Annotated in this window: 202 protein-coding genes, 3 pseudogenes and 1 riboswitch; of the genes and pseudogenes, 152 read left to right on the forward strand and 53 right to left on the reverse strand. The window is 45.3% G+C overall.

The features are described from left to right. The 5 genes and pseudogenes from G9G54_RS19320 to G9G54_RS19340 form a co-directional block, all read left to right on the forward strand. Positions 1-267: pseudogene (locus G9G54_RS19320) on the forward strand (hypothetical protein); the annotation flags it as partial. 347 nt (positions 268-614) lie between these two features. Further along, positions 615-959: a PadR family transcriptional regulator gene (locus G9G54_RS19325; RefSeq protein ID WP_274597355.1), complete on the forward strand. Its 345-nt coding sequence runs from the start codon at positions 615-617 to the stop codon at positions 957-959. After that, complete coding sequence (locus G9G54_RS19330) at positions 919-1,266, forward strand: DUF1048 domain-containing protein (protein WP_165179252.1); 348 nt, start codon at positions 919-921, stop codon at positions 1,264-1,266. Before G9G54_RS19325 ends, G9G54_RS19330 begins: the two co-directional genes overlap by 41 nt. Before the next feature lie 12 nt (positions 1,267-1,278). Further along, positions 1,279-1,629: a DUF1048 domain-containing protein gene (locus G9G54_RS19335; protein WP_165179253.1), complete on the forward strand. Its 351-nt coding sequence runs from the start codon at positions 1,279-1,281 to the stop codon at positions 1,627-1,629. 15 nt (positions 1,630-1,644) lie between these two features. Further along, positions 1,645-1,818: pseudogene (locus G9G54_RS19340) on the forward strand (ATP-binding cassette domain-containing protein). A 91-nt stretch (positions 1,819-1,909) separates the two neighbouring features. On the opposite strand, the gene bglS reads toward G9G54_RS19340, so the two are convergent. Continuing rightward, positions 1,910-2,623, reverse strand: coding sequence for a beta-glucanase (bglS, locus tag G9G54_RS19345; protein ID WP_013312075.1), 714 nt, complete (start codon positions 2,621-2,623; stop codon positions 1,910-1,912). Positions 2,624-3,007: 384 nt separating this feature from the next. Between bglS and G9G54_RS19350 the strand changes: the two genes are divergently transcribed. The 6 genes from G9G54_RS19350 (at position 3,008) to G9G54_RS19375 (ending at position 10,400) form a co-directional block, all read left to right on the forward strand. Further along, on the forward strand, positions 3,008-4,354 hold the full coding sequence (locus G9G54_RS19350) for a cellulase family glycosylhydrolase (RefSeq protein ID WP_165179254.1): 1,347 nt from the start codon (positions 3,008-3,010) through the stop codon (positions 4,352-4,354). 308 nt (positions 4,355-4,662) lie between these two features. Beyond that, positions 4,663-5,640, forward strand: coding sequence for a LacI family DNA-binding transcriptional regulator (locus G9G54_RS19355; protein ID WP_165179255.1), 978 nt, complete (start codon positions 4,663-4,665; stop codon positions 5,638-5,640). A gap of 164 nt (positions 5,641-5,804) precedes the next feature. Beyond that, positions 5,805-7,130, forward strand: coding sequence for an ABC transporter substrate-binding protein (locus tag G9G54_RS19360; protein ID WP_165179256.1), 1,326 nt, complete (start codon positions 5,805-5,807; stop codon positions 7,128-7,130). 59 nt (positions 7,131-7,189) lie between these two features. Next, positions 7,190-8,074 (forward strand): carbohydrate ABC transporter permease, encoded by an 885-nt coding sequence (locus G9G54_RS19365; RefSeq protein WP_025723175.1) that lies wholly within the window; start codon positions 7,190-7,192, stop codon positions 8,072-8,074. Next, a complete protein-coding gene (locus tag G9G54_RS19370) occupies positions 8,074-8,901 on the forward strand; it encodes a carbohydrate ABC transporter permease (RefSeq protein ID WP_023990432.1) in 828 nt (275 codons plus the stop codon). The genes G9G54_RS19365 and G9G54_RS19370 overlap by 1 nt, the downstream gene beginning before the upstream one ends. Positions 8,902-8,984: 83 nt before the next feature. Beyond that, the gene (locus tag G9G54_RS19375; RefSeq protein ID WP_165179257.1) at positions 8,985-10,400 is read left to right on the forward strand and encodes a glycoside hydrolase family 32 protein; all 1,416 of its coding nucleotides are present in this window, start codon (positions 8,985-8,987) and stop codon (positions 10,398-10,400) included. Between the two features lie 75 nt (positions 10,401-10,475). On the opposite strand, the gene G9G54_RS19380 is transcribed toward G9G54_RS19375, so the two are convergent. Continuing rightward, complete coding sequence (locus G9G54_RS19380) at positions 10,476-11,675, reverse strand: macrolide family glycosyltransferase (RefSeq protein ID WP_165179258.1); 1,200 nt, start codon at positions 11,673-11,675, stop codon at positions 10,476-10,478. Between the two features lie 199 nt (positions 11,676-11,874). Between G9G54_RS19380 and G9G54_RS19385 the strand changes: the two genes are divergently transcribed. From G9G54_RS19385 to G9G54_RS19420, 8 genes are all read left to right on the forward strand, one after another. Further along, the gene (locus tag G9G54_RS19385) at positions 11,875-12,069 is read left to right on the forward strand and encodes an H-type small acid-soluble spore protein (protein WP_165179259.1); all 195 of its coding nucleotides are present in this window, start codon (positions 11,875-11,877) and stop codon (positions 12,067-12,069) included. 19 nt (positions 12,070-12,088) lie between these two features. Continuing rightward, the gene (locus G9G54_RS19390) at positions 12,089-12,259 is read left to right on the forward strand and encodes a hypothetical protein (RefSeq protein WP_165179260.1); all 171 of its coding nucleotides are present in this window, start codon (positions 12,089-12,091) and stop codon (positions 12,257-12,259) included. A gap of 252 nt (positions 12,260-12,511) precedes the next feature. Beyond that, positions 12,512-13,744, forward strand: coding sequence for a sensor histidine kinase (locus tag G9G54_RS19395; RefSeq protein ID WP_165179261.1), 1,233 nt, complete (start codon positions 12,512-12,514; stop codon positions 13,742-13,744). Next, positions 13,741-14,391 carry a response regulator gene (locus G9G54_RS19400; protein ID WP_165179262.1) on the forward strand — a complete coding sequence of 217 codons (651 nt, stop codon included), beginning with the start codon at positions 13,741-13,743 and terminating at the stop codon, positions 14,389-14,391. The genes G9G54_RS19395 and G9G54_RS19400 overlap by 4 nt, the downstream gene beginning before the upstream one ends. A gap of 201 nt (positions 14,392-14,592) precedes the next feature. Continuing rightward, the gene (locus tag G9G54_RS19405; RefSeq protein WP_165179383.1) at positions 14,593-15,984 is read left to right on the forward strand and encodes an efflux RND transporter periplasmic adaptor subunit; all 1,392 of its coding nucleotides are present in this window, start codon (positions 14,593-14,595) and stop codon (positions 15,982-15,984) included. Beyond that, positions 15,981-19,091 (forward strand): efflux RND transporter permease subunit, encoded by a 3,111-nt coding sequence (locus G9G54_RS19410; protein WP_165179263.1) that lies wholly within the window; start codon positions 15,981-15,983, stop codon positions 19,089-19,091. The genes G9G54_RS19405 and G9G54_RS19410 overlap by 4 nt, the downstream gene beginning before the upstream one ends. 175 nt (positions 19,092-19,266) lie before the next feature. Further along, the gene (locus tag G9G54_RS19415; protein WP_103048335.1) at positions 19,267-19,728 is read left to right on the forward strand and encodes a MarR family winged helix-turn-helix transcriptional regulator; all 462 of its coding nucleotides are present in this window, start codon (positions 19,267-19,269) and stop codon (positions 19,726-19,728) included. Further along, the gene (locus G9G54_RS19420; protein ID WP_165179264.1) at positions 19,715-20,752 is read left to right on the forward strand and encodes a threonine aldolase family protein; all 1,038 of its coding nucleotides are present in this window, start codon (positions 19,715-19,717) and stop codon (positions 20,750-20,752) included. Before G9G54_RS19415 ends, G9G54_RS19420 begins: the two co-directional genes overlap by 14 nt. 223 nt (positions 20,753-20,975) lie before the next feature. Here G9G54_RS19420 and G9G54_RS19425 read toward each other — a convergent pair whose 3' ends face one another. Further along, complete coding sequence (locus tag G9G54_RS19425) at positions 20,976-21,815, reverse strand: helix-turn-helix transcriptional regulator (RefSeq protein ID WP_165179265.1); 840 nt, start codon at positions 21,813-21,815, stop codon at positions 20,976-20,978. A gap of 188 nt (positions 21,816-22,003) precedes the next feature. On the opposite strand from G9G54_RS19425, the gene G9G54_RS19430 reads away from it, so the two are divergent. Continuing rightward, positions 22,004-25,312, forward strand: a complete 3,309-nt coding sequence (locus G9G54_RS19430; protein ID WP_165179266.1) for a pectinesterase family protein — start codon at positions 22,004-22,006, stop codon at positions 25,310-25,312. A gap of 189 nt (positions 25,313-25,501) precedes the next feature. Beyond that, on the forward strand, positions 25,502-26,719 hold the full coding sequence (locus G9G54_RS19435; protein ID WP_165179267.1) for a macrolide family glycosyltransferase: 1,218 nt from the start codon (positions 25,502-25,504) through the stop codon (positions 26,717-26,719). 7 nt (positions 26,720-26,726) lie between these two features. Here the strand turns inward: G9G54_RS19435 and G9G54_RS19440 are convergent, their stop codons facing one another. The 3 genes from G9G54_RS19440 to G9G54_RS19450 all read right to left on the reverse strand — a co-directional run bounded on the left by G9G54_RS19440 (position 26,727) and on the right by G9G54_RS19450 (position 30,030). Continuing rightward, a complete protein-coding gene (locus G9G54_RS19440) occupies positions 26,727-27,953 on the reverse strand; it encodes a sugar efflux transporter (protein WP_165179268.1) in 1,227 nt (408 codons plus the stop codon). A 309-nt stretch (positions 27,954-28,262) separates the two neighbouring features. Then, positions 28,263-28,436, reverse strand: a complete 174-nt coding sequence (locus tag G9G54_RS19445) for a helix-turn-helix domain-containing protein (protein ID WP_231109398.1) — start codon at positions 28,434-28,436, stop codon at positions 28,263-28,265. 88 nt (positions 28,437-28,524) lie between these two features. Continuing rightward, positions 28,525-30,030, reverse strand: coding sequence for an alpha/beta hydrolase family protein (locus tag G9G54_RS19450; protein WP_165179269.1), 1,506 nt, complete (start codon positions 30,028-30,030; stop codon positions 28,525-28,527). Between the two features lie 113 nt (positions 30,031-30,143). Between G9G54_RS19450 and G9G54_RS26065 the strand changes: the two genes are divergently transcribed. Then, positions 30,144-30,272: a hypothetical protein gene (locus G9G54_RS26065; RefSeq protein ID WP_274597351.1), complete on the forward strand. Its 129-nt coding sequence runs from the start codon at positions 30,144-30,146 to the stop codon at positions 30,270-30,272. Positions 30,273-30,326: 54 nt separating this feature from the next. Here G9G54_RS26065 and G9G54_RS19455 read toward each other — a convergent pair whose 3' ends face one another. After that, positions 30,327-31,100 (reverse strand): alpha/beta fold hydrolase, encoded by a 774-nt coding sequence (locus tag G9G54_RS19455; protein ID WP_069290455.1) that lies wholly within the window; start codon positions 31,098-31,100, stop codon positions 30,327-30,329. A gap of 185 nt (positions 31,101-31,285) precedes the next feature. On the opposite strand from G9G54_RS19455, the gene G9G54_RS19460 reads away from it, so the two are divergent. From G9G54_RS19460 to arsC, 4 genes are all read left to right on the forward strand, one after another. Beyond that, positions 31,286-32,878 (forward strand): alkaline phosphatase family protein, encoded by a 1,593-nt coding sequence (locus G9G54_RS19460; RefSeq protein ID WP_165179270.1) that lies wholly within the window; start codon positions 31,286-31,288, stop codon positions 32,876-32,878. Between the two features lie 79 nt (positions 32,879-32,957). Further along, the gene (locus tag G9G54_RS19465) at positions 32,958-33,311 is read left to right on the forward strand and encodes an ArsR/SmtB family transcription factor (RefSeq protein ID WP_165179271.1); all 354 of its coding nucleotides are present in this window, start codon (positions 32,958-32,960) and stop codon (positions 33,309-33,311) included. An 88-nt stretch (positions 33,312-33,399) separates the two neighbouring features. After that, positions 33,400-34,689 carry an arsenic transporter gene (locus G9G54_RS19470; RefSeq protein ID WP_274597352.1) on the forward strand — a complete coding sequence of 430 codons (1,290 nt, stop codon included), beginning with the start codon at positions 33,400-33,402 and terminating at the stop codon, positions 34,687-34,689. Between the two features lie 25 nt (positions 34,690-34,714). Next, positions 34,715-35,134 (forward strand): arsenate reductase (thioredoxin), encoded by a 420-nt coding sequence (arsC, locus tag G9G54_RS19475; RefSeq protein WP_165179272.1) that lies wholly within the window; start codon positions 34,715-34,717, stop codon positions 35,132-35,134. A gap of 42 nt (positions 35,135-35,176) precedes the next feature. Here arsC and G9G54_RS19480 read toward each other — a convergent pair whose 3' ends face one another. Further along, positions 35,177-35,572, reverse strand: coding sequence for a winged helix-turn-helix transcriptional regulator (locus tag G9G54_RS19480; RefSeq protein WP_013373192.1), 396 nt, complete (start codon positions 35,570-35,572; stop codon positions 35,177-35,179). Between the two features lie 161 nt (positions 35,573-35,733). Here G9G54_RS19480 and G9G54_RS19485 point away from each other — a divergent pair, with 161 nt between their 5' ends. After that, positions 35,734-36,294 (forward strand): NAD(P)H oxidoreductase, encoded by a 561-nt coding sequence (locus G9G54_RS19485; protein WP_165179273.1) that lies wholly within the window; start codon positions 35,734-35,736, stop codon positions 36,292-36,294. A gap of 93 nt (positions 36,295-36,387) precedes the next feature. On the opposite strand, the gene G9G54_RS19490 is transcribed toward G9G54_RS19485, so the two are convergent. The 3 genes from G9G54_RS19490 to G9G54_RS19500 all read right to left on the reverse strand — a co-directional run bounded on the left by G9G54_RS19490 (position 36,388) and on the right by G9G54_RS19500 (position 39,613). Further along, positions 36,388-37,638 carry an ABC transporter permease gene (locus G9G54_RS19490; RefSeq protein ID WP_165179274.1) on the reverse strand — a complete coding sequence of 417 codons (1,251 nt, stop codon included), beginning with the start codon at positions 37,636-37,638 and terminating at the stop codon, positions 36,388-36,390. Further along, positions 37,622-38,941: an HlyD family secretion protein gene (locus tag G9G54_RS19495; protein WP_165179275.1), complete on the reverse strand. Its 1,320-nt coding sequence runs from the start codon at positions 38,939-38,941 to the stop codon at positions 37,622-37,624. The genes G9G54_RS19490 and G9G54_RS19495 overlap by 17 nt, the downstream gene beginning before the upstream one ends. Positions 38,942-39,079: 138 nt before the next feature. Then, positions 39,080-39,613 (reverse strand): MarR family winged helix-turn-helix transcriptional regulator, encoded by a 534-nt coding sequence (locus tag G9G54_RS19500; RefSeq protein WP_165179276.1) that lies wholly within the window; start codon positions 39,611-39,613, stop codon positions 39,080-39,082. A 335-nt stretch (positions 39,614-39,948) separates the two neighbouring features. Here G9G54_RS19500 and G9G54_RS19505 point away from each other — a divergent pair, with 335 nt between their 5' ends. The 4 genes from G9G54_RS19505 (at position 39,949) to G9G54_RS19520 (ending at position 43,943) form a co-directional block, all read left to right on the forward strand. Next, on the forward strand, positions 39,949-40,515 hold the full coding sequence (locus G9G54_RS19505) for a helix-turn-helix domain-containing protein (protein WP_023990398.1): 567 nt from the start codon (positions 39,949-39,951) through the stop codon (positions 40,513-40,515). 251 nt (positions 40,516-40,766) lie between these two features. Beyond that, positions 40,767-42,002, forward strand: coding sequence for a CynX/NimT family MFS transporter (locus G9G54_RS19510; RefSeq protein ID WP_028541778.1), 1,236 nt, complete (start codon positions 40,767-40,769; stop codon positions 42,000-42,002). Between the two features lie 2 nt (positions 42,003-42,004). Continuing rightward, positions 42,005-42,436 carry a universal stress protein gene (locus G9G54_RS19515; RefSeq protein ID WP_023990396.1) on the forward strand — a complete coding sequence of 144 codons (432 nt, stop codon included), beginning with the start codon at positions 42,005-42,007 and terminating at the stop codon, positions 42,434-42,436. Positions 42,437-42,767: 331 nt separating this feature from the next. Further along, the gene (locus tag G9G54_RS19520; RefSeq protein WP_165179277.1) at positions 42,768-43,943 is read left to right on the forward strand and encodes an alanyl-tRNA editing protein; all 1,176 of its coding nucleotides are present in this window, start codon (positions 42,768-42,770) and stop codon (positions 43,941-43,943) included. Positions 43,944-43,955: 12 nt separating this feature from the next. Here G9G54_RS19520 and G9G54_RS19525 read toward each other — a convergent pair whose 3' ends face one another. Beyond that, on the reverse strand, positions 43,956-44,657 hold the full coding sequence (locus G9G54_RS19525) for a YoaK family protein (RefSeq protein ID WP_134904075.1): 702 nt from the start codon (positions 44,655-44,657) through the stop codon (positions 43,956-43,958). A 196-nt stretch (positions 44,658-44,853) separates the two neighbouring features. Next, the gene (locus tag G9G54_RS19530; RefSeq protein WP_165179278.1) at positions 44,854-45,372 is read right to left on the reverse strand and encodes a DJ-1/PfpI family protein; all 519 of its coding nucleotides are present in this window, start codon (positions 45,370-45,372) and stop codon (positions 44,854-44,856) included. 149 nt (positions 45,373-45,521) lie between these two features. On the opposite strand from G9G54_RS19530, the gene G9G54_RS19535 reads away from it, so the two are divergent. After that, positions 45,522-45,914 (forward strand): winged helix-turn-helix transcriptional regulator, encoded by a 393-nt coding sequence (locus G9G54_RS19535; RefSeq protein ID WP_039273904.1) that lies wholly within the window; start codon positions 45,522-45,524, stop codon positions 45,912-45,914. Positions 45,915-46,052: 138 nt separating this feature from the next. Here the strand turns inward: G9G54_RS19535 and G9G54_RS19540 are convergent, their stop codons facing one another. Next, entirely contained in the window at positions 46,053-46,388 is a 336-nt protein-coding gene (locus G9G54_RS19540) for a winged helix-turn-helix transcriptional regulator (RefSeq protein ID WP_165179279.1), read from the reverse strand. A 251-nt stretch (positions 46,389-46,639) separates the two neighbouring features. Here G9G54_RS19540 and G9G54_RS19545 point away from each other — a divergent pair, with 251 nt between their 5' ends. From G9G54_RS19545 to G9G54_RS19570, 5 genes are all read left to right on the forward strand, one after another. Continuing rightward, positions 46,640-47,737 (forward strand): FAD-dependent monooxygenase, encoded by a 1,098-nt coding sequence (locus G9G54_RS19545; protein ID WP_165179280.1) that lies wholly within the window; start codon positions 46,640-46,642, stop codon positions 47,735-47,737. Positions 47,738-47,820: 83 nt separating this feature from the next. Continuing rightward, positions 47,821-48,585, forward strand: a complete 765-nt coding sequence (locus G9G54_RS19550) for a GTP cyclohydrolase II (protein ID WP_165179281.1) — start codon at positions 47,821-47,823, stop codon at positions 48,583-48,585. Then, positions 48,582-49,682: a bifunctional diaminohydroxyphosphoribosylaminopyrimidine deaminase/5-amino-6-(5-phosphoribosylamino)uracil reductase RibD gene (gene ribD, locus G9G54_RS19555; RefSeq protein WP_165179282.1), complete on the forward strand. Its 1,101-nt coding sequence runs from the start codon at positions 48,582-48,584 to the stop codon at positions 49,680-49,682. Before G9G54_RS19550 ends, ribD begins: the two co-directional genes overlap by 4 nt. A 573-nt stretch (positions 49,683-50,255) precedes the next feature. Next, positions 50,256-53,174, forward strand: coding sequence for a glycosyl hydrolase (locus G9G54_RS19560; protein WP_165179283.1), 2,919 nt, complete (start codon positions 50,256-50,258; stop codon positions 53,172-53,174). Between the two features lie 849 nt (positions 53,175-54,023). Beyond that, the gene (locus G9G54_RS19570; RefSeq protein WP_165179285.1) at positions 54,024-55,142 is read left to right on the forward strand and encodes a slipin family protein; all 1,119 of its coding nucleotides are present in this window, start codon (positions 54,024-54,026) and stop codon (positions 55,140-55,142) included. Between the two features lie 60 nt (positions 55,143-55,202). On the opposite strand, the gene G9G54_RS19575 is transcribed toward G9G54_RS19570, so the two are convergent. Beyond that, positions 55,203-55,616: a chemotaxis protein CheW gene (locus G9G54_RS19575; protein WP_023990387.1), complete on the reverse strand. Its 414-nt coding sequence runs from the start codon at positions 55,614-55,616 to the stop codon at positions 55,203-55,205. A gap of 275 nt (positions 55,617-55,891) precedes the next feature. Here G9G54_RS19575 and G9G54_RS19580 point away from each other — a divergent pair. The 14 genes and pseudogenes from G9G54_RS19580 to G9G54_RS19645 all read left to right on the forward strand — a co-directional run bounded on the left by G9G54_RS19580 (position 55,892) and on the right by G9G54_RS19645 (position 69,326). Beyond that, positions 55,892-56,826 (forward strand): annotated as a pseudogene (locus G9G54_RS19580) (sugar-binding transcriptional regulator). A gap of 208 nt (positions 56,827-57,034) precedes the next feature. After that, the gene (deoC, locus tag G9G54_RS19585) at positions 57,035-57,697 is read left to right on the forward strand and encodes a deoxyribose-phosphate aldolase (RefSeq protein ID WP_165179286.1); all 663 of its coding nucleotides are present in this window, start codon (positions 57,035-57,037) and stop codon (positions 57,695-57,697) included. A 30-nt stretch (positions 57,698-57,727) separates the two neighbouring features. Next, complete coding sequence (locus tag G9G54_RS19590) at positions 57,728-58,123, forward strand: cytidine deaminase (RefSeq protein ID WP_029519322.1); 396 nt, start codon at positions 57,728-57,730, stop codon at positions 58,121-58,123. 75 nt (positions 58,124-58,198) lie between these two features. Then, positions 58,199-59,377, forward strand: a complete 1,179-nt coding sequence (locus G9G54_RS19595; RefSeq protein WP_013312038.1) for a NupC/NupG family nucleoside CNT transporter — start codon at positions 58,199-58,201, stop codon at positions 59,375-59,377. Positions 59,378-59,409: 32 nt separating this feature from the next. Next, entirely contained in the window at positions 59,410-60,591 is a 1,182-nt protein-coding gene (deoB, locus tag G9G54_RS19600; RefSeq protein WP_165179287.1) for a phosphopentomutase, read from the forward strand. A 90-nt stretch (positions 60,592-60,681) separates the two neighbouring features. Further along, positions 60,682-61,389 carry a purine-nucleoside phosphorylase gene (gene deoD, locus G9G54_RS19605; protein WP_165179288.1) on the forward strand — a complete coding sequence of 236 codons (708 nt, stop codon included), beginning with the start codon at positions 60,682-60,684 and terminating at the stop codon, positions 61,387-61,389. 32 nt (positions 61,390-61,421) lie between these two features. Then, positions 61,422-62,723, forward strand: a complete 1,302-nt coding sequence (locus G9G54_RS19610) for a pyrimidine-nucleoside phosphorylase (protein ID WP_039273927.1) — start codon at positions 61,422-61,424, stop codon at positions 62,721-62,723. 285 nt (positions 62,724-63,008) lie between these two features. Next, positions 63,009-63,413 carry a leucine-rich repeat domain-containing protein gene (locus G9G54_RS19615; RefSeq protein ID WP_238808268.1) on the forward strand — a complete coding sequence of 135 codons (405 nt, stop codon included), beginning with the start codon at positions 63,009-63,011 and terminating at the stop codon, positions 63,411-63,413. A 28-nt stretch (positions 63,414-63,441) separates the two neighbouring features. Next, entirely contained in the window at positions 63,442-63,936 is a 495-nt protein-coding gene (locus tag G9G54_RS19620) for a hypothetical protein (RefSeq protein WP_165179289.1), read from the forward strand. 116 nt (positions 63,937-64,052) lie between these two features. Beyond that, positions 64,053-64,736: a hypothetical protein gene (locus tag G9G54_RS19625; RefSeq protein ID WP_025722514.1), complete on the forward strand. Its 684-nt coding sequence runs from the start codon at positions 64,053-64,055 to the stop codon at positions 64,734-64,736. A gap of 354 nt (positions 64,737-65,090) precedes the next feature. After that, positions 65,091-66,155 carry a sulfate ABC transporter substrate-binding protein gene (locus tag G9G54_RS19630; protein WP_165179290.1) on the forward strand — a complete coding sequence of 355 codons (1,065 nt, stop codon included), beginning with the start codon at positions 65,091-65,093 and terminating at the stop codon, positions 66,153-66,155. A gap of 78 nt (positions 66,156-66,233) precedes the next feature. After that, a complete protein-coding gene (gene cysT, locus G9G54_RS19635) occupies positions 66,234-67,067 on the forward strand; it encodes a sulfate ABC transporter permease subunit CysT (RefSeq protein ID WP_165179291.1) in 834 nt (277 codons plus the stop codon). A 90-nt stretch (positions 67,068-67,157) separates the two neighbouring features. Beyond that, positions 67,158-68,033 carry a sulfate ABC transporter permease subunit CysW gene (cysW, locus tag G9G54_RS19640; RefSeq protein ID WP_165179292.1) on the forward strand — a complete coding sequence of 292 codons (876 nt, stop codon included), beginning with the start codon at positions 67,158-67,160 and terminating at the stop codon, positions 68,031-68,033. 162 nt (positions 68,034-68,195) lie between these two features. Continuing rightward, a complete protein-coding gene (locus G9G54_RS19645) occupies positions 68,196-69,326 on the forward strand; it encodes an aminotransferase class V-fold PLP-dependent enzyme (RefSeq protein ID WP_165179293.1) in 1,131 nt (376 codons plus the stop codon). An 87-nt stretch (positions 69,327-69,413) separates the two neighbouring features. On the opposite strand, the gene phnE (G9G54_RS19650) is transcribed toward G9G54_RS19645, so the two are convergent. From phnE (G9G54_RS19650) to G9G54_RS19665, 4 genes are all read right to left on the reverse strand, one after another. Next, positions 69,414-70,211, reverse strand: coding sequence for a phosphonate ABC transporter, permease protein PhnE (gene phnE / locus G9G54_RS19650; protein ID WP_013312028.1), 798 nt, complete (start codon positions 70,209-70,211; stop codon positions 69,414-69,416). Beyond that, positions 70,208-71,062, reverse strand: a complete 855-nt coding sequence (gene phnE, locus G9G54_RS19655) for a phosphonate ABC transporter, permease protein PhnE (RefSeq protein WP_165179294.1) — start codon at positions 71,060-71,062, stop codon at positions 70,208-70,210. The genes phnE (G9G54_RS19650) and phnE (G9G54_RS19655) overlap by 4 nt, the downstream gene beginning before the upstream one ends. Then, positions 71,059-71,829, reverse strand: coding sequence for a phosphonate ABC transporter ATP-binding protein (phnC, locus tag G9G54_RS19660; protein WP_039273947.1), 771 nt, complete (start codon positions 71,827-71,829; stop codon positions 71,059-71,061). Before phnC ends, phnE (G9G54_RS19655) begins: the two co-directional genes overlap by 4 nt. A 133-nt stretch (positions 71,830-71,962) precedes the next feature. Continuing rightward, positions 71,963-72,931 (reverse strand): phosphate/phosphite/phosphonate ABC transporter substrate-binding protein, encoded by a 969-nt coding sequence (locus tag G9G54_RS19665; RefSeq protein WP_025722520.1) that lies wholly within the window; start codon positions 72,929-72,931, stop codon positions 71,963-71,965. A gap of 252 nt (positions 72,932-73,183) precedes the next feature. On the opposite strand from G9G54_RS19665, the gene G9G54_RS19670 reads away from it, so the two are divergent. The 4 genes from G9G54_RS19670 (at position 73,184) to G9G54_RS19685 (ending at position 79,689) form a co-directional block, all read left to right on the forward strand. Next, a complete protein-coding gene (locus G9G54_RS19670) occupies positions 73,184-75,094 on the forward strand; it encodes a bifunctional 2',3'-cyclic-nucleotide 2'-phosphodiesterase/3'-nucleotidase (RefSeq protein ID WP_165179295.1) in 1,911 nt (636 codons plus the stop codon). A gap of 246 nt (positions 75,095-75,340) precedes the next feature. Beyond that, positions 75,341-76,747, forward strand: coding sequence for a DNA-binding protein (locus G9G54_RS19675; RefSeq protein ID WP_165179296.1), 1,407 nt, complete (start codon positions 75,341-75,343; stop codon positions 76,745-76,747). Positions 76,748-76,944: 197 nt separating this feature from the next. After that, positions 76,945-77,754 carry a bifunctional hydroxymethylpyrimidine kinase/phosphomethylpyrimidine kinase gene (gene thiD, locus G9G54_RS19680; protein WP_013312022.1) on the forward strand — a complete coding sequence of 270 codons (810 nt, stop codon included), beginning with the start codon at positions 76,945-76,947 and terminating at the stop codon, positions 77,752-77,754. Between the two features lie 237 nt (positions 77,755-77,991). Continuing rightward, positions 77,992-79,689, forward strand: coding sequence for a M3 family oligoendopeptidase (locus G9G54_RS19685; RefSeq protein WP_053326125.1), 1,698 nt, complete (start codon positions 77,992-77,994; stop codon positions 79,687-79,689). Between the two features lie 163 nt (positions 79,690-79,852). Here G9G54_RS19685 and G9G54_RS19690 read toward each other — a convergent pair whose 3' ends face one another. Next, entirely contained in the window at positions 79,853-80,824 is a 972-nt protein-coding gene (locus G9G54_RS19690) for a ring-cleaving dioxygenase (RefSeq protein ID WP_104495608.1), read from the reverse strand. Positions 80,825-81,083: 259 nt separating this feature from the next. On the opposite strand from G9G54_RS19690, the gene G9G54_RS19695 reads away from it, so the two are divergent. Beyond that, on the forward strand, positions 81,084-81,614 hold the full coding sequence (locus G9G54_RS19695) for a GNAT family N-acetyltransferase (protein WP_165179297.1): 531 nt from the start codon (positions 81,084-81,086) through the stop codon (positions 81,612-81,614). 109 nt (positions 81,615-81,723) lie between these two features. On the opposite strand, the gene G9G54_RS19700 is transcribed toward G9G54_RS19695, so the two are convergent. After that, positions 81,724-82,233, reverse strand: a complete 510-nt coding sequence (locus tag G9G54_RS19700; protein WP_165179298.1) for a thioredoxin domain-containing protein — start codon at positions 82,231-82,233, stop codon at positions 81,724-81,726. A 415-nt stretch (positions 82,234-82,648) separates the two neighbouring features. Here G9G54_RS19700 and G9G54_RS19705 point away from each other — a divergent pair, with 415 nt between their 5' ends. The 3 genes from G9G54_RS19705 (at position 82,649) to G9G54_RS19715 (ending at position 86,049) form a co-directional block, all read left to right on the forward strand. Next, positions 82,649-83,671 carry a S8 family serine peptidase gene (locus G9G54_RS19705; RefSeq protein WP_165179299.1) on the forward strand — a complete coding sequence of 341 codons (1,023 nt, stop codon included), beginning with the start codon at positions 82,649-82,651 and terminating at the stop codon, positions 83,669-83,671. A 323-nt stretch (positions 83,672-83,994) separates the two neighbouring features. Next, positions 83,995-84,729 carry a LytR/AlgR family response regulator transcription factor gene (locus G9G54_RS19710; protein WP_165179300.1) on the forward strand — a complete coding sequence of 245 codons (735 nt, stop codon included), beginning with the start codon at positions 83,995-83,997 and terminating at the stop codon, positions 84,727-84,729. Further along, on the forward strand, positions 84,730-86,049 hold the full coding sequence (locus G9G54_RS19715) for a sensor histidine kinase (RefSeq protein WP_165179301.1): 1,320 nt from the start codon (positions 84,730-84,732) through the stop codon (positions 86,047-86,049). Positions 86,050-86,089: 40 nt separating this feature from the next. Here G9G54_RS19715 and G9G54_RS19720 read toward each other — a convergent pair whose 3' ends face one another. After that, positions 86,090-86,710 (reverse strand): ATP-binding cassette domain-containing protein, encoded by a 621-nt coding sequence (locus G9G54_RS19720; RefSeq protein ID WP_165179302.1) that lies wholly within the window; start codon positions 86,708-86,710, stop codon positions 86,090-86,092. Position 86,711: 1 nt separating this feature from the next. After that, the gene (locus G9G54_RS19725) at positions 86,712-87,671 is read right to left on the reverse strand and encodes an ABC transporter transmembrane domain-containing protein (protein WP_165179303.1); all 960 of its coding nucleotides are present in this window, start codon (positions 87,669-87,671) and stop codon (positions 86,712-86,714) included. 325 nt (positions 87,672-87,996) lie between these two features. On the opposite strand from G9G54_RS19725, the gene G9G54_RS19730 reads away from it, so the two are divergent. Both G9G54_RS19730 and G9G54_RS19735 read left to right on the forward strand, forming a co-directional pair. Next, a complete protein-coding gene (locus G9G54_RS19730; protein ID WP_165179304.1) occupies positions 87,997-89,229 on the forward strand; it encodes a radical SAM/SPASM domain-containing protein in 1,233 nt (410 codons plus the stop codon). A 25-nt stretch (positions 89,230-89,254) separates the two neighbouring features. Next, entirely contained in the window at positions 89,255-90,310 is a 1,056-nt protein-coding gene (locus tag G9G54_RS19735; protein ID WP_165179305.1) for a radical SAM/SPASM domain-containing protein, read from the forward strand. A 307-nt stretch (positions 90,311-90,617) separates the two neighbouring features. Here the strand turns inward: G9G54_RS19735 and G9G54_RS19740 are convergent, their stop codons facing one another. Beyond that, the gene (locus G9G54_RS19740) at positions 90,618-93,167 is read right to left on the reverse strand and encodes an ABC transporter permease (RefSeq protein WP_165179306.1); all 2,550 of its coding nucleotides are present in this window, start codon (positions 93,165-93,167) and stop codon (positions 90,618-90,620) included. Beyond that, on the reverse strand, positions 93,164-93,841 hold the full coding sequence (locus tag G9G54_RS19745; protein ID WP_165179307.1) for an ABC transporter ATP-binding protein: 678 nt from the start codon (positions 93,839-93,841) through the stop codon (positions 93,164-93,166). Before G9G54_RS19745 ends, G9G54_RS19740 begins: the two co-directional genes overlap by 4 nt. Before the next feature lie 1,216 nt (positions 93,842-95,057). Here G9G54_RS19745 and G9G54_RS26070 point away from each other — a divergent pair. Continuing rightward, the gene (locus G9G54_RS26070) at positions 95,058-95,186 is read left to right on the forward strand and encodes a hypothetical protein (RefSeq protein ID WP_274597353.1); all 129 of its coding nucleotides are present in this window, start codon (positions 95,058-95,060) and stop codon (positions 95,184-95,186) included. Between the two features lie 254 nt (positions 95,187-95,440). Beyond that, the gene (locus G9G54_RS26075; RefSeq protein WP_274597354.1) at positions 95,441-95,569 is read left to right on the forward strand and encodes a hypothetical protein; all 129 of its coding nucleotides are present in this window, start codon (positions 95,441-95,443) and stop codon (positions 95,567-95,569) included. A 679-nt stretch (positions 95,570-96,248) separates the two neighbouring features. On the opposite strand, the gene G9G54_RS19750 is transcribed toward G9G54_RS26075, so the two are convergent. Beyond that, positions 96,249-97,166 (reverse strand): sensor histidine kinase, encoded by a 918-nt coding sequence (locus G9G54_RS19750; RefSeq protein ID WP_165179308.1) that lies wholly within the window; start codon positions 97,164-97,166, stop codon positions 96,249-96,251. Then, positions 97,163-97,840, reverse strand: a complete 678-nt coding sequence (locus G9G54_RS19755; protein ID WP_165179309.1) for a response regulator transcription factor — start codon at positions 97,838-97,840, stop codon at positions 97,163-97,165. Before G9G54_RS19755 ends, G9G54_RS19750 begins: the two co-directional genes overlap by 4 nt. 333 nt (positions 97,841-98,173) lie before the next feature. On the opposite strand from G9G54_RS19755, the gene G9G54_RS19760 reads away from it, so the two are divergent. The 7 genes from G9G54_RS19760 to G9G54_RS19790 all read left to right on the forward strand — a co-directional run bounded on the left by G9G54_RS19760 (position 98,174) and on the right by G9G54_RS19790 (position 104,134). Beyond that, positions 98,174-99,127, forward strand: a complete 954-nt coding sequence (locus G9G54_RS19760) for an ABC transporter permease (RefSeq protein WP_165179310.1) — start codon at positions 98,174-98,176, stop codon at positions 99,125-99,127. After that, positions 99,117-100,067: an iron chelate uptake ABC transporter family permease subunit gene (locus G9G54_RS19765; protein ID WP_165179311.1), complete on the forward strand. Its 951-nt coding sequence runs from the start codon at positions 99,117-99,119 to the stop codon at positions 100,065-100,067. Before G9G54_RS19760 ends, G9G54_RS19765 begins: the two co-directional genes overlap by 11 nt. Further along, positions 100,061-100,819: an iron ABC transporter ATP-binding protein gene (locus tag G9G54_RS19770; protein WP_039273792.1), complete on the forward strand. Its 759-nt coding sequence runs from the start codon at positions 100,061-100,063 to the stop codon at positions 100,817-100,819. The genes G9G54_RS19765 and G9G54_RS19770 overlap by 7 nt, the downstream gene beginning before the upstream one ends. 12 nt (positions 100,820-100,831) lie before the next feature. Continuing rightward, on the forward strand, positions 100,832-101,812 hold the full coding sequence (locus G9G54_RS19775) for a siderophore ABC transporter substrate-binding protein (protein WP_165179312.1): 981 nt from the start codon (positions 100,832-100,834) through the stop codon (positions 101,810-101,812). A gap of 33 nt (positions 101,813-101,845) precedes the next feature. Further along, a complete protein-coding gene (locus G9G54_RS19780; RefSeq protein WP_165179313.1) occupies positions 101,846-102,589 on the forward strand; it encodes an alpha/beta hydrolase in 744 nt (247 codons plus the stop codon). A gap of 157 nt (positions 102,590-102,746) precedes the next feature. Further along, positions 102,747-103,658 carry an aldo/keto reductase gene (locus tag G9G54_RS19785; protein WP_165179314.1) on the forward strand — a complete coding sequence of 304 codons (912 nt, stop codon included), beginning with the start codon at positions 102,747-102,749 and terminating at the stop codon, positions 103,656-103,658. 149 nt (positions 103,659-103,807) lie between these two features. Continuing rightward, positions 103,808-104,134 carry a thioredoxin family protein gene (locus G9G54_RS19790; protein WP_165179315.1) on the forward strand — a complete coding sequence of 109 codons (327 nt, stop codon included), beginning with the start codon at positions 103,808-103,810 and terminating at the stop codon, positions 104,132-104,134. Between the two features lie 127 nt (positions 104,135-104,261). On the opposite strand, the gene bacA is transcribed toward G9G54_RS19790, so the two are convergent. Both bacA and G9G54_RS19800 read right to left on the reverse strand, forming a co-directional pair. Next, complete coding sequence (gene bacA / locus G9G54_RS19795) at positions 104,262-105,059, reverse strand: undecaprenyl-diphosphate phosphatase (protein WP_103048284.1); 798 nt, start codon at positions 105,057-105,059, stop codon at positions 104,262-104,264. Positions 105,060-105,186: 127 nt separating this feature from the next. Beyond that, a complete protein-coding gene (locus tag G9G54_RS19800) occupies positions 105,187-106,557 on the reverse strand; it encodes a hemolysin family protein (protein ID WP_165179316.1) in 1,371 nt (456 codons plus the stop codon). A gap of 224 nt (positions 106,558-106,781) precedes the next feature. On the opposite strand from G9G54_RS19800, the gene G9G54_RS19805 reads away from it, so the two are divergent. From G9G54_RS19805 to G9G54_RS19940, 29 genes are all read left to right on the forward strand, one after another. Continuing rightward, complete coding sequence (locus G9G54_RS19805) at positions 106,782-107,582, forward strand: DUF1836 domain-containing protein (RefSeq protein WP_165179317.1); 801 nt, start codon at positions 106,782-106,784, stop codon at positions 107,580-107,582. 204 nt (positions 107,583-107,786) lie between these two features. Then, positions 107,787-108,728, forward strand: a complete 942-nt coding sequence (locus tag G9G54_RS19810; protein WP_023990348.1) for a glycosyltransferase family 2 protein — start codon at positions 107,787-107,789, stop codon at positions 108,726-108,728. A gap of 39 nt (positions 108,729-108,767) precedes the next feature. Beyond that, positions 108,768-109,721, forward strand: a complete 954-nt coding sequence (locus tag G9G54_RS19815; protein WP_061828925.1) for a glycosyltransferase family 2 protein — start codon at positions 108,768-108,770, stop codon at positions 109,719-109,721. Between the two features lie 73 nt (positions 109,722-109,794). Beyond that, the gene (locus G9G54_RS19820; protein ID WP_165179318.1) at positions 109,795-111,174 is read left to right on the forward strand and encodes a lipopolysaccharide biosynthesis protein; all 1,380 of its coding nucleotides are present in this window, start codon (positions 109,795-109,797) and stop codon (positions 111,172-111,174) included. Further along, positions 111,149-112,123: a polysaccharide pyruvyl transferase family protein gene (locus G9G54_RS19825; RefSeq protein WP_023990345.1), complete on the forward strand. Its 975-nt coding sequence runs from the start codon at positions 111,149-111,151 to the stop codon at positions 112,121-112,123. Before G9G54_RS19820 ends, G9G54_RS19825 begins: the two co-directional genes overlap by 26 nt. Positions 112,124-112,422: 299 nt before the next feature. Beyond that, entirely contained in the window at positions 112,423-113,004 is a 582-nt protein-coding gene (def, locus tag G9G54_RS19830) for a peptide deformylase (RefSeq protein ID WP_165179319.1), read from the forward strand. A gap of 162 nt (positions 113,005-113,166) precedes the next feature. After that, complete coding sequence (locus G9G54_RS19835; RefSeq protein ID WP_165179320.1) at positions 113,167-114,957, forward strand: cache domain-containing sensor histidine kinase; 1,791 nt, start codon at positions 113,167-113,169, stop codon at positions 114,955-114,957. Continuing rightward, positions 114,950-116,608, forward strand: coding sequence for a response regulator transcription factor (locus G9G54_RS19840; protein WP_165179321.1), 1,659 nt, complete (start codon positions 114,950-114,952; stop codon positions 116,606-116,608). The genes G9G54_RS19835 and G9G54_RS19840 overlap by 8 nt, the downstream gene beginning before the upstream one ends. Before the next feature lie 403 nt (positions 116,609-117,011). Continuing rightward, the gene (locus tag G9G54_RS19845; protein ID WP_165179322.1) at positions 117,012-118,418 is read left to right on the forward strand and encodes a cytochrome ubiquinol oxidase subunit I; all 1,407 of its coding nucleotides are present in this window, start codon (positions 117,012-117,014) and stop codon (positions 118,416-118,418) included. Beyond that, positions 118,405-119,418: a cytochrome d ubiquinol oxidase subunit II gene (gene cydB, locus G9G54_RS19850; protein WP_061828918.1), complete on the forward strand. Its 1,014-nt coding sequence runs from the start codon at positions 118,405-118,407 to the stop codon at positions 119,416-119,418. Before G9G54_RS19845 ends, cydB begins: the two co-directional genes overlap by 14 nt. Beyond that, on the forward strand, positions 119,418-121,178 hold the full coding sequence (cydD, locus tag G9G54_RS19855) for a thiol reductant ABC exporter subunit CydD (protein WP_165179323.1): 1,761 nt from the start codon (positions 119,418-119,420) through the stop codon (positions 121,176-121,178). The genes cydB and cydD overlap by 1 nt, the downstream gene beginning before the upstream one ends. After that, positions 121,159-122,925, forward strand: a complete 1,767-nt coding sequence (gene cydC, locus G9G54_RS19860) for a thiol reductant ABC exporter subunit CydC (protein ID WP_165179324.1) — start codon at positions 121,159-121,161, stop codon at positions 122,923-122,925. Before cydD ends, cydC begins: the two co-directional genes overlap by 20 nt. A gap of 229 nt (positions 122,926-123,154) precedes the next feature. Beyond that, entirely contained in the window at positions 123,155-123,571 is a 417-nt protein-coding gene (locus tag G9G54_RS19865; protein WP_165179325.1) for a cupredoxin domain-containing protein, read from the forward strand. Between the two features lie 448 nt (positions 123,572-124,019). After that, on the forward strand, positions 124,020-125,033 hold the full coding sequence (locus tag G9G54_RS19870) for an ABC transporter permease (protein ID WP_023990334.1): 1,014 nt from the start codon (positions 124,020-124,022) through the stop codon (positions 125,031-125,033). 15 nt (positions 125,034-125,048) lie between these two features. Next, positions 125,049-125,951, forward strand: coding sequence for a carbohydrate ABC transporter permease (locus G9G54_RS19875; protein WP_023990333.1), 903 nt, complete (start codon positions 125,049-125,051; stop codon positions 125,949-125,951). Between the two features lie 74 nt (positions 125,952-126,025). After that, entirely contained in the window at positions 126,026-127,720 is a 1,695-nt protein-coding gene (locus G9G54_RS19880; RefSeq protein WP_165179326.1) for an ABC transporter substrate-binding protein, read from the forward strand. Positions 127,721-127,826: 106 nt separating this feature from the next. Next, complete coding sequence (locus tag G9G54_RS19885; protein WP_165179327.1) at positions 127,827-130,304, forward strand: glycoside hydrolase family 95 protein; 2,478 nt, start codon at positions 127,827-127,829, stop codon at positions 130,302-130,304. Continuing rightward, positions 130,301-131,647: a GH1 family beta-glucosidase gene (locus G9G54_RS19890; RefSeq protein WP_165179328.1), complete on the forward strand. Its 1,347-nt coding sequence runs from the start codon at positions 130,301-130,303 to the stop codon at positions 131,645-131,647. The genes G9G54_RS19885 and G9G54_RS19890 overlap by 4 nt, the downstream gene beginning before the upstream one ends. Positions 131,648-131,862: 215 nt before the next feature. Further along, positions 131,863-132,111, forward strand: coding sequence for a hypothetical protein (locus G9G54_RS19895; protein ID WP_013311984.1), 249 nt, complete (start codon positions 131,863-131,865; stop codon positions 132,109-132,111). A gap of 345 nt (positions 132,112-132,456) precedes the next feature. Continuing rightward, the gene (gene cyoA, locus G9G54_RS19900; protein WP_165179329.1) at positions 132,457-133,440 is read left to right on the forward strand and encodes a ubiquinol oxidase subunit II; all 984 of its coding nucleotides are present in this window, start codon (positions 132,457-132,459) and stop codon (positions 133,438-133,440) included. 25 nt (positions 133,441-133,465) lie between these two features. Further along, positions 133,466-135,442 (forward strand): cbb3-type cytochrome c oxidase subunit I, encoded by a 1,977-nt coding sequence (locus G9G54_RS19905; RefSeq protein ID WP_013311982.1) that lies wholly within the window; start codon positions 133,466-133,468, stop codon positions 135,440-135,442. Then, positions 135,442-136,050: a cytochrome o ubiquinol oxidase subunit III gene (gene cyoC, locus G9G54_RS19910; RefSeq protein WP_023990327.1), complete on the forward strand. Its 609-nt coding sequence runs from the start codon at positions 135,442-135,444 to the stop codon at positions 136,048-136,050. The genes G9G54_RS19905 and cyoC overlap by 1 nt, the downstream gene beginning before the upstream one ends. Beyond that, positions 136,051-136,386 carry a cytochrome o ubiquinol oxidase subunit IV gene (cyoD, locus tag G9G54_RS19915; RefSeq protein WP_013311980.1) on the forward strand — a complete coding sequence of 112 codons (336 nt, stop codon included), beginning with the start codon at positions 136,051-136,053 and terminating at the stop codon, positions 136,384-136,386. It abuts the gene before it with no gap. 203 nt (positions 136,387-136,589) lie between these two features. Next, positions 136,590-137,711, forward strand: coding sequence for an NADH:flavin oxidoreductase (locus G9G54_RS19920; RefSeq protein ID WP_165179330.1), 1,122 nt, complete (start codon positions 136,590-136,592; stop codon positions 137,709-137,711). A gap of 158 nt (positions 137,712-137,869) precedes the next feature. Next, the gene (locus G9G54_RS19925) at positions 137,870-138,238 is read left to right on the forward strand and encodes an ArsR/SmtB family transcription factor (RefSeq protein ID WP_007432172.1); all 369 of its coding nucleotides are present in this window, start codon (positions 137,870-137,872) and stop codon (positions 138,236-138,238) included. Positions 138,239-138,424: 186 nt separating this feature from the next. After that, positions 138,425-140,866 (forward strand): heavy metal translocating P-type ATPase, encoded by a 2,442-nt coding sequence (locus tag G9G54_RS19930; RefSeq protein ID WP_165179331.1) that lies wholly within the window; start codon positions 138,425-138,427, stop codon positions 140,864-140,866. Positions 140,867-141,172: 306 nt separating this feature from the next. Further along, positions 141,173-142,624, forward strand: a complete 1,452-nt coding sequence (locus G9G54_RS19935; RefSeq protein WP_165179332.1) for a PEP-utilizing protein — start codon at positions 141,173-141,175, stop codon at positions 142,622-142,624. A gap of 106 nt (positions 142,625-142,730) precedes the next feature. Continuing rightward, complete coding sequence (locus tag G9G54_RS25820; RefSeq protein WP_238808270.1) at positions 142,731-142,979, forward strand: hypothetical protein; 249 nt, start codon at positions 142,731-142,733, stop codon at positions 142,977-142,979. 74 nt (positions 142,980-143,053) lie between these two features. Next, positions 143,054-145,036: a heavy metal translocating P-type ATPase gene (locus tag G9G54_RS19940; RefSeq protein ID WP_342355991.1), complete on the forward strand. Its 1,983-nt coding sequence runs from the start codon at positions 143,054-143,056 to the stop codon at positions 145,034-145,036. Positions 145,037-145,176: 140 nt separating this feature from the next. On the opposite strand, the gene G9G54_RS19945 is transcribed toward G9G54_RS19940, so the two are convergent. Together G9G54_RS19945 and G9G54_RS19950 are read right to left on the reverse strand one after the other, a co-directional pair. Beyond that, positions 145,177-146,700, reverse strand: coding sequence for a DHA2 family efflux MFS transporter permease subunit (locus G9G54_RS19945; RefSeq protein WP_165179334.1), 1,524 nt, complete (start codon positions 146,698-146,700; stop codon positions 145,177-145,179). A 9-nt stretch (positions 146,701-146,709) separates the two neighbouring features. Next, entirely contained in the window at positions 146,710-147,345 is a 636-nt protein-coding gene (locus G9G54_RS19950; protein ID WP_025724158.1) for an HlyD family secretion protein, read from the reverse strand. A gap of 132 nt (positions 147,346-147,477) precedes the next feature. On the opposite strand from G9G54_RS19950, the gene G9G54_RS19955 reads away from it, so the two are divergent. Further along, a complete protein-coding gene (locus tag G9G54_RS19955) occupies positions 147,478-148,032 on the forward strand; it encodes an NAD(P)H-dependent oxidoreductase (protein ID WP_061828901.1) in 555 nt (184 codons plus the stop codon). A 10-nt stretch (positions 148,033-148,042) separates the two neighbouring features. After that, positions 148,043-148,504, forward strand: coding sequence for a hypothetical protein (locus G9G54_RS19960; protein WP_165179335.1), 462 nt, complete (start codon positions 148,043-148,045; stop codon positions 148,502-148,504). 81 nt (positions 148,505-148,585) lie between these two features. Here the strand turns inward: G9G54_RS19960 and G9G54_RS19965 are convergent, their stop codons facing one another. Continuing rightward, positions 148,586-149,317 (reverse strand): ZIP family metal transporter, encoded by a 732-nt coding sequence (locus G9G54_RS19965; protein ID WP_061828899.1) that lies wholly within the window; start codon positions 149,315-149,317, stop codon positions 148,586-148,588. Positions 149,318-149,598: 281 nt separating this feature from the next. On the opposite strand from G9G54_RS19965, the gene trxB reads away from it, so the two are divergent. Both trxB and G9G54_RS19975 read left to right on the forward strand, forming a co-directional pair. Then, on the forward strand, positions 149,599-150,540 hold the full coding sequence (gene trxB / locus G9G54_RS19970; RefSeq protein WP_023990316.1) for a thioredoxin-disulfide reductase: 942 nt from the start codon (positions 149,599-149,601) through the stop codon (positions 150,538-150,540). A gap of 58 nt (positions 150,541-150,598) precedes the next feature. Then, positions 150,599-150,829 (forward strand): glutaredoxin family protein, encoded by a 231-nt coding sequence (locus tag G9G54_RS19975; RefSeq protein WP_007432162.1) that lies wholly within the window; start codon positions 150,599-150,601, stop codon positions 150,827-150,829. Between the two features lie 181 nt (positions 150,830-151,010). Here the strand turns inward: G9G54_RS19975 and G9G54_RS19980 are convergent, their stop codons facing one another. Further along, positions 151,011-152,183 (reverse strand): ROK family transcriptional regulator, encoded by a 1,173-nt coding sequence (locus tag G9G54_RS19980; RefSeq protein WP_165179336.1) that lies wholly within the window; start codon positions 152,181-152,183, stop codon positions 151,011-151,013. A 134-nt stretch (positions 152,184-152,317) separates the two neighbouring features. On the opposite strand from G9G54_RS19980, the gene xylA reads away from it, so the two are divergent. Further along, positions 152,318-153,634, forward strand: a complete 1,317-nt coding sequence (xylA, locus tag G9G54_RS19985; RefSeq protein WP_061828897.1) for a xylose isomerase — start codon at positions 152,318-152,320, stop codon at positions 153,632-153,634. Positions 153,635-153,691: 57 nt separating this feature from the next. Next, positions 153,692-155,215 (forward strand): xylulokinase, encoded by a 1,524-nt coding sequence (gene xylB / locus G9G54_RS19990; RefSeq protein WP_165179337.1) that lies wholly within the window; start codon positions 153,692-153,694, stop codon positions 155,213-155,215. 91 nt (positions 155,216-155,306) lie between these two features. Here xylB and G9G54_RS19995 read toward each other — a convergent pair whose 3' ends face one another. From G9G54_RS19995 to G9G54_RS20005, 3 genes are read right to left on the reverse strand one after another with little or no spacing between them, the layout of a single operon-like run. Next, on the reverse strand, positions 155,307-155,483 hold the full coding sequence (locus tag G9G54_RS19995) for a FeoB-associated Cys-rich membrane protein (protein WP_081112420.1): 177 nt from the start codon (positions 155,481-155,483) through the stop codon (positions 155,307-155,309). A 36-nt stretch (positions 155,484-155,519) separates the two neighbouring features. Then, positions 155,520-157,529, reverse strand: a complete 2,010-nt coding sequence (gene feoB / locus G9G54_RS20000) for a ferrous iron transport protein B (RefSeq protein WP_165179338.1) — start codon at positions 157,527-157,529, stop codon at positions 155,520-155,522. Next, the gene (locus tag G9G54_RS20005; RefSeq protein ID WP_016820309.1) at positions 157,520-157,765 is read right to left on the reverse strand and encodes a FeoA family protein; all 246 of its coding nucleotides are present in this window, start codon (positions 157,763-157,765) and stop codon (positions 157,520-157,522) included. The genes feoB and G9G54_RS20005 overlap by 10 nt, the downstream gene beginning before the upstream one ends. 279 nt (positions 157,766-158,044) lie before the next feature. Here G9G54_RS20005 and G9G54_RS20010 point away from each other — a divergent pair, with 279 nt between their 5' ends. Then, on the forward strand, positions 158,045-159,172 hold the full coding sequence (locus tag G9G54_RS20010; RefSeq protein WP_165179339.1) for a transglutaminase domain-containing protein: 1,128 nt from the start codon (positions 158,045-158,047) through the stop codon (positions 159,170-159,172). 47 nt (positions 159,173-159,219) lie between these two features. Then, positions 159,220-160,596: an MFS transporter gene (locus G9G54_RS20015; RefSeq protein WP_165179340.1), complete on the forward strand. Its 1,377-nt coding sequence runs from the start codon at positions 159,220-159,222 to the stop codon at positions 160,594-160,596. Between the two features lie 118 nt (positions 160,597-160,714). Here G9G54_RS20015 and G9G54_RS20020 read toward each other — a convergent pair whose 3' ends face one another. The 4 genes from G9G54_RS20020 to G9G54_RS20035 form a co-directional block, all read right to left on the reverse strand. Continuing rightward, entirely contained in the window at positions 160,715-162,181 is a 1,467-nt protein-coding gene (locus G9G54_RS20020) for an amino acid permease (RefSeq protein ID WP_165179341.1), read from the reverse strand. Between the two features lie 134 nt (positions 162,182-162,315). After that, positions 162,316-162,518, reverse strand: a riboswitch (Lysine riboswitch). Between the two features lie 121 nt (positions 162,519-162,639). Beyond that, on the reverse strand, positions 162,640-163,773 hold the full coding sequence (locus tag G9G54_RS20025; protein WP_165179342.1) for a virulence factor: 1,134 nt from the start codon (positions 163,771-163,773) through the stop codon (positions 162,640-162,642). Between the two features lie 391 nt (positions 163,774-164,164). Next, positions 164,165-165,397 carry an MFS transporter gene (locus G9G54_RS20030; protein WP_165179343.1) on the reverse strand — a complete coding sequence of 411 codons (1,233 nt, stop codon included), beginning with the start codon at positions 165,395-165,397 and terminating at the stop codon, positions 164,165-164,167. 90 nt (positions 165,398-165,487) lie between these two features. After that, positions 165,488-166,042, reverse strand: a complete 555-nt coding sequence (locus G9G54_RS20035; protein WP_165179344.1) for a MarR family winged helix-turn-helix transcriptional regulator — start codon at positions 166,040-166,042, stop codon at positions 165,488-165,490. Positions 166,043-166,393: 351 nt separating this feature from the next. Here G9G54_RS20035 and G9G54_RS20040 point away from each other — a divergent pair, with 351 nt between their 5' ends. From G9G54_RS20040 to G9G54_RS20050, 4 genes are all read left to right on the forward strand, one after another. Next, positions 166,394-167,740, forward strand: coding sequence for a cytochrome ubiquinol oxidase subunit I (locus G9G54_RS20040; RefSeq protein WP_061831486.1), 1,347 nt, complete (start codon positions 166,394-166,396; stop codon positions 167,738-167,740). Next, positions 167,737-168,768: a cytochrome d ubiquinol oxidase subunit II gene (locus tag G9G54_RS20045; protein WP_165179345.1), complete on the forward strand. Its 1,032-nt coding sequence runs from the start codon at positions 167,737-167,739 to the stop codon at positions 168,766-168,768. Before G9G54_RS20040 ends, G9G54_RS20045 begins: the two co-directional genes overlap by 4 nt. Positions 168,769-168,774: 6 nt before the next feature. Next, entirely contained in the window at positions 168,775-168,885 is a 111-nt protein-coding gene (gene cydS, locus G9G54_RS26260; RefSeq protein WP_007432143.1) for a cytochrome bd oxidase small subunit CydS, read from the forward strand. Between the two features lie 210 nt (positions 168,886-169,095). Beyond that, a complete protein-coding gene (locus tag G9G54_RS20050; RefSeq protein ID WP_165179346.1) occupies positions 169,096-170,106 on the forward strand; it encodes an MBL fold metallo-hydrolase in 1,011 nt (336 codons plus the stop codon). Between the two features lie 219 nt (positions 170,107-170,325). Here the strand turns inward: G9G54_RS20050 and isdG are convergent, their stop codons facing one another. The 4 genes from isdG to G9G54_RS20070 are packed head-to-tail and all read right to left on the reverse strand — an operon-like array spanning position 170,326 to position 173,454. Continuing rightward, the gene (gene isdG, locus G9G54_RS20055) at positions 170,326-170,676 is read right to left on the reverse strand and encodes a heme oxygenase (protein WP_013311953.1); all 351 of its coding nucleotides are present in this window, start codon (positions 170,674-170,676) and stop codon (positions 170,326-170,328) included. Between the two features lies 1 nt (position 170,677). Then, positions 170,678-171,469, reverse strand: coding sequence for an ABC transporter ATP-binding protein (locus tag G9G54_RS20060; RefSeq protein WP_165179347.1), 792 nt, complete (start codon positions 171,467-171,469; stop codon positions 170,678-170,680). Further along, complete coding sequence (locus tag G9G54_RS20065; RefSeq protein WP_185156319.1) at positions 171,466-172,464, reverse strand: FecCD family ABC transporter permease; 999 nt, start codon at positions 172,462-172,464, stop codon at positions 171,466-171,468. Before G9G54_RS20065 ends, G9G54_RS20060 begins: the two co-directional genes overlap by 4 nt. A 9-nt stretch (positions 172,465-172,473) precedes the next feature. Next, positions 172,474-173,454 carry an ABC transporter substrate-binding protein gene (locus G9G54_RS20070; RefSeq protein ID WP_165179349.1) on the reverse strand — a complete coding sequence of 327 codons (981 nt, stop codon included), beginning with the start codon at positions 173,452-173,454 and terminating at the stop codon, positions 172,474-172,476. A 398-nt stretch (positions 173,455-173,852) separates the two neighbouring features. Here G9G54_RS20070 and isdC point away from each other — a divergent pair, with 398 nt between their 5' ends. The 8 genes from isdC to G9G54_RS20110 all read left to right on the forward strand — a co-directional run bounded on the left by isdC (position 173,853) and on the right by G9G54_RS20110 (position 184,813). Further along, positions 173,853-174,368 carry a heme uptake protein IsdC gene (gene isdC / locus G9G54_RS20075; RefSeq protein WP_165179350.1) on the forward strand — a complete coding sequence of 172 codons (516 nt, stop codon included), beginning with the start codon at positions 173,853-173,855 and terminating at the stop codon, positions 174,366-174,368. Between the two features lie 72 nt (positions 174,369-174,440). After that, the gene (locus G9G54_RS20080) at positions 174,441-174,908 is read left to right on the forward strand and encodes an NEAT domain-containing protein (RefSeq protein WP_165179351.1); all 468 of its coding nucleotides are present in this window, start codon (positions 174,441-174,443) and stop codon (positions 174,906-174,908) included. 32 nt (positions 174,909-174,940) lie between these two features. Then, complete coding sequence (locus G9G54_RS20085) at positions 174,941-175,438, forward strand: NEAT domain-containing protein (RefSeq protein ID WP_165179352.1); 498 nt, start codon at positions 174,941-174,943, stop codon at positions 175,436-175,438. A gap of 97 nt (positions 175,439-175,535) precedes the next feature. Continuing rightward, a complete protein-coding gene (locus tag G9G54_RS20090; protein WP_165179353.1) occupies positions 175,536-179,894 on the forward strand; it encodes an NEAT domain-containing protein in 4,359 nt (1,452 codons plus the stop codon). A 281-nt stretch (positions 179,895-180,175) separates the two neighbouring features. Next, the gene (gene isdE, locus G9G54_RS20095) at positions 180,176-181,135 is read left to right on the forward strand and encodes a heme ABC transporter substrate-binding protein IsdE (protein WP_061831475.1); all 960 of its coding nucleotides are present in this window, start codon (positions 180,176-180,178) and stop codon (positions 181,133-181,135) included. A gap of 14 nt (positions 181,136-181,149) precedes the next feature. Next, the gene (locus tag G9G54_RS20100) at positions 181,150-182,133 is read left to right on the forward strand and encodes a FecCD family ABC transporter permease (RefSeq protein WP_165179354.1); all 984 of its coding nucleotides are present in this window, start codon (positions 181,150-181,152) and stop codon (positions 182,131-182,133) included. Beyond that, complete coding sequence (locus G9G54_RS20105) at positions 182,123-182,902, forward strand: ABC transporter ATP-binding protein (RefSeq protein WP_165179355.1); 780 nt, start codon at positions 182,123-182,125, stop codon at positions 182,900-182,902. Before G9G54_RS20100 ends, G9G54_RS20105 begins: the two co-directional genes overlap by 11 nt. Positions 182,903-183,184: 282 nt before the next feature. Then, positions 183,185-184,813 carry an ABC-F family ATP-binding cassette domain-containing protein gene (locus G9G54_RS20110; RefSeq protein ID WP_165179356.1) on the forward strand — a complete coding sequence of 543 codons (1,629 nt, stop codon included), beginning with the start codon at positions 183,185-183,187 and terminating at the stop codon, positions 184,811-184,813. 166 nt (positions 184,814-184,979) lie between these two features. Here the strand turns inward: G9G54_RS20110 and G9G54_RS20115 are convergent, their stop codons facing one another. Further along, on the reverse strand, positions 184,980-185,165 hold the full coding sequence (locus G9G54_RS20115) for a hypothetical protein (protein ID WP_013311941.1): 186 nt from the start codon (positions 185,163-185,165) through the stop codon (positions 184,980-184,982). A gap of 411 nt (positions 185,166-185,576) precedes the next feature. Between G9G54_RS20115 and G9G54_RS20120 the strand changes: the two genes are divergently transcribed. Then, on the forward strand, positions 185,577-186,446 hold the full coding sequence (locus tag G9G54_RS20120; RefSeq protein ID WP_165179357.1) for a cation diffusion facilitator family transporter: 870 nt from the start codon (positions 185,577-185,579) through the stop codon (positions 186,444-186,446). Between the two features lie 191 nt (positions 186,447-186,637). Then, positions 186,638-187,804: a C40 family peptidase gene (locus G9G54_RS20125; RefSeq protein ID WP_165179358.1), complete on the forward strand. Its 1,167-nt coding sequence runs from the start codon at positions 186,638-186,640 to the stop codon at positions 187,802-187,804. A gap of 125 nt (positions 187,805-187,929) precedes the next feature. On the opposite strand, the gene G9G54_RS20130 is transcribed toward G9G54_RS20125, so the two are convergent. Then, positions 187,930-188,097: a DUF1328 domain-containing protein gene (locus G9G54_RS20130; protein WP_165179359.1), complete on the reverse strand. Its 168-nt coding sequence runs from the start codon at positions 188,095-188,097 to the stop codon at positions 187,930-187,932. 260 nt (positions 188,098-188,357) lie between these two features. On the opposite strand from G9G54_RS20130, the gene G9G54_RS20135 reads away from it, so the two are divergent. The 11 genes from G9G54_RS20135 (at position 188,358) to G9G54_RS20185 (ending at position 200,405) form a co-directional block, all read left to right on the forward strand. Further along, complete coding sequence (locus tag G9G54_RS20135) at positions 188,358-188,879, forward strand: DUF948 domain-containing protein (RefSeq protein WP_165179360.1); 522 nt, start codon at positions 188,358-188,360, stop codon at positions 188,877-188,879. A gap of 52 nt (positions 188,880-188,931) precedes the next feature. Further along, positions 188,932-189,450 carry a hypothetical protein gene (locus G9G54_RS20140; protein WP_028541848.1) on the forward strand — a complete coding sequence of 173 codons (519 nt, stop codon included), beginning with the start codon at positions 188,932-188,934 and terminating at the stop codon, positions 189,448-189,450. A gap of 96 nt (positions 189,451-189,546) precedes the next feature. Next, positions 189,547-189,888 (forward strand): general stress protein, encoded by a 342-nt coding sequence (locus G9G54_RS20145; RefSeq protein ID WP_165179361.1) that lies wholly within the window; start codon positions 189,547-189,549, stop codon positions 189,886-189,888. 234 nt (positions 189,889-190,122) lie between these two features. Beyond that, positions 190,123-191,304, forward strand: coding sequence for a PP2C family protein-serine/threonine phosphatase (locus G9G54_RS20150; protein ID WP_165179362.1), 1,182 nt, complete (start codon positions 190,123-190,125; stop codon positions 191,302-191,304). After that, a complete protein-coding gene (locus G9G54_RS20155; protein ID WP_165179363.1) occupies positions 191,288-195,007 on the forward strand; it encodes a response regulator in 3,720 nt (1,239 codons plus the stop codon). Before G9G54_RS20150 ends, G9G54_RS20155 begins: the two co-directional genes overlap by 17 nt. Positions 195,008-195,086: 79 nt before the next feature. Then, positions 195,087-195,956: a CheR family methyltransferase gene (locus G9G54_RS20160; protein ID WP_165179364.1), complete on the forward strand. Its 870-nt coding sequence runs from the start codon at positions 195,087-195,089 to the stop codon at positions 195,954-195,956. Between the two features lie 19 nt (positions 195,957-195,975). Continuing rightward, positions 195,976-197,646 carry a response regulator gene (locus tag G9G54_RS20165; RefSeq protein ID WP_165179365.1) on the forward strand — a complete coding sequence of 557 codons (1,671 nt, stop codon included), beginning with the start codon at positions 195,976-195,978 and terminating at the stop codon, positions 197,644-197,646. Positions 197,647-197,745: 99 nt separating this feature from the next. Next, entirely contained in the window at positions 197,746-198,084 is a 339-nt protein-coding gene (locus G9G54_RS20170) for an STAS domain-containing protein (protein ID WP_061831464.1), read from the forward strand. An 18-nt stretch (positions 198,085-198,102) separates the two neighbouring features. Continuing rightward, a complete protein-coding gene (gene rsbW, locus G9G54_RS20175; protein ID WP_061831463.1) occupies positions 198,103-198,555 on the forward strand; it encodes an anti-sigma B factor RsbW in 453 nt (150 codons plus the stop codon). Beyond that, entirely contained in the window at positions 198,552-199,325 is a 774-nt protein-coding gene (locus G9G54_RS20180) for a sigma-70 family RNA polymerase sigma factor (protein WP_013311929.1), read from the forward strand. The genes rsbW and G9G54_RS20180 overlap by 4 nt, the downstream gene beginning before the upstream one ends. 120 nt (positions 199,326-199,445) lie before the next feature. Next, on the forward strand, positions 199,446-200,405 hold the full coding sequence (locus G9G54_RS20185; protein WP_165179366.1) for a magnesium transporter CorA family protein: 960 nt from the start codon (positions 199,446-199,448) through the stop codon (positions 200,403-200,405). 115 nt (positions 200,406-200,520) lie between these two features. On the opposite strand, the gene G9G54_RS20190 is transcribed toward G9G54_RS20185, so the two are convergent. The 4 genes from G9G54_RS20190 to G9G54_RS20205 form a co-directional block, all read right to left on the reverse strand. Next, the gene (locus tag G9G54_RS20190; protein ID WP_165179367.1) at positions 200,521-200,997 is read right to left on the reverse strand and encodes a DUF5665 domain-containing protein; all 477 of its coding nucleotides are present in this window, start codon (positions 200,995-200,997) and stop codon (positions 200,521-200,523) included. Between the two features lie 92 nt (positions 200,998-201,089). Continuing rightward, complete coding sequence (locus G9G54_RS20195) at positions 201,090-201,491, reverse strand: YtxH domain-containing protein (RefSeq protein WP_023990268.1); 402 nt, start codon at positions 201,489-201,491, stop codon at positions 201,090-201,092. Positions 201,492-201,542: 51 nt separating this feature from the next. Next, positions 201,543-201,800 (reverse strand): GlsB/YeaQ/YmgE family stress response membrane protein, encoded by a 258-nt coding sequence (locus G9G54_RS20200; RefSeq protein ID WP_069011991.1) that lies wholly within the window; start codon positions 201,798-201,800, stop codon positions 201,543-201,545. Positions 201,801-201,937: 137 nt separating this feature from the next. After that, a complete protein-coding gene (locus tag G9G54_RS20205) occupies positions 201,938-202,642 on the reverse strand; it encodes a phosphatase PAP2 family protein (RefSeq protein WP_165179368.1) in 705 nt (234 codons plus the stop codon). Between the two features lie 231 nt (positions 202,643-202,873). Here G9G54_RS20205 and G9G54_RS20210 point away from each other — a divergent pair, with 231 nt between their 5' ends. Then, positions 202,874-203,593 (forward strand): pirin family protein, encoded by a 720-nt coding sequence (locus G9G54_RS20210; protein WP_165179369.1) that lies wholly within the window; start codon positions 202,874-202,876, stop codon positions 203,591-203,593. Positions 203,594-203,756: 163 nt separating this feature from the next. On the opposite strand, the gene G9G54_RS20215 is transcribed toward G9G54_RS20210, so the two are convergent. Further along, entirely contained in the window at positions 203,757-203,984 is a 228-nt protein-coding gene (locus G9G54_RS20215) for a DUF1128 domain-containing protein (RefSeq protein WP_013373034.1), read from the reverse strand. A gap of 126 nt (positions 203,985-204,110) precedes the next feature. Here G9G54_RS20215 and yyaC point away from each other — a divergent pair, with 126 nt between their 5' ends. Then, the gene (gene yyaC / locus G9G54_RS20220; RefSeq protein ID WP_238808284.1) at positions 204,111-204,695 is read left to right on the forward strand and encodes a spore protease YyaC; all 585 of its coding nucleotides are present in this window, start codon (positions 204,111-204,113) and stop codon (positions 204,693-204,695) included. A gap of 88 nt (positions 204,696-204,783) precedes the next feature. After that, positions 204,784-205,578 (forward strand): alpha/beta fold hydrolase, encoded by a 795-nt coding sequence (locus G9G54_RS20225; protein ID WP_165179371.1) that lies wholly within the window; start codon positions 204,784-204,786, stop codon positions 205,576-205,578. A 95-nt stretch (positions 205,579-205,673) separates the two neighbouring features. Here G9G54_RS20225 and G9G54_RS20230 read toward each other — a convergent pair whose 3' ends face one another. Then, entirely contained in the window at positions 205,674-206,240 is a 567-nt protein-coding gene (locus tag G9G54_RS20230; RefSeq protein ID WP_053326079.1) for a pyridoxamine 5'-phosphate oxidase family protein, read from the reverse strand. A gap of 395 nt (positions 206,241-206,635) precedes the next feature. Here G9G54_RS20230 and G9G54_RS20235 point away from each other — a divergent pair, with 395 nt between their 5' ends. Together G9G54_RS20235 and G9G54_RS20240 are read left to right on the forward strand one after the other, a co-directional pair. Then, positions 206,636-207,292: a DUF6483 family protein gene (locus G9G54_RS20235; protein ID WP_165179372.1), complete on the forward strand. Its 657-nt coding sequence runs from the start codon at positions 206,636-206,638 to the stop codon at positions 207,290-207,292. After that, positions 207,279-208,493: a class I SAM-dependent methyltransferase gene (locus G9G54_RS20240; RefSeq protein ID WP_165179373.1), complete on the forward strand. Its 1,215-nt coding sequence runs from the start codon at positions 207,279-207,281 to the stop codon at positions 208,491-208,493. The genes G9G54_RS20235 and G9G54_RS20240 overlap by 14 nt, the downstream gene beginning before the upstream one ends. Positions 208,494-208,574: 81 nt before the next feature. On the opposite strand, the gene G9G54_RS20245 is transcribed toward G9G54_RS20240, so the two are convergent. Next, a complete protein-coding gene (locus G9G54_RS20245; RefSeq protein ID WP_013311916.1) occupies positions 208,575-208,898 on the reverse strand; it encodes a hypothetical protein in 324 nt (107 codons plus the stop codon). A 143-nt stretch (positions 208,899-209,041) separates the two neighbouring features. Between G9G54_RS20245 and G9G54_RS20250 the strand changes: the two genes are divergently transcribed. The 15 genes from G9G54_RS20250 (at position 209,042) to G9G54_RS20320 (ending at position 222,316) form a co-directional block, all read left to right on the forward strand. Next, positions 209,042-209,656 (forward strand): DedA family protein, encoded by a 615-nt coding sequence (locus G9G54_RS20250; RefSeq protein ID WP_165179374.1) that lies wholly within the window; start codon positions 209,042-209,044, stop codon positions 209,654-209,656. 1 nt (position 209,657) lies between these two features. Beyond that, entirely contained in the window at positions 209,658-210,227 is a 570-nt protein-coding gene (locus tag G9G54_RS20255; RefSeq protein ID WP_061831455.1) for a thioredoxin family protein, read from the forward strand. A gap of 3 nt (positions 210,228-210,230) precedes the next feature. Beyond that, a complete protein-coding gene (locus G9G54_RS20260) occupies positions 210,231-210,860 on the forward strand; it encodes an MBL fold metallo-hydrolase (protein WP_165179375.1) in 630 nt (209 codons plus the stop codon). A gap of 243 nt (positions 210,861-211,103) precedes the next feature. Next, the gene (locus G9G54_RS20265) at positions 211,104-211,313 is read left to right on the forward strand and encodes a hypothetical protein (protein WP_165179376.1); all 210 of its coding nucleotides are present in this window, start codon (positions 211,104-211,106) and stop codon (positions 211,311-211,313) included. An 80-nt stretch (positions 211,314-211,393) separates the two neighbouring features. Continuing rightward, positions 211,394-211,780: an ATPase gene (locus G9G54_RS20270; protein ID WP_165179377.1), complete on the forward strand. Its 387-nt coding sequence runs from the start codon at positions 211,394-211,396 to the stop codon at positions 211,778-211,780. 303 nt (positions 211,781-212,083) lie between these two features. Continuing rightward, complete coding sequence (gene gatC / locus G9G54_RS20275; RefSeq protein ID WP_013311910.1) at positions 212,084-212,371, forward strand: Asp-tRNA(Asn)/Glu-tRNA(Gln) amidotransferase subunit GatC; 288 nt, start codon at positions 212,084-212,086, stop codon at positions 212,369-212,371. Positions 212,372-212,398: 27 nt separating this feature from the next. Then, positions 212,399-213,856, forward strand: a complete 1,458-nt coding sequence (gene gatA, locus G9G54_RS20280) for an Asp-tRNA(Asn)/Glu-tRNA(Gln) amidotransferase subunit GatA (protein WP_023990257.1) — start codon at positions 212,399-212,401, stop codon at positions 213,854-213,856. 26 nt (positions 213,857-213,882) lie between these two features. Further along, positions 213,883-215,328, forward strand: coding sequence for an Asp-tRNA(Asn)/Glu-tRNA(Gln) amidotransferase subunit GatB (gatB, locus tag G9G54_RS20285; protein WP_165179378.1), 1,446 nt, complete (start codon positions 213,883-213,885; stop codon positions 215,326-215,328). 131 nt (positions 215,329-215,459) lie between these two features. Further along, entirely contained in the window at positions 215,460-215,921 is a 462-nt protein-coding gene (locus G9G54_RS20290) for a GNAT family N-acetyltransferase (protein ID WP_061831450.1), read from the forward strand. A gap of 98 nt (positions 215,922-216,019) precedes the next feature. Beyond that, entirely contained in the window at positions 216,020-216,733 is a 714-nt protein-coding gene (locus tag G9G54_RS20295) for an MgtC/SapB family protein (RefSeq protein ID WP_023990255.1), read from the forward strand. Positions 216,734-216,816: 83 nt separating this feature from the next. Then, positions 216,817-217,470, forward strand: a complete 654-nt coding sequence (locus G9G54_RS20300; RefSeq protein ID WP_165179379.1) for a hypothetical protein — start codon at positions 216,817-216,819, stop codon at positions 217,468-217,470. A 7-nt stretch (positions 217,471-217,477) separates the two neighbouring features. After that, positions 217,478-218,881: a DUF4097 family beta strand repeat-containing protein gene (locus G9G54_RS20305; protein WP_165179380.1), complete on the forward strand. Its 1,404-nt coding sequence runs from the start codon at positions 217,478-217,480 to the stop codon at positions 218,879-218,881. Between the two features lie 108 nt (positions 218,882-218,989). Continuing rightward, positions 218,990-219,421, forward strand: coding sequence for a Fur family transcriptional regulator (locus tag G9G54_RS20310; protein ID WP_013311903.1), 432 nt, complete (start codon positions 218,990-218,992; stop codon positions 219,419-219,421). A gap of 185 nt (positions 219,422-219,606) precedes the next feature. After that, entirely contained in the window at positions 219,607-221,325 is a 1,719-nt protein-coding gene (locus tag G9G54_RS20315) for a glycosyl hydrolase family 18 protein (protein ID WP_165179381.1), read from the forward strand. A gap of 136 nt (positions 221,326-221,461) precedes the next feature. Beyond that, positions 221,462-222,316 (forward strand): nucleotidyltransferase-like protein, encoded by an 855-nt coding sequence (locus tag G9G54_RS20320; RefSeq protein ID WP_238808272.1) that lies wholly within the window; start codon positions 221,462-221,464, stop codon positions 222,314-222,316. Positions 222,317-222,849 lie beyond the last annotated feature (533 nt).

Here is a 222,849-nt window from a genome sequence, read left to right on the forward strand (position 1 = left end):
GCAGAATGGTCCCGACGTAGGAACAAAACGCTGCCGGTCGGGCTGCTTATTGAAGGATTGGAACGATTGAACATCTTTAAGGAAACAGGAGGCTTGAGAATCGGTAGACAAGTCTTTGATCCACAAGGCCCGTGGGGTGGGCAACTATTTCCCTTGTTAGAAGCAGTTTCTGGCATTGGTGATGTTTCGCCTTATCTAACCAGACAGTTGGATCGAGTTATCGAACGATTGGACGGGAGTATACCTATGCATAAAGACTTCCTTTAGAAGGGAGCTCATGGGGAAGAGGAACGGACCAGGATGAGGAAGGCTTAGAGGGGAAAGTTGCAAGTTTCAATATGTAAAATGATTGTCTAAACACTGATTGAAGCCGTAAAATGGGAAGCAAAAGAAGAGGTCTTTGTTGAGGCAACTCAATAAACCATGAGGCTGCCGTGGATTGAATGGCAGCCTTGTTACGCTAACGGGCAGGATAGTTGAAAATGTAAAATCCGTGTCAGATAACGCTATTGACAATTCATCTACTACGTGATACTTTATAGCGGTAGTGAGTAACACTGCATACCGGTTATACAGAATAGCAAGGAGTGATTGTGCTGGAAAACCTAACGGAAATGCTCAAAGGCGTGCTTGAGGGCTGTATCCTTGAAATTATAAGCCGCAAAGAAACCTACGGCTACGAAATCACGCGGCGGCTGAACGCCCTCGGCTTCACAGATGTTGTGGAGGGAACGGTGTACACCATCCTGATCCGGCTTGAAAAAAACAAGTTGGTGGAGATCACCAAGAAGCCCTCCGAAATGGGACCACCGCGAAAGTTTTTTGCGATCAACGACGCGGGGCGCGAGGAACTGCGGAAGTTCTGGGAAAAGTGGGAGTTCGTATCATCAAAAATTAACGAGTTAAAGGAGGGAAAAAATGAATTTTTGGGAAAAAATCACAGGCGGCGACATGACTAAAGAATTCAAAACTTTTGAATCGCGAGTCAAAAAGCTGCCGGCTGATTATCAAGCGGCATGGGAAAAAATTAATTCCAATCTTTGGGGGTACTCAGATTTCACCGGTCGCAACCTCATGCCAATTCTTGACGGTGTGCTTGGCCTACTAGAAGAAACGGCGGCGGACGGTCAGAGTGTCCAAGAGGTTTTGAGTGACGACATCAAAGGCTTTTGTTCAGCGCTGGCCGGCGAAGAAGGGGCAAAGTCTTTTCGCGACAAGTGGCGCGAGCAACTAAACAATAATATCGCTAAAAAATTAGGTGAATAGGAGGAGGATAAAATGAGAATACGAAATATCATCGAAGGCAAAAAAGAGTGGCGAGCGCACGTGGCGCGTGTCAAAGCGCTGCCGCAAGATTATCAGATTGTTTATAAAGAGATTCGAAAATATCTCTTTAAGGTCGGCCCTGTTGAGCTAACCGACGGGGCGGGTTTACTCTCGGGAATTATCGATCTTTTTGAAGAGGGCGCGGCCTTGGGGAAAGGCGTGCTCGAAGTGACAGGCAGTGACGTAGCGGCATTCTGCGACGATCTAATCAAAGATTCAAAAACTTACGCTGACATCTATCAAGAATCTGTTGACCAAGAAGGTAACAAGGCCATGAAAAAGGTTACGGATAAAACAAAGTAAAAGGGGGATATCGGGATGCGAAAGTCTTTCAAGGACATAGAAGTCCTAAAAGGCGTGGATTTTTAAGTGAAGCGAGGGGAGATTTTCGCCCTGCTTGGCTCCAACGGCGCGGGCAAGACGACGATTGTCAGAATCCTCACCACTGATTATATTCAAGCTGCGCATCGGGTGATCGCCAGCTTTGAATAGACTTCTAGCAATCTTCTTCATGGCCGGAACATGGCTAAATCAATGCATCACAAAAAAAGCAGCCACTACAGGGCTGCTTTTGTGCTACGGGCTAATTGCTCGTGTATTTTACCCAATCGTATTCGGCGTATAGCGGATTCGCTCCATTATACGAACCCAGCCAGTCGTCAACGCCGGTGCCATTCCATAAATTCATCATAATCTTGCCTGGCGTGCTCGGTATATTCGTAGTTGCTGTATGCTTTAGAACCCCGTCAACATACCACTTAATGTACCCTGGCTGCCAATCGAAAGCATAGGTGTGGAAGCCTCTTGATGCATCAAAGCCCAGATCAACAATCTTCTCGTGACCACCGACCCCGTTTGTATAATAGTTGAATTGCACTTTTGTCGTGTCTTTGCCTAAAAATTCAATATCTATTTCGTCCCATTGCGTGCCATCAGTAGGTCCCGTATACGTAAAAAAGGAAGATACGATCCCAGTATTTTTAGCAGGCTTCATGCTGACCTCGTATAAGCCGTATCTGTAAGTGTTCGTCGATCGATACTCTCCACAGTCAAATTTATTGTACGCAGAACTTGTTAAGCCAAGCTTCATTTTGCCATCGTTCGTAAAATTGACATTATTGGCACGCCAAGTGCAATTAAACATGTTCCCATTGGAATATCCATCCGCCTTTTGCCATGCACCAGAATTGAAACCATTAAGTGGTTCCCAAAAAACATTCCCCGCATAAACGCTTACCGAAAAAAACAGAGAGACAATACCCGTGACCATTAAAGTGAACCAAGATTTCTTCTTCATTTTACACCTCCATAAAAGATTGACCAAACATGAAAGAAACGGCTGGCAATGATACATTATTTCAAGTATTGACCGGCTTATCGAAAAAATATAAAACGCTTCCATATTTGGCATCTTCATTGTAGCTTGAAATTGAGGCGTAGACTATAGCAAACTTAAAGATTGAAAAATAATTTCAAAAAAACTAAATTTTATCAAGTTGTGGTTTGGAAATGTAAGTTATACAATTAGATGCAAGAAATACAAATAAACGTTATAATTTTCCATTAAGGGAGATGATGATTTTGCAATAGGAAGACTCAGGAAGCGGAGCCACTACATGTTTATACCATTTTATTCTTTTGGCATAATAGTCAATTAAATTTTTGAGGAGGAGGCCTTTCTTTGAAAAAATTAGGTATGGTATGTAAAATAGTTCTGATACTTGTATTCATATTGCCTTTAAAACCGGTGTTTGACCAACATATAGATGCATGGTCAGGTATGCCCATGGGAGAGCTCCATGTCAGGGGCAATCAATTGGTGAACAGCAGCGGAAAACCTGTTGTTTTGAGTGGCTGGCATCAGCCGTCGGGAGCATACTGGACCTATCAAAACAGTAATTATTATCTCAAATTGAATGGTAACAATCGTCATGCAGCAATTTTGGCTTATTTGAAGGATATCACCGACACCTTTACAGACACCAGACCGAAGTATGGAAGCAACCACGGTTGGTATATGAATCAGGTCCGATTGTTTATTGACCGCCAGGATATGGGAGATGTGGCCGCAGGGTCATACAACTTCGCCGGTTTACAGGCAGTTACACAAAATGTGATTATTCCATACATCAATTATGCGAAAACAAAGGGCGTTTATGTTACCCTTGGTCTTGATTTCACTTTGGCTAACGACCAGGCTACAACACAATCCAATTTGGACAAATTTAATCAAATCTGGGGGTATCTTGCCTCGCAGCCGGCTATTAATAGCGCGGATAACGTCATGTTTGAATTGATCAACGAGCCAATTAAGTCGTATGCGAATGGGCATTGGGGAGGCTATCCCGGCGAGAATGATTTTCTTGACCATTGGAATGATCTGAGAAGATTCCAGAACTCTATTATTTCCACGATTCGAAGTAAAGGAGCGGATAATGTCATCTGGGCTGCAGGACTTGGATACAACCAATTTTACAGCCCGGTGGCAAAACACCCGCTGACAGACCCCTTGAACAACTACGGCTATGCTGTCCACTGGTATCCGGGCTACGGAGCTTATGATAACAAGGACAAGCTGCAATCGCAATGGGATTCCAACATTAAGGCGGCAGCTCAAGCCTATCCAATAAATATTACAGAATTTACCTGGTTCAAAACGCAGCCCGGCGATTCAGAGTACTGGAATTTGTTTAACGGCTCTAATGATGGATTTGGGAAAAACACGAAGTCCATTTTTACAGCAGCCGGTAATGTCAGCATGACCGCACATATGAATGGCTTTCTGCTGGAATCTGGAGCAAGGAGTTCATTTGCGGACCCAACAGCAGGGTTAAAGTGGGATGGCGATACCCGACGTCAGGCGATGGCCCGCTTCTTGTTTAACTGGTACTATGAGCGTGCACAGGCCTATCCGAGAGCACTACTCCAGAACAGTGAATCAGCAACGGATAATGTGCCTGCGGATGCACCGACTGATGTGCTTACAGATACATACATTAATGCACCGACTGACGCACAATCAGAATGATGTTAATACTTTCAGCTACCGACAGCCTATCCAATTGGATAGGCTGTCGTATTATTTTATAGAAATGAGAACTCAAAATCACTCGGCAGGCGGTGAACAAATGGAAGAAGAAAGCTCTTCGCGAATTATGTATGATGATCAGTTTATATGAAGTTAGTAGAACTTGCTGTAACCTCTAATTTGGGATTCACAAAGTTCCGTCACCTAACATTTACGTCCATTTTTAGGCTTCCGTTATGTAAGGTTGTTGAAATGATGAGGAGAGAGTATAGTTTGTATGTATTTATTTTGTGCGGGAAGAGGTTAATATGGCGACAATTCATGATGTAGCATTAAAAGCGGGCGTGTCGGTCACAACAGTATCCCGTGTAATGAACAACCGGGGATATATCAGCGAAACTACACGCAAAAAAGTGTTCGACGCAATGGAGGAACTTAATTATCAACCGAATGAAATAGCACGATCCCTATTGCGCAAGCAGTCTAATATTATTGGCCTGATTATTCCCGATGTCTCGCATCCTTTCTTCAGTGAGCTTGCCAATCAGGTTGAGTTCTATGCCTATCAGCAAAACTGCAAGGTCCTGCTGTGCAATTCCCATATGGATCCCGTGAAGGAAAAAGTGTATATCGATATGTTGAAGCGGAACCGGGTGGATGGCATCATTATGGGTAGCCATACATTAGAAGTAGAAGAGTACCGACATTTGAATTCACCGATTGTGACATTTGATAGACAGATTGACCCGTGTATTCCTTACATATCCTCGGATAATTATCGCGGAGGCGAGCTGGCTACGGAGCTGCTCATCAGCAAAGGCTGCCAGAAAATTGCGCATATATGCGGAAATCTGGAGCTGAACATGCTGTCCAATGAACGGACCAAAGCATTCCGAGATGTTGTGGACAAGCATAATGTCCAGCATGTGATCGTTCAAACAGACTTGAATGTGTTCGACCAGAAGGAGTACGAGCGAATCATTTCAAAACTCGTTCATGAACATCCCGATGTTGATGGAGTGTTCGCAACAAGTGATATTATTGCGGCTTTTGCGCTGAAAGAATATATTCGCGCTGGAAGGCATGTGCCAGAGAATGTGCGCATTGTAGGCTTCGATGATGTAAGCGTTGCTTCCTGGCTGACGCCGGAACTTACATCGGTAAGACAGCCGATTGCAGACATAGGCAGACTGGCGGTCGAGCTGATCCGCAGGCAGGCGGAAGGGGAGCAGGTACAACCTGTCAATCTGTTGCCTGTTGAACTAATTGAGCGTGCAACGACCTGAATGAAAATCTGTTCCTCTAACAAGGGGAACAGATTTTTTTTAGTACATGTTAAAAATTCAACATGTCAAACGATTGACACAAGTTAAACCCTTGACATATAATCCGTTTGTAAGCGTTTTATTTAAGTGTTCAGAGCCATTATATAAATAAGGGGATGACAACAATGAGGAAATTCAAAAGAGTTCAATGGATGGTAATGCTGCTTCTTTTGGTTATGGTGATGTCTGCATGCAGTGGCTCCGGAGGAGAAGGTAATTCGGCTTCTGGAGGGGGATCAGGGGATTCGAAAAATGTAAAAATTACGCTTTTGAACTCCAAAGGCGAAATCCTTCCACAGCTGGAGGAAGCCGCGAAGGCGTTCCAGAAAGACAATCCGGGCATTACTGTTGAAATCCAGCCGGTTCCGACTGGTGGATCTCCTTTTGAGCGTGCCTCTGCATTGTATGCATCAGGAAACCCGCCGACCATGACCATGCTAGATACAGGTGATGTTGAGAAATTCAAGGACCGTATCCTCGATCTAAGCGGGGAAAAGTGGAATGCGGACACTGTTGAAAACGCTACCAATGCTACGACATTTGATGGTAAAAATTACGCGTTTCCACTGGCTGTTGAAGGCTACGGATTCATTTACAACAAAGCCGTTGTAGATAAAGCGGTAGGCGGAAGCTTTGATCCCACCACAATTAAAACCCGAAATGACCTTGAAAAACTGTTTCAGCAAATCGAGACATCCGGAAAGAAAGCACTGGTGATTTCATCAATGGACTGGTCTCTGGGCGCTCATTATTTACCTCTTGCTTATGCAGGCCAGAACAAAGACATGGCTGAAGTGGACAAATTCATGGCGTCACTAAAAGCAGGCCAGGCTAGCTTGGCTAATAATCCTGTATTTAACGGACTTATAGATACATTCGACCTCATGATGAAATACAACATCGATCAGGCTTCTCCGCTAGCAGGAGCTTATGAACGCGGACCGGAGCTGCTCGGCAAAGGTGAAGTTGGCATTTGGTTCATGGGCAATTGGGCATGGCCGCAAATCAACAGTTTTGATACCGCTAATAAAGAATATGGTTTCTTGCCTGTACCCATCAGTAACAATGCCGATGACTACGGCAATCAGGAGATTTCGTCCGCTGTATCCAAGCGCATTGTTATTGACAAGGAGAAGACTACTCCGGAACAGCAAGAGGCGGCGAAGAAGTTCCTGAACTGGATCGTATATGATGAGAAAGGCCAGGATTTCCTCGTGAACCAAGCGAACATTATCCCGGCGTTCAAAAATATTACACTGCCTGCGGCCGACCCGCTTGGCAAGTCCATCCAGGATTATATTGCAAAAGGCAAGTCAGAGCAGTCGATGAGCATGCTGCCTGCCGACCACTGGTCCAAGACAGGATCTTCCATGCAAAAGTATCTGGCGAAACAGGGAGATCGTGCAACACTGGTTAAAGAAATCGAAAACTACTGGAAAACGGTTAAATAAGGTTGTTATCAAATTACCTGGAATAGAGAGAGAAACCCGGAACAAAGGGAGGGGTCATCATGATTACGGAAAAAGGAGTATGGAACCGGCTGCGGACGCGGCTACTGTTTACCGGCCCAACCTTGTTTGCCTTCATAACGGTAATGATTATTCCATTTTTGTACGGCATCTATCTGACGTTCACAAACTGGGATGGTATTTCCACCACACTATCGCTGGTTGGCGTCCAAAACTATCTGGCTGTTTTTAGAGATATTGAGTTTTGGAAATCGTTCAGCTTGACGCTCAAGTATGTGTTTTATACCGTTGTTCTTATCAATGTGATCGCTTTTATGCTGGCTTATGTGCTGACAAAAGGGTTAAAAGGACAGAGTATTTTCCGGGCGGGATTTTTCCTGCCCAACCTTGTCGGCGGCATTGTACTCGGTTTTATATGGCAGTTTATATTCAACAACGTGCTTGTCTATTTGGGTCAACATGCCAGCATACAGTCGCTCAGCACGACTTGGCTGGCTGATCCCGACAAAGCGTTCTGGGCACTCGTGATTGTAACCGTGTGGCAGAACGCGGGTTACATGATGGTCATTTACATCGCAGGGTTGACTGGTGTCCCGAATGATATTATGGAGGCCGCAAGCATTGATGGGGCAAACAGCTGGACCAGACTGCGGAAAATGGTGCTGCCCTTGATGGTTCCTTCTTTCATCGTATGTATATTTTTGTCCCTGCAGCGCGGATTTATGGTCTATGACGTGAACCTTGCGCTCACGAAAGGTGGACCGTTCAGCAGTACTCAAATGGTGTCGATGCATGTGTATGAAAAGGCATTCCTTTCACGTGATTATGGTGTGGGGCAGGCAGAAGCATTCGTGTTGTTCCTGATGGTTGCTCTCATCACTCTGCTTCAGGTTTATTTTAGCAAGAAGTTGGAGGTGGAGGCGTAATGACAAGAAAAAGAATTGCTTCCTCCGTGATCAAATTCATTGTGCTGACAGTCATACTCATATTGTTCATCGTACCTTTCGTCTTTTTGCTGATCAATTCGTTCAAGGAAAACATGGCCATCACCTCAAATCCGTTATCGCTTCCAGAGAGCTTCAGTATGGTCAATTATATGAACGCATTCGATAAAATGAATTACATCGCTGCCTTCACCAACTCATTGGTCATAACGGTGTTAAGTGTTCTGTTTATTTCACTGTTCGCGGCGATGACGGCTCATTATTTTGTCAGAAACAACACCAAGTTCAACCAATATACATTTATGCTAATGGTTGCATCCATGATCATTCCATTCCAGGCTATCATGATTCCATTGGTGAAAATCTACGGGTCACTTGATCTGCTGAACAGTAAGTGGTCGCTGATTTACATGTATATCGGTTTTGGCAGCTCGCTGGCCGTCTTCATTTATCATGGTTTTGTAAAGAGTATTCCAAAGGAACTGGAGGAAGCGGCGCTAATTGACGGCTGCACGCGGTTTCAGACATTCTTCCGGATTGTATTTCCGGTACTGATGCCCACGACTGCCACCATTTCCATTCTCAATGTACTGTGGATCTGGAATGATTTTCTGTTGCCTTCCCTTATTCTGGTCGATCCGGAGCAAAGGACACTTCCGTTGTCCACGTACAACTTTTATGGAACCTATACAGTGGATTATGGTCCATTGATGGCAAGTTTGGTACTGACGATATTTCCGATCATTATCATCTATCTGTTCGCCCAGAAGTATATTATTCAGGGTGTTATGCAAGGCTCGATTAAATAACTGCAGGTGGAGGATGCTTTATCAAACAGACTAGAACATATACAAGAGAGCGTGCAGATCAATTTATTTCCCAATCGAAGCATATGCTTCGGCCAGATTATCGGCTGCACTATCATTTAATGGCTGAATTGGGCTGGATGAATGATCCGAATGGCTTCATTCAATATAACGGGCAATATCACTTGTTCTATCAACATTACCCGTATAAATCAGTATGGGGACCGATGCACTGGGGACATGCAGTCAGCCGCGATCTTATGAAGTGGGATTATCTGCCGATCGCTTTGGCACCGGACGGTGAGTTCGACCAGGATGGCTGCTTCTCTGGCAGTGCGATTGAGCAGGACGGAAAGCTTGTCCTGATGTATACCGGACATGTTGTAACCGGGCCTGACAAAGATCAGGATTACAAGCAGTCGCAGGGAATTGCAGTATCAGAAGACGGAATAACGTTCGAAAAGTGGGAGGGCAACCCGGTCATCGGTTATGACGCTATACCGGACACGATCAGCCGTAAAGACTTCCGTGACCCTAAGGTGTTTAGGCACGAAGATCAATATTACGCCGTTCTCGGCTCTAATGATGCCAAAGGGAACGGACTTGTACTGCTTTACCGTTCTGAAGACCTGAAAAGCTGGACGTATGTCAATGTACTAGCCGTGAGTGACGGACGCTTCGGCGATAATTGGGAGTGTCCAGATCTGTTCCCGCTCGGTGATCGGCACGTATTTATGCTATCCCCGCAGCGCATGCCTGCACAGGGGGAGGCTTACCGTAATCTGCATTCCACCATGTACGGTATAGGTGATTTCAATTCCGCTGCCGGAACATTTACGGCAGAGCGGTATGCTCAGGTGGATCACGGATTCGACTTCTATGCCCCACAGTCAACCTTGGATGATAAAGGGCGGCGTATCGTTATCGGATGGATGGATATGTGGGAATCGGAGATGCCGACTCAGGAGGGGCACCATTGGGCTGGTGCGATGAGTCTTCCGCGGGAAGCGGTTATCGACGGCGCCAGGCTGCTGTTCCGTCCACTTGAAGAGGTAAAGAATTACCGATGCAATCTGTTCGAGCAGCGAGATATCTTACTGACAGGTGAGCAGATTATGGACACGCGCGGAGATAGCTACGAACTGAAGGTCGTATTTGAGTTTGAGTCCAGTAACACCGATGAATTCGGTTTGAAACTGCGGGTGGGTAGCGAAGAGGAGACTGTACTGTCGTACCGTCCCGATGACGGTCTGTTCCGTTTCAACCGAGAACGTGCCGGTATAGGCCCGGGCGGAGAGAGAAGAGTGCTCTTGGAATTACAAGAGGGGCGTCTGGAGCTTCGGATTTTCGTCGATAAAAGCTCTGTGGAGATATTCATCGGCGACGGCGAATACGTTCTCACAGGAAGAGTGTATCCCGGAATGGAATCAACAGGTATTCGTGCATTTGCGAACGGAAACTGTACGATTGCCTCGTTCCAGAAGTGGGATATCCTCGCATAGAATCGCATACAAACAGGAACCTGACCGTGGATGGTCAGATTCCTGTTTTTTTGTGGCCATTTTGCTCGTGTGATTTTAGGCGCGCTTATGTTGCAGATAAGCATCAAGATAAGCATCAATTTTTGCGAGAGCTTCTTCTGTACCGCCAGATTGCTGGAAGCTATCATTTATTTTTTGTACGCCCTCTTTATACGCTGCGTTTGACACTACCTCATGTACGGCATCTCTTAACGTTTGTGTATTGATTTGATCCTTAGTTATTCGATAGCCAGCCTGAAGTTCTGTTAACCGCTGTGCGACCATGGGCTGATCCTTGTCCTGAGGCAGTACGACCAAGGGTACATTAAAGTGAATTCCTTCATTCACACTGTTCATTCCACCATGAGTAATAAATACATCTGAATGACGTAATACCTCCAATTGAGGAACATAAGACGAGATGATAAAGTGCTCAGGAGCCGGGTTGATTTTGGTAAAGTCAGCTTTCTCGCCAGCTGCAATCACGACAATGCCTTCAAAATCGGAAAAAGCCTCAATGCAGGTGTTAAAAAAGTCTTCAGTGTGGTCCAGCACAGTTCCCATCGAAATATATAAAACCTTTTTACCCTGTAGTCTGTCCAGCGGGAATGAATTTTCTCCTTTGCGCTCCGGGAAGCTGGGGCCAATAAAAAGATGCTCGTCCCCAAATTGTTCACCATTCGGTTGAAAATATCTGCTCGTATATACAACATTCAAAGCTCCTGAATTGTTCATAAATTGAACCAGATCTTTGGGAGCAACACCGAACCTTTCTTTCATGAGATGCAGTGAAGACGTGACTTGTTCATCAGGCTGAAACGGTACTTTAGCGTCGGAGCGGAAGAGATTGGCAGCCATCAGATGATTTGAAATGAGAAAAGATGGGGATGAAGAAATGCCCGGAATATTCAAATAATCTCTTACTAATTCACCAGCTCCGAATCGATCATAGAACACCAAGTCAAATTGAATACGCTCGGACAGCTCCTGAGTGATGGCTAAGATGTCCATCGAAGTCTGGATATGAATATTCATAAATGCGTTCAGTCCTGCCGGAGTGTTGGTATCAATGGAAGCAGTCCTGACCAGATCAGGATGCAGGTGAACCTTCGCTCCAACTGCTTCGAGTCTATTCTTGTATTTCTCAGTTGTAATGTAATGAACCTGGTCCCCTCGTGCTGCAAAGGCTTGCGTGATCCCAAGCGTGGGGTTTACATGTCCTTCTGCCGGAAAGTTAACCATTAATACGTTTAACATCCATCATTACTCCTTTTCTCTACAATTAAGATCGCAGTTTTCACTGAATCTCTTAATCCATAATAACAATAATATTTATTTTTTCAAATGATATCCTTTCATGATCGTGAAACACATGTTGGCATGAAATGTGTATAACAAATATTTAACTCGTGCATAGTAAAGGCGAACTCTACTTAGCAAGGGAGGTTTTTTCTAAGTGAATGTTCAAAGAGCGCAAGAAATAGCGTCCTCTTCCATCATGGCGAATGTGTTGTGCGATGGGCTACCCATTTATATTCAGCATGTGAATGAACAGCGTGAGACGGCACGCATTTATGCGCTGAGCAATCCAGAAGAGGAACGGGAAGTACCTTTATACACGTTAACAGAACGAGATCAGGCACTGGAATAAGAAAGGAGCGCTATGAAAAATGAAACCCAATCAACAGAAGGAAATCGAGGCAGACCGTTTGAATTTTCGTGACCAGACGGATGATGTGGTTAGAGAAGTACCGGCCACGACGGATGCCAGCGAAGCAGTTGCAGCAATAACTTCACATATCAATAAATACGATGTACCAGATGAGTTGGAGGAGAAATAGAGAATGACCAAGCGCGCACGGGATAACCTGTTGCGTGCTTTTTATATGACACATATTTGGCTGGAGTCGAACAAATAGTATTTAATGCCCAAACGTACAAATGATATTGCCCATGTGTACGTTTTTTTCTGTTTGTTTTTTTGTAAAATAAAATAATAAATGATTTCTGTCCAAACTAAATTGACCAGGTCGTCATAGCGGCGTTGTCTCTAATAAGTTGAAAAGCCGAATTCAGAATTGTAGGAGGGAATTATGATTGATGTATTCAATGAACAGATTCAAAATCTAGATCCGGAAATAAGTGAAGGTGAATTTGAGAAGAAAGATATTTCAAAAGTATTAACTATAATATGGATTTTTATAATTTATAGTGAGTCTGTCATTCTTCAACATTTGTCTAGTGGTCTAAATCTGCTGCAAAGTGTCTTATTCACTGTAATCATCATATTGCACATCCTCTTGTACTTGCATGCTCATAGAGTTGCAAAATATTTTTCTTGGGCTTATTTTGTTGTGCAAGGGGGATTGATCTTTTCAAGTGCATTTCTTCTACCTGACAGTTTTTCGATTGTACTGGTTGGGTTAATGCCAATTTTGGTGGGTCAGAGTATAGGTATTTATTACAAGCCGCTTAAGGTCATTCTTGTATTTTTGATCTCCTATGTACTTTTTTGTGTAGCTGTGGTCTGGCATAATGATGGCAAGCAATTTGTGTTGTTCATCCCTCTATTTTTTCTAATTGCAGTTGTTATAGTAGCTTATGCCGTTCTTTTTCTCAAACAAGTCAAAGCACGAATCCGAACGCAAAACGTTCTTAAAGAACTTGAAATCGCACATCAAAAGGTCGAAGAACTTACAATTGCTAACGAACGACAACGTATGGCCCGTGATCTTCATGATACGCTGGCTCAAGGGCTTGCTGGGCTAATCATGCAACTTGAAGCCATTGATGCCCATCTGACAAAAGGGAGTACGCAAAGAGCTCAGGAGATCGTCCAACAATCGATGTCACAAGTGCGAAGAACATTGTCTGATTCAAGGCGAGCTATAGACAATCTGCGTTCGAAAACCATCTCGGAAGTTGATTTTGCAGAAGCAGTGGAGGAAGAAATACAGCGATTTACAATGGCTACGAGCATTCGCGTAATACGCAACATCAAAATTAAAGCTTCAGTCCCCAGACTGTTGTTCGAACATGGATTGTTTATTATAAGCGAGTGTTTAACCAACGTAGCGAAACATTCACATGCTAATACCGTATGGATTCATATTTTAGATAAAGAGGGCATGATTGAAATTGAGATTCGCGATGATGGAAAAGGATTTGATACGGATATTATTGCCAAGCAAACAGGGCATTACGGAATAATAGGCATACATGAACGTGTACGGATGCTGGGTGGAAAAATCAATATCAGCAGTATATTTCAAGAAGGTACAGCTATAAAAATAGAGGCGCCTCTTACTAAAGGAGACCTATCATGAAATACAAGATTTTAATCGTTGACGATCATTGGGTAGTTAGAGAAGGATTAAAGCTGGTGCTGGAGACCAATGACAGTTATGAAGTGATTGGTGAAGCTGGAGAAGGTGTAACGGCTCTTAAATTGATCGAAGAACTTCAGCCGCATGTCATATTATTGGATTTATATATGCCACAAATGAGTGGTTTGGAAACCATGAAAGCCCTCAGAGAAAAACAAAATGAAACACCAGTCATTATCCTGACGACCTATAACGAAGATGATTTAATGATTAAGGGACTCTCTTTGGGGGCAAAAGGATATTTACTAAAAGATACCAGTCGAGAAAACTTATTTCGCACTATTGAGTCTGCGCTAAGGGGTGAAACGCTGCTTCAGCCAGAAATAACAGCAAGGGTATTTGCTGCTACGAATAAGAGAGAAGCTGAGATAGAATCACACGAAAGAAACTTAGTTCTGACTGATAAGGAAAGACACATACTAAAGTCTGTTGCACATGGTTTTAAAAGTAAGGAAATTGCGTTTGATATGGGAATTTCCGAGCGTACCGTAAAAGCACATTTAACGAATATTTATAACAAGCTTGGTGTTGATTCCAGATCCGAAGCCGTTGCCGTTTCGTTGGAACGTGGTATTTTACAGCTTTAGAAATAATAACTGAAAATATGTTATTTATTTGCCCAGTCGTACATAAGGTGCTTGCCCCTTTGTACGATTTTTTTGTTTGTGCATTGTTATAACATGAAAAAAGAATGAAAAAGTTTACTTCACCCACGGGTTGCTGATAGCACCTTTAGAAGAGAGAATCAGAGAGGATGACATTAGTTGAAGAGAAAAGAAATCAGGATAATGATTGCAGGGGTTGCATTAGCCTTAGTAGCTTCCGGTTGCTCCAGTGCATCGGAGAACTCTGTAACAGAAGCCAGTCACCCGGTAAAAATTGAGAAACTTGCAATGAAACCTTTGGCCAATGATTTTAATTTGGCGGGAACCTTGCAGGCAAGTAATGAGGCCAATGTTTCCTTTGAAGCGGATGGACGTATATTGAACACCATGGTCGAGGTTGGGGATTCAGTAGAAAAAGGAAGTGTCCTTGCGAAGCTAGATACATCTGCTTACCAGTTACAGCTGGATCGGGCAAAGGCAACCATGGAAAAGGCAAAGGCTGGTGTTAGCCAAGCGGAGGCTACTGTCCAATCGGCCCAGGCCGGCATTCATAGTTCACAATCCCAGGTCAACGCGGCCCAATCCAAATTGCAGGAATTGAACAATGGCGCCAAAAAGCAGGAGATTGCACAGTCTCAAAATGCGGTTACTGTAGCAACTAATAATTATAACAAGAAGAAAGCGGATGCCGCACGGTCCCAAAGTCTATTCCAGGCAGGTGCAGTATCATTAACGGAAAATGAGAATGCGCAGCTGGAATTAGCAAACGCACAAAAAAGCTTAAGTGATGCGCAAGAGAAATTGTCTCTTTTGCTTGCAGGGGCATCCCAGGAACAGCGTGCCCAAGCTTCGGCTGGGGTAGATCAGGCCAGGGCAGGGCTGGAATCGGCTAGGGCTACTATACAACAAGGGCTAGCCAGTAAAGCTCAGGCGCAGGCTACCTATGAGGATGCATTGGCTGCTTATGAACAGTCATCCTTGTCATTGAAAAAGGCAACTTTAACTTCCCCGATCACGGGTGTTGTGATTGAAAAAAAGATATCTGATGGCCAACTGAGCTCCAGCGGGAGTGAGGCATTTGTTGTCGGAAATATCAAGACTTTAAAAGTACTCCTCCCCGTACCGGACAGTGAAATCTTATCGTGGAAGAAAAACCAAAAAGTAAATATCTCTCTCTATGATGAAATTAGAACAGGGACCGTTACTCAGATCTATCCATCGACTAATTCCAAAACGGGAAGCATCAATGTGGAAGTTAGCATTCCCAATCCTGAACTGAATTGGAAACCTGGTCAAGTCATAAGCGCATCTAAAAGCATGAATCAAAGCGAAGCGCTTTTAGTGCCCGTGGAGGCCGTAATTAGTACGGGAAATGATCCTTATGTCTTTAAAGCTGTAAACGGAAAAGCCGTCAAAACACCGATTAAACTGGGAAAAGTGACTAATAATCAGCTCGAAGTGGTCTCTGGGCTACAGGCAGGCGAGCAAATCGTTACGCAAGGAGCAGGAACCTTATTTAATGGTGATGTACTTGGGAGTGATGTACTTGGGAAATCGGAGGAGTCGTCCGAATGATTAAATATATCGTTAAAAAGCAGAAAATTACACTCATTTTCTTTGGCATGTGCATTGTGCTAGGGCTCTACAATTTTACATCGTTACCTAAACAAGAGCAGCCCGATGTTATTCCTTTGTCAGCCAGTGTTACAACCATCTATCCGGGCGCCTCACCCGAAAGAATCGAGCAAACCATTACTAAGGTCATGGAACAGAAAATTAAAGCCGTACAAGGTGTCAAAACGATTTCTTCCACTTCATCTAAAGGCCAATCCAGTATAACTGTAGAAGCTTTAGAAGATGCAGACCCGACAAAGGTATGGGCTGATCTTCGTACAAAGGTACAGGATGCCCAGTCCGAGCTTCCAGATGATGCGATGCAGCCGGTTATCAATGATAGCATGACAAGCTCTTTCATTGGTTCATATGCGATTACTTCTGATAAAATTGAGAATTTATACTCGTTGAATGAATTGATGAACAAATGGAAAGATCAATTAAAAACGGTCTCGGGTGTTTCGCAAGTTAATATTCAAGGAATACCAGATCAAGAAGTACGAATCAGTTTAGACACACAAAAGATGCAACAATATAACATCTCCTGGGAGCAGGTTGTTCAAGCAATCAAGAATGAGAATGAAAGAGTTCCTACAGGAAGCATGGATTTCAATGAGCGTACTTATCAACTGACGGTAAATGCCTCTACCGATCCATCCATTCTAAATAACGTCCAGATTTCAAGCAATGACGATGGATTCCCGATATCTCTGAAAGATGTAGGGACAGCCTCACTTGTTTTTAAAAAAGCAGCTAGTTATACGTATGTGAATAACAAGCCTGCTATTTCGATCAGTGTGAGTGGAGATACAGGCACAGACGTGCCAACGGTATCTAAGGCGACTACAACCAAAATCAATGAACTTGTGAGCAGTTTGCCGAAGAATGTACATTTTGAACTACTTTTTGCGCAAAATGATCGAGTAGATGAAATGTTTGGAAACCTGACCAAAGAGATGATCATCGCTATTATATCGGTCATTGTTATATGTACATTAGGTTTAAATTTGCTGACTTCTGCATTTGTGGCCTTGGCCATTCCTGTTTCCATCGCCATCGGCTTTATTTTCTTACCCACAACAGGAATCACGCTGAATCAAATTTCAGTCATCGGATTAATCATCGTGCTAGGGATATTGGTTGATGATGCCGTCGTGGTCAATGACAATATTGAACGCCGACGCACTGAATTTGGGGAAGATGCTACGGAGGCAGCCATTAAAGGAACGAAAGAGGTATCCTTATCAATCATTACAGCTACGCTAGCTACGGTTGCAGCATTTGCCCCGCTTTTATTCCTGCCGGGCACCATTGGAGACTTTATTAAACCGATACCTACCGTTATTTCGTTAACGATGCTGGCGTCCATGATTATGTCGCTAACGATCATTCCTATTTTCCGTCAATGGTATGATCAACGTCGTAAAGGAAAAGAGAGTAGTAAGACAGTTAAGCCACCTGGACTTCTGGGGAATCAAATACAGTCTTTATCCAATGTGTACTCTAAAAACTGGATGCCAAGAATACTGCGACGCCCACTTTTAACAGCGCTTATTGGTCTTATGATGGGTACAGCAGCTTATGGACTACTTGCTGTTGTTCCTATTGAATTATTTCCGGATTCCGATCAAGCGGATGCCACGATCAGTGTAACGATGCCAGAAGGAACATCGTTGCAGGCAACCAATCAGGTTATTAACGAGATTGGCATGTGGGTCAAAAAACAGCCAGAAACAGAGCGGCTGGCGGCAACAGCAGGTGGAGGAGCGCCTCAGCTGTACAGCGATGTTGCAGGTGGTCACGGCTCTGGGGGAGCGGTAAACGGCCAAATTGCTGTCGTTGGAAAAGAGGGGCTATTTGATCTCAAAAAAACAGTGGATAACTGGACCCATACGCTACAAGCTAAATATCCATCTGCATTAATCAGCATTCGTGTTCCCCAATTAGGTATTCCGGTCGGCAGTGCGGTGTCTATCCGTATTAAAGGAGAAGACATTGATAAGCTGCAAAACATGACAACTAAAGTCAAAGAAATTGTTGCGGGAACCCCCGGAGCTGTAGATGTGACCGATAATATGGGTATGCAAAGCTATAATCTGAATTTCCAAATCAATCAGCAAGCCTTGGATAAATATCAGGTTAGCTATTCCGATTTAACACGTACCTTGCTATTAATGGGTGACGGTGTGAATGTAACGGATTTTGATACGGGTAAGGAATTGCTTGATATAAATGTATATATGAACAAACCAAACCATGATCCTGAGGTATTGTTCCAACAATTAAGTGTGAACAATGCGGCAAGGGAACAAATCCCCTTATCCCAATTAGCCACGATGAAACCGGACTTTTCCATTCAACAAATCCACCGCTATGATCTGGAACGGACGGTAACGATCTCAGCCAATGGAAATGGGCGTACGGCTACAGAACTCACTAATGACATCCGTAGCAAACTTACAAATACCCAGTTTGAACCAGGCTACACCTGGGAGATGGGGGGGGAAACATCCACGCAGTCTGATATGTTTAAGGATTTGGGCAAATTAGCTGTGATTGTTATTTTTCTTATTCTCCTCTTAATCACCATGCAGTTTTACTCGGTTTCCACACCGCTCATTATTATGACCACTGTTTATCTGGCAGCGGCAGGGGGAATCCTTGGAAGTTTTATTTCAGGGATGCCAATTGGATTCATGAGTATTATGGGTATCATTTCACTTGCTGGTATCGTAGTGCGTAACGGTATCGTGCTGATAGAGTTTATTGAAGATGCGCGGCGTGAAGGCGCTGATTTAACAGACGCCATTCTAATGGCATGCTCTGCCCGTTTCCGTCCGATCTTGCTTACTTCGCTAACTGCGATTGTGGGTATGATCCCTATTGCCACAATAGGTGAGATCTTGTTCAAACCGTTGGCAACGACCATTATATTCGGACTGATTTTTTCAACTATTTTAACTTTGTTTGTAGTTCCGACGCTGTATATGGTCGTAGCTCATCTGAAGCTGAAACGGAAGCATAAGAAGGAAAAGGCTATAAATAACGATAGCTCAGTGACCTTGTAGGTAAATATAGAAAAGAATATACTTCATTATTTTCTTATTACTATGAAATCGTGCATTAGACGAGTGTCTTAATGTACGATTTTTTCTTTTGTCGATATTGATTATTATTTCATTGACAGAGTCCACAAAAATCATTACTATAATTGTTGCAAAAGTCCACTAAATTGGGGGAGTTATGATCAATATAGATGCTAATATGATAGCGGATATGAGGCGTTTTAATCGATTCTATACGAATATACTGGGTGTTTTAGATAGACATGTGCTGGATAGCGGATATTCCTTTACTGAGGCCCGTGTCATTATAGAGATCGGGTTGATCGAGCCATGTATTGCGAATACTCTAGTCGAATCTCTTAAAATTGATCGCAGCTATATGAGTAGAATCATTGCTAAATTTTGCAAAGAGGGCTTTCTTGTTAAGGAAAATTCAACGTTGGATAATAGAACAAATCTGATTCGTTTGACTCCTAAAGGAAAAGCATTCTACAACCAACTGAATGAAAGGTCTGATGAACAAATTCTAAAATTAGTTCAAGGACTTTCAGAAGAAGAGATTAAGGAATTACATGCTTCTATGTTGTTAATTCAGAAGAAATTGGACAATTTGGAGAGGATACAGAATGATACGATTTGAATGCGACTATACCGAAGGTGCTCATGAGCGCATATTAAAGCGACTACTGGAGACTAATGATGAACAAACTCCAGGTTATGGTGTCGACGATCATTGTGAAAAAGCCAGAGCATATATTAAAAAAGCATGTGACTCCCCAAATGCGGATGTACACTTTTTGGTTGGAGGTACACAGACCAATACCACCGTCATTTCTTCTATTCTGCGTCCGCATCAAGGCGTCGTTGCGGCAGTTTCTGGACATATTGCCGTACATGAGACCGGAGCGATTGAAGCTACTGGGCATAAAGTACTTACTTTGCCAAGTGATGATGGGAAAATCCGGGCCGAGCAGGTAAAGGAGCTGTATGACGCTCACTGGAATGATGCCGCTCCTGAGCATAGTGTACAGCCCGGGATGGTTTATATTTCCCAACCTACTGAGAATGGAACGATTTATAGCAAATCAGAGCTGGAGGCATTAAGTAGAGTCTGTCAAGAGTGTGGTTTACCACTGTTTATAGATGGAGCCCGATTAGGCTATGGCTTGGTCGCCGAAGATAGCGATGTATCTTTAGCAGATATAGCGAAGCTATGCGATGTATTTTATATTGGTGGGACCAAAATTGGAGCCTTGATGGGAGAAGCAGTAGTCATTCTAAATGATACATTGAAAAAAGATTTTCGATATATGATCAAGCAAAAAGGAGGACTGCTGGCTAAGGGAAGAATGTTGGGCATTCAATTCGAAACTTTGTTTGAAGACGGTTTATACGTTGAAATTTCCAAACACGCTATAGATATGGCAATGCTGCTTCAAAACGGATTATCTGAGCAAGGTTTTTCTTTTCAATACCGTTCTACAACCAATCAGCAGTTTCCGATTTTACCAGATCGTATACTAAAGGCATTGAGTGAAAAATATACTTATTCCTTTTGGGAAAAGGTTGATGATGCACATAGTGCTGTTCGATTCTGTACCAGTTGGGCTACAAAGAAAGAGAATGTTGCAATGCTGATTCAGGATATTAAAGCATTGCGATAAGGCCATAGAAAGAGTAATTTATATAATTTTAAAGATGTAAAATGACTATGGAATAGCCATACTTTGTTGCATGCATTGCAGCGAAGTATGGTTTTTTTGTGCATTTTACTTATTCCAAAGCGGCTTGTCTTTAGTTCCATGAAAGAGCAAGTGGATATAAAAATGGAAAAACAAGACAAGAGCGGATGTATAAAGTCGGCGTCTAATTCTTTACACTGAATATCTACCGAACCTGCTTGCGGTACTGAAGAGGAGAGAGCCCGGTTATTTTTTTAAAGATTTTATTAAAGTGGGAAGCATGACCGAACCCGACATCCTCTGCAATATGCTGGATTTTGTCTTTGGTGGTTCGAAGTCTGGTTTGGGCCGCCCTGACCCTCACTACGCGGATGTATTCGCTGAAATGAAAACCAGTCAACTTTAGAAAGATACGGCTTAGGTAAGCTGGACTGATGAAAAAGCACGCGGCCACTTGTTCGAGAGTTAACGGTTCATTGTAATGATCCTGAATAAAAGAAGAAATTTCCGTGATTTTCTGATGCATGGGATGAGAGGAAACAGGTTCACTTCGCTCGATCGCTTCCGATCGGTGTACCAGGATAAGCATTTCCAGCAGTAAATGCTGTACACAACGGTCATGCAGAGGCTGCTTATTCCTGCATTCGGTATTCATCTGTAGGAATAAACGTTCAACCTCCACTTGCTCTCTCGCAGGTAAGCGAAGTAGCGAGGATTGCTGATACGGCGGCAGGTCAAGAATGTCATGATCCTGCTGTGGGAGAAACGTCGGAGAAAAATGAATCAAAATGCGCTCTGTTTCCTGCAATTGCGTACTGGCAGTAGAGTGCAAGTCATGAGGAAGGATGAATATCAGATCCCCCTTGCGAGCGGTGTATACCTTGCCATTCATAAAATAGATGCGTTCTCCTCGCAGTAAGAGATACAGCTCATAGTTCTCGTGGACATGAGGCCGGGGCATAACCGTGAAACCGGTACGATAGATGTGATGAATGGAGAATTGTTGTTCGCCAATGACATATTTATCTTCTTTCATTTCATTCATGTGCTTCTTCCTTTACAAATTAAGATAAGTAAGCGCATTCATATACCACCAGTATATATGACAACCTGCCAATGATAAAAGCAGAAAAGATTGATGAAAGGAGGTGAAGGCGCTTCTGAACGTCTCGGATCGTGTTTTTATAAAAATATGCGCTGATGTGGAAGAAAATCTTAGGGAGGAAACAGAATATGAGCAAGCAGCGTACATGGAAAAAGGTGCTATGTAATGTGGTTGTGGGTTCATTGTTGTTGACCTTGTGCCCACCACTAATCCAAGCGGAGACTGCGGTAGGAACAGAGAACGCAAAGGTGTCAAAAGTGGCGACGGATATTCCGGCTTTTCCAGGGGCTGAGGGTGGCGGTAAATATGTTACCGGTGGACGCGGAGGTGAAGTGTATGAGGTTACCACGCTGGCAGACTACGGCAAAGGGGAACAGATAATACCCGGATCTCTTCGTGCAGCGGTCAGCTCCGATAATCGGACGGTCGTATTCCGGGTGGGTGGAACGATTCATCTCAAGGAGCCACTTAAAATCTTGGGAAACAACCTGACGGTTGCGGGTCAGACAGCTCCTGGCGATGGTATAACTGTAAGCGATTACACAGCAGGGATTGATGCAGATAACGTCATTCTCCGTTACCTGCGTTTCCGATTGACCGACCGATACCCCAGTGAGGATGACGCGTTAGGAGCCAGATACCATAAAAACATAATGATTGATCACTGTTCCTTTAGCTGGTCGGTGGATGAGGTACTGAGCCTGTATGACAACGTCAATACAACGGTACAATGGTCCATTGCGTCCGAAAGTATGCTAATGACCACGCATCAGAAAGGTCGCCACGGCTATGGCGGCATATGGGGCGGGCGAAACTCCACCTATCATCATAATTTGTTGGCTCACAATGCAAGTCGTAATCCGCGTTTTCCAACCGATAAAAAACAAATCGACGCTGTGGAAATGACCAATAATGTCATTTATAACTGGGGATTTTTCTCTTCATACGGTGGCGGTGAAGGATCGTATAATGTGCTGAATAACTATTATAAGTATGGCCCCAACACATATGAGGACGTTCGCGGTCAAATTTTTGTAGACGTAGGTAGTAAAAAATATAAAACACGCATCTTTATTGGTGGTAACTACATGTACGGCAATGACTCGGTTACGAAAGACAACTGGCAGCTTGGCACATCCATTGGGTCAATTATTGATCCTTCCACCCGTTTGGCGGAGCCGATTGAAGTCAGAGGGGAATACGACAACGGAATTTCACCGGATGCGTATGGTCCATATCAAGCGACAGATGCACAAACCGCATATACGGAGGTGCTTGCCAGCTCAGGAGCCACGCTGCCAAGAAGAGATGCGGTGGACGCCCGAATTATGAATGATGTGAAGAATGGAACGGGTGCATTTATTAACTCTCCGCGTGAAGCAGGGTGGATTTACGACGATTCTAACGTAACGACGACGGAGCTTTCTGACAGTGACCATGATGGAATGCCGGATGAATGGGAACGTGCCCATGGGCTGGACCCCAAAAATGCAGATGACCGTAACGGTCAGGGGCTTGCCGGCACAGGGACGTATACTCATTTTGTCAAGGGATATACCAATTTGGAGGTCTATTTAAATGATCTTATTGAGAAGCTGTCGAATGGAAATGAGGTGGATAATCCAGAGGCCGTCGTTCAGGTGTCGGATGCAAACGGACGTTCACTAAAGCATAACGATATTTTAGAAGCAGGCAGTGATGCGACCATAACAGCAACAGCCAAGGACAAAGATGGTATTGCTCATGTTGAATTTATCATTGACGGCAAACTTGTTGGTAAAGTAGAGACCGCGCCTTATCATCTCGATTGGAATCATGTAACAGACGGTACCCATAATATTATTGTACGGGTGACCGACCGCAAGGGGACTGCTGCATTTTCCAATCCTGTTACCATTCACGTCAATACGACTGCGCCATCGGGAAGTTGGCTCAGCGAAGAAATTGGCTCTGAGGGCAACGATGGTTATATAAAAGGGCATACTCAGGTCTTAAAAGAAGATGCAAGCGGCAGCAGTATAAGACTGAAGTCAGCGGGAGACGTTGACGGTAAGGCAGATATTTTCCATTATGCTTATCAAAAATGGGAAGGTGACACTGAAATTACAGCCCGTGTGGAACAAATTACCCCGGTGGATGATAATGCCGAAGCGGGTGTAATGATTCGTGAATCGCTGAAGCCTGGATCAAAAATGGCTTTTATGTCTTTAGCATTTGTTAAATATGGCAAACAGGGTATTCTTATCAGTCGTGATCAAACGGATGGTAAGACGAAACGTGCTTCAATGGAGACTTTTATTGCAACGCCATATTCGGTTCGTCTGGTACGACAAGGACAAAAGGTTACCGGCTGGGTATCCGCAGATGGTGTGACGAACTGGGAGAAGGTTGGTGAAACTGTTATAGATGTGCCGAATAATCAGCCGCTATTGATCGGGTTGGCTACCGATGCATCCAAACAACAAAACGATGTATGGAATTACAATACGTCGGAATTCAGCAATGTCACCATCCGCAACCTGACAGACTCAGGAGGGACTCATCCCACTAGTGTGGTGGTAGCGACCTATGGCCCTGCTGACTTTAGATCTCTTCAGGCAGCGATTGACGCAGTCCCTGACGACAGCAACACAAGGACAGTTATCCATCTCAAAAATGGTACGTATCGTGAAAAAATAAAGGTGAATTCCTCCAAAAAAAATCTGAGCATTATCGGAGAAGATCGCGACAAAACGATCATTTCTTTTGATGATACGGCCAAAACCGTGGTGGACGGAAAAGAATTAGGAACAAGCAACAGCTATACAATGCGTGTGCAAAGTCCCGATTTTGTGTTGGAGAATGTCACGGTTGCCAATACAGAAGGAACCGGGCAGGTGCAGGCTGTAGCGTTATATGCCGAAGGCGATCGTGGTAAGTATCACAATGTCAAAATTACTGGCCTACAGGATACGTTGCTTGTGAACCGTGGCAGACAGTATTTCAAGGACAGCTACATCAGTGGCAGTGTAGATTTTATATTTGGCAATGCACCTGCCGTGTTTGATAATTCGATCATACACAGCCTGCGTGCTGGATATGTGACAGCAGCTTCAACAGAAGAGAACAAGCCGGGCTTTGTATTTATTCAATGTCGTCTGACAACAGAAAGTGGTTTGACAGGCAAGGTGGATCTCGGACGGCCATGGCGCCCTTACGCTCATGTTACTTTTTTGAAGACCTATATGGATGAACATATCAAGCCGGGCGGCTGGAATAATTGGGGCAAGGAATCCAATGAGCAGACCGCAAGATTTGGAGAGTTTGACAACTTTGGGCCAGGTGCAGAAAGTAGCGGGCGTGTACCTTGGGCCAAACAGCTTACCGCCGATGAAGCAAGCCAGTACACCGTTGAAGCTGTTCTGAGCGGGACAGATCATTGGGATTGGCGTCTTTAAATTTGATGTTCAATGGTTAAGCGGGGCAAGCGCTTCTAGCGTTCAGCCTCGCTTATTTCTATAGTTTGAGTAGAGGATACATACTTAATTTTCGGCATTGAAGAAACTTGTTTATATGGTAAATGTTTGCTATGTTAAAAGTGCATTTATTTCAAATTGTAATTTATTATTGATTTGGAGGTGTAAGGTATGGCACGTGTGTTAGTAGTGATCACGCCTGCTGAAGGCCATGTTAATCCGACATTAGGATTAGTGAAAAGGTTGGTAGACAGTGGGGAGTATGTTGACTATGTGTGTACGGAAGAATATCGTACGAGAATTCAACAGACAGGAGCACAGATGATAACCTACCCTTTTGTTGATGATGCTTTTTCTAAAGACTCTGATTTAAAGCCAGCAGAATACAAACATCATTATCAATTTGTGTACATGATGGTAAAAGGTATGATTCTTCCGATTATTCCAGAGGTTTTGAGAGTTATTGAAAACAGAACCTATGATTATTTAATCTATGATTCTTTGATGGGCTGGGGAGGCACGATTATTGCTGAGAAGCTAGGAATCCCTGCTGTGTGCTCTATCGCTTCTTTTGCTTTCGTAGAGCCATTGGGATCGGGGCAAGGCATGAATGACAATGATCCGGAGGTAAAGAAGTTGTACACGGCTACGATGCAAATAACGCATCAACTAGCTAATGAACTTCAGGTTGAGGCTCCAGCTATAGAAAAGATTGCTCCTCATGGCGGGCGCTTAAGAATCGTTTATACAAGCCGCTATTTTCAACCGCAAGCTGAAAAACTGGATCACAGTTTTATTTTTACAGGTCCTTCTATTGTACCGCGTAAAGATGCTCCATCTTTCCCGTTCGAACAACTTCGTGTTCTGCATCCACAGGCGGTTTACATTTCGATGGGTACTATTTTGAATAAAGACTTGGAATTTTATAAGCTTTGTTTTGCAGCATTTCGCGATTTGCCTGTGCAGTTTGTGCTGTCTTCAGGCAATTATACAGACATGGAGCCATTGGCCCCGTGTATCCCTGACAATTTTATAATCAAGCCTTATATTCCGCAATTGGAAATGCTTCAGCATGTGGATGCTTTTGTTACACATGCGGGGATGAACAGTACAAGTGAAGCCTTATATTACAATGTACCGCAGGTCATGATTCCTTTAACATCGGATCAGCCAATCGTAGCCAGTCGGGTGCAGGAACTGGGAGCGGGTGTTGTTGTGGATAAAAATAAGCTTACACCCGCTAGTTTGAGAGTAGCCTTATTAGAGGTATTGAGTCATCCAACCTATAAAGAACAGGCTTATGTGATCGGCGAATCATTACGTCAGGCTGGTGGGTATAGACATGCGGCAGATACAATTATGAGTCATTTCTCCACCATAGAAAAATAAGCGCAGTCTATATACTGTGATTCCTTTCTTTTAAAGCAGCAGATTTTTCAAACTCTAATTTCTTCGAAATTGCCAGGAGACCCAGGGAGCAGATGATTAGGGCCAAACATACCCAATAGGTGTTTCGGTAACCCATCCATTGAGCGGTTAATCCGCCCATTAAGCTCCCCACCAGTCTTCCGATAGTTGTCGCATTGGAATATAGCGTCGATGCGTACCCTGGAAGAGAGGGCAACAAATCCTGCATGTAACTAATGCCAATGGCAGAAATCACTGCAACAAAGAAGGCTAGAAGAAGTTGCCCCACGAATAGCTGCCACATCTCCGTAGACATAAGGACAAGGATATAATAGACAACTCCTGTTAATGCCCCTAAAAATACAAGCAAACGGTTGGAGTATTTAGCTGCTAGTACGCCTAGCATAAGCATCAAAGGTATTTCTAAAATGGCGCAAATACTGGATACTAGAGCAACGTCACTCGTGTCACCTTTTAAATTGTGAATGATGAACAAGGAAATATTTAAACTATTCATCCAGTGAGACGTATAGAGCAGAGTAAGAACTGAGAAAGGGATCAGAATCTCAATATTTTTATGTAATGTAATGTTATGAAGTGAAAGTTGATTTTTATGTTTAAGCTGAGCGGGAGGCTGCTGGATAAAAAAGAATAAAAGAACAGCAATGAGAACAAAAATAGAGGTCGTTCCCATAAAGATACCTTTAAAGCCCGTATGTGCAATCAAAAAGGAACCCAAAAGCGGCCCGGTAATAAAGCCGAGAGAAAACATAGACCGAAGCGTTGAATTAGCAAAGGCGTGATCCGCAGATTTACTGCGATCTACTGCTTCACGTGCACTGGCAAATAACTGCGGCATCCCAGGAGCACCAATGGCCGTAAAGATCGTCATATAAACAAAAAGTACATAAAAATTTTGGATTACAAGATATCCTGCAAAGGCTATGGCATTAAATAACGTACAAATCACCAAAATTTGTTTACGATCTAATCCGGTATCAGAACGTTTGGCAATCAGAGAGCTTATCCATATGCCACAAATCAAAGTTACCGCTGTAAACACACCAAAGGTTCCCACAGATACGCCAAGTGTACTTGTAAAATATACAGCTAAAAAAGGTGCGCTGATGGATATAGCCATGCCTTGCAATAACATGCAGATCATGAACAATGGGTAGTTAGGGATAACAAAAAGATTCTGAATACGCTTTAGCATTTCATTTTTACACTCCTTCCGAATACATACCTATCCCAACCAAACTATATATGACTTTAGCATAATTTGTATATTTACATGGTATAAAATATTATATATTATTTTTCACTTTGATGAGCAGGTCAATATACAGGCAAAGATACAGTAACAGGCTAAGCGTCAAACTCTCCACACCTTCAACTACTAACCTAGCTGTGAGATCATGAGATTAACCTGACTGTTCCGCTGTCTTCCGGTAGTCATGATCGTGGGCAAGACAGTGAAGAACAACGTCTATTCGTTCCTGATGATTGGTAGACCGCCCCTTGCTCATAGCTTTCGCTTCCCCATTCCGTACAACTCATAGCGATGTCGCCATTTCACTAAGGTGGTAACGCTGATGTTATGTTTTTTTGCTACTTCCACACGGCTGCTCTGTCCTGCTTTTAACTCCTGTATGATGGCTAGTTTCTCAATCGCATTGTATTCGTTCTTCTTAGACAAAGGAAAACTCCCCTTCAAGTAGCGGTTTATTTATTAAACCTGCCTACTTGAAGGGGAGCATATCAAAATCGGTAGCCTGTTCCGTAATTTATAATAGCGAGGTTACGAACTTCACCTCCGGAAAGCGGCTATCCGGTCCTTTCATTAAGATTCCGCCTTGATTTTTCAGATACCTATCGAAGAAATCCAGCATATAGGCATTGATAACGGAGTTCGCTCTTTCGGGCGCAATCTTTCCTGTAATGCCCAGCATTTTGAAAATCGGAGAAATGAACTGTACGTCGGCAAAATTCAAGTGCTCCGTATTTTCGATATAGAGGACTTGTCCCCCTTCGTTGACCGCTTCGCGCATCCGTTCAAGCTCCAACTTTTTATCTTCCGTTACTTGATCCTCCCACTCTCTTGTTGAGCCCATACGGTTAAGCTCTGCATCCGTGTAGACCCGGTTATCCATCACCATTTTTAATTTTTCGAAATAGCTTTCCGAGTTGATGAACAAAAACGGCTTTCGCAGACCCTCTCTGTCACGCAGTCGATAAAGCCCTCCATCAAGGTCTATTCCAACCGCGATTCGGGGATCGTAAGAAGCGTCATAGGCCGTCGCTCCGCCGATGGAATGACCGAACACCCCGACATGACCGAGATCAATCCTCCCTTTTAGATGACTTGTAATCTGCCCCGATTGGATGAGCTCGAATTGGTCCAGCGCAAACGCCACATCGCCGGTTAAAACTTTTCCCAACTTGTCGCGATTTCCTCTACTCGTCTGGTAATCATGGGCGGGCGAGAATAAGTCGTTGGTTGTGCTGGTCGTGATTCGCCCGTCCGGAAACTCGGTTGCAAATGTATTGTAGGTGTGGTCGATCACTGCCACGATATATCCATGACTCGCAAGATTTTCGGCTTGCGACGTATGGAGGAACCTGGAAGAGCCATTGCCGGGATTCGCAAGGATCAGCGGGTATGAAGTCTGTGCCGAAGAGACTTCGGCCCCCGAATAAGCATGACTGGATACGTACTTCAGGTGTTGAAAAGTAAACCCGGGAAGGCCATAGTCCGCGGCCATATAACGTAAAATCTGGGTATCGGGAATAAAGGGAGCGTACTTGTCGGTGCCAGCTTGAGCCGGATACCATACCTGAACCATCAATTCCCTTTTGCCTGTCGCAGTTTTGCCAAATGTCTCCTCCCGGCTTGGATCGATGAAATGAAAGACTTGCGTGCCTACCTTCAACTCGCCGGTTGGCGCCGGAAAGTCGAATACGGGAAACACATAGAGGAAGCACGCCGTTGCGATTAGCCCAATCACGATAAAAAGGCGGCCCAGCACCCTACGGATTCGCGAGGCAGTCCGAACGACTTTCTGCGTTATGAAAACGTCTATAAGCGAAAGCATAAGCATCAGGATCGTAAATACGTATAAAAATAAAAGCTGAACCCTGTATCCTTCGACAAGCAAATGTATCACTAAAAAAATGGAGCCTGCTCCGCTTGTCAGGAGCAAAGCTGGTCTTCGGATACGTTGATTGATAATGAACAGGAGTGCCAACAAACAAGCACTTGAAAAGAATAGCAGCATTTCAAAAAACCTCACGCCAACTCCCCCTTAAAAATAATCCTATCAATGGATTAGTATAGAGGAGCAGCTAGGTTGATACCATTGATCTAGATGACAATTGCCTAACACTCTTGTAAGGTTGCGCAACGATGGCGCAGAAAACGGCATGTAATGTACTGATTCCTGCCTTTCGGCCGGGGTCCGGAAAGGAATACCCCATCCGCCGCATGTCATGGCCAACGGATGTTGAACAGGTGGGGGGGCTATTTGACGCTTAACGTAACAGGAGTGGGATGTAGCTATGTATGTGGAATTATCCTGTAGGATTTGCTTTAAAGGCTGAACCGATCTACGAACTGCTTGATCAGTTCATTCAATAATCCGGCGGCCTTCGTAGGAAGGCGATGATCAGCTTTCTTAAGGAAAACCAGCTCACTATTTGGTAATTGTTGATGCAATATTTTGGCATAGGGATGAAAGTGCTTATCTTTTTCACCATAAACGAGCAGGACAGGAAGATGGATTTCCCCGAGCCGTGAGGTGCAGTTGTACTTCAAGCTGTATCGATAATATTGTTCGACATTCCTGGGATTTCCCTGCTTCGCATCGTTGAATAACTTACGGAATAAAGATAGCTGTTTCGTTTGTGACCAAGCATTAGAAAGGGCAATCGTACCGATTGTGCCGATTTTGGAAAGAGCAATGCCCAAAGAAATTTTATTTCTTAGTCGCCATTCGTTTACTTCCGACATTCCACTGATAACAATGCCTCCCCATGCCCGATCTGGATAAGTCAAGAGGAATTCAAGTACTATCGAGCCCCCGGTAGAATATCCACACAGAAATACTTTATCAAGGCTCATCCGGTCCATCAAATGTTTAATATCCAGGGCGATGAGAGGGTAAGTAACCGTTTGCTCGGAAGGCTGACTTTTACCGTGTCCTCTGATATCAAAAGCTATAGTTCGAAAATGGGGCGAGAGTCCTTGAATTTGGTATGTGAAATTTAAGCTTGTGAGTACTGGAGGGTGAATGAATAGGATGGCCATTCCTTCACCGGAATCCATATAATGCATGGAGTATTCGTTTATGTTTGTCGTAGTCATGGTTATGCTCCCTCCCTGAATGGTTTGATCTTAAATTTGGCCTATTAGATCCAAAAAATTCATGGAGGTCTAACTTTAATTGCTTGTATGAGATACCTTTGTCCCGATGATCCAATGCAGGAATAATATTTTAAGTACAAGAAAAAAATAAGAAGATCAAGTTTTTCTAAGAAAGGGACACATACATGGGCATGAAAAATAAAGTTACCATTGCAGTAGTGCTAAGTTTATTGTTGTTGATCTTGGGCTGTAGAGCGGACTCCAGTCAACAACTAAAACAACAGAGTGTGAAACCACCTATTACAGTAAATCAAATGAGCAAAAAACCTGTCATTGTGATCTTGATTGATTCGTTAATGGATAAGCCTTTGCAAGACGCGATTCAAGCAGGCCGCGCACCGGCAATGCAATATCTCCTGAAACATGGGCAATATTTCCCGCAGGTAGTGAGTTCATTTCCCACGATGTCTGTGACAATCGACAGTACATTATTAACGGGAACGTATGCAGACCAACATCATGTGCCTGGACTTGTTTGGTACAGCGACCAAAAGAAACGCATGATTCTCTACGGCAATGGTGCCAAAGAAGCCTTGAAGATAGACCAACTGCAAGTATTCTTAGACGCAATTTACCAATTAAACCAAGTTCATTTGAACAAAAAAACGAAAACCATACATGAGGAATTGGATGACAAAGGTAAAGAATCCGCTTCCATCAATGCTGTTGTCTTCAGAGGGAAAACGAAACATGCCTTAAAGGTGCCTGACTTCATAGCGAATAGCAACAGGGTGCCAGAAAAAATGATAGTAACAGGACCTAAATGGTTATCTTATGCAGCTCTGGCACAATTGAATCCGAAAAATAGCTGGAATACTCCTTTGTGGAAAAAATTTGGGATGAACGACGAATTTTCCGCAAAAGATACCGCTTTTCTAATAAGTCAGAAGAAACTCCCAGACGTAACCATCACATACTTTCCAGAGAATGATAATTTGGCGCATAGAAAGGGCCCGACTCAACTGGAGGGAATCGAAAAAGCGGATCAAGCACTGCAAACTGTGTTGAATGCATATGGTTCGTGGGAACAGGCTGTAAACAATGCGACATGGATTGTCATGGGTGACAGTGCGCAAAGCGCTATTTATAATGATCGACAGGTAGCAACGGTTGATTTAAAGTCGCTTTTGAATCATTACCGCATTGCAAAATTAAATCAACCAGTAAGAAACGATGACCAAATCGTGATTTCTGCTAATGAACGGATGGCTTATATCTATGCCATAAACGATGATGTGGAGTTATCCAATGTGGTGAAGTTTTTACAAAATGAGGACAAGCTCGACATTATCGCTATGAAAGATGGTAAAAACAATATTCATGTTACAAAGGGGAAAAAGGGTAAGCTATTTTCTTATCATCCTGGTGGAAAATACACCGATGAATATGGACAATCGTGGACATTGTCGGGCGAAGAAGACCTTGTGGATATTACGATAAATAACAACCGGATCAAATATGGAAAATATCCAGACGTTTTGGCGAGGCTGCACGGGGCAATGTATTCACATGAAGGAAGATATATTGTCGTCACGGTACAACCCGGATATGAACTCGTCGGTGAAAGTTCTCCCACCCACATCGGAGGGGGAGCTCATGGTTCGTTGCATGAAAAAGATTCCCTTGTCCCATTAATTATTTCCAGAACGAATACACGCCCCAAAACACTGCGAATCGTTGATATAAAAGACTGGATTATGCAATTGGTGAACGAATAAGTATTATTGTTCTTGATATTAAAAACGTACTCCATTAGTATATAAGCATACAGTTATATAAATGAAAGGAGGTTACACATTGGAGCAACTTGGTTATGTAGCCGATCATTTAAAGCTACTGGGGGATAAAACCCGCTTGGCTATGCTTTCCCTGCTAAGAGAAAGAGAATGGTGTGTTTGCGAATTTGTAGATATCTTTGATATGTCGCAGCCAGCAATTAGCCAACATTTGAGAAAATTAAAGTCGCAAGGAATTGTAAAAGAAGAACGACGAAGTCAGTGGGTATACTATTCCTTAAATGTAGACGACAAGCCGCATATTCAAGCCGTTCTTAAGCGTATGCCAGACTCCAAGCAGATTTTAAAATGGCTGAATAAAGAGGAGCCGATAGCATCTTGTGCACCGGATTCATCGGCTTGCTGCTCATCCTAAAGGCTGTTCCGTTTATCTCCTTGGGGGATAGACGGTGTTTTTAACATAAGTATATGTTTATAAGGTGATGTAATGGAGGTTTAAAACATTGATTTTGTTGGCATGCATTATATTTTTAGCCACTTTAGTGTTGGTGATCTGGCAGCCTAAAAATTTGTCCATCGGATGGTCTGCCTGCGGCGGTGCCATACTCGCCTTGCTGGTGGGTGTCGTCGATTTGCATGATGTTTGGGAAGTTACTCATATTGTCTGGAATGCGACACTGGCTTTTGTAGCCATTATTCTGATTTCGTTGGTGCTTGATAAAATCGGCTTCTTCGAATGGGCGGCGCTTCACATGGCACGAGCTGCGCGAGGAAGCGGAACCCGGATGTTTGTTTATGTGACCCTTCTTGGCGCCGTTGTTGCTGCTTTTTTTGCGAATGACGGTGCGGCCTTAATACTGACACCGATTGTACTGGCGATGGTTCGGGCACTTAAATTGGATGAGAAAATGGTTTTTCCTTTTATCATAGCGAGCGGTTTTATTTCAGACACGACGTCGCTTCCGCTTGTGGTCAGCAACTTGGTTAATATTGTGTCAGCCGATTTCTTTGGGATCACCTTTATGGAATATGCGAGTCGCATGATTATACCTAATTTATTTTCTTTAGCAGCCAGTATAGGAGTACTGTATCTCTTTTTTCGTAAAAGGATTCCGAAAACGTTTGATGCGACACAATTAATCAGGCCTGCGGAAGCGATTAAAGATCCAAAGATGTTCCGTATGTCCTGGATCGTTCTCGCGGTTTTGTTCATTGGCTACTTTGCATGCGAATTTTTTAATATTCCCGTTTCGGTGGTGGCCGGTATTATTGCTATCTTTTTCTTATTGATGGCGCGTAGAAGCCCTGCAGTGCCGATGAAAGAAGTCATCAAGGGCGCTCCATGGGCTATCGTATTTTTCTCCATCGGAATGTATGTTGTGGTGTATGGTCTACGTAATGCCGGTTTGACGGATCTGCTGGCCCATGTGATTCAAGCGGCTGCCGATCAAGGTATGTTTGTGGCCACCATGGGCATGGGTTTTATTGCGGCGATTATCTCGTCGGTCATGAATAACATGCCTACGGTCATGATTAATGCGCTTGCCATTGATGCCACCCATACAACCGGTATGGTCAAAGAGGCGTTGATTTATGCTAACGTCATTGGTTCTGATCTGGGGCCGAAAATAACTCCGATCGGTTCATTAGCCACGTTGTTGTGGCTGCATGTGCTTCGTTCGAAAAACGTGAAAATTTCTTGGGGGACTTATTTTAAGACAGGCATTGTCTTAACCATTCCTACACTTTTTATGACCCTACTGGGCTTATATCTATGGTTAATCATTTCATAATTGAACATTGAAGGAGACATTAATGATGGAAAAGAAGACAATTTACTTTTTATGCACTGGTAATTCTTGTCGCAGTCAAATGGCAGAAGGCTGGGCCGAAAAATATTTGGGAGACCGTTGGAATGTATACAGTGCGGGCATTGAGGCACACGGCCTTAACCCTAAAGCGGTGCAAGCGATGAATGAAATAGGGATCGATATCTCCGGGCAAACTTCAGATATTATAGATCCTGCTTTGCTGAACAGCGCGGATTTGGTTGTGACCTTATGCGGAGATGCTGCAGATAAATGTCCTATCACACCTCCGCGCGTTCGTCGTGAACATTGGGGATTTGATGATCCGGCTAAAGCACAAGGAACAGAAGAAGAGAAATGGAGCGTGTTCCAGCGTGTACGGGATGAAGTCGGGGCTCGTATTCGGAAATTTGCGGAGACTGGTGAATAAACAAGGGTGCACAGCTATAGTATTTCAAACAAGCACGCCTCCTTAAAGAGGTGGTGCTTGTTTGGCGTTTTTTTCCTTCACAGAATACTCTTCCAGCACTTTTGTTTTATCTCCATAGATCCTATCCAAATGATCTTCTCCCCATAAGCAAAAACGATCAAGCAGATCTTTAAAATCCCATCCATATTCACTAAGCTCGTACTCCACTTTGGGTGGAACCTGGTTATAAATGATGCGGTGGATGATTCCATCCTTTTCAAGCTCTCTAAGCTGTTGGGTAAGCACTTTTTGGGTGATTTTCGGAATGAGTTGACGAAGTTCGTATGTACGTTTTCTGCCGCTGGTTAAATGATGCAGGATGATGCCCTTCCACTTTCCACTGATGACCTCCAAAGTTGCCTCGATCCCGAGCATATAGGTTTTGGCTTTGTCTTCCATAGACTTTCCCCCTCTCCGATCTGTAGTACAAAAGGCACTAAGGAACCTTAAAGTACCTACAGTACATTGAAGTGCGTACTTCACACTCTAATGTATAACATCCATAATAGCATCTGTAGACAGGGTTCAACAATTATGAGGAGAAAGAAGGTTACGGATACATGAAAGTTCTATTGGTCGTCACGCATCCTAGAGAAGATTCACTTACCCTTGCGGTCATGAATCGTTTTGTAGAGGGATTGAAAGAGAATAAGCACGAGGTAGATATTTTGGACTTGGATCGGGATGGATACAATCCGGTGTACAGCGCTGCAGATGAGCTGGATTGGAATACGACCCATAAACAATATGCTCCTGAAACGCGGAAAGAGATGGATAGAATTGCAGCTGCGGATGCTCTGGTCTTTGTGTTTCCACTATGGTGGTACAGTGTTCCCTCCATGCTAAAAGGGTACCTGGATAAAGTCTGGAACAAAGGTTTACTTCAGGAATTTACGACGAAGCAGGTTTTGTGGATGTGCTTGGCGGGAGGGACGAAAGAACATCTGATCAAGTATGAATATCATGATTTGGTTACTAATTATTTGAATAAAGCCATTGCTGGTTACGCAAGAGTAAGAGAGTCCAAGGTGGAGTTCTTCTATGATACTTTGTCCGAGTCGAAAGAATACATTGCAGGTTTACTGGAGCACGCTTATCAATTAGGTCGGGCATATAAGTGAATTTTATTCTGATAACAATGGGAAGTTAATATTATTGAAAAAGGGTTAAGGCTCGTTAGACGGCACTTAACCCTTTTTTTTGCAGACAAGACTCTATCCTTTTATAGGCTCGTGCATAGGTGCTGATGGTGCCCCTTGCATAGATAACCCGCCGCTAGTTGTGCTTGCTGGAACAACGGGATGTGGTGAGCCCTTTTCAGAAGCAGAACCCGCAGTCTGCTTGGCCAGCTTCTGTTTCTCCCATAGGGCTCTGGCGATCACCAGCATGGAGAGCACACCCACATATAGTAACAGAGAACCGAGTTCGGGAAGCATCTCTTGCAAAGGTGCACCACGCAGACCCATGGTGCGCAGGAATTTGTACATCCATACAAAGGGGAAGAAATCACCGATTTGAATCGCTAAAGGTGGAAACAGTGATCTGGAAAGAACAGCCCCCGATAGAACAAAAGCAGGCATGAGTATCATCACCATTCTGCCAATGGCTATTCCCGGATGTGCAGCGCCCCATGCAACCAGGACATTGATACAAACGGTACCGAATACATACAGGACAACTGGAATTATAAAGAGAATTGGATTGGCCTCGAAACGGCCTCCTCCAAACACTTTAAGCATCCCGAGAGAGAAGATCAAGCCAGCCGTCGAGAACAGCGTATAAGGAAGCATACGCAGCAGGATGTTGAATGGATTTTGCAGCTCAGCAGCCAGCCTCTTGGAAACCCGGAGTCTGGCGACCAGAGGTAAGCTATTTATATTCAGTATCATAAAAGAGAACATACAAGTGAATGCAAGTATCGTCGTATTCTGATAGTCATTAGTTGGATTAAACAGGGAACGCACTTCCAAGGCGATACCATTGAGGGCCCCTTGAGCCTGTTCTGCGTTCATCCCGGTTTTCAACATAGCTGGAACAGACAATTCCATATTCTCGGAAACGCTAATTTCCTGCATAGCTGTACGAATCGAAGTAATAGATTGAACATTGGTATTATCGAGAATGAGACCCACGCGGCTGGAAAGGGAGCGATTGTGATTATCCTCTAAACCATGCGGCAATGAAATAACAGCCAAATATTGTTCATGATAAAAATACTGTTCAGGGTTGTCCGTATACGAAACAATCTCAGCTACGTTCATATACGGGGAAGCATCTATTTTCTGAATGAACTCACGGCTGTAAGCTGTGTTATCTTGATCCACTACTACCACGTTAGCGTCGTTAATTTGGCTGCTTGGGAGCAACAGTGAATACCCCAGTACGGCAATCAATGGGAAGATAATAGCTATGATCGGATACCTGGAGTGAACCAGATACGACCATTCATCACGAAGAGATTTCATTTGTATTCACCTCAACTGTCATGCCTGGTAGCAAAGCGGTTTCTCTTGTTACATATACACGTACCTGGAATGTAGCAGTATCTGCTTCTCCTTTTTCACGGGACATCTTCACATTAGCGAATTGTGGTGCAGCAGTTACGTAGCGTACCGTACCTTTCAGGTCCTTATTGAGACCAGAGATATGAGTTTTAATTTCTTGGTTGGCCTTGAATTTCCCCGCTTGTTCTTCATTCACATAGAGATCGTAATATAAATCATTGGTTTCTAGGGTAATCACAGGAGCCCCTTGCGCCACATTTTCGCCGACTTTGGTACTAATCGAAGTAACCTTGCCATCCTGTGGTGCTTTTAACACCAGGCGTTCTTTTTTGAGCAGCAACGTTTTAAGCTGAACTTCCTGTGTGTCTTTTTGTTGCTTTATGAGGTCAATAGCCAGCTTCTGATCTGCCAACTGTTGACGACTCTGCTGAATGGTTTCCAGCTGGGTCTTGGAACGATCGACGGACAATTGGGCACCGCGAATTTCTTCCTCGGCTTGTTTTACCGAAACGGCTGCTTGTGTCGTCTGTTCACTGGCCTGCATACGTTCTTCGGAAGTGGCACCATGAAGTAGTTTTTGAAGAGACTCTTTTTGCTGGCTCAACTGATTTGTCGCTAAAGTCAAAGAGGATTCGGCATCATCCAACGCTGCTTTGGATGCACTTCCTGCATCATAGAGTGCTTTATTACGCTTATAGTTGGTCTGCGCCGTCTGAACGTTTTTGGTGGCTGAGGCTACGGCAATTCGTTGCTGCTGAACATCTTCATCCCGAGCCCCGTTATTGACCTGTTGTTCCGCAGCAGTGGCTTGACGCTCAGCCGCTTGTGCCCGCTGCAATGCCGCCTGACTTTTACGCTCAGTCACTTGAGCTTGCGCGATATCTAGCTGTGCCTGTTTTTCCTGAGTTGCTGCTCGTGTATACCCTAAATCGATGGATTGTTGTTGTTGGCTGATTTGCGTATTGAACTGGGCGATTTGTGTCCGCAGCTGCTCAATTTGCAGATCCACATCTGTGGAATCCAAAGTCATAAGGACAGTTCCTTTTTTGACCTTCGTTTCTTCTGTTACCGGGATGTTCAGGATTTTGCCTCCTACTTGTTCAAACGATACATGAATGCTATCCGCATTTAGTGTTGTGCCTTTAACGGATCGAGAAGCATTGACTTGATCTTGTCCGTTGGTCTGGAGTAGGAACCCCCCGCCGATAAGACAGGCGATAGAAATGAGAGGGATGATGAGGCTGGTGACTTGTGTGCGATTCATGAGTAATACGCTCCTTAAATTCATAAAATGAGTTAAACAGAGACTCGAATAAATAAATATCCTGGTATGTACATTTTATTTATTCTTTTATTTAATAATTTAAAAGTTAGTCGGCTAACTAAGACGTAAAATTAAAACTTATTCTGGTTTTGCTGCTTTATATATCTCTTTTGCTTGAGGGATGCCGCTTTCTATTTTTTGCAGTAACGTCAGGAGCAGCTCTTTTTCATCGGTGGACAGGTGGCTCATCAGTGTGGAAGTGCTTGTAAAATGTATAGGCAGCAGTCTTTCCATCATTTCTGTTCCTTGATCGGTCAGTTTAACAATGCTCATGCGGCGGTCGGAAGGATGAACAGATCGAATAATAAGCCCATCGCGTTCCAGGCGGTCAACGAGACCGGTAACGGTTGGCTTGCTAACCCCTACTTTTTCCGCAAGCTCTGTAGCCAGCAACCCTGTATGGATGTTGCGATACAGAAGAATTAATATTGAAAATTTACCATGAGATATACCGAATTTCTCAAAGCCCTCAAAGCTGACTTTAAAAACACTGGAAGATACTCGCATAAAAAATAACATAGCTTCCGTCGCTCTTACATCAATCTCGGGGATACGCTTAGAAAATTCTTGTAGCGCCTCACGAGTGGGCAAGTCCCGTAAATCAAAATCCATAAGGCTCTCCTTTCTTCTTACAGTATGTTCCAATCGACAAATTAGTTAGCCGACTAATCTTAATCTATTCAAAAATGAATTTCAAGCTAAATTTTGTTAATCGTCATGTGGATTTTTCACTATATGGAGGTTGTTGTCAAAAGAAAATAAAGTATTAGACTGAAAAATAAAGTGTTAGACTGACGATGCTTCATTAAGCTAACTGGCAGATTAGTTACATAGACGTCAGAATTTTGCATAGGAGTGTAGTCCACCATCCCATACTAATTGTATGGAAAAGAGTCTAGATAAACAGTATACTAGCTATAATTGTTTTTTGTTGAGGTGCATATCAAATGGATGAAATCGATGAATCAAAACAAATTGTATTACAAATTGGCGGTGTCTTGAAAAAGTACAGAAAAGAAAAAAACATGAGCTTAGACGACTTAGCGGAATTAACGGGTGTAAGCAAACTTACTCTGGGGAATATCGAACGTGGCGATACAAATCCAACTTTGGCGATTATATGGAAAATTTCAAAAGGCATATCTTTACCGCTATTAGCTTTGTTGAAATCAGAAGACCCTGTTAGTTTGTATCGAGCAGGCGAAGGACTGCGGTTTTCTAATGATCAAAAAAATTGGATCATTGAACCGGTCTTTAAAAACGCAAGCAACGATATTGAAATGTGTCGGGCTTACTTACAGCCGAATAGCTCGTATCACCCTGAAGGTCATCATGTGAATACAACTGAAATTGCGACAGTAATGACTGGTTCCATTGAAATTCAAGTCAATGGAGAGATTTACACATTGAATCAATATGATACGATCAGTTTTCGTGCAGATTGTCCTCACTCTTATACCAATCGTACGAATAGCGAAACAGTGCTCCATATATCCTTAAAGTATGGTTTCTAAAAGTCGAAAATTCCACTTATTAAATACAACTCCGAATTCCATGACGGGAATTCAGAGTTGTATTTTTGTTTTTAGATGAGTTAATGTGTGTTATAAAATACTTATTGTTAAAAATGATATATCATAAAATACTTATTGTTAAAAATAATATATTATACTATACTATTATTGTTCGCGCGGATGTTATTTCATAGTTTTTCAATCAGCAGGAAACAAATTTTACGTATGAATTTAGTAAGGAGAAATGTAGAATGTCGAACAAACAAAATATAAAAGCCGTACCATCCTCTATAGGACTGATAATTCTCGGCATTATTATTATTGCAGCTAATTTACGTGCTCCCTTAACCTCAGTCGGTCCTTTAGTGAGTCTCATAAGGGATGACGTTCGTATTTCAAATACAGTAGCAGGCCTGATAACAACGCTACCTTTGCTTGCCTTTGCTTTATTATCACCTCTAGTACCCAAATTTGGACGAAGGTATGGGATTGAACGTATCATTTTGATTGCCCTAATCGTTCTGACTGTTGGCATTGTAATACGTTCTTTATCTGGCGCAGCTAATCTATATATTGGGACAGCAATTCTTGGATTCGCAATTGCCGTATGTAATGTATTATTGCCAAGTTTAATCAAAAGGGATATCCCAAATAAAATTGGCTCCATGACAGGTGTTTACTCAATTTCAATGAGTTTATTTGGAGCAATCGCATCGGGAATCAGTGTACCGCTAGCCGTGAACGCAGGTCTAAAATGGCAGGGAGCATTGGGAATATGGGGGATTCTAAGCTTTGTATCGATTCTCTGTTGGTTACCCCAATTAAGAAATCAAACGAAGCAAACAACCACGACGAGTCAACAGATGGCCAGCAACGATGTGAATGTTTGGCGATCCCCTCTTGCCTGGCAAGTAACCTTGTTTATGGGTATACAGTCCATGGTTTTCTATGTGTTGATCGCATGGTTGCCTGAAATTTTAAAGCAGCAAGGAATTGGCTCAAACCAATCAGGATGGTACCTCTCGATAATGCAGTTAGCTCTGCTTCCATTTACCTTTATTGTCCCCGTTATTGCTGGGCGCATGTCTAGCCAACGTTTGTTAGTGGTCATCACAATCATTTTGCTTTTAACGGGAACGCTCGGACTTCTATACGGAAGCTCCAATATCATTCTGTTGTGGATTATAATACTCGGAATTGGTGGAGGTTGCGCCTTTAGTTTGTCCATGATGTTTTTCGGTTTACGTACTGAAAATGCGCATCAAGCAGCGGAACTGTCTGGCATGGCGCAATCGATCGGATATCTTCTTGCCGCAATCGGTCCTGCCCTTATAGGATTTCTGCATGATGCGACAAATAGTTGGAATCTGCCACTTTTCATTCTGCTTGGCGCTTCGGTCTTACTCTTTTTAGTCGGTATAGGAGCAGCAAGAAACCGTTTTGTAGGTAGCCGAAATAGTTACGAGCTGCCACGGAAAGGACGATAAATATGTTTGACAAAATTATTGTGGCAATTGATAAAGCTGAAATAACGAACAAACTCCTCGATGCAACCGTTGAAATAGCTCGAAACAAACAAACTCAAGTTACCTTGGTTAATGTCAGCCAGGAATATGTATCGAATGGCATGACATATTTACCAGGGCATTTCTTGGAAGAAATATTGAACGAAATGGAGAAAGCGAGTTTGGAACAGTTGCAACAAGCCAAATCCAAATTAGAATCTGCGGGGATTAACCCGGAAACACTTCATCTTAAGGGAGATCCTGCACATGAAATATTAAATTATGCAAGAGATTCCAAGCAGCAACTCATTATTATTGGAAGCCGTGGGCTAAGTGGCATAAAAGAAATGATGCTTGGAAGTGTCAGCCACAAGGTTTCACAGCTATCAAGTTGCCCAGTCCTCATTGTGCATTAACTCCTTCGGGAACCGTAAAGATGATGCATTGTTATACTAACGGAGAACTTTAGTTCAATAAAACAGCGACAGTCTAGGACTTTATTTTCTCGTCCACGGCTGCCGCTGTTTTTATAGCTGGGGCCAGTCTAATACTTTTTTTACGAGATCTGACGGTTTTATAATTCGAAATGTCGCGTGGGACCAACATATCCAGTCTAGTACTTTATTTTCTTTCTACAGTTGTTCGTGCTATGGTTCAAGCTTTTCCCTACATTGATATTTACAATGAAGTGCTTGATAATAAGTGGATATCGTACGAGACAAAGAACCCAAAAGTGAGGAATCTGGAATGACGACAAAATTATACTACACTGCTCCAAATCTTACGGAGTGGGACACTCATATTACACAGAGCATGGAAAGAGACGGAAAATATTTGGTTATGCTGGAGGAAACGGCCTTTTATCCACAAGGTGGGGGTCAGCCTTGTGATACAGGAACAATTCAGGGCGTCCGTGTATTAGATGTTGTTCTCGAAGATGGGCACATTTGGCATCAGGTAGAACGTTTGCCGGAAGAGGGGAAAGTGGCCTGCCGATTGGATTGGGAGCGCAGATTTGATCATATGCAGCAGCATAGCGGGCAGCATTTGCTGTCAGCGGTTTGTCTGGAGTTGTTGGGTGCGCGTACTGAAAGCTTTCATCTGGGACAAGAATATGCCACGATTGATGTGAACTGTTCGGATGTAACGCCTGCGCAGCTATCGGCAATCGAGCAGGAAGTAAATCAGCAAATCTATAGTAATCGCAGCATAAAAAGTTTTTTTGTAACCCGTGAGCAATTGAAGGATATTCCGCTGGTGAAAACGCCCAAAGTGACGGAAAATATTCGGATTGTCGAGATCGAGGGCATTGAATATAATGCTTGCGGCGGCACACATGTAGCTCAGACCGGGGAAATTGGGATCATTAAATGCTTAAAATGGGAGAAGCAGAAGGGGATGGCAAGAATCCATTTCAAATGTGGCGTTCGCGCACTCCAGGATTTTAACGATGGTGTTCAGATATTGGACGTGTTATCTACGAAGTTCAATACCGGGCGAAAAGATATTTTGACCCGATTCGAAAAGTGGGAGCAGGAGCATAGGCAGCTTAAGGCGCAAGTGGAGCTCCTACAAGAGGAAAATGCTTCGTACCAGGCGAAAGAGTTGCTATCTGCTGTGCAGGGGCATGTTCTTGCTCATGTATTCGAACAAAAATCCCTTCAGGACATGCAGCAATTGGCTACCAAGCTGACAGCTGAGCATGATCTGCTTGTTTTATTTGCCACAACAGCAGAAAACAAAATCATTCTGGCACATAACGGCACCCAGTCTGTTGCCTGCGGAGCATTTTTGAAAGAAAATCTGGGCGCGTTTCACGGTAAGGGGGGCGGTAGCAACCAATCTGCTCAGGCAGCATTCTCGTCCCGCAATGACCTCTTGAATTTCTTTGAAACGGCCCAGAGGCAGTTCATTCAGGGCTGATGTAATGGAGGATTAGTGGCGTAGGGGAAGCTTCCACTTTTCCTTTTCTGTAAATAAAATAAAAGAAAAAATAAGTGCAACAACAGCACCCCAAACGGCTTTATCTCCAATCGTCAAAGTCAGAAATCCCCCCAGCAAAGCCCCTACCAAGAAGGCTGCCAAGATGACACCATAACGCATCGCTCGAATGGCAGCGTTCGTGTCCTTGGTCGTTATAGCGATATACACAGCCTCGATAGCTGATCGGAGGTTGCCGGTGCTGACAGTAGAGGTGTACGGCACATCAATGAGCTTGCGGAAGGAAGTCATTTGTACGGAAGCGACGAACGAGACGATCACCACCACTACCGTATTGGGAACTCCTTGCGGAATCAGTCCCACGATGAAAAAAATTGCAATTTCCAATAAAATAATTGCGCGGGTCCAGTCCGGAGTTAGACGGTGGGTTGATTTTCGTTTAATCCCTTCAGCAACAAAAACGCCCAGTGAAAAGGCGATCAGGGGTGGGATATAGAATAACGCCTGAATCCAGTGCCCCTGAATGACTTTGACAGCCAGCAGCACGATATTGCCTGTCTGTGCGTTGGCGAAAACACCGCCTCTTCCAACAAAGGTATATGTGTCCAAAAAGCCCCCTACTAATGATAGTAAGGCGCCCAGTCGTAACGATTCGGACGTTACCTGATGTAAATGGATTTTGCCTTTCATAATCACGGCATATAAGCCTCCTATGCTAAACGTCGATTCTTTAAAGCTAACACGAAAATCCAGGACCATACAATTAAATTAGTCACTTTAGCATGAAAATGACACAAAGAAGCCACATCAGGTCCCATACAATAGAAAGGACGTGATGCGGCTTCTTTGGGGATGCTCGTTTTTAGTCCCCACACGGGACTTTAAAGGGTGCTTATCGCAGGGCTTGAACGAGCGCCTCGCCAAATGCCTGTGCGCCATCTGGACCGTCGGCCGTAATAATGTCGCTATGCGCAACAACATGCTGCGCCACATATTCGGCTTGATGCGATTGGAGCTGATCTTTTTGTACATCCACTGGATAGCATGTAGCCGTTCTACCAGAGAGTAGTCCGGTTTGAGCCACGGCTACAGAGCCTGCGCAGATGCCAGCCAGTAAAGTCTTTTGCTCATGAGTTTGTTTTAGCAGAGCTTGGAGATCCGCGTTATTCCACAGATGGTCATTCGTACCTGATCCGCCGATCACAGATACTACATCATAATCAGCCAGCACAGCGTCTGTAAAAACAAGATCAGCTGTCGCTTTACCGTTGTAGTCACCCGTGATTTCGCCTGTTTTTGTACTAGCTAGCGTCACAGTAACACCTGCTTGCTCCAGTGCTTCCTTTGGTTTAAACAATTCATCCTCATTAAAGCGCTCTGGGGGTATAATAAAAAGAGCTTTTTTACTCATACTTTATTCCTCCTTGAATGTGTAACGTTATCTACTATTGTAGGGTGGCTTCGTCAGGCTGTGAAGAATGCACTTTCAAGTACGGAGGTTACCTGCAGGTTACTATTAGAGTGCAAGACCATGATGATTTAAAAGGAGTTAGTTGATATATGACTGATACGCTGAGAGAAGAAATAAGGGAAAAGATCGTTAACGGAGACTATAACTGCGAAAAGGAACTAACCTTGTCAGTGTTAAGCGGAAAATGGAAGGTCGTCATTTTATGGCATCTGGGTGTGGAAGGAGCGCACCGTTTCAGTGACCTGCAAAGGCTGTTTCCGAAGCTGTCGCATAAAGTGCTGACCAATCAGTTGCGGGAGTTGATGGAGGACGGTATTGTGCACCGGGAAGTGTATCCCGAGGTACCTCCAAAGGTGGAGTATTCGATGACCGAGCTGGGAATGACGATTTTACCCATTGTGGAGATGATGTATGACTGGGGGAAAAAACGGGTGCAATCCATTCGTGAGGAAATGCAACGCAGCGGTGAGGGGAACGTTTAAAGTTCCTTCATATGAAAAATAGAACGCCTTGCACTATAAGTACAAATTGCACTTAGAGCAAAGGCGTTCTTTGGCATGTTAGCAGTCTGTGTGTGTTTATCATGTTAGTTTAGGAAAAATAGCTGTAGTCCATATAGATCATTGCTTTTCTAGTGCTGGTAGAACCTCAATCCAGCGTGTAGCCCAAGTACCGATATGGTCAAACAAAGGAGCTAAATCGCGTCCCTTATCTGTAAGTGAGTATTCAATCCGCACGGGCTTCTCAGGGTAAACCGTACGTTGTATGATTCCTTCTTCCTCCAGCTCTTTCAAACGGTCCGAAAGGACCTTTCCACTTAAATTAGGAATTGAATTCTCAATAGCGACGAAACGTTGCGGTCCATTCGTTAGTTGAAATACGATCAACACCGTCCAACGTTTGCTTAGTAGCTCCATAGCTTTTTCAAACCGTGGGCACATCTGCGGAATGTTCATGTGATCACCTCATGCTCTTATTATTAACGATTCACTGTTAAAAGTAAATGATTTTACTTTACATAAATTTATTACTTGACGAAATTGAATGATATAAATATACTTTGTTACATAAAGTAACTTGTTGGATTTGATACGGAGCCTTATATGTGAATACTTAAAAATTGAACTTGTTTTGATATGATTAATGATAAAATGAACAGGTACGAACGAATCGTTGTGGTTATGGTTTGGGCGCAGGGGGAAGTCGGATGAAGCTGGAATGTGAAGTGTGTGTAGTTGGGGGAGGACCCGCAGGGACTTTGTTATCCTGTCTACTGGCGGAGCAGGGTGTTTCCACGATATTGGTTGAGCGGCAGAGCTTGCCCGGAAAGGCTTTCCGCGGTGAAATTTTAAATGATGAGGGTCAGGAAGTGATCCAAAAGCATAAGCTGCTCGAACAAATTCATGAGGATTATATTCTCGCCTCCACAAGAATCGAGTATTGGCAGCATCAGCAGCAGGTCAAAACGGTCGAGCCAGCTTCAAACCATGGTAATGTGGGAGTGCACATTCCACAACCTCGATTTTTGGAGGCTTTGCTCAAGCAGGCGTCTATCTACGAGTCTTTCCGTTACCTGGCAGGTACAACGGTGACTGCGTTGGAGGGGAACAGCACGCAGGGGTATACCGGCTTGATCGCCCGCAATAAGAACGGTCATGAGATCACGATTGACAGTTCGTTGATTGTAGGGGCAGACGGTCGCTATTCGACTGTGCGCAAGCTGGCTCAGATGCCTGTGATGAACATTCGACACGGCTATGATCTGCTATGGGCCAAAATCGCAGCACCTGCCGGGTGGGAGCCCGTCACTCGTCTGGCACGGGTCAACGGAGGGCAGCTGGCTTTATTTTCACAGGCTGAGGGCTATATTCAAATCGGCTGGAATGTGAAGGAAGGCAGCTTTCCAACCCTGTTTAAGCAATCCTTTGCACCTTTTATACAGCTGTTTACGGACGCTTTTCCGGATTTGAAGCATAGTGTGCATGATCACATTCGTTCATGGAAGGACTTCGTACCGTTGGATATTTTCAGCAGCCGCAGTGACACCTGGACGCAGAACGGCCTGGTCCTTATTGGAGATGCGGCGCATACCATGACACCTACCGGAGCTTTTGGCTTGAATGCAGCTTTGAAGGATGCCGATGTGCTAGCTAGTGAGCTTCTTCGTTTACGACAGAAGAGCTATACCGCAGGAGACCTAAAGGCGTTCGAAGACGGACGACGACAGGCTGTCACCGAGCTTCAGGAACGGCAGCTGACGATGGAATCCACGTTTCATGAACATTTCTTACACATAGTTCAATGATTTATACCCTGACAATAACGATTAGCCTTTGAAGAATTAGGCATTTTTCTATATAGAGCTCATATAAAGGATGGTGCAGAGAGATGAACCAAAAAGATGTAGCTACGCTACTTAACGATAAAATTCAAACCGTTCGTGGAGAGCAATCTTCGACGATTTTGGTAGGACCGATCAAGCTGCCAGTTAATATGGAAGGAGAAACGGTTGTTTTTCAGTGGTACTGCTGGTTGCCCGTACGGGATGAGGAAGATCGTCAGGACTTACTTAATGCCACTGCTGAGACGATTGTGAAGCGATTGTCCACACTGGATTTGGCAGAGGGACAACAGTCAAGCGTTTTGGTGTATGGCGATCTTGAACAGTCGGAAAATGCATTAGTTCGCATGCATAGTATTTGCCATACTGGAGATATTTTTGGTAGCAAGCGTTGTGATTGCGGATTTCAACTCCACCAGTCCATGAAAATGATCGTGGAACATGGAACGGGTGCGTTGTTCTATCTGGCTAACCATGAAGGCCGCGGAATCGGTTTGTTTAGTAAAGCAATGGCTTATATTCTGCAGGAAGAAGGCATGGATACTGTCGAAGCCAATCATCAATTGGGTTTTGAAGATGATACACGCAACTATGCGGATGCCATTAGTGTGCTCCGTCACCTGAGACAAAAACCGGTAACTTTGATTACAAATAATCCTAAAAAAATGGATGCTTTGAAGAAGTCGGGTATGAATGTGGCCGGTCGCATGCCGCTCTGGGGCGATGTGTCGCAATATAATGAACGGTATTTGAATACAAAAGTGGAACGATCCGGCCATTTGCGGGATTCCGATCTCAGGGAGGTTCTATGACCACTCACGAAAAATATATGCGCCTGGCACTGGAAAATGCCAGAAGTGCTAAAGGGCAAACAGAACCGAATCCGCTCGTCGGATCAGTCATTGTCAACAACGGTCGTATCGTTGGGATCGGCGCTCATCTGAAGCCCGGCGAGCCACATGCCGAGATTCATGCGTTGCGTATGGCGGGTGAACACGCTCAGGGAGCGACGATTTACGTAACGCTGGAGCCGTGTTCCCATCACGGCCGGACAGGCCCGTGCGCGGAAGCGATTGTGAAGGCTGGCATTCGTCGAGTGGTGATTGCAGCGCTGGACCCGAACCCGCTGGTTTCCGGCAGAGGGGTACAGATTTTGAAAGATGCGGGCATTGAGGTCATTGTCGGAGTATGTGAGCAGGAATCCATCCGCATGAATGAAGTGTTCAATCAATATATCGTGAGCAAGCGTCCTTTTATTACGATCAAATCGGCAGTAACGCTGGACGGTAAAATTGCGACCCGGACCTCGGAAAGCAAGTGGATTACATCTGAGGCTGCACGGGAGGATGTGCATCGTCTTCGTAACGAGCATGTGGGAATCCTGGTCGGTGTACAGACGGTGATTCACGATAATCCTCAGCTTACGACTCGTCTACCGGAAGGACGGAATCCGATTCGTATCATTTTGGATAGCAAGCTTCGAATTCCATTGGATGCCCGTGTCATTACAGATGGGGAGGCACCTACCTGGATATTCACAGGGCGCGTTTATGATGAAGGCAAGCGTAGCCAGTTGGAACAACTGGGTGTAAAGGTATATCCGACTCATGATGAAAACAGTGATCGGGTTAACCTGCCGCAAATGCTGGATATTTTGGGTGCGGCGGAGGTGTCATCGGTGTTCGTGGAAGGCGGAGCCGAGGTGAACGCTTCGTTCGTGCAGCAAGGGCTGGCAGATAAGCTGGTGCTGTATATTGCACCGAAGTTGGTAGGAGGACGCGCGGCCCCGGGATTTCTCGGGGGAGAAGGCGTGTCTGCGATGAGCAATGCGGTGGCATTGCATGATTTGAGCGTGACACAGGTTGGTGTAGACTGGAAAATAGAAGGGTATTTTGGGCGGGGAAAATGAGTGAGTTGTTTTCGGGTGGAGGAGGCGCTCCGCGAAGGGGTTGATCTTCCGATCGCTGTTGCAGTGGGATTCTTCGGATTGTATAAGACATTTAAAGGTAAGAATCCCACTGCAAAGGCGAACGCTACCGCTTCTCCAGATTCAACCCCTTCGCTCCGCTACTGCCCACCGCAAAGTCACTCATTTTTCGAAATGGTGGGGAGCATGGGAAGGGGAAAAGCTCAAAAGCTCATATACTTAAAAGAACAGAGAATCTGAAGGGCTAAAAGGCCTGGAGGATTCTTTTTTTATATGCTAAACGTTTATTAGGGTGAATGGTTAATGGGATGAATAACTCATAGGGTGAATGTCTTATGGGGTGAATTTGAGATAACATAATTACGCATGCTTGGGTTTTTCGTCCTGGTTTCTTATGTATTTTTAGAGACTTTCGCCTCGTTTAGTTAGAATATAGAAATAAAAGGATTGACCTGGAAATTGAGATCAAGCACAATGAAGTTGGATTCAACTTGGAAGAGAAGGGAAAAGCCTTGCAGTGAAAGGGATTAGAGAAATCAAAGGAGGATGTAGGTTGTGAAAAAAACGATATTATGCTTGTTAAGTGCCAGTCTGATATTTTTAGCTGCACCGGTTTCTACTAAAGCCTTTTCGGGTGAGGTCACACAAGGCGCTGGCTCATATTCAACCACACTACCTGCCGGAGCAGCAACACCGCAAAACGAGATTTACAAAACAGCGAATGTAATCAGCCCAATGCCTACCAATGACTGGTGGAGCAGCCTGGCCTGGGTACCGTACTCCGAGGCTCAATATCCGCATCCCCTTGCCTTGAAAAATCAGCAAAACGGTTTACGCATCTTTAACCCGAGTGGGAAAATTACGGTAAATCCGGGATACATCGCGGGCTGGATGGATGATGTGAACGATTTTACCATCGGTCATTCTGTAAGCGCTTCATTTCCGGATGCTAAGGTGGACGGTTTCAGCGACTGGTTTGTCAAATCATTATTTCAAAGCGGCAACAATAAAATGAGTGCTACCTATGGACACGGCTCCCCTTATGTTTTTTTTGAGTTTGGCGGTGGCAATCCCAAGCTTTCATTTAATGGGGTGCCAGAGGTTTGGTCTGGGTCAGCTAGTTCCCCTGTGCTTGGCATTACAGTCAATGGCTCACACTATGGTCTGTTTGGTCCTTCCGGCAGCACCTGGTCTGGCCTCGGGTCGAGTACGCTGATCAATCAATTAAACGGGAAAAACTATTTTACAGTGGCGGCTTTGCCTGACAAAACAACCGCGACATTGGACAAGTTTCAGCAATACGCTTATTCTTTCGTTACAAGCTCCAAAGCACAGTACAGCTATAACGAAGCCTCTTCCGAGGTAACGACCACCTTTAACGTTGCAACCACACCGAAGGAAGGCACACAAAGCGGCACTATTTTTGCCTTATACCCGCATCAGTGGAAAAATTCATCACAACCCCTGCTAGGCTATACGTACAATTCTGTACGCGGTCTGATGAAAACAGCAGAGGGTGCGTCTTTTCAAACGAAAATGAAATTTACAGGAGTACTGCCTTCCCTGCCCGACTTGGGGTCCTACGATAAAAATACGCTCAACAGTTATATAGACGAAGCGAAAGCGGAAGTCTACTCTGGCGATAGAGACACGTACTGGACTGGAAAACGTCTGGGCAAGCTAGCAGCGCTGGCGCCGATTGCCGACCAGGCTGGCAATACCGCAGCAGCGACCCAGTTCCGCAATGAGATCAAAAGCCGGCTGCAGGACTGGTTTAAGGCTAGTGACAACTCGGGGAATCTGAAAAGCTCCAGTCTATTTGTGTATAACAACCATTGGGGGACATTGATCGGTTATCCCGACAGCTTTGGCAGTGCGGTAGAATTAAATGACCATCACTTCCATTATGGATACTTTATCAAGGCCGCAGCCGAAATTGCACGTGTGGACAAGAGCTGGGCATCCGATTCCCAATGGGGACAAATGGTGCAGTTGCTCATTCGCGATATCGCCAATACCGACAGGTCTGATTCAAAATTTCCGTATTTGCGTAATTTTGATCCCTATGCCGGGCACACCTGGGCTTCCGGCCATGCCAAATTTGGCGATGGCAACAACAATGAATCCTCCTCGGAGGCGATGAATGCTTGGGCCGGTCTTATTTTATGGGGCGAGGCGACGGGAAATACTCAAACTCGTGATCTCGGCATCTATCTATACACAACTGAAATGAATGCCATTAACGAATACTGGTTTGATGTGCATGGCACAAACACTCCTGCAGGGATGCAAAGCGCGACGGCAAGCATGATCTGGGGCGGTAAAACGGTAGGGAATGCAACATGGTGGACCGATAATGCCGCAGAGGTGCATGGTATCAACTGGCTACCGATCACCTCGGCCTCCTTGTATCTGACGCAATATTCGGAGTATGCGGCTAAGAACTATAACGATCTGCTGCGAAAAAGCGGTGGGAACTTCAGTCCGTGGGAAGATATTGTGTATATGTACAGAGCAATCTCGAACCCGTCCGATGCCAAGGCGAAATTCAGTGCACGCGTAGCAGCCATGACACCGGAAGCAGGGAATTCCAAGGCGAATGCCTACCACTGGATCTACAATTTGGATGCTTTAGGCAACATCGACCGCAGCATCACCGCTAATTCACCTATTTATGCCGTATTTCATAAAAACGGTGTAAAAACTTATGTGGCCTACAATTTTACAAACCAAGTCAAAACAGTAACCTTCTCAGATGGGCACAGTATTACCGTGCAGCCGAATAGCTTTAATATCGGAAATGGAAGCGGCGGTGGCAATCCGCAACCTGATACGGAGGCTCCGTCCATCCCGGCAAATGTTCGAGCTACGACCAAAACGGCTTCGGTAGTCACTCTGGAGTGGGATGCAGCTACAGACAATGTTGGCGTTACGGGTTATATCGTTTATAAGAACGGGGCCCAGGCAGCAGAGATAAGCGGTACTTCCGCTTCAATTACAGGGCTGAATGCAGCTTCCACTTACAGCTTTACCGTTAAGGCTCGAGATGCAGCTGGTAACCTATCTGCAGCAAGCAATGCGGTAGGGGTAACGACAGAGCCAGCATCTGGTGGTAATGAGGGTGGCGGGGAAACGGAGGATTATAAAGTAGGAGCTCGCTTTGTCAGCGATCATGAAGCATTGCTTCAATTTACACCCAAAACAGCCTCGGCCTATGTTGATGTGCATTATACTTTAACTGGTGGACAACAGCTCAATTACCGAATGACAAACAACGGCGGTGTCTGGGAGCAGCGGGTTACAGACCTCGATATCGGGAAGGCTGTCAGCTATTGGTTTACCTATGAAAAGGCGGGATTGCAATACGAGACCCCTTCATTCAGCTATACACACCAGCAGACTTCTTCTACAACAACAGACGTTCCACAACTTCCACTACCGAGCGTCGATCCCGTTTTCGAAAAAACATCCTAGTGGATCAGATCTAAGATACGAACGCGACAGTTAATTATAGAAAGAAAGACACAAGGGAAGCACATACGCTTCTCCTGTGTCTTTTTTTATAGGGTCGTAATACTTTCGCCATGTTCGTGAGTTCCAGGTTGCGCGATAATGATAAAGGCTGATACAGGAAGATATTACCGAGGCGTGGATTTCCAAAGGTCCCGCAGTGCCTACCCTGATGGGTCAGGTATCCTGTAAATCTGATGTATCCACCAACATTAGGGTTCAATTCCCAATCGCCTTCCACGCGACTTCTGGTAGAGTATTCGAATGATCGAATAAAAACAATGAAAAGACCCGGATAAGAGCATCCCATGTCTGGTCTCGATGACAGATACCGGGGCGATGGCTATGCGGCCAGTGGATACCGGAGAGAGCAAGCGCCGACAGGTTTTGAGGTCTCGGGGATACAGATTCACAGTCGATGTTGGGCTGATGAATCCCATCCCTAGAACACGGAAACAGACGGTATCTTTCTTTTTCCTTAAGCTTGACCCCGCCGTCCACACTGGAGGGATGCTCTGCAAGGGTCAATAACCCTACTACAACAAATAAAAAATAAAAAATAAAAAATAAAAAATAAAAAATCCTCATTTTAAAAGTGTGTTGATTTTAAGGCGGATAGCAGCGGAGCGGCCCATTTGAATCTGAAGAAGCGAAGCGTTCGCCTTTGCCACTGAATTTTAACCCTTTAACGGGTTCATCCATTCTAAAAATTCAGTGGCAACAGCGATCGGAAGATCAAATGGACCGCGGAGCCGCCACATATAGAAAGAAGCATACTTTTAAGTGGAGGATTTTAATACTAGGAGTGATACGATGTTTAAGAAGATAACGATTAAATCTGATGAGCGCGGGCTGTTGTTCAAAAAAGGAAGCTACCACAAGTTGTTGCACCCAGGAACTTACCTATTGAAGACATTTCAGCAGGAAGCAGTTGAAATTTTGAATGTAGCCGAACCATTTTTTGTACCGGATCATGATATTCGTTTGTTTTTGACAGATCCCCTATTGCTTGAACAATTGAATGTCATCGATGTAGAGGACCATGAATATGTGTTGCATTATGAGGATAATCGATTTGTGGAGCTGCTAACGGCTGGAAAATATGCTTTTTGGAACATGCTCAAGGAACATCGTTTTGTTCGTGCAGATACTCGGCAGCCTGCAATTGATAAGGCATTGGGGCAAGCATTCTTGTCCAAGACACCGGGCTTCTGGAAGACACTTCAGGTGGGCAGCTATGAATTGGGATTTTTGTATTACGATAATGTGTTGCAGGGTGAGCTGAAACCGGGCAAATATTATTTCTGGATGTCCACAGTGAATACAGAGATCAAAACGATAGATATGCGACAACAGCAGATGGACCTGATGGGACAGGAAATCATGACAGAGGACAAAATCACGCTACGCCTCAACTTTGTCTGTCAGTACCGTATCATCGACCCGTTGCGGGCGTTGGAATTCAGGGCATACGAGGAACAAATGTACATTATGCTTCAACTGCTGCTGCGCGAATATGTTGGCACGATGAAGCTGGATGATTTGCTGAAAATGAAGCAGGAGATTGCGGAATATGTTTTGACTCGACTGAATGAGCAGAGTGGCGAATATGGAGTGACTTTTACGTCAGCAGGGGTGAAGGATATTATTTTGCCGGGGGATATCAAGGATATTCTGAATACCGTGCTGTTGGCAGAGAAGAAGGCACAGGCCAACCTCATCACACGACGTGAAGAGACGGCATCCACTCGTAGTCTGCTCAATACGGCCAAGCTGATGGACGAGAATGCCACCCTCTTTCGTCTTAAAGAACTGGAATTCATGGAAAAAATCTGCGAGAAGATTGGCACGATTTCGCTGACTGGCGGGAATACGTTGCTTGAGCAGCTGAACACGCTGGTTCATATGAAAGAGGGGCAGGGACTCCAATAACTGAAAATACTCCCGAACGATGAGTGTAAGCGGGCTCAAGGTTCGGGAGTATTTTGCTTTTTAGTTCGTCTTGGTGGATGCAAGAAAAGCGTCCATATCGATCACCGGAATGAGGGTACCCTGATGCTCCATCACTGTAGGGAACAACTCGCGTTGCCACTCTTCCTCATTGCTTTGTAGCTGACTGTCCTCGGCAGAAGCTGTGTCTTCCACCTGATCGACAAGCAGAGCAATCTTCGCACGGCTGAGCAAAATCATTTTGTCCTCGGCGGAATCGCTTGATGCAGGAAGAAACAGCTTTTTGCGTAAATTAAGGATCGTAAATACATTGCCGCGAATAGTCACCATTCCTTCATGCCACGCCTCGGAAAAGGGAAGCGGCGTTCCTTTTTTGGCATTCATGACTTCTTCTACTTCCACAAAGTTTAAAGCGAACTTTTTGTCCGCCAGACTGCACACAATAAATTCAGACATAGCAATTCTCCTTACATATTCAGATAAGCCATCACAGATTGTGAATGAGCGGTAAAATGGTTTAACTATTGCGTTTTGACAGATGGAACGATAAAGTTGAGGATGCGGTAAAGTAGTTGTAGTTAATCACAGAATATCACAAACGAGCAGTTAAATCTTCCAAATTAACAACTATACGGCCAAGGCGTGGCTTCAAGTTTCCCTTCATATATAATGTTTGGGACTAAAGCTGTGTCCGCTGGCACTACATTTTAAGATAAGCGGGTTGAGGTAGAATGGATCATGAAAAGCAGCGATTAAGTATCGAGGCAGCCAGATTATACTATCTAAACGACTACAGTCAGCAAGATATCGCGGTCAGACTCGGGGTATCGCGTCCTACGGTATCGCGGTTACTGCAGGCTGCCAAGGAACAGGGATACGTGCGGATCAGTATTGTGGACCCGATGGAGGATATGGACGCGCTCGGAGAGCAGGTGAAGAAGAAGTACGGACTGGATACCGTGTTAGTCTGTTATTCGCCGTTAAATGAATATCAGGAGATCAAGAAGCATATTAGCAAAAAGCAGCCGATTATTTGCATGAAACGGTACAGGATGCTGATATTATTGGAGTGACATGGGGAACAACGATGCATGCCGTAGCGCTTCATCTCCAGCAAAAGCAGGTCAAGGGTGTTGAGGTGGTTCAGCTCAAAGGAGGCGTGAGCCATTCGCATGTCAACACATATGCCGTGGAAACCGTGAATTTGTTCGCAGAAGCCTTTCATACCATAGCACGGTATTTGCCGCTGCCTGTGATTTTCGACAGTCACGCCGTTAAGAAAATGGTCGAGGAGGATCGGCATATCCAGCGTATCATTGAACTTGGCAAGCAGGCGAACATCGCTGTGTTTACGGTGGGTACGGTCAAGGAGGATGCGTTGCTGTTCCGATTGGGCTATTTTAACGGGGAAGAGCAGAAGCTACTGCAAAGAATTGGCAAGGGCGATATTTGCTCGCGCTTTTTTGACGCTGAGGGCAATATATGCAGTCAGGAAATCAATAGCCGTACCGTCGGGATTGATTTGCCTGATTTGCGAAAGAAGGAGAAGTCCATTCTCGTCGCTGGAGGCCAGCGTAAAGTGGAGGCCATTCGGGCATCGCTGCGTGGCAAGTATGCGAATATTTTGGTGACGGATCAGTTTACGGCTCAAGCACTTTTACAATAGAGCAAGTCGTCTCAACCCAGCAAAATATACGGTTATGGCACGTCCCTACAGGGAAATATGAATTGTAGGTGACGCCTTGTGCATAAGCTTGAACATAATTTCAAAATGTGTTTTACATATGTTCAAAGCCGTGCTATGATGGTCTCATCACAGAGAAATAAATGACTTTTGTCTTCACACTATTTATCTAATGAAGGAGCTTTTAGATATGAACATTGCAGCATTAATCGACCATACATTGTTGCGTGCAGATGCGACGAAGGATGAAATTACGAAATTGACTGCCGAGGCCAAAAAATATCAGTTTGCTTCTGTATGTGTGAACCCGGCGTGGGTAGCTTATTCGGCAGAGCAACTGGCAGGTACGGGCGTGGCCATCTGTACGGTTATCGGTTTCCCGCTGGGAGCGAGCACGTCCGCAACAAAAGCATTTGAAACGAAAGATGCTATTGCTAACGGTGCGACTGAAATTGATATGGTTATTAACATAGGCGCTTTGAGGGCACGTGATGTACAGCTCGTCGAGCAGGACATCCGTGCGGTCGTGGAGGCAGCTGCCGGTACACTGGTAAAAGTGATTATCGAAACTTGCTTGCTGACAGACGAAGAGAAGGTACTGGCATGTGAGCTGTCCGTCAAAGCGGGAGCGAATTTTGTGAAAACCTCGACAGGCTTCTCAACAGGTGGAGCTACTGCGGAAGATGTGGCTTTGATGCGCAAAACGGTAGGACCTGAGATTGGTGTTAAGGCTTCAGGCGGTGTACGCAGTCTGGAAGACGTGCAAAAATTAGTAGAAGCTGGCGCAAGTCGGATCGGTGCAAGTTCCGGTGTGAAGATCATCGAGGGCGAGCAGTCTACATCTTCCTACTAAGTTTATTTTAAAGTCATGGAGGGATTCGCAATGAAGGATCAATTGATTCAAAAAGCGCTTGAGGCGCGTAAACAGGCATACGTTCCGTATTCGAATTTTCAGGTGGGTGCTGCGGTTCTCGGAAGCGATGGCACGATTTACCACGGATGTAATGTGGAAAATGCCTCCTACGGCTTATGCAATTGTGCAGAGCGGACAGCGATTTTCAAAATGGTATCCGAAGGCTGCCGGAAAATTGATTCGATTGCGGTTGTAGCTGATACGGAAGGGCCTGTGTCTCCATGTGGGGCCTGTCGTCAGGTCATTTCCGAATTTGCTCATCAAGATACCAAAATTTATCTGACAAACCTTCATGGCAACACAGAAGAGTGGACGGTGGATCAATTACTGCCGGGTGCCTTTCGACCTGCGGATCTGGGGAAATAAAAAAAAGAATGCCTCTTTGGGGCGCGTTCTTTTTATGGGTAATGTAAGCGCTTAATGTAATGAGGGGGAAATTAAATGAAATATGTAATCGCTCTGGTGGGACTGCTCGTTGTATTTGCACTTACTTACGTTGCCAGCAGTGACAAGCGCAAAATCAGGTATCGTCCGCTGGTGGTTATGGTTGTTCTGCAAGCAGCGCTTGCTTTCGTATTACTGCATACAGGAATTGGCGAATTTTTGGTCAAAGGCTTTGCAGAAGGTTTTAATAGTCTTTTGGCATATGCAACTGAAGGGATTAACTTTGTTTTTGGCGGAATTGCGAATGAAGGAGCAGCACCGTTCTTTATCGGTGTACTGCTGCCAATCGTGTTCATATCCGCGTTGATTGGTATTTTGCAATATGTAAAAGTGTTACCTTTTATTATTAAATATATCGGGCTTGTCTTGAGCAAAGTAAACGGAATGGGTAAACTGGAATCCTACAACGCTGTAGCTTCGGCTATCTTGGGTCAATCCGAGGTGTTTATTTCCGTTAAGAAGCAAATTGGTCTGCTGCCAAAACATCGGTTGTATACGCTGTGTGCGTCTGCGATGTCTACAGTGTCCATGTCGATTGTGGGAGCTTACATGCAAATGTTAAATCCCAAATATGTGGTCACAGCTTTGGTATTGAACCTGTTCGGCGGCTTTATTATCGCTTCCATTATTAATCCGTACAAGATTGAGAAGGAAGACGATTTACTGGAGGTTCAGGAGGAAGAGAAGCAGTCCTTCTTCGAAATGCTCGGGGAATATATTATGGACGGTTTCAAGGTTGCTATTACGGTAGCTGCGATGCTGATCGGTTTTGTGGCGCTGATTGCCATGGTTAACGGGATTTTCTCCTGGTTGTTTGGAATCAGCTTTCAGGCGCTGCTTGGATATGTGTTTGCGCCTTTCGCTTTTGTCATGGGTATTCCGTGGAACGAAGCCGTTCAGGCGGGCAGCATTATGGCTACCAAACTCGTATCCAACGAATTCGTGGCCATGCTGGATCTGACCAAGCAAACAGGCTTGTCGGAGCGCACGGTCGGGATCGTATCGGTATTCCTCGTATCCTTTGCTAACTTCTCATCCATCGGTATCATTTCCGGGGCGGTGAAGGGGTTGCATGAAAAACAGGGAAATGTGGTGGCCCGCTTTGGTCTGAAGCTGTTGTACGGGGCAACGCTGGTTAGCGTGCTGTCGGCAACGATTGCAGGGTTGTTTTTGTAAAAAAAACAGCGAGTCAGGAAAGGATTTTTATAATGTCTAAATTCAAACGGATTCACTTGGTGGTTATGGACTCGGTTGGTATCGGTGAAGCGCCGGATGCTGCCCAGTTTGATGATTACGATGTAGATACGCTCGGTCATATTGCCCGCGAACGCGGTGGCCTGAAGATGCCGAATATGGGTAAGCTCGGTCTGTCCAATATTCGTTCCATAGAAGGAGTGGCAGCGGCCGACAAGCCGCTCGCGTATTACACTAAGATGCAGGAAGCGTCCAATGGCAAGGATACGATGACGGGCCATTGGGAAATCATGGGCTTGAACATTGCGGTTCCTTTCCGTGTATTTCCTGATGGGTTCCCGGATGAGCTGATTCAACGCATTGAGGAGCACACAGGTCGCAAAGTTATTGGCAATAAGCCTGCTAGCGGAACGGAAATCATTGATGAGCTGGGCGAAGAACACGTGAAAACTGGAGCGCTCATCATCTATACCTCGGCGGACTCTGTGCTGCAAATTGCGGCGCACGAGGAAGTTGTACCTTTGAAGGAGCTCTATGAGATTTGCGAGTTCTGCCGTAAAATCACGCTGGAAGATCCGTACATGCTGGGTCGCATTATTGCACGTCCGTTCGTAGGCGAGGCAGGGAACTTCTCCCGTACCTCCAATCGACATGATTATGCGCTCAAGCCGTTTGGCCGCACCACCATGAACGAGCTGAAGGATGCAGGTCTAGATGTGATCGCCTTGGGTAAAATCTCCGACATTTATGACGGTGAGGGTGTGACGAAGGCGGTACGTACGGTGTCCAATATGGACGGCATGGATAAGCTGGTGGCTACGCTCGATGAGAATTTCACCGGATTAAGCTTTCTGAATTTGGTGGACTTTGACGCTGTATACGGTCACCGTCGTGATCCGCAGGGATATGGTCAAGCTTTGGACGATTACGATGCGCGTTTGCCAGAGGTTTTTGCCAAAATGACCGATGACGATCTGCTAATCATCACTGCAGACCATGGGAATGACCCGACGTATCGGGGAACGGATCACACCCGCGAATACGTACCTTTGCTGGCATATTCCCCGCGTTTTACAGTTGGGGGCAAGGAGCTTGCGGTTCGTAAAACCTTTGCTGATATTGGAGCGACCGTAGCAGATAACTTTGGTGTGAAACTGCCTGAACACGGAACGAGCTTTTTGGCAGAGCTTCAGTAATCAAGGACCAGCAAGAGTACAAGCAAGATTACTAGTAACGATATAAATAACGATACAAGCATGGACAAATGGGACGGAGGAATAAAAAACATGAGTGTACACATTGGAGCCAAACCCGGAGAAATTGCAGAAACGATTTTGCTGCCAGGAGACCCGCTACGGGCAAAATTTATTGCTGAAACGTATCTGGAGGACGTGACCTGCTACAATGAGGTTCGCGGAATGCTCGGATTCACGGGTACGTACCAAGGCAAACGCCTGTCTGTACAGGGAACTGGGATGGGGCTGCCTTCTATCAGTATTTATGTCAACGAACTGATTAGCGAATATGGTGTGAAAAACCTGTTCCGCGTGGGTACATGCGGCGGAATGAAGGAGCATGTGCACGTTCGTGACGTCATTTTGGCACAGGCATCCTGTACGGATTCCGGCATGAACCGCCATATCTTTGGCGGCTACGATTACTCGCCGATTGCCAGCTTCGATCTATTGAAGGGCGCTTATGATCGCGGTGTTGCCAAAGGCTTGAACATGCATGTCGGCAATGTATTCAGCTCAGATAGCTTCTACCGTGATGACAAAACAGTGGTACAAAAGCTGATGGAATACGGCGTGCTGGGTGTAGAGATGGAAACTTCGGCTTTGTACACGCTGGCAGCCAAGTTTGGTGTAAACGCACTGACGATTCTGACGGTAAGCGATCATTTGCTGACGGGGGAAGAAACGACCGCAGAAGAACGGCAAACAACCTTTAAAGAAATGATGGAAGTTGCACTGGATACAGCAGTATCTCTGTAAACGATCATACGCACAGTGAGGAGAAATGACATATGAGAATGGTAGACTTGATTGAGAAAAAACGTGACGGAAAAGAACTGAGTACGGAGGAAATTAATTTTATTATCCAAGGCTACACTCAGGGTGAAATTCCTGATTATCAAGTCAGTGCATTGGCGATGTCCATTTTCTTCAAAGATATGACTGAACGCGAACGCGCTGATCTGACGATGGCGATGGTTCATTCGGGTGATACCATTGATCTGTCCGCGATTGAAGGTGTAAAGGTCGATAAGCATTCCACTGGCGGTGTGGGTGATACAACAACGCTGGTACTGGCTCCGCTCGTAGCGGCCTTGGACATTCCGGTAGCCAAAATGTCAGGCCGCGGCCTCGGACATACCGGAGGAACAATCGACAAGTTGGAGGCTATTGCAGGCTTCCACGTCGAAATCAGCAAGGACGAATTTGTGGATTTGGTGAATCGCAGCAAAATTGCGGTCATCGGACAAAGCGGTAACCTTACACCTGCGGACAAAAAGCTGTATGCCTTGCGTGACGTTACGGCGACGGTCAACTCGATTCCGCTGATTGCCAGCTCGATTATGAGTAAGAAAATCGCTGCCGGCTCCGATGCCATCGTGCTTGATGTAAAAACAGGTGCAGGCGCATTTATGAAAACCGTAGATGATGCCAAAGCACTGGCACATGCTATGGTGAGCATCGGTAACAATGTGGGCCGAAAAACGATGGCAGTCATTTCCGATATGAGTCAACCGCTGGGTCTGGCCATCGGTAACTCGCTGGAAGTGAAAGAAGCGATTGATACGCTGCGTGGCGAAGGACCGAAAGATCTGGAAGAGCTGTGTATGGCTTTGGGCAGTCAGATGGTATTTTTGGCAGGGAAAGCAGAATCCCTTGAAAACGCCGAAGAGAAGCTCAGAGAAGTCATTCGCAATGGCAAAGCACTGGAGAAATTCAAAGAGTTTATTGCGAATCAGGGCGGTGACGCTTCTGTGGTGGATCATCCTGAACGCTTGCCACAAGCACAGTATCTTATTGAGGTGCCTGCGAAGCAGGATGGTGTGGTAGCTGAAATCGTGGCTGACGAAATCGGTACCGCAGCGATGTTGCTTGGAGCAGGACGTGCGACCAAAGAATCCGAGATTGATCTGGCTGTCGGCTTGATGCTGAACAAAAAGGTCGGGGATGCTGTTCAAAAAGGCGATTCACTGGTTACCATCCATGCGAACCGTGAAGATGTAGCTCAAGTACTGGAGAAAATCTACGCGAACATCCGTATTGCGGATCATGCGGAAGCACCAGTGCTGATCTATGGAACAGTGACAGAGTAAGCGGTAAGCCCTATTCAAAAAGTCGTATTGGGTGCCTTTGATCAAGTTTGAAAAATATGACAGCCGGACTCATAATAGATATGAGTTCGGCTTTTTTTATTGTAAGGCCGAGGGCACAGAGGGGGAGAGACATGTTCAGATTATACAGCGATGTTCGGGAGCAGCCTATGAAAGACTGATTGATTATGCTATGGAACGGGCAGACACGTTTATGCTAGGCATACACTGCATTCTCTGGAGCATCTGACCATTTTCGAGCAGGATATACGAACACTACCGCACGTTTTGTTCGAATTGGAATCGTTGGAGTCACTGACGATACAAGTAGCGGATTTGGAAGAGCTACCGGCTGATATTGCCAAGCTGACCCGGCTCAAAAGCCTGAGGATCAGCTGTGGATGCTATGATCGCCCGGCACCAGATGTCAAAGTAATTCCCAAAGAGGAGCTGGCATTCCGGCATTTGCCTCCTGAAATTGGAGAGCTGCAACAACTGGAGTATCTGGATATCCAGTATAGCGGAATCCGTACGTTGCCTCCTGAAATACAAAACTTGAACAATCTACGCTCTTTGGACATTGTAAAAGGATTCATCGAATCGGCACCCGACTTTATATATAAAATGACTTGGCTTGATCGCTTCCTTATAGAAGATAAGCCGTTCCATCTGTGCAATCATGGTGACGACTGAAGGATAGATAAGAAAAGGAGGAAATCAAATGGTGGAGAAATGGGTTTGGATGGGGGTTGCAGGGGCAATTGTGGGTTATGCCACTTTTGCTAGTTTTCCGACACACACATATACTACATCAACGTCGAGTGTGACGCATCCAGCAATACCGCTAAGCGTGCAGAATAAGCAGGGAGGCACAGCGAAGCGTATCGTACATGATCAAAGAATGCATTTTGAAGGACAAGGCGAAACGAACTTTAAATTTGAAGAGGGGCGCAAGCTGTACATTAGTATCAAGAATGTTGGAAAGCAGCCCATACAATACAAGCTCAACAGTTCGAATGGATCGGACTTGCAAGGTACAACGAGCGGATTTTCCAGTCGAACGTTGCAGCCAGGAGAACGCCATGATCTGCTGTTTGTAAAGCCAGAAGGGCAGGATGAAGCAGCAAATGACTCCTTGAAAGAGCTGATTTTGAAAGTAAGTACGGACGATGGATCGCAAGGAAACGTTAAAACCTTCGCATATATTACACTGTAAGCCCCTTCCAGAAAGGGTGCGACATGCGGTCATTAGTCTACTTGTGTTACAATAGAACGGTTGAAGACTTAATGAACAGAATAGGTCAGAGCAGAAAGCAGAAAGGATGACCCGTTGTGCCCAAAAACCATGAATTCGGTAATCAAAAGATGTCACGGAGGCTGTCACTGACAGCCATTTTACTTACACTTACTTTTGTAGCACTTACTGGCTGTGGTCAGGATAAGAATGCTGAAACCATTGATACTGGAAGCAGTACAAGCGTGATCGAGAACGGAGCCGGTGGTAATCGTAGCGGTTCAGCTCAAAGTGACAAAGCAGCGAAAGAGAGCGAGAGTGCAGAAAACAGCGGTACTGATGCACAAAAATCAACTCCTTCGGCTCCATCTGCTTCATCGGATACATCTTCTTCTCCGGCAACCTCCAATCCATCGCAAAATCCATTTGAGGTAGCGGGTATTCAAGATCCTAAAGCGTTTTTGAACACGTTCAAAGCGCTGCAGAAGGCAGTTGCCGACAATGACAAGGAAAAAGTGGCCAATTATATTTTGTACCCTCTGCGTGTTAATGATAGTGAAAAGTCGCTAACGATTCCGAATAAGAAAGATTTTATGGCCAAGTATGATCAGATTTTTACGGATGCAATTCGCGAGGCGCTGGTGAATCAAAAGACAGATGATTTGTTTGTTAATTATCAGGGAGTCATGGTGGGATCGGGTGAACTGTGGTTGAGAAGAGCTACGGACAATCCGAAGCTTTTTGGAGTCTTTTCGATTAATCTTGAAACGGTTGCCAACTAAGTCGTACTTCGTGTGTAAATGACCTCTAAACGGTCGGAAACATATATCATGTTTCTGACTGCCCCCTCTTAAAGAAAGAAAAGTCCAGATGATACATACCAAAAAAAGGTTTGACATCACTCCTAAACTCTCGTATTATATCCATATAACTCATTAAACAGGTAGGAATTAAAGAATTAATGTATGATCTCGCCATTTTGGCGGAGAACCTCTAGGAACAGCAGGCAGACACTGTCCACGTGACAGGTTTGACCTATCAGGGCTGCATCAGGGAATTCTCCGCTCTTTTTTTGATTATGTCTGTCAATAACAGGCGTAAATGAATACAAATTACATAGAATTCGGGGTGTCTTGATGAAAAGGCAATGGAAAAGTGGACTTATTCTCGGACTATCTTTGGTTTTAACGATTATGCTGAGCGCTTGCGGGGCAAGCAAGGGAGGGACGCAGGCGGATGGTAGTTCTGCTGCCGGTTCCAAGGAAGTGGAGTTGCTCAATGTTTCTTATGATCCGACCCGTGAGCTGTATGAGGCATATAATAAAGCGTTTGCTGCCCATTGGGAGAAGGAGAAAGGGCAGAAGGTTACGATCAAGCAATCTCACGGAGGATCTGGCAAGCAAAGTCGTTCTGTGCAGGATGGACTGGGCGCGGACGTGGTAACTCTGGCCTTGGGCTATGATATTGATGCGCTACAGGAAAAAGGACTTGTTAAAGAGGGGTGGCAAAGTAAATATGAGCATAACAGCGCCCCGTACACTTCAACCATCGTGTTACTGGTACGCAAAGGGAACCCGAAAGGGATTAAGGACTGGGACGATTTAATCCGTGGTGATGTGCAAGTTATTACACCGAATCCTAAAACTTCGGGTGGAGCACGTTGGAACTATCTTGCAGCCTGGGCCTATGCGCTCAAGAAGAACAATAACGATGAAGCCAAGGCCCAGCAGTTTGTACAGGAGCTGTATAAGCATGTGCCGGTATTGGATAGCGGAGCACGTGGAGCGACAACGACTTTCGTAGAGCGTGGAATTGGTGATGTGCTGATTGCATGGGAAAATGAAGCATTGCTCTCCGTGAAGGAGCTGGGTGCGGACAAATTCGATATCGTGTATCCGTCGATCAGTATATTGGCTGAACCCCCGGTAGCAGTAGTCGATAAGGTGGTAGATAAAAAAGGTACACGTGAGGTGGCGGACGCGTACCTGAAATATTTGTACAGTGAAGAAGGGCAGACCATTGCTGCCGAAAATTATTATCGCCCAACACTGGAGAGTGTGACGGCAAAGTTCAAGGATCAATTTCCTAACTTGGAGCTCGTAACCTTGAAGGATGTATTCGGGACATGGAGGGAGACGCAGCAGAAGCATTTCAGCGACAAAGGCATTTTTGACCAGATTTATGTACCCGGCAGTTCATAAAATAGGTGGACTGTGTAGGCGATTGATCGGTAGCCGCGAGTGTCATAGTGAATGGATTCAGAGAGGGATGAACAGAACATGAGTCAAGTGCAAGCCACCCGAAAACGCGTACTTCCCGGGTTCGGGTTAACAATGGGTTATAGTGTGCTGTATCTCAGTCTGGTGGTGCTGGTGCCTTTATCGGCACTGCTTCTGAATTCAACTGGACTGACGTGGGAGAAATTTTGGGACGTGGCGACTGATGTTAGGGTGCTGGCTTCCTACAAGGTAAGCTTTTTGTGTGCTGCGGCTGCGGCGCTGATCGACCTATTTCTCGGTTTATTGATAGCCTGGGTGCTGGTGCGTTATGAGTTTCCAGGGAAACGAATTTTTGATGCGGTGATTGATCTGCCCTTTGCTTTGCCTACTGCCGTAGCGGGGGTTGCTTTGACTGCTCTGTATGCGCAGAACGGCTGGATCGGTTCATTGTTTGAACCGCTTGGATGGAGGCTGGCATACTCACAGACGGGAATTACGCTAGCATTGATGTTTATTGGCATTCCGTTCGTCGTACGGACAGTGCAGCCGGTGCTGGAGGAGCTGGACAAGGACGAGGAGGAGGTTGCTGCTACGCTGGGAGCTGGCAGATGGCGTATCTTCCGCAGCGTTATTGTGCCGGAGCTGGTGCCACCGCTGCTGACGGGTTTTGCGCTCGCCTTTGCTCGTGGCATTGGCGAGTACGGCTCTGTCGTCTTCATCTCTGGCAATATGCCGATGAAGACGGAAATTGCTCCACTGCTCATAATGTCCAAGCTGGAGCAAAATGACTATGCAGGAGCTACGGCGGTAGCGTTGATGCTGTTGGTAATTTCATTCGTGCTGTTACTCGTGATTAACAGCATTCAGCGCTGGTCACGGCGCCGTGCAGTTTAACGTAACTGCCTAAACTCAACTGTCTAATGTAACTACCTAGTTAATATGCGGGGCTGCGCATGATACCCACGTTCTAAGGAGGGATACAGCATGTCACAAGCAATAACTGGGCAGGAGCTTGCTTCTGCACCAGTGCCTTCATCCGCACCGTCCAACAGGGTCACGACCGAGGCCACTTGGGTGAAGTGGACGCTAATTGGTGCTGCTTTTTTAGCTTTGCTCTGGGTACTGGTATTGCCGCTAATCGTCGTGCTTACCGAAGCGCTCAAGCAAGGATGGGGCGTCTACGTCGAAGCGTTACGGGACCCAGATGCCATGTCTGCATTGCGGTTGACGCTGCTGGTGGCAGCGATAACGGTACCGCTGAATACGGTATTTGGTGTAGCCGCCGCTTGGCTGATCACGAAATTTCAATTTCGCGGCAAAGGCTTGCTGGTCACCTTGATTGATTTACCCTTTGCCATCTCTCCTGTCGTCGGAGGGCTGATGTATGTATTAGTGTTCGGCGCACAGGGCTGGCTTGGACCGTGGTTGGACGAGCATGATATTAAAATTATATTTGCTCTGCCTGGTATTATTTTAGCGACGCTGTTCATCACCTTTCCATTTGTGGCGCGAGAACTCATTCCAATGATGGAAGATCAGGGACAGCAGGAGGAAGAAGCGGCGGTCACGCTGGGCGCGCGCGGCTGGCGCATTTTCTGGAAAGTGACGCTGCCGAATATCAAGTGGGGTCTGCTGTATGGCATCATTTTGTGTAATGCGCGAGCCATGGGTGAGTTCGGTGCAGTGTCCGTCGTCTCTGGACATATCCGGGGAGAGACGAATACACTGCCGCTGCATGTAGAAATTTTGTATAACGAATATCAGTTCTCGGCATCTTTTGCGGTGGCCTCGTTGTTATTGTTACTAGCTCTGGCTACTTTGGTGCTTAAAAGCTGGTTTGGACGCAAACGCGTGCATTAATTTATGATTTTGTATATGATTCCTCAGGGCCTCTCTTTGCGTCTATCGTCTGTTAACGGCGAGAAGATGGGAAGAGAGGCCCTTGTTCTAAGGTGGCTTATATGGATAATAAAATGATCATATCAAGGCACGTTGGTGTGCCCAGGAGGAGCGAAGGGAAAAATGAAACATCCGTTTCAGTCCTACCGTCAGCTGTTTCCAGTGCTGTCCTCACATATCCATGTAGGGAGTTGTTCCCAGGGGGCCGTATCGAGGCCGGTTTCCGCTGCCATTGAGGAATATCATCGAAGTTTGCTGCAACACGGTCATAACGGCGATCTGTCTATGGCACGTTTGGAGGAGGCTAGAGGGCATTTTGCTAAGCTTATCGGGGCGGAGCCTGACGAAATTGCGGTCCTGTCCTCAGCCTCTGAGGCGATTGCCGGGGTGGCCACAGCCCTTCCTTATGTACGGGGAAAAGAAGGCATTGTGTATGCGGACACCGACTTTCCGACGGTTGGACACATCTGGCAGGCACAGGAGATGTTCCATGATCACATCTGCTGTATCCCCTCCATCGAGGGAGAAGTGACGATAGAGCAGTATGAGGAGCATGTTACGGAGAAAACTGCGCTCGTTATGGTGTCACAAGTGAACTATACCAACGGATTTCAGCAGGATTTAAAATCCATTGCAGATATAGCTCACCAAAATCAGGCGTTGCTGTTTGTGGATGCTTACCAGTCTGCAGGGATCGTTCCAGTGGATGTTAAGGCGATGGGCGTAGATATTTTGGTCGCGGGAGCACGCAAATATATGCTGGGAATTCCGGGCGTGGCTTTTCTTTATGTAAACAAGGACCGAATAGACCGCTTCAAGCCACGTCTTACAGGCTGGCTTGGGCAGGAGCCTGCTTCCCGGTTTGATATTGCTCACCCGGTTCCGGCGGCGGGAGCCCGACGCTTTGAGACGGGATTGCCTTCTTTTATTAGCATTTTTGCCGCCAATGCGGCCTTAAAGCTGCTGCTGGAGATTGGAGTCACGAATATTCAGGCCTATATGAGTGAGTTGTTGGATTTTTCCGTTGAATATGGACGGCGCAAAGGGTTACACATACGTGTACCTTACAGGGGAGGCATATTACCAAGCCTGCTCGCTGTTGAAGTAGCCGACGTGTCGGCTGTGGAAAGGAATTTGAGAAGCCAAAATATGATCGTTTCAGCACGAAAGGATGTTATCCGTGTGGCTCCGCATTTTTACAATACGGCTGAGGAAGTCCGACGGGTCATAGATGAATTGGCAGGGAGATGTTGAACGAACGGCAAAAGCCTCTTCCGAGTGAATGGGAGTATAACATCCCTTTTTACACAGGAGAGGCTTTTTGGACGTTTAGAATTCTAATTATACGATCCGTTTGCGCAGCCAGCCGGAAATCAGATCCGTCAAAATGATCAGGACCACAATGCCGAGCAAGATAACGCCTACACGGTTCCAGTTGCGCATTTGGAGTGCAAACAGTAGCGGAGTACCGATACCACCTGCACCGACCAGACCGAGCGTGGTAGCGGAACGGATATTAATTTCAAAACGGTAAAGCGAATACGAAAGAAACTGTGGAATCACCTGCGGTAGCACGGCGAAGAAAATCACCTGCCAACGGTTGGCACCGCACGCGATCAAAGCCTCTTGAGGCCCGTGATCGACACTTTCGATCGTTTCCGAGAAAAGCTTCGCTAGCATGCCGATGGAATGAATGCCGAGGGCAAGCACACCCGCAAACGAACCGGGGCCAACGGCTTTGATAAATAGGATGGCGACGATCATTTCTGGAAAAACTCGGATGACACTAAGCACAAATTTCCCGCTACCCGATAAGGGACGTAGACGGGTCATATTGCTGGACGCCCAAAAGGCGAACGGAAGGCAGACAAATGCGGACACGAAGGTTCCGAGCACTGAAATGACCAGCGTATCCAGCAACCCGCGCAGTAAATCCTCTCCCTCAGGGATGTAGACGAACGACCAGTCGGGATGAAGGAAGCCGTCCAATATAGCGACAGAGACACTTTTGGCCGTTCCCTGTAATCCTTCAAACTGCATCCCGCGAAAAGCCCAAATATAAATGATGATTAGCAGAATAGCTATCGCCCATAGGCGTAGGCGGGAGCCAATAGGTCTGCGAAGCGTAGGATCATTCATAATAATTTCCTCCGTAGCAGGTTACTGCCGTAATCAATCGCAAGGACGATGACGAGGGTCAGTAGAATAATGATGCTTGCCCGATCATATCGGAACAGCCCCAGAGAACGGTCAAGCAACAGACCGATACCACCAGCCCCGACCAGGCCCAGAACGGAAGCCGCGCGCACATTAACCTCAAAGGTATACAGTAAGTACGACACAAAATAAGGAAGAGCCTGCGGAACCACACCAAAGGCGATGACTTGAATGCGGCTCGCGCCAACAGCGGTCATGGCTTCCAGCGGCCCGGGATCAATGGCTTCAATCGCCTCAAAGGTCAGCTTGGCTATGATGCCAAAGGAGAAGAAGAGCAGGGCGAGCATCCCTGCAAACGGCCCGATGCCGAACACCGCCACAAAGATTGAGGCAAACAGCAAATCAGGAATTGTCCGTACTAGGTTCAGGATCGTGCGCATTGGCAGCGAAATCAGTTTGCGCGGCATCACATTATAGGCACACAGCAACGCGACAGGGATCGCCAATATGGCTCCCAGTGTCGTGCCAACAATGGCGATCTGGATCGTTTCCAGCATCGGTTTCCAGATGGTAGGCAGATAGCTCCAGTCGGGTGGAAACATTTCGCCCAACAATTTGCCCATCTCCGGCAAGCCGATGATCAACTGGTAAGGTGTGGCATCCGTATGAATGGAGCAGGCTACCAGCACTACGATAAAAATCATCCAGGTGGCATAACGCTTGTAACGTCCTGGCAAAGGTGGCCCTGCTGGCGGCTTGCTTGGCTGCGGCGGTCCAGCATGCGGTGACGGTTGCGTCGAAGAGAGCGGCTGGGCAGTGGAGCCGGGCTTCATGATCCCACTCCCAGCAGCTCATCATGCTTGATGGCCCGGCCGTAGATCTCCGCAAAGGCCTCATCCGTAGCCTCCTCCGGTGTGCCGTCAAAGACCACTTCTCCGGCGCGCAATCCGATGATCCGCGTTGCATATTCGCGCGCGAGATCAATGAAATGCAGATTGACGATGGTCGTAATCTGCATTTCACGGTTGATGCGCTGGAGGTCATCCATGACCTGGCGGGTGGTCAGCGGGTCCAGCGATGCGACAGGCTCGTCCGCCAGAATGATTTTAGCCTCCTGCGCCAGGGCGCGGGCGATGGATACGCGCTGCTGTTGGCCACCGGACAGTTCATCTGCCCGGCTGTAAGCTTTTTCGCGGATGTTCACGCGCTCCAGCGCTGTTAGTGCCAGTTCGATATCCTCCTTCGGGAAGAGACCGAGAATGGTCCGCAGCGTCGAATGATAGCCGACGCGGCCGGAAAGTACATTGCGGAGCACTGTCGAACGCTTAACGAGATTGAAGCTTTGAAAGATCATGCCGATATCACGGCGAATGCGCCGCAACTCGCTGCTTCCAGCAGACGTGACGGACCTGCCACCCACGACAATGTCGCCGGACGTAATGTCATGCAGTCGGTTAATGGAACGCAGCAGGGTAGACTTACCTGCACCGGATAAGCCGACGATGACGACCATTTCTCCCTCCTGAATCGTCAAATTAATATGGTTCAACCCTTTGGTGCCGTTCGGGTATGTTTTCGATACGTTACGGAATTCGATCATATGCTCCCAACTTTCTCCCCCGATGGGGTGGAATGAAAACAACACCGCCATGAATACATGGACGGTGCTGCCCTGTCATTCGTAAAGCCTGTTTCGTAGCTGTTACTTCATTAAAGTACCTTGTTTGCTCCGATTACTTAACCGCTTGACCAACGGCTTCGGCGTATTCACGCACGGAGTCGAAGTTTTTATCGTCACCCTTTTCATAACCTACATGGGTGTAAATTTCTTTAATGATCTCGCCGCCTGCAGGGTCTTTGGCAATGTCAATAAAGGCTTGGCTGATCTTGTCTCTCCACGCTTGATCCATATCAGAACGTACGCTGACGGTGTCATTTGGAATTTTAGCTGTGTAATGAATGACGCGAGTTTTTTCAAATACATCCGGGATTTCCTTCTTCACCGTGTTACGTGCATCCTGGAAAACAGCTACCGCATCAACTTGACCGTTCAGCAACGCCAGAATAGCAGCATCGTGGCCTTTGATTGTCACACCCTGCACATCCGTGTCCGGGTCCACTCCAGCTTTTTTCAGCTCTGCTGCAGGGTACACGTAGCCTGCGGAGGAGGTTACATTTTGCCAGCCAACCTTCTTGCCTTTCAGATCAGCTAGACTTTGAATCGGAGAATCCTTTTTCACCACGATCATTGCTTTATAAAAGTTTACTTTTTCAGTCGTGTCCTTACCTGTAGCATCTTCAATGCCGTAGCGTTGAGCTTGCAACAGCAAGTCGGCTGCTTTACGGTTATCGTGGGCCAGTACATAAGCATTCGGCGGAAGGAATCCTACATCTACCTGTTTGGAAGACATGGCTTCCACAATTGTATTGTAGTCAGGAGATACCGTTACTTTCACCGGGATTCCAAGCTTGTCACCCAGTAGATTTTCGAGCGGTTTGGCTTTGGCTTCGAGCGTATCTGCATTTTGAGAAGGAACGAACTGTACCTTTAACTCCTTAGGAACATAGGCTGTGCTTTCGTTTTTAGAGCCATCTGTACCCGGAGTGGACGCGCTGTTGTTATTGCTTGCATTGGAGCCACAAGCGGCTAGACCCGCTGCCAGTGTGAAGGTCATGCACAAGGTCAGTGCTTTTTTGAACAAAATAATTTCCCCCTAAACATAGTGATAACGATAATAAAAAACCTGTAAATGCTGTGACAAACCAAATCTTAACAGCTAGTCCCGTAGCTAGGGTAAAAACCACTCCTGACTTTGGTAAAAATGATGTAAAATTTATCGTATGGTAAAAACCGTTTTCTGGATTTATGCAAAATGCTTATTTTAACATTCTCTTAACAGTGCTCTGTTAGACTTGTTCAAGCTCTATGACCGAAGCTGAGGGAGAGAACAAGATTGGATATTTTGGATATTAACGAAAAGGCAGACCAAGATAATGTAAGCCTTGTGAGAGTGAAATTTCGCATTATGGTTACAACCGATTTGCATGTCAGTTTGTGGAATTACGATTATTATACGGATCAGGAAACGCTGCATTACGGTCTGGCGCAAACGGCCAGTCTCATTCAAACAGCCCGGGCGGAGGTACCCAACCATATGCTGCTGGATAACGGAGATGTGATTCAGGGGAATCCAATGGGAGATTATGCTGTACAGCGAATCCAACAGGACCCAAGCGCGGTGCATCCCGCCTATAAAGCCATGAATCTGCTTGGATATGAGGCTGGCAATATCGGGAATCATGAATTTAACTATGGACTGGAATACTTGCAGACTTGCCTTCAAGGAGCGCAATTTCCTTATGTGAATGCCAACATTTATATAGCAGGAGAACAAGAACGAAATTACTTTACACCTTATCTATTGCTGGATAAGACGGTAGAGGATGAAGCAGGCGGTAAGCATCTGTTGAAGGTAGGGATCATCGGCTTTGTTCCTCCGCAAATTATGCAATGGGACAAGGCGTGGCTGGAGGGGAAAATCATTGTCAAAGATATGCTGGAAACGGCAAGATGGTTTATTCCACAAATGAAGGCGGCGGGAGCCGATCTGATCATTGCCATGCCCCATGCAGGCTTTGAGGATATTCCCGAAACGCTTGATATGGAAAATGCGGTGCTGCATCTGAGCAGGGTGGAAGGGATCGATGCCATTGTGTTTGGTCATGCACATAAAGTATTTCCCGGACCTTCGTTTATGGGGAAAACAGGTGTTGATATAGAGCGAGGTACCATCCACGATATTCCAGCAGTGGAGCCGGGCTTTTGGGGGGATCATCTGGGGATCATTGATCTGGAGCTGACCTTTAGTGGAGGGAAGTGGCAAGTGGCTGCATCTGCTGCCGAGGTACGCCCGGTGTATGATCCGATACGCAAGGAGGCGCTGGTACAACCGGATACTGCCATTCAGCTGGCGGTAGCAGAAGAGCACGCCGGAACATTAGAGTATATTCGTGCACCTGTAGGTCAGACGGCGATGGCGGTGAACAGCTTTTTTGCTCAGGTGATGGATGATGCTTCGGTTCAGCTCGTGAATGATGCGCAAATGTGGTATGTGAAGCAGCAGATGCAAGGGAGCGAGTACGAAGGACTGCCCGTTCTGTCGGCAGCAGCTCCTTTTAAAACAGGCGGCAGATATGGCCCGTCGTACTATACCCATATTCCGGCTGGGACGTTGGCGATCAAGCATATCGCCGATCTGTACAATTTTCCGAATACGCTGCATGTCGTTCGACTGACCGGAACGGAAATTCGGGAATGGCTAGAGTGGTCTGCTGGACAATTCCGGCAAATTGATCCTTCAGCAGAACAAGAGCAAGAGCTAATTAATTCTGATTTTCCAAGCTTTAATTTTGATATCATCGACGGCATCAGGTATCAGATTGATGTAACACAGCCAGCCAGATATGATGCTGACGGGGGCCTAAAGGACCCAGATGCACACAGAATCATTCAGATGTCTTTTGATGGCGAACCGATGAATATGCAGCGAAATTATCTGGTTGTTACGAATAACTATCGCGCGTTTTCCTCTGCGCTGGTCAATCCGGGTGGAGAGCGAATTATACTTGCTTCACCGGATGAGAACCGTCATGTGCTGACCGAATACGTGCGGCATATGAAGACGTTGACGCCAAAAGCTGACGGCCATTGGTCCCTCGCCCCATGGTCGGGGCGTCCGCATGTGACGTTCCTGACCTCGCCGCAAGCAACGGATGCCGCTAATGCCTATTCGGAGTTGCTTTATGAAGGGTTAACGGTAGAGGGATACGCTAAGTTTGCCATCGATTTCGGACGTTCACGGTAGAACTGCTAACTAGTTTTTGTCCTATAAGTCCACAGCATCAAAATAATAGAAATAGACTGTCCCGCAGAGGACGGTCTTTTTTCATAAAACAGTTTTAAAATCGTACAAAATTCGTGATTTTATATGTCCTGAGTCGTGTTTAAAGTTATTGACCTCTCGTATAAATAGACATATACTTTGATTAAACAAATTTTGGTTTAAAAGGTAATGAAAAAGTCACCATCATTCGTTTGAGGGGGTGTCCCTTTGGAAAAAAACACCACGATCCGCGCAGAAATAGAAAAGTATATTCAAAGTGAAGGCATTTCAATGCAATGTTTTGCAGATGCTTCCAAGGTAAATCCGGGTACACTTAGCGGTATACTTAATCGGAACCCACCACGGCCTATCTCAGTCAATCAGCTTGATCTGATTACCGAGGCCATGGGATTGGAAGAAGGATCTTTGTTCGAGATGTATGTGGATGAATGTTTTATTCATTCCTTACCACACTGGAGGAGGTTGCGTCCGTTTCTCCTACGTTGCTCAGAGTTGAACAAGCTGGAGTGTATACGCAGTGTACTTGGCTATTTGATGGACGATTTATCGAACGTTCCTGCTATTTTTGAGACCGCAGAAGCGATGTTTGAGGATGGCAGACATGAAGCCGCCATGCTTCTGTATGATTGTGTCATCGAGAGTGAGAAGTATACCCACTCTGAACGGTTGGCGATCAGCTATTTCCGTATATTCCAGATTCAGATTAAGGATAACCAACGGAACTTGAAGGCTGCTGTACAATTCCATTTGTACCGTAGTCGTCTACCGGAAATTTACGCACTGGAAGGCTTACATATGCTATCTCAAGTGTTTGCTTTAAAAATGCAATGGTCCGAGATGGAAATGTATGCGGACGAGCTAAGAGAGCTGGCGCAGGCATTGTATCGCAATCGGAACCGTTTTGGAGATGAGCACCTGGAGCTGCTTAAGCCGCTCGTTTATTACTATGCTCAGGGGCATCTGCTCAAGGCCAGCTGCTATGAGTTTCAGGGCAGATATGAGGAATCCAAGCAATGGATTGAGGGTTATGCAGATTTGAGCTGGTTTGAGGGTTTAGACGAAGAAGGCTGGAAAGTGGTCAACCTGCATCGTGTATATGCACAGGGCAACCGACTTTGTATTGAAATTAAAATGGGCAACACTTCTGCAATCTATGAATATATTACTTACCTGCGTGAGCATCCGGATGAGACACTGGAAGGCTTGAACACCTTGCTCGAATCGGCGAACCGGTTCGGTTATTTCGTGGATGCCGAACTGGGACTGTTTAGTCAGCAACTCAAGAGCTTCTGGGAGCTTGCACCGGAACGATGGGACACTCATTATCGCAAGCACTTTAATGCATTTCGCTTTGCATCCTTTTGTAAGGTGTATGCGGAATATTATTTCCGAAAAGGCGATTACCCCGAGGGAGTGGGACAAATACTGCATTGCTTGCAACTGTCTGTTGATAATAGCTATACCGAACATATCATTGGTTGTATGGCTTTATTTGAGCAGCATCGGAATTTTGCTACACCGGAACAGCAGCAGCTGTATCAGAGTCTGTGTCTGGGCGTACGTGCAAATGAAAAGAATCATGCCTATGATCACAGTACCGGTGGATATTTATAATTCCAAATTTCTTTCGAATTCTTCATATAACACGTTATTGCGAGGATGTTCCTGTTTCAAAAGGGGATGTTCTCGTTTTTTAGCTGCTGCTGTCGCTTGTGACTTTTAACATAGAGAGGACCGTTTTGCGCGTTGACAAGTTTCGCAAGCGGGATTAGGATAAATGCAGCACAGAAAGTGAAGGAGAGCATGTACAAATGACGATTCCCAAAACATTAACGATAGCCGGCTCCGACACAAGCGGTGGAGCGGGTATTCAGGCAGACCTGAAAACCTTTCAGGAGCTTGGCGTATATGGTATGACCGTATTGACAACCGTAGTAGCGATGGGTCCTAAAACCTGGGATCATCTTGTATATCCTGTTGCGTTGGATGTGGTAGAAGCGCAGCTGCGTACTGTATTGGAAGGTATCGGTTTTGATGCGATGAAAACCGGTATGCTTGGTTCCGTTGAAATTATCGAGCTGGTAGCCAGCCATTTGAAAAAGCATGATCTGAAGCGGATCGTAATTGACCCGGTTATGGTCTGCAAAGGCACGGACGAAGTGCTTCAGCCGGAAAATACAGAGGCGATGCTGGAATTGTTGATTCCTGGCGCTGACCTGGTAACACCGAACTTGTTCGAGGCTTCGCAACTGGCGAAGAATGGACCAATCACGACACTGGAGCAGATGCAGGAAGCGGCTGCGATTATCCATGAGCGTGGAGCTAAGCATGTACTGATCAAGGACCGTGGCAAAATTCGCGCAGGTAAAGCGATGGATCTGCTATATGACGGAATCACTTTTGACTGGTTTGAAGCCGATGTTGTAAAAACAAACTTTACCCACGGTGCAGGCTGCACCACTTCGGCAGCGGTAACGGCTGGTTTGGCTCAAGGACTGACTGTACGTGAAGCAGTGGATCAGGCCAAGAGATTTATTACACAGGCCATTGAAGGTAGCTTCAAGCTGAATGAATTCGTCGGTCCGACCCTGCATGCGGCACATCGTTTGCAAAATCAATAAAGCATGAAGGTCTGCGATCTTAGAAAGACTTATAAATCTCCATCAGTCTGAATATATATTAGATTGTTTTAGATCATGACTTTTTTGATATATAGAGTTAGATGAGGCTTAAAAGCCGCAATACATAGTATTGCGGCTTTTAAGGTTGTATTTTTTTGGAATTGCAGCTTCCAGTTTGGTCTAATCGTACTGTATAATAAGCATCAGATTTATTACATTTAAGGAGGAACCGAAGCAATGACATTATTCAGCCAAATGGCTTACAGTCGACCAGAGCAACCTGAAATTGAACAGCGGTTTAAAACGCTGTTGCAGCAGTTTCGTGAAGCAGACAGCGTAGAACGTCAAAATGAAGTGATTCATGCGATTAACAAGCTGCGCAGTAATGTGGAAACACAATTGCAATTGGTGGAAGTTCGGCACTCCATTAATACGGAGGACGCCTTTTACAAAGCGGAGCAAGAGTATGCTGATGATTTCATGCCGGTTATTCAGGAGTATGTAACCGATTACTACCGGGCATTGGTGGATTCTCCATTCCGAACCGAGTTGGAGAGTCAATGGGGCAGCCAGCTTTTCAGTATTGCCGAGGTAGCACTCAAATCGTTCCATCCGGATATTATTGAGGATTTACAGCAGGAAAATAAGCTGACCTCGGAATATGCTCAATTGATTGCTTCAGCAAAGATCCCGTTTGAGGGAGAAGAACGCACATTGTCGCAGCTCCTGCCTTTTGAAATGGCTACCAACCGGGAGACGCGCAAACAGGCCTCCGAGGCTAAATATCAATTTATGAGTGAGCATGAGGACGAGCTGGACCGGATTTATGATGAACTGGTGAAAGTACGCACGCGCATGGCACACAAGCTGGGCTATGACAACTTCGTAGAATTGGGTTATGCCCGCTTGGGACGTACAGATTACAATGCCGAAATGGTAGCCAATTTCCGCGAGCAGGTGCTGAAGCATATCGTTCCTCTGGCAACCAAGTTGAAGGAGCGCCAGCGCGAACGGATCGGAGTAGATCAGCTTCGCTATTATGACGAGGGCTTCAACTTCCTGTCAGGCAATCCTACGCCTAAAGGTGACCCGGAGTGGATCATTCGTAATGGAGCACGTATGTATGAGGAACTTTCAGCGGAAACACATGAATTTTTCAGCTTTATGATCGAACGTGGACTGATGGATTTGATCAGCAAAAAGGGCAAGCAAAGCGGAGGCTATTGTACATTTTTGAGTGAATATGGCACGCCGTTTATTTTCTCCAATTTCAATGGTACATCCGGTGATATCGACGTATTGACGCATGAAGCAGGTCATGCCTTCCAGGTCTATGAAAGCCGACATTTTGAAATTCCTGAGTACCATTGGCCAACTATGGAGGCGGCTGAGATCCACTCTATGAGCATGGAGTTTTTCGCATGGCCTTGGATGAATCTGTTCTTCGAAGAAGATACGGACAAATATCATTTTGAACATCTATCCTCGTCGTTGCTGTTCGTGCCTTACGGCGTAGCCGTGGACGAATTCCAGCATGCCGTATACGAACATCCAGACTGGACCCCAGCCGAACGTAAAAGCGCATGGCGCTCCATTGAACGTAAGTATAAACCGCATCTGGATTATGAAGGCAACGAGTATCTGGAGCAGGGCGGGTTTTGGCACAAACAGGGTCATATTTTTCAATCCCCGTTCTACTATATTGACTATACACTCGCGCAACTGTGCGCGTTCCAATTCTGGAAACGCATGAGTATCGATCGGACAGCTGCATGGGAAGATTATTTGAAGCTATGCCGTGCCGGAGGAAGTCGATCTTTTACCGGATTGGTTGAGTTGGCTGGACTAATCTCGCCGTTCCAAGATGGCTGTATCGCCTCTGTAATCGGAGAAATCGAAGCATGGCTGAACAGTGTGGATGATAAAAAGCTGTAAGCATAACTAAAAAGGGCATTTCCGCTTACCTGTCAAAGCTAAAAAGCTTGCAGATGACATGTTTTTATAGGTGAAAGCAGGGCGGTTGCACGAAAAAAGCCGGGAATCTCTACATGATGTAGGAGTCCCGGCTTTGTGTGATTTTAGAGCAAATATAACCCTATTAATGTTTGGTGTTAAGCGGTTTAAGATTGGCTTCAATAGATGCGCGGCGCGATTCTAAAAATGGCGGTAAAGCCAGCGATTCACCCAGGAACTCCAGTTCTTCATCCGTATCAAAGCCGGGTCCATCGGTAGCCAATTCAAACAGAATGCCGTTCGGCTCACGGAAATACAATGAACGGAAGTAAAAGCGATCTACAAAGCCTGAGTTGGAAATTTGCAGCTGCCCAATACGCTCTACCCACTGTTTGAGCTCTTCCTCGGTTTCAACACGGAAAGCTACGTGATGTACACTGCCGCGTCCTGGTCGCTCTTGTGGCAGATCGTTGCGCTCCTCCAGATGAACTTCAGTTCCTGTACCGCCTTCACCTGTTTCATAGATGACCACATCCGGTTGTCCGGCAACGGGGGAAGGGTAAGAGCCTTTTTTGCGGAAGCCCATAACCTGTTCAAGAATGAGAATGGTATTCTCCGCTTTAGGAATGGTCAGATGAACCGGTCCAAGTCCTACAATGCCGTATTCGGCAGGGACAGGGCTTTTCTCCCAAGGCGTGCCGCCGCGCATTCCGTGATCATGCTCATCTGAAACGAGGAAGAAGCGTTGTCCTTCAAAATCCTCGAACGAAAGCGCCAAGCGTCCCGCTTGATCCGTAATTTCGCCGTGTTTTACATCCAGCTGCTCGAAGCGGTTTTTCCAGTAATCCAGTGCCTTGTCATTCGGTACCCGCAGGGAGAGCGCCGAAATGCTGTTATTGCCTGTACGAGTTTGTCCCGCATGTGGAATTTCAAAGAAAGTGACTTCCGTACCCGCAGTTCCACGCTCATCTCCGTAGAAAAGGTGGTATACACTAACATCATCTTGGTTCACCGTTTTCTTGATCAACCGAAGTCCCATTACCTGAGTATAAAAATCAACATTTTTAGCCGCTGCCGCTGTAATCGCCGAAACGTGATGCAATCCTAACAGTTTCATATTATTGCCCTCCTTGGTTTATATATGATTAGTTTTTTTAAAACAAAATAACCAGTCGTAAACTTTTCTTTATATTTATTATCTTGATATTAAGATATATTATTTTTGGTTGTTTGTCAACTTGAATTACGATCTTGCTACAATACAGTTTCATGACGGACAAAAATAGAAATTCGAAATAATGCAAAAGCAGATACAATAAAGCCCGATATAGCCCAATATAGATAGAATGAATTTTATTATTAAAGGAGTGTACTCAATGTATACGGATAAGGATTTAACGATTAGGCCTGTTACAGAAGGAGACCTGCCTGCTCTTTGGACGTTAACTTTTAAGGAAGAAGCACCGGAATGGAAACAGTGGGATGCACCCTACTATGAACATAAGCCAATTTCTTTGAATGATTATTTAAAAGAGAAGGAAAAGCGAATCGGACAAGATGACTTTTGGATCATTGAAGTGGAAGGCAAGGTCATTGGATCAGTGAGCTATTATTGGGAGCATCAACCTTCACAATGGCTTGAAATGGGGATAGGTATCTTTGATTCGCAGTATTGGAGCGGTGGGTATGGTACGAGGGCACTTCGACTGTGGATCACGCATTTGTTTAATACATTGCCTCTAGTAAGAGTGGGCTTTACAACCTGGTCAGGAAACCATCGGATGATGAAGGTGGGGGAGAAGCTGGGCATGACCCTCGAAGCCAGGCTTCGAAAGTGCAGATATTATAATGGAGAGTATTATGATTCGATCCGAATGGGGCTTTTACGGGAAGAGTGGGAATTGTGATTAAATTATAAAGTATAGAAGACTCGCAAGAGGGACGCCTTTTTCAAAGAATTCCATCTTGCGAGTCAAAGTTTCAATGATTTGGATCAATCATTTTAAATGCGAAAGGTTACTGAGGGCAATCGGCAAAAATAGTTTGTAATTCATCTACATTTGGTCCTGTGCCCACTTGTTGAACAACAACTTTTCCATCTTTAATATAGGCTAAAGTCGGAGTCCCTTGTAAATCGATATGATCTCTAAGAAATTGCCAAGTGACAGGTCCCCAGTCTCCACCATCCATATTGTAGTAATAGATTGGTTGTGATATCCGCGTAGAAAATTCTTTTAAAATGGGAGAGAATTCACGACAATAGGAGCAGCTAGGTCTACCAATATAAAAGTAAAAACCTTCTCCCGAGTTGAATTTGTCCATGGTTTCATTCGCATTAAGTCTAGGTAAATCTTTTACATCATTCTCGTATTCTTCAACAGTCGGAATATTTTTATTTTGTTCTATAGTCGTAAAATTCTTATGTTCTGCAGCATAGTTAGTATCATTAGCAATGAAAAAGCTTGTCAAACACATACAGAATATAAAAGCTAGTTTGAACGGTAGAAATTTTCGGTTTTTTATCATAAGAAACCTCCACATTAATTTTTTGCCTGATACTAATTTTACGGACATATAATATTATTTTGATTATCACCTTCTTAAAATATTTATACGGAGCCTTAACAGACTATTGAGATTAATTGCTTCCAGATAGCCTGTATTCTTAAGCTGTAGTTAATCTATGAATAAGGTTACTACAGTTGATCTATGTAGAAATATTACTGTAATAATCAGCGCATATTGTGTCATTTTGCGTCTTGCTGAATACTCTAGTAACTCGTAATTATAATGGTCAGCATTGAATTTTTAATACATTTTTATCGAAAATTTGCTTTTTATAGCATGAAATTGGTTATTTTATCACTTACACATTCTATATCAAACTAAAGTGCTAATTTATATATAGCATTCTACAAATTTGATAGGATAGGTGAAGACTATGTTTAACAACAAACAAGTAGTCATAATTGATACTGGAATGGACATGACGAATCGTAGTTTAAGTAAACATGTTATAGATGGAGTGAGATTTCAATTTTCAGGAAACGAAATTATCGAGGATAATGATTTTCAGGATGACCATGGGCATGGAACATCTGTGGCAGATACGATTATGCAAGTTTTTAGTGAGGCTCAATTTTACATCATAAAAATAGCAAATGAAGAAGGGAAAACGAGTACTAGACTCTTGCAGATGGCGTTGAAGAAATGCCTTAATCTGAATATTAAATATATATGCATAAGCATTTCGGTTACTTCAGAAGGATACTATCAGCAACTTAGCCAAATTACACAGCAGTTAGTAGATCAAAATAAACTTATTTTTGTATCTGTAAAAAATGGTAGTCAGAGTAGTTATCCAGCTAGTCTGCCTACTGTCATTGGTGTAAATGGGCAAATGTTTTGTTCAATTGAGTCATTTTTGTTTTCAAAAAATAAAGAGATCCAAGCCGTATTTGATGAAGCTCCAATTTTTGTCTATACACTTGCCGAACGATTTGCCTTTTTTAAAGGTACCTCTAAAGCGAATGCTCTTTGTGTGGGGAGAAGTATGCAACTGATCTCTTCTGAGGTGACGAACTCTGTCATTTATAATAAAAATATCACGTTTTCAGAAGTTAATGATATTCTTGAACGCAGTGCTTTGGAATATGAGGTGACAGTACCTGAATTTAAACCTATCCTTGATGCTGACATTTATAGTAACTTAGTAAAAAAATTTGGCAGGTCTATAAAAAAAGCGATTTATGAAACCACTAATCTTGAAATTGACATCCATTCTTTAAATAAAGTTCCTTTTATTTCTGAGTTGACGGGAATAACTTTTAATAATTTTGATGATTTTTGGAGTAGCTTAGAAAAAGAGTTGGATCATACCTTAAACGATTATCACAATATACATATATTAAATGTATGTTCTCTTGCAGCATTGTTGAAGTACTTGGAGGAGCTAGGTATTTAATCAAATTAAGCTGTTTGAAATCTATATTTTTAGTATTTAAATAAAAATATAAAAATGTATTTATTTAGAAAAAAGATTTGATTATAGAAAACTTGAAATGGTATACTATATATGTAATTAGTAAGCGATCTATAATAAATAAGGTAAACTTTGAAACTACATAATAAACCCAGCAAAGAGGGGATTGGAATTGTGCTGGGCATGACCGGAAATCATATGTTCCTTGCAACTGAGAATTAATTCATTGATGTGAAGTTCATGGGTTAACTTATACACGATACTTTACAATTAAGAATAATTAATGTATGTAGGGATGTGATTGGATGTTAAACATTGCTCTGTGTGATGATACAAATGTAGAACTGGCCCGGGTGGAGAGGTTTACGTTAGAATATCCCTTTACTAAAGTAGAAGTAGATACTTTTGGAAGTGGGCAAAAGTTGCTGCAATATGTAGCTAAGAATAAAACTGAATACAATATTTATCTGCTTGATATTGAGATGGCGGATATGGATGGCATTAGTTTAGCCAAAAAAGTAAGAGAGTTTGACAATAAAGCTGTAATTATCTTTATAACCAATTATGACGAATACATGCCAGATGTATTTAAAGTACAAACCTTTGATTACATACTGAAACCTGTGAATAAAGAAACCCTTTTTGAGGTTCTTCAAAGAGCTGATCACTATTTGCATAGTTCACATAGTTATTTTGAGTTTAGCTATGAACGAAATAAGCTCATTATAAACGAAGATGAAATTATGTACTTTGAGAAAAGTGGAAGGGCTGCTCATATTTATACAGAAACAAAAGAATATAAGTGTAATCAGACAACTTCACAAATTCTTGCTCAACTCGATCCGATGGCTTTCACTCAGATTCATGCTTCGTATATCATTAACCTGAAATACGTTGTAGGAATAAAATGCGAAAATATTATGATGAAACGGATTGTAAATGGCGAAATTCAGGACACTTATTTGGAACTACCGATCAGTAGAAAGTATAAAAAAGATTTTAAACAAAAAATGATGAATTATATGAGGAAGAGATTCTAATTGGAAAGAGCCATGTTTGATTTTATACTAAATTCTTTTGATATTTTCATTATAAGTAGATTTCTGAATAAAGTTTTATTTACTAAAAAGGGACTTTCGACGGAGAAAATCTTGCTGTTTACGATTGCATTAATAGGTCTGACAGTAGTCGGTATGTACTTTTTAAAAACAACATTTGATGTTATGCTAAATGTTGTTCCAGTGTTCACTGTACTTTGTTTTTACCCGAAAAATCATATAACAACAAAACTGTGTTGGGGTACAGTTGTAATTGCAATTGAAATCTTATCTGAAGGAGTATGTTACGCCATCATGAATGTTTGTTTTCCAAATGTACTCCTTACATCAGATAATGTATCTTATTATTACGAAGCGGGTGCTCTCCTCTCAGAAATCAGTAAATTTTTCTTTTTTTTATGGGTTCCTTTACTTTTTAAAATAGATGTTTATCAAAGAGAAACTACTCTGCATTATTTATACATGTGTTTGTATGCAGTTCCTATCATAACTCTTTGCTTGTCGTGCAGTCATTTTGATTTGATCTTAAGATCAGGCAAGAACCCAAATGAGTGGTTAAGTGTAATTTCTATGATTGGTGTTTTATCAATCAATATCATCATGTTAATTATTTATGAACAATTAAGCCGAATGTACGGCGAAATGATAGAGCAGGAATTATTAAATTTCAATCTTAAAGCAGAAAATATTCACTATGATAATCTGGAAAAATCGCAAAAAGAAATTCGGAGAATCAGGCATGATATGAGAAATGAATTGTTGACCTTAAAAGGATTGCTGAAGGAAAATAACGTAGAGGCAGCAGAGGGGTTTATAGAAGAAATTCTCTCAGATATTAAATGTACTGAAACTCAGAAATATTCACCGAACAATGTGCTTAATTACGTACTCACCGAGAAAATAAATTTAGCTACTAAAAAAAATATTGTAGTGAACGTTGATAGTTTTCTTCCAGAAAAATTTTCTCTAAATAATAATATTATAGCCGTTGTATTTGGTAATTTGCTGGATAATGCAATAGAGGGCTGTGACAAGGTAACTGAAGGTAAGAAAATAATGGATATAAAAATAAAATATCATGAAAAGCAGCTTTATATAGAGATTTCCAACACGTTTAATCCGGTGTTTGTAAATAGTAATTTTATAAGTAATAAAAAGAATAAAGAAAACCATGGTTTTGGATTGAAAAGTGTCAAGCAGATTGTAAAAGAAAACTCAGGAATCCTGGATATAAGGACCGTGGGAGACCGGTTTTGCGTCAATATTATTTTATGGGACTTAGAACAGGAAGCGAATTCGTGAAAGGGCGTAGACGCTTATGCAGCTACGTCCTGCTCCTGCATTACAACAATATTTGTTCATATTTACTCCCTAGTTCACTATCATGTGTAATTAATATGATGGTATGGTTGTACTTTAGATCATCTAGTAGATCAATAAAGTTCTTTTTTACAACACCATCTAAATTTGAAGTGGGTTCATCAAAAATTAATACTTCTTTATTAGTATAGATATTCCGTAGTATCGAAATTAATTGCTGCTGTCCTCCTGATAAAGAAAAGTTTTTACCGATTACTTGATCTTTTTTACTTTCTTCGATAAATTTCTTGGTATCCAATAATTCAATATATGAATTCAGTTGTTCCATGGGGATACCCGGTTGCCCCAAAGTTATATTGTTAAAGATCGTATCTACATACATGACGGGTTCCTGGAAGCAAATGCCTATTTTGCTGATAATATCTTTACGTTTCCATTCTCTCATTTCCTTTTCGTTCACTAAGATATCACCTGTATAATTACAATTAATCTTGGTGAGTAATTTTAATAGTGTGCTTTTTCCTGCCCCGTTGCGTCCTGAAAGGCAAAAAATATGATTTCCATGAACAGAGAACGAGACATCGGATAGCGCTTTTTCCAAACCGTTATAGCTATAACTTACATTTTTAAATTCTATGTCCATTTTATTTCACCTCTTCAGCTCTTATAATAGACTCGATTCTTTCGATTGATACTTTTGTCTGCTTCCAAGCGGCCACATAGTTTGTAACACTTTTGATGGGACTTATGATCTGATTTGAATAATAAACAAATACCGTCAGTACTCCCATACTTGTTTGGCCTTTCATTACTAAAATTGTACCCATCCCCAAAAGCAATACACTTCCAATAGAGGTAATGACAGAAGGGACAGTGGAAGCTACGATAATTGTATTGCTTCTCTGTCTATAAGCTTCAAGTGACTTTTCCTCTAAAGGCATGTACTTTCCCAAAATATAGTCTTTTATATCCATTCCAATAGAATACAGAAGTGTTCCAAGCGTATGCCTAATATAAGAAATAGAGTCATCATAAGCATTCATGACTGCTTTTGTCTTTTGAGTAATTCTTTTATTAAAGAATATTTGACTAATCATTGTTAAAAGCATGATTAAAAATACAAGTGTAAATAATTTGTAGTTGAAAAAAAGCAATACAATACAAATAACAATTAGAAAAAGTAAGTTTGATATTAGCATAGGGATACCGTGGGATACTAATCTTTCGATGATTCCGATGTCGTTAATAAACAGGGAAAATAGCTTATCGTTGTTTGAAGTAATGGTCTCACCTGGCAAAACAAAAAACTTTTCTAACAACTTTTTTTTCATAGCATAAGAGATTCTTTTGCCTAATTCGGCAAAAATGAATTCACAAAGTAAACTGCTTAGGTGAGATAGAATAAATAAGCCTGTTGCTATTCCTATAAACTTCACAATTAAGGAGAGATCTTTGGATATTAACCCAGAGTCAACAATTTTACTTATGTATTGGGGAATTATCATGCTAAGTATTGTATCTAAAGCTTGAAAAACCAAAATTAGTACAATAAAAAAATGGAATTTATGGACTCCTTTAAAAATCCAATTATATTTTTGAAGCATAAATTTTCATTCCGCCCTTCTGATACAAATATATAAAAGAAGCTACTTCTCATTCTACTATTGAATATCTAATAATTATATTTATGGTATAAATGACCTCTTTAATGTCGTGAAATACATCTATGTATACGTTTTTTACGGATTTAGCGTAACTATCTATTACCCCTCCGATACTCTAAAAAATCCATTGTTATTTAACTCTAATTATTATCAATTTATGGCATCAAAACATTAGATTATGACATAACAGTAAATATCAGAACAATTCATGATCTATTTAATAGAATGGAAAATGAATTTGGGATGTATGAGAGGAGAAAAAATCATGGTATATGTTTTAAATCCTTACTCACGTGAACTGTTTCATAATCATCAAGTCATTATCGCGAATACAAAATCAGGAGCTTTTTTGAAAACCTCTAAATCTTATTATCTTGTGCTGAAGGATATGGTTAATAAAGGGGAAATTGAATCATTATTAAATCCTACCAAAATTTCCCGACATGCTGACGTTATTCATAATTTAACAAGTCTCTTTTATGAATTAGTAAATATCAAATGTATTCTAACCGAAGAACAATTAACAAATATTCATGAGGAGGTCTTAGATGTTGTTTATCTAGGATTAACAAATAGATGTAATTTACACTGTAAACATTGCAGCGCTTCAGCGGATGCTCATTTTACCGATGCACTAACAACTGAAAAAGTGAAAGAAATCATTGATCAGATCGTCGTACTTAAACCCCAAGCCATCAATGTTACGGGTGGAGAGCCTATGATGCGATTAGATATCATGGAGCTTTTGGCGTACATAAAACAAACATTCAACGGAGCCATTTTGCTCTCTACCAATGGCCTTTTTATAACCCAAAAAAATGTGGAACAATTGATTAGGTATGTAGATAATGTTTCCCTTAGTCTGGACGGTTATGATGAAGAAACTTGCGATCAAGTTAGAGGCAAAGGTGTTTTTAGTAGAGTTATAAAAAGTATAAAACTAATGCAAAGTAAAGGGCTAAAAAAAATCGCATTATCAATGGTTATTACAAAATATACTTTTGATGGAGGTGAAGATAAATTCCTTGATTTGTGTGAAAAATTAGGTGTTAAACCTATTGTAAGAATCTTAACATCCGCTGGAAGGGCAGGAGAGAATAGTGAAGAGATTTTTCCCGAAAAGCCATTTGTAGATGATCTGACCTCTCAAGATGTTACCTGTCGACTTTGTTCACCAGGAAAAAGGGAATTATTTATTGGAGGAAATGGGAACATTTATCCTTGTGGAGGGTTGATGGATTCTGATGATTTTGTTTTAGGAAATGTATTTGATGATAATTTAATTGAATTAATAGCTAAAGGCAATCAAAAAGCAGATCACAATAAAATCGGATGTGTAAGACCATGGGAATTTGAACCCTGTAAGAACTGCAACGTTAATTTATTTTGCCATCACTGCATTAGCAACATCTACTATTTGCATCAAAACCAAGAGTTGTTCGATACCATTTGTCAAACACAAAAGAAACAACTTCAAGAACTAGTTTGGAATAGCTAAATCTTTATTTAAGGAGAGTAATGCCATGAACTTCACATATTGGGTAACTGAGGATTGTAACTTGAAATGTAAATATTGTTATGTTAGTAAAGCCCCGAAAACGATGAGTAGGGAAACGGCTACAAAGGCTATTGATTTTACGGAAAAAAAGCTTGCTGCAAATCCTTTGGATCATAAAGATAAAATACGCATAGCATTACATGGGGGTGAACCATTACTTAATTATCCGATCATTCATTATCTTGTAGAAGAATTAAAGCAAAAAATTCATGGCGATATTTCTTTTACAATGACGACAAATGGAACCATTTATAACCAAGAAATGATTGATTATGTTTCTGAAAATATCCAATTAACAGTTAGTTTGGATGGGAAGCAGGAAAGTAACGATATCAATAGAGTATACAGAAATGGAAAAGGAAGTTTCAATAGAGTGATTGAAACCCTTGATTACATTAATCATCAATCACATTTTTTCCGAGTAAGAATGACCGTTACACCTAATAATGTTTCATATTTTGCTGATAATTATATTTTTCTTTTTGAAAAAGGGTATCCGATTGTCAGCTTTGCACTAGATGAAAGTGATCCAAATTGGAATAAAGAACTTATGAAAGTTTATCAAAAGAATCTTAACGAAATATTTTCATATATGGTGAATAACAATCTTACCAAAGCACAGTACTTCTTATATAATTTCAAAAACGAACATTTCCGACCAAGAGGGGTCTGTGACGGCTGTCATAACAGCTTCCATATCTCCAGTGAAGGAAAAATCTATCCATGTATTCTTGCAGTAGGACACGGAGAATTTTCCATGGGAGATGTGTTTTACGATATAGTTGAACAACGTTTATCCAATTTAGACGTAATCAATCAAAAGAACAAAGGAGCTTGTACAAAGTGTGCTATGTATAATAATTGTCGCAGCAAAATGTGTAAAATTATTAATAAAATCCAAACTGGAAATTATTATGAATCATCACCTGTATTTTGTGCAACTCAAAGGATACACTATTCAATAGTGAAGGAGTATGAATATATATTAAAGAACTTCGAGCTTCTTCTTTCTACCCACTGATTCCTCAGATGGGGACGGTGATATTATCCCCTTTGGGTAGAGAGTGTTAAAAGAGCACATGTATGATGTGAGCTGGCACTATTTTTCTAAAGGGGATTTTTGTCATGGCCATCAAAGGACAGAAGTTTAGAATATACACACCAGAGTTCAATTTGAAGGTGGTACGTATGCATTTTCTCTGTTTTCTCATTATTATAATTAATTTCAGGGAGGTTAGGGAACGAGTACAAACTATAGAGGTGAGTAACTAAGAAATGACCTAGCCAGAAGTTTTGCTAGGTCATTTCTTTTCTTGACTAGGAGGTATTTATTCTGCTGTTCGCAGTCGTTCTACGATAGTTTTCCTGTCGCTCAGAGAATAAATAGCAAGGGGAAGACAGATCCCAAGCACGAGCAGAACAGGCAACACGAGGATCAGCGGCCAGATAATAAATTTATAACTCATAAACCATATTTGGGCACTCAAGGGTTTCGCAATCAAGACGGAAAGTAGGCTTCCTAATAAGATGGAGCATATGCTGGTGCCGAGGACATAGTACAGACCCTCATAAACAAGCATTGTTTTTAATTGTTTGTTGGTCATGCCAATGCTTTGTAGTATAGCAAATTCCTGATGCCGGGTCAGAATACTAGTTAGAAGTGCGTTTGCAAAATTAAGAATGCCAATCACACCAATAATAATACTGAGCGTACCACCGATCATCAGAATTGTTTTTTGCATACCTGAAAGCTCGGCAATTACGGTGGATTTGGACCGATAGTCCATAACGGGCTCCTTTGCTTCGGTATAATTCGTTAAAAAGCTCTCCATCGTTTTTTCTTTACTGTCGGATACATTGAAGGCGTAACTCATCACTACAGGCTTCTTGACAAGCGTTTTGTAGATATCCGCCGGGAGATAGAAGTCAGTATAACTAGCAACGTCTACACCAGAATTGGATGATTTTATTCCGACATGACCTAGAACTGTGAATTTATGGCTAGTATACTCTTGGGCATTTGCTGTGTCTATATAGTTATGAAGAGTAACCTTTTCACCTACTTTGTATACGGATCGTTTCATTTCAGGATTTTCGTAATCGTCTAACCAGACTCCTTCCAGAATGTACTTTCCCGAAGCTAGCTTGCCATAATCAAGTTCACCATCAATTAATTGTAGTCGGTGAAGGGGGAGATCTTCAAGCCCATACATTATTGCAGATAAGTTGCCGCGAGCGTCAGGAGTGACGATTTCCCCCTTCCCCTCTTTGTTATCTTTATGCTCGATAGCGAATAGATTGCTGCCACTGTACAATCGTCCACCTTCTTCAAAACCGGGTTGTGCCTGTACTGCCTTAATATAGCTTTCCGTTGTTGCATTGTCATGGCCTGTGAAATGTTCTTGAAAATAATCAGCATGTGCAATTAGAAAGTCAGTGTCATGGCTTTTAGACACATACTTATTCATATCCAGACTTTGGGATAATGTAAAAGTAGTATTCAGTAGCACTAGACCTAGAGAAAGGCTAAGCAGCACCAAAGTAGTCCGCCTCTTATTGCGCCCTAAGTTGACTCGAGCCATCAGCGGCATTTTAGCACCGTTAGTTGATTTTTTTAGTTTTTTCTTATCCTTTTTGGTAGCTCCGTCTACGTATCTTACTGCCTCAATCGGAGACACAGTTGCCGCAATTCTGCTAGGCTTATATGCACTGATCATAACTGTTATGACTGCAAACAGAGCGGAGCCGATAAAAATCCATGGGCTGGGGGATATGGTTACCTCAGCATTTGCGTGCATAGAAGTGTTCATAAGCAGCAGAGGGGTAAGTGATTTGCCGACCCAGAAACCTGCGAGCAAGCCGACGGGAACTCCGATCAAGGAAAGAAATAATGCCTGTCTTCGGATGATTCTGCTGATTTGCCTGCTGGTTGTGCCGATGGTTTTTAAAAGACCGTAGAAACGAATATCACGCATCACCGAGATTTGGAAAATATTATAGATGATCAAGTAGCCAGTAAGCATGATCAGTAACAGACCAGTTGCTAGGGGAAAGACGGCTTCAGGGTTCGAACTAAAAGTGTTGGAAAGATACGCCCAGTTAATATTACCGTTAATATAGTTCGGTGCATTTTTGTCCAGGGAATAACCGCTTTCTGTAATCACTTTATTAAGATTTTCTTGCATGTTCGAGCTGTTATCAAACATGATATCTGCATTGATGGCTCCGGTCATATCATGGTCCTGCTTATATGTGTAGCGTAATTCTTCGGCATGGGCATCTACATAAGCTTTAGAAGCATAAATTTGACCTCTGGCTATCGTGGCGGCGGGGTCACTCTTCCACCAGCCGGAGAGGATAAATTCACGCTGTACCATTTTGCCGTGAACCTCAAGCTTCAAGGTCAATGGGGCGCCCTCTTTCAGGGGAGTACCCAGTAACTGTAGGGTCTTAGAGTCCGCGATAACCTCATTTTCTGCCACTGGTTTGTGGCCTTTTTCTAGCTCAATCAATCCTAGCTTCAGCCCTACATCGTCATGATACCAGAACTCCGCACGACGCTTTAAAAATTGCTCGTTTGTCACTTTTTCACTTAACACGCGGCTATATGCTATCTCTTTAATAAGAGGGTGGTCTTTGATCTGATTAAATTCCTCATCGTTGATATATTTGATAAAAGCATGCGCTTTCCCACCAACCTGTCGTATCGTTGCCTGCTGGAAACTTTCCATCGCGCCAATTCCCATAGTAAACAGAGATGTAAATAACAAAGTGGTTAAGGCAATAGCGATAATCGCAATAATATTGCGGATTTTATTCGCTTTTAAACTTTTATCTGATAAATTACGAACCGCCTTACTGTTTTTTACTTTGATCATCGGGTCGCACCACCTACTATTTTACCGTCCTCAATGCGGATGATGCGGTCTGCCATCTGCGCGATTTCTTCATTATGAGTAATCATCACCATCGTTTGGGCGAACTGTTGGCTGGATACCTTGATCAACCCTATGACATCCAGGCTGGTTTTACTGTCCAGGTTGCCAGTAGGCTCGTCGGCCAAAATAATGGCTGGTTTCGTCGCCAGTGCTCTCGCAATGGCTACCCGCTGCTGCTGCCCTCCTGAAAGATTACCCGGTAGATTATTTAATTTGTTCTCAAGCCCCAGCGTATTCGTAATTTGGGTCAGATAGGCTTTGTCTGGTTGTTTCCCATCCAGTTCAATGGGGAGCACGATATTTTCGTAGACATTTAAGACTGGAACTAGATTATAATTTTGAAACACGAAGCCAATCTTTCTTCGGCGGAAAATGGTCAATTCTTCATTTTTCAGAGAATAGATATCCTTGCCGTCAACGGTGACGTTTCCGCTTGTAGGCCGATCCAGCCCACCAAGCATATGCAGAAGGGTGGACTTCCCGCTGCCGGATGTACCAACGATAGCCACAAATTCCCCAGCGCCTACCTCCATGTTGACTCCATCCAACGCATGAACCTCAGTATCTCCTATACCGTAAGTTTTTCTTAGTCCTTTGGTTTCTAATATCTTCATTTTTTGCTTTCCTCCCAATAAAAATATCTGCATCATAATTGCTTAGAACACAAATTTTATTATAATACCTCTTTCTTTCTACAATCTTTCTGAAATCTAACAGAGTTGAAAGATTATTGAGTGAGAGTAGAAAGATCAGATTGTAATGGGTGTTGGGAAATGTAGAAGGGACAGACTCTGTCTGAGATATTTGTTATATCAAAAGATATTTACACTTGCAGGATATGAAGGGATGATAATGGTATTGATATTATAAAAGCAAAAAGAGATGAGAGGATCACAGAGAAAATTGAAACTTTGACAGTCCGTCTCTCCACATTTCTTATTCCAGCAAAATTTAATGAGTATACGGTTAAAATTAAGATAGAGTTCATCGATTTACAGGTCGACATCAATTAAAAGGATGGCTGCACAAACACCAGCAACACGGTGAATTCAGGCTAATGGTTCAGCGGATATTAATCAGGAGAGGGTATGTGCAGAAGCTGTAACGGGCAAGCGACATGCTAACAAGTGTTTGGAAATCTGGATACAGGAGAAATAATACGTAACCAAATTAATGAAATAAGAATTACATTGGATAAGATCTGAATCAGCTATTAAATGGTAATCACTCTAATTCCTTTACCTTAAAGATATCTCAAAACATTATTGACTGATGCTCTTACTTGGAACGACACTGAGGTGTCATCAACCGATAAGTGATATCTCGGATCTAATAGATGAATCCGGTTTTGGAGGCGGAGTAGAGCGTCATCACGAAGCCAAATGACGATTGTTTTCTGTTCCTGAAGTCGTTCAGGCGATTAGTATCACCAATATATAGTCAGGTTTGAGTCAGAGTCAGTATTTCACTTACAGTCGTCATGTTGGTAGCCCTATATTTGGATAACTTAAAGGGAATCTCAGTCTGTAAAGCATTGTAAAGTTAGTGACTGCATGTTCTCGTGAAGGGAGAGAAGTAAACGTTGTTTTTCCATGCTATGCTTGTCAAATCAATGAGTTCAATTATTTTGAAAAAGTGAGACATCGACGGTCTTGTTGGAAAAACTCAAATAATGAATAAACGTGAATTTATGGCCTTATTTTAAATATCAGGATAGGTGTAAACAGTGCATAAGCCACTAATTATGTCAAATAACATACTGATTTTTACAATAGGAAATTTGGAGGTATCTTTAATGATATTTTAATAGTGAAAGGAGGTGGAATTAACATGGAGAAAATTGAAGTTTTAAAAAACATGGATTTTGATATGGAAGTACAGTGTGATCCTAATAATTGCAAACATGATTGTCTTGATGACAATGGACATTGTAGCGTTCATTTCCTCGAATCTTTTTGAAAGAATGATTTATCTAATCAGGTATTAATTGACCCCTGAAAGGAAGAAGTAAAAACACTTCTTAGTTTGTCTAGTGCCCTCGTCTTTTGAGACGGGGTTTTTTCTTTTGCATCATATCTGGGAAAGTAGAGTATTGCCCCTCGATGTAAACATTGTATAATAAACTAATTATGCCCAATAACATACTGATTTTTACAATAGAATATTTAGAGATATTTTTAATGACATTATAATAGTGAAAGGAGGTGGGATTCATGGAAAAAGTTAAGGTTTTAGAAATTATGGATTTTGAAATGGAAGTACAATGTGATGGTAATAGTTGCAAATGGGATTGTACCGAACCCAATGGATATTGTAACTCTCATACCACGCCATTTTTTTGAAAGAATGATTTTGTCTAACTCGGTATTAGTTGACCAATGAAAAGGAAGAAGTAAGGAACACTTCTTAGTTTGTCTGGTGCCCTCGTCTTTTGAGACGTGGGCTCTTTCTTTTGCATCATATCTGGGAAAGTAGAGTATTGCCCATATACCTCTAGGCAATTCAGGTGGAACACCCTTCTTCATGTTCTGCGCGGCTGCCGTCATGGGGGTTTGTTCCCCTAACGTTTGGAAATCTCCGCAAATGTCAATAGCGAAACTCATGGAGCTAATTGGCATCCGTGAAGCTTCGCTAAATTGTAGATGATCAAGTAGTCGATAAGCATGATTATCAGCAAAGCAAAAGTTAGCGCTATGATCGTTCTCGTATCCATACTAGATTGGTGGAAATAGATTGGGAAGTTGATATTATGATTCATATAATTCGGCGGGTCTTCCTCAAGGGGATAAGCGTTTTCCAGAGTCACATTTTTGTTTTTCTCCCCAGATCCAAGTTATTACCAAATATGAGGTATGCATTGACAATTCCTATTTGGCCATAGTACTTTTTCAACTCTTGAGTTTTCAATAGAGCCCTATACGTTCTCCTCTATAAAAAGTCTGTATTGTGACGCCCTGCAATACAGACTTTACCATATCAATCCTCTAACAGCCTTTCTGAAATCTAACGGTGTTGAAAGAACTATTTGTCCATGGGAAGGAAAATGGAGAAGGTGGAGCCACTGCGACAGCGTGACTGTACCTTGATGTAGCCACCTTCAGCAACGATGATTTTTCTAGCCAAAAATAGTCCAATCCCGATACCCTCTTGTGAGTTTACGGTAGGGGAGCGATAGAAACGCAGAAAGATTTTACTCTTTTCCTCTTCTGCAATCCCTATACCATTGTCGGTAATATCGATCCGGCAAAACAAATCATACGCAATCACATTTATGATAATGCTTCCGCCGGTTTCTGTATACTTCACAGCATTGTCCATAATATTGTGGACTGCTTCGGACGTCCATTTCAGATCAAAGCAAGCATAAATCGTCGTATTCTCCATAACAACCGAGATGCCTTTGCCATCCGCTTTTGGCATAATTTGCTCCTTTGCACTGTGCAGGAGCTTTTGAACAGATTCTCGTCTTGGCGCTACCGTGATAATCCCCGTTTCAAGCCGCGATGTTTTCAACAATGCCTGGATCAGAAAGTTAAGCTTTTCGGCCTGTGCAGATAGAGCTTTCACACAAGTGGAGGTATCCTGTGATAGTTCGTATTCGCTAAGTAGTTGGGAATAAAGCAGGATGTTGGCCAATGGTGTTTTCGTTTGGTGTGAAATATCGGAAATCAGCTCATTTATTTTATTCTTTTCGGCAAGCAGATTTTTGGAGGACACGGAACAAATGGAAAGAAATCTCACAAATTTAGCTTCTATTGAAGAAAGAACGGATTCATCAAAGACATCCTCCGAGAAGCTACCGTTTATCGCGGCATCCAGCATGTTCTCAATGGTTTTCATTGTTTTATGGATGCTCCTGCGATAAAGCATAATAGCACTTACAGCGGTGCATACAGCAACAACGGTAATTCCAATACATATATATAGGAGTGTTGTCATTTCAACGCCCATGTGTAGCCCAGCCCATAAACCGTTTTAATATATTGTGGGGAAGAAGGATGATCCTCGAGCTTGTCACGTAGCCTTTTTATCGTAACTGACAAGGCATTTTCACCTACATATTCAGCTCCGTCAGTCCAGATGCTGTCTATCAAATGATCACGCGAAACGGTATTTCCTCGATTGTTGATTAGGATGCGCAACAATTTTTGCTCCGTTTTACTTAGTTCAATAGGTGTACCATTTTTAATAAATTCCATCCTCTCGAATGAAAAAGAAAAATTGTCTAGCTGAATGGAGTCTGCAAACGAGTATCTGGATTTCTTTAGCTGAACACCAACTCTTGCTCTCAGCACCATCAGACTGAAAGGCTTGGTGATATAGTCGTCAGCACCCAGCTCAAAACCAGTGACGACATCTGTTTCCATATCATTCGCAGTCAGAACAATGACGGGTATAGTTGTTTTTTTTCGTATATCTGTTAAAAGATCAAGCCCGTTTCCATCTGGTAAATTAATATCAAGAATCATTAGGTCAAAGGGAGTGACGTTCAATTGTTCTTTTGCAGTAGCAATGTCATATGTTTGCACAAATACGTTGTTAGGTTCTTTAAGAGCAAGAATAATACCGTTACTCAAGGCGATATCATCCTCGACGATTAGTATGTGATTCATCATTTTCCTCCTGTTTTTTTGATTCATCAAGTTAATGAATCCTGAATTCCATGAACTGCTTACAGTAAAAATGGAAAAGAGGGGCCTAAAATCTTCCACCTCTATTTTACAGGATATTGCCCTTATTTGCTCATTCGCTCTTTAGACTATTAAGGTTTTGCGAACACCCTTTTTTGACATGGTTAATTCAATTGCAAACAATTTGACAGATACAATATCACTGATATAATTTATGCTAGTTGATTTTTTTGATAATGATTATCATTATTGGAGGGGAGGACAGGGCCGAAGCTTGGTACAGGTTGTTGGAGAACAGGCTCCCTTGGTTAGAACATGAAATTGCGTTATTTAATACTGGCTTTTCTGGTACTGGCCTTCGCCTCGGTTTTTATTGGTGTTCATGATGTAACTCCACTTGATGTGTTCCACTTAACCAACGATCAGGCGCAGGTGCTCCTGATTAGCAGATTCCCACGATTGATCAGTATCATTATCGCAGGGGCGAGTATGAGTATCTGTGGATTGATCATGCAGCAGCTTACCCGAAACCGATTTGTATCGCCCACCACCGCAGGGACGATGGATGCGGCACGATTGGGTGTGCTGATGGCTATTATGGTGTTTGGAGCGGCAGGATTTTGGACGAAGATGCTGACGGCTTTTGGATTTGCTCTAGGAGGAACACTGATTTTCATGAAAATACTGGATAAAATCCGTTTCAAGGACCCGGTATTTATCCCGCTTGTCGGTTTGATGTTTGGAGGCATTTTAAATTCGGTAACGACCTTTTTTGCTTACAAATACAATCTGATCCAGGGCATTTCTTCGTGGATGCAGGGGGATTTTTCTCTAATCACGAGTGGTCGCTACGAGATGCTATATCTTAGTGTTCCTTTGGTTGCGTTGGCGTACATATATGCGAATCGTTTTACAATTGCAGGCATGGGTGAGGATTTTGCGGCCAACTTGGGTGTACATTACAAGCGCACCGTCAATGTTGGTTTGGTGATCGTGGCTTTGGTTTCCTCTGTTGTCATCTTAACGGTCGGGACGATTCCCTTTTTGGGGCTGGTTGTACCCAATCTGGTCAGTATGTACATGGGGGATAATCTGAAAAAAAGCCTGGCCCATACAGCGATCTTGGGCGCCGTCTTTGTGCTGTTTTGCGACATTTTGGGACGGGTGATCATTTATCCGTATGAAATTTCTGTAGGGCTTACGGTTGGTGTGATCGGGAGCGCGTTGTTCTTGTATTTGCTGCTGAGGAGAAGGGCTTATGAATCCTAAATTAAAAATCGGAATATTAGCCGCTGCCGCGCTTGTGTTGATTGCTGCTTTCGTGTTTATAGATCTTCCGCATACCTGGCATTACGCGCTGCCACGACGATTGAAAAAGATCGCAGCCTTCATTCTGACAGGTGGCTCCATTGCTTTTGCAACCGTTATTTTCCAGACGGTTACGAATAATAAGATTTTGACTCCCGGTATTATCGGACTGGATTCACTGTATATGCTGATTCAGACGACGATTATTTTTGCATTTGGTTCCGTCCCTTTCATTTCGACCAGCAAAGAATTGAACTTTTTGATATCGGTGGGGCTGATGGTGCTGTTCGCAGGACTGCTATACAAATTAATTTTCCGCAAAGATGGACGCGGGATTTATGTACTTTTGCTGATTGGTCTGGTGTTCGGCACGCTGTTTAACAGTTTATCTACCTTTATGGAGGTACTGATTGATCCAAACGAATTTGCGAAAATCCAGGACAAGAGCTTTGCTAGCTTCAGCAACGTAAATACCGAGCTGCTGTGGCTTTCTGTATTCATTCTTGTTCTCGTATTCGCTTATGCGTGGAGATTCATCAAGTATCTGGACGTGCTGTCGCTCGGGCGGGAGCATGCGATTAACCTGGGTCTTCCTTATGGTTTTATCATTAAAAGACTGCTGGTAATTGTAGCGATTCTCATTTCCATTTCTACAGCGCTTGTTGGGCCGATTACGTTTCTCGGATTAATTGTGGCCAATGTGGCTTATCAGGTGATGAAAACCTATCAGCATCGTTATACTATTCCGGCCTCTATTTGTGTCAGTGTCATTGCGTTGGCAGGATGCCAACTGCTGGCAGAAAGAGTATTCGACTTGTCGACAACGGTCAGCGTCATTATTAACTTTATCGGGGGGGTGTACTTCCTGTACCTTTTGCTGCGGGAGAATAAATCATGGTAGAAGTCAAAAACGTATCCAAACGCTACGGGAATAAAAATGTGGTGGATCAGGTATCCGTCACTGTACCTAAAGGCACGATTACCTCCTTTATTGGACCTAATGGCGCTGGAAAAAGCACCTTGTTGTCGATGATCAGTCGCCTGACTGACAGTGATGAGGGAGAAATCCTCATAGACGGACAGGCCGTGAGCCTGACGAAAAGTGAGGAGCTAGCCCGGAAGATATCTATTTTAAAACAGACCAATGATGTCAATATTCGCTTAACCGTGAAGGAGCTGGTCAGCTTCGGCCGTTTTCCGTATTCCAAAGGCAGATTGAACAGCGAGGATCGCAAAATGGTGGAGCAGTCTATGGCCTACATGGGACTGGAGGATATGAAAGATAAGCATATTGATTTGCTTAGTGGGGGACAGCGACAGCGGGCTTTTATTGCCATGATTTTGGCTCAGGACACAGAATACATCCTGCTGGATGAGCCGCTGAACAATCTGGATATGAAGCATTCGGTTCAGATTATGAAGACGTTGCGCGGTTTGGTGGATGATCTCGGCAAAACGATTCTGGTCGTGTTGCACGACATTAATTTTGCCTCCTGCTATTCAGACTATATTGTAGGGATGAAGGATGGCAGGTTGCTAAAACAAGGAACGGCTGACGAGATGATCGATAGTCAGGTATTAAAGGATTTGTACGATATGGATATTCCGATTCAACAGATCGGTGATCATAAAATTTGTGTGTATTTCACTTAGGGGGAATGTTAAATGAAGAAAAATATGATGTTTTTAACGCTGATGCTTGCACTGGTACTGATCGTGTCGGCTTGTGGCAAAGCGGCTCCGGCAACACCGGAAGCGACAGGTGATGGCTCCTCGACTGCAACCACAGAATCCAAAACCATTTCGGTCAAACACGCACTCGATGAAAACCCGGTCCAAGTCAAAGTTAATCCAAAAAATGTTGTTGTATTTGATTTTGGCTCACTGGATACGTTGGATAAGCTGGGCGTAGACGTTGCGGCGGTAGCGCAGCAGGATCTTCCTACATATTTGAGCAAATATAAAGATTCCAAATATGCAAGTGCGGGCACGCTGTTTGAACCGGATTACGAGAAAATCAGTGATCTGTCTCCTGAACTCATCATCATCGGCGGCAGACAAGCTGATGCATATAAAGAGTTGAGTAAAATTGCACCGACCATTTCGATGGCTGTAGACACCAAGGATTATATCAATTCCTTTAAGAAAAACGTTGAAACACTGGGTCAAATCTTCGACAAAGAAGATGCTGCCAAGCAGGAACTGGCTGCGATTGATAGCTCCATCAAGGCCGTACATGACAAGGCTGTAGCGAGCAAAGCTAAAGGACTGATCGTGCTGACGAATGAAGGAAGCCTGAGCGCATACGGCTCACAATCTCGCTTCGGTATCATTCATGATGCTTTTGGCGTAACCCCTGTAGATCCTGGCATTAAAGTATCCACTCATGGTCAAAAGGTTTCTTTTGAATATGTACAGCAAAAAAATCCGGATTATATTTTTGTCGTTGACCGTGGGGCTGTGGTGGTCGAAGAAGGCAAGGAACAGGTTACAGGCAAACAAGCCATGGAGAATGAACTGGTGAAGAAAACCAATGCATTTAAAAACGGTCATATTGTATACCTTGATCCTAACTACTGGTACCTGTCAGGTAATGGTCTGGAATCCGTATCTGAAATGATCAAGGAAATGGATGCTGCACTGTAATGAATACATTCACATCATGGAGGATTGTGTAGGATGAAAGGTCATATAGATGAAATTCCATTAGATGGGTACCTTGTACACATCTATACACCTCCCGTCTCCGTGAATCATAATGAGCTGTATCCTGTGCTGTATGCGCAGGATGGCAGCTCTTTATTTCTAAGCGGGTTGGATGAGCTGGAAAGAGGTTTTTCTACGGGAGAGCTGCCCCGTGTGGTGCTGGTAGGTATTGATCCCGTAAATCGACTGGATGATTACACGCCTTGGAAGGCAGCGGCTTTAGTAGAAGGAAGACCTGCTTTTGGCGGTTTCGGAAATGCCTATCTGGCGTTTGTGGTTACAAAAGTAATGCCGTACGTCGAGGCAAGATATCCAGTGCGCACTGGATCGGAGCATACGGGCATCATCGGCGCCTCATTGGGCGGATTAATTTCCATGTATGCCGCCTTCAAGTATAAGGACGTATTCGGACGCGTCGGTTCCATCTCAGGCTCGTATTGGTATCCGGGTATGATTGATTATATGCGATCTGCATCTTGTGCAACTGTGAGGGATGGGATACATCGCTTTTATATATCTGTTGGGACCCGTGAAGGTGAAGGGAAAACGAATGTACAAAAAGATATGGTTCCGCTGACCCTCCAGGCACACGAGATGCTGCGGACACAGGGACTGGATGCAAAAGATGTGCTTCTTGAGTTGGATCAGGATGCAGTGCATCGTGTGGATTGTTTTCAGCGTCAATTTCCTAAGGCCGTCCAATGGCTGTTCGGATAGCATGAATGGAATACGAATCTCATACAACAACCTCAAAGGATTGGAGAGCGTGGAGTCTCTATGTCTTTGGAGTTGTTTTTTTTGTATATTTTTTTCGTATAATAGAGGAATATTAAAAATTTAATGTTATACGTTGTTGGAAGTGAGGGGAGTATAAGTGAAAAAAAACCGCCTGGGATCATCGGATTTGCTGGTAGGTGAGATTGGTTTGGGATGCATGTCGGTCGGTACGGAGGAGCAGCAAGGTGTTTACTTGATTCATGAAGCGCTAGACAGGGGCGTAAACCTGTTGGATACGGCAGATTTGTACCAGCACGGACGCAATGAAGAAATTGTAGGTGCAGCGATCCGTGGACGGCGGCAGGAGGTCATCCTGGCGACCAAGGTCGGCAACCGGCGTATATCGGGGCAGGAGGGCTGGGGATGGGACCCATCCAAGAAATATATTCTGTCTGCTGTTAAAGAGAGCCTGCGGCGCCTTGGAACGGACTACATCGACCTGTATCAGCTGCACGGAGGGACGATTGACGATCCGATGGACGAAACCATAGAGGCTTTTGAGCAACTACAGCGGGAGGGCGTTATTCGTTACTATGGTATTTCCTCCATTCGCCCTCATGTCATCCGTGAATATGTCGAACGTTCGAATATCGTTAGTGTTATGAATCAGTATAGTTTACTGGATCGGCGTGCAGAGGAGGAGGTACTGTCTTTGCTTCAGGAGCGGGGAATTAGCGTGATTGCACGTGGGCCTGTGGCCAGTGGTGTATTGGCTGACGAAGGGGAAGGGAAGATAGCCAAGGGATATCTGGACTACAATGAAGCAGAGCTGTTGGATGTGCGTAAGCAATTAAAGGCATTTGCAGGGTCCGACCGTAGTATGGGGCAGACAGCGATTCGTTATAGTCTTTCACATCCGACTGTCGCTGCTGTGATCCCGGGTGCAAGCTCTTTGGGACAATTGGAGCATAATATTTCTGCTGCGGATATTGCACCGCTAACCAGGCAAGAGCGGCAGACGCTACAGCAAATCAGCCGAGCCAATCGTTATGATGCGCAATACCGCTGATCCGAGCAATAATAGGACAAGTGTTCGAACATGTACCTATCCCAGTTGCAATTTATAAAAGAATCATTACAATATAAGAATAAGCTTCGGTTTATTATTCATATGTGAATATGGAGACGTTATAAATACACTCTAGGAGGGACCAACGAATGGAACGCATCGAATCTCAGCAGCAATATCAGGATTTAATTAACGGTGACGGTCTGACCGTCGTGAAATTTGATACAACCTGGTGTCCGGATTGCAAGACACTGGATAAATTTATGGACGGTATTATTGAGGAAAACGCAGATAAGCGTTTCTATGCGCTTGATGCAGAGAAATTCCAGCCGATTGCCGAAGAAAATCAAGTGCGTGGCATTCCGAGTCTGCTCGTTTTCCGTAATGGCGAAAAAATTGCTCATTTGCACAGCAAATACGCTAAAACGCCAGCTCAAATCTCGGAATATTTGACTACGCTGGAATCCAAACAATAATCAGAACGCATGATAGGGATAGTTCAGTACGATCTATCCTTTCTGCAAAATAGTAAAAGGGATATCCAAGGCTGATCATTCAGACCCTATGGATATCCCTTTTTAGTTATTGGTACCAAACGATGGCTTATAAAATAATGAAAAAGAACACAGCCGCCAGCACGAAGCGGTAAATGGCGAACGTAGTCAGGCTCAAGCGTTTGAGCAGACCGAGGAATGTTTTGATCGCCAGCATTCCGACGATAAAGGCAGTAATAAAGCCGGCTGCGAACACTGGAAAATCACTCATAGACAGATGATCCATACTTTTGATCATATCAATACCCGATGCACCCAGCATGATCGGAACAGATACGAGGAATGTAAATTCTGCGGCTGCCGTATGGCTTACACGTGCGAATAGGCCCCCAGACATGGTTGAGCCTGAACGGGAGAAGCCTGGCCATAGAGCTAGGACTTGGAACATACCGATGGTAAATGCTTGTTTGTACGTGATCTCATCCAGCGTATGTGATCTAATAGGCGGATGAAATTTCTCAGCCGCGATCATGAGCAGGCCCCCGATCACCAAACTGTACAAAACCGTTTCAGGACCAAACAGGTATTGCTTAATTACATCACGGAACAGTACGCCAATCAGGCCCGCAGGGATCATGGCTAAAATAATATGTAACAGGTTTAGACGTGGCTGGCTCGAGATTTTGCGTCTGAAATCAAACAGGCTCAGGAATCTGCGCCAGTATAATACGACGACTGCCAGCACAGCACCTAATTGCACGATAACCTCAAACGTTTTGACCGTATCATTCTCTGTGTTTAATCCTAGAAGATTAGCCGTGAGGATCATGTGACCCGTGGAAGAGACCGGCAAAAACTCTGTCAGTCCTTCAATAATTCCCATAATAATAGAAGATAAAATATCCACTTTACTAGCTCCTCCTTACACGCGTGCAGGGCAAACGACCTAAGTCGTTTGCCCTGAAAATATGTCATTTCAGTAGGAGTGAACGCAAGTGTCACAAGAGCAAAGATAAACGCTCAGGTCACACGGTTCACTCCCGGGAAGAAGTGTCCGATTCTGCTTCCAATTCAGATGCGGGGGATGTATGGTGTAAAATAATCTCCACCCGACGAATACGATTTTTACCCATTTCACGAATGATAAATTTCACATCATCTTCTATGAATTCCTTGCCCTGTCTAGGTTCCGGAACCCGGCTATACACCCACCCTCCGACAGTATCCACGTCTTCATCGTCCAATGCCAAGCCCGTCAGATCACTCAGATCGGAAAGCATCACTTTACCATCCATCAAATAACTGTTCTCCGTCAGTTTCTCGATTTCCTTCCGTTCATCCTTATCAAATTCGTCCCGAATTTCGCCAACAATCTCCTCCAAAATGTCCTCAATGGTAATGAGGCCGGATGTTCCACCGTATTCATCGACCAGGAGAGCGATATGAACCTGCTCCTTCTGCATACGTTTCAGCAGTGTGTTGACGGGGATAACTTCCGGAACGGTCAAGATTGGTTGAATCAGACTATCGAAAACAAGCTCTGGATTGCGATCATACTCAAGGAATAGCTGTTTGGTATTAATCATACCAATGATCTGATCCTTGCTGTCTGTCGCCACCGGAAAACGGGTATACTGCTCTTCGTGAATAGTCAGCATGTTTTCTTGTAGCGAGCGATTTGTAAACAAGCATACCATATCTGTACGTGGCACCATAATTTCTTTGGCAACGGTCTCGTCAAATGCAAAGATACGATTTACGTAGCCATATTCGGTGTTATTGATCTTACCACTTTCCACGCTTTCGGACAAAATGATCTGAATTTCTTCCTGAGAGTGCGCTTCTTCATGCTCACTAGCCGGTTGAAGACCAAACAGACGAACCAGACGATTGGCCGAGCCGTTAAGGAGCCAAATAAACGGATACATAATCCGGTTAAACCACACGATGACTGGAGAGGTTAACAGACTGACAGCTTCCGCTTTGCGGATCGCCAATGTTTTGGGAGCCAGTTCGCCGATCACCACGTGCAGGTAAGTTACAATGACGAATGAAATAATAAAGGCCAGGATATGTGAAAAATCCCCATTGATGTTGAGCTGTTGAAAGAGAGGCTCCAGCAATTTGACTACGGTCGGTTCACCGAGCCAGCCGAGTCCCAACGCTGTAATCGTAATACCAAGCTGACAGGCGGACAGGTAGCCGTCCAGATTATTGACGACTTTTTGTAGCGCCAGTGCGTTTTTACGGTTCTCCACGACCAGCTGATCAACCCGGCTGGAACGGATTTTAATAATCGCAAACTCGGTAGCCACGAAGAAAGCACTAAATAAAATCAACACCGCAAACAAAAATAGACTGACACCTATACCCATATAATTTTCACTCATCCCTTTTTCGTTCAATTTTTTAAGGAACTCCATTTTAAGTTCACTTGAACTTATTTTAAGAACTTAAAAGCAAATATACAAGGTTCATATGGAATCGTAGCAGGTCACCTACCTCCAATTTACACGGAAAATAAGGCATAATAGAACCCGCACGGCTCATTGCTTCGCTTTACAAGCCTAGTTTGAGGGCGTATGATGAGTTCAAATGAACTTGAAATGTAAGAAAGGGAGGAAAGCAGATGGAGTCTTTTACCCTTACTCGTCGTGATATGGCCCATTTGCTGCTGGCCATGGAAGGTCGCCGCGAATTGCAGCCTCTGGCCGTTCTGCAGGACGCCTGGAGGCGCACTCATAGCCATCTCGCCCGTTCCGGGAGCACGATGCCGACATTTTTATACACCGACGTGACACCTGTGCTAGATAAAATCATCAAGGGTAAGCACAGAGCAGCCTTTTCGCTGCAGGAGATCGTTTCCCTGGGTCAACTGGTCGAATACAGCCATGTCTCACTGGCATCTATGCAAAATTGGGTCAAACGCGACTTCAAGGAATTTCTCGGCGCTCCGAAGATCGGCAAAAAATACTCGGTCAACCAGGCAGCTATATTGCTCATTGTGGAAGATTTAAAATCATGTCTTGATTTTGAATCCATTCGTCAGCTATTTCATATCCTGTTCCAACAACCCGAAGATGATACGGACGATCTGATTCAGCCGGTCGATTTGTACGCCGCCTATTCAACTTTGTTTGAGGAGCTGGATGCGAACGGAGACCAACTGCTCGATGTTGCTGGAGCAGGCTATGCAAAGGACAACGGAAATTCCGTTACAGGACAGCAGCGTCAGGAAGGTGCGACAGAGGAACTGTTGGTTCAGGCGGCTGATCAATATACCAGTCGTTTACAGCATCTGACCCCTAACCAGTGTGAAGCGGTGCGTAATACTTTGTTGGTGGCAGCAGTAGCGGTGCAAAATAGTTATTTTTTGTCCATGGCACGTCGGTATGTGAATGCGACGTTGTTTCTGGACTTCCAAGGGTAAATCAGGATTGGCACTAGAAGCCAATCCTATTTTTTTGCTCTTTTTAGAGGATTGTCTACCCTTTTGGAGACTGAAAAAGTATACAAAAGAGGTATATACACTAAAACGCTGTCAAAGATACAATAAACATATATAATCCAGCAATTGGAAAAACTTAGAATATCTCTTCCAAAGCATCTGGATACACACACAGGAGGTAATGGCATGTCCGATGTCTCCATCATCATTTGTACCCGCAACCGGATCGAAGACCTGACACGCTGTATACAATCTATTGCAGTACAGCAGCAATTGGAGCATACGGCTGTAGAACTGCTAATTGTTGATGACGGCGATATTTCCGACCAACAGATCGAGCAGTACCGTCACATGGTATCCGGATTGCCTCAAAGCGTTTTGAAATATTATAAAAAAAGTCGTCCCGGCGTTTGGTTATCCCGCTATGAGGCCTTGTCCCTTGTGCGGTATGATATTGTGCTGTATTTTGACGATGATGCAGAACTGGACGATAAACTCTATATCCGGCGCTTGCTCGATACCTATGATCAGGATGAAACGATTGTGGGTGTTGGAGGGATTGCAAAGGGATTACATTCGAGCCGGGCAGGAAAGCTGCTGGGCGTTTTGACATTTCAGATGTCTTCATCCCTCGGCAAGCTCTCGCCTAGTAGTCTGGCAGGTTCTTTGCTGCGTTGGGGCGAAGCGACTGAGGTTTTCGATACAGAATTTTTCCATGGCTGCAATATGTCATTTCGGAGAGATGCGCTTCGGGACATGAAGCCGTATCCGTGGATGACCAGTTATGCTGTGGCTGATGATTTGTACATGTGCCAGTTGGCGAGCCGTTACGGCAAATTGGTTATCAATCCCGACCTAACCATCATTCATCATGAATCTCCAAGCTCGCGCGATAAGGCGGGCAAAGTAGCCAAGGCTACAGCGATTAACCACTATTATTTTCTTGCCTTGAAAAAGGCTGGAGTGATTCAGTATGGAGCCCTTTTATGGACCTTATCCTACTTGATGCTCAAAGAAACGCTGCGTCGCAATTTTAATGCCGCAGATGGATACAAGCAGGGGGTATTGTTCATTCTGAACCCGCGCAAGCAAAAATATAACGAATATTTAGGCCCGGCGGTTCAGTAATCCGTTTTATACACATTGACAGGATAAAGGGGGAGTATGATGTTAAGCTTGTCCATTGCTCTGTGCACCCGAAATCGGGTTGACGATCTGACCCGATGCATTAATTCAATTGCCATTGGGGGAGCACCGGAGGCATGTGAAACCGAGCTATGGATTATTGACGACGGAGAACTGCCGAAACATGTGCTGGAACGTTATGAGCGTCAGTTGGGCAGAGCGGGAATTACCTACCGATATCATCGTAAGGAGCAGCCGGGATTATGGTTATCTCGTGTAAAGACAGCTGAACTTGCGCAGGGTGACATCATTTTGTTCCTAGACGATGACGTTGAGCTGCCGAGCAACTACTTGAATGAGTTGATGCGTACCTATGAGGCTTACCCGCAGGCCGCTGGTGTCGGCGGTATTGCACAGGGAATGAGTAACAGCTTCATGGGAACGATTCGATGCTTGCTGTCATTCCAGCAGTCTTTGTCCAAAGGAAGGCTGTCCCTCAGCGGTCAGTCCGGCTCGATGTACAACTGGCATAAGGCCAAGAAGACGTTTAGGACCCAGTTTTTCCATGGTTGTAATATGTCATTTCGTCGTGAGGCGATTCGCGGTCTGGAGCCGGTACCTTGGTTGCAAAGCTATAGCGTAGGCGAGGATTTGTTACTTTCGCGCATCGCGATGAAAAGCGGTCCGTTATACATTAACCCGGCGCTTACGCTGCTTCATCACGAATCGCCGTCGTCGCGTGACAATATGGAGCAGGTTACTTATATGCGGGTGATGAATCATATTCATTTGCTGCGTGACGAGGGATCTGGACCGATTGGTTATGCAGCACTATATTGGACAACGTTGTATCAGATTTTGAGAGAAAAGCCCAAGAAAAATCATACTGCCATTCAAGGTTATAGAAGAGCGCTGAAAGCGATCTTTTCAAGTCCGAAGGAGCCTGTTGGCGGGGGACAGTTGCCTGAACGCAATTCCAAAAAAACGGTAGGCTGATGGAGGTGCGTCAAAAGACGCGATGCGAGCATAGAGACGAGAGGCTTAATAAGGAACAGGAGTTGGACGTAACATGAGCACATGGACAGCAGCAAGGAAAGTATTCACGGGTGACAGTCTCGCCAAAACGATCATGCGCACGAGCTTTAACAATTTTTTTGTGCTAATCGTCACGACCCTGACTTCCATCCTGACCGCACGTATGCTCGGAGTAGAGGGGAAAGGAGAACTGGCGGCAGTTCTGTTCTGGCCTACGCTGATCGGCAGTGTGTTGAGCTTCGGATTACCAACGTCGTTAATATACAACATCAAGAAGAAAACAGGCACGACGGAAGAACTGCTGGCGTTGTCGCTCTGGATTCAGTTGCCTGCCAGCTTGTTGGCGGGAGCGGTGGCCTGGATATGCATGCCGCTATGGCTGAATGGTTATGGTGCGGACATCATACAGCTGTCCCAGCTTTATTGTGCGGCAGCTGTACCGCTGGCAGTGCTTACAGCGCTGACGACAGCATTGTCGCAAGGACTGGATCGGTTTAGCGTATATAATGGTCTGTTGTTTTACTACCCGTTACTGAATTTCATCGGTCTGGTGATACTGTGGCTGATGGGCTTGCTCAATGTGCAGCTGGCAGGAGCAGTGAATTTTGCCGCGAGTTTCCTTGCACTAGTGTGGGCGTTCCTCCGTTTGCGAAAGTATATGAATGTGCGTGCTTTCCGCCCATTTACCAGCCGCCAAGTGCTTCGTCCTTATTATAGCTATGGAGCGAGAGTTTACGGGATGGAGCTGATGGGGACGCTGTCCACACAAACGGACAAAATCGTTATTGTGGCGCTGCTATCACCCAAAGCGTTCGGCCTGTACTCTGTCGTCTACGCCTTGTCTCGTGTGTTCAATGTGGTGCAAAATGCCGTCACTAACGTTACTTTTCCTAAGGTGACGGGGATGGAGCACAGCAAGATTGTCGAAACGGTAGGACGTGCTTTTCGCATCTCTATGGCTGCGATGCTAATCGTCATTGTTCCTGCTCTCTTCATTGGACGATACATGCTGGGTTTGCTGTACGGCCCCGCTTTCCTGGAAGCATCGCTAACGTTCTATCTGCTGTCACTGGAATGTATCATGGGTGGCGGCTCATGGATTCTGGCTTCGGCCTTTAACGCGCTGGGACGTCCGGGACTGGTATTGTTCCGGCAAATTGTAGCCTATGCGATCACCGTCGGTCTATTTTTTATTTGTACACCGATCTTCGGTCTGGATGGCATTGCGATTGCTTTGCTTGTAGGCGCTTGTGTACGATTGGCGTTCTCACTGTTCTCATTCCCGATGTTTTTCAATGTTCCGCTATCACGGATCATTTTTGATAAAAGTGATATTACATTTGTCATTCAGACTATACAAAAGAAGCGCAGGAAGGGAGAACTGAAAGATGCCGAATTTGCATCCCATGGCTAAACTAAAAAATAAGCTGAGCGTCATTCTCGACGTAGTCCCCCAAGGTTCGAATATCATTTATGTCGATTATCCCGTCTATAATAACGGTGGGGATGTACTCATCATGAAAGGCACCGAGGCGTTCTTCAAGGATAATGGCATCCGTGTCCGTGCCCGTTATAGCGCTATGGATATTCCCGATCGGCTCCAAATTCCGGGTGACTGGATTATCGTGTGCCACGGCGGCGGCAACTTCGGCGATCTCTATTCAAATCACCAAAATTTGCGAGAACGCATCGTTCGCGATTTCCCTAACCACCGAATTGTGATTATGCCGCAGACGATCCACTTTCAATCTGAACAGAAGGCTAATGAAGTCGCTGCCTTGTTCAATGCTCATCCGGATCTACATATGTTTGTGCGGGATACACGCTCTTATCAGTGGGCTAAGGACAAGCTGAACCAGTGCAGTATCACACTATGTCCTGATATGGCACACCAGCTCTGGCCATTGAAGCCGACTACGGAAACTGTGAAGGATGTATTGTATTTCCTGCGCACAGATATTGAAACGGTGGGTGGACAAAAGAAGTTCGATGACGAGGCAGATGCCGCTCACCGGCTGGACTGGGATACTTTGTTCACTCCGCTGGAAGTGAAGGGAATTGTCTATTTCCAGAAGTTTTATCGACTGGATAAGAAAATTGGTGGCCCGTTGCCTACGCGTACATTCTGGTACAAGTATACAGACCATCTCATGAACAAAGCGGTTACGCTGTTCAGCTCTTACCGAGAGGTTCGCACTTCACGGCTGCATGGTCACATTCTGGCCTGTCTGCTTGATATGCCGCACGTTGTCATTGACAACTCCTACGGCAAGAACTCGCAATATTATAATACCTGGACACAGCCGAATCCAAAGGCGCAGCTGTTTAGTGAAGCTCCCAGTGCGTTGGAGCAGCCATCTTAATAGTAAGAAAAGATACGTAGATTAATTTCAAAGGTATGATAACGGCAAAAAATCTCCTGACCACTTCATTGGTTAAGGGGGTTTTTCGTTTAAGGATATATAGAGCATCAGTATAATTGTTAATTAGATAAACCATTAAGGCAATGAATATTTAATGGCTTAAATACCGCTTCATTTTGACAATTCATTTCATGAATAGATATAATTTATGGGATAAAACTTGTAGGAATATTGGGAACTCCCTAACTTTTGCAGAATAACATGAAAGTATATTTATTTAAATGAATCGAGGCTGACGAATGAGTAATCAATCGATGGACATGCTTCTCACGAAGGATATCGTGCGTGAAGGGGAACCGATTTTGCGCACAAAGGTTGAGCCGGTATGCCTGCCGCTGTCTGAAGAGGACCTGCAACAGATGCAATGGATGCTAGATTATCTGAAAAATAGCCAAAATGAAGAGCTGGCCACTCGCTATGATCTACGCCCGGGTGTGGGGCTATCCGCGAATCAGGTAGGTCTGAACAAAAGAATGTGCGCTATTTATTATGAAGATGGAGACAAAACGGTAGAGTACGCATTGTTTAATCCGAAGCTGGTCAGTCACTCCACGTCCATGATTTATTTGGAACAGGGAGAGGGGTGCTTGTCTGTAGATCGGTACGTAGCCGGATATGTACCGCGTTACGAAAAAATTCGTATTAAGGCCACTTTACCAGACGGAACACAGGAGCTATTGACTTTCAAAGGTTATGCAGCGGTTGTCGTGCAGCATGAAATGGACCATTTGGACGGCATTATGTTCTATGACCGTATCAACCCGGAAGATCCGCATAAGCTGCCGCAGGGAGTGCATATCGAACCTTTTGTACGTAAATAGTTTAGGAATCGTAAAGTGTGGTGACTCCGTTCGCCACATTTTTAAATTTTACAAAAATATAGATATAGAGGTTACGAAGCATTAAACTGGATACATATAGGGCGAGATAGAGAATGTGAAAATACATAAAAATGTAAGCGCTTATTTTATGGGAGGAATGGCATGAATCGTGGAGTACGGCTTTTGATGAATAATATGCGTATGCGGAATAAGCTGCTGTTCTCCTACGTACTGATTGTCATGATCCCGGTGCTGGTGGTGGGCGGTTGCGTTACTTTTTATTTGCGAGAGCAGGCATTGAATAGTGCAATTGCCCAGACGGTAAACAATGTGGAAAAGATCAAGAGCCAGACGGCAAATTTACTGCGTGTGCCAACGGATATTTCAAATGGGCTCATGTTCGATAAAAGGCTGAGGGAGATGGCGAACCGACGGTATCCGGGTATGGTAGAGCTGATGAATGCGTATCATCAATACAAGGATTTTAATGAGTATACTCAGCAATATAGAGAAGTTGCTACCATCCGGTTCTATTCGTACAATCCGACGCTTGTCAATAATCTGGAGTTTATTCCAGTGGACTCTAACATTGAGCGGCAGCCGTGGTTTCAGATGGCTTTGAAGGGGACGGCGATTAACTGGTTTTACATTCAGGATAAGGAAGATAATCCGGTTAATCGCCTGAGCCTGGTACGGCAAATTCCATTTCCCGAATACAACACCAAGGGAGTTCTGATGATATCGCTGAGCCAGACCGAGTTGAATCATATGCTGAGCAAGGAGCCTTTTGAAACATTGATTACGGATCGTAACGGGATTGTGGTCGCAGCTACTCGTCCACAGTCGGTGGGCCAAACGTTGAGCGATTTACATTTGGGCTTTGACGTCCAGCGTGCGGGTAAGGGAATATATGAAGCGAAAATCAACGGAGTGCCCTCCAACATCATCGTGGATGAGCTGCTGCCCGCCTCCAGTGTGAGCGGATTTACGATTATTTCAGTGTTTTCGACGGAGCATATTGTACAGGGAGCCAACCGAATCAGCCTGATTGGTGCTTTATGTGTTCTTGCAGTGCTGGTTATGGCACTGATTCTAATCACCATCATTTCCTGGCTGATTACCAAACGACTACAGCGGTTGAGCTATGAGCTGGGTAAGGTAGCTGCGGGCGATTTTCATGTGGTATCGAGTGTGGAGGGAAAGGACGAGATCGGGGATTTATCCCGCCGTTTCAACTATATGGTGAGTAGTATTCGCCAACTCATGGCGCAGGTCTATGAGACGAGTGAGCACAACAACAGGCTGGAATTGGCACAAAAGGATATCAAGCTAAAAATGATGGCCAGCCAAATTAATCCGCACTTTCTGTTTAATGCGTTAGAGTCCATTCGAATGAAAGCACATCTGAATGGGGAAGCGGAAATTGCAACGACGGTGCGTTTGCTTGGCAGGCTGATGCGCCGGAATCTGGAGATTGGCAGTGGTAAAACGACGGTACTACAGGAGCTGGATATGGTGCGATCCTATTTGCAAATTCAGCAGTTCAGATTTGGAAATCGTTTGATCTATGAAGTAAATTTGGAAGAAAGCGCGACGGACATGTCGATTCCTCCCTTAATCATACAACCGCTGGTGGAAAATGCAGTCATTCATGGCCTGGAAAATAAGGAAGAGCCAGTTACCGTGAAGGTAGATATTACAATAGAACAAAGAGAGTTGAAAATTAAAGTAGAAGATGACGGGATCGGCATGGAAGCTGGGCAACTGACCCGTCTGCTAGATCGGATCAGAGGGGCGGATGAGCCGGAAGGGAGCAGTATTGGCCTGCGTAATGTACACCAACGTCTGACATTGATGTACGGCGAACGTTATGGACTGCATATTGAAAGCGCATTACAAGTAGGAACAACCGTATACTTTTCCATACCAAGGGAGGAAGAGTCAAATGTATAAAGCAATGATTGTAGATGATGAGCCTGCGATTCGTGAAGGATTGTCCTCTATTATTGACTGGGGGAATTGTGGCTTCCGTATTGTCGATACGGCAGGGAACGGACGCGAGGCTCTGGATAAGTTCGGAGAGCATCGGCCGGAGTTGGTCATTGTAGATATTCGTATGCCCGGGATGAGTGGACTGGAGGTCATACGAAGCATACGTGAAAAGAACGGAGAGCCGTTTCATTTTCTCATATTAAGCGGATATGCAGACTTTGATTATGCACGGCAAGCCTTGGGCTTCGGGGTAGATGGCTATCTGCTGAAGCCAGTTGATGAGGAAGAAATGACGACAGAGTTGAAACGGGTATGGCAAAACATTGAGGACGAGAAAGAAGAAGGCAAATGGGGAAGTACGCCTTCCCATGAGCGTAATTGGATCGAAGCATTATTGTTTCCGGTTCATCGAGAGCATGCTCGTAATGCCGTAGAAAGCAGTGATTCTCTGCACAAAGCATCCGAGCAAGCTGAACATCAAAGCGGTAACGGAAAACATGGTCAACAGCCCGCGTTACCAGCATTGGACTGGAGTAGCTATCAGGTTATTCTGCTGGATTTACGTATTCCTGACTGGGATCGACAAGCTCGGCAGTCGGCAGCAAAGCAGAGGCTAACGGAATTGTGTCATGAGCAGGGCAGAGGTATCGTGTTTGAGGCTGGAATATATATGGGTCTTTTGCTTCCCGCCACGTTAAAAACGGAGAAAGATGCTGTTCAGTTACTGGCTACTTGGCGACAGGAGCTAAAGCCGTGGGCAACGGAAATTTATGTGGCTGCCGGTGATGCTGTATCCATTCTTAACGACATTCCCAGATCTTTTGAGCAGGCACTACGATTGTTAGAACGTACGTTTTTGTTCCGGGCAGAAAGAGTCATGCTTTCCGGAGACCTATACGAATTGGAGACAGTTGAGTCTGAAATGAGTGGAGCGTCTGATCGTGCTACAAATGATCCCCTACGTTATGCAGAAAAGCTGTACTATGCGCTAGATATGGCTAATAGTGAAGCTGCAGCCCGTGTCATTAAGGAAATGGAAGACCAATTTCCACGGATTTATCGCACAGAATCTGCAATCAAGGCGGCGTTCGCCCAAACATTCACACTGGCGTTGAACAAGTATGCAGCCGGACAGGATCACAGCAGAACCGTGCTGGAGGAGCACTCCAGCTTTATAACCGATGTATATGCTTATTCCACATTGGGCGAGCTGGTGGATCACTCGCTGGAGCATGTGTTGCAATGGATTGGCCAGACTGAATCTGGTGGCAAGGGCATCATCATGAAACAAATGATTGACTTTATACATAGTCATTATGATGAAAATTTGCGACTGGAGTTACTGGCAGATATGTTCAATTACAATAGTGGCTATTTGGGCAAACTGTTCAAAAGTCATACTGGCGAGGCCTTTAATGCCTATCTGGATAAGGTGAGGATTGAGCGAGCAAGGGAATTGCTTGCACAAGGAATTAAGGTACACCAGGTGGCGGAACGCGTGGGATATGCGAATGCAGATTATTTTCATAGTAAATTTAAAAAGTATGCTGGAATGTCACCTTCCTCCTACCGTAATCGGGTTCAAAAGAACGGAGGAACAGATGGCTGTTGATAGATTCCTAGATTTAACGCTATGAAGTCTCTCTTGCAGATGTCGGAGGTATAACCTCCGAACGAAGAGAGGCTCTTTTTTTATGGTGAAAAAAAGGATAGATCAATCGAAAATGTCACATTTATTATGGAATTTAGGGCGTTTTCGTCAAATCGACACCATTATGACACAGGTTTGACACGATGTTCACATTTTCGATTCTATTTCATTTAAATTTATTCTATATAATGGGGATAATCTGAAGCCGGATCATGACAGCCATAGTGAAGGTACGGAGTGAGTCATTTTCTAAAAAGTGACCGCTGCATATGTAAGAATGTGAATACTATCACAAATGTAGAAGACTTCAGATTACAGACACTATAAATCATTGTTAAGAGAAGTTCAGGGGGGGAGCAACATCATGGACGTATTGGATTTGGCACGGTTGCAGTTTGCAACTACAACGATTCTTCACTTTGTTTATGTGCCGATCTCTATTGGATTGTCGTTATTGGTGGCAATTATGGAGACTATGTATGTTATCAAGAAAAATGACTTGTACAAAAAAATGGCTCAATTCTGGGGAACGTTTCTGCTGATTAACTTTGCACTGGGCGTCGTCACCGGGATTTTGCAAGAATTCCAGTTCGGGATGAACTGGTCGGACTTTTCCCGTTTTGTCGGTGATGTATTCGGTACGCCGCTGGCGATTGAAGCATTGCTTGCATTTTTTCTAGAATCGACATTTATCGGATTATGGGTTTTCGGTTGGGAAAAATTGTCCAAAACGGTCCATTTAATCTGTATGTGGTTGGTATCGATCGGTACGATGTTATCGGCATTGTGGATTCTAGCTGCTAATTCATTCATGCAACGTCCCGTAGGATATGAGATTCAAAATGGACGTGCAGAAATGAAAGATTTTGCCGCTCTGCTAACGAACGAACAACTGCTATGGGAATTTCCGCATACGCTGTTTGCTGCTTTTGCGACAGGAGCATTTCTGATCGCAGGTATCAGTGCATGGAAGCTGATGCAAAAAAAGAATATGGACTTTTTTAAACCTTCTTTCAAATTGAGCATTATTGTTGCCTTAATCAGCGCCATAGCTATTCCTTTGTTTGGTCATGGTCAGGCTCAATATTTAGTGAAAACACAACCGATGAAGATGGCTGCCAGTGAGGGCTTATGGGAGAACAGCGGTGACCCCGCTCCTTGGACAGTTATCGCATGGATTGATCCTGGAAAAAAGGAAAATACCTTTGAGATTAAAGTTCCTTTTGCTTTGAGTTTTCTATCCTATAGTAAATTTACCGGCTCTGTGCCTGGTATGAATGAGCTTCAGGCAGAATATGAGAAAACCTATGGTCCGGGAGATTATATCCCGCCAGTAAGAACCACGTTCTGGAGCTTCCGCATTATGATTGCGGCGGGATGTGGCATGATTGCACTCGCTTTATACGGAGCTTATCTGACGTTCCGTAAAAAGTTGGAAGGTTCACATCGCTGGTTCTTCCGTCTTATGATATGGGGGATATCCCTTCCATTCATTGGGAATACTTCAGGTTGGATCATGACTGAAATAGGTCGCCAACCGTGGACTGTATTTGGTTTACTTCAAACGAAAGATTCTGTTTCGCCTACTGTTGTGGCTGGAGAAGTGTTGTTCTCGTTCATCTCATTTACCACATTGTATTTAATTTTAACAGGTGTGCTGGCGTTTCTGTTTTACCGTACGGCTCGCAAAGGTCCAGATATTGAGCCGCATCAACAAACGGTAATTCATGATCCTTTTGCTCAAGGGGGTGACACCATTGTCGCTAAATGATTTATGGTTCCTATTGATTGCAGTGCTGTTTACTGGCTTCTTTTTTCTGGAAGGCTTTGATTTTGGCGTAGGAATGGCCACAGGATTGGTGCCGCGTAATGACCAACAAAAACGTTTGATGATCAATACGATTGGTCCATTCTGGGATGCCAACGAAGTGTGGCTGATTACAGCAGCAGGTGCGATGTTTGCCGCATTCCCGCATTTTTATGCAACCATGTTCAGCGGATATTATCTGGTATTTGTCTTTATTTTGCTAGGTTTGATCTTGCGTGGAGTTTCTTTTGAGTTCCGCGGCAAGGCTGAAGGGAAATGGTGGACAGGAACGTGGGATGCCTGCATTCTGATTGGCAGCTTTCTACCGCCGATGCTGTTCGGTATGGCTTTTGCGGCTTTGGTGAAAGGTGTACCTATTCAGCAAAACATGGATTTGAAAGCTGGATTTTCCGATGTATTCAATGGATACACCGTATGGATTGGACTGACAGTGGTCGGAATGTGTCTAATGCACGGACTGACGTTTATTTCCCTGCGGACGATTGGAGAAGTACGGGATCGCGCTCGTGTGATCGCGTCCAAGTTTCTTCCGGTATTGGGCATTTTACTCGCGGGCATGGTGGTATGGACTTATTTTGCAACGGATTTATTTGCACGTCGCGGTCCCTTTATGTATGCTGCGGTTGCGGTGGGAATTGTCGCCTATGTGCTGACATGGTACTTCCTGAAGCAGCGCCGTGAAGGATGGGCCTTCGGGATGACAGGTGCAGTGATTTTACTGACCTTCGTTTCATTATTCGTCGGTTTGTTCCCAAGATTTATGGTGAGCTCGATTAACAGTGCTTTTGATTTAACGATTTATAATGCAAGCTCCAGTCATTACACACTGAAAGCCATGACGATTGTTGCAGCAACGCTTTTACCCTTTGTGTTGGCTTATCAGGCATGGAGTTATTTTGTTTTCCATAAGCGTCTCAGTGAGAAGGATCATTTGGAATACTAATGGATAAGGCATGGTTTGAATTAAAGGGCATTCGGCCAGTGATGCTGCTACTGGCTGCCCTTTCCCTGCTCCAGGGGGCCGCAGTGATTGCACAAGCAGTCTTCTTGGCAAAGGCTATTACGATTTTATTTGATAAAAATCCGCTGGTGATGGCTTGGCCGTCGCTGGCGTTGTTTTTCGCAGCTTTTGCAACGAGGCATACGGCGATCTGGCTGCAACGCCGGACAGCAGGCCGTTTTGCTGAAGCTTCAGGCGCTTCCTTACGGGAGCGTCTGCTTGCACGTTTGTTCGAACGGGGGCCGGGTTTTGCAGCGCAGGAAGGTAGCGGCAAGTTGGTGACGCTAGCGCTGGACGGCATGGATCGTTTTCGCACGTATTTGGAACTGTCCATTCCTCGAATGATTGACATGATGGCTGTAACTATACTTGTGCTTGTGTATGTTTTCACATTGGATGTCATTTCAGGTGTGATTTTGACGACTACGATGCCGATCCTAGTAGGCTTTTTTATTTTGCTCGGCTTGGCGGCGCGGAAGCAGGCAGACAAGCAGTGGCGTTCCTATCGTCTGTTATCTCACCATTTCACGGATTCGCTGCGTGGACTTCAGACACTAAGGTTTTTGGGTCGTAGCCAAGAGCATGGGGAAACGGTTGGGAAGGTCAGCGACCAATACCGCACGACAACGATGCGCACGCTGCGGGTAGCGTTTCTTTCCTCATTTGCCCTTGATTTTTTTAGTATGCTATCGGTCGCTTTTGTCGCGGTAGGCTTGGGGTTGCGCCTGATTAGTGGCTCGGTGGGTTTGGAGGCAGCGCTGGCGGTGCTTATTTTGGCGCCAGAATATTTTATGCCTATACGCCAGTTGGGATCAGACTATCATGCTTCACTGGATGGTAAGGAGGCTTGGGGAGCAATACGCTCCATTCTCAGTACAGAAGATGATGCGACCAAGCCGGATAAACAGGCAGCTAACGATAAAGGATTGGATATCACGGGACAGGACATTCTTGAGCTGTCTGATGTGTGCCTCCTTAATGAAGACGGTTCGGCTCGGCTTGAACATGTGTCTGCACATGTTGAACCGCACATGAACATGATCGGCATCGTTGGAGCTAGCGGTGCAGGTAAAACGACGCTGCTTAGTCTGCTTGGCGGCTTTGCTGATCCGACTTCAGGCGAGCTACTCCTGAATGGATGCGGATTGGCTGGGGAAGCCAAAACTGAATGGCAACGGCATATTGCCTATATTCCACAGCATCCTTACCTGTTTAGCTCTTCTTTGGCAGATAATATCCGCTTTTATGAACCTGAGGCATCCAACCAGCAGGTAGAGTGGGCGATTGACGCGGTTGGACTGCGTGAACTGGTAGACGGTCTTCCGGGTGGAATGAATGAGCCCATTGGTGAAGCAGGTAGGACACTGAGCGGAGGGCAGGCGCAGCGGATTGCATTGGCGCGGGCATTGCTCAGTAACCGTCCGGTCATTTTATTGGATGAGCCTACGGCGCATCTGGATATTGAGACAGAGTGGGAGCTAAAACAGACGATTTTATCGGTTTTGAAACACAAAAGAGTGTTTCTTGCCACCCACCGGCTACATTGGATGCCAGATATGGACTGTGTCTGGATGATGAATCAAGGTCGTCTGGAAGAAGTAGGTTCCCATCAACAATTGATTGCCTGTAAGGGGGCATATTACCGATTGCTGACGGGGATGTCGGAAGGAGGGAACGGACGATATGAGAGTAACGGACAATAGCAGACAAGGCTGGTTTGTGACGTATCTGAGACAATATTTTTGGGCCTTTCTGGTAGCTGCTCTTTTGGGTGCATTGGCCATTGGATGTGCGGGCGCGTTGCTCTTTACGTCCGGTCATCTGATTACCCGTTCGGCCTTAAAACCGGAAAATATATTAATGGTGTACGTTCCAATTGTGCTTGTGCGAACATTTGGCTTTAGTAAAGCGGTTATTCAGTACCTGGAGCGCTTGGTAGGACATGATGCCGCACTGCGCCTTGTGTCCCGTATGCGGGTACGTTTATATCGGGCAGTGGAACCGCAGGCGCTGATGATTCGCAGCAAATTCCGTACAGGGGACCTCTTGGGACTGCTGGCAGAGGATATTGAGCAGCTTCAAAACATCTATTTGAAGCTAGTTTTGCCTGCGCTATCGGCTTTGCTAATTTATGCAGCAGGCATCTCGGCGCTCGGACGGATGGACGGTACCTTTGCCTTGCTCATGGCACTATATGGTGGATTTTTGCTTTTTATTGCCCCAGCTATCTCACTATGGACCTCACTCGCCAAACGGCGAGTGTTCAAGCAGGAACGGAGTAAAGCCTATCAGGAGCTAACGGATGCTCTGTTCGGCATGAGTGATCTGGTGCTGAGCGGACGGACTGGGCATTTCCTGAGCACCTTTACACAACGACACAATAGCGCTACCGTAATGGAAAATTCACTTCGCCGGAGCGAGTGGCGTTCTCATTGGATCGCACAATGCGTTGTAGGTGGCGGGGTTGTGATTATGACTGTGTGGGCTGGAGGACTGGTAGCACAGAATCGTATAGAAGCCACATGGCTGGCATCCTTTGCCCTTGTGGCTTTTCCATTGCTGGATGCCTTCGTCCGCGCTGGAGAAGCAGTGGTTCATGCGCCGGAGTATCAGGATTCACTTCGACGGTTAAAGGATTCGGAGAAAGACACACCTACACCTGGAGCATGCGGAACAGCAGATATTCTAGAGGAACAGGCTACCGCTATGCGATTGGGCCACGGAGGAGACCTGCTGCTGAACAACGTAAGCTACCGCTATGTAGCAACGCAGGAATGGAGCGTGCGTAATATCTCCCTGCACGTACCGCAGGGGGGCAAGGTTGCATTGCTTGGCCGCAGTGGTGCGGGCAAGTCCACGCTACTGAACCTGATTCAGGGAGCATTGCAGCCTGATGAAGGTAGCGTCACTGTCGCAGGGATTCCCGTATATACAGGTGGAGCATACTCCAGTCTATTTGCAGTGCTAAACCAACAGCCGTATTTATTCGATACAACGGTAGCGAACAATATTCGGCTGGGACGACCCGATGCTACGCTGGATGAGGTTCGTGCAGTAACAGAGCAGGTAGGGCTTGGAGCCCTGATTGATTCTTTGCCAGAGGGCTACGATACCCGAATGCAGGAGACAGGTCTTCGTTTTTCCGGTGGAGAAAAACAGCGAATTGCACTGGCGCGGATTTTGCTGCAAAATCACCCGATTGTTTTACTGGATGAGCCGACAGTGGGGCTTGACCCGCTGACAGAGCATGAGCTCATGCAGACGATGTTTCGAGTGCTGAAGGGCAAAACATTGATCTGGATCACGCATCATCTCACAGGAATGGAGCATATGGACGAGGTGATCTTTATGGAACAGGGCACCATTTCCATGCGGGGCAGTCATGAACAGCTGTGGCAGGAGCAGCCCCGATACCGCAACCTGTATGAGCTGGATCATCCGAGCCTGTGAAATGAGAGGAGAGATTGAGCCTCAATACAATAATTCTACCATCAGGAGCCGGCGCTGATTAAGCTTTTGTTCCCGTGTGTAAAAATAGTGATGATTCTCACCGTGTCGGATGATAAGATTCATCTGCTAGAAGCTTTGAAACGAGGTATTTAAAATTTTGATTAACTTTTATATACTGGTTAGAGTTGATGCGTCACATGTAGACATTCAACTGGAGGGGCTGATATGAATGAAAACACTTATCTCTAAGCATTGGCATTTGATGCTGATTGGTTTTGTAGCCCTGAGCATGGGCGGGTTTGTCTTGTTTTATTTTCAGGGGAGCGTGTCGTCGTTTCCGGCCATTCAACCTAAACAAGCTCAGGAAGAGCCGGACAAGACCCAATATGAGATTGTTACAGTGGGTGTAAAAGGTGACGGTTTCTATCCTAAAAATATTGAAGTGAAAGCCGGCGTCCCAACCAAAATCAATTTCAAGAAAATTACATCCTTTACTTGCATTGATGAAGTGCAGTCGTCGAAGATCGGAATGGACGTTTACCTGGATCACGAAAATAATTATTTTACCGTCAAGGACTTGAAGCCGGGGGTATATGAGTATAATTGTGGCATGTACATGTACTACGGGACGATCACGGTAAAATAAATCAAAATAGCTTTCTAGCACATTGATGCTAGAAAGCTATTTTTTTCCTTTAATCAAGGAAGCTATGATTAATATATGTGTATATACCACGATTTATCTGTGGTGCAATATGAATTATCCTTTACCTCTGATCGGCTTACATTGCTGGTCTTTTGTTTTTATAAGATTTTCCTTCCTCAGGGGATTTACACTAGAACGGAACAGGCGGAATGGTACTGGACAAGCGAAGCGGTCGCCTTTGTCCCCGGATTTCTACCTTTGGTTGCTTATTCAAGAAATCCGGGGGCAACAGCGAGGGGAAGCACCATCCGCATGTGTAGTGGCACGAATGTAATTTTTTCATTCCATATATCTAATTTTGAACTGATTTTTCTCCTAATTCGTCGGGTACCCGCTTCCAAGCCAGCAAAGTATGATAATAGTATCTAGAGATGAGGAGGAGCTTGTTATGGAATCTTCAACTGAAACCGCTTCCAACAATGGTGCTGTGATTCCTGAATCCAACCGGGGAAGACCGCGCAAGGCTCGCGGACCGAAGCCTGAACGTGGTAGAAAAGGCTTGTGGGACAGTGTGAAGCAGCAAAAGTATCTTTATTTTATGTCCATTCCTTTCGTCATATGGGTGTTTGTTTTCAGCTATCTTCCGCTTTGGGGCTGGACGATGGCGTTTCAAAATTATAAGCCAGCCAAATCCTTTACGGACCAGAAATGGGTAGGGCTGAATAACTTTATTGAGTTATTTCAGGACGAACGATTTTATCTAGTATTACGTAATACACTGGCGATGAGCCTGATGGGGATTATATTTGGTTTTGTCGTACCGATCTTCTTTGCAATTCTGTTAAATGAGCTGCGTGGTATGCTGTTCAAACGGTTTGTGCAGACGATATCCTACCTCCCGCATTTTGTATCCTGGGTAGTTGTGGCTGGATTGGTCACGAAAATGCTGTCCATTGACGGAGGCATTGTCAACGATATATTGGTAGCGCTTCATATTGTGGATGAGCCGATTCAGTTCATGGCAAAGGGGAGCTGGTTCTGGTACATTGTAACCGCTTCCGACATATGGAAAGAGACAGGTTGGAATACGATTATTTATTTAGCTGCAATCACCGGAATTGATCAAGAACAGTATGAAGCATCGCGCGTGGATGGAGCGAGCCGCTGGAGACAGATGTGGCATATTACACTGCCGGGTATCCGCTCGACGATTGCCGTTCTGTTCATTATGGCGATTGGGCATCTGGTGAGCAACGGTTTTGAAAAGCAGTTCTTGCTTGGCAATAGTCTCGTAACGGATTATTCCGAGGTGTTGGATCTGTACGCGCTCAATTACGGGATTAATTTGGGTCGCTTCTCTTATGGGACGGCAATTGGTATTTTCAACTCACTGGTTAGCATTTTGCTGTTGTTTACGGCGAACGGTATATTCAAAAAACTGACCAAAGAAAGCATCATGTAGGGAGGGAGAAGCGAAATGACGAATAAGGCATTTAATGCTACCCGGTCTGAGAAGCTGTTTGACCTGTTCAATTATATCCTCATGGCTCTGATCGTGGTGTTGACGCTGTACCCGTTTCTGAACGTACTTGCGATTTCCCTGAACAATTCAACGGACACGGTTCGCGGTGGAATTTATATATGGCCCCGCCAATTTACGCTCGAAAATTACAAAACGATTTTCCAGTACGATGGCCTTCTTCAGGGACTGCAAATATCTATTCTTCGTACTTTGGTCGGAACAGTACTCGGATTGATTTGCGCGTCTATGCTTGCTTTTACATTGAGTCGGGTCGAGTTTCGCGCTCGTAAGTTTATTTCTACGTTTTTGGCGTTGACGATGTATTTTTCTGGCGGGATGGTGCCCGTGTTTATTTTGATGCGTGATCTGCATCTGCTGGGTTCGTTTTGGGTGTACATTTTTCCAGGCTTAATTAGCGCATTTAACGTGTTTGTTATTCGTTCCTTTATGGACGGTTTGCCATATGCGCTGCAGGAGTCTGCCAAACTCGATGGGGCGAATGATTTTACGATTTACTGGAGAATTATTTTGCCGCTGTGCAAACCAGTATTGGCAACGATTGCTCTTTTTCTGGCAGTAGGTCAGTGGAATGCTTGGTTTGATACGTATTTGTATAATGGTGGGGCGCCGCAATGGACGACGCTACAGTATGAGCTGATGAAGATACTGCAAAGTACGCAGCAAGGCGGCTCCAGTATGACGAATAGTAACGATATGGCTAAGCAAATGGCTCAAATTTCACCAGAGTCGATTAAAATGGCAATCACGATTACGGTTACGCTCCCCATCTTGATGGTATATCCGTTCCTGCAAAAGTATTTTGTAGGTGGTATGACACTGGGAGCAGTGAAATCATAACAGACAGGATTCCGGTAGTAAAATAGCAGTTATTTGCAGGAGAAGTCATCATAGGAATATAGGAGGATTTATACATGAAAAAACACTGGTCCAGATTTGCACTGATTCCCTTGCTCGCGGTGTCCCTTACCGCACTCGCAGGTTGTGGAGGAAGCGATAAAGCAGCGAAGGAAGGCACATCCAGCGGCACAGACCCGATTACGTTTAGCTTCTTCGGAGCAGATACAAGCCCACAATGGAACGGAATGAAGGATGAAATAGGCAAGGAAATCACCAAAAAAACAGGTGTAACCTTGAATGCGGAATTTGATGTCAGCGGTGGAGGTGGAGATGACCGAATTGCTTTGATGGCAGCAAGTGGAGAATACCCGGACTTGGTTTCTCCTAAAGCGAATATTAACAAGCTTGTGGATGCGGGGGCCATGATTGATCTGACAGATCTGATCAACGATCATGCACCCAATCTCAAAAAGCTATATGGACCCTATATGGATCGTTTGAAATACAGTAATAAAGATCAATCCATCTATGTCCTTCCTACGTATGCAGGTGTGGGACAGGAGAGTTTTGACGCGACGGGAGGATTTGAAATTCAGCATAAGGTTCTCAAGGAGTTAGGATATCCAAAGGTAAGAACGCTACAGGATTATGAAAACGTACTCAAAACCTATGCAGCCAAGCATCCGACGATCAATGGCAAAAAAACGATCCCACTCACGTTGGATGCAGACGACTGGAGAATTATGATTACCGTAACAAATCCCGCCTTCCAGACGACTGGAGCGCCGGATGATGGTGAATATTTTATTGATCCCAAAACATTTGAAGCGAAGCTTCATTACAAACGTCCGGAAGAAAAGGAATATTTCCGTTGGTTGAACCACATGTACAATGAAGGACTGCTCGATAAAGATTCATTTGTGCAAAAAAGTGATCAATACAAATCCAAAATTGCCAGCGGCCGTGTCCTCGGTCTGATCGACCAGGAATGGGGTTATCAGGATGCCGAAAATGCGTTAAAAGCATCAGGTAAATCCGAAGCCAGCTACGCGCATTTTCCAGTTACACTGTCGGAGGAATACAAGGATCGTTCCTTTCAGGATACGGGCTTCACGTCCGGTTATGGAGTAGGTATTACAGAAAATTGCAAGGACCCGGTGCGGGCTATTAAATTCCTTGATTATTTAGCTTCCGATGAAGGACAGGTGCTAGTGAACTGGGGGATCGAAGGCAAGCATTATGAAATCAAAGATGGCAAACGCGTCATTCCTGCTGATGTACTGGAGCAAAAAACGAACAATACAACCAACTTCAATAAATCTACGGGTATAGATTTGTACACGCTCATCAGCGGACACTATGGTGACGGCGTGAAGGACCCTACAGGTAACTACTATACTGCCAAATTCCCGGAACAAATTATCGCGGCTTATTCGAAGCCGGAGAAAGAATCACTTAAAGCGTATGGCGTAAAAACGTGGAAAGATCTGTTCCCGGACAAGAAAGAATTTGATGTAAAGCCTTGGGGCGCAGCCTATAACCTGACAACAGACAATGAATCCAGCTATAACGTTACATTCAAAAAAACGACAGACATTATCCGCAAACGTATACCGGAAGCTATTTTAGCACCGGCTTCCAATTTTGATACGGTATACGACAACATGATTAAAGAACTGGATGCCGCCAGAGCTGTCCAAATGGAACAGCAATACACGCAACTGGTGAAGGACAGAGTGGAGTTATGGAGTGGCAAGGCTTCTAAATAGCTGACTGCTTTTAACGAAATTTTGAATGCCGGAATGACAGAGCGCTTGTCCTTGTGGTCCATACGGGATTAGCGCTCTGTTTGATCTTGATAGGGGAGGGTTTGATGTGACGAAAAGCGAAAGACCACAGTCCCTGCGTTTATGGTATCGCCAGCCTGCTGAGGTATGGGAGGAAGCATTGCCAGTCGGTAACGGAAGGCTGGGAGCTATGGTATTTGGCGGAATCAGAGAGGAGCATTTGCAATTAAACGAGGATACGCTCTGGTCCGGATTTCCCAGAGACGGCGTTCAGTATGATGCATTGCGATATTTGCAGCCTGTCAGAAAGCTGATTGCAGATGGAAAATACAAGGAAGCGGAACAACTGATTAATGCGAATATGCTAGGTCGCGATACGGAAGCCTATCAGCCTTTGGGAGATCTGTGGATTACGCAGGAGGGCCTAGGGGAAATTGTGCATTATGAACGGGAACTAGATTTGCTGACCGGAACGGCAGCGGTCACTTTTCAAAGTGCTGGAGTCTGCTATACCCGTGAAGTTATCGCCAGTGCGCCAGATGGAATCATGATGGTGTCACTGACTGCGAATAAGCTTGGGAAGATCCATGCATCCGTGCGCATCACTTCCCTCCATCCTTGTGAAGACGAGGTTGGAGAGGATGCACATTTTGGTGATTCATCCAAATGGGATAGCGATAATAACGATCCATCCGATGAGCCGATCAGGGACTTTATTACGTTGACTGGACGAGCGCCCAGTCATGTGGAATCTAATTATCACGGCGATCATCCACAGTCTGTTGTTTATGAAAATGATTTGGGGATGGCTTTTGCAGTTCAGGCGAGGGTTATTCCCGAGGGAGGAACTTTGACGAAGGGTGCTGATGGAGCACTGATCATCTCAGGCGCGGATAAAATCACGGTGTATTTGGCAGCAGCTACCGGATTTCGGGGATTTCACACTATGCCGAATAGTGATGCAACGGAGTCAGCAGAAGCATGTCAAGTCATTTTAGACGGAGCAATTTCGCTGGGAAGTGAGCAGGTGCGGCAACGCCATGAACAGGATCACCGAAAGCTGTTTGACCGCGTTGTATTAGAACTGAGAGGTGATACTTTAACCGACGACTCCGTTCTACCGACCGATCTGCGATTAGAACGTTATCAGAAAGGTCAGGACGACCCGGGGCTGGAGGTGCTGTTATTTCAGTATGGCCGCTATTTGCTCATGGGCAGCTCGCGTCCGGGGAGTCAGCCTGCCAATCTTCAGGGCATCTGGAATGACCGGGTGCAGCCGCCGTGGAACAGTAATTATACAACCAATATCAATGCTCAGATGAACTATTGGCCCGCCGAGGTATGCAATCTTGCCGAGTGCCATGAACCATTGCTGCACATGATTGGAGAAGTTGCCCGCACGGGACGGAGGGTAGCCTCCATCCATTATGGTGCTCAAGGGTGGGCAGCTCATCACAATGTAGATGTGTGGAGATACGCTGTACCTTCAGGGGGCCATGCCAGTTGGGCGTTTTGGCCGCTTGGGGGTGTATGGCTGACCGCCCATCTATGGGAGCGCTATCTGTTTACCCTGGATACAGCCTATTTGGCAGAACAAGCTTATCCACTCATGAAGGGGGCGGCAGCCTTTTGCATGGACTGGCTCGTGGAAGGCCCGGAGGGTTGGCTTGTGACATCCCCATCCACATCACCTGAAAATAAATTCAAAACGCCGGACGGCGAGGAATGCAGTATATCTATGGGCTCCACCATGGATATAACGCTGATTCGGGAGCTGTTGGGTAACTGCATTCAAGCTGCGGACCTGCTGGAATTAGACGATGAGTTCCGCAACCGCTGCGAGGAGACACGGGACAGGTTAATGCCCTATCAAATTGGCCGTCACGGTCAGTTACAGGAATGGTTTGTCGATTTTGAGGAAGCGGAGCCTGGGCATCGGCATGTCTCGCATCTATATGGGTTGTACCCCGGTCGACAAATTCACATCCGTGATACCCCGGAGCTGGCTGAGGCGGCCCGCATATCGCTGCGTCGACGGCTTGATCACGGTGGTGGGCACACCGGATGGAGCTGTGCCTGGTTGATTAACCTGTACGCTCGGCTGGAAGATGGCGATGCCGCACACAGGTATGTTCGCACGTTGCTGTCGCGATCGACCTATCCTAATTTATTCGACGCACACCCGCCTTTTCAGATCGACGGTAATTTTGGTGCGACGGCGGGGATCGCAGAAATGCTGCTACAAAGCCGTCCGGGAGAACTGACGTTACTGCCTGCCCTACCAACGGCCTGGTCGAAGGGACGGGTCAGTGGATTGAAGGGACATGGCGGGATGACGGTTGGCATGGAATGGTCCTGTTCCCGGCTTGTCCGTGCTGAACTGGCCACATCCATCTCAGCAGGAAGCTGCACGATTCGCAGTGCACATCCGTTTAGCGCAGATGCTCGTCAGGCTCTGCCTGATCCTGAGTACGGAGGATTCATTTTGTCATGGATTTTTACCAAAGAGCAGGAAATAACGAACGGACATACGATTATAATTAAAGGAGAGGAAGAGACATTATGACCATTTTTCAATTTCCGCAGGACTTTATGTGGGGGACCGCGACGGCAGCCTATCAAATCGAGGGAGCTTATGAGGAGGATGGGAGAGGTTTGTCGATCTGGGATACCTTTGCCCATACGCCTGGCAAAGTATTCAACGGTGATAACGGCAATGTAGCTTGTGACAGCTATCATCGCTACGAGGAAGATATCCGCCTAATGAAGGAGCTGGGCATTCGTACATACCGTTTTTCAGTGTCCTGGCCGCGTATATTTCCCAAAGGTGACGGTGAAGTCAATCAAGAAGGATTGGACTATTATCATCGCGTAGTCGATTTGTTGAACGAAAATGGGATTGAACCGTTTTGTACACTGTACCATTGGGATCTGCCTCAAGCGCTTCAGGATGCTGGAGGCTGGGAGAATCGACGCACGATTCAAGCATTTGCCCAGTTTGCAGAAACGATGTTCCGCGAATTTCACGGTAAAATACACCATTGGCTAACATTCAATGAACCGTGGTGCATCGCCTTTTTATCCAATATGCTGGGTGTTCATGCCCCGGGTCTGACCAATCTTCAGGCAGCCATTGATGTAGGACATCATTTGCTAGTTGCGCATGGTCTTTCTGTGCGCCGCTTCCGCGAGCTGGGCACCAGTGGCCAGATCGGTATCGCTCCCAATGTCTCCTGGGCTGTTCCTTACAGCACATCTGAGGAAGATAAAGCCGCTTGTGCGCGCACCATTTCCCTGCACAGTGACTGGTTTCTTCAACCTATTTATCAAGGCTCGTATCCTCAGTTTTTGGTAGACTGGTTTGCGGAGCAGGGAGCCACCGTGCCTATTCAGGATGGGGATATGGATATTATCGGCGAGCCTATTGATATGATCGGTATCAATTACTATGCTATGTCAGTTAATCGTTTTAATCCTGAAGCCGGGTTCCTTCAATCTGAAGAAATCAATATGGGGCTACCTGTAACGGATATCGGTTGGCCAGTGGAGTCGCGTGGGCTGTACGAGGTACTGCATTATTTGCAAAAATACGGTAACCTCGATATTTATATCACAGAGAATGGGGCTTGCATCAACGATGATGTCGTGAATGGCAAGGTTCAGGATGACCGTCGGATTTCGTATATGCAGCAGCATTTGGTGCAGGTACACCGGGCTATTCATGACGGCCTTCATGTCAAAGGATATATGGCATGGTCACTTATGGACAATTTTGAGTGGGCAGAGGGATATAATATGAGATTTGGCATGATTCATGTCGATTTCCGCACACAGGTCCGCACCCCGAAGGAAAGTTACTATTGGTATCGAAATGTAGTAAGTAATAACTGGTTGGAGACCAGACGTTAAACGAAGAGATGTTTTGAAAATAAAGCAGATTTACGCCTGTCTCTGCTCCCTTTTGTTTGAATAGGAGGCCCTCTGGGGTAATAATAACCAAGATGAATGCAGGTTGTTTCAAGTATGTAGAGACAGCAGGAATAAAAAAATAAGAAGTGTGCATACTGAAAAAAATACCTGACGAGGGCGTTTTAAACCATTTTAAACCAGAGGGAGTGGAGGGTATGGCTTCGAATGTTAGGAAATCAGGATCAAATGATAACCAAATGAGCCGCACGGTATCTGTTATCGCTTGGATCGCCTGTATTGCAGGAATTATCCTTATTTTGCTTGATATAGGTAATTTAACTGATCGAAATATATATTTAATGACAGGTATTGGCTGCGTTGTTGCCGGGATTTTTATTTTTCTAGTTGGGAAATCATTTGTCATTGCACGCAAGAAGGAAGACCAGGAAAACGGCCGCAGTTAATACAATTTAAAAATGATTTAAAGCAATATATACCGAAAACAACAATGTGGGGCTTCGAGCAGTGTAGGATGATAACTGTAAGGAGTCCCGCTTTTTTCTTTAATATAACTTCTTTAAGATACACAAATAACGTTTTTATTATGTCATCTTTGTATTAATAAGAAATTTTGAATTTGCAAGAGAAATTTTATTTTTAGAGATGTTTTTCACAAAAAACGGACAAATAATCGACAATTCTGTTAACAATAAAAAAAGTGGCCACTTTTCTGCTATCTTATATAGGGGCAACATTACAGGAGTTCGTAAAGTTTTGAGTAATTTATTATTTAAGGAGAGGGGAACAACATGAACAAAAAACCAAAAGCGATTATTGCGTTGGTTTTGACCGTGCTCACGGTAGCATTGCTCATTTGGACGTGTTTTTATGCTGGCGGAAAATACGTTGTTTTCGATCCGAAAGGACCCGTTGGGCAAGCACAAAAAGAGCTGATCATTCTTACAACGGCATTGTCTGCGCTAATAATTGTACCGGTCATGATTTTGACTTTCTTCATCATTTGGCGGTATCGTGATACACCGACAAACAAGGTGAAGTATCAACCCCACTGGGATGACAGCAAAAAGCTGGAGACCACATGGTGGGCTATTCCAATTATCGTTATCTGTATTATTGCGGTTATTACTGCAAGATATACCTACTTGCTGGAGCCTTCCAAGCCGTTGGCAAGTACGCAAAAGCCAGTAACCATTCAAGTGACCTCACTGGATTGGAAATGGCTCTTTATGTACCCAGAGGAAGGTATAGCTACAGTTAACCAAGTTCACATTCCTAAAGGTGTTCCAGTCCGTTTTGAACTGACTGCTGACGCCCCGATGAACTCATTCTGGATTCCGCAATTGGGCGGACAAATCTACACCATGTCAGGCATGGCTATGAAACTGCATTTGCAGGCCGATCACGAAGGAACTTACTTTGGTTCGGGTGCAAACTTTAGCGGTGAGCATTTTGGACAAATGCGTTTTGATGTAGAAGTCCAGTCGGATGAAGAGTATAAAAACTGGGTCGCTGACATCAAAAAGCAGTCTAAGCCGCTGACGAAAGACGGCTATTTGGCGCTTGCAAAACCAGGTTTGTCCCAGCCTGATGAGTATTCTTCGATTCCAGATGGCTTGTTCAAAGACATTGTTAACAAGTATGTAGTGGAGGGTGCTTCTAACCCACATGCTGGACATGGTGAAGCTACATCCACAGAAGGTTCTTCTCAGTCCGGCGCAGAAGATCATGCGGCAATGGACATGAGTCATATGAATATGAGCGGACACAATTAAATGATTATAGGGAAGGAGGCCCCCAATGCTTGACAAAATAAAAGAGTTTGCATCCACTTTCTTCGTTACTGGAGATCCGATGATCTATGGAGCGGACGTCTCCATCGCATTGGCAACAATCGGGATCGTGTTTGTGCTCACTTATTTCAAAAAATGGGGCTGGCTTTGGAAAAACTGGTTGACTACCGTTGACCATAAAAAAGTCGGTATTATGTATATTCTTGCGGCCATCTTGATGTTATTCCGCGGAGGCGTGGATGCATTATTGATGCGTGTTCAACTGGCTACACCGGATGTTACACTACTGCATCCTGAGCATTACAACCAGATTTTCACAACACATGGCACGATCATGATCCTGTTTATGGCGATGCCGTTGATGTTTGGTTTGTTTAACATTGCCGTACCCCTTCAAATTGGTGCGCGCGACGTTGCGTTCCCTTTCCTGAACGCATTGAGCTTCTGGCTTTTCTTTATGGGAGCGATGTTGTTCAACCTGTCCTTCGTTATCGGTGGTTCGCCAGACGCAGGTTGGTTGAGTTATCCACCGCTTTCAGAACTGCAATTTAGTCCTGGCGTCGGTCAGAACTTCTATATCTGGGGTATTCAGATTTCGGGTATAGGTTCATTGGCTACGGGTATCAACTTTATTGTTACTATTATTAAAATGCGTGCACCTGGTATGACTTGGATGAAAATGCCTGTCTTTACGTGGTCCGTATTTTCGTCATGTGTTATTATCATTTTCGCATTCCCGATTCTGACGGTTACTTTGGCATTGCTGTTCCTTGACCGCTTCGGAGGAGGACACTTCTTTACGCTTGATTTCGGCGGTAACCCGATGATGTATATCAACTTGATCTGGATGTGGGGTCACCCTGAGGTATACATTGTAGTTTTGCCTGCCTTCGGTATTTATTCCGAGGTTATCAGCGTATTCTCCAAAAAGAAATTGTTTGGATACAAGTCCATGGTTTACGCCATGTTCATTATTGCGATCTTGTCCTTCTTCACCTGGGCGCATCACTTCTTCACGATGGGATCAGGAGCAGATGTTAATGCATTCTTTGCGATTTCGACGATGGTTATCGCAATACCGACAGGGGTTAAAGTATTTAACTGGCTGTTCACGATGTATCGGGGTAAGATTACATTCAAGACTCCTATGATGTGGTCAATTGCTTTTATTCCGAACTTCTTGATTGCTGGTTTGACGGGCGTCATGTTGTCTGTAGCGCCTGCTGACTTCCAGTTCCATAACAGTTACTTCCTGATCGCTCACTTTCACTCCGCTCTGATTGGTGGTGTAGTGTTCGGTTACTTGGCAGGTCTGTACTATTGGTGGCCTAAAATGTTCGGTTTCACATTGCCTGAAACGCCTGGTAAATGGGCTTTCTGGTTCTGGAACATCGGTTTCTATGTATGTTTTATTCCGCAATATTCTCTCGGTCTGATGGGTATGACGCGTCGTCTGAGCACTTACGGCTGGGATACCGGCTGGCAGCCGCTTAACCTCGTTTCGACCGTTGGGGCATTTTTGATGGGGATTGGTTTCTTGTTCCAGGTTCTTCAAATTCTTTTGGGCATCAAGAATTACCGTAAGCTGAAGGATACAACAGGCGATCCTTGGGGTGGCCATACGTTGGAATGGTCGATTCCTTCACCTGCACCGGAGTACAATTTTGCTACCATTCCACAAGTAGAAGAACGTGATGACTGGTGGGCAGAAAAAGATAAACGTGCAAAAGGTATTTTCAGAAAGCAACCGCCAATTGAAGCGATTCATATGCCGAAGAACTCGGCGATTCCATTCATTATGTCGGTATTCTTTTTCATTGCAGGTTTCGGGTTCGTATTCGGATGGTCGTTCTTCTATATTCCAGGACTGATCGGTGTGGCAATTTGTATGATTTGCCGTTCGTTCTTCTCCTATGATGGCGACTACTATATCCCTGCGGATGAAGTAAAACGCACGGAAGCGGCAATAAGGGGGTCTGTATAATGGCACAAGCTGCAGCACACCAAAGCCATGATCATGACCACGGGCATCACGATCCGCAAGAATTGAAGATGCTTGGTTTTTGGATTTTCCTCGTAACGGACGTAATCCTGTTCAGTACCTTGTTCGCAACCTTCGTCGTCCTTCGGAACAACACAGCCGGAGGACCGGGTGGCGCAGAGCTGTTTAACATGACGGGCGTTATTATTGAAACGTTCCTCTTGCTCACGAGCAGCTTCACAAGTGGTCTGGCTGTGTTGGCCATGAACAAAGGAAGCATGAAGGGATTAATTAACTGGTTAATCGTGACGGCGATCCTGGGTCTTGGTTTTATCGGTTTTGAGGTTTACGAGTTTGTTGAGTTGGTACACGAAGGAGCCAATTTTGGAACCAGTGCGTTCTTGTCGGCATTCTTCACTTTAGTCGGAACGCACGGACTTCACGTTTCGTTAGGTCTGGTTTGGATGATTGGACTCATGTTCCAGTTGAAAAAACGCGGGCTTACACCAGAGACGAAGGGGAAAGTTTCCGCATTGAGCTTGTACTGGCACTTTTTGGACGCTGTCTGGATCTTCTTGCTGACAGTCGTCTATTTGATGGGGGTGATGTAGATGGCACAGCATCAAACAGGAGCGGGTTCGCATGGTCATGATGATTCTCACGGTTCAGTGAAATCCTATGTTATCGGGTTTATTCTGTCCATCGTACTGACCATCATTCCTCTCGGTGTGGTTATGAATCATATGTTGAGCCGCACTTCGACCATGGTTGTTATTTTAGCCGCGGCAGTGCTGCAATTTCTGGTTCAGCTTTTCTTCTTCATGCACATTCGTGAGAGCAATGGACCGCGCTGGAATGTCATGACTTTGATTTTCGGGGTAGTTATCCTGTTGACTGTTGTTGGTGGTTCTGTATGGATTATGGAATACAACATGGTAGCACACTAATAAGTCGAAATTTTTGCAAAATCACTCAAGTACAAACGAATTAGGAAAGAGGAAGCGGACTTAGAGCCGCTTCTTCTTTTTTTGTGTAGCTTATTAAAATAAAAACTGTGGCTTCTTGAACTCAAGTTTACATATGTGTAAAATGGAATTGTATAACAGTAGAGTGAAAACGATAATACTAGTGGAGAGCGGAGGAAAAAGTAATGAACACAGAATTACTGTTTAAACCTTTTAAGTTAGGTAATTTATCTCTTCCCAATCGGATTGTTATGGCGCCAATGACACGGAATTTTTCTCCTCAAGGTATTCCAGGGCCTGACGTGGCTGCGTATTATCGTCGCCGTGCCGAAAATGCAGTTGGATTGATTATTACAGAGGGGACTGCTATTAATCATCCCGCAGCTGTGGAGCACACAAGCATTCCTAATTTTTATGGTGAGGGATTAAAGGGGTGGGCCAAGGTAGTTGAGGAGGTTCATGCGGTAGGTGGCAAGATTATACCGCAGCTCTGGCATGTGGGTGCGGCCCGTAAAATAGGTGCAGATAATCAACCGAATCCCGAGGCATTGCCTGTCGGTCCATCCGGTATCTCTCCCGCCGGCGAAAAGGTGGTTGAGCCATTGACGGAGGCTGAGATTGCGGATATTATTTCAGCTTATGCACAGGCCGCTGCCGATGCCCAGCGAGTGGGTTTTGACGGTATTGAGCTTCATGGAGCACATGGCTATTTAATCGATCAATTTTTCTGGGACAAAACCAATAAGCGCACCGACCAATACGGAGGCAACTTGGTCCAGCGTACTCGGTTTGCGGTGGAGGTCATTGAGGCTTGTCGTCGTGCAGTAGGACCGAATTTCCCAATTGTATTGCGATTCTCCCAGTGGAAGATGTACCATTATGAAGAAAAGCTGGCCCAAACACCACAGGAACTTGAACAGTTTCTCACTCCATTAGTGAAGGCCGGGGTGGATGTATTCCATTGCTCAAGCCGCCGTTTTTGGGAACCGGAATTTGAAGGGTCTGATCTAAACCTGGCAGCTTGGACCAAAAAGATAACAGGCAAGCCAGTGATTACTGTGGGCTCGATTGGTTTGGAGAAGGCGTTTTTGAGTGATTTGGAAAATAATAATCGTCAAACCGATCAATCCAGTAGTGTAGAGGCAAGATTAGAACAACTCGTGGGGCAAGTAGAACGAGAGGAAGCTGATCTGGTTGCGGTTGGACGTGCTTTGCTGGTTGATCCAGCGTTTGCGGTGAAGTTACGTGATCAACAAATAGATGAAATTATTCCTTACAGTGATGAAGTATTAAAAACGTTGAATTAAGCTTTATTAAGCTCTAAGTAGTGTAAAGCTGTAGTGTTAGGCAAGCATTGAGACTTGGAAGTTTTCTGTTACAGGGCAAGCTGTAATATAAGCTATTCGTAAACTCTACGAATTTGCTATAATAGGAGCATCAAGTCGAAATACACGGGGTGAAAAGGATGAATTCTGAAACGGAAGCTTTGGATTGCGAGCCGGCTTGTCACGGTTCAGATCAGGAAATTGAGCGCATAAAATCTTCCCTTGTTGAGGATTCCATCGCATACAAAATGTCGGAGCTGTTCAAAGCACTGGGTGACCCGACACGAATCAAGCTGATTTATGCCCTGGCACAAAAAGAACTGTGTGTTCATGATCTGACCCAGGTGTTGAACATGGGACAATCTGCGGTATCCCACCAGCTTCGTTATTTGCGCAACCTGCGTATTGTCAAACGACGCAAAGAAGGCAAGACGGTGTTTTATTCACTGGATGATAATCATGTGGAGCAGATCTTTTTGCAAACCCATCAGCACATATCACATCAATAATTTTTGGGATAAAACAACAGAGGGCGCCAAGCGATTGGCGCTCTTTTGGCGTTTGTCCGTTGAATTCGATTTTTTTGTTAAAAAGGGCTATAGTCATTGACTTTTGACCCTGATCCTGAATATAATGGCCTTAACAAATAATATATGAACAGTTGCTCATATATAGTTAATTGGAGGCCAATGATTATGGATGCTCTAAAAAGAACGGAACGGCATGAATGGATTTTGGAAGGTTTGGATTGCGCCAACTGTGCTCTAAAGATTGAAAATGGAGTCAGTAAAATAGAAGGGGTCCTGGATTGCTCGGTCAATTTTGTTACGAAAACGTTGACGATGACCACAAGTTCGGATCAAAAAGAAGAGGTTTTTCGCCAGACTGAACGGAAGGTTCAAAGACTCGAGCCGCATGTTCGAATGGTTGTGAAAAATGCTCGTGGCCGCCTGCATGAAGACAGTCGAAGCAATGCTGGTGCAGTACAGTCAGACTGCACAGATGATTGTGCATGCGGTCATAAACATCATAGTGAAGGTGAAGGGCATACACACGAGGTCGAGCAGCATGCGGCTCACAGCCACGCTGATCATCATCATGGAGCACATGGCAAGCAAGCCCATACGCACGATGGACACAACCACGGCGATCATGGACACGAGCATCACAACCACCATGCAGAGCACGAACATGGTGAAGCCAACCACGCTCATTCACATTCGCATGGAGATGATGGCCACGCTGGGCATACGCATGATCACGGTACGGACGGTATGCGCCGCATGATTGCGCGTTTGGCTATTGGTGCGGTCGTTGCGGCTATTGCCTGGTGGTTACCTGTCGAAGGTGTAGGCAAGCTGGCCCTATTTTTACTGGCATATATCATCGTTGGCGGTGATGTTGTCTTGCAGGCTGCACGCAGTTTAGTGCGTGGAATGGCCTTTGACGAATACTTCCTGATGACGCTGGCTACAGTTGGTGCATTTGCGATTGGGGAATACCCGGAAGGCGTAGCTGTCATGTTCTTTTATCAAATCGGAGAGCTGTTTCAAGGCATTGCAGTTAACCGTTCTCGTAAATCCATCAGTGATCTGATGGATATTAGACCGGACTATGCCAACCTGAAGACGGCTGAGTCCTTATGGAGAGTGTCCCCAGAAGACGTTCGCATTGGGGATTTGATTGTAATTAAGCCGGGCGAGAAGATCCCGCTGGATGGTAAGGTTATAGATGGTAAATCGCATGTGGATACCTCTGCGTTGACTGGTGAATCCGTGCCTCGTACCGTAGAGCCGGGAAGCAACGTGTTGAGTGGATTTATCAATACGAACGGACTTCTAACGGTAGAGGTTAGCAAAGAATTTAGTGAATCGGCGGTCTCGAAAATTTTGGAATTAGTGCAAAATGCGAGTGCCAAAAAAGCGCCGACTGAAAAGTTTATCACGAAATTTTCCAGATACTATACTCCAGTAGTGGTTATTGTAGCGCTGTTGTTGGCGGTTGTTCCACCGCTTGTTGTGCCGGGTGCACATTTTGCAGATTGGGTATACCGTGCGCTTGTTTTCCTCGTTATTTCTTGTCCTTGTGCGCTGGTAGTATCCATTCCACTGGGCTTCTTTGGGGGAATTGGGGCAGCCTCCCGTTCAGGTGTCCTGATCAAGGGCGGGAACTATCTTGAAGCTCTGAATCATGTGAAATACGCTGTTTTTGATAAAACAGGCACACTCACAAAAGGTGTTTTCCGTGTAACAGGGATTTATCCTGCCGGAGATTTTACAAACGAAACCTTGCTCGAAACCGCCGCTTTGGCCGAGCTGCATTCCACACATCCTATTGCTGCTTCTCTGCGTGAATCCTACGGTAATGAACTCAGAGCAGAACGGGTTCAGCAATATAGTGAAATATCCGGTCACGGGATTCAGGCACAAATTGACGGTCGTCTGGTATCAGCCGGGAACGTCAAGCTGATGGAGCGGGAGCATGTGGCTTTTAACGTGGCGCAGCAAGCAGGGACGCTGGATGAAGGAACGGTCGTACATGTGGCTGTAGACGGAACGTATGCCGGGTGCATTCTGATTTCGGATGAGGTTAAGGAAGACGCAGCCCAAACGGTTGCTTCACTGAAAAAGTTGGGTGTGGTGAAAACCATCATGCTGACGGGTGACAATCGGACTGTTGCCGAGGCCGTAGGACGACAGTTGGGTTTGGATGAAGTACGGGCAGAACTGTTACCTCAGCACAAAGCCGAAGCCATCGAGCAGTTGTCTGCAAGTAAAAAAACGAGCGACAAAATTTTGTTCGTAGGCGATGGAATTAATGATACACCCGTACTGGCGCTGGCAGATGTCGGTGTAGCGATGGGCGGTTTGGGATCGGATGCTGCGATTGAGGCGGCAGATATCGTAATCATGAACGACGAGCCTTCAAGGCTGGTTACGGCGATCCATATCGCCAAGCGCACACGTCGTATCGTATGGCAAAACATTATATTTGCGCTAGGTGTCAAAGCGGTTTTTCTTACGCTGGGAGCATTCGGTATTGCTACGATGTGGGAGGCTGTATTTTCCGATGTAGGTGTAACATTGCTAGCCGTATTGAATGTGATGCGTGTATTGAAGGTTCGTTCTTACGAGTAAAAAAATAAACACCCCCGGGTTAACATCGGATGTAGGCATCCTGTGAAGACCGGGGGTGTTTATTTTATTGGTTCCTTTTTCGAGTGGTCTTGTACCAGCAGGATAGAGATTTATTTTGGGATGTAGGGTAGTTGTGCCGAAATGTATAAATGTGTGGCGTGCCTAATACGTTAAGGTAGGGGCTTTACAAGTAAGGCCCATGTAAGATTCGGTTGCTCCATAATGAGTAAGCGTTTTCTTTATTTGGAGGGGTACTCGAATTTGTGTGTGCCAACTTGCTGACGGAAGAAAGGATGGATTAATAGCATGGAGGCTAAACTGATGCATGTATTCGCAGAGCTGTTGGGTGGCAAAAATAGCCGGGATCTCAAAGTTCCAGAGCCGGGTATGGAGGCTGCTGCACAGAGGTTGGCTATGGAGACGCTAAAGGCAGGCAGCCATGAAGCATCTGCTACGCAGGAGGAAGATCCGTTGGGCTGGCTGGTTGGTTTAGCTGAGCAGGGCGTAATCAGTCGAGCAGAGGCTTTGATGGCTGCGAATCCGGAATTACTTGAGGAAACGATGCTAAATAACGGCAACGATATTGGGCAAGCAATGGGCACACTCCTAAAATGGAGCGATGAATACAGGCGCACCTCCATACGGATTTATGCCGATGCTCCTGCAAGTTTGAGTCGTATAAGCACAGAGACAGCATCAGAAATAGGCAGTTATGACGGTTATAGTCTTCTGCATGGTCCCTTGTCACTGGCATCTGGCCGTGTAGGGAAACTATGCTATGCCTATCTGGACGTAGCAGCGTCTGGACAGACGATTCATGCCCCTGACGGGGAGCCCGATCCCATCCTTATTCCCGGTTCACGTGCATCTGACACGTACAAAACCTTTAACCAGGCATCTGGCCTGCCTGGATTGTGTGAGCATTTGTCCCGTCGAATTATCAGTTTGCTGGAAACACAATATGAAAGCTTATTCGAGTCTTTGAACGGATCACCACTCACTATAGCCCTAATTGAGCAGAACAATGCAGTGGGTATTGGAAGCTTGCAAGATATGCAGCTGGAGGCATTACTGCGTGCGGCGTTGCGGAGCGTGCGGCAGGGGGGAGAACCCAAGCTGGAGATTATAGTGCGCAATCCGGCTGACGTGGACGAATTCCGGGCAACGCGAGACTGGATTGACGGCGTTGCAGAGCAGACTTTATGCGGGCGTCTTCGGTGCATTCCATATCGGGTAGGTGTGCTTTTGACAGTTGACCCGTCTTTGGTGCCTAACGTAAGCCAAACAGGGAACAGGCAAGCCGCACGGTCGGGGGAGTCAGCCAATTCCAATAACATGTCCGAAGTGAGCGTACGACAGATCAAGCAGGTAGCTCAAGCTGCAGATCTGGCACGTTTTGCCGATACGGTCATCTTAGAAGTCATACCAACTTCATCCGATGGCATTAGGGCTGAGGATCAGTTGATTCCATCCGGTGTCGATGGTCATGAGAATAATAGTGATACGATAAAATGCATAATGGAAGCTGTTCGACGTGTAAAGCCTGAGCTTCCTTTATGGGTAGCAATAGATGAAATTAACCATTCTCTGGATAGAATTTCGATCTTGGAGAATGAGTTGACGGGGGTCATTTGCCCGGACACAGCGGTTCCCACTGCACGCCTTGCGGCTGCGCGTTTGGGATTGCAACAGCCCGCAGATCGTCAGCACACTTCAGGAACTGCACACAATCATGCGTGGAAGTTTCCTTTAGCCTGAAGATAAGCGGAATTCTTGTAATAGAGGATTTTGCAAAAATCCAATAAGCGACTTTCAATGAACAATATATAGATCGAAATGGTCTAGTTCGTCTATATATTGCACTTTGGAGCGATTGGAATCGAATTTTGCAAATCCTGAATCGGATGCTTTAAATATGGAGGATACCTGCGGTGTTTGTGCGGGTATCTTTTTTTATTTAGGCCATTGCTGGTTTACAAGTGGAAAAGAAAAGGTATATAATAAAACAAAAGTTTCGCTAATCCAAAATAATTGTATAGATGCAAAAATGATTATCATTCTCATTGTCAAACATGCTGCTTCGGACTTCCCGAAGCAGCATGTGCTATTTTAGGGCACTTAACAATGGATATCATTCTCAATGAAATGCTAGTACAAGGAACAAAATATGGAAAGGAACGTGACATGATGCAAGCTGCTCAACGATTACAAGATACATTGTCTCCCTCTAACCGAACCCTTTCAAAAAACAGTGGCAGCGGACGACCCGGTCCGAATCGCAAGCCGCAATTTCAGCTTAAAAGCATGCTGAAAAATAAGGAGATGCAAGCTGCTCTAGGTAGTGGATTGCTGATGCTGATGGCATGGGGAGTCTCACATTGGTGGCAATGGCTATCGGTCATTCTGTATGTAGTGTCCTATGCCCTTGGGGGCTGGTCCAAAGCCAGAGAAGGGGTCGAAACACTGATCCGAGAACATGATCTGGATGTTAATCTGCTCATGATCGCTGCCTCCCTAGGAGCTGCGGCCATTGGCTATTGGAATGAAGGAGCCATGCTGATCTTTATTTTTGCACTCAGCGGTGCGCTGGAGAGCTATACCACCGAGCGTAGTAGTAAGGATATTTCTGAGCTCATGGCGTTGAAGCCGGAAACGGCTTTGCGCTTGTCTCGCGAGGGGACGGAAACAGTCGGCATTGAGCAACTGTTGCCAGGCGACCTGCTGCTGGTGAAGCCGGGCGAACTGATTCCGGCGGACGGCCGAATCTCCAAGGGCATTTCGGCAGTGAATCAGGCATCTATTACCGGTGAGTCTGTTCCGGTAAATAAGGTGGAAGGTGACGAAGTATATGCCGGCACCATCAATGGAGAAGGCGTGCTATATGTAGAGGTTAGTCAGTCCTCAGAGGACACTTTATTTTCAAAAATCATTCGTATGGTGGAAGAGGCCCAGACCGAAGTTCCCGATTCCCAGCGGTTTATTAAAACGTTCGAATCGGTGTACGCCCGAATTGTTGTTGCTGTCACGCTGATCGTCATTGCCGGTGCACCCATAGCATTAGGCTGGACGTGGGCAGCAGCGTTCTACAAGGCTATGGTGTTCCTCGTCGTGGCCTCACCCTGTGCGCTCGTGTCATCCATTATGCCAGTGATGCTATCGGCCATTTCCAACCGTGCCCGACGAGGCATCCTGTTCAAAGGTGGTGCACATGTGGAGAATATGGCATTGACTTCTGTTGTTGCTTTTGACAAAACAGGCACGTTAACGATGGGGTCACCTGTCGTCACGGACTGGATTACCGCCGCAGAATACGATGCCGATGAGCTATTGCACATTGTTGCTACAATTGAAAGTTATTCTTTGCATCCGCTGGCGCGAGCGATTGTAACCAAAGCGGAAGCTGAATTGGGACAGAGAGATCTTCTCCCAACCGAGCAAGTGCAGGCACTCACCGGATGGGGAATGGAAGGCATCATAGGCGGGGTGAAGTGGAAAATCGGTCGTACAAATGTACTGGATGGACCTGGTTCTCTGGCAGAGCCAGATTGGATGGAGAGTCGGGCCCGGCTGGAAGCTGAGGGCAAAACCGTATCCATTATCCTCGCGGATGATCAGATTGCCGGGATGCTGGCACTACGCGACGAGCTGCGTCCGCAGGCCCAAGAGTCCGTGAAACGTCTGCAAGCGCAGGGGATCCGGGTCGTCATGCTGACCGGAGACCGCCCAGAAACGGCTGCTGTGATCGCGGAGCAGGCCGGAGTCGACGCCGTATATGCTGGCTTAATGCCGGAGGACAAAGTCAGCCATATTCGCATGCTGCGGGAGCAGTACGGGCATGTCGTCATGGTCGGCGACGGTGTGAATGACGCTCCAGCGTTGACTGCGGCAACCGTAGGACTAGGCATGGGGATGCATGGCAGCGGAGCAGCGCTAGAGGTCGCTGACGTGGTATTGATGAACGATGGAATCGAGGAGATCGCTCCGACGATAGCACTGGCGCGCAAGGCGCAGCGGGTGGTCAAACAAAATATGATCTTCGCGGTAAGTGTCATTTTGCTGCTTGTGATCAGCAACTTTGTGCAAGATATAGCCCTGCCATTTGGGGTGATTGGGCATGAAGGCAGCACATTATTTGTCATTTTGAATGGCCTGCGCTTATTGCGGTCATAGGACTAATAATCACAGATGACAAACAGGAAGGAGCATTCATACCTCTTAAAATCCAAGGGGTGAATGCTCCTTCTTTTACAGTACCAGCCTGTCTGAAAGGCAAGTTCATCTTATACCTCTTGTTCGCCAACGCTGTACGTCTATCTTCGGCGCGGCGTAGACCGTCGCAAGAACAAGGAAAACAATAGCCCCGCTAGTGCAATCCCTGTAGCAATAATGAAGGCATCATTAATGCCATGGATCGTTGATTCTGTAACGGCACTTCGGTACACCTGTTGTAGCGCCAACGATGAACCACTTTCTGTTGAAATGCTCGCTGTTTGCGCGAGGGTTTGTCCCAACTGTGCTACCCCTTCGGTTAAAGGAACATTGGCGGTGGTAGCGACATTCGCATAATCCGCTACATGAATCGTGGTCCGGCTACTCATTACAGTTATGAGCCAAGCGGTACCGATAGACCCGGCAATTTGCCGTACTGTATTGGACATGGCTGTACCATGGCTGCCGAGATGGGGAGGCAGCTGGTTTAACCCTTCTGTCTGGACGGACATCATCAGCAATGACATTCCGAAGCTGCGAATCGTATAGATGATCATAATATGTCCGTAGGTGGTGGCATCGGTCAGCAGACTGAATTCCCATGTCGTGACTGCCGTAATAATCAGTCCAATGATCGCCAACGGCCTTGCGCCTATACGGTCAAATACTGCCCCTGATATCGGTGACATCACACCCATCAGCAGTGCACCCGGCAACAGCAGCAGACCGGATTGGAGCGGTGTAAAGCCGCGTATATTTTGCAAATAGATCGGTAGCAGCAGCATCCCGCCAAACATCGTCATGTTGACGGTAGCCCCAACTAAGGTCGATACAGTAAAAATATCATATTTAAACACACGGAACTCCAGCATCGGCTGTACCATATTCAGCTCGCGCACGATAAACAATACAATAAACACAACCCCGGCAGCGAGTGTAAGTATTACCGTATTGCTATCCCAGCCCTTGTCTCCAGCTGAACTAAAGCCATACAGCAGGAAGCCAAAGCCCAGTGTGGAAAAAATGGTTCCCAACAGATCAAAGTTCGGTTTCGTTAGCTTGGATACATTTTTGAGCCAGCGTATGGCAAACAGAATATCAATGATTGCCAGCGGAATCACCAGCAAAAATAGCAGTCGCCAGCTGTAATGCTCCACAATCCAGCCGGATAAAGTTGGTCCAATCGCCGGGGCAAACATCATGGCGATCCCCATGGTACCCATGGCGGCGCCCCGTTTTTCCGGAGGAAACACAGTCAGGAACACGTTCATGACTACAGGCATGATAATGCCTGCTCCGCTGGCCTGAATAACTCGTCCAACCAGCATAGGCGCAAAGCCGGTACTGGCAGCACAGACGACAGATCCAGCAGTAAATAACCCCATCGCGGAGATGAATAGCGCACGTGTTCCGAATGACTCAATCAGAAAAGCAGTGATAGGAATCAAAATCCCGTTGGTTAGCATATATCCGGTGGATAGCCATTGAACGGTTGTTGCAGATACATTAAAATCATTCATTAAATGTGGAATGGCCACGTTGAGCAGCGTTTGATTCAAAATCGAAATGAAGGCGCCTAGCAGCAGCACGGACAGAATACGTCCGACGGACATTTTTTGATCCATGACAGCCTCCTACTTGTGAACTCTGATGGTCGCACTCATTCCCGGGATAATACCCAGCCCCTTGTAACCTTGAATGGAAATATTGACAGGCACGACCTGTGTCACCTTGGTATAGTTGGCAGTGGTGTTAGAAGTGGGCAGTAGTGAAAAAGTTGATGCGGTCGCCAGGCCGATCTTTTCGAGTTTACCGCTCAGGGACGTATCCGGGTAAGCATCAATATATACATCTACCGTCTGTCCTACTTGAAGATCTTGTACAGCCGTTTCGTCAATATTGGCGGTAATCCATAAATTGTTTAGATCAAAAGCCTTCGCTAAGGGTGTGCCTGCCCCAACAATCGAGTTGTTGACTGCAGATTGCTGTACGATGGTACCATCGGTTGGAATCGTAACGCTAATTCGGCTTCCTCCCCCTTCTACATTACCAAGCGTGCTTCCAGCGGTGTAGGTCTTACCAACTTCAGCATTCCAGCCTGTGAGTTTGCCAGCGCCTGGAGAGGCAACGGTAACTGCTTGTCCGCTCACTTGGGCATTATCGGTTTTTATGTAGTTGGCGGATTGATTGTAGTAATAGGCGGCGGCTCCGCCACCTGCCAGAATAATGATAATAACTAGCAGGTTGACTAATATGGCGCGTGAATTCATGTTTACATGCCTCCCTAGTTCTTGGATTTTCAAAGTATGCGTCAAATAATTCATAATATTCAGATGGGTTTTGGGCAAGGTTAAGAGCGCATGCGAAAAAGATGATTTTGCTGACAAAGGATGATGCGCATAATGACGACCAGAATCATGATTGTATATGACAGTGAAAATGGGCATACCGAACGTCTCGCTCGCTCGATCGCAGAAGGAGCGCACCTTGAGCATACGGAAGTGTTGTTAAAGCATGTAAATGAGGCCGATGTGAATGAACTAGTGAGTGTGGATGCCATTATATGGGGTTGCCCGGGCCATTTTGGTACCATCAGCAGTGGTCTGAAAAGCTGGATTGATAAGCTGGGGTATCTGTGGGCGCAGGGCAAGCTGGTGGATAAAATCGGCGCTGTGTTTTGCACAACCGCTACCGTTCATGGTGGATTGGAATCTACGCTTCTGAATTTGATTACTCCGATGCTTCATCAAGGTATGATTATTGTAGGACTGCCCGCTAATATTACGGAAAATGCATTATACGGCTCCTATTACGGCGTAGGGGTAACATGTCCAGTGGAGACAGACCCCAATGGTCCGCCTAATCTTCCAACGGGTGATGATCTTGCACTAGGTCGTTCTTTGGGTAAACGGGTCGCTGAGATAGCGGGACGGTACCGTAGCGCTGAAAGAGAATAGGAGGCTACCGATGACCATTGCTTTTATCGTAGTAGCTGCGGTTGCCTTTATTTTTTTGCTGGTATTTAATACAAAGATGACGCGCAAATCCTCTCCCAAAACTCGCCCCACGGAAGAGGAGTCACGGCAAAGAAGCAAACGTCCTTATCCTGTACAGGTGGAACCCGAGGCACGTGAAAGGATAGATTCTACGCGAGAGAGGCCGCATAAGGATATCGACGTCGAAGAACATCATGCGGAGGAACAACACAAGGTGCCTGATATCCAGACGGATAAGAAGGTAGAAAAGGATCGCGAGAATATCAAAGATGCTTACGGGGATCAGGATTATCGTGCGGCTTTACGTGGCTTTGCCGGAAAGAACGAAGAAAAGGATGGGCGTTCGCAAATACCCAATGAAGAGAATGAGACTCACAAAAGTGAGGACGAGCAGTACCGCGAAGCACTGCGCTCCATGAACCGGAAAAAATGAGGTATCTACGTTTGAACATGCCAAAAAGGCTGCTTTTCTGTCTGGATTACAGGCAAAAGGCAGCCTTTTTGTGTTGCTCGGCTATAGCCATTCGGTTAGCCCAATCATCGTAATTAAGCCGAGAATAAAAGAGAATGTGGCGATCCGCTGGTTGCCATCCCCGTGACTCTCGGGAATCAATTCCTTGTAGACGATAAACATCATGGCTCCGGCGGCAAAAGCAAGGCCGTAAGGTACCAGTCCGTTCACCCAGCTGCTCAAATAAAACCCGATCAGACTCGTTATGATTTCCACGGCTCCGGTGAGAGTAGCAATGCCCAAGGCCTTGAAACGGCCAATGTTTTGATTCACAAGGAATAACGCTACGATAAAGCCTTCCGGGGCATTTTGCAGGCCGATAGAGAAGGCGATCAGATTGCCGAGATTTTGAGTCTCACTCGCATAGCTGACTCCAACAGAGAGTCCTTCTGGCAAATTGTGCAATGTAATAGCTGCGATAATGAGAAAAGATTTGGACTCCAGTTGAAAGGTCTTGGAGTCTGGGTCCTCCAAATCCGCATGGGGAATGTACATTTCCATCACCAGTAATACGAGACAGCCGAGCAGGATTCCCGCAGTCAGCACGAACCAATTGGAATGCTGGATTGCTTCGGGAATGAGGTTATACACGGATGCAGAGGTCATAATTCCTGCGGCATAAGCCAACAGAACATCGCGAAGCCGATGCGTGATATTGCGCATAAACAGTATGGGCACGGCGCCGAGTCCAGTGGACAGGGCAGAAATAAAGCTACCTAAAAAAACGTCATTCATAATGGGGATAATCCCTCCATACCTGATTTATCTTTATACTTCGCTTCATGAAAACTTCATTTGACTGTTTACAGCTATTTCCGCATAATGAAATTAGGATTTAGAATCAGTCTAAGTCATAAGAAGCTACAAAACAAGTGATTCGTTTTTGCAATATCCGGGTGTCCACATTTTGGGATAAGCTTCTGGTGGAATTACTTTTAGAGTATATGCAGCTGCCCAGCGCCCGGTGCCGAAAACTCGTTATATAATACTTATGATATTTTAGGAGGAACCAAGATATGTACAAGTCCATTATTATAGGTACCGGCCCTGCTGGTTTGACCGCTGCAATTTATCTGGCACGCGCTAACATGAGCCCACTGGTGATCGAAGGACCACAGCCGGGCGGACAATTAACTACGACTACGGAAGTCGAAAATTTCCCAGGTTTTCCTGAAGGAATCATGGGACCCGATTTGATGGATAATATGCGTAAGCAAGCGGAGCGTTTTGGCGCTGAATTCCGCACAGGCTGGGTAAACAAAGTAGACACAACGGCTCGTCCATTTACATTGGATGTAGAAGGTTTGGGTGAACTGGTTACTGATACGCTGATTATTTCCACGGGGGCGACTGCCAAATATCTAGGTATTCCCGGTGAACAGGATAATATCGGACGTGGCGTAAGCACTTGCGCAACATGCGACGGCTTCTTTTTCCGTGGCAAAGAAATTGTTGTTATCGGCGGTGGAGACTCTGCATTGGAAGAAGCCAATTTCCTGACTCGATTTGCCTCTAAAGTGACATTGGTGCATCGTCGTGAAGAAATGCGCGCCTCCAAAATTATGCAGGATCGTGCTCGTGCGAACAACAAAATTGAATGGGCGCTTAATCGTACTCCTGTAGAAGTGATTGCGGACGAGAATGGAGTCACTGGCTTGAAAGTACTGAATAATGCAACAGGTGAAGAGGAAATCATTACAGTTAGCGGCGTATTCGTGGCGATTGGTCATCATCCGAATACAGGCTTCCTTGAGGGACAAATTACAACGGATGCGAACGGTTATATCGTCGTAAATCCGGGTACTTCTGAAACAAACGTGCCTGGCGTATTCGCTTGTGGTGACGTACAGGATACTCGCTACAGACAAGCGATTACCGCAGCAGGTAGTGGCTGCATGGCTGCTATGGACAGCGAGAAGTACATTGAAAGCCTGGAGCACAGCGCACTGGCCCTGTAATGATCCTTGGAAATATGAATAAATATGTTGTAACAAAATAAATGATGAGGTGATATTCATGGAAAAAGCAATAGTATACACATCTACAAACTGCCCGCATTGCCGTCAAGTAAAAAGCTATTTGAGTGAAAAAGGCGTAGAGTACGAAGAACGCAACATTGAAACCAATGAAGCTTTTGCACAAGAGGTTTGGGATATGGGCATTCGTGCCGTTCCATTGACTTTGATCGGAGAAGAACGTATTTCCGGTATGAACAAAACCAAGTTTGAAAAAGTATTGAACGCTTAATCCAACCTAAGAGCAGACGACGGTCCTGTGGATCGTTATAGGGTATAGATAAGGCCTCCATCGCAGTTACATACTGCGGAGGGGGCCTTTTTATAAGTCCCTAATCTTTTTTATAGGATTTTGCAAAATTCCGAGAAAAGTGGGCGTACAGGAACCTAAGTGTTCCCGTATGCTTTTTTTCTTATAAAGACACGCGTACTCGCCCCAGAAAAGGAGCTGTCGCTGCATAGGCGGCACCTAGCATCGTCGAACGGCTGCCAAGCGTGGAGAAACGAATCTGTAGTTGCCGACGGTGATAGGGCAGGGCACGTTCGTCAATCACATCACGCATGCTTTGTTCCAACCAAGGTCTGGCTTCCGCCAGTGGACCGCCGATGATAAGCATCCCGGGGTTGAGGCTGTTCACAATGTTGGTAATACCCACACCCAAATATCGCCCAATATCATCAAGTACGCTTAATGTACTAGCTTCACCTTGCTGAGCAAATGGCAGTAATTCCGCTGTATTATGTGCAGGCAGTTTCAATGTGGATGCTGAATACGCCTTCTCCGACGCATATAACTCCCAGCAGCCACGACTACCACAGGAGCAGAGCCGTCCGTTCCAATCAATGGTCATATGACCCGTCTCTCCGGCGTACCCCCAAGCTCCTTGATACGGTTTGCCATCAATGATAATCCCGGCTCCGATCCCGGACCCTGCACTGATGTAAACCAGATCCCGCACCTGCTGTCGGTGATCGCCGTCCATCCCATAGTACAACTCGCCCTGTGCGCCGACGTTAGCTTCGTTATCCACTACGACGGGCAGACATAGCTCGGCCTCAAGTTGCTGCCGCAGCGGAACCTCTTCCCAGCCCAGATTGGGTGCGAACAAAACGGTTCCGGTTTCATCCACCATACCCGGCACCCCCAGCCCAATGCCGACAATACCGTGAGGGGAGGGAGGAGTGGCCTGCATGAGCTCCTGAACGAGCTTTCGAATCTGTTCCATAACAAAGGCGGGATCATGCTGATTTAGGGAAAGGGTAAGCTCAGTTTCAATGGTACCTGACAGATCAGTTAGAGCGCCCTTGATGTACTGTACGCTCACCTCAATACCGAGAACAAAGCCTGCACGGCTGTTGAATAGCAGCATTAAAGGCTTACGCCCGCCGCTGGATTCCCCTAATCCCGTCTCATACACAAGTCCATCAGTGATGAGCTCTGCCACTAGATTGGAAACGGTGGCCTTGTTTAATCCAGTTTGACTGGATAACTGTGCCCGGGATAGCGGAGCATGAAGGCGAATACGCTCCAGCACAATGGATTTATTTAGCTTTTTGACAAGCGCCTGATCGCCAGTGACATTCATGGTTAATTCACTTCCTGTTGGTGTAATTCCTAATATTATATCATAAAAACAAACTTAGTTTAAGCAATAGACAAAGTCTTTTGGCTGTGCTAGAATCGTTTTTGTAAACGTTTACTACAAAGGAGGAACTTATAATGGCTTATTTCGAACAGGTATCTAAAATTAACTTTGAGGGCAAGCAATCCGACAATCCTTTTGCGTTCAAATTTTATAATCCACAGGAAATTGTAGCGGGAAAAACGATGGAGGAGCATTTGCGTTTTAGCATGGCCTATTGGCATACACTGGTTGCAGGCGGCTCCGATCCTTTTGGTGTAGAAACAGCGGAACGTCCATGGTCCAAGTTTACCGGGCTGGATTTGGCAAAGGCACGTGTGGAGGCTGCCTTTGAGCTGCTGGATAAGCTGAATTTACCTTATTTTGCTTTTCATGATGTGGATATTGCACCAGAAGGCGCGTCATTGAAGGAATTTTACAGCAATCTGGATACCATCGTGGATCTGATTGAGGAACATATGAAAGCTACAGGGAAAAAACTGCTGTGGAACACAGCAAACATGTTTAGCCATCCACGTTATTTGCATGGGGCTGCGTCGACTTGCAATGCAGATGTATACGCACACGCAGCTGCTCAGATTAAAAAAGGACTGGAAGTGGGCAAACGTCTGGGCGCAGATAACTATGTTTTCTGGGGAGGCCGTGAAGGCTACGAAACACTGCTGAACACGGATTTGAAGCTGGAGCAGGACAATTTGGGACGTATGTTCCATATGGCCGTAGACTATGCGCGTGAAATTGGCTTTGACGCTCAGTTCCTGATTGAGCCAAAACCGAAGGAGCCAACGAAGCATCAGTATGATTTTGATGCGGCGACGACGATTGCCTTCCTGCAAAAATATGATCTGGATCAGCATTTCAAGCTTAATCTGGAAGCTAATCATGCAACTTTGGCGGGTCATACTTTTGATCATGAAGTACGTGTAGCACGGATTAACGGCATGCTGGGATCACTGGATGCAAATCAGGGAGATTTGCTGCTGGGCTGGGATACGGACGAATTCCCGGTTGATCTGTATGATGCCACACTAACCATGTATGAAGTGCTGCAAAATGAAGGCTTGGGCCGTGGCGGTATCAACTTTGATGCCAAGGTGCGCAGAGCATCATTTGAGCCGGAAGACTTGTTCCTTGCGCACATCGCAGGTATGGATACGTATGCGAAGGGGTTGAAGGTAGCTGCCAAACTGATCGAGGATCGTGTGTTTGAAGACTTTATTGAGAAGCGCTACAGTAGCTTTAAAGAAGGTATTGGAGCAGACATCGTATCTGGAAAAGCAACGCTTGCTTCTCTGGCTGAATATGCTCTGGCGAACGAAGCACCACGTAAAAACGTATCCGGTCGTCAGGAATATCTGAAAGCAACATTAAATCAATACATTTTGGCTGACTAATACCAGGACTTATATATGAAATAACGGCTGCACGATGACAAGGAAGGAGGAACTCCAATGCAGGAGAAGCTAAATCAGGAGCAGGAACGCTATGTCATTGGCGTAGATTTGGGTACCAGTGCGGTCAAAACGGTGCTGGTTAACCGCAAAGGGCAGGTGGCCTATGAAACCTCCCAGTCTTATCCGCTCCATCAGCCGAAGGCAGGGCATAGCGAACAGCACCCTGAGGACTGGGTCAGTGGCACGTTAGCATCACTGAAACAGCTTGTGGAGAAGGCTGGAATCGGCGGCACAGATGCTGTGGACGGTATTAGCTTTTCGGGACAGATGCATGGGCTTGTGCTGACTGACAAGGAAGGCCAAGTGCTTCGTCCAGCTATTCTGTGGAATGACACGCGTACAACAGCACAATGCCGTCGTATTGAAGAAAAGCTCGGATCGGAGCTGCTGAACATCGCACGTAATCGCGCGCTGGAAGGCTTCACGCTACCCAAGCTGCTGTGGGTGCAGGAGCATGAGCCAGATGTGCTGGCCCGTGCGGCACATTTTATGCTGCCCAAGGATTATGTGCGCTACTGTCTGACAGGAGAGCTGGCGACGGAGTATTCGGATGCGGCGGGCACGCTGCTGCTGGATATTGCGAACAAGCAGTGGAGCGAAGAGATCGCTGCCGCGTTTGACCTACCGTTGTCGCTGTTCCCGCCGCTGGTGGAATCCTTTGATCAGACGGGTACGTTACTGCCGGAGATTGCGGAGCAGAGCGGGCTTTCGCCTGAAACGAAGGTCTTTGCAGGTGGTGCGGACAACGCATGTGGCGCGATTGGCGCTGGCATTTTAAGCGAAGGCCGCACCCTGTGCAGCATCGGCACCTCAGGGGTTGTACTTTCCTATGAGGAACGCAAGGATATTGATGTGCAGGGACGGGCACATTTTTTTAATCATAGTGAGCAGGATGCTTATTATATTATGGGGGTTACGCTCGCGGCCGGATACAGCTTGACTTGGTTTAAGGATACCTTTGCACCAGAGCATTCTTTTGATGCACTGTTGGCAGATGTGAACTCTATTGAACCAGGCAGCCGAGGGCTGCTGTTCACGCCTTATATCGTCGGCGAGCGTACACCTCATCCAGATGCAACCATTCGAGGCAGCTTTATCGGGATGGATGCGGGGCATAAGCTTGCGCATTTTACACGAGCGGTGCTGGAGGGAATTACGTTTTCGCTCAAGGAATCCATTGATATTCTGAGAGGAACGGGCAAAACGGTGAATGAAGTGATTTCCATCGGCGGCGGTGCGCGTAATGAGGCATGGCTGCAAATGCAGGCAGATATTTTTAACGCGGATATCATCAAGCTGGAAAGCGAACAGGGACCTGCCTTGGGGGCGGCCATGCTGGCTGCTTATGGTAGCGGCTGGTTTGAATCTCTGCAAGCGTGCGCTGAAGCTTTTCTGCGTGAAGCAGCGAGATATTCCCCGAACCCGGAACGTGTGGCACAGTATGAAGGCCTATACGAGCTGTACCGTGAAGTTTACTTGCACACGCGAGAGCTAAGTGAGCATTTGGCAGTATATCGGTGAATACGGTGAGCTTTAAGCGTAAATAAGAAGCGGCTTCGGGTGTAAGAAACCCCCGAAAGCCGCTTTTTTCATGTAATGATGAGTTTTTGAATTAAATACTTTTCTTGATTTTCGCATGATCTTCATTCATAGAACTCACGGCACAGCCAGGACATGACTTGCTCGACGAACACCCCGCACAGGCGCCTTGACGGCTTTTTCGCAAAAATCGTACCAGCACCCATGCACTATAACCGAGGATCGCCAATAAAATGATGATATTGATCATGGAATTCACTTCCTTTTATTTACTATAGGGCCTGACTTAACCCCAACCTAATAATCTGCCACATTGATAGATCAAAACGGCGATGATGTATGCGACGGTCAAAGGATAGATCACAGAAAATGCGGTCCAACGCCACGAAAGGGTTTCTTTACGAATGACCGCTACCGTAGCCAGACACGGAACATACAGCAGAATGAACACCATAAAGCTAAAAGAGGCAAGCGGTGTAAAGGCCTGTCTGACTTGTAGTTCAAGTCCCTGCATATCGGGAACGTGGTAAATAATATTCATCGTTGATACGACAACTTCCTTGGCCATAAAGCCTGTGAGCAGGGAAGCTCCTGCTTGCCAGGTGCCAAAACCGAGAGGGGCCAGTAATGGAGCGAACCAACCCCCAACAGTGGCAAGTAGGCTGTCATTCATTTCTGCCCCGAAGCCCTGCGGACCGAAATTGGACAAGAGCCAGATGCCAACGGAACCTGCAAGAATAATGGTTCCGGCTTTACGGACGAAGCCTTTGACCTTCTCCCATGTGCTGCGGAATAGTGTAAGAGCCTGCGGCACTCGATAGGGAGGAAGTTCCACGATGAATAGGGAGGGCTCACCCGACAAAATGGATACTTTGGAAAAAATTTTGGCAAGTATAAGTGAAACGATGATTCCTAACACATACATCAGCATGATAATGCTTGCCGCATGTGTTGGGAAAAACACACCCGCAAACAACGCATATACCGGCAGGCGGGCTGAACACGACATAAAGGGCACCAGCAACGTGGTAATGAGACGTTCTCTGGGCTGTTCAATGGTGCGTGCCGCCATAATCGCAGGGACATTGCAGCCAAATCCGATGATGAAGGGAATGAAGCTTTTCCCGTTCAAGCCAACGGCTTGCATCAGGCGATCCATGAGTATCGTGACCCGTGCCATATAACCAGAGTCTTCGATCACTGAAATTATCAGAAATAAAATAGCAATTTGAGGCAGAAAAACAAGCACACCCCCGACTCCAGCCACGATGCCGTCCACGACTAGACTTTGCGTAAAAGCAGACGCGTTCAAGTGAACGAGTAACTCAGAAATCCAAGTGCTGAGTGTCCCTGAAAAAAATCCATCCAGCATATCTGAAAGGATCGTACCCGCCCAATCGAAGGTGAACTTGAAGGTAGCGTACATCAACAGCAAAAAGATCGGAATCCCCAGATATCGGTGAGTTAATAGTGAATCCAGCCTATCCGTCAAGCTGTGCGGTCTGAGTTTGGAGGTGTCGAGTGCCTTGGTGCACAGATCAGCAATCCATGCTGTTCGTACAGAACGAATATGCTGAGCAGGGGTGATGGCATGGCCTTCACCGAGAAGTTCTTCCTCGCAACGGTGGATGCGTGCAGTTACTTGTTCACGCTGTACCTCATTCGTCATCCATTCCATGACGACAGGATTGCCTTCCAGACATTGCAGTGCGGCCCACCGCAGTTGCGGCACAGGTGCATTTGGCAGCAAGTCGCAAATATCGGTAATAGCAGCTTCAACGGTAGGGCCGTAGTCCAATTGAAAAGCATTGGATGTACGTCTTACCTCCCGAAGAGAAGCGAGCATTTGCTTACTTCCACTGCCTGTACGCGCCACCATAGGAATGATGGGAACGTTCAATTGATCGGCTAACAATTCCTTGTTTACACGAAGACCCGTGGCATCGGCTACGTCAGTCATGTTTAAGCCAAGTACAAGCGGACGGGCATACTCCAGTAGTTGTACGGTCAGATAGAGATTACGTTGGAGCTGGGAGGCATCCACAATGTTGATCAGGGCCGTAGGAGGTTCTTCCAGCAAATATCGAGTTGCGACACCTTCATCCAGCGAAAGAGGGAGTAAAGAGTAGGCGCCCGGCAAATCCACCAATACGGCAGACTTGTCACGCAGGATTCCTGTTTTCTTTTCCACTGTGACGCCGGACCAGTTTCCTACTTCTGCATACGTACGAGTCAGCTTGTTAAATAATGAGGTTTTTCCTGTGTTGGGATTACCGAATAGAGCGATCATGTCCATGTTGGAACAACCTCCAGTTGTTTCACCTGATTTTGGCGAAGGCCGACCAGCTGGCCGTTGCATTCAATGACAATAGGACCGCCCAATAAACTGATTTTTTTTAACCGTATGATGGAACCTTCGTTAATGCCCATGTCTGTTAAGCGGCGGCGCAATGAGGGATGAAGAGGGGCGAGAGATTGCAAACGCACAGTCTGACCCAGTGGCGTACGAAGGAGTGAGATACATTCTGGCATGGTGCTCAGCCTTTCTGATCTAGAATGAGAATCAATATCATTTACTTCCGATGCCAGTACCATATCATGAGGAAATCTAGATTGCTGTGATAAAACTCTCTACGAACGACATGTTTGCTCATTATCCGATCTTTATATAGCCGAGTATGATGTCACAACCTGTCTTGAACTGCACCCTTACTCGTCTGCAACCGACAAAACTAGAGCGTTTGGGGCAACTGTTTTTATGGTAAGATATAGCTGTTTACAACTATGCTAAGAAGGGCAGGAACGCTCTGTATGAACAGAAAAATCGGGGTTAGGCTTGTAAAATGTCTGGTTGCGGGTGCAGCGCTGGCTGTGTTGCTGCCGCAGGCTGTGGAGTGGGGCAGCAATGTGTATGCGACGTCGGTTAAGCCGGCTCCATCCGTATCATCGCAGCAGCTTCAGAACAAGCTTTTACAGGCAATGGCTACGCGGAGTGAAACGCTGACCTTTACATATCAGGGGCGAGTGAACGGTCTCAAGCAGCAATTACAGACGGCCATCCAACAGGCCATGGAGAGCGATCCGTATGTGAATTATACGATCAAAAGCTACGCATTCAGCTATACAGGCACAACGACCTCCGCTCAGGTTACGATTCGTTTAAGCTACCGGGAGACAAAGGAACAGACAGCATATGTGGATAGCACAGTTAAAGCGGTGCTGGGGGATATTATTACGAAGGGAATGACGGATCATGAGAAGGTAAAGGCCATTCATGATTGGATCGTCGTTCGTCTGAAGTATGATGAAGCACAGCAAAAGTACACAGCCTATGATGGCCTGAAAACGGGAAGCACGGTCTGTCAGGGTTATTCACTGCTGGCCTATAAAATGCTGGAACGTGCAGGCATTACGAACCGGATTGTGGAAGGAAGAGCAGGGGGCCAGCTGCATGCATGGAATCTGGTTTTATTAGATGGTCGATGGTATCACATGGATACGACATGGGATGATCCAACCCCGGATCGCGCGAACGAGGTAAGCACTTCATATTATCTGCTGACGGATACCGAAATGCGGCGGGATCACTCATGGGTTAAGCCGTATCCTCAAGCGAATACATCGTATCGGGAAACCTTATCAGCACTCGTAACTGCCGGAGGATCAAAGGCTGCTGTGTATCAAAAACTGTACAATACCCTCGAATATCCGCTGCAAGACGGCAAGGGTCTGGTTAAATCATCCGCCGACATTAAGGAACAGGTACGTAAGATTGTAAATAAGGGAGGGACGACACTTACCTTTGCCTATCAGGGAACGGAGCGAAGTCTCAAGGAGGATTTACAATCCTTATATCAACTCGGTTTGAAATCCATTTCCTATCAGATTACGGATCTAGGAAGTACCGGCAATCTTCGTGTAACCCTGAAATGGACCTAATCATCTTGCTGTAAAAAGCTACATTAACAAAGGAGTATTTTATTTATATGCACAAGCGTTCCTTTACCTATTTGCTTGGCACGCAGACCATGTCTAATGCGGCCGACATTCTTTACATTATGGCACTTGTGTCTCTGGTTTTTCATGAAACGGACTCCATCTTCTCTTCGGTGCTCGTTCCATTGCTGCGAATGGGAGCACAGATGATCAGCGGCTTTTTAGCACCGCTCATTTTGGCCCGATTCCAGCTTCCTTTTATTTTATTCGTTTCTCAGTTCGGACAACTGGTTTTCTTCGCTATTCTGCTGGGCCACTTGTGGTCAGCGGGTACGGAGCCGATATGGGTGATTGTGTTTACGTTGGTGGCAGCCATGTCCTTTCTGGACGGCTGGACCACGCCTGCACGTAATGCGCTGATTCCCCGCCTTGCGTCCGGGGAAGGACTCATGCGGGCAAACAGTCTGGTGTCGGTCAGCGATCAGACGGTGCAATTAGCGGGGTGGGGGCTTAGTGGGGTGCTCGTAGCCATGCTAGGCTCGGAAAAAACACTGCTAGTGGCTGGCGGACTCTATATGGTAGCAATGATCTTCACCAGCTTGATTCGAGATCCATTAGAGGGCAAAGCCCATTATTTACTGCAACCTGGAACAAGGGTGCGAGGTGGAGATATTTCGGTTTCCGAAGCTGGTACTGAGCCCGGGCAAGGGCATCATGACTTGCCTCCTGCACAGTTGGAAGATACACTGTATGGCCCGGAATCAGAGAGCCCTGCACTACCTCCCAAACGTAAAAAGGAAATACTTCGTGAAGGCTGGAGCCTTATCGGAGCCAGTCGCAGACTGAAAGCTCTTATTTTTATGGATATGATTGACCTTCTAGGGGGTTCGGTTTGGGTAGGCGCGTTCACGCTCGCTTTCGCTCAGCAGATTTTGCACAAGAGCGAGGCATGGTGGGGATACATCAATGCAGCGTATTTTGCAGGAGCAATTGGCGGCGGCATCGTTGTCCTCGCATGCGTCAAGCATTTGCAGCGCAGGCTGCTGCCCGCCATGTTGGCGGGGATGGCAGGCTACGGGCTGCTGACAGCATGGTATGCACTGAACACATTACCGCCGCTGACGCTGCTTATCGTGTTGTTGATGGGACTACCTGCGGAAATGTCCGTCGTATCCCGCCGCACGATGATGCAAATGAGTGTGTCCGTACATGATCTGCCCAAGGTGCTGTCTGCCCAGGCCACACTGACAAGTTTGACCTTTTGTATTTCGCTCCTGTTAATGGGCTGGATTGCAGATCATCTGGGCATCGTTAATTTGTACTTGTTTTCAGCAGTGCTGACGCTGATTGCTGTTATATACGGTATTTTTAGTCGTCGTGCCTTATCCATGTCTTTGTCAGCTTCATTGGAACCTTCCTCCAAATAAACAGAAAAAGCCCGTCTCCGGGCATATACAGGTGAAAATGCGGATAAACGGTCTTGGACCAGGTTTACCAGCGTGTTTTTCCTGATATGTGGAGACGGGCTTTTTTTACTGTTTTCTATTATTTATCCGAAGAAGCATCTGGACTCAAATCACACTCTTTTAACGGAACGATTTTAGTACGTTTGATCCATTTGTAGCCGAGCCACAGCAGAAGGAACAGCGGCACACTCATGTACGTAGCGATCATCGTTTTCCAGTCAATCTCCTGTCCGGTGAAGGCATCCGCCCCTTGCCCGATAATGACAATGATACACAGAGCGAAGGCGAACAACGGCCCAAACGGGAACCAGCGGGCTTTGTATGGAAGCTCACTCAGACTGTGGCCCTGTGCAGTAAAGGCACGGCGGAAACGATAATGGCTGACTGCAATCCCGACCCACGTAATAAATCCACACATTCCGGAAGCATTCAGCAGCCAGTTATAGACTACACCGTCTCCATACAGGGAGGCGAGAAAGGCTAGCATACCGACAGCGGTCGTGATCAGCAGCGCGTTCATAGGAATGCCGCGTCTATTGATATGTCCAAGGAAACGTGGGGCTTTACCTTCGCGTGCCAAAGCGTACAGTACCCGAGTGGCCGCGTACATACCCGAGTTACCTGCCGACAATACGGAAGTCAAAATAACGGCGTTCATAACAGAAGCAGCAATCGCAAGCCCTGCTTTTTCAAATACGAGCGTGAATGGGCTGACCCCGATATCACTGATATCTCCCCGCAGCAGATTTGGATTGGTGTATGGAATGATCAATCCAATCACGAGAATCGCGAGAATATAAAAGAACAGGATGCGCCAAAAGATTTGACGGATGGCGCGCGGCACATTTTCACGCGGATTTTCGCTCTCTCCAGCGGCTACCCCAATCAGCTCCGTTCCCTGAAAGGAAAAGCCCGCTGCCATGAATACGCCCAATACAGCAAAGAATCCGCCATGGAACGGGGCGTCTCCTACCGTGAAGTTGGCAAAGCCGACCGCAGGACCACCCATAATGCCGAAGATCATCAGCACACCTACGGTCAAAAAGATGACCACGGTCACAATTTTAATCATGGCGAACCAGTATTCAGACTCACCGTAGCCTTTGACCGTCAACGCATTCAGCAAGAAGATTATGGCCAGAAATAACAGACTCCACCAGGCAGAGTGGCTTTCCGGGAACCAGTATTTGATTAGCACGGTCGCTGCTGCCAATTCGGCAGCAATCGTCACTGCCCAGTTGTACCAGAAGTTCCAGCCCATGGCGAAACCGAAAGCCGGATCAACGAAGCGACCTGCATAGGTATTAAAAGAGCCGGATTCAGGCATAAACGTAGCCAACTCACCGAGGCTGGTCATTAAGAAGTAGACCATGAGGCCAACTGCTGCATAAGCCAGCAGGGCACCGCCGGGTCCAGCTTCGGCGACCGCGCCTCCACTGGCGAGGAACAGCCCTGTTCCGATAGAGCCGCCAAGGGCGATCATCGTCATATGGCGGGCTTTGAGACTTTTACGCAAGGTTGCGTCAGGTGTTGCTTTGTGTTGCACGTTCAAACACTCCTTCATGAAATTGTATTTCATGTCAGGGCAAGAGCCAGAAGGAGGGGGAGTATATAAATCAAAAAACCGCAGGGAATACGCCTGCGGTTTTGTCTATGCATTCCGCACCATACCTTCTTCTATAACAAGATAGCTCAACACACGTGTCTGTGTTAGGACAGCGTGTGACAGTTCTGCTCCTTTCGGTTAGCAGCCCCAGCATTCGGAGTATTTACAAAGAGTTAGCTCCGCATACTTCGGCGGGTGTACCTTTCCACTGGAATCTCAGACGGCTCTTATCGTCTCCTCCGGTGTACTGATTACATCCGCGACCTCTACCTCATCATAAAACAGGGTTGATGAGGTGTATGACATGATATTTTATTGTATAGCGAACTACAGTATATCGTACCTGTACATCTTCTGACAATCGACAATTTTTTGAAAATCACTCGTAGAATCTTAAATTAAGAGTTACGCTTGGCCATCTGCTGCCAAACTGTGCCCGCGGCTTGTTCTCCTGATTCGATGCGTTCCAGCGCCATTTTAGCCTGCAGACTGACCTCGAATTCGGGATCATCGACAGCCTTCTCCAGCGCATCACGTGCATCCTCGGTTCCAACCTCGTATAAAAAACGTGCCGCCCGCCAGCGCACCAACTTGCTGCTATCCGACAGGGCTCCGATCATTGCGCTGGTAGCGACCGGGTCGCCGATGTCCGACAACGTGTCGCCTGCGGTGCGGCGTACTGCCGCTGAAGGATCGCGCAGCGCCTCGGCTAGCAGATCCATCGCCTCTGGTGAGCGAATATCGCCCAGATAGACGACGCCCAGCCGCCGCAGCTGCATTTTGTCGTCATGCAGCGCTTGCCGGATAAGCGGCAAATGCTCAGGCGTCGGCTCCAGCCGATCCAGCGCAGCGTAGCGTGTGCGCCAATCCTCGTGCTGCAGGGCCTGCTCCAGCTCGGCATCGCTCCACTCGCGGCGTTCCTCCACGAATTCGCTGTTGTTTGCGCCGTGGGCAATCGCCTGTTGGATAATCTGCTCCAGCCGATCCTGTGGAAAGGCTGCCTCCAGTTCCTGCTCAACCTCGCGCGCAATGTCCGGCAGTTCACCGTAGCGTACGCCGTAATCGCTCAGCTTGCGTTCCTTGATCAGCGTTGCACTCGCTACACGGGTAACGGCCTGCACGAAGCGGTCGGACAAGGAAATTCGTTCCTCCTGCTGCCCCGCCTTGACTCGAATTTGCATAGGAATGCCGCGAAAAAATTGCACAAAGACCTGTGCTTCACCAAATGCTTCTCCAGAGGTTTCCTCTGGCAAATCCCAATTGGCGTCAGCGCCTTCCTCGCCTAGCCGATCCCGGACTTGACCCAGAATGGTGGACCAATCTGCATTCCCTTTGCGGTCAAGGGCTACGAAGTCGGTCGTGTGAAACACGCTTTTGACCCCTTCAATGCCCAGCATGCGCCGGATAAATGGGGGAGCGGAACGCTCATTGTCCCGTGTATATGTTCTGCGGATACCCGCTTCCAGTCGCTCATCCAGATGCAGCATCATGGTGTTCGGACTGGGAGTTGGCTCGATAGATGTTATTTTCATAGCTCAGTACAGCCTCCTGTTCAAAAGTTCTCCATAAATAGCTTATCTATATTGTAACTCATTCTGCGAATGTCTCCAAAGATAAGTTCGAGTTTCTGAGGAAAACACAATGACATATCTCACACTAATTCAGGTAAACATGTCTGATGAATATGTAGGTTTTTTTAATAAAAACAGGATGCTATATAAGCCGAACTCGGAAAATTAACATGAAAACGGAGTAGGCGGAATGGTGCTGTACAAGCGTAGCGGTCGCTTTTGTCCCCGGATTTTCACCCTAATCATAGGCTTTATTCTAGAAATCCGGGGGTGGTAGCGATGGGAAGTACCATCCGACTGCACAGTGGCCCTATAGGTAGCTTTTAAGTTCGGTTTATAGTTTGATGCTGTACTATGCATCCCGCTTCAGCGGATTGTTCTGCTGTCGGCGAATGAGCAGGGAGGCGATAAAGCCCACAGACAGAACAGTTGCCAGCATCATAAATGTAGTTGTCTGATTACTGCCATTTCCCATCAAACGAATGGAAAGCGTAGGGGCTAGACTTGTACCGGCAAACAGGACGAAGGTATACAGTGAGACGGCTATAGCCCTTGCTGCACCCCCGAGCTGGCCGACGATTGCTATAAGTGAAGGGACACTTAGGGCAATGCCGCTGACAAAACATACACTCAATACTACGATAGCTATCAGAGAATGCGTCATTCCCATTAGTGCCAAACTGAGGATAGCAAGAATAAGGGCTGTACGTAATATAATATGCACACCGAATTTCTGGCCCAGCTTTCCGGCGAATGGTGAAAGGAGCATGCCGATGATACCAGCGGATCTGACATAAAGCATCTGTCGGCTATTCAGGCCAAATTCAGGGCCGCTAAGATAGCTACCCAAAACCGTATACATGCTCACAAAGGACATCAGGAGAACAAAAGCGACCGTGTAGGTTAACCATAAAGGATACGAGCGCAGGACGGTCCCTAATTGACTGAAAGCTGACCAAATGCGAACACCTCGTTGAGGGGAAGGGGTTTTAGGTAGGAAAAAAAGGACGATTAGGAAGGTAATTGCATACAAAACGCCTAGTATCTGAAATACCGTATTCCATCCCATTTGTTCGCTGATGACAATACTAAATACCTGTCCAGCAATGCCCGCTACTAGAAAACCGGTGCTGATAAAGCCGATAGCTGTTACCCGTTTTTCGGCCGGAAACATATCGACGGCGTATGCGAGAGCAACGGGAGAAAAGGTGGCTGCAGCCAAACCTTGAAGCAAGCGCAGTATAACCAATACAGAATACTGACTGGTTAAACTGATGGACAAAGAAATAATCGTTAGCGCGAGCAGTCCGGTGACGATAACCTGCTTTCGTCCAAAGCGGTCAGACAATCCACCATAAACAAGACATCCTGCCGCAAAGCCTAAGGAAAAGATACTGCCCGGCAGGGCTGCTTCAGCAAGCGTTTTTCCAAATACTTTAGCAAAGAAAGGGAGCAAAGGGATCGTCACATACAGGCTGGACATGACGACAACCGCCGACCAACATAGGATTACAGTCATCCATGCATAAGGGAGAGCAACATTTCCTTTCTGTATAACGGTATGATGGGTTCGTAATTTACTCATTAATTAAACACTCCTTAATCATAAAATAAGCAGCTTGTTAATACAAACAATTGAATATATTAGATAACCTAATTATATGTTTAAAAAAATTTATCTGCCCACCCCCAGTCTGCCTTCCATATAATGATGGATTTTTTCTATAATCCGTGAAAAAACGACCTGCTCCTCAGGCTCCAAAATACTCGCTAGTGAAGCACAGGAAGACCAAAAAACAGGGAGCACCTGCTGTACAAGATGAGAACCCGCTTCTGTAATGCGTACATGAATTTTACGTCGATCTGTAGAATTATGTTCTCTGATAATCCATCCTCGTTGCTCTGTCCAGTCCAGGAGGGATGTAACAGATGCACGCCGGATTCCTAGACGGTCGGCAATCATAGAGGGGCTCATCTGAGCCTGAGATTGGTGCAGTGTCAACAGCAACAACAGATCGAGCTTACTCTCTGTGAGGCCGTAAGCAGATAGATCTAGATCGATCGCGTCGAGCACGTTATCGCTCGTCCATAGCAAGAAGAGACCCATGCGGGCAAGTTTTCGATCCGTTCCTGCAAGGGCAGTTTGATCCATTAACTCCAGATAAGGTTCTGGACCCAGACGGGGAAGAGGTTGCTGGACGGTGTCCCGCTTACTTTGTTTTGGTGGCATACATTCACTCTTTTCATATAATTAGGTTATCTAACTATATATCAATATAGCGTATTGAAATGCATAAAACAATATCTAAAAAGAAATACTGCTACATTCAATGCAGAAGCAGGGTTAAAACTCGATAGAATGAACCAAACTGTGAATAGGTTACCAAAATGCGCCAATAGATAAGTGAAGGAGGCGTTCCTATGTTCCGCAAGCAGGAAAGAACGCTCATTATTGTATGTATAGTAATTGCGGCCATCATGCTATATGCCGTAATTAAAAGCATAGCTCGCTTGACTCCTTAGTTGGTAATCCAGAGTGATCTGCGATGTTTAAAATGTGAAATGAAGGAGTGAAACCCATTTGTCTTCACTGGACCCTGTATTGCTAAGCCGGATGCTGACCGGAATTACCCTGTTTGTTCATATCGTATTTGCATCCATCGGCGTTGGCGTACCCTTAATGATTGCACTAGCAGAATGGCGCGGGCTGCGAACCGGCGATCCGCATTATACACTGCTGGCCCGACGGTGGGCGCGAGGGTTTGTCATTACCGTTGCCGTGGGTGTCGTTACAGGCACCTCCATTGGTCTACAGCTCAGCTTGCTTTGGCCCACCTTTATGCGTGTGGCTGGACAAGCGATTGCGCTGCCCTTATTTTTGGAGACGTTTGCTTTTTTCATCGAAGCTATATTCCTGGGCATCTACTTGTATACCTGGGATCGGTTTAAAAGCAAATATTTTCACCTAATGCTGCTCATCCCGGTAGCGATTGCCTCGTCTGCCTCAGCGGTTTTTATTACGACTGTGAACTCGTTCATGAACCAACCTCAAGGCTTTACACTCAAAAATGGAGTCATGACAAATATTCATCCCATCGAGGCTATGCTAAATCCGGCTACGCCAACCAAAGTGTCCCATGTATTGGCTTCTTCGTATACATTGAGCGCTGGTGTGCTGATGGGGCTGGCTGCTTACAGCATGCTGCGAGGGCGTAATCACCCTTATTTTAAAAAGGCGCTAAAGCTGACGGCCACCTGTACCATTGTGTTTGCCATCAGCACCGTGATGATTGGAGACGCATCCGGTAAATTTCTGGCCAAATATCAGCCGGAGAAGCTGGCTGCCGCCGAATGGCATTTTGATACGATGACGCACGCCCCCTTCGTATATGGCGGATACATGGATAAGAACGGTGAAATCAAATATGCCTTGAAAGTGCCTTATGCACTTAGTGTGTTGGCTGGTAATTTGCCCAGTACGGAGGTTAAGGGATTAAATGACTATCCGGTGGAGGAGCGTCCGCCGCTGTCTATTCATTATATGTTTGACCTCAAGATCACCACAGGAGTGCTGATTCTCGTCATCCCACTGCTGTATCTGATCCGTAAGCGTTTGCCAGGCCGCAAACCGTACCCCAGATGGCTACTGTTGGCGCTCATTCTGGTGGGGCCGATGGCGATGGTAGCTATTGAACTCGGATGGATGTTTGCGGAGGTCGGTAGACAGCCGTGGATTTTACGCGGATATATGAAAGTGTCCGAAGCAGCAACCACTTCTACGAGTGTCGGGTGGATGCTGGTGTTGTTTGTTATTTTGTATCTGGTGTTGTGTTTCTCGGCCATTAAGGTACTCAGCAAGCTATTCCGCAATAAGGATGCGGTGGAAGAGATAAGGCAGCTGGGCCTGGAAGGGGCTGAAGGCAAGTGAGTTATGAAATTGTAGGTATCGCCATTTTGTGGACGTTCCTGTTCGGATATTTGCTTGTGGCATCCATTGATTTTGGTGCAGGTTTTTTCAGCTTTTACAGTGTGTTGACAGGCCACCAGAACAAAATCCACAATATCATTCAACGGTATCTATCCCCGGTGTGGGAGGTAACAAACGTATTTCTCATCTTTTTTGTGGTGGGATTAAACGGGTTCTTCCCGGATGCGGCATATTACTATGGTACGGCGTTACTCGTTCCCGGCAGTATTGCGATTGTGCTTCTTGCGATCCGGGGAGTGTATTATGCATACAATACGTATGGGCATTCCGGTACAAATAATATCGTCTACATGGCGTTGTACGGTGCGACAGGGTTGCTGATTCCGGCGGCACTGTCGACGGTCCTCGCTATATCGGAAGGCGGCATTATTGTGGAGAACAGTACAGGTGTGCACCTGCAATGGGGGCAGCTATTAAGTAATCCCTATACGTGGGCGGTTATTTTTCTGGCGTTGGTAAGCGTACTGTATATCTCGGCGATGTTTTTGGCCTATTATGCCAAAAGGGCAGGAGACAAGGTCGCTTTTGAAATCGTACGAGGATATGCACTGCTTTGGAGCGGTCCAACGATTGTTGCGAGTCTGCTCGCATTTTTTCAGATTAACAAACAAAATCCAGATCATTTTACCAATATGCTGAACATAGCCTGGATGTTTGTCGCATCCTTCATATGCTTTGCGGGAGCAGTTTATCTGGTATGGCAGCGGCGGCATCTAGGGGTTTCGTTCATATTGGTGATGCTGCAATTTGCATTTGCCTGGTATGGCTACGGCCGCTCGCATCTCCCGTATGTTTTGTATCCCTACATTAATGTGTATGACAGCTTTACAAATTCTACGATGGCGTATGCGTTGATTACGGCGTTTGTTGCGGGTCTGCTGGTGCTGATCCCTTCGCTGATCCTGATATTAAGATTGTTTCTGTTCGATGCAAAATATGTGCGCGGACATGAAGGAAAGAAAGGGTGAGTTAGAGTGGCTGCTTTCGAGCATTTTACAATTATGTATGAGTCACCTATCATTATTGTCGTGGCGATTGTGTTTTTGTTTATTTATTCGGCACGCTTTAAAAATCCACAAGACTGACAACAACAGGTGGAACAGGCCTTCCTGATTGATCCGGGAGGTCTGTTTTTGCTGTATTATCGCAGATTTCCTTTACAGACGTGATTGAATTATACTTTACATATATCAGGATGTTGCATCATTTTATGTTCACACTCGAATGACAATATATAGTTAAATGGAACCGCTGCATTTTTTGGAGAACAGGTTCATCAGGGAGGGAGCTGCATCATGCCCAAAGTTCGTTTTAACAATATGGATCATGTAAATACCGATAAAACCATCAAGCAATTCAGACAATGGCGGCAGGAGCGACGCAGCAAAATAAAGGATTATACGTTCGTTGTGCCAAACCATCCCCCGGAGCTGGAGTTTCTGCATAACAATCGGGAGATGGCGACAGTCACCTGGGTGGGACATTCCACCTTTTTCATCCAGTATCTTGGGCTGAATATCGTCACTGATCCGGTGTGGGCAGAGCGTATGGCTTTTGATAAAAGGTTGGCTCCACCCGGCATTCGTATTCAGGATGTACCCCCACTGGACATCATTCTGCTCTCTCATTCCCATTATGATCATTTACATTTAGAATCGTTGCGGAAATTATATCGTGCAGATACGCTGATGCTTGTACCCTCAGGGTTAAAGGCGAAAATGATCCGCAAAGGTTTTCGCAACTGTCATGAGCTGCAATGGTGGGAGCATTTTACGGTAGGAGGGGTTCGATTCACGTTTGTTCCAGCCCAGCATTGGACACGACGCACGCCGTTTGATACGAACACTTCGCATTGGGGTGGATACGTTCTGCAAAATGAGCAGCAGGTGATTGGCTCTGCCACGTCCGTCACGGAATCCAATCCTCATTCTAATGCAGACTCAGAGGATGCACCAACGTTGTATTTTGTGGGAGACACCGGATATTTCCGTGGGTTTAAGGAGATTGGCGAGCGCTTTGCCATTGACCTGACCTTTATGCCGATTGGCGCGTACGAACCGGAATGGTTCATGACCTCGCAGCACGTGACACCGGAGGAGGCATTGCAAGGGTTTCTAGATTGCGGCGCAGATCAGATGATTCCGATGCACTACGGAGCCTTCAAGCTGGCAGATGATACGCCAAGAGAGGCGCTGGACCGGCTCGAAGCGGAGCGTGAGCGTAGGGGTATTGCGAAGGAACGCATTCATGTTCTTGGGCACGGAGAGACGCTGAAAATTGGACGTCGCTGCTCAACTACAATTTGAGGAATTCGACATAATCCTTATATAAGAGGATTTTGCAAAAATCCAATAAGCGACTTCCAATGAATAAGATATAGATCGAAATGTTTTAGTTCGTCTATATCTTGTACTTCGGAGCGACTGGAATCGAATTTTGCAAGATCCTGATAAAAAAAGCGGCTCGGCGGACAATTAATTTTGCCTGCCAAGCCGCTTTTTTTGGTTTTTAGCTATAATGCAGGATTAAACGGCTTCGGAATCACTTGCCAAAGAGGAATCGCTGTTGGCGATGGGATGACGAACGATTTTAACTTCATAGAACGTGATTTTATTTTCAATAATATAGTCCGGAATTTGACGATGGCTATGGGATTCGCGGAATGCTTCGCTTTTCGTCCAGCCTTGGAAGTTCTCTTTTTCTTTCCAGCGTGTACTGATTGTTACTTCCTCATAATCCTGCGTGTTTTCAGTCAGCAGTACTTCCAGACCGAGAAAGCCCTCCATTTTTTCAACTTTTCCTTCTTTGTTAAATCTTTCGATGAGTAAATGTGCATTGCCCGGTGTGATTTTAGATGTATTTGTAACGATAACCATATTAAATTCCTCCTGAATGATGTGGTATGGTCGGTATAATAACCGGATAGCCATCCTCAAATTTGATGGTAGCGTTCATTTCATAAATGTCACGAAGAAAAGCAGACGTCAAAATCTCACGGGGTTCGCCGGCAACGGCGATTCGTCCCTTTTTAAGCGCAATCATATGATGACAATAGGCCGCAGCTTGCTGCAAATCATGCAGTACCATAACAATCGTCAAGCCGGACTCGTGATTGATACGCCGCAGCATATCCATAACTTCAAATTGGTGGGCGATATCCAGAAAAGTGGTCGGTTCATCGAGCAAAAGAATACCTGTTTGTTGGGCCAAAGCCATTGCAATTCGCGCTTTTTGTTGTTCACCTCCTGATAGAGTATGGAACATTCGATCTGCATAGGGCTGGATGCCCGTGATCTTCATGACATGGTCCACGATTTGCTGGTCCTGTCCGGTATGGCGTACCCTCAAGCCTTTGGCATGAGGAGATCTCCCGTAAGCGACCAGCTCGCGGACCGTCAATAACGGCAGCATATCCTTCATTTGCGGCAGCATTGTAATCGTCTGGGCAAAATCACGCCGCTTGTATTCCTGCACGGGTTTGCCCAGGACGGAAACCTGACCCTGATCCTGCTTGAGCAACCGGGTCATAATCCGCAAAAGCGTGGACTTGCCTGAACCGTTCGGTCCGACGATCGCGGTGAGCTGACCAGCAGGCAAGGTGATATTCACATCGTCCAGCTTGAAATACCCACGTTGTAAGGAGATATGCTCACCCTGAATGGCTGTCATCCGAAATTCCCCCGTTTCTTGAGCAGGATTAAGAAGAACGGTGCCCCGATGACGGCCAACAAAATACCTACAGGCAGTTCAATCGGGTCAAACCAGGATCGTGCCACCGTATCTGCCAGGACAACCAGCGTTCCACCGCCTGCAATGGAAAGGGGGAGGAGGAAACGATAATCTTCCCCGATTAGCAACCGTATGACATGGGGAACGACCAGCCCTACAAAGCCGATTAGCCCGGCTACACTGACCGCTGTACCGGCGAGCAGGGCAGACAGCAGGATAATGAGCATACGTTGAAGCTCTACTCGCTGACCAAGCAGCTGTGCTGAATCGTCGCCCAGCAGCAGTAAATTAGCAGGTTTAATTGCAAAGAAAGAGGCGATTAATCCAATGATGGCATAAGGCGCCATAAACTCTAGATGATGCCAGCTTCTTCCGTTTAATCCGCCGGATAGCCAAGGAAGAATGGCCTGTACGCGGTCGCTGTACATGACCATTACGCCGTTAGTGAGTGCGCCCAGCAGCGCGTTGATCGCAACGCCAGCGAGCACAATTTTGACAGGCGATGCCCCTCGGTCCCAAGCCAGCAGATAAATGACGATTGCGCTCAGAAAGGCTCCCAAAAAGGCGGTTATCGGAAGAAGGTAGCTGAGCTGTGGAAGCATCACCATCGTAATGACGGCGGCAAGTCCACCTCCAGCCGATACACCAATAATGCCAGGGTCAGCCAATGGATTTTTCATCACACCTTGAAGAAGTGCTCCGGAAGCTGCAAGACAAGCTCCCACCAGTAAACCTACTAATACTCTAGGTAGCCGGAGATCCATCAGGATCGTGCGATAGGTAGATTCATCATTATGTAGCAAAACATGATAGATTTCTTGAAGTGGAATCGACACTGAACCGTAGGCCAGACCGTACACAGAGACGGCCAGCAGTAGAATCGGAAGGGTAATCCAGGCGATGGTGCGTCTTCTGGCGCGCTGTAGTTTGTTCATCTCCATCGCCTATTTCGCCGGATACAGCTTTTGATGCATCAAATCCAGCGCTTTAGTGACACGTGTGCCCGGATTCGTACCGAACAGATCTGAAGGTAAAACCTCGACCTGATTGTTTTTGACTGCTCGGATTCCGTTCCAGGCTGCATTTTCCTGCATTTCCTTTATAAATGCGGCTTTAACATCTTCCGTATTGCCGTGGGTCATGATGAAGATGTAGTCAGGGTCAGCCTCGATGATGCGTTCTGTGTTCAGCTGCGCATATTGCGGGAAATTTTGCAGGCCCGGAAAATCAGCGGCGATGTTCGAGCCACCCGCAGCTTCCAGAATGTTTCCACTTAGTGAATTTGGCAGTGCCGCCATATACGTAGCCGGGGCTCCGTAGACCAGCAACACCTTCGGTTTGGAGGCAGAAGCGGTTTCCTTTTGCAGCTTAGCTACTTGTTGGTCAATTTGCTGGTTCAGCTTCACGGCCTGAGCCTGCTTTTGCAGTAATTGTCCGAACAGCGTAATTTGCGACTGAATATCGTGAACTGAATTGGCTCCCGTCAGCAGCAGCTGTGAACCGACTCCTTCAATGGCTGGAATGTCTTTTTCATTCATAGGATAATTGCCTAGCACGACATCCGGTTTGAGCATCGTAATTTTCTCCAGATCAACTTCGTGAGTGGAGCCTATTTGCTGAACGTTTTCAGCAGCAGGTACGACGGAGGGTCCATTGGAGTTGGGCCTGCCCACGGCTGTCCCGCCCAATGAGTAAATAATATCCAGATCGCCATTGCTGAGCGCAACGATATGTTGAGGGACCTTTTGAAAGGCCAACATCCGTTTTGAGAAATCAGTAACTTGAATCGTCGCGCCACTTGTCGTGCTTGAAGCGGTAGATACGGAAGCACTGGCTGGTTTGTGATCTGCGGTCGAGGCACCATTACTGCATCCGGTAACTGCCAATAAAAGCGCTGCGGATGACCACAACACATAAGATTTCATGTTATTCCTCCTGCAATTTTCAAGTTAAACAATAATGATAATCATTTTCATTTATGTATAAGAGAATGATAATGAATATCACTGGGGATTGTCAATTGAAAAAAGCAAATTTTTAAATAAATTTTGAACTAAAAATAAAAGAGAGTAATTCGAATTATAGAAGAAGGAACTACAAATTTTTATTAAAAAATAGCATATATCAAGGGATTACGTACACACAAATACATATTGACATTTTCGAAAAGTGTAAGATATATTGGTGATGGGTTTACTTGATTTTGCGAAATTATGGAATAGAGAGGTGGGGAGACAAGCTCGAAAAGAGCTATTTTTTTTAAATTATCAATTGAGAATGATAATCAATTAGTTTATTCTCGTGGGGAGGGACTGCTGTCAAAATGAAGAAGGGGTATTCTGCAATTATTGCTGTGTTTCTGCTGGTGAGTGTGCTGAGCTTTTGGCCAACTTCGTCATCTGTAGTAGCCGCTGCGGCTTCTCCAACATTGGCGGATGGTACATACACGCTCAAATACAATATCCTCAAGGCAGAAAATGATTCGGTGTCCATGGCTAATGATTATTTTGAAAAACCAGCTAAGTTGTATGTAAAAAAAGGTCAAATGACCATGCAAATTAAGCTGAATCATAGCGAATGGACAACTGGGTTTAAAGTAGATTACAAAGGCAAAATCATCGATACAAAGGTTATCCATAAGGATGCCAAAACCGATACCCGCACCGTACAATTTCCAATTACGAGTGTGAACAGCCCGTTAATCTCTAAAATCCATGTTACTGTCCCTGCGTATAACTACGATCATGACTATACGATCCGCTTCGCTTTTGATTCCAAAAGCCTCAAAAAAATAGCAGCCGTCCAGTCAGCGAAATCAACTAAATCTTCCAAGAAGTAAATTCAAGCCATCTTTATCGTTCATAAAATCAACACAAATTGAAGCATAAAAAATGGAGGAGTGTGTGTAGATATGAATATGGTAATGAATCGCTTTGAGCAATTTTCTTTTAAGAAGGTATTTGTAGCATTGATCATGACAGCGCTTGTTTTTGCACTCGTTGCTCCATTCTCAGCTAAAGCGGCAGCAGCCGACGGCACGTACAACGTAGACTACACCGTTCTGAAGGATCAAACCAATGAGACTTCTCGATTGGATAGCTACCTGACGAAGCCTGCTCAGGTTACGGTAGCTAATGGCAAAAATGTCGTTCGTCTGACTGTGAAAAGTAGCAATCTGATTACAACGTTCAAAGTAGAGCAAAATGGCGTGCTGCAAGATGCGACTGTAGTAAGCACAGATACTGCTAGCAACACTCGTGTAGTGGAATTCGAAGTTGCTGATCTGAATGCAAAAGTGAATGCTTACGCTGAAATCACAATTCCAGTAATCGGCTACACAGGCAAGTACCATGTACAACTGCAATTCGACGAAATCTAATCCCAAATAAAACGTAAAAGGAGATTAAAAACATGAACATGATTTTGAATCGTATGGAAAAATTGTCTTTGAAAAAAGTAATGCTTACTGTACTGATGGCAGCGCTTGTTTTTGTGGTACTAGCTCCATTTTCTGCCAATAAAGCGAATGCGGCTTTGCCTAATGGAACGTATCAATTGCCTTATACCGTTTATAAAGATGGAACCACTCAGCCATCTTACATGGATACAAATGGTTATGTGAAAAAACCAGCCACACTGATTGTTACGAATGGTCAATATAAAGTGAGAGTAGCTATTACCAAAAGTGCTTGGGTTACTGAATTCAAAACTCAACAAAGCGGTCAGTATGTGAATGCGACTGTAGTAAGCACATCAGGGGATACAAGAATAGTCGAATTCCCTGTAACTAGCCCGTCTCAAAAATTGAACGTTAAACTGCATGTAAGTGTGCCTGCAGAATACACTGGTGGTATTCCGTACGATCACGACTATGTTGTTCAATTCCAATTCGACGACAGCGATATCTAAGACTTCTTTTTGAAAATATAATTTTGAATTGAATACTCATTTGGAGCTTAGTCCAAAGCTCCAAATGAGTATATTTTAAGTAGGGGGATACATCACCTTGAAAAGCCGATTTAACAAATTTATAACGACATTTGCTGCTGTTCTAATGTTGTTTTCTTTATTTTCACCATACGTAGGAGCAACACCTGAGGGTGAGTCCACTTCGTCGAGTTTGCCCGATTTAAGCACTACAGTCACTAGTGCTACTTATGCTACTTATGAAATTCCGATAGAAGTGCCCAGCACATATGCTGAGCCTACCAATGCTGTGACCACTACTGATGCGACCTATGCAGATGGAGAATACCTGATCGATTACAAACCTTTAAGAAAGACAGTCAGCGGTAGCACTAGGGATTCAAGCTTCAAAACAAACTATACCTATCCTGGAGATTTGATCATCAAGGATGGGAAATACCATTTTTCATTTAAGTTTGCGGAATCTCAAGGTCTTTCGAAATTTTTAGTTGAACAAAACGGGGAAACAGTTCCCGCAAAAATAGAGGTGAATTCTGGGAAAACTTCCGGGACTGTAAGCTTCGATGTTTATGATTTTCATAAAAATGTAAATACGGAGTTTGGATTTAATAGCAGTTCTCCATGGTATGTAGATACCGATCCAGACCGTTCAGTGAAGGAATGGATTGAGTTTGATCCTTCCAGTTTGAGACTTAAAAACTCAACGGAGAATCCAACGGTTCCACCTGTAACACCACCGGTAACGCCTCCTAATACAGGAGAGAAACTCGCTGATTTGGACTTTACCCTTTTGAAAGATGAAAGCAATGAAAAGTCAATGATGGATGGGTATACGGAGAAACCAGGCTCTCTAATTGAGCGTGGTGGTAAACGATATGTCCAATTTACATTAAAGAACAGTAAGCAGATTGATGGTTTCAAGGTAGAGCAAAATGGAGTGTTAACCGACACCTCTGTTGTAAGTGAAGATCAAACTGCGAATACACGAATGATCGAGTTTGAAGTAAAAGAACTGCCTGCCAAGCTGAACGCATGGGTAAGCATCAACTGGCCTGAGCTAGGCTACGTGAATACTTATAATGTGGATCTTCAGCTGGCCTCTGTACCCGTACCATCAGATTTGGCGGATGGAACGTACTCGATTAACTTTAACGCGCTGCATGCCACAAAAGATCAAGCGTCAGCCATGGCACAATATCTGTTGTCTCCAGCGACTTTGACGATATCGAAGGGGCAAAAAGAAGTTTCCTTTACCATTAAAGACAGCACCACAGTAACGGAGTTCAAAACAGAACAAAACGGAACGTTAACAGATGCGGGTATTGTAAGTGAGGACAAGACAGCCAATACGCGTGTTGTGAAATTCAAAGTAGCGGATTTGGACGCGATTTTAAATGCACAAGTACATGTGAGCACGACCTATCCAGGTGGGGTTTATGAGATGGATCATAAGCTTCGTCTGCAATTTGACAAGAATAGTATTACAGGAAATGGAACCTCTCCAGAAACAAGTTCCCATCTGGATTTCACCCTTTTAAAGGATGGAACCAATGAAAAGTCAATGATGGATGGTTATACAGAGAAACCAGGCGCTTTGATTGAACGTAATGGCAAGAAGTATGTACGTTTTACATTGAAAAACAGTAAGCAAATTGATGGCTTTAAGGTAGAACAAAATGGACTATTAACTAATATTGCTACAGTAAGTGAAGACAAAACTGCGAATACACGAGTTATTGAATTCGAGGTTAAAGAAATCCCTGCTAAGTTAAGCGCATGGGTAAGCATCAACTGGCCTGAGCTGGGCTACGTGCATACTTATAATGTAGATCTTCAGCTGGCCTCTGTACCCGCACCATCAGATTTGGCGGATGGTACGTACTCGATTAATTTTAACGCACTGCATGCCACAAAAGATCAAGCGTCAGCCATGGCACAATATCTGTTGTCTCCAGCGACTTTGACGGTATCGAAAGGCAAGTATGAAGCTTCCTTCACCATTAAAGACAGCACCACGGTAACGGAGTTCAAAACAGAACAAAACGGAACGTTAACAGACGCGGATATTGTAAGTGAGGACAAGACAGCCAATACGCGTGTTGTGAAATTCAAAGTAGCCGATTTGGACGCGATTTTAAATGCACAAGTACACGTGAGCACGACCTACCCGGGTGGGGTTTATGAGATGGATCATAAGCTTCGTCTGCAATTTGACAAGAGCAGCATTGCTAATACCCCATCCCCGGTTGATCCTGGGACGCCAGGCACGCCCGGAAAGAATTTGGCTGATGGAACGTATTCAATCCATTTCGATGCGCTGCACGCAACCAAAGATCAAAAATCGGCCATGGCGCAATATTTATTGTCTCCGGCCACACTGACGGTATCAAAAGGCAAGTATGAAGCCTCCTTTACCATCAAAGACAGCACCACAGTGACGGAGTTCAAAACGGAGCAAAATGGAATGTTGACAGATGCAGATATCGTAAGTGAGGACAAGAATGCTAATACACGTGTTGTGAAATTCAAAGTGGCCGATTTGGACGCTATTCTGAATGCACAGGTACATGTGAGCACGACCTATCCAGGTGGGGTTTATGAGATGGATCATAAGCTTCGTCTGCAATTTGACCGCAGCAGCATTACAGCTAAAGGAACGGATAACGGAACCACAACTCCAGTTGAAAATGGCAGATACAGCATTGATTTCTCCGTACTCAAAAACGGAAGCAATGAAATATCTGTGATGGATGGATATATGCAAAAGCCAGCCACACTGTTAAAACAGTCCGGTAAAAATATCATTCAGATTAAAATGGACAAGAGCAGCTGGATCAAAACGTTCAAAGTAAATGGTGCAGAGGCTCAGGTTGTCGATCAATCGAGCTCCGCAAATACAAGAACAGTACAATTTGAAGTGCCAAATCTGTCGGATAAAGTGACAGTGAACACGCATGTGATCGTACCTGGATTGGATTTGGGTGGCATCTCATATGATCACGTATATGATGTGCAGTTCCAATTCGAGCCTGCTACTATTCGCAGCTTTGTCGAGCCTTCCTCCACAGGAGCTACAGATCCTATCGTCAAATTGGATTTTGACAAGCTTACCAATGGTAAATATGCCTTGAAATTCAGTATCGTTTTGTCTGATGGTTCCACAGGAGTGGATTCTCCGGCTCAACGCTTCATCACTGACGAATCGGCGCAATTGGTCGTGGAAGGCGACAAACGGTTTGTAGGTCTGAAGCTGCAAAACGGCAATGAAGTGAAGGCGTTGCGCATTTGGGACAACGCAAGCGGGAACTACCGAGACGCAGAAGTGACCCAGGTAGATGCAGCAAGCAATACGAAGCACGTTCGTTTTAGCGTAAATGACTTTAAGAACAATGCAAAAGGCCAACTGGTTGTCTATGAAGCTCCTAAAGTGGCAAGTAGCGCTCCGATGGTTTTCAAGGCGGAGGATCGAGTAGAAAAGGTATATGATTTTGAATTTAAATTCGATACTAGTAATGTATCTTATCACAACGACAAGAAGTCGGTTGAAGCAGAAAAAGGGAAAAACAACTTAGCGGATGGAGAGTACACTGCGAACTTCCGTGTGCTTGCGAACGGAACGGACAAGGATTCTCTAGCGGCTCCTTTTGTACAAAATCTAGCGAAATTGATTGTGAAAAATGGTAAGATTCAGGCCCATGTAACCGTTACGGACAACCAGGCTTTGAAGCTATTCCAAACGGATTTTGAAGGCCGTTATGCCAATCCGACGATTATGGGTTCGGACTCCAAAGGTGATACGCACACGATCGCATTCGAAGTACCTGATCTGGATAAAAAGTTGAGTGTGTACACACAGGTATATCTGCCTGAGAAATACATTCTAAATGAGAAATTCGGCGGACAGATTCAATTTGACCGTGCATCGCTTAAAGGTGAGGGAGTCCATGCAGCCACAACTGCAAACGCTACTGAACCGACAGTAGCTTCTACGGACAAGGCAGCAGAAACGACCACACCTGTGGCTGAAATAAAACCAGTAGTTGAGCAACCGGTTCAAATGGCTTCTGAGAAGCAATACACGATTAATTACAACGTATTTAAAGACAAAACGAGTGAAGCTTCCGTTATGGACGGTTATCTCGATAAGCCAGCTTCACTGATTGAAAAGGGAGACAAGCGCTATATTCAAGTGACTTTGAAAAATAGTTCTTGGATGCCAGCTCTTCAAGTGGAGCAAAACGGTGCCCTGAAAGATGTAGAAGTAATCTCGACATCCGGCGATACACGTGTCGTTCAATTCGAGGTAGGGGACTTGTCTCAGAAAATTAGTGCTTACACACACGTCATTGTGCCTGGCTTGGTCCTTGGCGGAGTGCCATATGATCACTGGTATACAGTTCAGTTCCAATTTGATGAAGAAAGCCTAAAAGCAAAGTAGCCTCAGGTTGTGATAATCAATGAAGTCTGAATAACAGCAAAGTTTGTATGCGAGCAAGTCTTGGTGCCCCGGCGTCAAGACTTGTCAGCATTTACATACCCGAGGAATTTGCAAAAATTCAATAAGCGACTTCTAATGAACAATATGTAGATCGAAACAGTCTAGTTCGTCTATATATTGCACCTTGGAGCGACTGAAATCGAATTTTGCAAAACCCGGATACCCGAAAAGTTGGGGCTCATAATGCTGTTCTATATTTGAATTGAGGTGACTGGATTTTTATGAAACGGTATATAGCATTGGCTCAAGGAAAAACATTTGGTTTGTATATGTTAATCGGCATCGTGATCTTGTTGCTGGCTGGATGTTCGGGAGGGGCACAGGCCGGGCAGAACCAGAGCGATGGTTCGAAATCAGCGGCAACATCTAATGCAACCGGAAAGTCGTCTGACGGTAAAGCTCAAGCTCCTCGTATTGTGGCGACTACGGTAGCCATTGCGGAAATCACGGATGCACTGGGCCTGGATTTGGCAGGCAAGCCGACAAGCACGAAAGTGCTGCCTGACCGTTACAAGGATGTGCCTGATGTGGGTAATCCGATGAGTCCTGATATGGAAAAAGTGATGTCATTGAAGCCGACGGACGTACTGTCGGTGACGACACTGAAATATGATCTGGAGCCTAAATTTAAAGATTTGAAAATCAATGCCGAATTTTTAAATTTTGAAAGTCTCGCGAATATGCAAAAAGAAATTCAAAAGCTGGGAGACACGTTTGGCAAAGCCGATAAGGCCAAAGAGATTAATGGAGCTTTGGATGCCAAAGTAGCCGAGATTCAACAAAAGATCAAAGGAAAGAAATCCCCTAAAGTATTGATTTTGCTGGGAGTACCGGGAAGCTATCTGGTGGCTACCGAGCATTCCTATATTGGGGATCTGGTTAAAATCGCAGGCGGAACCAATGTGGTTCAGGGCGAGAAGGTGGAGTTCATTGCCCACAATACCGAAGCCTTGCAGCAATCCAACCCCGATATCATTTTGCGCGCTGCACACGGGATGCCGGATGAAGTAGTGAAAATGTTCGATGAAGAGTTCAAAACTAACGATATCTGGAAGCATTTCAACGCTGTGAAAAATGGGCATGTCTATGATCTGCCTGAACCGTTGTTTGGCACAACAGGGAATTTAGCGGCAAACTCGGCGCTGGATGAGCTGATGAAAATGCTGTATCCTTCGAATTAAAGGAAGCTGATGACATGTCCAAAAAAGGTTGGAGCCTTACTGTTGTAATGGTCTTGCTCGTTGGCGTCATGCTGTATTCAGCGATGACAGGCAGTCTCAAGGTGGATTTGAGTCAGTTGGTGACCGGATTGTGGACAGGTACAGATGATCAGGTGAATGTGGTCAAGGACCTGAGACTACCGAGAATTTTCGTGTCCGTAATGGCAGGTGCAGCCCTTGCAGTAGCGGGTGTTTTGCTGCAAGCCGTCATGAAAAATCCGCTGGCGGATGCTGGGGTTATCGGCATTTCTTCGGGAGCGGCATTAATCTCGCTGATTGCGGTAACGGTCTTTCCGGCGCTTTATTTCTGGATGCCGTTCTTTTCATTTATTGGCGGTGCGTTAGCCTGCCTAATGGTTTATGGGTTTTCGTGGAAATCTGGCTTGCATCCGATTCGTCTCATTCTGATCGGGGTAGCTGTGAACGCTATTTTTTCCGGTCTAGGTCAGTCGTTTAACTATCGAGGCAGTTATGCGGTCACCAGCATTAACCAGGTCACTACATCAACCTTGTCTATGAAAAAATGGGTAGATGTCGAGGTTATTGTGACCTATGGCGGGATTGGGCTAATTTTAGCCATGCTCGTGTTCTCTTGGTGCAATTTCTTGTCTCTTCAAGATAAAACAGCTAAAAATCTGGGATTCAATGTAACGCGCGCACGACTTTTGATTTCTGTGATTGCAGTGCTGCTTGCAGCAACGGCTACAGCCATCGCAGGAGTAATTGCTTTTATCGGCCTGCTCGTTCCGCATTGTGCCCGCTACCTTGTTGGCTCGGATCATAAGTGGCTGATTCCATTTTCCGCATTATGCGGCGGCTTGCTGTTGCTGCTCGCGGATACACTGGGGCGGACAGTGCTTGCTCCCAATGAAATCCCGGCTTCTATTATTATGGCCGTCATTGGCGGGCCGTTCCTGATATTCCTGATCAGAAAGGCGGATCGCACCTATGGACATTAAGGATATAACCTTCTCATATGATCGGAAAACGGATCGTCTGCACGCTATTAATGCTGTTATTGAGTCGGGACGGATTACGACCATAATTGGTCCCAACGGATGCGGCAAATCGACGCTGCTCAGCGTGATGTCCAACAATGCTGTTCCCCGCTTGGGCCAGGTGATTCTGGACGGCAAGGAGATAGCCCACTACAAGCCCAAGGAGCTGGCCCGTCAACTGGCGGTAGTCCATCAGCAGAACGAGGCACCTTCCGACTTGACTGTAGAAAAGCTCGTAAGCTTCGGCAGGTTGCCCCATAAGAACATGTTCACAGCGAGACGTGATGAGGATGAGGAAGCGATCGAGTGGGCGATAGCCTGTACTAATCTGAACGAACGTAGAACTCGCACGTTGGATCAGCTCTCAGGAGGAGAACGGCAGCGTGTATGGATTGCAATGGCCTTGGCACAGCGGACGCCAATTTTATTTTTGGATGAGCCGACCACCTATTTGGATATGTACTACCAGCTTGAAATTTTAGAGCTCATTCGGCAGTTAAACCAGGAACATGGACTGACCATCGTGATGGTGCTGCATGATATCAATCAGGCTATTCGGTATAGCGATGTGATGATTGCCATGAAGGAAGGGCGTATTATAGCGAACGGCCCACCTACAGAGGTCGTTACATCTGAACTGATCCAGGCGGTCTATGACGTGGAGGTCTTAATCAAACAGGATGATGAAGCGGGCATGTACCTCATTCCGATAGGTGTCGGGGTTTCCTGACATTTACAAGCGCACGGAACATCAATGCCGTGACTGAATAACGCGTCTGTCCTCACGGCATCTCAACGAATTTAAAACATGAAAATGGTTCTGGTCCATGTGTTTGTCAGGTGACAATCGTGGAGACAGAAGCATTTTTTATTTTATTTATAAGATATTGGATGAGATTCAGGGGCGGTTATGCTTATACTACGGTTCGAATCCGATCTTTTGTGTGTTATACTATTGCCGTCGGTAATTTTGTGTTTAGCACTTTACTAATGATAAGGATGGTATGCTTATATGATCAGTACAAGCGGCGTAACGCTTCGTTATGGTAAACGCCCACTTTTTGAAGACGTAAATATCAAATTTACTCCTGGGAACTGCTACGGCCTGATTGGGGCGAATGGCGCGGGTAAATCCACCTTTTTGAAAATTCTTTCCGGTGAAATCGAAGCCAATTCTGGCGAGGTTCACATGACACCGGGTGAACGGATGGCAGTACTCAAGCAGAACCATTATGAATACGATGAATTCCCGGTTCTGGAAACCGTCATTATGGGCCACACGCGTCTGTATGAAATCATGAAGGAAAAAGATACGCTGTATGCCAAGACGGAATTTACCGAAGCGGACGGCCTACGTGCCGGTGAGCTTGAAGGTGAATTTGCAGAGCTGAACGGTTGGGATGCTGAGCCAGATGCAGCTTCCTTGCTGATCGGTCTTGGTATTCCCCGCGACCTGCATGACAAGAACATGTCTGAGCTGAGTGGTAATGACAAGGTACGTGTTCTCCTGGCTCAAGCGTTGTTTGGTCGTCCGAACAATTTGCTGCTTGATGAGCCTACCAACCATTTGGACCTAGAATCCATTCAATGGCTGGAAAATTTCTTGATGGACTATGAAGGCACCGTCATCGTCGTATCCCATGATCGTCACTTCCTGAACAAGGTATGTACGCATATTGCGGATATTGATTTTGGTAAAATCCAGATGTACGTCGGCAACTACGACTTCTGGTATGAATCTAGCCAGCTTGCGCTTGCCTTGACTCGTGATGCCAACAAGAAAAAGGAAGAGAAGATCAAGGAACTGCAAGCCTTTATTCAGCGCTTTTCCGCGAATGCTTCCAAGTCCAAACAGGCTACATCACGTAAAAAACAACTGGATAAAATTACGCTGGACGATATCCGTCCATCAAACCGTAAATATCCTTTCCTGAACTTCAAGCCTGAACGCGAAGCAGGCAAACAACTGCTGACAGTAGACCGCCTCAGTAAAACCGTTGAAGGCGAGCAAGTACTGAATGAGTTCAGTCTGGTTGTGAACAAAGGCGATAAAATCGCGTTTGTTGGCCCGAACGGTTTGCCTAAATCGACGCTCTTCCAGGTGTTGATGAACGAGATCGAAGCGGATAGCGGAGAATTCTCTTGGGGGATTACAACTAGCCAGGCTTATTTCCCGAAAGATAATTCCACCTATTTTGAAGGCGTGGATATGAATCTTGTGGAATGGCTGCGTCAATATTCCAAGGATCAGGACGAAACGTTCCTGCGCGGTTTCTTGGGACGTATGCTTTTCTCTGGAGAAGAAGCGCTTAAGAAAGCAAGTGTGCTGTCCGGGGGCGAAAAGGTTCGCTGTATGCTGGCGAAAATGATGCTGAACGGTGCCAATGTGTTGCTGCTGGAAGAACCGACCAACCACTTGGATCTGGAGTCCATCACAGCGCTGAACAATGGTCTGATTGATTTTGATGGTACTATATTGTTCACATCGCATGACCACCAGTTTATTCAAACGATCGCGAACCGCATCGTGGAAATTACACCAAACGGCGTAATCGACCGTACGATGAGCTATGATGAGTACTTGGAAAATGAAGAAATCACAAAGTTGCGTGAACGTATGTATCCGGTAGAAATCGGCTAACTTCAGCAACTAGATAAACGAAAGAGGAGCTCCTTCAGGCCATTAAAATGGCAGGGAGACTCCTCTTTTTCGTTTTTGTACCATGCCCATAGCTTACTTGGTTCTGGCAGTGAGGTAAGATAGACCTCGCCAGACTTTTGGTACCCTATAAAGGTTATGAGGTGGCTTATGATCCGCCTGTACGACGGCGTTGGTTGTTCGGCTTCTTCGTATTTTGGCTTTTCAGTGTTTTGGCGGAACCGCCTTGAAAGCCGCCCTGCTGTGAAGCGCCGGACTGCTGTTTTTTTTGTGCCAGCTTTTCCCGAATGGCATCTGCGAGATTAACTTTACGTGGTTCATTGGCATCGCTCATGAATAAATTCCTCCTGTTGCCGCCAAATTCATGTCAATCATGCTGGATTGAAGGAAAACGCGGCTGTGTCCTCATTTTATACGTTTTTAAAAGAAGGGACAAGGGCAACAATGATAACACACATCTGGGGTGGGGTGGAAGAGAAAACATCTGATTTTTGTGTGAAGGAAAAATTGTTTTGTGTAACCTACAGGAATGGGGCCTGGCAATACTTTTTCGTTGTTACTACAGCGATGCAGAGCGGAAAGACTGTTTCTCTAGACCCACACAAAGTTCATCTGCTATCCTGAAAATAACAGTTAACCAAAGACAAATCGTTATTATTCATGGCAGCAACGCTGCTATTTTTATTTTTGGGCCCGGTGAGATCGTTCTGCTGGTAACTATATATTTGAAGGAGTGTCCTGCGTTGTGGTAAATGTCTATGAAGAAATACGAAAAGGTGAGCGTGGGGCGTGGGTGAGCATTGCTGCTTATCTCTTGCTGTCCGCCTTTAAGCTGATTAGCGGATATATATTTGCTTCTAGCGCGTTGCGGGCGGATGGCTTCAATAATGTCACCGATATTGTAGTGTCGGTTGCTGTACTGGTTGGACTGAGAATTTCCCAAAAACCACCGGACTCTGACCATGCCTATGGACATTTTCGGGCAGAAACGATCGCGGCGCTGCTGGCGTCCTTTATTATGGCTGTCGTCGGTTTGCAGGTGCTTATTGATGGGATCGGGAGCATTTTCAAGGGCGGAAAGCAAATACCGGATATCACCTCCGCGGGTGTAGCTGTGATTTGTGCAGTGATTATGCTGGGAGTGTATCTTTACAATAACAGACTGGCACGGCAGATTAACAATAAGGCTTTGCTGGCAGCGGCCAAGGATAATCTATCGGATGCACTTGTCAGTGTTGGGGCAGCAGTTGGCATCATCGGCGCACAATTTGGGCTGCCCTGGCTAGATACTGTAGCTGCGGTCGCGGTAGGATTCATCATTTGTAAAACAGCTTGGGATATTTTTAAGGATTCCACGCACAGCTTGACCGATGGATTTGATGAGCAAGAACTGTCTGACTTACGGAGTACGATTGCCTGTATACCTGGAGTAGAGGGGATTCGGGACGTTAAGGCACGTGTACACGGCAATCATGCGCTGGTGGATGTGGTCATTGAGGTGGATCCGCAACTCAGCCTGATTGAAGGGCATCGGATCAGCGACCGGATTGAGGAACGCCTGCAAGAGGTTCATAATACAATGCATGTCCATGTTCATGTAGAACCCAAATTATAGATTAATTATTAAATAGTTAGTATCAAAAGTGACTTTAGACCTATATGCAAAAGGCGTATACGCTTCCTTTTGTGACGTTTGGATTATATCTCTCTTCCTGCTGCTTTTACTATAATGAAGGCATGTCCGGCTATATTCGTCGGAATTGGATATGCTCTTCAAATTCGTAAAAACAGCCAGGAGGTGCAACATTGAGAAGACGCGTGATGGGAATGCTCATGACGTCAGCCGCGCTGTTGGCAGCAATTCATGTGGCGCCGGGTCAGGTTGACGCAGCGGCATCAACAGCATCCACAGGACAGAAGGCGGTTATTCAGGCGGCTGTAAAGCTTAGATCCGGTCCTTCGACTACAGGGGATGTAGTCAGCTTTATGAAGCAGGGAGAGGCCGTAACAGTATTGGAGAAAACCAACAGCTATTGGTATAAGATCAAGACTTCTGATGGAGTAACCGGATACACTAGCAGCTCCGACAAGTACATAAAAGTTGGCGCTACCAGTGTCGCTGCTGCTGTTACCCCGTCTACCACTCGTAAATCGGAAGCCACAGAGTCAGTTAAAAATGTTTCAGCTAAAGAGGCAGTGGCCTCAGTGAATAGTTCTGCCGGTCAAACGAAAGCCACGATTCAAACGTCCGTTCGTTTGCGGGCGGAGGCATCCACTTCTTCCGAGGTTTTGGGCTATCTGAATGCAGGGGATGTCGTTACGATTACGGATCCAAGTAATGCTTATTGGTTTAAGGTTACCAATGCTGATGGTACGGTGGGCTATGTCAGCTCGTCTCCACAGTATATTCGTATTGGTGAGGGCGTTGTCGTGCAGCAGCCTGTGTCTGCTCCGGTGACAACCACTCCTGATACTACCGCAATACCTGTGACAGCATCTCCTGCGTCAACTATGAACATGTTTTCCGGTGATGCAGCGGCTGCAATAGAGCAGGTTATTAACACGGGGATGACTTATCTCGGAACTCCATATGAATATGGTTCAGATCGTAACAGTACGGCTACTTTTGATTGCTCGGCATTTACCCGTCAAATTTTCCGTCAGGCTGTAGGTATCCAGCTTCCGGCAGATTCTCGTTCACAGGGTGAGTGGATCAAGCAAAACAGTCAGCCGAATACGGACATGACTACGCTGAAGCGTGGCGATTTGCTCTTCTTTACAAATTATAATGCATCTTCCGGGGCGTACACGTCCTTGGATAATTCCTCCCAAACGATTACACACGTAGCTGTATATTTGGGAGACAACAAGCTTCTTCATACGTTTTCTGTAGCGGGTGGCGGTGTAAAAGTTACGGATTTCAGCAAGCCTTGGCAGGATCGTTTCCTGTTTGGGGGCAGCGTGATTCAATAAAGCGCCGCTAACTGTTAAAAAGCTGCATCAAAAAAGGATGTTCCACAGCCCTGTTAACCAGGGTGGGAACATCCTTTTTTTATAAACATTTAGAGTATTGCTCTTGTGCAGCTAGCATCCGATAACTATGAAACCCGTTTTCTTCCGGTAAAGAGTGAAATGACGAACAACACCAGAAATATCACAAATAATATTTTAGCGAATGTAGCAGCTATGGACACGACGATACCAAAAAAACCTAAGATCCCGGCGATCACAGCAAAAATTAAGAATAAAGCGGACCATTTTAGCATGTTCTGTATCCTCCTTTAATTGTATATAATGTGGCATACTCACGCTCCGATAGAGCGTGGTTGCAGATGACAGTGACTTCTATAGATTATTCGTGGCTGTGCCATCGTTATATGGTGTTTTAAACGGTGCGAGAGTCCGTGAATCATAACGTTTGGAGCGGAGAAGAAGCCAGCTTGGACGTTGTTTCGTGTCTGAATCTTAAGGGTAACTATGCAGTAATCATAAACATCATCGTGAAAGACGAAAGAGAGGTTACGCTATGTTAACACAGGTCAGCATTTTTATTATTGCTATCGCATTTGCAGTTCTCGTTATTTTCCTCATTAAAACGTTGAAAGCAGCACAAGGCTCTCTGGATAAGGTGACTCAAACCTTGCAGGATGTACAAAAAACGATAGATGAACTGAGTTATGAAGTAAAACAAACGGTTCGACATGCGAATGACATCACCGCAGACGTTGATCATAAATTGAAGCAAGTGGAGCCAGTGATGGAATCGGTTAGAAACTTGGGAGAGGTACTCAGCGAAGTGACGCTGGCTGCCAAGCAGGCTTCAACAGCGTTAATGACACGGTTTCAGAAATCGAATAACGCTGCGAGTAATACTTCCAGAACGGATCACGCGATCAAGGCAACGACACCGAATAGACCTTTGACCGCAACGGAGCGGACGGTTCAGAGCTACAATGCGACTTATGAGGAGCCTGCGGCCAAGCCTGGTAAAAACTGGTTGGGTTATGTAGACATCGCTGCTGGGGTGTGGCAGAAAATGCGTCAGTAGCATAGTGGCTGAACCGTAAACTACAGGAAATTCATTGAAAGGGTGAGATTTTATGATGAAGACATTATTACTAGCTGCTGGTTTGCTCACTCCCTTTTCCGGACAGGATACGGTTCAGCAAACCGTTTCCCCGCAAACAGCGGGGCATATGGTTAGGACTGTGCAGACGATACCCGCTCCACATGCTGTACCAGCAGATTTTCATACCTTAAATGGCATATCTTTGGATGACACCCGTGCGGATGTGTTGAAGAAGCTAGGCAAGCCACAACGAGTCAAAAAGGATATGCTGCTGCTTTCTACAGAATACCAATATCCAGATGTTGTCGTAGGTATGCGTGAGGACGTCGTTTCTTATGTGCATGTAGATCCTGCTGCTGGTCGAATCAAGGTAAATGATAAGTGGCTGCCGCTGCAACGGAAAACGCTGGATCAGGCGCTGGGTGGCTCGCAATTCACGGCGGAAGACGGAGAGGTCTATGTACGCGGACAACGTGCAATCAAAGTGTTTATGGATGAGACGTCTGATAAACCTAAGTATGTTGAGTTTTTTGATGAAACGGAATGGTAATCGATTTTTACGAGGCGTGACATAACATGGAAGTTTCAAATGGATATGTGAAGTGTAATAGTCAGAGAAGTCAATCCTTAAAGGAGCGTGAGAAACATGAATCAGACCAATCATAAATCTTATGCCAAAGTGGTAGATAACGGTGTACAAGCCGTTGAAGCGGTAAATGAGTTGCGTAACACGGGCTATCGTTATGAGGATGTGTTCGTGCTCGCTCATGATCAGGATCGGACGGATCGTATTGCCGGTACGGTGGATGCCAAGGAAATCGGGATCAAGGAAGAGGGCGTTTTCGACTCATTAGCTAATTTGTTCCGCTCCCGCGGCGATGAGCTTCGCGCTAAAATTACTTCCTTGGGATTTACAGATACGGAAGCGGACTTTTATGAAAAAGAACTGGATCAGGGTAAAGTACTGGTCATTGCTAAAAAAGTGTGATATTGCTGTTCGTTAAAAAAGCGGAATAGCATTAGACTTGGAAAAGAGGATGTTGGCCGCAGTACAAGTGTTTCGCGGGTCCTCCAAAAACATAGATAAGGAATGGGGTCCCAACCTCATTCCTTATCTATGTTTTTGGAATGCCTTCTTACGGAGACACTACTACTAATCAACAAGGGTGTTCCGTTTAAGTAGGTATAGTATAATACATGAGTTACAGATAAGGAGAGGCCAATGAGAATTCTAATTGTTGACGATAATCCAACGAATGTCATTATTATTCGTGAAATACTAAAAAAGGAAAATTATCGGGATGTGATCTCTGCTAGCTCGGCCGCAGAAATGTTAGAGCATCTGGGAATCGGCGACCGTACCATTAGTCTCAGACCCCATCCTTCAGATATTGATCTGGTGCTGCTGGATATGATGATGCCTGAAATGGACGGCATTGAAGCTTGCAGTATTGTGCAGGAATATGAGCATTTAAAAGATATCCCGATTATTATGGTAACGGCTGTAGGAGATTCCAAAAAATTGGCCGAAGCTCTAGATGTGGGAGCCGTCGATTACGTCACGAAGCCGATCAACAAGGTAGAGCTCATGGCGCGAATCCGGTCTGCCTTGCGTCTCAAACAGGAGAAGGACTGGCATAAGGACCGGGATCAGCGAATTCAAGATGAGCTGAAGCTGGCCGCGATGGTGCAGCAGGCGGTGCTTAGTCCTGCCATCCAGGACCCGGTGCTACAAGTGAATGCGCTCTATCAGCCTTCCTTTGAACTGGCAGGGGATTTATATTCATGGTATCCGTTAGGTGAGGGGCGATATGCCATCATTTTGCTCGATATGATGGGACATGGCATTTCTTCCTCGCTGTTCTGCATGTTCATTGCGTCTGTACTTAAGGATACGGTGACCACATATGTGGAGCCTGAGAAAGTCATACAAGAGCTGAATCGTCGTTTTAATCAACTGGATCTGGGCAAGCAGCTGGTACAGTATTATTTTACGGCGATTTATATGGTGATTGATACCCGTTCACGGCGAATTGACTATGTAAATGCGGGACATCCTCCCGGATTGCTGTTCAACCAGGATGGCAGCATTACCAAATTTGACCGTGCATGTAGCCCGGTTGGTTTGTTTGATAAGATTGATGCAGAAATGCACACGATTCATTATGAAGGAACTGGACATATCGCTTTGTATACGGATGGCTTGCTGGAAGCGGTGGAAGGTGAATATGAGGAGCAGGTGGAGTATCTGACTGAGTGTCTACGTAAGTATGAGGAATGGAATGAAGAAGCGATGCTGGATGCATTTTTTCGTAATGAGGCGCCACAGGATCGCGATGATGATAAGTGCCTGATCTGGATTTCATTGAAAGAGGGAGAGAGCTTGCATGAAAATCAGAAATAAACTACTGATCGGCTTTGGATCGCTTATGGCGATCCTCCTTGTGCTGACACTAATCAGCTATGACCGTATGGGGAGCCTGAATGAGCAGCTGAATCAAGTTTACCAAGACCGATATATGAAGGTCCGGAAAACAACGGCTATTCGCGGTCAGGTGAATGATATGGCCAAAGTTATGGCCAACCTGATTTTAAATCCGGGCTCCTCCGTCAGCGAGGCCAAACGTGAGCTCGATGATATTTCCGCTACTGGAACGAAAGTGCTGGCAAGTCTACAAACGAATTCAGGCACCAGTGAAGAGCAGCAGCAGGTTGATCGGGTAACCGTCGCGTGGAATGAATTTCTAAGTTACGAACAAAGGTTAGTTTCCTTGCTGGGACAAGATCGTATTGATGAGGCTAACGCTTTCCGCAATAGCACTGGTTTGCCTGCTCAAGAGGAGGCGATGGACAGCATTAACGCCCTTGCCGTTTTTCAGGATCGGGAGATTGATACTGACATGAAGCAAGCCAATCAGGCCTATGAGGAATCTGTGCAGATTACCACAATTCTGATGGCCGCCGGTCTGATCATGGGCTTACTGGTTATTTTGTGGGTGCTCCCAAGCATTGCCAAAGGTCTAAATATCGTTAATCTCATGATTAATGGTTTTGGCAAGGGGAAATACAGGGCCATTAGCCGAATGAGTGTTTCTTCCAAGGATGAAATCGGGGAGGTCGCTCGTGTATTTCAACAAATGGCCGGAGACTTGGAAGAAAAGCGGAGATTTGAGCATTCTGTCCTTCAAACGCAGAAGGATCAAACTTGGCTTAATGCCAATACTGCTCGGGTAACTGAGCTGTTCCGTGGTGTGAATTCACTGGAGCAGGTTGCTCAGATGTTCATTAGTGAGTTTACGCCCATCTTGGGAGGTAGCTATGGAGCCATCTATTTGCAAGGAAAAGATGTAGAAGACAACCAATTTAAGTTATACGGCTCCTATGCAAAGGTGACTGGCGAGAATTCGATTAGGGACGTTATCCATGTAGGCGAAGGATTGCTCGGACAATGTGTTCTGGATCGTAAGCCGATCTTGATTACAGAGGCTCCTGACGGATATTTGTCCATAGGCTCTGCCTTAGGAGAAAGTAAGCCAGTGGGAATTATGATTTTCCCTATTTTGTTCGAGGATGAGTGCATCGGTGCTGTAGAAGTAGCGTCACTGGATCGCTTCAGTGATCTGGAAACGAAGCTGTGTGCTCAATTAGTAGAGAGCATGGGGATCATTCTGAACAATATCAAGGGACGGATGCGTGTAGAGCAATTGCTGCGCGAATCCCAGGCCCTTACTGAGGAGTTGCAATGCCAGTCCGAGGAACTACAAACTCAGCAAGAGCAACTCAAGCGCTCCAATGGAAATTTGGAGGAGCAAACAGAGGAGCTCAAGCGTTCAGAGGAATTGTTACAGCGTCAACAGGAAGAATTGGAGCATTTTAATACTGAACTGATTGCCAAAACCAGAGCGCTGGAAGAACAGGTACGAGAAGTGGAAGAAAAGAACGACGAGATCGAACATGCACGAGCTCAGTTGGAGCAACAGGCAATGCAGCTGGGAATCACAAGCAAATACAAATCCGAGTTTTTGGCCAATATGTCTCATGAGCTGCGTACTCCGCTAAATAGCTTGCTTATTCTTTCTCAGCTCTTGTCTGAGAACAAGGAAGGCAATCTCAAGCCAAAGCAAGTGGAATATGCACAAACCATTTATATGTCAGGCGCCGATTTGTTGAAAATGATTGATGAGATTCTGGATTTATCCAAAGTGGACGCTGGAAAAATGGATATTAACCATGAAGCGGTCCACTTGAAGGAACTGGAACTGTTTGTGGAGCAGAATTTTGCTCCGGTCGCAGCCCAACGTGAGCTTCAACTGCATACCAAGATCGAAGAGAACCTGCCAGATGCCATTATCAGTGACGGTTATCGTCTCAAACAAATTTTACGTAATTTGCTGTCCAATGCCTTCAAGTTCACCACGGAAGGTTCTATTAGTTTCAATGTATCTCGGGCAAATGGAGAGCAGCTTCCTGGTCTGCTAAATCCACGAAGATCCTATCTGGCTCTATCTGTGCGTGATACGGGCATTGGGATTGCTTCCGATAAAACGGATCTGATCTTCGAAGCCTTCCAGCAGGTAGACGGTACAACCAGCCGGAAATATGGGGGGACAGGACTAGGTCTGTCGATCAGCCGCGAGCTTTCCAGATTGTTGGGCGGCGTTATTACAGTGGAATCCGAGCAGGGGCAGGGCAGTTGTTTCACATTGTATTTGCCGGAACAAACGCCAACGGCTGAGGATATGGACTCTCATTCGAGAGAGGGATTTAACGGTACGGATGTGAATTTGGATTTTGAGAATGTGGCAGCCTCGGCAGAAACGGACCTTCCCATGATTATGCCTGCTGAACGGTTGCCATTATATCAGATGCCTTCGAAAAACAAAGCGGAGGACATTATACATCCGGGAGACGATCGAAACGAGATTACCTCGCAGGATAAAGTGCTGCTGATTATTGAGGATGATATTAATTTTGCTAATATTTTGTACGATATGGCCCGTAGCCGGGGCTTTAAGGCACTGATCGCTCTCCAAGGAGATGATGGGCTCAACATGGCTCAGTCTTATTTGCCGGACGCCATTATATTAGATATTCAATTACCTGTGATGGATGGATGGTCCATTTTGGGTGAGCTGAAAGGAAATTCATCGACACGTCATATTCCAGTGCATGTTATTTCGGTCATAGATGATGTCAAGCAGGGCTTGATGATGGGCGCGATTGCCTATCTCAAAAAGCCTTCTTCGAAGGAAAGTCTGGATAAGGCATTTTCACATATAAAATCGTATACGGACCAAACGGTTAAACGTCTCCTTGTGGTTGAAGATGATGATAATCAGCGTAAATCCATTATTGAGCTGATCGATCATGATGATGTTGCCATTACGGCGATATCGACAGGTCAGGAAGCACTAAATGAGCTGGCTACCCAGCGGTATGACTGCATGGTACTGGATCTGATGCTGAGTGACATGACTGGTTTTGAACTGCTGGATCGTATTCGAGAGAATGAGCAGCTAACGGATCTGCCGATCATTATTTATACAGGCAAAGATTTGGATAGCAAAGAAGAAACGCAACTTCGTAAATATGCAGAGTCTATTATTATTAAGGATGTTAAATCACCGGAACGGCTTTTGGACGAAACAACGTTGTTCTTGCATCGTGTAGAGGCGAACCTTCCTGAGGACAAACGCAAAATTTTGCAGAAGCTATACAACAAGGAAGAACTGTTTGAAGGTAAAAAAATATTGTTGGTAGACGATGATATTCGCAATGTATTTGCTCTATCCAGTGTGCTGGAAAGCTATCGTATGGAGGTTACCTTTGCGGAAAATGGAAGAGAAGCACTGGAACTGCTGGAACAGACACCTGATTTTGATCTGGTGCTGATGGATATGATGATGCCGGAAATGGATGGATATGAAGCGATGCGACGTATCCGGCTAATGCCACAATTCGAGAAGATGCCTATTATTGCCCTGACAGCCAAGGCCATGAAGGATGATCGTTCCAAGTGTATTGAGGCAGGCGCTTCCGATTATGTGAAAAAACCGATTCAAACCGAACAGCTTTTATCATTAATGCGGGTTTGGTTGTATTCGTAACCTAAAAAAATGGGTAATATAAATCGACACATGATTGGAGCGGCACAGGCAAAACCTATTTAGGAATTGGAGAGAGATTATGACATCTAAGGATATGGCGGATAATGCTGCTAATGAAGTGAAATCGAATGATACTGAGCGGGAATTGATTGAGCTTGAGCTGTTGCTGGAAGGAATTCATCGGCTGTACGGCTACGATTTTCGTAACTATGCTCTGCCTTCGATTAAGCGGCGTGTTTATTATCATGCGCAGTCCGAGAATGTAAGCACGATATCAGGACTTCAGGAGAAGGTGCTGCATGATCGCAGCGCCTTCGATAGACTGGTACAAAGCCTTTCCATTCCGGTGACCGAGATGTTCCGTGACCCGGAGCTGTTTCTGAATTTCAGGCAGAAAATCATTCCTATTTTGCGAACGTATCCGTACATTCGAATCTGGCATGCAGGTTGTTCCACTGGTGAGGAAGTATATTCTATGGCGATCTTGCTGCATGAAGAAGGCTTATATGATAAGGCTCGCATTTATGCGACGGATATGAATAACCTGTCTTTACAGCAGGCGAAGGAAGGCGTATACGGGATCGACCGAATGAAGCTGTATACCAAAAATTATTTGGAGTCCGGGGGCACACAATCGTTCTCTGAATATTATACAGCCAAGTATGATTCAGTGATGTTTCATCCTTTTTTACGGAAGAATATTATTTTTGCGGAGCACAACTTAGCGACAGACCGGTCCTTTAACGAGTTCAATGTGATTTTTTGCCGGAATGTCATGATCTATTTTAACGACGAACTTCGCAACCATGTACATGGGTTGTTTTATGATAGCTTGAGTCATTTTGGTGTGTTGGTGCTTGGGGCCAAGGAATCCATACATTTTACCGATTATAGTGATTCCTACGAGCCGCTGGACCGGATAGAAAAAATATACCGGAAGATTAAATAGAGATGCTTAGGAGGATTCCATGGGGCTTCATGAACCGATTCATATATTGCTGGTAGATGACAGACCTGAGAACCTGCTCGCTCTTGAGGCAGTGCTGGAGAGTGAACAATATAATCTGGTAAAAGCCACATCCGGGGAAGAAGCGCTGCGATGTCTATTAAAAGAAGAATTCGCACTTGTAGTCCTTGATGTGCAGATGCCGGGTATGGATGGAATTGAGACTGCGAAGTTAATCAAGGCCAGAGAGAAAACAAAGGATATTCCGATTATCTTTATTTCAGCTAACAGCAAGGAAGCGGAGCATTTGTTTGCGGGATATTCAGCCGGTGGTATTGATTATATGGTGAAGCCGTTCATCCCTCAAATTCTCAAGTCTAAAATTGAAGGCTTCGTGCAAATGTATCTGACAAACAAACGCTTGAAGACACAGTCCATGCTGCTTCACCACAAGACGCAGGAGCTCGAGAAGATGAACAGCGAACTGATTGCCGCCAAGGAGGCAGCAGAGATTGCTGCCAATGCCAAAACGGAATTTCTGGCAATGATGAGCCATGAGATCCGCACACCTATGAACGGCGTCATTGGCATGATTGATTTGCTGATGGAGACGGAGCTGCAAAGCGACCAACAGGAATATGCCGATATCATCCGTCGTAGTGCAGACGCGCTGGTAGCAGTCATTAATGATATTCTGGACTTCACTAAGCTGGAGTCAGGCAAAATGGAGGTAGAGGAATATCCTTTTGATCTGGTTTCCTGTATCAAGGAAGTTTTCAGCCTATTTACGGTAGAAGTGAACCGAAAGAACTTGGAACTGGTTTATTTTCTCGATGAACAGATGCCTCCTGTGTTATATGGAGATATGGGAAGATTGCGACAAGTATTGATTAACCTGGTATCCAATGCTGTCAAATTTACAGACCAGGGCGGGGTGTATGTCTTCGCATCTGTCAAAGAGCAAAGCGACAATGGACTTACCGTTGAGTTTTCTGTGAAGGATACAGGCATTGGTATTGATCCCGCTAAGGTTGGAAGGCTGTTTCAGCCCTTTTCCCAACTGGATTCTTCAATGACGCGTAAATATGGTGGAACCGGGTTAGGACTCGCTATTTGTAAAACCTTAGTGAATATGATGGGCGGAGATATCCGTGTAGATACGAGCGGAGAACAAGGCGTGACGTTTCATTTTACAATGAAGCTTGGCTTTGCTGATGAAAATGAACTGGAGGGGGAGTCCAGCCACGATTGGGAAATTCCACATCAGGAGTCTCCAAGTCGTAAACCTGTACTGGTGGTGGATGACCATCCGATCAACCAGAAGCTAATGGTTAATATACTGGATAAGCTCGGTTTAGCTTCAGATGTGGCAGCAGATGGGCGACAGGCGCTTGATATGGTCATGGCGAATCAGGACTATGACTATATCTTTATGGACTTGCAGATGCCTGTGATGGACGGTCTGGAGTGTACGGGTAGAGTGCGTGAACAATTGGCGGGAAGATCCCAACCTGCCATTATCGCCATGACGGCTAACGTCATGGAGGGTATTCAGCCTCGATGTATTGAAGCTGGGATGAACGATTATATTAGTAAGCCCGTTAAAATCAGCAGTGTAAAACAGGCGTTGCTACGGCATTCTCCGGACCATTTTCCAATGCAGCCGGGTAAAGATCAAATCAATGAAGCCTAGATGGTGGCATTTGGTAGTGTTTAAAAAGTTATACCGTGATTCAAACGCTCGTATAATGGGTTAGTATGTAGGGAAATCTTTTTTCGGGAGAGTAGGCCTATGAATACAAATAAAAATGAGAAATTTAATGCAATTACAGAAACAACCGATGGCGTAAATACCGTTTATCTGAGTGGAGAGTTGGATCTTTCGGTAGCACCTGATTTTCGTCTGGTGATGGAGCCTTTGGTGGGGGAGTCCAGCCAAGATTTGATTATTAACTTGAGAGACCTTAAATACATTGACAGCACGGGTATTGGTATCTTGTTATCTATTTTAAAAGCAAGGCATGGGATGGAGTCCCGGTTTACAGTTCAAGAGGTACCGCCTCAGATTCAAAAGCTGTTTGATATGACCGGTATTGCCAAATTCTTTGCCCCCCAGGAGAATTCCCAATAGGAAAGGAAAGAAAAAGAAATGAATGCTCAAATTCAAAAAGTAGTTCTTAATTTGCCGGCAACTGCTGACTTTGTTGATATTGTAAGATTAAATTTATACGGTATTGCCGCGAAAATGGGATTCTCTTATGAGGATATTGAAGACATGAAAGTGGCTGTATCGGAAGCCTGTAATAACTCTGTCCTTTATGCATATGGTCATGAGGGGGGAGTCGTGGAAGTAACATTTGAATTTGATGAAGCTTCGTTGTCCATTCGTGTCAAAGATGAAGGGGAGAGCTTTGAACGTGTGGAGGACCCGTCCCGTATCGCATCCTTGCATGACAAGGAGTTGAATGATGCGCAGATAGGCGGATTAGGCTTTTATCTCATGCAGGCGCTTATGGACGATGTCCATATCTTGAATGAGACAGGAAAAGGCACCGAAGTGGTGCTGGTAAAGCGCCTGACCAGAAGTGAGGAAAGAGTATGAATGAAAAGGTAACTCCCCCGGAGTCGATGGATGAAGCCGTTGGTCTAATCTGGGAGTACCAGCAAACAAAAGATAACGAGATTGCTACCGTGCTGATCCGCAAGTATGAGCCAATGGTCAAGATGGCTGCCGGGAAGATCTCCCGTAACCGTCCGGACTTATACGAGGATTTATATCAGACCGGTCAGATGGCTTTGATACGTCTGCTTCAGCAATACGATATCAGCTTGGGTATCCCATTTGAACCGTATGCTATGAAAAGTATGTTGGGACATATGAAAAATTATTTGCGCGACAAATCCTGGTACATCCAGGTTCCTCGCCGTATTAAGGAAAAGGGTGCGCTTGTTCAACATGCTATTGATGAACTAACCGTTAAATTGGAACGCTCACCCAATGTGGATGAGATTGCGACCTATTTGGATCTTACCGTGGAAGAAACGATTGAGGTGCTTGCAGGCCGTGAGTGCTATCACTATGTTTCACTGGACTCGCCTTTATCCCAGGAAGAGAGTGCAGCTACGTTAGGCGAGCTCATTAGTTCGGATGCTAACGATTATGACACTGTGGAAAAACGAATGGATTTGCAGCAGGCTTTAAGCCAACTGAAGGAGCAGGAACAAAAGGTGCTTCTTCTGGCATTTCAGGACGGTCAATCTCAACGTGCGATTGCACAGACGTTGGGCGTATCGCAGATGAGCGTTTCCCGTATTCAGAAGCGGGCAACGGAAAAGCTGAAGCAGATTATGTCTAATTCCTCTATTTCATGAGAAGACCGCGGAATTCTTGGCTTAACATATTTGACGTCACATCGTAAGGACACGTTATTCCGATATGGGAAGCGTGTCCTTTTTATAAAGCGAAAAAGGTTGGGAGGAAGGTTGGAATCCATGACAGCATTTGAACAGATTTCTTCCTTTCGTGGAGGATGGGAATGGTGGGACATCAGTGCTGGGAATTGGCAAGATTCGGTCATACAGCACTTGAAGGAGAAGCTCCCAGAAGCCGCAGAATGGCTGGACAAGGTAGAGGACATTCCATCCAGCTTTATATCTGTGCGCTTTCCAGATGGCAATCAGCCCTTAATGTACGGGTCGTTGATTTACTCCGTTCAGGAGGAGATCGACAGTCAGCGTAATTGCAATAAGTTTTATTTTCTGGTTCTAAACCAAAAGTTAGTGACTTTAAATTTGGATCAAAATACCCGTGAAATCATGCACACCGCGGAACGCCAAAAAATGCTGGAACAGTGTGAGGATGCCGCTGATGGCATGTTTGTATTGGCGAGAGCCGTGCTTCATTATTTTCATACAGGTATGGATAAGTTCGAGATCAACCTGAGAAGACTGGAAGAGGAGATGGAGAAAAGGAATGCCCGTACGCTGATGGATTCTATATTGAATGCACGTTTCGAGCTGTTGTATTGGAGCAATATGTTCATTCCTTTTTCAGAGCTGGTGACGGCTTCTCGGGAGGCATATCTGGATCAACTGGAGGAGAATCGTTTTTTTAAGCAGTTACTTTACCGTGTTACTCGGATGGAAGGACTTTTCCTGCATTATGAAAAGGAAATCGACACATTGATCTCCATTGACGACGCCATTTCCGCATTTAGAGGGAATGAGATTACGAAGACGCTCACCATTGTCACCGCCGTATTTACACCAGCAACCGTAGTGGGCGCTATATGGGGCATGAACTTTGAAAATATGCCTTGGATTAAAACAGGCTGGGGTTTTACCACCGTGATTATTGCCACATTGCTAAGTATGGCGGGAATGTACGGCTGGCTGATGATGAAGGGGTGGACAGGAGACTTATTGAAGGCTAACAAGCGCAACAAATTGTAGCGGCTGATTACAGTCGTTACAATTTAAAAATAAAAAACGATCCATCGTAACTGGAGGCTCTTTGAGGAGTCTATTACCGGTTACGATGGATTGTTTTTAAATGTGATAGGGATAATTACTTAGTACCTTGGCTCATTTTGATATATCCTAATAATTCGGCGATGAAATCTCCGATGACCGGAAGATTTAATTGCACTAGGAAACTGAGCAACCAAGCGAGCAAGGCGAGTATGACCACTGTACCCAGCGTAAGACCGAGACCACGTGCAATGCCTGCGGTCAGATTGCTCATAATTCTTCTTTTAGTGCTGGAGTAGTTCTCCAGAATATCTTTGAATTCTGCTCTTTCGAGCGTATCTGCTATTTGATCTAAGCGTTTGTTAAGCCGCTTGACCTCATGGCGCAGCTCAAAAGGATGCTCATTTACATCAAAGTCTCTCTCCTGATCATGTGTTTTAACATGATTATGAGTAGAAGAAGTCTGCTTGGATGAAACTTCATCTGGCTGATCTTGAGCCTGTAGGGGATGAAAGGTTCTTTTGTTGTTCGCGGTAAGATCATCTCCATATGAATTTGGCTTGTTCATTGTCATCCCAGCCTTTCTATCATTTAAAAACAGCCAGCTTCTTGCATGCTGGCTGTTCAGTGTAGGGCTTATTTTTTTGCCATCAGAATGTGTAGCTATTAGGAATTAGCATTCAATTGTTTCTGTGTATCCTTGGCCGCCTGAGCCGTTGCATCCATAACTTCTTTATCCGCTTTGGCTGCTTCATTAGCGACATCTGCAGAAGCTTTGGTTACGCTGGATACGATGTTGTCTTTACTTTCGGATACCGTTTTGGCTACATCTGCTGTTTTGGTGGAAACGGTTTTGGCCAAATCTGTCGCTTTGCTGCTCACTACAGATGCCACGTCCTTTGTTTTATCGGAGACGACTGTAATTTTATCAGACAGATCACTACGCAAATCACGACCCGGCTTCGGCGCGAACAGCAGGGCTGCGGCAGCACCAATCAAACCTCCAATAAATAAACCTTTTGCAAAACCTGAAGTACTTGCCATATTTTGATTGTCAATGTTACTCATGTTATATCACTCCTCTTATAGAATTAAAGAATAAAAAATATATATAAAATTTTAGGTAGCCCTTCTTAATAGCCTGGACGCCAGTCCGAGCAAGAACACGAACAATGCTGTTCCGAGTATGGCTGGAATGACGGCAAAATCTCCGATGACCGGGCCCCAGTCTCCCAATAGCATGACACCTAGCCAAGCTCCTACAAATCCAGCAATCATAGAGCCCGCAATGCCGCCAGGCATTTCATGACCAGCCAGTGCATCGCCAATCAATCCGATAATAATAGCCATTACAATACTTAGTACAATTCCCCACACAAGGATCGCCTCCCTTATCCTAAGTTCACAAAACCATAACGCTTTTGATGAATGCTGAGCTTCGATATTGCTGAGCCTTGCTTACTTCGTATATAAACGTCGTGACCCGGAGTGAAACAAAAAGCCGACTCAGACATTTACCGGTGGGGAGTGGAAGGAAGCTGCATGCGCGCTCGCCAATAGATCACAGGAACGGTAAACACCAGCCAAATTATACCTGCAATATAGCCACCCACAATATCTGTAGGAAAGTGAACGCCTAGATATATGCGGCTTAATCCAATCAAGAGAATCAGTAGTGCACCCAGAGCGCACGGAAGAAAGAGCGAACGCCCACGAATCTTTCGTTCTATGGCCCAAATGGCAAATATCATTCCGAAAAATCCCATGGAAATCATCGCATGACCACTGGGAAAACTATAACCCCCGGCTTCAACCAAATGTTGAAGTGACGGGCGTTCCCGTTGCAAAATTTCCTTAATGAGGGTATTCAGCACCCACATCGCCGTAAAGCTGCTTAGGATCGCAAAGGAATAAGCTTTTGAACGAAGACTGACCCAACACAAGGTAGCAGCACCGAGGGCGATGATCAACGACATGCGGAATGAACCGAAAGATGTAATGAATATAGCGATGGTTAGCAATTGGTAACGAGCAGCTGCTGTGTCTGGAAAAACGGCATCCTGTATGCGTTCATCCCAATATAGAAAAGGAGCTGTGCCAATCCATTTCACAGAGTAGGCGACGAGAAGCAACACAGCGATCATGATAATAGATGCATACAGACTACGGCGCAAATAGCTTGGTAGGAAACGGGATGGTTGGGGTTCATGAGATAGCATATGTAATAAATCTCCTCCTTATGGCTGTGATAGATTCAATTTTTCGTACTATTAACTTAACTAATAATGAACTTAAGAGCAAAACCCGACGGAGACGACAGGCTGATTGAGGCATATAAGCCCGGGGTAAAGGGATCGTATCACAGCGTTTGTAATGTCAGGGCCGGAAGTGGAATAGTCATCACGAAGCAAAGCTGCTTTACGGAACTGTAATCCATGGAGGTGTTAAGGATGATTAAAATAGTGACATCGGCAGAAAGACATACCTCAAATAAAGGATGGATTCATAGTGAGTTTAGCTTTTCGTTTGCCGATTATGAAGATCCGAGCAATGCCCATTTTGGCTGTATGCTAGCCCATAATGATAACGAGCTTGAACCGCAGCAAGGCTTCAAAAGACATCCGCATCACGATTTGGAAATCGTCACCTATGTAATTGAAGGCCAATTGCATCATAGCGACAGCTTAGGACATGAGCAGGATTTGAAAATCGGCTCGATCCAGGTTCTGAGTGCAGGCACCGGAATTGAACATGAAGAGCGAAATACTGGGGATGAAAGACCGGTTCGTTTTTTGCAAATGTGGTTTTTACCTGAGAGTCCTGGCATTCAGCCTTCTTATCAGGTGCAAAGATTCAAGCACAGTGAACGTCTAAATCGGCTTCAGCCTGTTGTGTCTGGTTCAGAAGTGGAGGGAGCGTTATCCATCGCGCAGGATATAAATCTGTATCTGAGCAGATTGGAAAAAGGACAGCAACTTGAATATCCACAGCAAGAGGAGCGCCGCACCCACATCTATGTAGTTAACGGTCATGTGGAAGTTACGTGCCAGGATGGGGATTTTCAGTTAGGGCCTGGTGACGCCGCGCGAATTCAAAAAAGCTGTACATTAAAGATACTAGCTACAGGTAATGAGGATATATCTGAACTGGTGTTAGCGGATTTGCCTTGAAGCATCCTTGAGTGAGTGAAAAATAAAGCTCGTATTCCGTTGCACGTCTGTTGAGACGACCGGAGATACGAGCTTTATTTACGGTGACAGGGCTACTACCATGAAGGCTGTTACTCATGATGATAGGTTGTAATACAGCTAAGCTGTATTCCTATAAGCTGATTCAGGAGGACTTACGCAATCTACCCAGTTCAGAAACAATAGCTTCAACCTCTGAAATGCTCAGGTTAGGCTTGCTTATCACCATATCATAGACATCATGGATGTCCTCGTATTGCTCCAGCGAGAAAGCGGAAGCCTGCATAGCAGCACCACTCGCCATACGAAGCTTGGTTTTAATACCCTCAATCATATACTCAATGTTGGCATGAGACGGTACAGACAAATCCATCGTTAATTTTCCATCCTTTCATAACAGGGGAAGTTGCCTGTATTGTATCATGTTTTTGTTGTAGAATGTACTGAAAGCCAGATTACCGATATATAACCGAATCAAGGAGGATGGACAAAGTTGTCTTTGTATAATCGAGCTTTCGCACCCGGTCGCTCGTCCTTAGAACATAATGTAAAGAAAACAGATCGAGATGGACTCGCGCCGTTTTTCCGAGAAATTCATCATCAGCATGCTATAGATAAGTTGACTTTTGTTTGCATCGGTACAGATCGCTCCTCGGGTGATTCACTCGGGCCACTGGTAGGCACCATGCTCAAGGAGCAAGGCTTTCCGCACGTGATTGGCACAATGACGGAGCCCTGTGATGCAGATCATCTGGTTTCATACTTGGAGTGCATTCCCCAAGATCATCATGTGATCGCCATAGATGCTTGTCTTGGACAGCACGGCTCAACGGGAATGTTTCTTATTGCGCGTGAACCGCTAACTCCTGCGCGATCGGTGGGGCTGTCTCTGCCGTCTGTTGGTCATTATAGTGTTGCAGCGATTGTGAATGAGCGCAGTCCCAAACCCTATTGGACACTCCAAATGACGTCGCTTCACTTGGTCATGACCATGGCTGCGCATATTGCTAATGCGGCGGCTTATGAATTTGGCTTAAAAACAGCTTCGCAAGATTTTCCAGAGGGTTACCGTTTCAGATATTGATGGTCTGCTTAATAATATACATCAGCATGTTCTACTCACTAATATATTCAGATCCAATAGATTATATACAGAGAAGGAAGGGTTCCACATGGAAAAGGTATTAAGCGAAGGAACGACGATCTGCTATGCCGAACAGGGAAAAGGAGATCCGATCATTCTATTGCACGGATTTTGCGGAAGCTCTTCCTACTGGGATGAGGTTGTTCCCTTGCTATCCTCAAGCTATCGTTGTATTGTTCCAGACTTGCGTGGACACGGACGCAGCGATGCTCCACTAGGAGCCTATACTATTGATCAAATGGCAGATGATGTGCTTAAACTTCAAGAACAATTGGACATCCCTCAGGCTGCCTGGTTTGGCCACTCCCTAGGAGGCTATCTAGCCCTTTCGGCAGTGCAGAGACATGCAGAGCGCCTTACAGCCTTTGGACTGATTCATTCCACAGCTTATGCAGATACGGACGAAGGTAAAGAAAAGCGGAATAAGGCTGTATCCACCATCCAAACAGAGGGGATTACGACCTTTGTAGATGGACTCGTACCGGGACTGTTTGCTCCTGATCATGTGGAGTCGATGTCCAGCCAATTACTGAAAGTCAAAGAAATTGGCTACAAAACACCACCACAAGGAGCCGTAGGAGCATCACTGGCTATGCGCGAGCGTACTGATCGTCGGGATGTATTGTCGGCTTCTGCATTGCCAGCCCTTTTAGTAGCGGGTGAGCAGGATCAGGCGGTTCCTCCAGCGCGGACGTTTACAACAGATCGGGCCGGAGTAACTCAGGTTACCCTACCGGAAGCAGGTCACATGAGCTTGTTCGAAGCACCGGAGTTATTAGCGAACGCTATCTTGACATTTTTAGAGCAGAACTTGAAAAAATAGACTAAGGGAAGCCCAAAAAACCGGAACCTTCTGAGGTGATAATCAGAAGGTTCTGGTTTTTTGTGTAGTCAATTATTTTTAGGAGTGTAAGGTGTCTAATTTATGTTGCTTTTGTTAAAGGCAAACGCTGTCGGCAAACCGTCAATACTCTCCAAATTTTTCTCATAGGCATATCTTTTAAGTGCTTCTTCTCCCATCTGAATTGAGACTTCCTTCAGCTTTTCCCGTTCGCTCGTGTATGTCATGAAGGGAACCGCAAAACCACATGAATTCTGAACCATGTGAATGTCCACAACAATGATTTGTCTTGCACCGGGAAGCGGGTTGAAGAGTGGGTACAGCTCATTCCATTGCTTAGTATCAGGCAGCGCGACGGTACCAGTGCCATAGAGCTTTAATACACTGGGAGCGCCCTCAAATGCACAAAACATGATTGTTACCCGTCCGTTCTCGATAATGTGGGCGCTTGTCTCGTTGCCGCTTCCCGCCAAGTCGAGATAGGCTACCCTTTGGTCCGATAGAATACGAAAGGAATCATATCCCTTGGGGGAAAGGTTAACGTGCCCTGTCTTGGATAGCGGTGCTGATCCTACAAAGAAAATGTGCTGCCGCTGTATAAACTCTTGATGTTCCGGTAATATCGAGCTAAATTGTTTACCCAAACTCCATCATCCTTTCTCACAAAAATATTCATATAAATTTTGTTTCTAAAGAAAATAATTATTATAAATAATTTTATAAAATGTTTAAATATACTGATTAATTTTTTGTTTCGTATGAAACAAAAATATCACAACACTAACGAAGAAGCAATATTGATTTAAAAAAACCCGTCATTCGCTAGTCACATGAGCAGCTACAAAGTGCTGTACCGTAGGAATTCACTGCCATACGTGAGCATTCTGACTTCCTGATCATTGATGTTATTAACTGAGGGTGAAGGTTATAAGTGGTATTTCTGCATGGTAGGGCATTTGGCTTTTAGACAAGGATGTCATACAATCAGAAGACAGAGTTTCTGGTTGTCTAGGCATCGGGATGAAAGGAAGGGAACGGCTTGCTTAGAAAAGATTATTTGCTCAGTATGATGGAAGAATTGACATCCGCAGTAGCATCGGTGCTCGGTCTAAGGCGTGAAAATAAACATGTCGAAGCGCTAAAACAGTTAGATGATCTGCTCAACAAGCAGTTTCGTCTTCGTTCAGATCTGCTCAGACGATTGCCGCCGGAACAAATTATTGAGCTTTTCCGATTGGGCCCTGGAATTGAAGCAGACAAGATCCAGCAGGTGGCTCGCATTTTAGAGGAAGAAGCCGTGATTTACCTGGAAACCAGTAGAACAGACGAGAGCATACGAATCTTGATGAAATCTCTTCATTTATATTTGTACAGCGATTTGAATGGCGCGACTCGTAATTTACAGGTCCTGCCTGAACGAATAGCGTGTATTGTGAAACTGGTGCATGAATATGAGCTTCCCCCTGAAACCAGCAAGCTGTTGGCTGTTCATTATGAGCGGGAAAACAGGCTGGACGAAGCCGCCGATGTCTGGTTTGGATTGGCATGGGAGCAGCCAGAGCTGCTAGCGGAAGCGGAGACGTTTTATAGTCAATTACTGGATAAGACCAATGCAGAGCTGGAACTGGGTGGAATTTCACGCCAGGAAGTCACCGAGGGTTTGACCGAGATCACCCAATTACATGAAAGAAAGTGAGATGTACCTTTTGGATTCACTGCGCGAACTTATATACCAATTGACCACGGGAGGATCCCTCATATCAGCGACGCTGAGTCAGCTTCGCAAACGGGAGGATGCTTCTTTTACTAAAGTGCAAATCAAACCTGTAGAATTGAAAAATAAGCTGCATTACCAGTTTGCTTTTCATTACAGCAACAAAGTCATTCATGAAAATCTGACCCCTGACGAAGCTAATGAGCGAATGACTGCCTTGTTTGAGGACACGTTCCGCCAAGGACTTCTATGTGCCAAGGATGCAGACTACCAGGTGCTAATCAGTAAAAAATATAAAGTATCCATTCTGACAAAGTCACCGAGCAAAAGTAAAGCCGACCTGTCTCATAATCGCAAAAAGCAATATGTGCTTGAGGAAGGAGAGCGAATTCCTTTCCTGATTGAGCTGGGGATTATGAATGAGGACGGTAAGGTACTGGCCCGCAAGTACGATAAGTTTCGTCAGATTAATCGGTTTCTCGAAATGGTGCAGGATGTATTGCCTAGCCTTCCGGTAGGCCGCCCATTGACGATTGTGGATTTTGGCTGTGGCAAATCGTATTTGACCTTTGCGCTATATCACTATTTGGCTGTACAGCAAAAGCGACCATTGCAGATCGTTGGTTTGGACCTAAAGGCAGATGTCATTGAAACGTGTAATGTTCTGGCTCAAAAGCTGCAATATCGACAGTTGGAGTTTCTGGTCGGTGATATCGCAGACTATAACGAACTGGAACAGGTGGATATGGTTGTTACCTTGCACGCTTGTGATACAGCAACGGATGCGGCGCTGGAAAAGGCCGTCCGCTGGGGAGCATCCGTTATTTTGTCGGTTCCGTGTTGCCAGCATGAGCTGTTCAGCCAACTGGAAAATCCGGTACTGGAGCCTTTGCTTTCCCACGGCATTTTAAAGGAACGTTTTTCTGCACTGGCAACGGATGGAATCCGGGCCAAACTGCTGGATATGATGGGATATCGGACACAGCTATTGGAATTTATCGACATGGAGCATACACCTAAAAATATTCTGATTCGTGCCGTCAAAGGGCAGGCGGGAGAACAATCCGTTTTGTGGCGTGAATACACAGCATTTCGGGATTTTATTCATGCAGATCCTTATCTGGAACGCGCTTGTGCGGATTTGCTTCCCGAAGGAGCGGGGAAGAAGCAGACACATAGCTAGGAATATAGTAAAAGTGGAGCCACTGCGGGGTGGCTCCACTTTTTTTGCAGTTCACAGTTCATGGTTGCAGTACGCCAACATCTATCCGCCATAGGCACTTCTAAAAGCGGTGCACAAGACATCGCGATCCACCTTCCACAATGCCGCGAGCTCCTCGCTGACATCCTCGTCCCACCAGTCGCATAGTAGTTTGCGATTACTATGGTTTTCCGCAATCCAGATAAGGTGTCCGACGACCTTGCGGCAGTATAGCTCTTCGCCCTGCTTGACCAGATCAGGGGCAATGTGAACAGGCAGACGTTTGCAGGTTCGATACAACTCTTTGGTGCATGCGCGGCGGATACCACGAGCCGTGGGTAAACGGGATTGTGAATTGTCATGTTTGGGGAATTTGCCGGGAGGCATATTGTACCCCCTCCTCTCTCTCACAACTTATGCGGGCAGAGGAGTCGGGGTCACTGACCCCCTATTTGTGTGAAGTGGCGACTTGTTCTGCCGCTGTGATACACTAATGAAAATAGAGAAACAGGCAGGGAGTGGGAAGAGAAGTGGACCAAATATCTAGTATCATTAATTATTTGTTTGAGATCATTCGTAATCTTGGGTATTTTGGTATTATGCTAGGCTTGATGGTTGAGGTCATTCCAAGCGAAATTGTCCTCGCTTACGGTGGCTTTTTAGTATCCTCGGGTCATATTAATTTTTTTGGCGCAGTCGTTTTTGGAACGATTGGCGGGGTTCTGGCCCAGTTGTTCATTTACTGGATTGGACGCTATGGCGGCAGACCGGTATTAGATAAGTACGGGAAATACATACTTATCAAAAAAAGTCATGTTGACCACGCCGAAGCCTGGTTTAACAAATATGGCACAGGGGTCATTTTCACAGCTCGCTTTATCCCTGTTGTGCGTCATGCCATCTCAATCCCTGCCGGGTTGGCTCGAATGAACGTATGGCGCTTTATTATTTTGACGACGCTAGCGATTATACCTTGGTCTGTTTTGTTTATATATTTAGGTATGCTGCTAGGAGACAAGTGGGAGCAAATTGACGAAGTGGCAGCACCTTACATCAAACCGATTTTGCTGGTTGCCCTTGCGCTCTTGATCATTTATTTTGTTATCAAATGGATTTTGTCCAAAAACAAAAAAGGAAGTGTATAACATGAGCCGTACTAATGTATCGCAATACTTCGGAAAGGGCTTAAGCCCTGAACAGTTTATGGAGGGCATGGAAAAGAACAAAGAAGCCTTTCGCTCTGGGTACGATCAGTTTGTGTGGAATCGCGAAGAGGATCGAGAGTATTTTGAAAGCCTGAACCATCGGGATGATCTGCGCGTGCTTATTTTGGCTGCCGACTGGTGTGGGGATGTGGTGCGCAATGTGCCAGTTGTGTTCCGTGCGCTGGAGAACAGCGGGATTCCGACCGAAGTATTAATCTTGGAAAACCATCAGGCGCTGATGGATGACTTTCTGACAATGGGCGGACGTGCTGTGCCGATTGTGATTTTTGCGGATACGGGAGGTCACGTACTTGGCCACTGGGGACCACGCCCTGCACATGTCCAACAAATTATGATCGAATTCAAACGTGAAAATCCAGATCGGGAAGCCGATGATTATCAAGAAAAAATCGCAGTTGCTCGTAAAGAAATGGCTGAAAAATATGGGGAGGGAACCGAGGTCCATCCTGTGATTGTTCAGGAATTACGCGAGCTGATCTCGGGATTTTAACTTATGGTGCTATCTATTCGCAGCTTTAATCTCGGTCCACTTCAGACGAACGCTTATTTGCTTCAAGGGGATGATCCACAGCGCGCCATTATTATTGATCCAGGAATGAATCCGGGTCCTTTGCTGAGGGCGATTGAGTCTCTGACTATTGAAGCTATCCTGCTGACCCATGCCCATTTTGACCATATTGGAGGAGTAGAGGAGATTCGCAATGCCAAAGGATGCCCGGTGTATTTGCACGCCTTGGAGCAAGACTGGCTCACATCTCCTAAGCTGAATGGCTCCTTGATGTGGCCAGAGGCATCTCCACCAATCTCAACCGGTCCTGCCGAATATGATTTGGCGGAAGGTCAGCAATTGAACCTGATCGGGTACACGTTCAAGGTGTTCCATACACCGGGCCATTCACCCGGAAGTGTCAGCTTTCTGTGTGGCAAAGATCTTTTTTCCGGGGATGTGCTATTCCGTCAGGGCGTTGGACGCACGGATCTGACGGGTGGGCGGGAACGGGATCTATACGATTCTATTCAAAACAAATTGTTCCCGCTCGCAGATGACGTTACAGTCTATTCCGGTCACGGTCCCAAAACGTCCATCGGTTATGAGAAAGCTAACAATCCGTATATCCGGTAAATGTGATGAACGTTTTCAGTAGGGGCAAAATCAAAGGTGTGACAGGTTTTGCCTCATTTCGACAACAAATTATAAATTATGTATAGACAAAGGTTTTTATTTTTGTTAACATAAATTTATTGAAGTTACATACTAAACTCGCGAAGCACGCAAGCTGTGGATGAATCCCGGTTTGCGTTCTTTTTTTTGCCCATTAAGAGGATAAAGAGGCATGAGGCCGTCAGATCACAAGGGGGAGCAAGAATGAAAAGAAAACATATATATGGGGTACAACGTGAGATTGGAGGTAGTTTCCGGGTTCCCAATATAATAGATATGGAAGATTCTGTGGCAGGTTCTGAGCCGAAGATCGTAACTTGGAAAAAGGTGAAACGACGGGGCGGAATCCCTTCACAAAACTGGCATGTGAGGCTGGATGAACACAGGTTGGGACGTGGAGACGGTCGATTATGAAGATACATAGATGATATAGACAAGCTACTTTTTTTTTAGTAGACTTAGCAGATAAGTTCAGACAAACGGGGGGGCTAACGATGCATCATTTAGGAGCTAGAATTATGATCGTCGCGGATGCTTTTGAGCAGAATCTTCCTGTGGGCGAACATGGTTATATCATTGCTTACGACCGTAATGCGGACAATGCTTTTGACTATGTCATTCGCGTACCGAAGGTGAACCGCAATTTTTTTGTACCATCCGGAGACATCGAGCTGGAAGAGAGTATTCTCAAGCTGGAAGCCGAGCGGATTGAGCGTGAAGCGCTGATAGATTACGCCCTTGCTACCCATAATGAGCAACTGTTCATGCATGTGATGAACGGTGGTCTTGATTCGGTAGAGACTGAGGAAGAAGAAACCGCGGCGGAGTTGTTGTCACAGGCTGATTTTATCAGGCAAGTCAATTTGCGTGCTTGGATATAGGAGTCGGCTACGGCCGATTCTTTTTAAGAATATATAAAGGGCACAATCTCAGCTCCTATAGTTTTCACGAAAGAGCACCGTAAGGTGCTTTTTTTATATTCTTTTAGCAACATTTACCTCATCCAAGTACAGTTTGCTTCTGTACCGCGTCAAAGATTGAATTGTAAAGGGTTCTATCCTATAATTAAAAACGTTATTTCAAAGTTCGGTGCAGCATTTTTAATATCAGGATTTTGCAAAATTCGATTCCAGTCGCTTATTGGACTTTTTGCAAAATCCTCATATACATGAGGAGGTTTTTGTATGAACATTTCCACGGAAGATGTCCGTCACGTAGCTAAGCTGTCCAGGTTGAATCTGACCGCGGCTGAGGAAGAAACGATGACAGGACAATTAAACGCCATTCTTCATTATGCGGAGAAGCTGAATGAGCTGGATACGGAGCAGGTAAAACCGACCACTCATGTGCTGCACGTCAGCAATGTCATGCGAGACGACGAAGTTCGTGAAAGTTTGACACATGAGCAAGTGATGCGCAACGCACCTGAAGAAGAAGACGGACAGTTTAAGGTTCCTGCTGTTCTGGAATAGATCTCATATTTGAAAGGAGGATGCAAATTGAGCTTGTTCAATAACACATTGCCCGAGATACATAACAAGCTGCATCAAAAGGAAATTTCCGTGAGTGATCTGGTGGGACACGCTCTGGAGACGATTGGTGCGCGGGAAGATAAGATCAGAGCTTATATTACCGTTGACGAGGAACAGGCCCGTGCATCCGCACGTCAGCTGGATGATCAGTTGATTTCCGGAGAGGAAAGAGGGCTGTTGTTTGGCCTGCCGGTTGGTATTAAGGATAATATCGTGACAGAAGGGTTGCGTACAACATGTGGCAGTCAGTTTTTGAAAAATTTTGATCCCGTTTACGATGCCACAGTTGTTAGCAAGTTACGCGCAGCGCAAACCGTGACACTCGGTAAAATGAACATGGACGAATTCGCCATGGGCGGCTCTAACGAGAACTCCAGCTTTTTCCCTGCACGTAACCCTTGGGATTTAGAACGTGTTCCCGGCGGTTCCAGTGGCGGCTCGGCTGCGGCTGTTGCAGCGGGTGAGGCTTATTTCACGCTCGGTTCGGATACAGGTGGTTCCATTCGCCAGCCTGCTTCTTACTGCGGTGTAGTTGGCCTGAAACCAACCTATGGTCTAGTATCCCGTTTTGGACTGGTGGCTTTTGCCTCCTCTTTAGACCAAATTGGACCTATTACTAAAAATGTTCAGGATTCGGCCTATGTCCTACAAGCTATTGCAGGCTATGACCAGAAGGACTCCACTTCTGCAAAGGTAGACATTCCTGATTATTTGAACGCTTTAACCGGGGATGTAAAAGGACTTCGTATCGCTGTGCCTAAAGAGTATCTTGGTGAGGGCGTAGATCCACAGGTCAAGGAAAAGGTGCTCGACGCACTGAAAACGCTGGAAGGACTGGGTGCTGTTTGGGAAGAAGTGTCTCTCCCTCACACAGAATATGCGGTAGCTACATATTACCTGCTGGCTTCATCCGAAGCGTCATCCAATCTGGCCCGTTTTGACGGCGTGCGCTATGGTGTGCGTTCTGACAATCCAGACAACCTGCTTGATCTTTACCATCAGTCCCGTACGCAGGGGTTTGGTCCCGAGGTGAAGCGGCGGATTATGCTGGGTACCTATGCACTCAGCTCCGGGTACTACGATGCCTATTATTTGAAAGCTCAAAAAGTGCGCACACTGATTAAACAGGATTTTGATCGTGTATTTGAACAATATGATGTGATTATCGGACCTACTGCACCGACAACTGCTTTCAAAATCGGCTCGCAAGTGGACGATCCATTAACAATGTATTTGAACGATATTTTGACGATTCCGGTAAGCTTGGCTGGTGTGCCAGCCATCAGCATTCCGTGTGGTCTTGCGGATGGAATGCCAGTCGGACTACAAATTATTGGAAAGGCCTTTGACGAGTCTTCCGTGCTACGCGTAGCTCATGCTTTTGAACAAAATACCGAATTTCACAAGCAGCGTCCGCAGCTGTAATTTGCTAAAAAGGAGGGAACCTATTCATGTCTACAACTACATCCAAATATGAGACGGTCATCGGACTTGAAGTGCACGTGGAATTGCATACGAAGTCTAAAATATTCTGTGGATGCTCGACATCCTTCGGAGCACCACCCAACTCTCATACATGTCCGGTCTGTCTCGGTCATCCAGGGGTATTGCCGGTATTGAACCGTCAGGCCGTTGATTATGCAATGAAAGCAGCAATGGCGCTGAATTGCACCATTGCTGATGTGAGCAAGTTTGACCGTAAGAACTATTTTTACCCCGATTCACCTAAGGCTTACCAAATCTCACAATACGATCAACCCATTGGCGAAAATGGCTGGATTGATATTGAAGTGAATGGTGAGACAAAGCGTATCGGTATTACCCGACTGCATCTGGAAGAGGACGCAGGAAAATTAACACATGTTGATGGTGGCTACGCATCTTTGGTCGATTTTAACCGGGTCGGCACACCATTGGTCGAGATCGTTTCGGAGCCGGAAATATCTTCGCCGGAAGAAGCCAAGGCCTATCTGGAAAAAATACGTGCCATTATGCAGTATTGTGATGTATCTGATGTGAAGATGGAGGAAGGATCACTTCGCTGCGACGCGAATATCAGTCTTCGTCCGCATGGACAAAAAGAGCTGGGAACTAAAGCGGAACTGAAAAACATGAACTCCTTCCGTGGCGTACAGCGCGGACTGGAATATGAGCAGTTCCGACAGGAGCAGACGTTGGACGAAGGCGGAACGATTGTACAGGAGACACGTCGTTGGGATGAGGCACAAGGTAAAACCTTGTCTATGCGTGGTAAGGAACAGGCTCATGACTATCGTTATTTCCCAGACCCGGATCTGGTTACACTGCATATAGATGAGGAATGGAAAGAACGTATCCGTGCTTCGATTCCTGAATTGCCTGACCAGCGTAAAGCACGCTACACTTCGGAATATGGATTACCTGAGCATGATGCGCAGGTGATTACGTCCTCCAAGCCATTGGCCGATTTGTTCGAGGATAGCCTTCAATTCACCAAGGATGCCAAAGCAGTATCCAACTGGATTATGGGGGATCTACTCGGTTATTTGAACAGTGCCGGTGTAGAGCTGTCGCAGGTTAAATTGACCGGTCGGGGCTTGGGCGAAATGATCGGACTGCTGGAGAAGGGAACGATCAATAGCAAAATCGCCAAAACGGTCTTCAAGGAAATGCTGGAAAGTGATAAACTGCCACAGCAAATTGTTGAAGAAAAAGGGCTTGTACAGATCAGTGATGAGGGTGCAATCTTGACCATTGTCGAACAAGTTGTAGCAGCTAACCCGCAATCGGTCGAAGATTACAAAGCCGGTAAGCAAAAGGCCATCGGCTTCCTAGTCGGTCAAGTGATGAAGGAGAGCAAGGGAAAGGCAAACCCTGGCCTTGCTAATAAGTTGCTGACGGAAGTGCTGAACCGCTAATGGCATAGATTTGACAGGGGGCTTGTCTTTTAGGGACAGGCCCCTTTTGCATAGACGCTGAGAACGATTGGCGCGAACAAACTTTAGAATCCTGATGGCATTTTATGAGTTTCCTTAGGAGGGAAAACAGCATGGTTACCCTATGTTCATTGGAAGATGATGATATCGTCAGTCAGATATGGCGTCTACAGCACGCTGCCTATAGGCTGGAAGCTGAGCTGATTGGGTTTGATGAGATTCCTCCACTGATGGATACATTGGATACGCTGAGAAGCTGTGGAGAGTCTTTTTATGGGTGGCTGGAGGAAGGTGAATTGCTAGGGGCACTGGCTGTGCAGTCTGAGTCGCCCGATTCGCTTACTCTTACACGTATGATGGTTCACCCAGATCATTTTCGAAAAGGTATTGCAGACTCTTTAATGAAGCATGTTTTGAATGAATATCAAAATATCCCGTTGTTTATCGTCTCTACAGGAACTTTAAATACTCCTGCGGTGACATTGTATCGAAAACATGGCTTTCGCCCCGTATCTGCGGCGGAGGTCGCCCCAGGCGTGGAATTAACCACCTACCATCTGCATAAGTTGGAATAGCATTGAGTTATCATTAAATTGGCATTAAAAATGCACATAAGCCCACAAACCGCGCACCCGGAGTGGGAAGCACGACATAACCGGGAGGAGTAACTTGAATGAATAATCCGTGGATTATAGACGATTCACATATCATTTTACGGCTTTTGCTGTCCATGCTTCTCGGTGGATTCATTGGCTTTGAACGCGAACGTTCCAATCACGCAGCCGGTTTGAGGACTCATATTATGGTCAGTCTTGGTTCGACGCTGATTATGCTACTCTCTATTTACGGCTTTGCCGATTTTATTAAAGAAGCTAATGTACGCATAGATCCCGCTCGTTTGGCTACGGCTGTAATCACTGGCGTAGGCTTTTTGGGTGCAGGGACGATTATGTTCACAGGTAAATCCATTACCGGACTAACGACTGCGGCTTCCATTTGGGTCGTGGCTGCCATTGGTCTTGGGGTCGGAGCAGGCTTTTATTTCCCGTCTATTGCGGCAACGGTGCTCGTGTTTTTAAATTTATGGGTATTTAACAAAGTCGAACTCCGATATATGCGTGGACGCAAGCGTCATCTTATTACATTGTACGGATTGTCGTCTCACGGATTGCTGGAGCAGATTTCGACTTATTTAGAGCAAGAAAAAGTGGAAATACGTAAAATAATGATTAAAGAACATGAAAATGTCCCATTTCACGAATTACATCCAGATCGGCAGAGTATGGAGGTTTCCCTAGAGGTGCTGTCCCGTCATGATTTTAATCCCGTACGTATTGCCGCTGATTTACGACAATGGGAAGATATAGCTGCAGTCTCTGTTGAGTAATAGCCTACCTTTTTTTAACAGTTACTCTTAAATCCGATTGGGGTACTATGTAAGCATTGAAGTATTTTTCAGCGGAGCCACGCATGGGATTCAAAGGGGAGGATGGCATGAACTCGGAACAACCGTTACCGTCTGCAGAGGCTGGGCAGCTACAAGCGCCGGAACAGCGGGAACAACCCAGACAGGGGAAGCGTCTAAAATACGCTAAATTTCGCAAAGTGATTGCCATTATCATGGCCGCATTGTTACCCGGACTGGGACATCTTTTTTTAGGGCTGTTTATTAGGGGGCTTAGTTTTATTGTATTGCTCCTACTAGATATTTTTGCGATGCTGTATGTTTCCTCTGACGGCTTGAGGATTAACATTCCATTACTTATTTTGCTTGGATTGTTCATACCCGTTTTATATTTTTATAATGTATATGATGTCTTACAGTCAGCAGATTACATGGTTCGGTATCGGCGTAAGCCAGATCGTTATGCACGAATGGATGCTAGAGGCCAGCAAAGTAGTCCTTTTTATGCATGGGAGAGAGGCTTTGCTTTTGCTGTGCTAATGGTGGCAGGCGGTGGGCTTATGATTTTGTTTCGCATGAAACCTCGCTGGTTGAGCAATTTCTTTGAGGATTATGGATTCCTGACGCTGGCCATTTTATTAATGATGATCGGTTTATTCCTTTTTCTGAGGGAAGCCTTTCTGACCTTTAAGCGTAAAAAGTTGAAAGAAAGAGGGTGAAGCTGGCGTGCACCGTAAAATAAGAGTCGGGCGCTACACCTCTTCGCTTCTGTTGATGGCTGTAGGTATTTTGCTTATTGTAGATGTGTTTCAAAATACTGAATATATGCTTCAGCTCCTCGTTTGGTGGCCCGTAATCTTCGTGCTTTGGGGACTGGAGTATCTGATTTTTTTTGCTGTGTACTATCGGAAAGAAGGCAAGTCTGACAGCGGAAGGCGATTCAGACCTGACCTAAAGGGGATTCTATCCGCTTTGGTAGTGGCAGCCTCGGTTTTTATCGTGACCCAGCAAAATCATTATATGTATCTGTGGAACCGGGTCAGTCTCAATCTGACGTCAGCTTCTATGGATTTTAGCCAGGCTAAAGAGAATCGGTATGATATGGGGGGTATGCTGGTACCTGTAACTATGCAGACGTCCGATTTAGTAATTGATTCGGTTAATGGTGATGTAACACTGATCAGACGGCCTGTGTCCAATATAGAGGTACGTGGGACTCTATGGGTGGATCAAGCGCCTGCTGCCGAAGCGGACAAGATTGCTCAAGCTTCTTCACTGACTTCTACCGACGGCAAGACCATCCAGATTCGTCCGGAGGCACAGTCATACGGAGCATCAAGCAAACGTCAGCCCCGTGTGAACATGCTGATCACCGTGCCGGAGGACCGACGGTTCAATGTGCAGATTAGAACCTCCAACGGGAATATTACCCTGAATGGAGTTGATGCTATTGACAGCATTCGGCTCGAGAGCGGTAATGGAAATCTCACCGTTAATGACGCTATCGGCAATGTCAAGGGAGGCACGCTGAACGGTCAGGTTAAATTGCATCGGATTTCTGGAGATGTAGATGTGCGCACGAACCGTGGCGATATGCAGGCAGGCGATATTGAAGGAGCTGTGACACTACACACCATGGTAGGTGATATTCAGCTCGCTCGTTCGGAAGGGGACATCACCGTAGATACTCAGAATGGTGACATGAATGTGCTGAATTCTACAGCCAAGCTGAATGCAAATTCGCTTAATGGCTCTATCAAAGTGCATAGCGAGCAGGTGGGCGGAGATTGGAAAATATACAGTGCTGTCGGTGATATCGTATTGGATCTTCCGTCGAATGGAGATTTTCAGTTAGAGGGTTCAAGCAGTTATGGTAATCTTCAATCCGATTTTCCATTTAAAATAGATAGTAAAAGTATTTCAGGCCAGAATGGGACAGGTAAGTATGCGATCAACGTAGAGGGTAACAGCAATTTAACGATTAAAAAGTTACTGATGCCGTCGTTACCCGACTTGGATGATTCCGGGGGTACGACTGCGCCCGATACATCTGAAAGCTCTCCGGCTGAACCCGGAGCTCTTGAGTCAGATACCTCTATAGGAACATCCGGCGACAATACGGCGCGTTGACAAGAAACTTGAGTAGACCGTACAATGTGAGTAGGTTTAGAAGTAAGTTGTAAATAGATGCGTGGTAATTGATAGGATCGTAAGTAAGGGATAAGGCGGTGGACATATATGGCGGCACGCGTCCAGCATGCTTTGGAACTTCTGAAGAAGACAGGTGTACGCATAACACCCCAGCGTCATGCCATATTAAACTATTTGATGGAAACCATGGGGCATCCGACTGCAGATGAAATATATCGAGCGCTTGAGTCCAAGTTTCCAAGTATGAGTGTGGCTACGGTTTATAATAACTTAAAGATGTTTATAGAAGCGGGTATGGTACATGAGTTGACCTATGGAGATAACGCCAGTCGTTATGATGCCAATATTTCGGAGCACTATCACATCATTTGCGAAAAATGCGGAAAAATTGAAGATTTCAGTTATCCCTATTTGGCTGATGTGGAACGCCATGCCGCGTTGGAAACAGGCTTCGAGGTGCATGGACATCGAATGGAGTTACACGGAGTATGCAAAGCTTGTAGTAACAAACAAACGTAACGAAACAAGGAATAGAAGTTTTTTGTGCGGTATGTATATATTGTAATGGATTGGAAACGTGAGGAATTCCCCATAAGCGGGGATTTACCGCGTTTTTTTATTTAAATCACTGTATTTTTGTTTTAAGTAATCTGTTGTGGTTACAAAATACGAGAATTCAAAGTTCATACAATGGAGGTTCAATATTGGCCAGAAATCATTCCAGACGCCGCCGTAAACGTTCGCGATTCAGAGGAGCGGCAAGCCTGCTATTATTTGCAGCGATTATATGCGCAATTACTGTCGTATGGTTTGGTAATCCCCTTCACGAGAAACCCGATTGGCAGGGCAGTGTCCGTCCTATTTTTATGCAGGGCAAGTTGACTGGGTATGAAGCTCAAAGCTCGGGCAAGAACATGCTGATGCCGTTTAAATTGGTGCAAAGTCAAATTGATCCTACGGTTCGCTATGAGGATGATAGCCAAACCGTCATTATGGCGACGAGACAAAGCCTGCTCTATATGAAGGTTTCGAAGGCACAAGGGGAACTGAATGGTAAGACATATGCGCTTAGCGTAGCCCCTCAGGTGATCAGTGGAGAGGTATATATCCCGATAGAGGCTGTACGTGAAGTATACGGCGTTTCTATACACGAAGACCCTGTAACTGGTGCTGTCATCCTAATGAAAGCTGGAGAGAAGGTCAGGCTGGGGAGTGTAGAAAAGAAGGATGGCTCACAGGATGCTAGAATTGCCTTACGTAAAGAAGCCTCTAACCTATCTTTTATTTTGACAGATATATCTCAGCGGACGAAGGTACGTATTTGGTCCAAACAAGGAGATTGGTATTTTGTTCAATTAGACAATGGCTATGCGGGATACATTAAGTCAGACCATATCGCTGAAGGAGAAGAGCTTGTGATCCCTTCGGCTAAAGACGATTTGTCCATCTCGGAAAAACATTGGGAGGGTAGGCCAGTAAACCTCGCTTGGGAAGCTGTCTATAATCGTAAGCCCGATCCTTCCAAGTTTGATCCTATGCCTGGAGTAAATGTGGTGAGTCCTACGTGGTTCAGTGTCGTCGATCATGAGGGCACTGTAGAAAGCAAGGCAGATCCTGCCTATGTCAGCTGGGCACATCGCAAGGGGATGGAGGTTTGGGGCTTGTTGAGCAACAGCTTTAATCCCGAATTAACAACTGAAGCATTGTCTACCTTTGAACGTCGAAAGTCGATTATAGATCAGATGATTTCATTTGCCCTAGAAAATGATCTGGATGGTATTAATATTGACTTTGAAAATGTTCATACGAAGGATGGCCCCAATGTCACCCAATTTTTGCGGGAACTTAAACCGGTGGCTCGGGAACATGATTTGATACTGTCCATTGATGTTACGCCTAAATCTCAAAGTGAAATGTGGTCAGCTTTTTTGGATCGAAAATCATTGGGCACCATCACAGATTACCTCATGGTAATGGCATATGATGAGCATTGGGCGGCTAGTCCAAAGGCTGGTTCTGTCGCCTCGCTACCATGGACGGAAGCGTCAATTAAGCGAATTATTCAGGAAGATGAAGTGCCGCCTCAAAAAGTGATTTTAGGTATTCCGTTATATACTCGCGTGTGGTCTGAGACTCCCAAAGAAGGGAAGATTAAGGTCACCTCTAAATCACTTGGTATGAAGTCAGCAGCCGGTATCATAGCCGAATTTAAGTTGAAGCCCAAGTTTAGAGCTGCTGAAGGCCAGAATTATGTCGAGTATACAGAAGACGGCGTGGTCAAAAAGATTTGGCTAGAGGATGAGGTATCTCTGAAGGCAAGAGTAGAACTTGCCAAATCGCTGAAGCTCGGAGGAATTGGGGCGTGGAATCGAACCTTTGCAGATGAAAACGCTTGGGTAACACTGAAAAAAATAAGTGAATAAGATAAAAATTTATACAATTGAAGAAGGAAGTTTCTTATTTATGTAGAAATGATCACATGTATCCAAATATCCAATTTGCGGTCATAGCCGCCTTGCAGGTATGGAGGGAGAAGTGCAGCTAACCAAATTAAACCTAATGTATGATGAATTGTTGCGGGAAGATTCAATAGGTATTATTTCGTACAGAAAGCCGGGAGAGTATTTTCACGGTTCGATGTTGTATGACTTTGATGAACTCATTCTAATTATTGGAGAAGGCACCAAGCCGGTTCGTTCTATTCAACACTTATTTATGAATGGCTTAAGATGCCAAGTGTTGTACGCAACGCTCAGTTGTCTGAAGGAATGGATTATCGCTGGTGAACAAGCCAACATTATAGATTATGTGCTAGAAGGTCGTATTGTCTGGGAACGGGATGACAGGGTCCGTCTTTTAAGACAGGAAATTGTTGATTTTAACGATCCACTACGGGAGCAGAAGCGATTTCATGAGTTCTCCCGCTTTCTGGTCAATTACGTTCATGGTAAAAGAGCGGTGCGAGAAGGGCGGATCATTGACGCTTATCAAAGTGTTCTGAAAGCATTGGATCATTGGGCATCTATTGAACTCATTGAACGGGGGATTTATCCAAAGACTCACTTATGGGTTCAGGCACAGCCTCTGGATCGAACGATTGACAAACTGTATAACGAACTCACATTAAGTACAGAAACCTTGGAACAACGGGTTGAACTAGTATTGCTTGCTTGTGAATTTTCAGTGATGTCAAAAATGGAGGAGTGCTCATCTCCGCTATTCCGTATATTAGGCAGCAGACGGGAACCCTGGTCTATAAATGAACTTATTAACCATCCAGAGCTAAAGAATCTTCAATTGGATCTTACCGTCGTGCTCCGTAAACTGGTATATCGTTCACTTATTAGAGAAACAGCTGCCGGGGATTTTAGGGATCGTGGGCAAAATCGTGAACTGCGTTACTCCCTTATTTAATGTGCAGGGGTTGATTTGTCAGGAAGAAAGGTTGTTAAATCGACTTTTCTTCCTTTTTTGTACGTGATTTAGTATTTATAGATAGTTAAAAAATATAAATTATTAATTTAGGTTGACGAGTATATAAAATATGTGCTAAGTTATAACTCGCCCCATTAAGCAGCATGAATAATTTAGAACTGTTTAAAGCAGGATAAACGTGTTGCATCAAGCGTAAAAATGAATTTTCAAAAAAAAGCTTGACGAAAAATGAGGTTATGTGTTACATTATTTAAGTCGCCGCTGAGACGCGGTGGTGAAACAAAGTAAGACAAAATGCAGGTTTGATCTTTGAAAACTGAACAACGAGTGAGTACGGATTTTGTTTACAAAATCCAACGCTGAGATTTTGGTACATGCCGTCAGGCTGTATGAAATGGAAGCGAAAATGAGATATTTTATCTCGTCAGTTTCAACATGAGCTTATCGCTCTTTCTATAAACCAACTTCGGTTGGTCTTTAATGGAGAGTTTGATCCTGGCTCAGGACGAACG

The sequence above is a fragment of the Paenibacillus sp. EKM212P genome (assembly GCF_011066115.1).
Lineage (GTDB): Bacteria > Bacillota > Bacilli > Paenibacillales > Paenibacillaceae > Paenibacillus > Paenibacillus polymyxa_B.

Bases quoted from the DNA above. Each gene is read 5' to 3' on its own strand.
- G9G54_RS19375 (WP_165179257.1), top strand. From the start codon at position 8,985: ATGCTTCGGCCAGATTATCGGCTGCACTATCATTTAATGGCTGAATTG.
- G9G54_RS20185 (WP_165179366.1), top strand. From the start codon at position 199,446: ATGACAGCATTTGAACAGATTTCTTCCTTTCGTGGAGGATGGGAATGG.
- cyoA (WP_165179329.1), top strand. From the start codon at position 132,457: ATGAACAAAAAACCAAAAGCGATTATTGCGTTGGTTTTGACCGTGCTC.
- G9G54_RS20025 (WP_165179342.1), bottom strand. From the start codon at position 163,773: ATGAAAATAACATCTATCGAGCCAACTCCCAGTCCGAACACCATGATG.
- G9G54_RS20170 (WP_061831464.1), top strand. From the start codon at position 197,746: ATGAATACAAATAAAAATGAGAAATTTAATGCAATTACAGAAACAACC.
- G9G54_RS19720 (WP_165179302.1), bottom strand. From the start codon at position 86,710: ATGGACATAGAATTTAAAAATGTAAGTTATAGCTATAACGGTTTGGAA.
- G9G54_RS19805 (WP_165179317.1), top strand. From the start codon at position 106,782: ATGGAGTCTTTTACCCTTACTCGTCGTGATATGGCCCATTTGCTGCTG.
- G9G54_RS19410 (WP_165179263.1), top strand. From the start codon at position 15,981: ATGATTAAATATATCGTTAAAAAGCAGAAAATTACACTCATTTTCTTT.
- G9G54_RS20130 (WP_165179359.1), bottom strand. From the start codon at position 188,097: ATGCTAAAATGGTCCGCTTTATTCTTAATTTTTGCTGTGATCGCCGGG.
- G9G54_RS20050 (WP_165179346.1), top strand. From the start codon at position 169,096: ATGCCCAAAGTTCGTTTTAACAATATGGATCATGTAAATACCGATAAA.
- G9G54_RS19390 (WP_165179260.1), top strand. From the start codon at position 12,089: ATGAAACCCAATCAACAGAAGGAAATCGAGGCAGACCGTTTGAATTTT.
- G9G54_RS19770 (WP_039273792.1), top strand. From the start codon at position 100,061: ATGGTAGAAGTCAAAAACGTATCCAAACGCTACGGGAATAAAAATGTG.
- G9G54_RS19495 (WP_165179275.1), bottom strand. From the start codon at position 38,941: ATGAATCGCACACAAGTCACCAGCCTCATCATCCCTCTCATTTCTATC.
- G9G54_RS19790 (WP_165179315.1), top strand. From the start codon at position 103,808: ATGGAACGCATCGAATCTCAGCAGCAATATCAGGATTTAATTAACGGT.
- G9G54_RS20215 (WP_013373034.1), bottom strand. From the start codon at position 203,984: ATGGATTTGTCTGTACCGTCTCATGCCAACATTGAGTATATGATTGAG.
- deoC (WP_165179286.1), top strand. From the start codon at position 57,035: ATGAACATTGCAGCATTAATCGACCATACATTGTTGCGTGCAGATGCG.
- G9G54_RS20080 (WP_165179351.1), top strand. From the start codon at position 174,441: ATGAATATGGTAATGAATCGCTTTGAGCAATTTTCTTTTAAGAAGGTA.
- G9G54_RS19630 (WP_165179290.1), top strand. From the start codon at position 65,091: ATGAAAAGGCAATGGAAAAGTGGACTTATTCTCGGACTATCTTTGGTT.
- G9G54_RS19370 (WP_023990432.1), top strand. From the start codon at position 8,074: ATGACAAGAAAAAGAATTGCTTCCTCCGTGATCAAATTCATTGTGCTG.
- G9G54_RS20070 (WP_165179349.1), bottom strand. From the start codon at position 173,454: ATGAAATCTTATGTGTTGTGGTCATCCGCAGCGCTTTTATTGGCAGTT.
- xylA (WP_061828897.1), top strand. From the start codon at position 152,318: ATGGCTTATTTCGAACAGGTATCTAAAATTAACTTTGAGGGCAAGCAA.
- G9G54_RS19965 (WP_061828899.1), bottom strand. From the start codon at position 149,317: ATGAATGACGTTTTTTTAGGTAGCTTTATTTCTGCCCTGTCCACTGGA.
- G9G54_RS20245 (WP_013311916.1), bottom strand. From the start codon at position 208,898: ATGCCTCCCGGCAAATTCCCCAAACATGACAATTCACAATCCCGTTTA.
- G9G54_RS19950 (WP_025724158.1), bottom strand. From the start codon at position 147,345: ATGAATTCACGCGCCATATTAGTCAACCTGCTAGTTATTATCATTATT.
- G9G54_RS20155 (WP_165179363.1), top strand. From the start codon at position 191,288: ATGAAAATCAGAAATAAACTACTGATCGGCTTTGGATCGCTTATGGCG.
- G9G54_RS19765 (WP_165179311.1), top strand. From the start codon at position 99,117: ATGAATCCTAAATTAAAAATCGGAATATTAGCCGCTGCCGCGCTTGTG.
- def (WP_165179319.1), top strand. From the start codon at position 112,423: ATGAGTAATCAATCGATGGACATGCTTCTCACGAAGGATATCGTGCGT.
- G9G54_RS19865 (WP_165179325.1), top strand. From the start codon at position 123,155: ATGAAAACACTTATCTCTAAGCATTGGCATTTGATGCTGATTGGTTTT.
- G9G54_RS19935 (WP_165179332.1), top strand. From the start codon at position 141,173: ATGGAGGCTAAACTGATGCATGTATTCGCAGAGCTGTTGGGTGGCAAA.
- G9G54_RS20270 (WP_165179377.1), top strand. From the start codon at position 211,394: ATGCATCATTTAGGAGCTAGAATTATGATCGTCGCGGATGCTTTTGAG.
- G9G54_RS19355 (WP_165179255.1), top strand. From the start codon at position 4,663: ATGGCGACAATTCATGATGTAGCATTAAAAGCGGGCGTGTCGGTCACA.
- G9G54_RS19750 (WP_165179308.1), bottom strand. From the start codon at position 97,166: ATGACAACACTCCTATATATATGTATTGGAATTACCGTTGTTGCTGTA.
- G9G54_RS19425 (WP_165179265.1), bottom strand. From the start codon at position 21,815: ATGAATGAAATGAAAGAAGATAAATATGTCATTGGCGAACAACAATTC.
- G9G54_RS19700 (WP_165179298.1), bottom strand. From the start codon at position 82,233: ATGATAAAAAACCGAAAATTTCTACCGTTCAAACTAGCTTTTATATTC.
- phnE (WP_165179294.1), bottom strand. From the start codon at position 71,062: ATGAAGCCCGGCTCCACTGCCCAGCCGCTCTCTTCGACGCAACCGTCA.
- G9G54_RS19870 (WP_023990334.1), top strand. From the start codon at position 124,020: ATGGAATCTTCAACTGAAACCGCTTCCAACAATGGTGCTGTGATTCCT.
- G9G54_RS19980 (WP_165179336.1), bottom strand. From the start codon at position 152,183: ATGAATGTCACTGGCGATCAGGCGCTTGTCAAAAAGCTAAATAAATCC.
- G9G54_RS19545 (WP_165179280.1), top strand. From the start codon at position 46,640: ATGAAGCTGGAATGTGAAGTGTGTGTAGTTGGGGGAGGACCCGCAGGG.
- G9G54_RS20265 (WP_165179376.1), top strand. From the start codon at position 211,104: ATGAAAAGAAAACATATATATGGGGTACAACGTGAGATTGGAGGTAGT.
- G9G54_RS19535 (WP_039273904.1), top strand. From the start codon at position 45,522: ATGACTGATACGCTGAGAGAAGAAATAAGGGAAAAGATCGTTAACGGA.
- G9G54_RS19880 (WP_165179326.1), top strand. From the start codon at position 126,026: ATGAAAAAACACTGGTCCAGATTTGCACTGATTCCCTTGCTCGCGGTG.
- G9G54_RS19520 (WP_165179277.1), top strand. From the start codon at position 42,768: ATGACGACAAAATTATACTACACTGCTCCAAATCTTACGGAGTGGGAC.
- G9G54_RS20300 (WP_165179379.1), top strand. From the start codon at position 216,817: ATGGGATTCAAAGGGGAGGATGGCATGAACTCGGAACAACCGTTACCG.
- G9G54_RS20240 (WP_165179373.1), top strand. From the start codon at position 207,279: ATGAAAGAAAGTGAGATGTACCTTTTGGATTCACTGCGCGAACTTATA.
- G9G54_RS20035 (WP_165179344.1), bottom strand. From the start codon at position 166,042: ATGCCACCAAAACAAAGTAAGCGGGACACCGTCCAGCAACCTCTTCCC.
- G9G54_RS20195 (WP_023990268.1), bottom strand. From the start codon at position 201,491: ATGAGTAACATTGACAATCAAAATATGGCAAGTACTTCAGGTTTTGCA.
- cydD (WP_165179323.1), top strand. From the start codon at position 119,418: ATGGATAAGGCATGGTTTGAATTAAAGGGCATTCGGCCAGTGATGCTG.
- G9G54_RS19645 (WP_165179293.1), top strand. From the start codon at position 68,196: ATGAAACATCCGTTTCAGTCCTACCGTCAGCTGTTTCCAGTGCTGTCC.
- G9G54_RS20150 (WP_165179362.1), top strand. From the start codon at position 190,123: ATGAGAATTCTAATTGTTGACGATAATCCAACGAATGTCATTATTATT.
- G9G54_RS20030 (WP_165179343.1), bottom strand. From the start codon at position 165,397: ATGAGTAAATTACGAACCCATCATACCGTTATACAGAAAGGAAATGTT.
- G9G54_RS19835 (WP_165179320.1), top strand. From the start codon at position 113,167: ATGAATCGTGGAGTACGGCTTTTGATGAATAATATGCGTATGCGGAAT.
- G9G54_RS20260 (WP_165179375.1), top strand. From the start codon at position 210,231: ATGGTGCTATCTATTCGCAGCTTTAATCTCGGTCCACTTCAGACGAAC.
- G9G54_RS20225 (WP_165179371.1), top strand. From the start codon at position 204,784: ATGGAAAAGGTATTAAGCGAAGGAACGACGATCTGCTATGCCGAACAG.
- G9G54_RS19405 (WP_165179383.1), top strand. From the start codon at position 14,593: ATGATTGCAGGGGTTGCATTAGCCTTAGTAGCTTCCGGTTGCTCCAGT.
- G9G54_RS19330 (WP_165179252.1), top strand. From the start codon at position 919: ATGAATTTTTGGGAAAAAATCACAGGCGGCGACATGACTAAAGAATTC.
- G9G54_RS26075 (WP_274597354.1), top strand. From the start codon at position 95,441: ATGGAAAAAGTTAAGGTTTTAGAAATTATGGATTTTGAAATGGAAGTA.
- ribD (WP_165179282.1), top strand. From the start codon at position 48,582: ATGACCACTCACGAAAAATATATGCGCCTGGCACTGGAAAATGCCAGA.
- G9G54_RS19325 (WP_274597355.1), top strand. From the start codon at position 615: ATGCTCAAAGGCGTGCTTGAGGGCTGTATCCTTGAAATTATAAGCCGC.
- G9G54_RS19395 (WP_165179261.1), top strand. From the start codon at position 12,512: ATGATTGATGTATTCAATGAACAGATTCAAAATCTAGATCCGGAAATA.
- G9G54_RS19815 (WP_061828925.1), top strand. From the start codon at position 108,768: ATGTTAAGCTTGTCCATTGCTCTGTGCACCCGAAATCGGGTTGACGAT.
- G9G54_RS20135 (WP_165179360.1), top strand. From the start codon at position 188,358: ATGTTAACACAGGTCAGCATTTTTATTATTGCTATCGCATTTGCAGTT.
- cysT (WP_165179291.1), top strand. From the start codon at position 66,234: ATGAGTCAAGTGCAAGCCACCCGAAAACGCGTACTTCCCGGGTTCGGG.
- G9G54_RS19610 (WP_039273927.1), top strand. From the start codon at position 61,422: ATGAGAATGGTAGACTTGATTGAGAAAAAACGTGACGGAAAAGAACTG.
- G9G54_RS19940 (WP_342355991.1), top strand. From the start codon at position 143,054: ATGCAAGCTGCTCAACGATTACAAGATACATTGTCTCCCTCTAACCGA.
- G9G54_RS20210 (WP_165179369.1), top strand. From the start codon at position 202,874: ATGATTAAAATAGTGACATCGGCAGAAAGACATACCTCAAATAAAGGA.
- G9G54_RS19360 (WP_165179256.1), top strand. From the start codon at position 5,805: ATGAGGAAATTCAAAAGAGTTCAATGGATGGTAATGCTGCTTCTTTTG.
- G9G54_RS19540 (WP_165179279.1), bottom strand. From the start codon at position 46,388: ATGAACATTCCGCAGATGTGCCCACGGTTTGAAAAAGCTATGGAGCTA.
- G9G54_RS20290 (WP_061831450.1), top strand. From the start codon at position 215,460: ATGGTTACCCTATGTTCATTGGAAGATGATGATATCGTCAGTCAGATA.
- G9G54_RS19400 (WP_165179262.1), top strand. From the start codon at position 13,741: ATGAAATACAAGATTTTAATCGTTGACGATCATTGGGTAGTTAGAGAA.
- G9G54_RS26070 (WP_274597353.1), top strand. From the start codon at position 95,058: ATGGAGAAAATTGAAGTTTTAAAAAACATGGATTTTGATATGGAAGTA.
- G9G54_RS20100 (WP_165179354.1), top strand. From the start codon at position 181,150: ATGTCCAAAAAAGGTTGGAGCCTTACTGTTGTAATGGTCTTGCTCGTT.
- gatC (WP_013311910.1), top strand. From the start codon at position 212,084: ATGAACATTTCCACGGAAGATGTCCGTCACGTAGCTAAGCTGTCCAGG.
- G9G54_RS20320 (WP_238808272.1), top strand. From the start codon at position 221,462: ATGTATGATGAATTGTTGCGGGAAGATTCAATAGGTATTATTTCGTAC.
- G9G54_RS19420 (WP_165179264.1), top strand. From the start codon at position 19,715: ATGATACGATTTGAATGCGACTATACCGAAGGTGCTCATGAGCGCATA.
- G9G54_RS19780 (WP_165179313.1), top strand. From the start codon at position 101,846: ATGAAAGGTCATATAGATGAAATTCCATTAGATGGGTACCTTGTACAC.
- G9G54_RS19895 (WP_013311984.1), top strand. From the start codon at position 131,863: ATGGCTTCGAATGTTAGGAAATCAGGATCAAATGATAACCAAATGAGC.
- G9G54_RS20255 (WP_061831455.1), top strand. From the start codon at position 209,658: ATGAGCCGTACTAATGTATCGCAATACTTCGGAAAGGGCTTAAGCCCT.
- G9G54_RS19455 (WP_069290455.1), bottom strand. From the start codon at position 31,100: ATGACTACGACAAACATAAACGAATACTCCATGCATTATATGGATTCC.
- G9G54_RS19515 (WP_023990396.1), top strand. From the start codon at position 42,005: ATGTTTGACAAAATTATTGTGGCAATTGATAAAGCTGAAATAACGAAC.
- G9G54_RS19550 (WP_165179281.1), top strand. From the start codon at position 47,821: ATGAACCAAAAAGATGTAGCTACGCTACTTAACGATAAAATTCAAACC.
- G9G54_RS26065 (WP_274597351.1), top strand. From the start codon at position 30,144: ATGGCGCAGAAAACGGCATGTAATGTACTGATTCCTGCCTTTCGGCCG.
- G9G54_RS20160 (WP_165179364.1), top strand. From the start codon at position 195,087: ATGACATCTAAGGATATGGCGGATAATGCTGCTAATGAAGTGAAATCG.
- G9G54_RS19995 (WP_081112420.1), bottom strand. From the start codon at position 155,483: ATGATCAATATCATCATTTTATTGGCGATCCTCGGTTATAGTGCATGG.
- isdE (WP_061831475.1), top strand. From the start codon at position 180,176: ATGAAACGGTATATAGCATTGGCTCAAGGAAAAACATTTGGTTTGTAT.
- G9G54_RS19945 (WP_165179334.1), bottom strand. From the start codon at position 146,700: ATGGATCAAAAAATGTCCGTCGGACGTATTCTGTCCGTGCTGCTGCTA.
- G9G54_RS19685 (WP_053326125.1), top strand. From the start codon at position 77,992: ATGACATTATTCAGCCAAATGGCTTACAGTCGACCAGAGCAACCTGAA.
- G9G54_RS19745 (WP_165179307.1), bottom strand. From the start codon at position 93,841: ATGAAGATATTAGAAACCAAAGGACTAAGAAAAACTTACGGTATAGGA.
- G9G54_RS19955 (WP_061828901.1), top strand. From the start codon at position 147,478: ATGACGACCAGAATCATGATTGTATATGACAGTGAAAATGGGCATACC.
- isdG (WP_013311953.1), bottom strand. From the start codon at position 170,676: ATGGTTATCGTTACAAATACATCTAAAATCACACCGGGCAATGCACAT.
- feoB (WP_165179338.1), bottom strand. From the start codon at position 157,529: ATGGACATGATCGCTCTATTCGGTAATCCCAACACAGGAAAAACCTCA.
- G9G54_RS19440 (WP_165179268.1), bottom strand. From the start codon at position 27,953: ATGCTAAAGCGTATTCAGAATCTTTTTGTTATCCCTAACTACCCATTG.
- G9G54_RS19740 (WP_165179306.1), bottom strand. From the start codon at position 93,167: ATGATCAAAGTAAAAAACAGTAAGGCGGTTCGTAATTTATCAGATAAA.
- G9G54_RS20205 (WP_165179368.1), bottom strand. From the start codon at position 202,642: ATGCTATCTCATGAACCCCAACCATCCCGTTTCCTACCAAGCTATTTG.
- G9G54_RS19810 (WP_023990348.1), top strand. From the start codon at position 107,787: ATGTCCGATGTCTCCATCATCATTTGTACCCGCAACCGGATCGAAGAC.
- G9G54_RS19825 (WP_023990345.1), top strand. From the start codon at position 111,149: ATGCCGAATTTGCATCCCATGGCTAAACTAAAAAATAAGCTGAGCGTC.
- G9G54_RS20060 (WP_165179347.1), bottom strand. From the start codon at position 171,469: ATGACAGCCATTCAGGGTGAGCATATCTCCTTACAACGTGGGTATTTC.
- G9G54_RS20005 (WP_016820309.1), bottom strand. From the start codon at position 157,765: ATGCCAGAATGTATCTCACTCCTTCGTACGCCACTGGGTCAGACTGTG.
- cydC (WP_165179324.1), top strand. From the start codon at position 121,159: ATGAGAGTAACGGACAATAGCAGACAAGGCTGGTTTGTGACGTATCTG.
- G9G54_RS19960 (WP_165179335.1), top strand. From the start codon at position 148,043: ATGACCATTGCTTTTATCGTAGTAGCTGCGGTTGCCTTTATTTTTTTG.
- G9G54_RS19705 (WP_165179299.1), top strand. From the start codon at position 82,649: ATGTTTAACAACAAACAAGTAGTCATAATTGATACTGGAATGGACATG.
- G9G54_RS20065 (WP_185156319.1), bottom strand. From the start codon at position 172,464: ATGAACAAACTACAGCGCGCCAGAAGACGCACCATCGCCTGGATTACC.
- G9G54_RS19500 (WP_165179276.1), bottom strand. From the start codon at position 39,613: ATGGATTTTGATTTACGGGACTTGCCCACTCGTGAGGCGCTACAAGAA.
- rsbW (WP_061831463.1), top strand. From the start codon at position 198,103: ATGAATGCTCAAATTCAAAAAGTAGTTCTTAATTTGCCGGCAACTGCT.
- G9G54_RS19480 (WP_013373192.1), bottom strand. From the start codon at position 35,572: ATGGAAGACAAAGCCAAAACCTATATGCTCGGGATCGAGGCAACTTTG.
- G9G54_RS19875 (WP_023990333.1), top strand. From the start codon at position 125,049: ATGACGAATAAGGCATTTAATGCTACCCGGTCTGAGAAGCTGTTTGAC.
- G9G54_RS19930 (WP_165179331.1), top strand. From the start codon at position 138,425: ATGGATGCTCTAAAAAGAACGGAACGGCATGAATGGATTTTGGAAGGT.
- G9G54_RS19460 (WP_165179270.1), top strand. From the start codon at position 31,286: ATGGGCATGAAAAATAAAGTTACCATTGCAGTAGTGCTAAGTTTATTG.
- G9G54_RS19905 (WP_013311982.1), top strand. From the start codon at position 133,466: ATGCTTGACAAAATAAAAGAGTTTGCATCCACTTTCTTCGTTACTGGA.
- G9G54_RS19590 (WP_029519322.1), top strand. From the start codon at position 57,728: ATGAAGGATCAATTGATTCAAAAAGCGCTTGAGGCGCGTAAACAGGCA.
- G9G54_RS19620 (WP_165179289.1), top strand. From the start codon at position 63,442: ATGGTGGAGAAATGGGTTTGGATGGGGGTTGCAGGGGCAATTGTGGGT.
- G9G54_RS19890 (WP_165179328.1), top strand. From the start codon at position 130,301: ATGACCATTTTTCAATTTCCGCAGGACTTTATGTGGGGGACCGCGACG.
- G9G54_RS19435 (WP_165179267.1), top strand. From the start codon at position 25,502: ATGGCACGTGTGTTAGTAGTGATCACGCCTGCTGAAGGCCATGTTAAT.
- G9G54_RS19570 (WP_165179285.1), top strand. From the start codon at position 54,024: ATGTTTAAGAAGATAACGATTAAATCTGATGAGCGCGGGCTGTTGTTC.
- G9G54_RS20105 (WP_165179355.1), top strand. From the start codon at position 182,123: ATGGACATTAAGGATATAACCTTCTCATATGATCGGAAAACGGATCGT.
- cysW (WP_165179292.1), top strand. From the start codon at position 67,158: ATGTCACAAGCAATAACTGGGCAGGAGCTTGCTTCTGCACCAGTGCCT.
- G9G54_RS19490 (WP_165179274.1), bottom strand. From the start codon at position 37,638: ATGAAATCTCTTCGTGATGAATGGTCGTATCTGGTTCACTCCAGGTAT.
- G9G54_RS19695 (WP_165179297.1), top strand. From the start codon at position 81,084: ATGTATACGGATAAGGATTTAACGATTAGGCCTGTTACAGAAGGAGAC.
- G9G54_RS19485 (WP_165179273.1), top strand. From the start codon at position 35,734: ATGAAAGTTCTATTGGTCGTCACGCATCCTAGAGAAGATTCACTTACC.
- G9G54_RS19595 (WP_013312038.1), top strand. From the start codon at position 58,199: ATGAAATATGTAATCGCTCTGGTGGGACTGCTCGTTGTATTTGCACTT.
- G9G54_RS19430 (WP_165179266.1), top strand. From the start codon at position 22,004: ATGAGCAAGCAGCGTACATGGAAAAAGGTGCTATGTAATGTGGTTGTG.
- G9G54_RS19925 (WP_007432172.1), top strand. From the start codon at position 137,870: ATGAATTCTGAAACGGAAGCTTTGGATTGCGAGCCGGCTTGTCACGGT.
- G9G54_RS19575 (WP_023990387.1), bottom strand. From the start codon at position 55,616: ATGTCTGAATTTATTGTGTGCAGTCTGGCGGACAAAAAGTTCGCTTTA.
- G9G54_RS19845 (WP_165179322.1), top strand. From the start codon at position 117,012: ATGGACGTATTGGATTTGGCACGGTTGCAGTTTGCAACTACAACGATT.
- gatB (WP_165179378.1), top strand. From the start codon at position 213,883: ATGTCTACAACTACATCCAAATATGAGACGGTCATCGGACTTGAAGTG.
- cyoD (WP_013311980.1), top strand. From the start codon at position 136,051: ATGGCACAGCATCAAACAGGAGCGGGTTCGCATGGTCATGATGATTCT.
- G9G54_RS20190 (WP_165179367.1), bottom strand. From the start codon at position 200,997: ATGACAATGAACAAGCCAAATTCATATGGAGATGATCTTACCGCGAAC.
- G9G54_RS19365 (WP_025723175.1), top strand. From the start codon at position 7,190: ATGATTACGGAAAAAGGAGTATGGAACCGGCTGCGGACGCGGCTACTG.
- G9G54_RS20115 (WP_013311941.1), bottom strand. From the start codon at position 185,165: ATGAGCGATGCCAATGAACCACGTAAAGTTAATCTCGCAGATGCCATT.
- G9G54_RS19415 (WP_103048335.1), top strand. From the start codon at position 19,267: ATGATCAATATAGATGCTAATATGATAGCGGATATGAGGCGTTTTAAT.
- isdC (WP_165179350.1), top strand. From the start codon at position 173,853: ATGAAGAAGGGGTATTCTGCAATTATTGCTGTGTTTCTGCTGGTGAGT.
- G9G54_RS19710 (WP_165179300.1), top strand. From the start codon at position 83,995: ATGTTAAACATTGCTCTGTGTGATGATACAAATGTAGAACTGGCCCGG.
- G9G54_RS19530 (WP_165179278.1), bottom strand. From the start codon at position 45,372: ATGAGTAAAAAAGCTCTTTTTATTATACCCCCAGAGCGCTTTAATGAG.
- G9G54_RS19335 (WP_165179253.1), top strand. From the start codon at position 1,279: ATGAGAATACGAAATATCATCGAAGGCAAAAAAGAGTGGCGAGCGCAC.
- G9G54_RS20310 (WP_013311903.1), top strand. From the start codon at position 218,990: ATGGCGGCACGCGTCCAGCATGCTTTGGAACTTCTGAAGAAGACAGGT.
- G9G54_RS19840 (WP_165179321.1), top strand. From the start codon at position 114,950: ATGTATAAAGCAATGATTGTAGATGATGAGCCTGCGATTCGTGAAGGA.
- G9G54_RS19690 (WP_104495608.1), bottom strand. From the start codon at position 80,824: ATGAAACTGTTAGGATTGCATCACGTTTCGGCGATTACAGCGGCAGCG.
- G9G54_RS19735 (WP_165179305.1), top strand. From the start codon at position 89,255: ATGAACTTCACATATTGGGTAACTGAGGATTGTAACTTGAAATGTAAA.
- cyoC (WP_023990327.1), top strand. From the start codon at position 135,442: ATGGCACAAGCTGCAGCACACCAAAGCCATGATCATGACCACGGGCAT.
- xylB (WP_165179337.1), top strand. From the start codon at position 153,692: ATGCAGGAGAAGCTAAATCAGGAGCAGGAACGCTATGTCATTGGCGTA.
- G9G54_RS20010 (WP_165179339.1), top strand. From the start codon at position 158,045: ATGAACAGAAAAATCGGGGTTAGGCTTGTAAAATGTCTGGTTGCGGGT.
- G9G54_RS20140 (WP_028541848.1), top strand. From the start codon at position 188,932: ATGATGAAGACATTATTACTAGCTGCTGGTTTGCTCACTCCCTTTTCC.
- deoB (WP_165179287.1), top strand. From the start codon at position 59,410: ATGTCTAAATTCAAACGGATTCACTTGGTGGTTATGGACTCGGTTGGT.
- trxB (WP_023990316.1), top strand. From the start codon at position 149,599: ATGTACAAGTCCATTATTATAGGTACCGGCCCTGCTGGTTTGACCGCT.
- G9G54_RS19975 (WP_007432162.1), top strand. From the start codon at position 150,599: ATGGAAAAAGCAATAGTATACACATCTACAAACTGCCCGCATTGCCGT.
- thiD (WP_013312022.1), top strand. From the start codon at position 76,945: ATGACGATTCCCAAAACATTAACGATAGCCGGCTCCGACACAAGCGGT.
- G9G54_RS19820 (WP_165179318.1), top strand. From the start codon at position 109,795: ATGAGCACATGGACAGCAGCAAGGAAAGTATTCACGGGTGACAGTCTC.
- G9G54_RS19775 (WP_165179312.1), top strand. From the start codon at position 100,832: ATGAAGAAAAATATGATGTTTTTAACGCTGATGCTTGCACTGGTACTG.
- G9G54_RS20295 (WP_023990255.1), top strand. From the start codon at position 216,020: ATGAATAATCCGTGGATTATAGACGATTCACATATCATTTTACGGCTT.
- phnC (WP_039273947.1), bottom strand. From the start codon at position 71,829: ATGATCGAATTCCGTAACGTATCGAAAACATACCCGAACGGCACCAAA.
- deoD (WP_165179288.1), top strand. From the start codon at position 60,682: ATGAGTGTACACATTGGAGCCAAACCCGGAGAAATTGCAGAAACGATT.
- G9G54_RS19725 (WP_165179303.1), bottom strand. From the start codon at position 87,671: ATGCTTCAAAAATATAATTGGATTTTTAAAGGAGTCCATAAATTCCAT.
- G9G54_RS19755 (WP_165179309.1), bottom strand. From the start codon at position 97,840: ATGAATCACATACTAATCGTCGAGGATGATATCGCCTTGAGTAACGGT.
- G9G54_RS20180 (WP_013311929.1), top strand. From the start codon at position 198,552: ATGAATGAAAAGGTAACTCCCCCGGAGTCGATGGATGAAGCCGTTGGT.
- G9G54_RS19760 (WP_165179310.1), top strand. From the start codon at position 98,174: ATGAAATTGCGTTATTTAATACTGGCTTTTCTGGTACTGGCCTTCGCC.
- G9G54_RS20165 (WP_165179365.1), top strand. From the start codon at position 195,976: ATGGGGCTTCATGAACCGATTCATATATTGCTGGTAGATGACAGACCT.
- G9G54_RS19730 (WP_165179304.1), top strand. From the start codon at position 87,997: ATGGTATATGTTTTAAATCCTTACTCACGTGAACTGTTTCATAATCAT.
- G9G54_RS20085 (WP_165179352.1), top strand. From the start codon at position 174,941: ATGAACATGATTTTGAATCGTATGGAAAAATTGTCTTTGAAAAAAGTA.
- G9G54_RS20145 (WP_165179361.1), top strand. From the start codon at position 189,547: ATGAATCAGACCAATCATAAATCTTATGCCAAAGTGGTAGATAACGGT.
- G9G54_RS19505 (WP_023990398.1), top strand. From the start codon at position 39,949: ATGGATGAAATCGATGAATCAAAACAAATTGTATTACAAATTGGCGGT.
- G9G54_RS20110 (WP_165179356.1), top strand. From the start codon at position 183,185: ATGATCAGTACAAGCGGCGTAACGCTTCGTTATGGTAAACGCCCACTT.
- phnE (WP_013312028.1), bottom strand. From the start codon at position 70,211: ATGAATGATCCTACGCTTCGCAGACCTATTGGCTCCCGCCTACGCCTA.
- G9G54_RS19510 (WP_028541778.1), top strand. From the start codon at position 40,767: ATGTCGAACAAACAAAATATAAAAGCCGTACCATCCTCTATAGGACTG.
- G9G54_RS19380 (WP_165179258.1), bottom strand. From the start codon at position 11,675: ATGTTAAACGTATTAATGGTTAACTTTCCGGCAGAAGGACATGTAAAC.
- G9G54_RS19920 (WP_165179330.1), top strand. From the start codon at position 136,590: ATGAACACAGAATTACTGTTTAAACCTTTTAAGTTAGGTAATTTATCT.
- G9G54_RS20015 (WP_165179340.1), top strand. From the start codon at position 159,220: ATGCACAAGCGTTCCTTTACCTATTTGCTTGGCACGCAGACCATGTCT.
- arsC (WP_165179272.1), top strand. From the start codon at position 34,715: ATGGAAAAGAAGACAATTTACTTTTTATGCACTGGTAATTCTTGTCGC.
- bglS (WP_013312075.1), bottom strand. From the start codon at position 2,623: ATGAAGAAGAAATCTTGGTTCACTTTAATGGTCACGGGTATTGTCTCT.